223 protein-coding genes and 1 tRNA gene (2 of these 224 running past the window's edge) are annotated in these 225,000 nt (G+C 57.3%); 122 read left to right on the forward strand and 102 right to left on the reverse strand.

The window, feature by feature from the left end; all coding sequences use genetic code 11:
- Together ACR0EV_RS14635 and ACR0EV_RS14640 are read left to right on the forward strand one after the other, a co-directional pair.
- Nucleotides 1–1,218: the 3' portion of an efflux RND transporter periplasmic adaptor subunit gene (locus ACR0EV_RS14635; protein ID WP_480800763.1), read on the forward strand. Its footprint begins 231 nt before the window's first position; the window shows 1,218 of its 1,449 coding nt (coding positions 232–1,449); its start codon lies beyond the left edge, outside the window; the stop codon is at nt 1,216–1,218.
- A gap of 5 nt (nt 1,219–1,223) precedes the next feature.
- Complete coding sequence (locus ACR0EV_RS14640; RefSeq protein WP_480800764.1) at nt 1,224–4,625, forward strand: efflux RND transporter permease subunit; 3,402 nt, start codon at nt 1,224–1,226, stop codon at nt 4,623–4,625.
- On the opposite strand, the gene ACR0EV_RS14645 is transcribed toward ACR0EV_RS14640, so the two are convergent.
- Nucleotides 4,622–5,041, reverse strand: a complete 420-nt coding sequence (locus ACR0EV_RS14645) for an NUDIX hydrolase (protein ID WP_480800765.1) — start codon at nt 5,039–5,041, stop codon at nt 4,622–4,624. The two genes, ACR0EV_RS14640 and ACR0EV_RS14645, sit on opposite strands and share 4 nt — an antisense overlap.
- Nucleotides 5,042–5,045: 4 nt before the next feature.
- Nucleotides 5,046–5,852, reverse strand: a complete 807-nt coding sequence (locus ACR0EV_RS14650) for a protein-disulfide reductase DsbD domain-containing protein (RefSeq protein ID WP_480800766.1) — start codon at nt 5,850–5,852, stop codon at nt 5,046–5,048.
- Nucleotides 5,853–6,002: 150 nt separating this feature from the next.
- On the opposite strand from ACR0EV_RS14650, the gene ACR0EV_RS14655 reads away from it, so the two are divergent.
- Nucleotides 6,003–6,557: a YqgE/AlgH family protein gene (locus tag ACR0EV_RS14655; RefSeq protein WP_480800767.1), complete on the forward strand. Its 555-nt coding sequence runs from the start codon at nt 6,003–6,005 to the stop codon at nt 6,555–6,557.
- On the opposite strand, the gene ACR0EV_RS14660 is transcribed toward ACR0EV_RS14655, so the two are convergent.
- The gene (locus ACR0EV_RS14660) at nt 6,558–7,508 is read right to left on the reverse strand and encodes an L-threonylcarbamoyladenylate synthase (protein ID WP_480800968.1); all 951 of its coding nucleotides are present in this window, start codon (nt 7,506–7,508) and stop codon (nt 6,558–6,560) included. It lies immediately after the preceding gene.
- Between the two features lie 139 nt (nt 7,509–7,647).
- On the opposite strand from ACR0EV_RS14660, the gene ACR0EV_RS14665 reads away from it, so the two are divergent.
- The 7 genes from ACR0EV_RS14665 (at nt 7,648) to ACR0EV_RS14695 (ending at nt 14,154) form a co-directional block, all read left to right on the forward strand.
- Nucleotides 7,648–9,351, forward strand: a complete 1,704-nt coding sequence (locus ACR0EV_RS14665) for an acyl-CoA dehydrogenase (protein WP_480800768.1) — start codon at nt 7,648–7,650, stop codon at nt 9,349–9,351.
- The gene (locus ACR0EV_RS14670) at nt 9,351–10,397 is read left to right on the forward strand and encodes an MBL fold metallo-hydrolase (protein WP_480800769.1); all 1,047 of its coding nucleotides are present in this window, start codon (nt 9,351–9,353) and stop codon (nt 10,395–10,397) included. Before ACR0EV_RS14665 ends, ACR0EV_RS14670 begins: the two co-directional genes overlap by 1 nt.
- A gap of 6 nt (nt 10,398–10,403) precedes the next feature.
- Nucleotides 10,404–10,856 (forward strand): DUF6173 family protein, encoded by a 453-nt coding sequence (locus ACR0EV_RS14675; RefSeq protein ID WP_480800770.1) that lies wholly within the window; start codon nt 10,404–10,406, stop codon nt 10,854–10,856.
- Between the two features lie 113 nt (nt 10,857–10,969).
- Nucleotides 10,970–12,754, forward strand: coding sequence for a glycerophosphodiester phosphodiesterase family protein (locus ACR0EV_RS14680; RefSeq protein WP_480800969.1), 1,785 nt, complete (start codon nt 10,970–10,972; stop codon nt 12,752–12,754).
- The gene (locus ACR0EV_RS14685) at nt 12,741–13,280 is read left to right on the forward strand and encodes a hypothetical protein (protein WP_480800771.1); all 540 of its coding nucleotides are present in this window, start codon (nt 12,741–12,743) and stop codon (nt 13,278–13,280) included. The genes ACR0EV_RS14680 and ACR0EV_RS14685 overlap by 14 nt, the downstream gene beginning before the upstream one ends.
- A gap of 89 nt (nt 13,281–13,369) precedes the next feature.
- On the forward strand, nt 13,370–13,504 hold the full coding sequence (locus ACR0EV_RS14690) for an aa3-type cytochrome c oxidase subunit IV (protein WP_050604020.1): 135 nt from the start codon (nt 13,370–13,372) through the stop codon (nt 13,502–13,504).
- Nucleotides 13,505–13,521: 17 nt separating this feature from the next.
- A complete protein-coding gene (locus ACR0EV_RS14695; RefSeq protein WP_480800772.1) occupies nt 13,522–14,154 on the forward strand; it encodes a hypothetical protein in 633 nt (210 codons plus the stop codon).
- Here ACR0EV_RS14695 and ACR0EV_RS14700 read toward each other — a convergent pair.
- Both ACR0EV_RS14700 and ACR0EV_RS14705 read right to left on the reverse strand, forming a co-directional pair.
- On the reverse strand, nt 14,143–14,475 hold the full coding sequence (locus tag ACR0EV_RS14700; protein WP_480800773.1) for an AzlD domain-containing protein: 333 nt from the start codon (nt 14,473–14,475) through the stop codon (nt 14,143–14,145). The two genes, ACR0EV_RS14695 and ACR0EV_RS14700, sit on opposite strands and share 12 nt — an antisense overlap.
- The gene (locus ACR0EV_RS14705) at nt 14,472–15,182 is read right to left on the reverse strand and encodes an AzlC family ABC transporter permease (RefSeq protein ID WP_480800774.1); all 711 of its coding nucleotides are present in this window, start codon (nt 15,180–15,182) and stop codon (nt 14,472–14,474) included. The genes ACR0EV_RS14700 and ACR0EV_RS14705 overlap by 4 nt, the downstream gene beginning before the upstream one ends.
- Between ACR0EV_RS14705 and ACR0EV_RS14710 the strand changes: the two genes are divergently transcribed.
- Genes ACR0EV_RS14710 through ACR0EV_RS14730 form a run of 5 tightly spaced genes read left to right on the forward strand, consistent with a single transcriptional unit; the run spans nt 15,181 to nt 19,915 of the window.
- Nucleotides 15,181–16,122 (forward strand): formate dehydrogenase accessory sulfurtransferase FdhD, encoded by a 942-nt coding sequence (locus ACR0EV_RS14710; RefSeq protein WP_480800775.1) that lies wholly within the window; start codon nt 15,181–15,183, stop codon nt 16,120–16,122. The two genes, ACR0EV_RS14705 and ACR0EV_RS14710, sit on opposite strands and share 2 nt — an antisense overlap.
- A 4-nt stretch (nt 16,123–16,126) precedes the next feature.
- Nucleotides 16,127–16,771, forward strand: a complete 645-nt coding sequence (gene mobA, locus ACR0EV_RS14715; protein WP_480800776.1) for a molybdenum cofactor guanylyltransferase MobA — start codon at nt 16,127–16,129, stop codon at nt 16,769–16,771.
- A complete protein-coding gene (gene mobB / locus ACR0EV_RS14720) occupies nt 16,768–17,259 on the forward strand; it encodes a molybdopterin-guanine dinucleotide biosynthesis protein B (protein ID WP_480800777.1) in 492 nt (163 codons plus the stop codon). Before mobA ends, mobB begins: the two co-directional genes overlap by 4 nt.
- A 20-nt stretch (nt 17,260–17,279) precedes the next feature.
- On the forward strand, nt 17,280–19,325 hold the full coding sequence (locus ACR0EV_RS14725; protein WP_480800970.1) for a molybdopterin-binding protein: 2,046 nt from the start codon (nt 17,280–17,282) through the stop codon (nt 19,323–19,325).
- On the forward strand, nt 19,322–19,915 hold the full coding sequence (locus ACR0EV_RS14730) for a GNAT family N-acetyltransferase (RefSeq protein WP_480800778.1): 594 nt from the start codon (nt 19,322–19,324) through the stop codon (nt 19,913–19,915). Before ACR0EV_RS14725 ends, ACR0EV_RS14730 begins: the two co-directional genes overlap by 4 nt.
- Here ACR0EV_RS14730 and ACR0EV_RS14735 read toward each other — a convergent pair.
- The 3 genes from ACR0EV_RS14735 to ACR0EV_RS14745 form a co-directional block, all read right to left on the reverse strand.
- Nucleotides 19,912–20,907 carry a hypothetical protein gene (locus ACR0EV_RS14735; RefSeq protein ID WP_480800779.1) on the reverse strand — a complete coding sequence of 332 codons (996 nt, stop codon included), beginning with the start codon at nt 20,905–20,907 and terminating at the stop codon, nt 19,912–19,914. The two genes, ACR0EV_RS14730 and ACR0EV_RS14735, sit on opposite strands and share 4 nt — an antisense overlap.
- 14 nt (nt 20,908–20,921) lie before the next feature.
- Nucleotides 20,922–21,392, reverse strand: coding sequence for a transcription elongation factor GreA (gene greA, locus ACR0EV_RS14740; protein WP_171669074.1), 471 nt, complete (start codon nt 21,390–21,392; stop codon nt 20,922–20,924).
- A 234-nt stretch (nt 21,393–21,626) separates the two neighbouring features.
- Nucleotides 21,627–22,007, reverse strand: a complete 381-nt coding sequence (locus ACR0EV_RS14745; protein WP_480800780.1) for a VOC family protein — start codon at nt 22,005–22,007, stop codon at nt 21,627–21,629.
- 85 nt (nt 22,008–22,092) lie between these two features.
- Here ACR0EV_RS14745 and soxR point away from each other — a divergent pair, with 85 nt between their 5' ends.
- The 4 genes from soxR (at nt 22,093) to ACR0EV_RS14765 (ending at nt 26,962) form a co-directional block, all read left to right on the forward strand.
- Nucleotides 22,093–22,548: a redox-sensitive transcriptional activator SoxR gene (soxR, locus tag ACR0EV_RS14750; RefSeq protein WP_480800781.1), complete on the forward strand. Its 456-nt coding sequence runs from the start codon at nt 22,093–22,095 to the stop codon at nt 22,546–22,548.
- Nucleotides 22,549–22,684: 136 nt separating this feature from the next.
- Nucleotides 22,685–24,334, forward strand: a complete 1,650-nt coding sequence (locus ACR0EV_RS14755) for an electron transfer flavoprotein-ubiquinone oxidoreductase (RefSeq protein WP_480800782.1) — start codon at nt 22,685–22,687, stop codon at nt 24,332–24,334.
- A gap of 146 nt (nt 24,335–24,480) precedes the next feature.
- Nucleotides 24,481–26,151, forward strand: coding sequence for a tetratricopeptide repeat protein (locus tag ACR0EV_RS14760; RefSeq protein WP_480800971.1), 1,671 nt, complete (start codon nt 24,481–24,483; stop codon nt 26,149–26,151).
- Nucleotides 26,141–26,962, forward strand: a complete 822-nt coding sequence (locus tag ACR0EV_RS14765; protein WP_480800783.1) for a 4-(cytidine 5'-diphospho)-2-C-methyl-D-erythritol kinase — start codon at nt 26,141–26,143, stop codon at nt 26,960–26,962. Before ACR0EV_RS14760 ends, ACR0EV_RS14765 begins: the two co-directional genes overlap by 11 nt.
- Here the strand turns inward: ACR0EV_RS14765 and ACR0EV_RS14770 are convergent.
- Nucleotides 26,955–27,953 (reverse strand): polyprenyl synthetase family protein, encoded by a 999-nt coding sequence (locus ACR0EV_RS14770; protein WP_480800784.1) that lies wholly within the window; start codon nt 27,951–27,953, stop codon nt 26,955–26,957. The two genes, ACR0EV_RS14765 and ACR0EV_RS14770, sit on opposite strands and share 8 nt — an antisense overlap.
- Nucleotides 27,954–28,009: 56 nt before the next feature.
- On the opposite strand from ACR0EV_RS14770, the gene ACR0EV_RS14775 reads away from it, so the two are divergent.
- The 3 genes from ACR0EV_RS14775 to ACR0EV_RS14785 all read left to right on the forward strand — a co-directional run bounded on the left by ACR0EV_RS14775 (nt 28,010) and on the right by ACR0EV_RS14785 (nt 29,282).
- Nucleotides 28,010–28,225 carry a putative signal transducing protein gene (locus ACR0EV_RS14775; RefSeq protein WP_152456800.1) on the forward strand — a complete coding sequence of 72 codons (216 nt, stop codon included), beginning with the start codon at nt 28,010–28,012 and terminating at the stop codon, nt 28,223–28,225.
- Complete coding sequence (locus ACR0EV_RS14780; RefSeq protein WP_480800785.1) at nt 28,222–28,986, forward strand: tRNA1(Val) (adenine(37)-N6)-methyltransferase; 765 nt, start codon at nt 28,222–28,224, stop codon at nt 28,984–28,986. The genes ACR0EV_RS14775 and ACR0EV_RS14780 overlap by 4 nt, the downstream gene beginning before the upstream one ends.
- 131 nt (nt 28,987–29,117) lie before the next feature.
- Entirely contained in the window at nt 29,118–29,282 is a 165-nt protein-coding gene (locus tag ACR0EV_RS14785) for a YdcH family protein (RefSeq protein ID WP_083445267.1), read from the forward strand.
- On the opposite strand, the gene yddG is transcribed toward ACR0EV_RS14785, so the two are convergent.
- The 10 genes from yddG to ACR0EV_RS14835 form a co-directional block, all read right to left on the reverse strand.
- Nucleotides 29,279–30,145, reverse strand: a complete 867-nt coding sequence (gene yddG / locus ACR0EV_RS14790) for an aromatic amino acid exporter YddG (RefSeq protein WP_480800786.1) — start codon at nt 30,143–30,145, stop codon at nt 29,279–29,281. The genes ACR0EV_RS14785 and yddG overlap by 4 nt on opposite strands.
- A complete protein-coding gene (locus tag ACR0EV_RS14795; protein ID WP_480800787.1) occupies nt 30,142–31,089 on the reverse strand; it encodes a transcriptional regulator GcvA in 948 nt (315 codons plus the stop codon). Before ACR0EV_RS14795 ends, yddG begins: the two co-directional genes overlap by 4 nt.
- 298 nt (nt 31,090–31,387) lie before the next feature.
- Nucleotides 31,388–32,110 (reverse strand): acetoacetyl-CoA reductase, encoded by a 723-nt coding sequence (phbB, locus tag ACR0EV_RS14800; RefSeq protein WP_480800788.1) that lies wholly within the window; start codon nt 32,108–32,110, stop codon nt 31,388–31,390.
- A 187-nt stretch (nt 32,111–32,297) separates the two neighbouring features.
- A complete protein-coding gene (locus ACR0EV_RS14805; protein WP_170795517.1) occupies nt 32,298–33,473 on the reverse strand; it encodes an acetyl-CoA C-acetyltransferase in 1,176 nt (391 codons plus the stop codon).
- Nucleotides 33,474–33,661: 188 nt separating this feature from the next.
- Nucleotides 33,662–34,495, reverse strand: a complete 834-nt coding sequence (locus ACR0EV_RS14810; protein ID WP_480800789.1) for an EAL domain-containing protein — start codon at nt 34,493–34,495, stop codon at nt 33,662–33,664.
- A gap of 111 nt (nt 34,496–34,606) precedes the next feature.
- Nucleotides 34,607–34,795, reverse strand: coding sequence for a hypothetical protein (locus ACR0EV_RS14815; RefSeq protein ID WP_480800790.1), 189 nt, complete (start codon nt 34,793–34,795; stop codon nt 34,607–34,609).
- Nucleotides 34,796–34,887: 92 nt separating this feature from the next.
- On the reverse strand, nt 34,888–35,859 hold the full coding sequence (locus ACR0EV_RS14820) for a sterol desaturase family protein (protein WP_480800791.1): 972 nt from the start codon (nt 35,857–35,859) through the stop codon (nt 34,888–34,890).
- Nucleotides 35,856–36,242, reverse strand: a complete 387-nt coding sequence (locus tag ACR0EV_RS14825) for a hypothetical protein (protein ID WP_171093718.1) — start codon at nt 36,240–36,242, stop codon at nt 35,856–35,858. The genes ACR0EV_RS14820 and ACR0EV_RS14825 overlap by 4 nt, the downstream gene beginning before the upstream one ends.
- Before the next feature lie 59 nt (nt 36,243–36,301).
- Nucleotides 36,302–36,631: a hypothetical protein gene (locus ACR0EV_RS14830; RefSeq protein ID WP_171179097.1), complete on the reverse strand. Its 330-nt coding sequence runs from the start codon at nt 36,629–36,631 to the stop codon at nt 36,302–36,304.
- Nucleotides 36,632–36,721: 90 nt separating this feature from the next.
- On the reverse strand, nt 36,722–37,288 hold the full coding sequence (locus ACR0EV_RS14835) for a TlpA disulfide reductase family protein (protein ID WP_480800792.1): 567 nt from the start codon (nt 37,286–37,288) through the stop codon (nt 36,722–36,724).
- Nucleotides 37,289–37,309: 21 nt separating this feature from the next.
- On the opposite strand from ACR0EV_RS14835, the gene argH reads away from it, so the two are divergent.
- The 5 genes from argH to ACR0EV_RS14860 all read left to right on the forward strand — a co-directional run bounded on the left by argH (nt 37,310) and on the right by ACR0EV_RS14860 (nt 43,048).
- On the forward strand, nt 37,310–38,698 hold the full coding sequence (gene argH / locus ACR0EV_RS14840; RefSeq protein WP_480800793.1) for an argininosuccinate lyase: 1,389 nt from the start codon (nt 37,310–37,312) through the stop codon (nt 38,696–38,698).
- Nucleotides 38,698–38,895 carry an argininosuccinate lyase gene (locus tag ACR0EV_RS14845; protein ID WP_480800794.1) on the forward strand — a complete coding sequence of 66 codons (198 nt, stop codon included), beginning with the start codon at nt 38,698–38,700 and terminating at the stop codon, nt 38,893–38,895. Before argH ends, ACR0EV_RS14845 begins: the two co-directional genes overlap by 1 nt.
- Nucleotides 38,896–38,980: 85 nt before the next feature.
- Nucleotides 38,981–39,136: a hypothetical protein gene (locus tag ACR0EV_RS14850; RefSeq protein ID WP_480800795.1), complete on the forward strand. Its 156-nt coding sequence runs from the start codon at nt 38,981–38,983 to the stop codon at nt 39,134–39,136.
- 62 nt (nt 39,137–39,198) lie between these two features.
- Nucleotides 39,199–40,464 carry a diaminopimelate decarboxylase gene (gene lysA, locus ACR0EV_RS14855; protein WP_480800796.1) on the forward strand — a complete coding sequence of 422 codons (1,266 nt, stop codon included), beginning with the start codon at nt 39,199–39,201 and terminating at the stop codon, nt 40,462–40,464.
- Between the two features lie 91 nt (nt 40,465–40,555).
- On the forward strand, nt 40,556–43,048 hold the full coding sequence (locus tag ACR0EV_RS14860) for a TIGR02302 family protein (RefSeq protein ID WP_480800972.1): 2,493 nt from the start codon (nt 40,556–40,558) through the stop codon (nt 43,046–43,048).
- 2 nt (nt 43,049–43,050) lie between these two features.
- Here ACR0EV_RS14860 and ACR0EV_RS14865 read toward each other — a convergent pair whose 3' ends face one another.
- A complete protein-coding gene (locus ACR0EV_RS14865) occupies nt 43,051–43,770 on the reverse strand; it encodes a zinc-ribbon domain-containing protein (protein WP_480800797.1) in 720 nt (239 codons plus the stop codon).
- A gap of 181 nt (nt 43,771–43,951) precedes the next feature.
- Between ACR0EV_RS14865 and ACR0EV_RS14870 the strand changes: the two genes are divergently transcribed.
- Genes ACR0EV_RS14870 through ACR0EV_RS14885 form a run of 4 tightly spaced genes read left to right on the forward strand, consistent with a single transcriptional unit; the run spans nt 43,952 to nt 46,857 of the window.
- Nucleotides 43,952–44,629, forward strand: coding sequence for a cell division ATP-binding protein FtsE (locus ACR0EV_RS14870; RefSeq protein ID WP_480800798.1), 678 nt, complete (start codon nt 43,952–43,954; stop codon nt 44,627–44,629).
- The gene (locus tag ACR0EV_RS14875; protein WP_480800799.1) at nt 44,626–45,525 is read left to right on the forward strand and encodes a cell division protein FtsX; all 900 of its coding nucleotides are present in this window, start codon (nt 44,626–44,628) and stop codon (nt 45,523–45,525) included. Before ACR0EV_RS14870 ends, ACR0EV_RS14875 begins: the two co-directional genes overlap by 4 nt.
- Nucleotides 45,525–46,265 (forward strand): lysophospholipid acyltransferase family protein, encoded by a 741-nt coding sequence (locus ACR0EV_RS14880; protein WP_480800800.1) that lies wholly within the window; start codon nt 45,525–45,527, stop codon nt 46,263–46,265. The genes ACR0EV_RS14875 and ACR0EV_RS14880 overlap by 1 nt, the downstream gene beginning before the upstream one ends.
- The gene (locus ACR0EV_RS14885) at nt 46,252–46,857 is read left to right on the forward strand and encodes a pyridoxamine 5'-phosphate oxidase family protein (protein ID WP_480800801.1); all 606 of its coding nucleotides are present in this window, start codon (nt 46,252–46,254) and stop codon (nt 46,855–46,857) included. Before ACR0EV_RS14880 ends, ACR0EV_RS14885 begins: the two co-directional genes overlap by 14 nt.
- Nucleotides 46,858–46,994: 137 nt before the next feature.
- On the opposite strand, the gene lpdA is transcribed toward ACR0EV_RS14885, so the two are convergent.
- From lpdA to mdh, 11 genes are all read right to left on the reverse strand, one after another.
- On the reverse strand, nt 46,995–48,383 hold the full coding sequence (gene lpdA, locus ACR0EV_RS14890) for a dihydrolipoyl dehydrogenase (RefSeq protein ID WP_480800802.1): 1,389 nt from the start codon (nt 48,381–48,383) through the stop codon (nt 46,995–46,997).
- A 69-nt stretch (nt 48,384–48,452) separates the two neighbouring features.
- Entirely contained in the window at nt 48,453–48,863 is a 411-nt protein-coding gene (locus tag ACR0EV_RS14895; protein WP_480800803.1) for an MAPEG family protein, read from the reverse strand.
- 85 nt (nt 48,864–48,948) lie between these two features.
- The gene (locus ACR0EV_RS14900) at nt 48,949–49,218 is read right to left on the reverse strand and encodes a hypothetical protein (RefSeq protein WP_480800804.1); all 270 of its coding nucleotides are present in this window, start codon (nt 49,216–49,218) and stop codon (nt 48,949–48,951) included.
- Between the two features lie 2 nt (nt 49,219–49,220).
- Nucleotides 49,221–50,741 carry a 2-oxoglutarate dehydrogenase complex dihydrolipoyllysine-residue succinyltransferase gene (gene odhB / locus ACR0EV_RS14905; protein ID WP_480800805.1) on the reverse strand — a complete coding sequence of 507 codons (1,521 nt, stop codon included), beginning with the start codon at nt 50,739–50,741 and terminating at the stop codon, nt 49,221–49,223.
- Between the two features lie 3 nt (nt 50,742–50,744).
- On the reverse strand, nt 50,745–53,702 hold the full coding sequence (locus tag ACR0EV_RS14910; RefSeq protein WP_480800806.1) for a 2-oxoglutarate dehydrogenase E1 component: 2,958 nt from the start codon (nt 53,700–53,702) through the stop codon (nt 50,745–50,747).
- The gene (locus tag ACR0EV_RS14915; RefSeq protein ID WP_480800807.1) at nt 53,699–54,238 is read right to left on the reverse strand and encodes a DUF805 domain-containing protein; all 540 of its coding nucleotides are present in this window, start codon (nt 54,236–54,238) and stop codon (nt 53,699–53,701) included. The genes ACR0EV_RS14910 and ACR0EV_RS14915 overlap by 4 nt, the downstream gene beginning before the upstream one ends.
- A complete protein-coding gene (locus ACR0EV_RS14920; RefSeq protein ID WP_480800808.1) occupies nt 54,235–54,918 on the reverse strand; it encodes a hypothetical protein in 684 nt (227 codons plus the stop codon). Before ACR0EV_RS14920 ends, ACR0EV_RS14915 begins: the two co-directional genes overlap by 4 nt.
- A gap of 6 nt (nt 54,919–54,924) precedes the next feature.
- Nucleotides 54,925–55,806, reverse strand: coding sequence for a succinate--CoA ligase subunit alpha (sucD, locus tag ACR0EV_RS14925; protein WP_171093685.1), 882 nt, complete (start codon nt 55,804–55,806; stop codon nt 54,925–54,927).
- A 13-nt stretch (nt 55,807–55,819) separates the two neighbouring features.
- Nucleotides 55,820–56,647, reverse strand: a complete 828-nt coding sequence (locus ACR0EV_RS14930) for a glycosyltransferase family 25 protein (RefSeq protein WP_480800809.1) — start codon at nt 56,645–56,647, stop codon at nt 55,820–55,822.
- A 704-nt stretch (nt 56,648–57,351) separates the two neighbouring features.
- Nucleotides 57,352–58,545: an ADP-forming succinate--CoA ligase subunit beta gene (sucC, locus tag ACR0EV_RS14935; RefSeq protein WP_480800810.1), complete on the reverse strand. Its 1,194-nt coding sequence runs from the start codon at nt 58,543–58,545 to the stop codon at nt 57,352–57,354.
- Nucleotides 58,546–58,854: 309 nt separating this feature from the next.
- Nucleotides 58,855–59,817, reverse strand: a complete 963-nt coding sequence (gene mdh, locus ACR0EV_RS14940) for a malate dehydrogenase (protein WP_480800811.1) — start codon at nt 59,815–59,817, stop codon at nt 58,855–58,857.
- Between the two features lie 161 nt (nt 59,818–59,978).
- On the opposite strand from mdh, the gene ACR0EV_RS14945 reads away from it, so the two are divergent.
- The gene (locus ACR0EV_RS14945) at nt 59,979–60,734 is read left to right on the forward strand and encodes a sulfite exporter TauE/SafE family protein (RefSeq protein ID WP_480800812.1); all 756 of its coding nucleotides are present in this window, start codon (nt 59,979–59,981) and stop codon (nt 60,732–60,734) included.
- Here ACR0EV_RS14945 and ACR0EV_RS14950 read toward each other — a convergent pair whose 3' ends face one another.
- Nucleotides 60,735–61,040 (reverse strand): hypothetical protein, encoded by a 306-nt coding sequence (locus tag ACR0EV_RS14950; protein WP_480800813.1) that lies wholly within the window; start codon nt 61,038–61,040, stop codon nt 60,735–60,737. It lies immediately after the preceding gene.
- Between the two features lie 169 nt (nt 61,041–61,209).
- Between ACR0EV_RS14950 and ACR0EV_RS14955 the strand changes: the two genes are divergently transcribed.
- The 12 genes from ACR0EV_RS14955 (at nt 61,210) to ACR0EV_RS15010 (ending at nt 70,354) form a co-directional block, all read left to right on the forward strand.
- Complete coding sequence (locus ACR0EV_RS14955) at nt 61,210–62,067, forward strand: HpcH/HpaI aldolase/citrate lyase family protein (RefSeq protein WP_480800814.1); 858 nt, start codon at nt 61,210–61,212, stop codon at nt 62,065–62,067.
- A 6-nt stretch (nt 62,068–62,073) separates the two neighbouring features.
- On the forward strand, nt 62,074–62,628 hold the full coding sequence (locus ACR0EV_RS14960; RefSeq protein WP_480800815.1) for an NnrU family protein: 555 nt from the start codon (nt 62,074–62,076) through the stop codon (nt 62,626–62,628).
- 13 nt (nt 62,629–62,641) lie between these two features.
- Nucleotides 62,642–62,848, forward strand: coding sequence for a DUF1737 domain-containing protein (locus tag ACR0EV_RS14965; protein WP_480800816.1), 207 nt, complete (start codon nt 62,642–62,644; stop codon nt 62,846–62,848).
- Entirely contained in the window at nt 62,848–63,876 is a 1,029-nt protein-coding gene (locus ACR0EV_RS14970; protein ID WP_480800817.1) for a MaoC family dehydratase, read from the forward strand. Before ACR0EV_RS14965 ends, ACR0EV_RS14970 begins: the two co-directional genes overlap by 1 nt.
- Before the next feature lie 54 nt (nt 63,877–63,930).
- A complete protein-coding gene (locus ACR0EV_RS14975; protein WP_480800818.1) occupies nt 63,931–64,593 on the forward strand; it encodes a DUF1194 domain-containing protein in 663 nt (220 codons plus the stop codon).
- Between the two features lie 215 nt (nt 64,594–64,808).
- On the forward strand, nt 64,809–65,195 hold the full coding sequence (gene sdhC, locus ACR0EV_RS14980) for a succinate dehydrogenase, cytochrome b556 subunit (protein WP_171093663.1): 387 nt from the start codon (nt 64,809–64,811) through the stop codon (nt 65,193–65,195).
- A gap of 13 nt (nt 65,196–65,208) precedes the next feature.
- Nucleotides 65,209–65,580, forward strand: coding sequence for a succinate dehydrogenase, hydrophobic membrane anchor protein (gene sdhD, locus ACR0EV_RS14985; RefSeq protein ID WP_480800819.1), 372 nt, complete (start codon nt 65,209–65,211; stop codon nt 65,578–65,580).
- An 18-nt stretch (nt 65,581–65,598) separates the two neighbouring features.
- Nucleotides 65,599–67,404, forward strand: a complete 1,806-nt coding sequence (sdhA, locus tag ACR0EV_RS14990; RefSeq protein ID WP_480800820.1) for a succinate dehydrogenase flavoprotein subunit — start codon at nt 65,599–65,601, stop codon at nt 67,402–67,404.
- A 95-nt stretch (nt 67,405–67,499) separates the two neighbouring features.
- Nucleotides 67,500–68,126, forward strand: a complete 627-nt coding sequence (locus ACR0EV_RS14995) for a sulfotransferase (RefSeq protein WP_480800821.1) — start codon at nt 67,500–67,502, stop codon at nt 68,124–68,126.
- A gap of 31 nt (nt 68,127–68,157) precedes the next feature.
- Entirely contained in the window at nt 68,158–68,937 is a 780-nt protein-coding gene (locus ACR0EV_RS15000; protein WP_480800822.1) for a succinate dehydrogenase iron-sulfur subunit, read from the forward strand.
- Nucleotides 68,938–69,058: 121 nt separating this feature from the next.
- Nucleotides 69,059–69,199 carry a hypothetical protein gene (locus tag ACR0EV_RS15005; protein WP_480800823.1) on the forward strand — a complete coding sequence of 47 codons (141 nt, stop codon included), beginning with the start codon at nt 69,059–69,061 and terminating at the stop codon, nt 69,197–69,199.
- A gap of 291 nt (nt 69,200–69,490) precedes the next feature.
- Entirely contained in the window at nt 69,491–70,354 is an 864-nt protein-coding gene (locus ACR0EV_RS15010) for an urea carboxylase-associated family protein (RefSeq protein WP_480800824.1), read from the forward strand.
- A 33-nt stretch (nt 70,355–70,387) separates the two neighbouring features.
- On the opposite strand, the gene deoD is transcribed toward ACR0EV_RS15010, so the two are convergent.
- The 3 genes from deoD to ACR0EV_RS15025 all read right to left on the reverse strand — a co-directional run bounded on the left by deoD (nt 70,388) and on the right by ACR0EV_RS15025 (nt 73,619).
- The gene (deoD, locus tag ACR0EV_RS15015; RefSeq protein WP_480800825.1) at nt 70,388–71,098 is read right to left on the reverse strand and encodes a purine-nucleoside phosphorylase; all 711 of its coding nucleotides are present in this window, start codon (nt 71,096–71,098) and stop codon (nt 70,388–70,390) included.
- Between the two features lie 18 nt (nt 71,099–71,116).
- A complete protein-coding gene (locus ACR0EV_RS15020; protein WP_480800826.1) occupies nt 71,117–71,434 on the reverse strand; it encodes an H-NS histone family protein in 318 nt (105 codons plus the stop codon).
- A gap of 124 nt (nt 71,435–71,558) precedes the next feature.
- Nucleotides 71,559–73,619, reverse strand: coding sequence for a methylmalonyl-CoA mutase family protein (locus ACR0EV_RS15025; RefSeq protein WP_480800827.1), 2,061 nt, complete (start codon nt 73,617–73,619; stop codon nt 71,559–71,561).
- A 51-nt stretch (nt 73,620–73,670) separates the two neighbouring features.
- Here ACR0EV_RS15025 and ACR0EV_RS15030 point away from each other — a divergent pair, with 51 nt between their 5' ends.
- The 6 genes from ACR0EV_RS15030 (at nt 73,671) to ACR0EV_RS15055 (ending at nt 80,582) form a co-directional block, all read left to right on the forward strand.
- Nucleotides 73,671–75,035 (forward strand): 1-acyl-sn-glycerol-3-phosphate acyltransferase, encoded by a 1,365-nt coding sequence (locus ACR0EV_RS15030; RefSeq protein WP_480800828.1) that lies wholly within the window; start codon nt 73,671–73,673, stop codon nt 75,033–75,035.
- Nucleotides 75,036–75,171: 136 nt separating this feature from the next.
- On the forward strand, nt 75,172–76,455 hold the full coding sequence (gene ccrA, locus ACR0EV_RS15035; protein WP_480800829.1) for a crotonyl-CoA carboxylase/reductase: 1,284 nt from the start codon (nt 75,172–75,174) through the stop codon (nt 76,453–76,455).
- 367 nt (nt 76,456–76,822) lie between these two features.
- A complete protein-coding gene (locus ACR0EV_RS15040; RefSeq protein ID WP_480800830.1) occupies nt 76,823–77,542 on the forward strand; it encodes a helix-turn-helix transcriptional regulator in 720 nt (239 codons plus the stop codon).
- Nucleotides 77,543–77,625: 83 nt separating this feature from the next.
- Nucleotides 77,626–78,264, forward strand: a complete 639-nt coding sequence (locus tag ACR0EV_RS15045) for an acyl-homoserine-lactone synthase (RefSeq protein WP_480800831.1) — start codon at nt 77,626–77,628, stop codon at nt 78,262–78,264.
- 60 nt (nt 78,265–78,324) lie between these two features.
- Nucleotides 78,325–79,857: an ATP-dependent DNA helicase gene (locus tag ACR0EV_RS15050; RefSeq protein ID WP_480800832.1), complete on the forward strand. Its 1,533-nt coding sequence runs from the start codon at nt 78,325–78,327 to the stop codon at nt 79,855–79,857.
- On the forward strand, nt 79,854–80,582 hold the full coding sequence (locus ACR0EV_RS15055) for an SDR family oxidoreductase (protein ID WP_480800833.1): 729 nt from the start codon (nt 79,854–79,856) through the stop codon (nt 80,580–80,582). The genes ACR0EV_RS15050 and ACR0EV_RS15055 overlap by 4 nt, the downstream gene beginning before the upstream one ends.
- Nucleotides 80,583–80,585: 3 nt before the next feature.
- Here the strand turns inward: ACR0EV_RS15055 and ACR0EV_RS15060 are convergent, their stop codons facing one another.
- The 13 genes from ACR0EV_RS15060 to trpS all read right to left on the reverse strand — a co-directional run bounded on the left by ACR0EV_RS15060 (nt 80,586) and on the right by trpS (nt 92,138).
- Nucleotides 80,586–81,353 (reverse strand): TIGR02186 family protein, encoded by a 768-nt coding sequence (locus ACR0EV_RS15060; RefSeq protein WP_480800834.1) that lies wholly within the window; start codon nt 81,351–81,353, stop codon nt 80,586–80,588.
- A 2-nt stretch (nt 81,354–81,355) separates the two neighbouring features.
- Complete coding sequence (locus tag ACR0EV_RS15065; protein ID WP_171093632.1) at nt 81,356–82,276, reverse strand: sulfite exporter TauE/SafE family protein; 921 nt, start codon at nt 82,274–82,276, stop codon at nt 81,356–81,358.
- A gap of 315 nt (nt 82,277–82,591) precedes the next feature.
- The gene (locus ACR0EV_RS15070) at nt 82,592–83,560 is read right to left on the reverse strand and encodes an ABC transporter permease (protein ID WP_480800835.1); all 969 of its coding nucleotides are present in this window, start codon (nt 83,558–83,560) and stop codon (nt 82,592–82,594) included.
- Nucleotides 83,560–84,654, reverse strand: coding sequence for an ABC transporter permease (locus ACR0EV_RS15075; protein WP_480800836.1), 1,095 nt, complete (start codon nt 84,652–84,654; stop codon nt 83,560–83,562). Before ACR0EV_RS15075 ends, ACR0EV_RS15070 begins: the two co-directional genes overlap by 1 nt.
- A gap of 1 nt (nt 84,655) precedes the next feature.
- Nucleotides 84,656–86,185: an ABC transporter ATP-binding protein gene (locus ACR0EV_RS15080; protein ID WP_480800837.1), complete on the reverse strand. Its 1,530-nt coding sequence runs from the start codon at nt 86,183–86,185 to the stop codon at nt 84,656–84,658.
- An 87-nt stretch (nt 86,186–86,272) separates the two neighbouring features.
- Nucleotides 86,273–87,271, reverse strand: a complete 999-nt coding sequence (locus tag ACR0EV_RS15085; RefSeq protein ID WP_480800838.1) for a BMP family lipoprotein — start codon at nt 87,269–87,271, stop codon at nt 86,273–86,275.
- Between the two features lie 157 nt (nt 87,272–87,428).
- Nucleotides 87,429–87,827 (reverse strand): GNAT family N-acetyltransferase, encoded by a 399-nt coding sequence (locus tag ACR0EV_RS15090; RefSeq protein ID WP_480800839.1) that lies wholly within the window; start codon nt 87,825–87,827, stop codon nt 87,429–87,431.
- An 11-nt stretch (nt 87,828–87,838) separates the two neighbouring features.
- Nucleotides 87,839–88,429 carry a tRNA (adenosine(37)-N6)-threonylcarbamoyltransferase complex dimerization subunit type 1 TsaB gene (tsaB, locus tag ACR0EV_RS15095; protein ID WP_480800840.1) on the reverse strand — a complete coding sequence of 197 codons (591 nt, stop codon included), beginning with the start codon at nt 88,427–88,429 and terminating at the stop codon, nt 87,839–87,841.
- Nucleotides 88,419–88,982, reverse strand: coding sequence for a NifU family protein (locus tag ACR0EV_RS15100; protein WP_480800841.1), 564 nt, complete (start codon nt 88,980–88,982; stop codon nt 88,419–88,421). The genes tsaB and ACR0EV_RS15100 overlap by 11 nt, the downstream gene beginning before the upstream one ends.
- A gap of 69 nt (nt 88,983–89,051) precedes the next feature.
- Nucleotides 89,052–89,645 (reverse strand): DsbA family protein, encoded by a 594-nt coding sequence (locus ACR0EV_RS15105; protein ID WP_480800842.1) that lies wholly within the window; start codon nt 89,643–89,645, stop codon nt 89,052–89,054.
- Nucleotides 89,646–89,654: 9 nt separating this feature from the next.
- Nucleotides 89,655–90,110 (reverse strand): universal stress protein, encoded by a 456-nt coding sequence (locus ACR0EV_RS15110; RefSeq protein ID WP_171093614.1) that lies wholly within the window; start codon nt 90,108–90,110, stop codon nt 89,655–89,657.
- Nucleotides 90,111–90,187: 77 nt separating this feature from the next.
- On the reverse strand, nt 90,188–91,051 hold the full coding sequence (locus tag ACR0EV_RS15115; RefSeq protein WP_480800843.1) for a branched-chain amino acid aminotransferase: 864 nt from the start codon (nt 91,049–91,051) through the stop codon (nt 90,188–90,190).
- A 58-nt stretch (nt 91,052–91,109) separates the two neighbouring features.
- Entirely contained in the window at nt 91,110–92,138 is a 1,029-nt protein-coding gene (gene trpS / locus ACR0EV_RS15120) for a tryptophan--tRNA ligase (protein WP_475192435.1), read from the reverse strand.
- A gap of 86 nt (nt 92,139–92,224) precedes the next feature.
- Between trpS and ACR0EV_RS15125 the strand changes: the two genes are divergently transcribed.
- Nucleotides 92,225–92,911, forward strand: a complete 687-nt coding sequence (locus tag ACR0EV_RS15125) for a rhomboid family intramembrane serine protease (protein WP_171093608.1) — start codon at nt 92,225–92,227, stop codon at nt 92,909–92,911.
- Here ACR0EV_RS15125 and murJ read toward each other — a convergent pair whose 3' ends face one another.
- The 3 genes from murJ to ACR0EV_RS15140 are packed head-to-tail and all read right to left on the reverse strand — an operon-like array spanning nt 92,912 to nt 98,401.
- A complete protein-coding gene (gene murJ / locus ACR0EV_RS15130) occupies nt 92,912–94,453 on the reverse strand; it encodes a murein biosynthesis integral membrane protein MurJ (RefSeq protein WP_480800844.1) in 1,542 nt (513 codons plus the stop codon). It abuts the gene before it with no gap.
- Entirely contained in the window at nt 94,450–97,269 is a 2,820-nt protein-coding gene (locus ACR0EV_RS15135; RefSeq protein WP_480800845.1) for a [protein-PII] uridylyltransferase, read from the reverse strand. Before ACR0EV_RS15135 ends, murJ begins: the two co-directional genes overlap by 4 nt.
- Entirely contained in the window at nt 97,229–98,401 is a 1,173-nt protein-coding gene (locus ACR0EV_RS15140; protein ID WP_480800846.1) for a penicillin-binding protein activator, read from the reverse strand. The genes ACR0EV_RS15135 and ACR0EV_RS15140 overlap by 41 nt, the downstream gene beginning before the upstream one ends.
- An 88-nt stretch (nt 98,402–98,489) precedes the next feature.
- Here ACR0EV_RS15140 and rsmI point away from each other — a divergent pair, with 88 nt between their 5' ends.
- From rsmI to gshB, 3 genes are all read left to right on the forward strand, one after another.
- Nucleotides 98,490–99,344 (forward strand): 16S rRNA (cytidine(1402)-2'-O)-methyltransferase, encoded by an 855-nt coding sequence (rsmI, locus tag ACR0EV_RS15145; protein ID WP_480800847.1) that lies wholly within the window; start codon nt 98,490–98,492, stop codon nt 99,342–99,344.
- Nucleotides 99,345–99,348: 4 nt separating this feature from the next.
- On the forward strand, nt 99,349–99,720 hold the full coding sequence (locus tag ACR0EV_RS15150) for a YraN family protein (protein WP_480800848.1): 372 nt from the start codon (nt 99,349–99,351) through the stop codon (nt 99,718–99,720).
- 61 nt (nt 99,721–99,781) lie between these two features.
- Nucleotides 99,782–100,714 carry a glutathione synthase gene (gshB, locus tag ACR0EV_RS15155; protein ID WP_480800849.1) on the forward strand — a complete coding sequence of 311 codons (933 nt, stop codon included), beginning with the start codon at nt 99,782–99,784 and terminating at the stop codon, nt 100,712–100,714.
- On the opposite strand, the gene ACR0EV_RS15160 is transcribed toward gshB, so the two are convergent.
- Genes ACR0EV_RS15160 through cobU form a run of 4 tightly spaced genes read right to left on the reverse strand, consistent with a single transcriptional unit; the run spans nt 100,711 to nt 104,312 of the window.
- Entirely contained in the window at nt 100,711–102,225 is a 1,515-nt protein-coding gene (locus ACR0EV_RS15160; RefSeq protein ID WP_480800850.1) for a YifB family Mg chelatase-like AAA ATPase, read from the reverse strand. The genes gshB and ACR0EV_RS15160 overlap by 4 nt on opposite strands.
- A gap of 47 nt (nt 102,226–102,272) precedes the next feature.
- On the reverse strand, nt 102,273–103,157 hold the full coding sequence (locus ACR0EV_RS15165) for a glutathione S-transferase N-terminal domain-containing protein (protein WP_480800851.1): 885 nt from the start codon (nt 103,155–103,157) through the stop codon (nt 102,273–102,275).
- Nucleotides 103,158–103,215: 58 nt separating this feature from the next.
- Nucleotides 103,216–103,794, reverse strand: a complete 579-nt coding sequence (locus ACR0EV_RS15170) for a histidine phosphatase family protein (RefSeq protein WP_480800852.1) — start codon at nt 103,792–103,794, stop codon at nt 103,216–103,218.
- On the reverse strand, nt 103,791–104,312 hold the full coding sequence (gene cobU, locus ACR0EV_RS15175) for a bifunctional adenosylcobinamide kinase/adenosylcobinamide-phosphate guanylyltransferase (protein WP_480800973.1): 522 nt from the start codon (nt 104,310–104,312) through the stop codon (nt 103,791–103,793). The genes ACR0EV_RS15170 and cobU overlap by 4 nt, the downstream gene beginning before the upstream one ends.
- 100 nt (nt 104,313–104,412) lie before the next feature.
- Here cobU and ACR0EV_RS15180 point away from each other — a divergent pair, with 100 nt between their 5' ends.
- The 6 genes from ACR0EV_RS15180 (at nt 104,413) to ACR0EV_RS15205 (ending at nt 110,983) form a co-directional block, all read left to right on the forward strand.
- Nucleotides 104,413–105,291, forward strand: coding sequence for an RNA polymerase factor sigma-32 (locus ACR0EV_RS15180; protein ID WP_480800853.1), 879 nt, complete (start codon nt 104,413–104,415; stop codon nt 105,289–105,291).
- On the forward strand, nt 105,288–106,112 hold the full coding sequence (locus ACR0EV_RS15185; protein ID WP_480800854.1) for a ChaN family lipoprotein: 825 nt from the start codon (nt 105,288–105,290) through the stop codon (nt 106,110–106,112). Before ACR0EV_RS15180 ends, ACR0EV_RS15185 begins: the two co-directional genes overlap by 4 nt.
- A 63-nt stretch (nt 106,113–106,175) precedes the next feature.
- The gene (coaBC, locus tag ACR0EV_RS15190) at nt 106,176–107,372 is read left to right on the forward strand and encodes a bifunctional phosphopantothenoylcysteine decarboxylase/phosphopantothenate--cysteine ligase CoaBC (protein WP_480800855.1); all 1,197 of its coding nucleotides are present in this window, start codon (nt 106,176–106,178) and stop codon (nt 107,370–107,372) included.
- A 15-nt stretch (nt 107,373–107,387) separates the two neighbouring features.
- Nucleotides 107,388–107,843 (forward strand): dUTP diphosphatase, encoded by a 456-nt coding sequence (gene dut, locus ACR0EV_RS15195; protein ID WP_480800856.1) that lies wholly within the window; start codon nt 107,388–107,390, stop codon nt 107,841–107,843.
- Complete coding sequence (locus tag ACR0EV_RS15200) at nt 107,843–108,892, forward strand: HesA/MoeB/ThiF family protein (protein ID WP_480800857.1); 1,050 nt, start codon at nt 107,843–107,845, stop codon at nt 108,890–108,892. Before dut ends, ACR0EV_RS15200 begins: the two co-directional genes overlap by 1 nt.
- Nucleotides 108,893–108,967: 75 nt before the next feature.
- Nucleotides 108,968–110,983, forward strand: coding sequence for a M3 family metallopeptidase (locus tag ACR0EV_RS15205; RefSeq protein ID WP_480800858.1), 2,016 nt, complete (start codon nt 108,968–108,970; stop codon nt 110,981–110,983).
- 2 nt (nt 110,984–110,985) lie between these two features.
- Here ACR0EV_RS15205 and ACR0EV_RS15210 read toward each other — a convergent pair whose 3' ends face one another.
- The 6 genes from ACR0EV_RS15210 to ACR0EV_RS15235 are packed head-to-tail and all read right to left on the reverse strand — an operon-like array spanning nt 110,986 to nt 117,552.
- On the reverse strand, nt 110,986–111,918 hold the full coding sequence (locus tag ACR0EV_RS15210; RefSeq protein WP_480800859.1) for a 2-hydroxyacid dehydrogenase: 933 nt from the start codon (nt 111,916–111,918) through the stop codon (nt 110,986–110,988).
- A gap of 15 nt (nt 111,919–111,933) precedes the next feature.
- Nucleotides 111,934–113,073, reverse strand: a complete 1,140-nt coding sequence (gene rodA, locus ACR0EV_RS15215) for a rod shape-determining protein RodA (protein WP_480800860.1) — start codon at nt 113,071–113,073, stop codon at nt 111,934–111,936.
- Nucleotides 113,070–115,019, reverse strand: coding sequence for a penicillin-binding protein 2 (mrdA, locus tag ACR0EV_RS15220; protein WP_480800861.1), 1,950 nt, complete (start codon nt 115,017–115,019; stop codon nt 113,070–113,072). The genes rodA and mrdA overlap by 4 nt, the downstream gene beginning before the upstream one ends.
- Nucleotides 115,016–115,552 (reverse strand): rod shape-determining protein MreD, encoded by a 537-nt coding sequence (locus ACR0EV_RS15225; protein WP_480800862.1) that lies wholly within the window; start codon nt 115,550–115,552, stop codon nt 115,016–115,018. The genes mrdA and ACR0EV_RS15225 overlap by 4 nt, the downstream gene beginning before the upstream one ends.
- Nucleotides 115,545–116,447 carry a rod shape-determining protein MreC gene (gene mreC, locus ACR0EV_RS15230; protein WP_171105509.1) on the reverse strand — a complete coding sequence of 301 codons (903 nt, stop codon included), beginning with the start codon at nt 116,445–116,447 and terminating at the stop codon, nt 115,545–115,547. The genes ACR0EV_RS15225 and mreC overlap by 8 nt, the downstream gene beginning before the upstream one ends.
- Nucleotides 116,448–116,505: 58 nt before the next feature.
- Nucleotides 116,506–117,552, reverse strand: a complete 1,047-nt coding sequence (locus tag ACR0EV_RS15235; protein ID WP_039523195.1) for a rod shape-determining protein — start codon at nt 117,550–117,552, stop codon at nt 116,506–116,508.
- A gap of 155 nt (nt 117,553–117,707) precedes the next feature.
- Between ACR0EV_RS15235 and ACR0EV_RS15240 the strand changes: the two genes are divergently transcribed.
- Complete coding sequence (locus ACR0EV_RS15240) at nt 117,708–118,493, forward strand: 23S rRNA (adenine(2030)-N(6))-methyltransferase RlmJ (protein WP_480800863.1); 786 nt, start codon at nt 117,708–117,710, stop codon at nt 118,491–118,493.
- Between the two features lie 167 nt (nt 118,494–118,660).
- On the opposite strand, the gene ACR0EV_RS15245 is transcribed toward ACR0EV_RS15240, so the two are convergent.
- Entirely contained in the window at nt 118,661–120,229 is a 1,569-nt protein-coding gene (locus ACR0EV_RS15245) for a 2-isopropylmalate synthase (RefSeq protein ID WP_480800864.1), read from the reverse strand.
- 291 nt (nt 120,230–120,520) lie between these two features.
- Between ACR0EV_RS15245 and ACR0EV_RS15250 the strand changes: the two genes are divergently transcribed.
- Nucleotides 120,521–121,186, forward strand: a complete 666-nt coding sequence (locus tag ACR0EV_RS15250; RefSeq protein ID WP_480800865.1) for an SDR family NAD(P)-dependent oxidoreductase — start codon at nt 120,521–120,523, stop codon at nt 121,184–121,186.
- Between the two features lie 4 nt (nt 121,187–121,190).
- Here the strand turns inward: ACR0EV_RS15250 and ACR0EV_RS15255 are convergent, their stop codons facing one another.
- Nucleotides 121,191–122,672, reverse strand: a complete 1,482-nt coding sequence (locus ACR0EV_RS15255) for an MORN repeat-containing protein (RefSeq protein ID WP_171669133.1) — start codon at nt 122,670–122,672, stop codon at nt 121,191–121,193.
- Between the two features lie 154 nt (nt 122,673–122,826).
- On the opposite strand from ACR0EV_RS15255, the gene ACR0EV_RS15260 reads away from it, so the two are divergent.
- The 3 genes from ACR0EV_RS15260 (at nt 122,827) to ACR0EV_RS15270 (ending at nt 126,495) form a co-directional block, all read left to right on the forward strand.
- Complete coding sequence (locus ACR0EV_RS15260; protein ID WP_480800866.1) at nt 122,827–124,485, forward strand: NAD+ synthase; 1,659 nt, start codon at nt 122,827–122,829, stop codon at nt 124,483–124,485.
- 244 nt (nt 124,486–124,729) lie between these two features.
- A complete protein-coding gene (locus tag ACR0EV_RS15265) occupies nt 124,730–125,026 on the forward strand; it encodes a hypothetical protein (RefSeq protein ID WP_480800867.1) in 297 nt (98 codons plus the stop codon).
- Nucleotides 125,027–125,163: 137 nt separating this feature from the next.
- Nucleotides 125,164–126,495 carry an NAD(P)/FAD-dependent oxidoreductase gene (locus ACR0EV_RS15270; protein WP_480800868.1) on the forward strand — a complete coding sequence of 444 codons (1,332 nt, stop codon included), beginning with the start codon at nt 125,164–125,166 and terminating at the stop codon, nt 126,493–126,495.
- A 4-nt stretch (nt 126,496–126,499) separates the two neighbouring features.
- On the opposite strand, the gene ACR0EV_RS15275 is transcribed toward ACR0EV_RS15270, so the two are convergent.
- Nucleotides 126,500–127,432: an MBL fold metallo-hydrolase gene (locus ACR0EV_RS15275; RefSeq protein ID WP_480800869.1), complete on the reverse strand. Its 933-nt coding sequence runs from the start codon at nt 127,430–127,432 to the stop codon at nt 126,500–126,502.
- A 141-nt stretch (nt 127,433–127,573) separates the two neighbouring features.
- Between ACR0EV_RS15275 and gltX the strand changes: the two genes are divergently transcribed.
- Nucleotides 127,574–128,899, forward strand: coding sequence for a glutamate--tRNA ligase (gene gltX, locus ACR0EV_RS15280; RefSeq protein WP_480800870.1), 1,326 nt, complete (start codon nt 127,574–127,576; stop codon nt 128,897–128,899).
- A gap of 26 nt (nt 128,900–128,925) precedes the next feature.
- Here the strand turns inward: gltX and ACR0EV_RS15285 are convergent, their stop codons facing one another.
- Nucleotides 128,926–129,537, reverse strand: a complete 612-nt coding sequence (locus ACR0EV_RS15285) for a gamma-glutamylcyclotransferase family protein (RefSeq protein ID WP_480800871.1) — start codon at nt 129,535–129,537, stop codon at nt 128,926–128,928.
- 93 nt (nt 129,538–129,630) lie between these two features.
- Here ACR0EV_RS15285 and ACR0EV_RS15290 point away from each other — a divergent pair, with 93 nt between their 5' ends.
- Entirely contained in the window at nt 129,631–130,077 is a 447-nt protein-coding gene (locus ACR0EV_RS15290) for an RrF2 family transcriptional regulator (protein WP_171184054.1), read from the forward strand.
- A 2-nt stretch (nt 130,078–130,079) separates the two neighbouring features.
- Here ACR0EV_RS15290 and ACR0EV_RS15295 read toward each other — a convergent pair whose 3' ends face one another.
- Together ACR0EV_RS15295 and ACR0EV_RS15300 are read right to left on the reverse strand one after the other, a co-directional pair.
- Entirely contained in the window at nt 130,080–132,608 is a 2,529-nt protein-coding gene (locus ACR0EV_RS15295) for an ABC transporter permease (RefSeq protein WP_480800872.1), read from the reverse strand.
- Nucleotides 132,605–133,300, reverse strand: a complete 696-nt coding sequence (locus tag ACR0EV_RS15300; RefSeq protein ID WP_480800873.1) for an ABC transporter ATP-binding protein — start codon at nt 133,298–133,300, stop codon at nt 132,605–132,607. The genes ACR0EV_RS15295 and ACR0EV_RS15300 overlap by 4 nt, the downstream gene beginning before the upstream one ends.
- Nucleotides 133,301–133,327: 27 nt before the next feature.
- Here ACR0EV_RS15300 and ACR0EV_RS15305 point away from each other — a divergent pair, with 27 nt between their 5' ends.
- Nucleotides 133,328–133,990: an arylesterase gene (locus ACR0EV_RS15305; RefSeq protein ID WP_480800874.1), complete on the forward strand. Its 663-nt coding sequence runs from the start codon at nt 133,328–133,330 to the stop codon at nt 133,988–133,990.
- A 5-nt stretch (nt 133,991–133,995) separates the two neighbouring features.
- Here ACR0EV_RS15305 and ACR0EV_RS15310 read toward each other — a convergent pair whose 3' ends face one another.
- Both ACR0EV_RS15310 and ACR0EV_RS15315 read right to left on the reverse strand, forming a co-directional pair.
- Nucleotides 133,996–134,550: a L,D-transpeptidase gene (locus ACR0EV_RS15310; RefSeq protein ID WP_475192487.1), complete on the reverse strand. Its 555-nt coding sequence runs from the start codon at nt 134,548–134,550 to the stop codon at nt 133,996–133,998.
- Between the two features lie 163 nt (nt 134,551–134,713).
- Entirely contained in the window at nt 134,714–134,920 is a 207-nt protein-coding gene (locus ACR0EV_RS15315) for a cold-shock protein (RefSeq protein WP_171093536.1), read from the reverse strand.
- Nucleotides 134,921–135,124: 204 nt separating this feature from the next.
- Between ACR0EV_RS15315 and ACR0EV_RS15320 the strand changes: the two genes are divergently transcribed.
- Nucleotides 135,125–135,652: an REP-associated tyrosine transposase gene (locus ACR0EV_RS15320; RefSeq protein ID WP_480800875.1), complete on the forward strand. Its 528-nt coding sequence runs from the start codon at nt 135,125–135,127 to the stop codon at nt 135,650–135,652.
- Between the two features lie 84 nt (nt 135,653–135,736).
- Here the strand turns inward: ACR0EV_RS15320 and ACR0EV_RS15325 are convergent, their stop codons facing one another.
- Nucleotides 135,737–136,297 carry a hypothetical protein gene (locus ACR0EV_RS15325; RefSeq protein WP_480800876.1) on the reverse strand — a complete coding sequence of 187 codons (561 nt, stop codon included), beginning with the start codon at nt 136,295–136,297 and terminating at the stop codon, nt 135,737–135,739.
- A 475-nt stretch (nt 136,298–136,772) separates the two neighbouring features.
- On the reverse strand, nt 136,773–138,440 hold the full coding sequence (ettA, locus tag ACR0EV_RS15330; protein ID WP_480800877.1) for an energy-dependent translational throttle protein EttA: 1,668 nt from the start codon (nt 138,438–138,440) through the stop codon (nt 136,773–136,775).
- A 547-nt stretch (nt 138,441–138,987) separates the two neighbouring features.
- Here ettA and ACR0EV_RS15335 point away from each other — a divergent pair.
- The 3 genes from ACR0EV_RS15335 (at nt 138,988) to dacB (ending at nt 141,569) form a co-directional block, all read left to right on the forward strand.
- Nucleotides 138,988–139,371: an MOSC domain-containing protein gene (locus ACR0EV_RS15335; RefSeq protein WP_480800878.1), complete on the forward strand. Its 384-nt coding sequence runs from the start codon at nt 138,988–138,990 to the stop codon at nt 139,369–139,371.
- A gap of 32 nt (nt 139,372–139,403) precedes the next feature.
- Entirely contained in the window at nt 139,404–140,024 is a 621-nt protein-coding gene (locus ACR0EV_RS15340; RefSeq protein ID WP_480800974.1) for a nicotinate-nucleotide adenylyltransferase, read from the forward strand.
- Nucleotides 140,025–140,090: 66 nt separating this feature from the next.
- Nucleotides 140,091–141,569 carry a D-alanyl-D-alanine carboxypeptidase/D-alanyl-D-alanine endopeptidase gene (dacB, locus tag ACR0EV_RS15345; protein ID WP_480800879.1) on the forward strand — a complete coding sequence of 493 codons (1,479 nt, stop codon included), beginning with the start codon at nt 140,091–140,093 and terminating at the stop codon, nt 141,567–141,569.
- A gap of 25 nt (nt 141,570–141,594) precedes the next feature.
- On the opposite strand, the gene ACR0EV_RS15350 is transcribed toward dacB, so the two are convergent.
- From ACR0EV_RS15350 to ACR0EV_RS15360, 3 genes are all read right to left on the reverse strand, one after another.
- Nucleotides 141,595–142,017 (reverse strand): tellurite resistance TerB family protein, encoded by a 423-nt coding sequence (locus tag ACR0EV_RS15350; RefSeq protein ID WP_171093520.1) that lies wholly within the window; start codon nt 142,015–142,017, stop codon nt 141,595–141,597.
- A gap of 102 nt (nt 142,018–142,119) precedes the next feature.
- Nucleotides 142,120–142,494, reverse strand: coding sequence for an EamA family transporter (locus tag ACR0EV_RS15355; protein ID WP_480800880.1), 375 nt, complete (start codon nt 142,492–142,494; stop codon nt 142,120–142,122).
- The gene (locus tag ACR0EV_RS15360; RefSeq protein WP_480800881.1) at nt 142,491–143,228 is read right to left on the reverse strand and encodes a class I SAM-dependent methyltransferase; all 738 of its coding nucleotides are present in this window, start codon (nt 143,226–143,228) and stop codon (nt 142,491–142,493) included. The genes ACR0EV_RS15355 and ACR0EV_RS15360 overlap by 4 nt, the downstream gene beginning before the upstream one ends.
- Before the next feature lie 380 nt (nt 143,229–143,608).
- Between ACR0EV_RS15360 and ACR0EV_RS15365 the strand changes: the two genes are divergently transcribed.
- The 5 genes from ACR0EV_RS15365 (at nt 143,609) to ACR0EV_RS15385 (ending at nt 148,992) form a co-directional block, all read left to right on the forward strand.
- Nucleotides 143,609–145,183 carry a lysine--tRNA ligase gene (locus ACR0EV_RS15365; RefSeq protein WP_480800882.1) on the forward strand — a complete coding sequence of 525 codons (1,575 nt, stop codon included), beginning with the start codon at nt 143,609–143,611 and terminating at the stop codon, nt 145,181–145,183.
- 48 nt (nt 145,184–145,231) lie between these two features.
- Complete coding sequence (locus ACR0EV_RS15370) at nt 145,232–145,633, forward strand: DUF4864 domain-containing protein (RefSeq protein ID WP_480800883.1); 402 nt, start codon at nt 145,232–145,234, stop codon at nt 145,631–145,633.
- Nucleotides 145,634–145,771: 138 nt separating this feature from the next.
- The gene (locus ACR0EV_RS15375; RefSeq protein WP_480800884.1) at nt 145,772–148,060 is read left to right on the forward strand and encodes a glycosyl hydrolase family 28-related protein; all 2,289 of its coding nucleotides are present in this window, start codon (nt 145,772–145,774) and stop codon (nt 148,058–148,060) included.
- Between the two features lie 133 nt (nt 148,061–148,193).
- Nucleotides 148,194–148,511 carry an antibiotic biosynthesis monooxygenase family protein gene (locus tag ACR0EV_RS15380; RefSeq protein WP_480800885.1) on the forward strand — a complete coding sequence of 106 codons (318 nt, stop codon included), beginning with the start codon at nt 148,194–148,196 and terminating at the stop codon, nt 148,509–148,511.
- Nucleotides 148,512–148,584: 73 nt separating this feature from the next.
- A complete protein-coding gene (locus ACR0EV_RS15385) occupies nt 148,585–148,992 on the forward strand; it encodes a universal stress protein (protein WP_480800886.1) in 408 nt (135 codons plus the stop codon).
- Nucleotides 148,993–148,995: 3 nt separating this feature from the next.
- Here the strand turns inward: ACR0EV_RS15385 and ACR0EV_RS15390 are convergent, their stop codons facing one another.
- Nucleotides 148,996–149,472 carry a HugZ family pyridoxamine 5'-phosphate oxidase gene (locus ACR0EV_RS15390; RefSeq protein WP_480800887.1) on the reverse strand — a complete coding sequence of 159 codons (477 nt, stop codon included), beginning with the start codon at nt 149,470–149,472 and terminating at the stop codon, nt 148,996–148,998.
- Nucleotides 149,473–149,591: 119 nt separating this feature from the next.
- Between ACR0EV_RS15390 and ACR0EV_RS15395 the strand changes: the two genes are divergently transcribed.
- Nucleotides 149,592–150,014: an excalibur calcium-binding domain-containing protein gene (locus tag ACR0EV_RS15395; RefSeq protein ID WP_480800888.1), complete on the forward strand. Its 423-nt coding sequence runs from the start codon at nt 149,592–149,594 to the stop codon at nt 150,012–150,014.
- A 16-nt stretch (nt 150,015–150,030) separates the two neighbouring features.
- Here the strand turns inward: ACR0EV_RS15395 and ACR0EV_RS15400 are convergent, their stop codons facing one another.
- Complete coding sequence (locus tag ACR0EV_RS15400; protein WP_480800889.1) at nt 150,031–150,459, reverse strand: excinuclease ABC subunit B; 429 nt, start codon at nt 150,457–150,459, stop codon at nt 150,031–150,033.
- A 264-nt stretch (nt 150,460–150,723) separates the two neighbouring features.
- Between ACR0EV_RS15400 and ACR0EV_RS15405 the strand changes: the two genes are divergently transcribed.
- Nucleotides 150,724–151,296: a hypothetical protein gene (locus ACR0EV_RS15405; protein ID WP_480800890.1), complete on the forward strand. Its 573-nt coding sequence runs from the start codon at nt 150,724–150,726 to the stop codon at nt 151,294–151,296.
- A 7-nt stretch (nt 151,297–151,303) separates the two neighbouring features.
- Here the strand turns inward: ACR0EV_RS15405 and uvrB are convergent, their stop codons facing one another.
- Complete coding sequence (gene uvrB / locus ACR0EV_RS15410) at nt 151,304–153,490, reverse strand: excinuclease ABC subunit UvrB (RefSeq protein ID WP_171184090.1); 2,187 nt, start codon at nt 153,488–153,490, stop codon at nt 151,304–151,306.
- Nucleotides 153,491–153,759: 269 nt separating this feature from the next.
- On the opposite strand from uvrB, the gene ACR0EV_RS15415 reads away from it, so the two are divergent.
- From ACR0EV_RS15415 to ACR0EV_RS15475, 13 genes are all read left to right on the forward strand, one after another.
- Nucleotides 153,760–154,071 carry an ETC complex I subunit gene (locus ACR0EV_RS15415; RefSeq protein ID WP_171105518.1) on the forward strand — a complete coding sequence of 104 codons (312 nt, stop codon included), beginning with the start codon at nt 153,760–153,762 and terminating at the stop codon, nt 154,069–154,071.
- 1 nt (nt 154,072) lies between these two features.
- Nucleotides 154,073–154,549 carry a GNAT family N-acetyltransferase gene (locus ACR0EV_RS15420; RefSeq protein WP_480800891.1) on the forward strand — a complete coding sequence of 159 codons (477 nt, stop codon included), beginning with the start codon at nt 154,073–154,075 and terminating at the stop codon, nt 154,547–154,549.
- A gap of 21 nt (nt 154,550–154,570) precedes the next feature.
- Nucleotides 154,571–154,647 (forward strand) — tRNA-Arg (locus ACR0EV_RS15425).
- A gap of 442 nt (nt 154,648–155,089) precedes the next feature.
- A complete protein-coding gene (gene iolG / locus ACR0EV_RS15430) occupies nt 155,090–156,103 on the forward strand; it encodes an inositol 2-dehydrogenase (RefSeq protein ID WP_480800892.1) in 1,014 nt (337 codons plus the stop codon).
- Between the two features lie 124 nt (nt 156,104–156,227).
- Nucleotides 156,228–157,148: a sugar ABC transporter substrate-binding protein gene (locus ACR0EV_RS15435; protein ID WP_480800893.1), complete on the forward strand. Its 921-nt coding sequence runs from the start codon at nt 156,228–156,230 to the stop codon at nt 157,146–157,148.
- Between the two features lie 68 nt (nt 157,149–157,216).
- Complete coding sequence (locus ACR0EV_RS15440; protein WP_480800894.1) at nt 157,217–158,323, forward strand: ABC transporter permease; 1,107 nt, start codon at nt 157,217–157,219, stop codon at nt 158,321–158,323.
- Between the two features lies 1 nt (nt 158,324).
- Nucleotides 158,325–159,146: an ATP-binding cassette domain-containing protein gene (locus tag ACR0EV_RS15445; protein ID WP_171179327.1), complete on the forward strand. Its 822-nt coding sequence runs from the start codon at nt 158,325–158,327 to the stop codon at nt 159,144–159,146.
- Between the two features lie 153 nt (nt 159,147–159,299).
- Nucleotides 159,300–161,132, forward strand: coding sequence for a 3D-(3,5/4)-trihydroxycyclohexane-1,2-dione acylhydrolase (decyclizing) (gene iolD, locus ACR0EV_RS15450; protein ID WP_480800895.1), 1,833 nt, complete (start codon nt 159,300–159,302; stop codon nt 161,130–161,132).
- Nucleotides 161,129–162,028, forward strand: coding sequence for a myo-inosose-2 dehydratase (gene iolE, locus ACR0EV_RS15455; protein ID WP_480800896.1), 900 nt, complete (start codon nt 161,129–161,131; stop codon nt 162,026–162,028). The genes iolD and iolE overlap by 4 nt, the downstream gene beginning before the upstream one ends.
- Before the next feature lie 48 nt (nt 162,029–162,076).
- A complete protein-coding gene (locus tag ACR0EV_RS15460) occupies nt 162,077–163,258 on the forward strand; it encodes a phytanoyl-CoA dioxygenase family protein (protein ID WP_480800897.1) in 1,182 nt (393 codons plus the stop codon).
- A gap of 47 nt (nt 163,259–163,305) precedes the next feature.
- The gene (gene iolB, locus ACR0EV_RS15465) at nt 163,306–164,112 is read left to right on the forward strand and encodes a 5-deoxy-glucuronate isomerase (RefSeq protein WP_480800898.1); all 807 of its coding nucleotides are present in this window, start codon (nt 163,306–163,308) and stop codon (nt 164,110–164,112) included.
- Entirely contained in the window at nt 164,109–164,867 is a 759-nt protein-coding gene (locus ACR0EV_RS15470) for an SDR family NAD(P)-dependent oxidoreductase (protein ID WP_480800899.1), read from the forward strand. The genes iolB and ACR0EV_RS15470 overlap by 4 nt, the downstream gene beginning before the upstream one ends.
- 27 nt (nt 164,868–164,894) lie before the next feature.
- The gene (locus ACR0EV_RS15475; RefSeq protein WP_480800900.1) at nt 164,895–165,674 is read left to right on the forward strand and encodes a TIM barrel protein; all 780 of its coding nucleotides are present in this window, start codon (nt 164,895–164,897) and stop codon (nt 165,672–165,674) included.
- Nucleotides 165,675–165,689: 15 nt separating this feature from the next.
- Here the strand turns inward: ACR0EV_RS15475 and ACR0EV_RS15480 are convergent, their stop codons facing one another.
- Genes ACR0EV_RS15480 through iolC form a run of 3 tightly spaced genes read right to left on the reverse strand, consistent with a single transcriptional unit; the run spans nt 165,690 to nt 168,340 of the window.
- Nucleotides 165,690–166,529 carry a class II fructose-bisphosphate aldolase gene (locus tag ACR0EV_RS15480; RefSeq protein ID WP_480800901.1) on the reverse strand — a complete coding sequence of 280 codons (840 nt, stop codon included), beginning with the start codon at nt 166,527–166,529 and terminating at the stop codon, nt 165,690–165,692.
- Nucleotides 166,526–167,362, reverse strand: coding sequence for a 5-deoxy-glucuronate isomerase (locus ACR0EV_RS15485; protein WP_480800902.1), 837 nt, complete (start codon nt 167,360–167,362; stop codon nt 166,526–166,528). The genes ACR0EV_RS15480 and ACR0EV_RS15485 overlap by 4 nt, the downstream gene beginning before the upstream one ends.
- Before the next feature lie 9 nt (nt 167,363–167,371).
- Nucleotides 167,372–168,340 carry a 5-dehydro-2-deoxygluconokinase gene (gene iolC / locus ACR0EV_RS15490; protein WP_480800975.1) on the reverse strand — a complete coding sequence of 323 codons (969 nt, stop codon included), beginning with the start codon at nt 168,338–168,340 and terminating at the stop codon, nt 167,372–167,374.
- A gap of 124 nt (nt 168,341–168,464) precedes the next feature.
- Here iolC and ACR0EV_RS15495 point away from each other — a divergent pair, with 124 nt between their 5' ends.
- Entirely contained in the window at nt 168,465–169,568 is a 1,104-nt protein-coding gene (locus ACR0EV_RS15495) for a Gfo/Idh/MocA family protein (RefSeq protein ID WP_480800903.1), read from the forward strand.
- Between the two features lie 38 nt (nt 169,569–169,606).
- Nucleotides 169,607–170,740 (forward strand): Gfo/Idh/MocA family protein, encoded by a 1,134-nt coding sequence (locus ACR0EV_RS15500; RefSeq protein ID WP_480800904.1) that lies wholly within the window; start codon nt 169,607–169,609, stop codon nt 170,738–170,740.
- On the opposite strand, the gene ACR0EV_RS15505 is transcribed toward ACR0EV_RS15500, so the two are convergent.
- Entirely contained in the window at nt 170,741–171,739 is a 999-nt protein-coding gene (locus tag ACR0EV_RS15505) for a LacI family DNA-binding transcriptional regulator (protein WP_480800905.1), read from the reverse strand.
- 473 nt (nt 171,740–172,212) lie between these two features.
- Between ACR0EV_RS15505 and ugpB the strand changes: the two genes are divergently transcribed.
- The 6 genes from ugpB to ACR0EV_RS15535 all read left to right on the forward strand — a co-directional run bounded on the left by ugpB (nt 172,213) and on the right by ACR0EV_RS15535 (nt 178,165).
- Nucleotides 172,213–173,529 (forward strand): sn-glycerol-3-phosphate ABC transporter substrate-binding protein UgpB, encoded by a 1,317-nt coding sequence (gene ugpB / locus ACR0EV_RS15510; protein WP_480800906.1) that lies wholly within the window; start codon nt 172,213–172,215, stop codon nt 173,527–173,529.
- A gap of 76 nt (nt 173,530–173,605) precedes the next feature.
- A complete protein-coding gene (ugpA, locus tag ACR0EV_RS15515; RefSeq protein ID WP_480800907.1) occupies nt 173,606–174,487 on the forward strand; it encodes a sn-glycerol-3-phosphate ABC transporter permease UgpA in 882 nt (293 codons plus the stop codon).
- Complete coding sequence (gene ugpE / locus ACR0EV_RS15520) at nt 174,487–175,335, forward strand: sn-glycerol-3-phosphate ABC transporter permease UgpE (protein WP_480800908.1); 849 nt, start codon at nt 174,487–174,489, stop codon at nt 175,333–175,335. Before ugpA ends, ugpE begins: the two co-directional genes overlap by 1 nt.
- 1 nt (nt 175,336) lies before the next feature.
- The gene (locus tag ACR0EV_RS15525) at nt 175,337–176,422 is read left to right on the forward strand and encodes an ABC transporter ATP-binding protein (RefSeq protein ID WP_480800909.1); all 1,086 of its coding nucleotides are present in this window, start codon (nt 175,337–175,339) and stop codon (nt 176,420–176,422) included.
- On the forward strand, nt 176,419–177,396 hold the full coding sequence (locus ACR0EV_RS15530) for an HAD-IIA family hydrolase (RefSeq protein ID WP_480800910.1): 978 nt from the start codon (nt 176,419–176,421) through the stop codon (nt 177,394–177,396). The genes ACR0EV_RS15525 and ACR0EV_RS15530 overlap by 4 nt, the downstream gene beginning before the upstream one ends.
- A 13-nt stretch (nt 177,397–177,409) precedes the next feature.
- Nucleotides 177,410–178,165, forward strand: coding sequence for a DeoR/GlpR family DNA-binding transcription regulator (locus ACR0EV_RS15535; RefSeq protein ID WP_480800911.1), 756 nt, complete (start codon nt 177,410–177,412; stop codon nt 178,163–178,165).
- A gap of 82 nt (nt 178,166–178,247) precedes the next feature.
- Here ACR0EV_RS15535 and ACR0EV_RS15540 read toward each other — a convergent pair whose 3' ends face one another.
- The 7 genes from ACR0EV_RS15540 to xdhA all read right to left on the reverse strand — a co-directional run bounded on the left by ACR0EV_RS15540 (nt 178,248) and on the right by xdhA (nt 187,625).
- Nucleotides 178,248–179,321: a BMP family ABC transporter substrate-binding protein gene (locus ACR0EV_RS15540; RefSeq protein WP_171184156.1), complete on the reverse strand. Its 1,074-nt coding sequence runs from the start codon at nt 179,319–179,321 to the stop codon at nt 178,248–178,250.
- Between the two features lie 31 nt (nt 179,322–179,352).
- Complete coding sequence (locus ACR0EV_RS15545; RefSeq protein WP_480800912.1) at nt 179,353–180,273, reverse strand: ABC transporter permease; 921 nt, start codon at nt 180,271–180,273, stop codon at nt 179,353–179,355.
- The gene (locus ACR0EV_RS15550) at nt 180,273–181,355 is read right to left on the reverse strand and encodes an ABC transporter permease (RefSeq protein WP_171093912.1); all 1,083 of its coding nucleotides are present in this window, start codon (nt 181,353–181,355) and stop codon (nt 180,273–180,275) included. The genes ACR0EV_RS15545 and ACR0EV_RS15550 overlap by 1 nt, the downstream gene beginning before the upstream one ends.
- Nucleotides 181,356–181,418: 63 nt before the next feature.
- Complete coding sequence (locus ACR0EV_RS15555) at nt 181,419–182,936, reverse strand: ABC transporter ATP-binding protein (protein ID WP_480800913.1); 1,518 nt, start codon at nt 182,934–182,936, stop codon at nt 181,419–181,421.
- Nucleotides 182,933–183,868, reverse strand: a complete 936-nt coding sequence (gene xdhC, locus ACR0EV_RS15560; RefSeq protein WP_480800914.1) for a xanthine dehydrogenase accessory protein XdhC — start codon at nt 183,866–183,868, stop codon at nt 182,933–182,935. The genes ACR0EV_RS15555 and xdhC overlap by 4 nt, the downstream gene beginning before the upstream one ends.
- Nucleotides 183,868–186,270: a xanthine dehydrogenase molybdopterin binding subunit gene (gene xdhB, locus ACR0EV_RS15565; RefSeq protein WP_480800915.1), complete on the reverse strand. Its 2,403-nt coding sequence runs from the start codon at nt 186,268–186,270 to the stop codon at nt 183,868–183,870. Before xdhB ends, xdhC begins: the two co-directional genes overlap by 1 nt.
- Nucleotides 186,267–187,625 carry a xanthine dehydrogenase small subunit gene (gene xdhA, locus ACR0EV_RS15570; protein ID WP_480800916.1) on the reverse strand — a complete coding sequence of 453 codons (1,359 nt, stop codon included), beginning with the start codon at nt 187,623–187,625 and terminating at the stop codon, nt 186,267–186,269. Before xdhA ends, xdhB begins: the two co-directional genes overlap by 4 nt.
- Before the next feature lie 343 nt (nt 187,626–187,968).
- Between xdhA and dnaE the strand changes: the two genes are divergently transcribed.
- From dnaE to ACR0EV_RS15585, 3 genes are all read left to right on the forward strand, one after another.
- Nucleotides 187,969–191,496, forward strand: a complete 3,528-nt coding sequence (dnaE, locus tag ACR0EV_RS15575; RefSeq protein ID WP_480800917.1) for a DNA polymerase III subunit alpha — start codon at nt 187,969–187,971, stop codon at nt 191,494–191,496.
- Between the two features lie 85 nt (nt 191,497–191,581).
- A complete protein-coding gene (locus ACR0EV_RS15580; RefSeq protein ID WP_480800918.1) occupies nt 191,582–191,809 on the forward strand; it encodes a YMGG-like glycine zipper-containing protein in 228 nt (75 codons plus the stop codon).
- A 5-nt stretch (nt 191,810–191,814) separates the two neighbouring features.
- Nucleotides 191,815–192,183 (forward strand): hypothetical protein, encoded by a 369-nt coding sequence (locus ACR0EV_RS15585; RefSeq protein WP_480800919.1) that lies wholly within the window; start codon nt 191,815–191,817, stop codon nt 192,181–192,183.
- A 3-nt stretch (nt 192,184–192,186) separates the two neighbouring features.
- Here ACR0EV_RS15585 and ACR0EV_RS15590 read toward each other — a convergent pair whose 3' ends face one another.
- A complete protein-coding gene (locus ACR0EV_RS15590) occupies nt 192,187–192,381 on the reverse strand; it encodes a SlyX family protein (RefSeq protein WP_480800976.1) in 195 nt (64 codons plus the stop codon).
- Between the two features lie 126 nt (nt 192,382–192,507).
- Here ACR0EV_RS15590 and hisS point away from each other — a divergent pair, with 126 nt between their 5' ends.
- Genes hisS through hisG form a run of 3 tightly spaced genes read left to right on the forward strand, consistent with a single transcriptional unit; the run spans nt 192,508 to nt 195,773 of the window.
- Entirely contained in the window at nt 192,508–193,995 is a 1,488-nt protein-coding gene (hisS, locus tag ACR0EV_RS15595) for a histidine--tRNA ligase (RefSeq protein WP_480800920.1), read from the forward strand.
- 3 nt (nt 193,996–193,998) lie between these two features.
- Complete coding sequence (locus tag ACR0EV_RS15600) at nt 193,999–195,087, forward strand: ATP phosphoribosyltransferase regulatory subunit (RefSeq protein WP_480800921.1); 1,089 nt, start codon at nt 193,999–194,001, stop codon at nt 195,085–195,087.
- Nucleotides 195,084–195,773 carry an ATP phosphoribosyltransferase gene (hisG, locus tag ACR0EV_RS15605; protein WP_480800922.1) on the forward strand — a complete coding sequence of 230 codons (690 nt, stop codon included), beginning with the start codon at nt 195,084–195,086 and terminating at the stop codon, nt 195,771–195,773. The genes ACR0EV_RS15600 and hisG overlap by 4 nt, the downstream gene beginning before the upstream one ends.
- Here the strand turns inward: hisG and ACR0EV_RS15610 are convergent.
- A complete protein-coding gene (locus ACR0EV_RS15610) occupies nt 195,770–196,201 on the reverse strand; it encodes a DUF1489 family protein (protein ID WP_171093426.1) in 432 nt (143 codons plus the stop codon). The two genes, hisG and ACR0EV_RS15610, sit on opposite strands and share 4 nt — an antisense overlap.
- A gap of 129 nt (nt 196,202–196,330) precedes the next feature.
- Here ACR0EV_RS15610 and ACR0EV_RS15615 point away from each other — a divergent pair, with 129 nt between their 5' ends.
- Nucleotides 196,331–198,613, forward strand: coding sequence for an adenosylcobalamin-dependent ribonucleoside-diphosphate reductase (locus ACR0EV_RS15615; RefSeq protein ID WP_480800923.1), 2,283 nt, complete (start codon nt 196,331–196,333; stop codon nt 198,611–198,613).
- A gap of 325 nt (nt 198,614–198,938) precedes the next feature.
- On the opposite strand, the gene ACR0EV_RS15620 is transcribed toward ACR0EV_RS15615, so the two are convergent.
- On the reverse strand, nt 198,939–199,142 hold the full coding sequence (locus ACR0EV_RS15620) for a hypothetical protein (RefSeq protein WP_480800924.1): 204 nt from the start codon (nt 199,140–199,142) through the stop codon (nt 198,939–198,941).
- A gap of 267 nt (nt 199,143–199,409) precedes the next feature.
- Between ACR0EV_RS15620 and ACR0EV_RS15625 the strand changes: the two genes are divergently transcribed.
- Together ACR0EV_RS15625 and ACR0EV_RS15630 are read left to right on the forward strand one after the other, a co-directional pair.
- The gene (locus ACR0EV_RS15625) at nt 199,410–199,895 is read left to right on the forward strand and encodes a GNAT family N-acetyltransferase (RefSeq protein WP_480800925.1); all 486 of its coding nucleotides are present in this window, start codon (nt 199,410–199,412) and stop codon (nt 199,893–199,895) included.
- Between the two features lie 140 nt (nt 199,896–200,035).
- Nucleotides 200,036–200,494 (forward strand): GNAT family N-acetyltransferase, encoded by a 459-nt coding sequence (locus ACR0EV_RS15630; protein ID WP_480800926.1) that lies wholly within the window; start codon nt 200,036–200,038, stop codon nt 200,492–200,494.
- Between the two features lie 407 nt (nt 200,495–200,901).
- Here ACR0EV_RS15630 and ACR0EV_RS15635 read toward each other — a convergent pair whose 3' ends face one another.
- On the reverse strand, nt 200,902–202,800 hold the full coding sequence (locus tag ACR0EV_RS15635) for a DUF3604 domain-containing protein (protein ID WP_480800927.1): 1,899 nt from the start codon (nt 202,798–202,800) through the stop codon (nt 200,902–200,904).
- Between the two features lie 541 nt (nt 202,801–203,341).
- Here ACR0EV_RS15635 and ACR0EV_RS15640 point away from each other — a divergent pair.
- Nucleotides 203,342–205,108 (forward strand): adenylate/guanylate cyclase domain-containing protein, encoded by a 1,767-nt coding sequence (locus ACR0EV_RS15640; protein WP_475191987.1) that lies wholly within the window; start codon nt 203,342–203,344, stop codon nt 205,106–205,108.
- Between the two features lie 269 nt (nt 205,109–205,377).
- Here ACR0EV_RS15640 and ACR0EV_RS15645 read toward each other — a convergent pair whose 3' ends face one another.
- Nucleotides 205,378–205,980 carry a TetR/AcrR family transcriptional regulator gene (locus ACR0EV_RS15645; protein WP_475191989.1) on the reverse strand — a complete coding sequence of 201 codons (603 nt, stop codon included), beginning with the start codon at nt 205,978–205,980 and terminating at the stop codon, nt 205,378–205,380.
- Nucleotides 205,981–206,107: 127 nt separating this feature from the next.
- Here ACR0EV_RS15645 and ACR0EV_RS15650 point away from each other — a divergent pair, with 127 nt between their 5' ends.
- Both ACR0EV_RS15650 and ACR0EV_RS15655 read left to right on the forward strand, forming a co-directional pair.
- Nucleotides 206,108–207,016, forward strand: a complete 909-nt coding sequence (locus tag ACR0EV_RS15650) for a haloalkane dehalogenase (RefSeq protein WP_480800928.1) — start codon at nt 206,108–206,110, stop codon at nt 207,014–207,016.
- A gap of 47 nt (nt 207,017–207,063) precedes the next feature.
- Nucleotides 207,064–207,882, forward strand: coding sequence for an NAD(P)H-binding protein (locus ACR0EV_RS15655; protein WP_480800929.1), 819 nt, complete (start codon nt 207,064–207,066; stop codon nt 207,880–207,882).
- 250 nt (nt 207,883–208,132) lie between these two features.
- Here ACR0EV_RS15655 and ACR0EV_RS15660 read toward each other — a convergent pair whose 3' ends face one another.
- From ACR0EV_RS15660 to ACR0EV_RS15670, 3 genes are read right to left on the reverse strand one after another with little or no spacing between them, the layout of a single operon-like run.
- Complete coding sequence (locus tag ACR0EV_RS15660; protein WP_480800930.1) at nt 208,133–208,948, reverse strand: alpha/beta fold hydrolase; 816 nt, start codon at nt 208,946–208,948, stop codon at nt 208,133–208,135.
- Entirely contained in the window at nt 208,945–209,619 is a 675-nt protein-coding gene (locus tag ACR0EV_RS15665; RefSeq protein WP_480800931.1) for an RraA family protein, read from the reverse strand. The genes ACR0EV_RS15660 and ACR0EV_RS15665 overlap by 4 nt, the downstream gene beginning before the upstream one ends.
- A 3-nt stretch (nt 209,620–209,622) precedes the next feature.
- Complete coding sequence (locus ACR0EV_RS15670; RefSeq protein ID WP_480800932.1) at nt 209,623–209,994, reverse strand: cupin domain-containing protein; 372 nt, start codon at nt 209,992–209,994, stop codon at nt 209,623–209,625.
- Nucleotides 209,995–210,158: 164 nt separating this feature from the next.
- Between ACR0EV_RS15670 and ACR0EV_RS15675 the strand changes: the two genes are divergently transcribed.
- Complete coding sequence (locus ACR0EV_RS15675) at nt 210,159–211,088, forward strand: LysR family transcriptional regulator (RefSeq protein ID WP_480800933.1); 930 nt, start codon at nt 210,159–210,161, stop codon at nt 211,086–211,088.
- 225 nt (nt 211,089–211,313) lie between these two features.
- Here the strand turns inward: ACR0EV_RS15675 and ACR0EV_RS15680 are convergent, their stop codons facing one another.
- The 3 genes from ACR0EV_RS15680 to ACR0EV_RS15690 are packed head-to-tail and all read right to left on the reverse strand — an operon-like array spanning nt 211,314 to nt 213,687.
- Nucleotides 211,314–212,006, reverse strand: a complete 693-nt coding sequence (locus ACR0EV_RS15680) for an aspartate/glutamate racemase family protein (RefSeq protein ID WP_475192010.1) — start codon at nt 212,004–212,006, stop codon at nt 211,314–211,316.
- Between the two features lie 34 nt (nt 212,007–212,040).
- Nucleotides 212,041–212,514, reverse strand: a complete 474-nt coding sequence (locus ACR0EV_RS15685) for a RidA family protein (protein WP_171668834.1) — start codon at nt 212,512–212,514, stop codon at nt 212,041–212,043.
- A 24-nt stretch (nt 212,515–212,538) separates the two neighbouring features.
- Nucleotides 212,539–213,687, reverse strand: a complete 1,149-nt coding sequence (locus tag ACR0EV_RS15690) for an aminotransferase class V-fold PLP-dependent enzyme (RefSeq protein WP_480800934.1) — start codon at nt 213,685–213,687, stop codon at nt 212,539–212,541.
- Between the two features lie 175 nt (nt 213,688–213,862).
- Here ACR0EV_RS15690 and ACR0EV_RS15695 point away from each other — a divergent pair, with 175 nt between their 5' ends.
- Nucleotides 213,863–215,224 carry an aminotransferase-like domain-containing protein gene (locus ACR0EV_RS15695; RefSeq protein WP_171668836.1) on the forward strand — a complete coding sequence of 454 codons (1,362 nt, stop codon included), beginning with the start codon at nt 213,863–213,865 and terminating at the stop codon, nt 215,222–215,224.
- Between the two features lie 165 nt (nt 215,225–215,389).
- Here the strand turns inward: ACR0EV_RS15695 and ACR0EV_RS15700 are convergent, their stop codons facing one another.
- A complete protein-coding gene (locus tag ACR0EV_RS15700; protein WP_480800935.1) occupies nt 215,390–216,322 on the reverse strand; it encodes a LysR family transcriptional regulator in 933 nt (310 codons plus the stop codon).
- Nucleotides 216,323–216,375: 53 nt separating this feature from the next.
- Between ACR0EV_RS15700 and ACR0EV_RS15705 the strand changes: the two genes are divergently transcribed.
- Nucleotides 216,376–216,759, forward strand: coding sequence for a hypothetical protein (locus ACR0EV_RS15705; protein ID WP_480800936.1), 384 nt, complete (start codon nt 216,376–216,378; stop codon nt 216,757–216,759).
- Nucleotides 216,760–216,994: 235 nt separating this feature from the next.
- Nucleotides 216,995–217,324 carry a hypothetical protein gene (locus ACR0EV_RS15710; RefSeq protein WP_480800937.1) on the forward strand — a complete coding sequence of 110 codons (330 nt, stop codon included), beginning with the start codon at nt 216,995–216,997 and terminating at the stop codon, nt 217,322–217,324.
- Nucleotides 217,325–217,517: 193 nt separating this feature from the next.
- Here the strand turns inward: ACR0EV_RS15710 and ACR0EV_RS15715 are convergent, their stop codons facing one another.
- Complete coding sequence (locus ACR0EV_RS15715) at nt 217,518–218,111, reverse strand: TetR/AcrR family transcriptional regulator (protein ID WP_480800938.1); 594 nt, start codon at nt 218,109–218,111, stop codon at nt 217,518–217,520.
- Nucleotides 218,112–218,165: 54 nt separating this feature from the next.
- On the opposite strand from ACR0EV_RS15715, the gene ACR0EV_RS15720 reads away from it, so the two are divergent.
- Genes ACR0EV_RS15720 through ACR0EV_RS15735 form a run of 4 tightly spaced genes read left to right on the forward strand, consistent with a single transcriptional unit; the run spans nt 218,166 to nt 220,986 of the window.
- A complete protein-coding gene (locus ACR0EV_RS15720; RefSeq protein WP_480800939.1) occupies nt 218,166–219,065 on the forward strand; it encodes an alpha/beta hydrolase family protein in 900 nt (299 codons plus the stop codon).
- Between the two features lie 9 nt (nt 219,066–219,074).
- Entirely contained in the window at nt 219,075–219,599 is a 525-nt protein-coding gene (locus tag ACR0EV_RS15725; protein ID WP_480800940.1) for a nuclear transport factor 2 family protein, read from the forward strand.
- A gap of 5 nt (nt 219,600–219,604) precedes the next feature.
- Nucleotides 219,605–220,498 (forward strand): alpha/beta hydrolase, encoded by an 894-nt coding sequence (locus ACR0EV_RS15730; protein WP_480800941.1) that lies wholly within the window; start codon nt 219,605–219,607, stop codon nt 220,496–220,498.
- A complete protein-coding gene (locus ACR0EV_RS15735; protein WP_480800942.1) occupies nt 220,498–220,986 on the forward strand; it encodes an SRPBCC family protein in 489 nt (162 codons plus the stop codon). The genes ACR0EV_RS15730 and ACR0EV_RS15735 overlap by 1 nt, the downstream gene beginning before the upstream one ends.
- Before the next feature lie 531 nt (nt 220,987–221,517).
- On the opposite strand, the gene ACR0EV_RS15740 is transcribed toward ACR0EV_RS15735, so the two are convergent.
- Entirely contained in the window at nt 221,518–221,730 is a 213-nt protein-coding gene (locus ACR0EV_RS15740; protein WP_480800943.1) for a hypothetical protein, read from the reverse strand.
- A 423-nt stretch (nt 221,731–222,153) separates the two neighbouring features.
- Between ACR0EV_RS15740 and ACR0EV_RS15745 the strand changes: the two genes are divergently transcribed.
- Nucleotides 222,154–222,642 (forward strand): helix-turn-helix transcriptional regulator, encoded by a 489-nt coding sequence (locus tag ACR0EV_RS15745; RefSeq protein WP_480800944.1) that lies wholly within the window; start codon nt 222,154–222,156, stop codon nt 222,640–222,642.
- Between the two features lie 251 nt (nt 222,643–222,893).
- Nucleotides 222,894–225,000, forward strand: partial view of a beta strand repeat-containing protein gene (locus ACR0EV_RS15750; RefSeq protein WP_480800945.1) — the start only. Its footprint extends 2,366 nt past the window's final position; 2,107 of the gene's 4,473 nt are visible here — the first part of the coding sequence; it begins with the start codon at nt 222,894–222,896; its stop codon lies off the right edge, out of view.

The raw sequence follows: 225,000 nt of genomic DNA on the forward strand, positions 1-225,000 counted from the left end.
CTGGAATTACGCGCAGCGCTGGGCGGGCGCGTGATCGCGCTGGCCGAGGACTTTGAGGATGGCGGTGCAGTCACGGCGGGTGAGATTCTGGTCGAACTGGACCCGGCGGATGCACAATCAGCACTCGATCGGGCCAAATCCGATCTTTTGGATGCTCAGTTTGAGGAACGCGATGCCGAACGCTCATTGCTGTTGGCTCAGGACGAACTGAAGTCGGCTGAGGCGCAGGCGGACCTGCGCGAAAGAGCGCTTCAGCGTCAGCGTGACCTGGAATCCCGTGGAGTTGGCGCCGCAGCCAGCGTGGAAGAGGCTGAACTGGCTGCGACCTCGGCGCAGCAAGCGGTTCTGGCCCGCCGAATCGCGCTGGCGCAGGCAGAATCCCGTGTTGATCAGGCCATGACTTTGCAGTCCCGTGCGGTGATCGCGTTGGAAGCAGCAGAGCGTGACCTAGAAGACATGACTATTCGGGCCGGCTTTGGTGGCACACTGACCGACGTGACACTGGTGGAAGGGCGATTGGTGTCGGCCAACGAAAAGCTGGCGGAACTGGTTGATCCCAATGCCCTTGAAGTGGCGTTCCGCGTATCGACCGCGCAATATGTCCGCCTGCTGGATGAAACCGACCGACTGATCAACGCCCCGGTTACAGTGTCGCTGGAAGTCACCGGTGCGGATCTGACTGCTGCGGGTCAGGTCAGTCGCGACAGCGGTTCGGCCGGCGAAGGACAGACCGGGCGGCTGATCTATGCCCGACTGCAAGAGGCGTCGGGTTTCAAGCCCGGTGACTTTGTGACGGTTTCGGTCCAAGAGCAGCCGGTCGCAAATGTCTACCGATTGCCGTCCTCAGTGCTTGATGCGTCGGGTACGGTTCTGGTTCTGGGCGCGGACGACCGCCTGGAGAGTCTTCAAGTGCAGTTGGTTCGCAGGCAAGGGGATGAAGTCCTGCTGAGAGGCGATGGGTTGGAAGGGCGCGAAGTTGTCATCGGGCGTACGCCGCTGCTGGGCTCGGGTGTGCGGGTTCGGCCGTTGCGGGTTGAGGCCGGTGCAGACCCGGACATGGTCGAGTTAAGCCCTTCGAAACGGGCCGCACTTGTGGCGCAGATTGAGGCCAGCGAGACAATGCCACAGGACGAGAAATCGCAGCTGCTTGGCCAATTGCAGGAGGCGCGCGTGCCAGCCGCTCTGATACGCCGTCTTGAAACCAAGGCCGGAGGCTGAGCGCCATGATGCGCGAGATACCCGGCGCAGCGGGCGGCATTCTCAGTTACTTCACCCGTCACCGGACCGTTGCCAATCTTCTGTTGCTGGTGATGCTGGTTCTGGGCGCGGCGGCCATTCCAAACATGCGGGCACAGTTCTTTCCCGACGTGGTCTTGGAACGCGTCGATGTCACCGTCTCGTGGGAGGATGGTGGACCCGAAGATATGGATGCGGGGATTGTCCAGCTTCTGGAACCTGCGCTTTTGGCAGTGGAAGGCGTAACAAGCACAGAGGCCAGCTCTTACCCCGGCTGGACGCGGATCAGACTTGAGTTTGAACCAAACTGGGATGTATCCCGCGCGGTCGAGGATGTCAGAACTGCGGTGGATGGCGTCTCGGACCTGCCTGAAGACGCCGAGGAACCTAAAATCCAACGTGGCGTTTGGCGCGACAGGGTGACGGATCTGATTATCAGCGGCCCAACAGACACCACGCAACTGGCCAAGCTGACCGATGAGCTGATCAACCGCCTTTTCGCTGCCGGTGTCACCCGCACCAGCATCCGAGGTATTGCCGCACCGCAGATTGTTGTCGAAGTGACAACGGCACAGTTGATTGCAAATGACATCACAATGGCCGAAATCGCCTCGGCCATCGGGGCCGAAGTAAATACGGATCCAGCAGGTGAAGTGGAAGGCGCGGGTGCGCGCATTCGGGCCGGGACAGAAAAGCGAAGACCTGAGCAGATCGAAGCCATTGCGCTGCGAACCAATGACGATGGGTCGAAACTGCGGGTTGGTGACATAGCCCGCATTCGGGTCGAAGGGGTTACGCGCGACCGCAGCTATTTTGTCGGTGACCACCCGGCCATGTCGATCCGGGTTGACCGGTCAAACCAAGGCGATGCCATCGAAATCCAGCACACAGTTGAAGATGTCGCCCGCGAGATGCAGGCCAGCGTGCCCGAAGGCGTGAAGATCGAGTTGATCCGCACCCGGGCCCAGGCCATCACCGACCGCCTGAACATCCTAGTCGACAATGGACTGATGGGATTGGGCCTTGTGGTCTGTCTGTTGTTCCTTTTCCTGAATGCTCGCATCGCTTTCTGGGTTGCGGCTGGTATTCCTGTGGCCATGTCGGCTGCCATTGCGCTGATGTATCTGGGTGGATTATCGCTGAACATGGTCTCGCTGTTTGGCCTGATCATTACCCTCGGCATTGTGGTTGATGACGCCATTGTGGTGGGTGAACACGCCGATTTCCGCGCCCGCCGTCTGGGCGAGCCGCCTGTGGTGGCGGCGGAACGTGCCGCCCGGCGAATGGCGATGCCGGTTTTGGCAGCAACTGTCACGACGGTGATCGCGTTCTTCGGTCTGACATTGGTTGGTGGTCGCTTCGGAGAGCTGATCCGCGATATTCCTTTCACGGTGATCGCGGTTCTTATCGCGTCGCTGGTTGAATGCTTCCTTATCCTGCCCAACCATATGGCACACGCGATCGCGCATTCCGCCAAGGAGCACTGGTACGATCTGCCGAACCGTGTTGTGAACCGGGGCTTCCGTTGGGTGCGGGACCACCTGTTCCGCCCGTTGATCGCCTGGGTGATCTGGGCGCGATACGTCGTTGTGGCTTTGATGATCGCGATTCTGGCCAGTCAGGTAGCCTTGTTCATCCGTGGCGATGTGAATTGGCGCTTCTTCAACGCGCCAGAACGCAGCTCAGTCAGTGGTGGGTTCATCATGCGCGAAGGCTCGACCCGGTCGGATACGCTGGAAATGATGCGCATTCTGCAGGACGCAACAGATGAATTGGGCCAGATCTATGAAGAGCGTTATGGCCAGAATCCGATTGAATTTGTTCTGGCCGAGATCGGAGGCACCGCTGGCCGTGGTCTGGCGGCGGCAGACGGAAAAGACGGCAGCGTGCTGGGCGGGATTTCGATCGAATTGATTGACGCCGATCTGCGACCCTATTCCAGTTTTGAATTTGTGGGCGAATTGCAGGACTTCGTGCCACGGCACCCGAATGTCGAAGTGTTGACTTTCCGGGGCTGGCGGTCCGGCCCCGGCGGTGATGCCATTGACGTGCAGTTTTTTGGATCGGACGTGAATGTCCTGAAGTCGGCGTCTGAGGATCTGCAGGCCGCATTGTCGAAATTCCCCGAAGTCTCGGCGCTAGAAGACACTCTGGCCTATGACAAGGAAGAGTTCATTCTGGATCTGACAGCCCAGGGGCAAGCTTTGGGCTTTCGGATCGAAACGCTGGGCCGCGCGCTGCGCAACCGCCTGAACGGGGTCGAAGCGGCCACCTTCCCGGACGGTCCACGCAGCACTGAGATTCGAGTTGAATTACCCGACGGCGAGTTGACGGCAGATTTTCTTGAGCGGACCCTGATGCGTTCGCCGGATGGGGTTTATGTACCCTTGGCCGACATCGTTTCCGTTGAGCGCAATACAGGTTTTTCGATCGTCCGGCGCGAAAACGGCATTCGGGTGGTTTCGGTCACAGGTGATATCTCCGAGGATGACCCGGCGCGCGCAGCTGAAATCGAACGGATGATGCAGGATGAAATTCTGCCGAACATCGCTGCCGAACGTCAGGTTGAATGGCGCATGTCGGGTCTGAGTGAGCAAGAAAACGAGTTCCTGACCGAAGCGCGCACAGGTTTGGTCCTGTGTCTGACCGGGATCTACCTTGTGCTGGCCTGGGTGTTTGCAAGCTGGTCGAGGCCGTTGGTGGTTATGGCGATTATCCCCTTTGGCCTCGTTGGGGCGATCTGGGGCCACTACATCTGGGATGTGCCTCTCAGTATGTTCACGGTGGTCGGATTGTTGGGCATGACCGGGATCATTATCAACGACTCAATTGTGCTTGTGACCACAATAGATGGGTATCAGCAGGATCGCGGTCTGGTGCCGTCAATTGTTGAGGGCACAGCCGACAGGCTTAGGCCTGTTATGCTGACCACACTGACAACGGTTCTTGGGCTTGCGCCGCTGCTCTACGAAGGGTCACAACAGGCACAATTCCTGAAACCGACCGTGATCACCTTGGTCTATGGGCTTGGGTTTGGGATGCTTCTGGTTCTGATCCTCGTGCCTGCCCTGCTGGCGATCCTCAATGATGTTGCGCGTCCGATGACAGCCATGCGCCGCGCGGTGCGCGCGCCGGACCGGGTGGTTCGGGGCGCTCTGATGAGTACAGCCGCCGCCTTGGCGGTTTGGTTTGCTCTGACGATGATCTGGCCAACTGTCACCGGTGCGCCAATTGATATCTTCCAGGGTCTTTATGCTGACGCTGAAGGTATCCCGGTTTTGCAGATGGGGCTGGGCGCGTTCCTGGCCGGAGCCCTGACTATTCTGGCTTTGAGCATAGTGCTGTCCGGGTTGCTGTATGGCCGGCTCTCCCGGTCAGCAGGAACCTAACCATTACGCAGAGCGTATTCCATCAGATCGGCAACCCGCGCGCTCATCGGCAGGTCGCCTTCGCGTATCTGTTCGATCGGGAACCAGCGTGCATCCAGTGCGTCGTCGCCAGCTTCGGGCGCGCCAGAGAGATACGTGCAGGCGACACCAACCAGAAGGTAGTGGGACAGGACCTGCCCATTTGGATCGTGCCGCAGAAGATCCAGATTTTTTAGGTAGTGCGACGGCTCTGCAATCACCGAGGTTTCCTCACGCAGCTCGCGCTGGGCAGCTTGCAGAACGGTCTCACCCCATTCCACATGCCCGCCTGGAAAGCCCCACAACCCGGCATCCGGCTGTTTGCTGCGTTGTACCAGAAGCACCTGATCCTGATGCAGAACAACCGCCAACGCGCCGATTTTTGGAGTTTGGATCACTAAGTCAGCCCGCGCTGCAGCCCAGAATATCGACGGCGTGATTGGCACCCAGAACAGTGATCCGGATTTCAGACCGGTCCAGCGCGAAAGGTGCACCAGACGCGTTAATGATTTCAGCCTGCGCCACCAGCGTATCGCCCTCGCGTTGCGAGATCGGTTGCGATGCCCAGAGAACGGGGTTTCCGGGCTCGATCACTGCGACTTCGCGGCCCCCAGCGGACGGCATTGTGACCCGAGCTTCGATTTGAATTCCGTCTTGTGTTGGTGTGAGATTACAGGTGGCCTTGCTGACCCGGGCTTCCTGCGCCGAGTAGGGACGTTGCGCCAGAGCCGCGGCAATGGCCGGGTTGCGGCCTGCTTCCGAGTCTAGCGTATGGTCAAAGCCCAAACGTTCGGGGATGCACACGTCTTTGCAAACGCCCAGATCCATCTCACCTTGCAGGCGCACGGGTTTGGCAGGGTTTCGCGGTGTAATTTCAATCGGCAGGATCAGCTGGTTTTCATATCCGATCGACTGCAAGCCATTCTGGTCAAAGATCTCGGGTGCGGGCCAGGTAATGTCCACATGCCCAACGTTGCTTGAGCGTTTCCAGTCGAATTGAGGCGGGATGCCCGCATCACCGGGCGCGCGCCAATAGGTTTTCCAGCCGTCTTTGAGGGTTAGCCTCAGGGCGCTCTGATACGTGCCGTTTGCGGTTCGACCGCCGTCCAGAACATCCAGTTTCACTACACCGTCCAAACTCTGTGCGGTGGCAGCAGAGGACAGGGTTAGGCAAGCAAACGCAACGGCGGCTGTGGATTTGATCGACATCTTCATACCTCATACATGCGCGGGCTGGGGCTGGATTCCAAGTCACGATCCGGTCACTGCAATGAAATCTGCCGAATTACCCGTTGTTCTCTTGCAAACACAGGGGTGGCGGGGCCATTGTTGACAGAGTTGAGAAAGAGATGGCGTCCCATGGATCTGACCGGAAAACTGTTGATTGCGATGCCCGGTATGGGCGACCCGCGATTCGAACATTCGGTGGTTTACATGTGCAGCCACGGTGATGACGGCGCCATGGGGCTGATCATCAACAAACCCTCGGATCTGCGTATCAAGACCTTGCTGGGCCAATTGAACATTGCGTGCCGTATTCCGGTTGTTGGCGAACGGCTGGTTCATTTTGGCGGCCCTGTCGAGATGTCGCGCGGCTTTGTTCTGCACAGCGCCGACTATGAGGCCAACTTGCATTCGATGCAGATCTCGGAAGAGTTCAGCATGACCGCGACGCTTGATGTGCTGGAAGACCTTGCCTCGGGCACCGGGCCGCTGAATTCGATGTTGGCACTGGGTTATGCCGGTTGGGGGCCGGGTCAGCTTGAAGACGAAATCGCCATGAATGGCTGGCTGACCACTGAAGCAGCTTCCAAACTGGTCTTCGACGTACCGGATGATGAAAAATGGGAGGCTGCGCTGGCAACATTGGGCGTAGATCCTTTGACTTTGTCCGCCAGCGCTGGCCGGGCCTGATCAGCAGTCGCGTGGTGCTGCCGCGCGTCGTAGCCGGTCGTTTATCGCTGCGCCCAATCCGGTATCAGGCACCGGAGAAACCGCAATAGGTCGCCCGGTTCTGTTCAACTCGTGCAGCGACGCAAAAAGGTTTGCGGCGGCCTCAGTTAGGTTGCCGTCCAAGGACAGGTTCAAATCACAATCTACCGGGCCAAAGCCCAACAACACCTCATCCCCCTGACGCGATCCGGCATTCAGGCGGACTGGCGCGTCCGGCGCATAATGCGATTGAAGCTGCCCCGGAGCGGTCAGCAGATCACCGGATTGATGCATGTGCAGATGCACCCCCAGTTCCTGTTCGATCTGTTCCAGTGCGACGCCGCCGGGTCGTAGCAAAGTGGGCTCTCCGGCCAGTCCGACGATTGTGGATTCCACGCCAACGCCGCACGGCCCGGCGTCCAGAATTGCGGCGACCTTGCCCCCCAGACCCGACCACACGTGATCTGCTGTTGTGGGGCTGATCTGACCTGACGGGTTTGCCGAAGGCGCTGCAATCGGCCCATCGAATGCAGTCAACAAGGCGCGCGCGGTGGGATGCGCAGGCACCCGAACCGCCAGCGTGTCCAAACCGGCGGTCACAAGCGAGGATATTCCGTGCCCCTCGCGCAGCGGCAAAACCAAAGTAAGCGGACCGGGCCAGAAGGCGCGCGCCAGTTGTTCGGCCTGATCGGACCATTGCACAAACCTCTGCGCCGCGCTGACTGAGGCGACATGGGCGATTAACGGGTTGAAGCTGGGCCGCCCCTTGGCCTCGTAAATTGATGCAACGGCCTTTCCGTTTCGGGCGTCTCCGCCTAGCCCATAAACCGTCTCGGTTGGCAGGGCCACAAGAAGACCCTGACGCAACAAATCTGCCGCCCGCGCGATGCCGTCGGGATCAGCCGTCAGTTCCTGAGTGCCGGATGAGATCATATCTGGTGACGCCGCGTTTTGGTTGCCTGAAACATGAGGAACGGTAGGTAATCGATCAAGACCCATACGCTTACCGGCGCTTGTCACTGATTCCAAGCCCGTCGACGTATTCTGATCCTCTAGACGTTCGAGAGTTGTCATGCCCTATCGCGCCCCAATCTCAGACTATCAGTTTCTGCTGGACCATGTGGTCGGGTTTGACCAGATCGCCGCGACCGAAAAGTTTGCCGAGGCCAGCGTCGATGTCGTGACCGCGATCCTGACCGAAGCAAGCAAGATGTGTGAAGAGGTGATGGCCCCGTTGCAGCGCACCGGTGATCTGGACCCTGCGCGTCTTGAAAACGGGGTGGTCAAAAGCCCCGAGGGATTTGCAGTGGGCTGGAAGGCGATCGCAGACGGGGGCTGGATCGGCATGAGCGGTGATCCCGAACACGGTGGAATGGGCTTGCCGATAACCATCGCAACAGCCGTGAACGAAATGATGAGCGCAGCGTGCCTGTCCTTGCAGGTTGCTCCGCTGATGAGCCAAGGCCAGATCGAGGCGCTGCAACATCACGCCAGCGACGAGCTTAAGGCTTTGTATTTGCCCAAATTGATGTCGGGTGAGTGGTCGGGAACAATGAACCTGACCGAACCACAGGCTGGTTCGGATGTGGGCGCACTGACCACCAAAGCAGAGCCGAACGGTGATGGGACGTATGCGATCACAGGGCAAAAGACTTACATCTCGTGGGGTGACAACGACTTTGCCGAGAATGTCTGCCATCTGGTGCTGGCCCGTTTGCCGGATGGTGTGCCTGGCACAAAAGGAATATCCCTGTTCCTGGTGCCAAAATACCTGCCGGATGCAAACGGGAACCCTGGCGTGGCCAATGACCTGCATGTGGTATCTCTTGAACACAAAATGGGCCTGCACGGTTCACCCACCTGCGTGATGCAGTATGATGGAGCCAAAGGCTGGCTTGTCGGGCAAGAGCATGGTGGCATGGCCGCAATGTTCACCATGATGAACAACGCGCGCTTGGGCGTCGGCGGTCAGGGCGTTGGTTCAGCGGAAGGCGCTTATCAACATGCGCTGGCCTATGCGCAGGAACGCAAGCAGGGCAAAACGCCGTCAGGCACGATCATCGATCATGCGGATGTGCGTCGCATGCTGATGGACATGCGGGCTGATGTTTTCGCAGCGCGTGCCATTTTGATGGCCAATGCTGCCGCGATAGACATGGCCGAGGCCACCGGAGACGCCGACTGGGTTGCGCGCGCGGCCCTGTTGACGCCGATTGGCAAAGCGTTTGGAACGCAAACAGGCATACGCGTGGCCGAAACCGGTGTTCAGGTGCATGGCGGCATGGGGTATATCGAAGAAACCGGGGCCGCGCAGTTCTATCGCGATGTCCGGGTGACCGCGATTTACGAAGGTACAAACGGAATTCAGGCGATGGATCTGGTCGCACGCAAGATGATGGATGGGGGCGAGGCCGCGTCAAATCTTCTCGATGAGATTGAGGATCAGGCCGAGCGCGCCCGCGCCACTATGCCCGATTTGGCCGGTCCGGTCTGGGAGGCCACTGAAACACTGCGCGAGGCGACCGAATGGCTTGTGGCGCAGGACAACATGAACGACCGCTTTGCAGGTGCGGCGGCGTATTTGCAGGCTTTTGCCCGCGTGCTGGGCGGGCATTACCACCTGACGGCAGCTCTGGCCGACCCTGATGGACCACGGGCCAAGTTGGCGCGATACTATATCAAGGCTTTGCTTCCCGAACATTCTGGTCTTTTGGCCCGTGTTCAGGGTGGGGCAGATGATCTTTTTGCGCTGAGCGTGGACGAGTTGGCAGCCTGATGGACGGGGATCGCGTATTGGGAATCAGATATCCGTGGGACGAACCGCCCGCGACAGGCCAAGCCATCCAGATTGCCGAGGGGGCTCTTTGGATGCGCCTGCCGCTGCCAATGGCTCTGGATCACGTCAATATCTATGCTATGGACGATGGTGATGGCTGGACGGTAGTTGACACCGGCCTGTCCTCGAACAAGACACGGCGCATCTGGCAGACTTTGATGGACGGCCCGTTGGCGGGCAAACCGATAAAACGTGTGGTTGTCACGCATCATCACCCCGATCACGTGGGCAATGCAGGTTGGTTTCAGTCGGAACACGGGGCTGAGCTGGTGACCAGCAGAACCTCATGGTTGTTTGCGCGGATGCTGACGCTGGATGTGCAAGAGACATGGCCGCAAGAGACACTGGATTTCTATCGCAGTGCTGGCATGTCACCCGAAGTGCTGAACGCAAGAATGCAGGATCGTCCGTTCAATTTTGCCGACACGGTCTATCCCATGCCGCTAGGCTTTACGCGCATACAGCAGGGCGACGTGATCCGCATGGGCGGACGGGACTGGGATGTGCATATGGGCAACGGCCACGCCCCGGAACATGCCACGTTCTGGAGCCGTGATGACAATCTGGTGCTCAGCGGTGATCAGATTCTCAGCTCGATCAGCCCCAATCTGGGTGTCTATGCAACCGAGCCCATGGCCGATCCGGTCTCGGCCTGGATGGAGGCGTGCGAGCGGCTCCAAGCTCTGGCCCGACCTGATCACCTTGTTCTGGGGGGGCACAAATTACCCTTTACCGGGCTGCCTTTGCGCATGAAACAGCTGATCGACAACCACCACAGCGCGTTGGAGCGTTTGCTGGACCATCTGGACGAACCCAAATCCGCCGCCGACTGTTTCCTGCCACTGTTCAAACGTACAATCCGCGAAGGCGAATATGGGCTCGCGCTGGTCGAGGCGGTTGCACATATGAACCATCTCTACCACATTGAGGCTGTGACCCGAACGCAGCGCGCGGACGGGGCTTGGCTGTATCAGCGCAAAGGGTAGAAAAGAATGCAGGACCAGATTGAAACCTCGGCCGAGGCCGCCGAAGCCGCCGCCTTGCCGCGCTGCCATGAGGTTCATGCCGATCCAAAAGCCGAATCCGGCACCAAGACTCTCCCCGAGCCTCTGAATAAGCCGGTGGAGGACAAAAGCCCTGCGCAATGGGCTTATGAGCGACTGATCATGTATATCCAGAACTTTGAAAAGACGCTGGATGGCGATCACGAGGTCGCAATGGGCTTTACCGGTGGGGATGCCGGTGTGATGCGGATTCAAGGCATGGGATTTTTCGACCCCGACATGATCACGTTCTATGGCTCGGACGGGGCAGGGGCCCGTACGCAATTGGTACAGCATGTCAGCCAGTTGAACGTGATGCTGCGCGCATTGCCCAAATCGGTCGAAGACAAGCCTGCCAACCGTATCGGATTCCGTCTGGCTGCTGATCTGGAAGACAGCTGACTTGCAATTCACGCTTGCGCGCCTTTGAATGAGTGCATCATTTCGGAGGCCGCCGCGTGAGCAGATTTTTTCAAGCCGTTTCACATGCCTATGCCGGGGCCTGGGCCCGGCGTATGGTCTTTGTCCCGATCTACATTGCTGTGCGTTTGCTGCTGGTGGCGCTGATCGCACCCGGTGTCGCGGTGGCGGTCAATCTGGCAGTTTCACTGTCGGATCAGACGGCGCTGACGGATCAGGACATTGCAATGTTCCTGCTGTCTCCGGCCGGGTTCATCGCTGGTATCGCTGTGCTAAGCCTGTTTTTGCTGGCTGAGGTCTTTGTGTTCTCGGTCATGGCCGGGTCTTTGCGCATGGGCGAAAGCGACCCTTGGCGCGCGGGCAGCGCAGCGCTGGCGCTGAACCTGTCCCGTTTTCCGGCGCTGTTTGGATTTGCAGTGCGGTTCATTCTGCGCGTTCTGCTGCTTGCGCTGCCATTTGTGGCCGTCGCTGGGCTGATCGCGTGGTGGACGCTGACGGAATATGACATCAACTACTACCTGACTTTCCGTCCGCCCGCCTTTCAGTTGGCGGTGGTCCTGATTGGATTGGTGGTTCTGGCGTTGGCGTGGGTATTGATCCGACGTCTATCCGGTTGGGCACTGGCCCTGCATCTGGTGCTGTTTGAAGGTGCGTCGCCCCGTGCGGCTTTCTCGCAAAGCGAGCAGAGGATGGAAGGCCAGCGTGGGCGATTGAAGATCGAACTTGCCCTGTGGCTGGCGACGCGGCTTGTCATTGCGGCTTTGATCGCAGGGGTGGCCAGTCTTTTGTTTGCGCTGGTGCCGATACAAGAAAGTGGCAGCCTCAGGCTTGCGCTGATTTTTAGTCTGATTATCGCTGGGCTTTGGTCTTTGGCGGGGTTGGTTCTGGCGGCGACTGCACTGGGCGCACTTGCGGTTTTGCTGGATGGTTTTTTTGATTCAGACGCCAAGGAAATAGCCCACCCCGAACCCCGAAAAATCCGCGCGCCTTTGTTTGTAACCGTCGCAGCGGCTTTGGTCGCCTTGGGTATCGGCATTTGGTTTGGTCAAGGTCTGTTGGAGCGTGTGCAGGCCCCGGATCATGCCGAAGTCATTGGCCACCGGGGCGCTGCGGCCATTCGGCCTGAAAACACCATGGCTGCGGTGTTGAAGGCGATCGAGGATGGCGCGGATTGGGTCGAGATCGACGTGCAGGAAACGGCCGATGATGTGGTCATCGTGGCCCATGACAGCGACTTCATGAAGCTGGCAGGCGTCAACCTGAAGGTCTGGGACGCCACTATGGAGGACGTGGCCGACATCGATATTGGCAGCTGGTTCGGGCCGGAATATGCCTCGGAACGCACGCCGACCCTGCGCGAGGTTCTGGAAGCGGCCAAGGGCAAGTCCAAGGTTCTGATTGAGCTGAAATATTATGGTCACGATGTCGATCTCGAAAACCGGGTGATCAATCTGGTGGAAGAGTTAGGGATGCAGGATGACATTGCGACTATGTCGCTGAAGTATCCGGCGGTGCAAAAGATGAAAAAGCTGCGCCCAGATTGGCGGTCTGGCGTGTTGGCGGCCACTGCCGTTGGGGACCTGTCGGGTCTGGAAGGCGAATTCGTCGCGGTCAATGCAGGGATGGTGACACCGGGGTTGATCCGCAAGGTGCAGGATGCGGGCAAGGATATCTACGTCTGGACGGTGAATGATCCGTTACAGATGTCCAAAATGGCTTCGATGGGTGTGGACGGGCTGATCACCGACCGCCCTGCCATGGCCAACGAGGTCTTACGCGTGCGCGCAGAAATGGGGCCGGGTGAGCGGTTGTTGCTATGGCTGGCTACAACGTTTGGATTGCAGGTCGATACTGAGGCAATGCGCGATGAAAGCCCTTGAACTGACGCTGATTCTGTTGCTGTTGCCACTGGCCGCGTCCGCTCAGGATTTGATGCGCAGTTTTGAGATGCCGTCACACCGCGCGCTGGTGGATCAAAGCTTAGACACCGAATTGACTGTGTTCGAAACAGATGGCTGTTCGGGCGGTTTGTCGGCCAGTTGGCGCTGGGTGGCCAAGCAATTCCCACAAGTTGGTGAGTTGTATGAAGAGCACCCACCGTGGGAATATTGTTGCGTGACCCATGACCAAGCCTACCACAACGCAGGTGGTGCGGTGTCGCCAGAGGAAAGCTATGACGCGCGCCTGACAGCGGATGACGCCCTGCACGCCTGTGTGGTGCAGCACGGAAACCTTTACGCGGAAGACTATGCTGCCCGGTACGACATGACCTCTGACCAGATTCGCACCGTACACGCGATTACGGCAGATACGATGTACGGAGCCGTGCGGTTCGGTGGCGGGCCGTGCAGTGGTTTGCCCTGGCGGTGGGGGTTTGGGTATCCAGGGTGCTCGGTTCTGAAGTAAGCACACCCTGCGCGCGAATGACGTGGTGACAGGCGTTTGGTTTTCTATTATCCAACAGATCAAACACGCGAACTGGGATTCTGAGACTCATGGCTGAACACAAGCACGGCGAGATGGACATCACTGTCCAAACCAAAACTTTCAACGGTTTCATCAAAGCCACCACATGGTGCGTGGTCGCGATTGCCTTCCTGTGCCTGTTCCTGGCGGTTTTCGCCTCCTAAGCATTTCGAGGGCAAAATTGTTCAGGGTTTTGATCGCCTGCCTGTTGGCAGCAACAGTCGCTGGCTGCGCTGTTTCGAACCGCCCGCAGGCGGATCGGGCTGAAATCGTTGCTCGATCCTATAGTGACCCCGGGCCGTCTACATTGACGCTGTACACGATGATTAACACGCGCAGCGGGTCAGGCGCGCATACGTCGTTGATGATTTCGGGCAGCGAGCGCGTGATCTTTGACCCGGCTGGTTCGTTTCGAGCAGATATCGTACCGGTCAAGGACGATGTTTTGTACGGAATCACGCCGGCGGTCGAGCAGGCCTATCGCAGCTCGCACGCGCGGGAAACGCATTATGCCCGTATCCAGACCGTTCAAGTCACACCGCAGCAAGCTGAAATCGCCCTGCAGCTGGCAAAACAATCCGGCCCTGTCGCCGGGGCATTCTGTGCCAACGCCACTGCGCAGCTGCTTCAGCAGGTGCCGGGGTTCGAACAGATCGATGTGACCTTCTACCCGATCAAATTGTCCGATCAATTTGCGCAATTGCCGGGTGTAGTAACCGAAGAATACCGCGAAAGTGACGATGCCGACCTTCAAAAAGGTCTAGCCGCCAATAACGCGCGCCTCAATCAGCTGGACGCTGCGTTATCCCAATAGATACAGCAATCCATATAGCGTGGCGGCCCCTGAAAAGATCGCCACCAATACGTTCTTGCTGATCAGACCCACAATCAGTGCCACGGCTGCCGCCGACATCCGGGGGATGTCCGGCTGTCCTCCGGTCGCAGAGGGCCACACCACCAACGGCGCAATCAGCGCGGGCAGAATTGCGACAGCCGTATAGCGCAGGTGGCGCAGCAGCCAGGGGGGCATCGGGCGATCCCCGACAAGGCCGATAAAAGTAAATCGCAGCGCATAGCTGCCCACCGCAAGGCCCACAATGATGATCCACATGGTAGTTGGGTCGATCTGGGTCATGACGACCTCCGTTCCAGCATGAGCTCGGCCTGTGCACCGGCCATCATCCCCGCCGCACCGGCAATCAACAGACCCAGATTGTACGGAACACCCACTGTCAGCAGTGCGACGACTATGGCGACCAACGCCGCGATCACATGCGCCAAGGTGCGCATCATCGGCCCGACCATAGCCAGAAAAGTAATCGGCAGAGCAAAATCCAACGCCCAGCTTTCCGGGATTTGCGCCCCAAGGACAGCGCCGATGATGGTCGCTAAGATCCAAAGCGGCGTGATCGGCGTAACCGAGCCAAAGAAATATGCCATGCGCTGGGAAATCGTCAGGTCAGGTTCCTTCTCGAATCGCACAATCGAACAGGCATAAGACTGATCGACGATCAGATAGGCGGCACAGGCGCGCTGCCAAAGAGGGGCCGCACCGAGATAGGGCGTGAGAGATGCGGAATACATCGCGACCCTCAAGTTCACGGCCAGCGCCGAGATCAACACGATTATTGTTGGTGTCTGATCCTGCAAAAGCTGTAGCGCCGTGAACTGGGCGGCTCCGGCAAACACCGTCGCCGAAAAGGCGATGGTTTGAACAATTTCCAACCCGGCTTCGGTCGCGAAAACGCCGAACAACAGACCAAAGGGGACGGCGACAAAGACAAAGGGCGTTCCGTCCCGAAAACCTTTCCAGAAGTATGACTTGGATGTGGCAGCGGCCATGGCTAAATCCTATGGTGACGCGAGCAGCAGTAACTGTCTTGAGAAGGGGTTGCAATTGGCCACGGAATTCGACCTGTCAGACTATCTTATCGCGCCCGATCCTGGCGCCGCGCGCCTGACCCGTGCGGTTGAGGGTGTGGACCAGAACGGCGAGGTCAGCAAGATCTCGGTGGTCGAAGAACGCCCTTTGACGATCTTCCTCAATTCTCAGGAAATCGTGACGGCGATGACCATTGGCGACTATCCGGAATACCTGGCGCTGGGCTTCCTGCGCAATCAGGGGATGCTTTTGGCGGATGATCAGATTACGCGCGTGGAGTATGACGACGATCTTGAGACCGTAGTTGTCCGTACGGCGCGCGCGACATCATACGAAGACAAGCTGAAGAAAAAGACCCGCACCAGCGGCTGCGCCGTTGGAACAGTGTTCGGCGACATGATGGAGGGGCTCGAGGACGTGCAACTGCCGCAGGTTCAGGTGCGGACTTCTTGGCTGTACGATCTGGCCTCTAAAATCAACCGCACCCCGTCGCTGTATCTTGAGGCGGGCGCAATTCACGGCACGGTCCTGTGCCGCGAAAACCGCCCGCTGGTCTATATGGAGGACGTGGGCCGCCACAACGCCGTCGACAAGATCGCAGGTTGGATGCTGTCCGAAGGCGAAAGTGCGGCGGACAAGATCCTTTACACCACAGGTCGCCTGACATCCGAGATGGTGATCAAAACGGCTATGATGGGTATCCCTGTATTAGCGTCTCGTTCGGGTTTCACCGCTTGGGGCGTCGAGATCGCGCGCGAGGTTGGGCTGACCCTGATCGGCCGGATGCGCGGACAGCGCTTTGTCTGCCTGTCAGGCGAAGACCGGCTGCTGCGCGACGTGGATCCGTCAACCGTTGCGGTGGAAGACAAGAAGCATCGTCGGAAGAGTGCCAATGGGTGACGTGATGAATAAACCGCTCGGCATTATCCTCGCAGGTGGGCAGGCGACCCGAATGGGCGGCGGCGACAAGGGTCTGTTGCAGATCGATGGGCAAAGCTTGCTCTCACATGTGATCGAACGCCTGTCCCCACAGGTCAGTGGGCTGGCTCTGAACGCCAACGGCGACCCCGAACGGTTTTCCGACCTAAACCTGCCTGTGCTTCCTGATACAATCGAAGGGTTCGCGGGCCCTTTGGCCGGGGTGCTGGCCGGGCTCGACTGGGCGGCAGAGCAAGGCGCGGACAGCATTGTGACCGCTGCTGCGGATACGCCGTTCTTCCCACGCGATTTAGTGGTGCGATTGCAAAAAGCGGCAAAGGGGCAGGTGCACCCGCTGGTTCTGGCTACGACCCCACGCACCGGCGACGCGGCGCTGAAATCCGGCGGCGGCAAGCGGGTTAACCGGCATCCGACATTCGGTCTCTGGCCCGTCGCGCTGCGCGATGATCTGCGGGCGGCGCTGACGGACGGGTTGCGCAAGGTGGTGTTATGGACAGACAAACATGATGGGCGTGAGGCGTTGTTCGATGCCGATCCGTTTGATCCGTTCTTCAACGTCAACACGCCGGAAGATCTGGATCACGCCCGGACGTTGTTGGAGCAGGCATGAGGGTCTTTGGCGTTACCGGCTGGAAGAATGCTGGCAAAACCGGGCTGATGGAACGGCTGGTGGTCGAGATCACTGGCCGGGGCTTTACGGTATCGACCGTCAAACATGCGCATCACAGTGTCGATGTGGATCAACCCGGCACCGACAGTCACCGCCACCGCGTCGCAGGGGCCAGTGAAGTCTTGCTTGCCTCAGGCCAGCGCATAGCCGTGATGCAAGAGCTGCGCGGCGCGCCCGAGCCGCCATTGGCTGATCTGCTTGCACGGCTTTCTCCGGTTGACCTGGTTTTGATCGAAGGTTTCAAGCGCGAAGACCACCCCAAGGTCGAAGCTTTCCGCGCTGAGGCGGGCCATGCGCTGATGGCCCCAAAGAACACGACTATTCGGGCCGTAGCCAGCGACATTCCGTTAGATCTGGACCGCCCGGTTTTCGACTTGGACGACACTGCCGGGATTGCGGATTTCATCCTGAAAGAGGTCGGTTTGTGAGCCTGTTCCAGACCTTTGCAATGGTGGATTGGTCTGGCGGAAACGACACCGGGCCGACCCCGCGCAAAGATGCGATTTGGGCCAGCATTGTGCGTGAGCGGTGTTTGTTGGAGCCCGAGTACCTGCGCAACCGGGAGGTCGCAGAACAATGGCTTGAGGCTCTGATCCGTACCGAGCTTGAGGCCGGTCGCCGCCTGTTTTTGGGGTTTGATTTCCCGTTTAGCTATCCGGCCGGGTTCGCCCGGGCGATGACGGGTTCGGACGACCCGCTGGTTTTGTGGGACTGGTTCGAACGACGTATTGAGGATACACCCAAGGCGAACAACCGTTTTGATCTGGCGGGCCGGATCAACTTGAAGTTTGGCGGAAAAGGCCCTTTCTGGATGAACGGTTTGCGTCGTGACATCGATGGTTTGCCGCGCAGGAAAACGGACTATTCCAACCCTTTCCCGGACCGTCGCGTTGTAGAAACCCTGGCCAAGGGCAGCTTCACCTGCTGGCAGATGGCAGGTGCGGGGGCTGTTGGCGGGCAGGTAATGATGGGGCTGCCGGTTCTGAACCGCCTCCGCCACCTTTTCGCAGGGAAGATTGCGGTCTGGCCGTTTGAAACACTGGATAAGCCAGTTGCTTTTGTGGAAATCTGGCCCTCGCTCAACTTAGGCGAACCTCCTCAAGGAAGGATAAAGGATGCCTGGCAGGTCGAACAGGTCGCCTTGACTCTGTCGCGTTTGACAGAGCAGGAGTTGGATACGCAATTGAATGTCTCAGCGGCAGAGGAAGGTTGGATATTGGGTGTAGCTCAGGACAAGCCGAACATAGCCCCACCCCCATTGCGAAACGATTGTTTCGCGTTGCCTGCCGGGGTGGAGTGGACACCTGTAGACGAGGCGTTGGCCTATCTGCGCGACAGATTGCATCCGATCACGTCAGTGGAAACGCTTGCGCTGACCAAGGCAAGTGGCCGCATTCTGGCCGAGGACGTGATCGCCCAACACTCAAATCCGCCACAGCCCAACACGGCCGTGGACGGGTTCGGGTTTACGGGCCCCGCACCGGATGGCACGCAGGTCATGCCGCTGGTGGATGGGCGCGCGGCAGCGGGAATACCGTTTGACGGTCATGTGCCGAAAGGTCGGGCTTTGCGTGTCCTGACGGGCGCTGCACTGCCTGCCGGTGTGGATACGGTTATTCTGGAAGAGGATGTCACGGTCAAAGACGGCCATATTGCCTTCCGCGGCCCGCTGAAAAAAGGCGCGAACACGCGGCGCGCGGGTGAAGATGTGGTGGTAGGTGATATGGCTTTGCCCGCCGGGCGTCGCTTGACTCCTGCCGATCTTGCGTTGCTGTCTGCCGTGGGCATCGCGCAGGTGAATGTGCGTCAGCCGCTGCGCGTGGCGGTGGTCTCGACTGGTGATGAGTTGATCGAACCCGGAGAAAGCGCCGGCCCTGGACAGATTTTCGATGCCAACCGCCCGATGCTGCTTTCGTTGATCGAACGCATGGGATTTGTGCCTGTTGACATGGGGCGTGTCGCGGATGATCGGAGTGCATTGCGGGACCGGTTGGATCAAGCCGCAGCGCGGGCTGATGTGATCCTGACCAGCGGCGGCGCGTCTGCCGGTGACGAAGATCATGTGTCTGCCCTGTTGCAAGAGGCGGGGGCGATGCAGCACTGGCGGATCGCGTTAAAGCCGGGGCGCCCGCTGGCTTTGGGTTTGTGGTCAGGCGTGCCGGTCTTTGGCCTGCCGGGCAACCCGGTGGCTGCCATGGTCTGCACGCTGATCTTTGCGCGCCCCGCGCTTAGCTTGATGTCGGGCGAAGGCTGGACGGAACCGCAAGGGTTTGACGTTCCTTCCGCGTTTGAGAAACGCAAAAAACCGGGCCGCCGTGAATACTTGCGTGCCAGGATGCGGGATGGGCGGGCCGAAGTGTTTCATTCGGAAGGCTCGGGCCGGATCAGCGGCCTCAGCTGGGCCGAAGGGTTGGTCGAAATCGAGGATGGCGCGCGGCACATCAAACCGGGCGATACAGTGCGTTTCATACCGTACGGGAGCTTTGGTATTTGACCATCGCAATTTCATCCGGCTTCAGTGATCACGAACGCGGGCAGGCAGCGGCGCTGTTCTGGCAGGCGTTCTCGTCCAAGCTGCACAAGGTCATGGGGCCCGATGAAAGAGGCTTGGCCTTTTTTGAAATCGCTCTGAACCCGAATTTCGCACTCGTCGCGCGCGATGACGCGGGCCATATGTTGGGGCTGGCGGGGTTCAAAACGCGCGACGGTGGTTTGGCCGGTGGCAGTATGTCTGATCTTGCCGGAACTTATGGCTGGTTCGGGGCCATGTGGCGCGCCTGCATATTAAGCCTGCTGGAACGTGAACTGAAACCGGGAGTGTTTCAGATGGATGGCATATTTGTCGCCGCTGAAGCCCGTGGCAGAGGCGTGGGTACGGCCCTTTTGAATGCCATTAAACAAGAGGCCCGCGATCGGAACATGTCAGAGGTTCAGCTGGATGTGATCGATACCAACCCGCGCGCCCGGGCCTTGTACGAGCGCGAAGGGTTCCGGCCAGTGGCTGAGGAAAAAACCGGGCCTCTCAAATACCTCTTCGGCTTTAGCAGCGCGACCAAGATGTCTTGGCCTGTGGCACATTCCTAGTCGAAGGTTCCTGCCACGCGACCCAACAACATAAAGGCCCTGGCAGTACGCGTTTCACCCAGTGCGCTGAGTTCCGAGTCGCTTGCGGTGGGTTCGAACTCGGCCATCATCTTGTCAAAACGGCGCAGGAAATGATGGGCAGCGTCGCGGAAAATCGGGTCCTGTTTCATGCGTGCCGCTGTCAGCGCCAGAGAGGACCTGTCGCGGACACCTCCTAACGCGGCCACAGCGCGGCCGCGTGTGCCTTGGGCGAATTGGCGCCAGATTTCAGGCCGGGCCATGTCAGGACGCAGGTCATCCATATAGATGCCTTCCTGGCTGAGCAGCGTCAGAACGTCCTGCGAGGCTTGCACAAGCTGCGCTGTCTTGCGGTCTTTCAGCGCGACGCGCAGTGCATTGAACCCTTCGGTATCATCCTGCGTTTCCGGGAAGTTCAGTGCCCGGATGAAAATGGCTGTGCTGAGCGGCGGCGCGATGTCTTCCGCAGGCGTTCCCAGCTCAAGCGAGGTTTGGTCGCCCGAAGCAGAAGCTTGCGTCGCACTTGCAGTCGGACTGGTGCGCTTGGTCGAGAACGTCGCCAGCGCGTTTTCTGTTTTCCGGGTGGCCGCTGCGATTTCGTCCAGCTTTTTGGTCACAGCAGGCTCATAAGTGCTGGAGGCCCGCTGCTGCTGCGCCACATAGGCCTGCCGGATCGCATCAATCGCCGTTTGCAGCCGCGCGCTTTCTTCACGCATGACCCGGCTGGCACGCATCGCTGTGGCCGCAACCCAGATCATGGCCACGGGCATGAACACCGCCAGGAAGGTGACGATGAACCCACCGTTTTGACCCCGCTCGGGAAGCACCAGAAAGACAACCGACACCACCAGCCAGATCAGGCTGAGCACAAGGGCAGCGATCTCAATCTCGGTGACAGACGGCGCCTTTGGGCGATCATAGATGCCCAGCGAGGTCGGTTTTTCGGTTTCCGGGTCAGGTTTGGGCCCCGACATTACATGCGCTCCGGTCAGGCGTACTCGATACTCAGAATTTCGTAGGAACGCACGCCACCGGGGGTGCGCACTTCAACACTGTCGCCTTCGTCCTTGCCAATTAGGGCACGGGCGATGGGGGATTTGATGTTCAGCAGGCCGGCTTCAATATTGGCTTCGTACTCGCCAACGATCTGCCAGGTTTTCTCTTCATCAGTGTCTTCGTCGACCAAGGTCACCTTTGCACCGAACTTCACTGCCCCAGACAACTTTGCCGGATCAATGACATCGGCCAGCGACAGAATGCCTTCCAGTTCTTTGATGCGGCCTTCGATGAAACCCTGCTTTTCACGGGCCGAGTGATACTCGGCATTTTCCTTCAGGTCGCCCAACTCGCGCGCCGAGGCAATCGCTTCGATGATCGCCGGGCGTTCAACGGATTTGAGGTTCTTCAGCTCAGCCGCAAGCGCGGCATTGCCCGCAGGCGTCATCGGGATCTTTTCCATACTCTCTACGTCCACGTATAAATTGAGTCGCCCCGCCGCACGGAAGCGTCGGGGCGAATGTTGGGTTGGCAGTTACCTGACCCAAATACTGCGTGAAATGCAAGGGGGGACAGCAGTTGCAGCGATCAATTCGCGACTTCGCGCCGTCTTGTGGATTTTGGCTGCGGTCTGTGGCGATGATCAGGATGCCGGGATCTGTGCCATCGCTGCGAAGGGGTGCAGAGCCACATCATCTCAATCATATTGTACAACCTCGAATTCGATACCGTTGTCGTCGCGGAAATAGAACCTGCGCCCCGGTTCGTAGTCCGCGTGGTTATGAGGCTCGAACCCTGCTTTTCGAACTTTGGCTTCGGTCGCATCGATATCTTCCACCAACACGCCGACATGGTTCAGGCCACCAACAACGTCATAGCTGCTGTTGGCCAGGGGTTTAGGGTCTTGCGGCGTGTAAAGCGCCAGATATGTATGCGCACTGCCCACATGGACTGTGTAGCCACCCAAGGTTGCCGGTCCTTCCCAACGGGTTTTCCAGTCAAAGACCTGTTCCATCCAAGCGGCTGAAGCCTGTGGGTCGCGGACAGTGAAATTGGTGTGTTCAAGCGTTGCCATCATAGGATCTCCTGTTTTTTTGGCTTGTCCCGACTAACGGTAATTTCTAAACCTAACTTTAGGTCAAGGTATTTTTTTTGAGGATGTGATGGCTGTTTCAGAAGGGCTGGCAATCGGCGCATTGGCCCGGCGTACCGGGTTGGCGGTGTCGGCTATCCGGTACTACGAGGCGCAGGGTTTGATATCACCTTGGCGCAATGCGGGAGGTCAGCGGCGTTATCAGCGTGCAGATATTCGGCGATTGAGCTTTGTGATGATTGCGCAGCAGTTTGGTCTGACCCTGCCCGAAATCCGCGAGGTGCTGTCGGGCTTGCCCGGACACCGCACCCCAACGCCGCAGGATTGGAAGGACATAAGCGTGCAACTGCGTGCCCATCTGGATCAGCGAATCGATACGTTGACGCGGTTGCGCGACAATCTGGACGGGTGCATCGGGTGCGGGTGTCTCAGTCTGCCAAAATGTGCGCTTTACAACCCCGATGACCGGATAAAATCCAATGGTAGCGGTCCCAGGTATCTGATGGGGGACACACCAGAAGCTTGAAGTGTCGAATAGCGGCATTGTTACGCCGTGTTTCGATTGACCAAGGTCTTTGCAACCATGTAATCAGCCGTGAAACAATATTGCGCCGACCGCATGTAGAAAGCGCCAATTCGGAAAGTTAGCTAAGGAGCCCGCGATGGCCGAGATTGAACGCGAAGCGATGGAATACGACGTGGTGATCGTGGGTGCAGGCCCTGCGGGCCTGTCGGCGGCCATCCGTCTGAAACAGCTGGATGCCGACCTGAACGTCGTGGTTCTGGAAAAAGGCTCGGAAGTTGGCGCGCATATCCTGTCGGGTGCAGTGCTTGACCCCTGTGGCCTGGACGCTCTGATCCCCGATTGGAAAGAAAAGGGCGCTCCGCTGAATGTGCCTGTGCATGAAGACAACTTCTACATGCTGGGCGAAGCGGGCAAGCTTCGTATCCCCAACTTCCCGATGCCGCCGCTTATGAACAACCACGGCAACTACATTGTCTCGATGGGCAACGTCTGCCGTTGGATGGCGGAACAGGCAGAAGAGCTTGGCGTTGAAATCTTCCCGGGCATGGCGTGTTCGGAATTGGTCTATGGCGAAAACGGCGAAGTCAAAGGCGTTGTCGCCGGTGTATTCGGTCTGGAAGCCGATGGCTCCTACGGACCCAACACCGAGCCGGGCATGGAACTACATGGGAAATATGTCTTCCTGTCGGAAGGTGTGCGCGGCTCGCTGTCCAAGGAAGTGATCGCCAAATACGATCTGCAAGCCGGTAAGGAAGTGCAGAAATACGGCGTTGGCATGAAAGAGATCTGGGAGATCGACCCGGCCAAGCACAAAGAAGGTTCGGTCACGCACACGATGGGCTGGCCGCTGGGCAGCAACGCCGGCGGCGGGTCGTTCATCTATCATCTTGAAAACAATCAGGTCTATGTCGGTTTCGTGGTTCACCTGAATTACAAGAATCCGCACCTGTATCCCTACATGGAATTCCAGCGCTTCAAGCACCATCCGATGGTGGCCGACCTGCTGAAAGGCGGCAAGCGCGTGGCTTATGGCGCGCGTGCGATCACCGAAGGCGGCTATCAGTCGATGCCCAAGCTGGTGGCACCGGGTGTGGCGCTGCTGGGCTGCTCGGCGGGCATGGTCAACGTGCCGCGCATCAAGGGCAACCATAACGCGATGCTTTCAGGTAAGGCTGCGGCAGAGGCCGCGTTCGACGCCATCAAGGCCGAGCGTTCGGGTGATGAGCTGACCGCATACGAGACCGAAGTGCGCGATGGTGCCATCGGCAGCGATTTGAAGAAGGTCCGGAACGTCAAGCCGATCTGGTCGAAATGGGGTCTGACCGCGTCGCTGATGCTGGGCGGTCTGGACATGTGGACCAACACGCTGGGTTTCTCGCTGTTCGGCACGGTCGGACACGGCAAGAACGATGCAGATTCGACCGAAGATGCAAGCAAGCACCAGCCCATCGACTACCCGAAGCCCGACGGCGTGCTGTCGTTTGATCGCTTGACCAACGTGTCCTTCGCCGCGACCAATCACGAGGAAAGCCAGCCTTGCCACTTGCGACTGGCCGACCCCGAAGTGCCGGTGAAGGTCAACCTGCCCAAGTTTGACGAACCAGCGCAGCGCTATTGCCCGGCTGGCGTCTATGAGGTGGTCGAGGATGAGACAACCGGTCCGCGATTCGTCATCAACTTCCAGAATTGCGTGCACTGCAAAACCTGCGACATCAAGGATCCAAGCCAAAACATCACTTGGACCACGCCGCAGGGTGGGGACGGTCCGAACTATCCCAACATGTAAGCAAAAAACTGGGCACTGGCAGGGTCGTGAAGGCTCTGCCATTGCCTCTTGCCAGCCAAAGCCCTAGCTTGTTTGTCAGTCAACGATAGCAAGGCAGGATTTCGGTGGTTTCCCTGGTTCGTCGCGCGGCTCTGTCCGTGCTGCTCATGTCGTCGGTCGCAGTCCCGGCGTTCTCAGACTCGGGCGCAGGGTCGTATCTGGCCGGGCGGCAGGCAATTTACGAAAGTGATTATACCGCTGCCGAGCGGTACTATGCACAGGCTCTGAAATTCGATTCACAAAACCCGTTGCTTTTGGAAAGCGTTGTGGTGGCACGCCTCGCGCTGGGTGAGATTGAGCGCGCCTTACCTATTGCCGAGCAGATCGAAGAAGCGAACCTGCCCAGCCAGGCCGCGCGCATGGCGATTGCGGCCAATTTGGTTGCAGATGGCAAGTTTGACGTCCTTCTGACCCGCAACCCGGAAACTCAGGGCGTCGGACCGCTGGTGGACGGCTTGATGGTCGCCTGGGCCCATCTGGGCCAGGGTGAAATGACCAAGGCGATGCAGCAGTTTGATACGGTAGCCACGCAAGACGGCCTGGAAGAATTTGCGTTGTATCACAAGGCCATGGCATTGGCCTCGATCGGCGACTTTGAAGGTGCCGAAGCGATTTTTGCGGATAATGACGGTGCGGTTGCGCGCTTTACACGCCGGGCGGCATTGGCACGAACAGAAGTCCTGTCGCAACTGGACCGGAACGAAGACGCCATTCAGTTTCTCGAGGACGTCTTTGTCGCCGGTAGCGACCCGACCATAGAGACCTACACCAGACAGCTGGAGGCGGGTGAAACACTCCCCTTCACCCATGTCCGCTCGGCGCGGGATGGCATGGCCGAGATTTTCTTTACCGTCGGAGCTGCGCTGAATACCGAAGCGTCGCCGGACTACGTTCTTCTCTATACACGATTGGCCAGTTTTTTACGCCCTGATCACGTAGATGCCATTCTGCTGAGCGCTGATCTTCTGGATCAACTGGAGCAATATGATCTGGCGGTTTCTGCCTATCGCATGGTTCCGGCAGACAGCAACGATCACCACGCGGCTGAACTAGGCCGGGCCGAAGTTCTGGACCGTTCGGGGAAAACCGATGCTGCCGTTGAGGTTTTGCAAAACCTTGCAGCGCAAGACCCCGACCTTCCGGGTGTGCATGTGGCCTTGGCCGATCTGCAGCGACGTCAGGAAAACTACCAGGCGGCAGTGACGTCTTATGACACTGCAATCGGGCTGACGGACAACGCAGCGGGCGGCAACTGGTTCTTGCATTATGCCCGTGGCATCAGCCATGAGCGGCTGAAACAATGGGATCAGGCCGAAGCTGACTTCCGGCGGGCGCTTGAACTGAACCCGGACCAACCGCAGGTTCTGAACTATCTGGGCTATTCGCTTGTCGAGCGTAAAGAGAAGCTGGACGAGGCGCTGGACATGATCCAACGCGCCGTGGCAGCCCGCCCGGACAGCGGCTACATCGTCGACAGCTTGGGCTGGGTCCTGTTCCGTCTGGGTCGCTATGACGAAGCGGTTGAGCAGATGGAACGCGCCGTTGAGCTGATGCCTGTCGATCCGGTGGTGAACGACCATCTTGGCGATGTCTACTGGGCCGTAGGCCGTGCGCGCGAGGCTGAATTCCAGTGGAAACGGGCGCTGTCCTTCATTGATCCCGAAGATACCGATGGCGAAGCCGACCCAGAGCGCATTCGCCGCAAGATCGAAGTTGGGCTGGATGCCGTTTTGGCCGAAGAAGGTGCAGAGCCTTTGAAGGTCGCTAATGGAAATTAAGGCGTTTGCGCCAGCCAAGATCAACCTGACCCTACATGTGACCGGCCTCCGGACAGATGGCTATCACCTGTTGGATTCATTGGTGGTTTTTGCTGATTTGGGCGATCAACTGACGTTCAAACCCGGCCCCGCATTGTCCATGGATGTACGCGGCGAGTTTGCCGATGGCGTCCCCGCGGACAGCCGAAATCTGGTGTGGAAGGCCGCCGAGGGCGTGGGTTGGACCGGACAAATCGATCTCAGCAAATCCTTGCCCCATGGAGCCGGCATTGGGGGCGGCTCGTCGGATGCTGCGGCCACGCTTGGGGCTTTGGCTGGGCAGGGTTATGACGCCCCGCCGGGTCTGCCCCTGTCACTTGGGGCAGATGTGCCCGTCTGTCAGGAAAGCCGAGCAATCAGAATGCAGGGCATTGGTGATCAACTGAGCGCAGTGAACTTGCCGCACTTGCCCGCGCTGTTGGTCAACCCGAATGTGCATGTGCCAACGGGGGCCGTGTTCAATGCGCTGGCGAGCCGAGACAATCTGCCGATGCCTGAGCATATCCCTGATTTTCAAAACACCACCGACTGCGCCTTGTGGCTAAACGATCAGCGTAACGATTTGGAAGTACCCGCCATGGGCGCTGCGCGCGAGATTGAACAGGTTCTGGACGGGCTGCAAGCGACCAATCGCGCCCTTATCGCGCGCATGTCAGGTTCTGGGTCAACCTGCTTTGCGTTGTATCCGACGATGAAAGACGCACACTTCGCAGCTTATGAGATTGGCGCAGCCCATCCTGATTGGTGGTGCCGCGCCACACAACTCAATTGAGGCGCGAAACCACGTAGTCCGCCAGTTCACGCAGCAGGCTGCGAATTTCGTGATCCGGTAACACATCCAGCGACGCCTTGGCCTTGTTTGCCCAACCCAAAGCGTCTTGCCGGGTCTCTTCCAGCGTGGCGTATTTGCCCATCAAACGCAGCGCATGATCCAGATCGCCGTCCTGTTGACGGCCTTTTTCAATCGTCCGCTCCCAGAATGCGCGCTCGTCCGGTGTTGCTTGGGCCACGGCTTTGATCACCGGTAGGGTCAGCTTGCGCTCGCGGAAATCATCGCCCACGTTCTTTCCGGTTGCTTTGCTGTCGCCCTGATAGTCCAGCAGGTCGTCTGCGATCTGGAAGGCAATCCCCAATGAATCGCCGTAATCGAACAGAGCTTTAACTTGTTCTTCCGAAGCGCCAGCGATCACACCACCCACTTCGGTTGCGGCGGAAAACAGGGCGGCTGTCTTGCCGCGAACGACCTGCAGATAGACGCTCTCATCCGTACGCAGATCGGTAGCTGCTGTCATCTGCAGCACTTCGCCTTCGGCAATCGTGGCAGAGGCGTTGGCCAGAATGTCCAGCACCCGCAGCGAGCCGGTTTCGACCATCAGCTGGAAGCTGCGTGAAAACAGGTAATCGCCGACCAGAACGCTGGATTTGTTGTCCCACAGCAAATTTGCAGTGGGACGACCGCGCCGTTGGGCGCTTTCGTCTACCACATCGTCATGCAGCAGCGTCGCGGTATGGATAAATTCGACCGTGGCCGCAAGCCGCACATGGTGATCACCGGTATACCCAAAAAAGCGCGCCGCCGCCAATGTCAGCATCGGACGCAGTCGCTTTCCGCCCGCTTCCACAAGATGTTGCGTCACCTCTGGGATTCGTGGCGCATGGTCCGACGCCATCCGCGTGCGGATCAGGCCGTTTACGGCCTCCATCTCGCCCGCCAACAATTCGGCGAGGCGCTCATGCGGTTTTGAAATCATGTCGACGGTCATCACACTCCTGATACAAGGCTCGACTTCCGCCTCGCCTTGCCCTTACATCCATCCCCATGAAAGAACTATTGCGCAGTACCGATCCGACAATCCTGGCCTTTGCATCCGCTCTTCTTGAAGGCGAGGATATAGACTGCTTTCAGATGGACGTAAATATGAGCATCCTCGAAGGTGGTATCGGAATCTTTCCGCGCCGCCTGATGGTGCGGTCCGAAGATCTGACTCGCGCCGAACGTGTGATGCGCGATAACGAGATTCCGCTGGGCCGATGACCCGCTTTGAAGACAAAGAACTGACCCGTAACGATTTCCTGGGTGGCCGGGTTCGACTGCTGCAACCCGAAGCCGGTTATCGCGCCGGTGTAGACCCGGTTTTTCTTGCCGCGTCAGTGCCTGCCCGGACCGGTCAGTCGGTGTTAGAGTTGGGGTGTGGCGCGGGGGCTGCTATTCTGTGCTTGTCCGCTCGGGTGCCGGGTTTGAAGCTGACTGGGGTCGAATTACAGTCGACCTACGCAGATTTGGCGCGTCGGAACGCAGAAATGAACGGTGTAGACCTGGATTTGGTCGAAGCAGACCTGACAGTTTTGCCAACAGCAATCCGGCAGCGTCAGTACGATCATGTCATTGCCAATCCCCCCTATTACCGGGCCGGAGCACATAGTCGCGCCAACGACACCGGCCGCAGCATCGCGTTGGGAGAAGACACACCTTTGCAGGACTGGATTTCCGTGGCGGCCAAACGTCTGGCCCCGCAAGGGTATCTGCACATGATCCAAAAGGCAGATCGCCTGCCGGATATGATCGCGGCCTGCGTCGGCAGGCTGGGTTCGCTTGAAGTGCTGCCTCTTTGTGCGCGTACTGGCCGTGAGGCCGAACTGGTGATTTTGCGGGCGCGCAAAGGGGGCCGTGCGGCGTTTCGCCTCCACGCACCTTTGATTCTTCACGTGGGTGAACGCCATGAAACGGATGGTGAAAGCTATACCAAGCAGGTTTCCGCAGTGCTTCGGCAGGCTGCTCCGTTGCCCCGGTTCTGACGTCGATCGGCAATGACCAGCCGATTTTGTCGGATTTATTACAGATTCTGTGCTTGTGCAGCGTGACAGGGTGGAAACGATGTGGTCAACTTCTTACGTGAACTACACACACGTAAACAAGGAGGATCGCAATGAGCGTGAGCGCACATCTGACGGAACTGAAGAAAAAGCACGAATCTCTCGGTCTCGAAGTGGAACAAGCCCAACGCTCGCCGGGCATTGATGATCTCCATATTGCTCAGTTGAAGAAACAGAAGCTCAAACTGAAGGAAGAGATCGAACGCCTGTCTGCCTAAGATTTCAGGCTGGCGCGGGCTGCGATCAAGGCCCCGCCGGTGATCAACAAGGCCGCGATCGCAAGCCCCCAGGATGGGGCGGCGATCCCGGCCACAACCAAAGCCAGCGTTGACAACAAAGGGGCCGCGTAAGACGAGGTTCCAAGCATTTGAATGTCGCCTTGCTTGACCCCGATGTCCCACACATAGAATGCAAGCCCGACAGGCCCAAGGCCAAGCGCCAGAACCGACGCCCAGCCAAGGGGCGTGAGCGGAAACACTGTGTCTTCCAAAAACACGTGCAGCAGGCCAGACGCCACTGCGGCTGCAAGGCAAAACACTGCGACCGAACTAGTGGGCGTGTCGCCCAGCTTACGAGACAGAACGGAATAGCCTGACCATGTCAGAGCGCAGAGCAGGGCCAATGCATATCCGGGCAGGTGTTGGGCCTGAAAACCAGCGCCGCCGCCACCTGCGATGATTACGGCCGCACCTGCAAAGCCAAGACAGGCCCCGATCATATGCCCGATGCGTAGATGCTCGCCGGGTAGCAGTCCCGACATGAGCACGATGAGCAAAGGCCAGAGATAGGCGATCAGCCCAGCCTCGGCAGCTGGGGCCATGCGCAGGGCAGAAAAATAAAGGGCGTGATACCCGAACAGACCCAAAGCACCAAACAAGTAGGTGGTCCAGGGAACGCGTTTCAAACTGCTCAACCCGCCCGTGGCAGCGGCCCAGATCAATCCAAGTGTGCCACCAATCGTAAAACAGATTGTGTTCAGCAATAGGGGCGGCGTGGGAGCAGAACCGACCGTGAATAACGCCAGCAAAGCCCACAGCAAGACGGCCACAAAACCGATGGCCGTTGCGCGCATTTTGGTCATCGGTTGGAAACCTCTTCAATCGGTATGATCTTGAACTCATCCGATATATGCGCGGTTTTTTCAATCTCGGTTAGGAACCAATCGCGAAACGCCGCGATCTGAGGTTTCTTTTCGGCCCCGGGAAGGCAAAGAAACCTGAACCGCCCCTGTGTTTCCAACGCCACCTTGAACGGCGCGACCAAGCGGCCTTCGGTCAAGTCCTTGAGAATCATGGCGCGTCGCCCAAGCGCCACGCCAACACCTGCGACGGCGGCATCAATCGCGTGATCGGCATTTGAAAAATGCGCGCCATGGGTCGGCGTGAAATCGACCCCTACGGCACGAAACCAGGCAGGCCAGTCGCAGGGCGGGGTCAGAAAATTGATCGAATCGTCATGGATTAAGGGGGCGTGCCGCAGGCTTTCCGGAGTGTCGAATTGTTCCGCCAGTTCCGGTGTCATGACCGGTGTCAGCCATTCCTTTCGCACGGGGACGGAATACAGCCCTTCGTCAGCGGAATTCCCAAAGCGGATGGCGACATCCACATCGTCCCTCTCAAGGTCCATATTGCGCAGAGTGGCCGAGAACTTCAGATCAATTTCAGGATGCGCACGGGCAAACTCGTAAAGCCGCGGCGCCAACCATTTGGCCGTCAAAGCTGGACCGGCGGTCACAGTTAGGCTGATGTCATCTTCCTGCCTGCGCACGGCGCGCCATGCGGCTTGCAATGCAGCAAAGCCTTCAGCGGCACCGGGTGCCAGAGTGCGGCCTGCCTCGGTCAGCTCTACGGCCCGGTTCAGACGGCGAAACAATGGTCGGCCCAGATGTTCCTCAAGCGATTTGATCTGAAAGGACAGGGCTGCTGGCGTCACATGCAGTTCTGCCGCGGCTTTCGCGAAAGACATATGTCGGGCTGCAGCGTCAAACGCACGGAGCGCGGTCAGCGGGGGAAGATAATCGCTCATAGTGAAGTAAAACTTAACTGAAGACCCAAGAAAGCTCGTTTGTAGCTCTCATAAGTAACCTTCATATTCATTTCAGGTCAAACAAAACTGATTTGAATAGGAGACAGCCATGATCGAGATGACGACAAATCCCGCCGCCCAGATGGCGATCCTGCGCGCCCATCAAGAACGCAGCCGTGTCATTTGGCAATTCTGGAAGCGCATTTTCGGTTCCCGCTGATCGCAGCGCGCGCGATCTTACGGGATAAGAAAGGGCCGGCCCAAAAGGACCGGCCCGTTTTTTCATCTGATAAATGGATCAGACGAAGAACTGCGCACCGTTGGCCGAGATGGTCGAGCCGTTGATGAACTGCGAGTCGTCCGAGGCCAGGAACGCTACACAGCGTGCGATTTCCTCGGGCTCGCCCAAACGGCCTGCCGGGATTTGGCCGATGATGGATTCGCGGACCTTTTCTGGTACAGCCATGACCATTTCAGTTGCGATGTAGCCGGGGCAGATTGCGTTGGCTGTGATACCCGCGCGCGCACCTTCCTGCGCCAGGGACTTTACGATGCCCAGGTCGCCAGCTTTGGTCGCGGCATAGTTCACTTGCGCAAATTGACCTTTCTGGCCGTTGATCGAGCTGATGACGATCACGCGACCAAACTTGCGTTCGCGCATACCGGGCCAAACTGGATGAACTGTGTTGAACACGCCGGTCAGGTTGGTGTCGATCACGTCTTTCCACTGATCGGGTGTCATTTTGTGGAACGGTGCGTCACGTGTGATACCCGCGTTGGCGACAACGATGTCGATGGGGCCAACCTCGGCTTCGACTTTTTCGATGCCCGCTTTGGATTCGTCATAATCAGCGACGTTCCACTTATAGGTCTTGATACCGGTTTCTTCGGTGAACTTCGCGGCGGCTTCGTCATTGCCTGCATAGGTGGCGGCAACATTGTATCCTTCAGCTTTGAGCGCCTTGGAAATTGATGCGCCAATACCGCGGGAACCGCCGGTGACGAGTGCTGTACGTGCCATTTATGACTCCTTCAATTTTAGTCGTCTTGGTAATGCTGTTACTCTGAGAGGTGATCGTGCGCAATATTGTTTCGTCGTGGATCTGATCTTTTCGGGTGGCAATATCGTCGCATCCAAGGGGTATGAGCCTTTTGTAACAAAAAAGGGCGTCCGACGGACGCCCTTTGATATTTAGGTTTCAGTGCACTTAGTCGCGCTCCACACACAGCGCGACACCCATGCCGCCACCAATGCAGAGGGTCGCCAGACCCTTCTTGGCGTCGCGGCGCTTCATTTCGAACAGAAGCGTGTTCAAGACACGGCAGCCCGATGCGCCGATCGGGTGGCCGATGGCGATAGCGCCACCGTTTACGTTTACGATCGACGGATCCCAGCCCATGTCCTTGTTCACGGCGCAGGCTTGCGCGGCAAAGGCTTCGTTGGCCTCAACCAGATCCAGATCGTCAACCGACCAGCCTGCCTTTTCCAGCGCCTTGCGCGAAGCGTAGATCGGGCCGACGCCCATGATCGACGGGTCCAGACCGGCGGTTGCGTAGGACGCGATGCGGGCCAGAGGCTCAATCCCGCGTTTCTCGGCATTTTCTGCAGACATCAGCAGGGTCGCCGCAGCACCGTCATTCAGGCCCGACGCGTTGGCGGCAGTAACCGAACCATCTTTGGTGAAGGCCGGGCGCAGTTTGCCCATGGCTTCAATGGTTGCTCCGTGGCGGATGTATTCGTCCTTGTCCATCACGATGTCGCCCTTGCGGGTCTTGATGGTGAAGGGCACGATTTCATCTGCGAACTTGCCAGCCTTTTGCGCTGCTTCGGCCTTGTTCTGCGAAGCAACTGCGAATTCGTCCTGCTGATCACGGCTGATTTGCCATTTCTCGGCCACGTTCTCTGCGGTCTGACCCATGTGATACCCGTTGAAGGCATCCCACAAACCGTCGCGGATCATCGTGTCGATATACTTCATGTCCCCCATTTTGTGGCCTGCACGCAAAGCGGCGGCGTGGGGCGACAGGGTCATGTTTTCCTGCCCACCGGCGGCAACGATGTCTGCGTCACCCAGCTGAATATGCTGAGCGCCCAGTGCGACAGCGCGCAGGCCCGATCCACACACCTGGTTGATCCCCCAGGCCGCGCTTTCCTGCGGCAGACCGGCGTTGATGTGGGCCTGACGTGCGGGGTTCTGCCCCTGGGCGGCTGTCAGAACCTGTCCCATGATGGTTTCGCTGACTTCGCCTTTGTCAACTCCGGCGCGCTCTACAACTGCTTCCAGGACGGCAGCGCCCAGATCATGTGCAGGGGTGTTCGCAAATGAACCACCAAAGCTGCCGACGCCTGTGCGTGCAGCGGATGCGATTACTACATTGGTCATATGGTCAGTCCTTTACCGTCATGGGCCAGCGGAATTTCTGACGGCGCAGGTCGAGAGGTGCCCCCCGAAACAAGAGCGCCCCGTGTTCCCCGCTCAAGTACCCATGCAATAGCGTAGTGCTGCACTTGCAGCAACGGACAGCTTGTCTCAGCGTTGAAAATGAGGGGAGTTTGCTGATTGACGTTAGGTCAACTTCCTGTTTTTGAACGCCTTTCCTGCTTCCAGGGGGCGGTGACACTAGGTGCACCAAACAGGTATCCTTGCATGCAATCCACACCGCTGGACGCTAAAAACGCTGCATCTTCCTGTGTTTCAACCGATTCGGCGGTGACCAGAATTTCAAATTCACGGGCGACAGCGATCAGAGCACGCACCAGTGTCTGATTGTCGGGATTGTTGCTGATACCTCTGACAAACTGTCCATCAATCTTTACGGCATCGAACAAGAACTCGCGAAAATGGCGAAAGCAAAAATTACTGGCACCGAAATCGTCCAAAGCAAATGCGATGCCACGATCTTGCAGGCGGTCCATGAAATCGATCACCAGTTCCGGCACTTGCATGGCAGAGCTTTCCGAAATCTCAAGGATCAGCCGTTCGCCCAACGAAACGTCCCGCTTTAGGAACCGATCAAGTGTTGCCGACCACCTGGAATACCCGATCGAGCGGGCTGACATATTGATCGATAGCCTGATCTCGGGGTTTCTCACCAGTGTTCGCAATCCAAATTCCAGTGCAACGCAATCCAGATCCCGGCCAATCGGGGTGTTTTCGAGTTGTGGCATGAACTCGCGTGCGGGAATAACCCTTCCGGTTTCATCCAGTACCCGTATGAACCCTTCATAAAACGCAATGCCATTAGGAGCATTTGCCTGTACGACCGGTTGAAATGCCAGCTTGCATTGTTTGTGCTTCACCGCTTCGGTTGCCATCTGCACAATAGAACGATCGCGAGTCGACACCGCAGCGTTCAGCGGGCTTTCTGACCCATCGGGCACATTCAGTCGTTTCTTGTTTCCCATAGCGGCGATTCCCATCAGCCCGTGACAGACGGTATGTCCGGGGCAGGTGTTTCGACACAGTTTCGGGGGAAACAGATGAATCTGCGGTTAAAGGGATAGTAGTTTGTGGAATTACCGTGAGGCGTTCCAGGCACGGGCCACGGACGTCGCTGCGCTCAACACTGCTCCTAAGGCGCCCGACATCATCAGCGCAAAGCCCAATGCGATCCATACCGGCGAGACGGTGTTCAAGGCTGCGATCATTGCGAGTACAAGGCCGGACAACCCGACATAGGTTGAAATGACTGCCAAACGGTTCATACCGACCCTCGTTTACTCTTTGTCTACAGATGAGTGTCGATATGGACCATGAAGTCTGAATTTCAAGTGTAGCAGGCGTACGACCGCCTGTTTCACACACGCTCTGCCTGCCCACTGGGCAGTTTTTTGTCGAAACGCTCAAAACCGGGCGTTCCGCGATCTTCCGGATGACGGGCTAGGTGTTTGGCCTTTATCTGGTCCGAGTTATCGCGGCTGCCGTCGTGGCTGTATCCCGGCGGGGCAAAACAGTAGGCCAGTCTTTGACGCAAAGTCAGACCGCTTTGGGTCGCGTCCCGCCAGATGCCGACCCATTCGTGAAAGGCCACGCGCAGCGGGTTGAAAGTGCCGATATTGTGAACCAGTCCGAAATCAACCCGGTCGTTCTCTTGCTCGGGTACAAAGGTTCCGAACATCTTGTCCCAGATGATGAAGACACCCGCATAATTGCAATCCAAGTACCGCGCATTCCGGCCGTGATGGGCGCGGTGATGGCTGGGTGTGTTCATAATGGCTTCGAACCAGCGGGGCATCTTTCCGATAGCCTCGGTGTGAATCCAGAACTGATAGATCAGGTTTAACCCGCCGACGAACAGGACCATGGCAGGATGAAACCCGATCAGGATCAAAGGCGCGCGCACGACCATCATCAGCGTAAAGGTATAGGTCCAGGGCTGCCGCAAAGCGGTGGTCAGGTTGTAATGCTGTGAGCTGTGGTGATTGACGTGGTTTGCCCAAACCCAGCGGATGCGATGTCCAAAACGATGCACCCAGTAGTAACGAAAATCGTCCAGCACAAAGCACAGAATGATCACCGGGATCGACGTGCCAAGATCCAGCGGTGTGATCTGCCACAGCCACATGAAAAAGCCATAGGCAATGAAGCCCAGCAGAAACCCGGACGCGATATTGCCTGCACCCATGATTAGAGAGGTCACTGCATCACGCGTTTCGTATCGCCCACCTTTCCCTTTGACGGCGATCCACAAAAATTCCGCCAAAATCGCGGCCACAAAAAAGGGAACCGCCCACTGAACGGCATCGGGGAAACTGATCTGGTCGGTCATTCGGGCTCCATCAGGTGACGCCAGTGGGCGCGCTCAATTTCGTCCAGGTGGATAAGAGTGCCTGGGGTGCCGAAGTCATGAAACTGGATTTCAAAGCCTTCTGGGTGTTCGATCCAATCGAAATCCAGCAAATGTCGGGCCACAGTGTCGGCACCGAAGGACCACAGCAGCCCGGCACCGGTTTCGGTACGTACCAGTGCCGCGTGACGGTCATTCGAGATCGTGACATCAATGATGGTGTCGTCCGGTGCATGCCGCAGCCATTGCGCGCGTGCGGTTTCGGGTGTCAGCACAAAAGGCTCCGAACGGCCCGTCAGATGCAAAAGCAATGTGATCCCGGCGATTCCTCCGACCACCAGAACCAATAATATTTCCAACGGCATCCCATCCTCCTGCGGACACCCTGCAAAGACGCGTTGGGGCTGTCAAAGGTGGCGTTGCGTCAGGTGCGTTCCAGACGTTCAAGGATTTCGTACTGAACAACACGCTGGACAAAGGGCACCAGCCCATCTGGGCCTGATGCCCGATCCTTGAGATGGATACAGATATCCGGACGGCGGGCGGCAATGATACCAACCATCTCACCGCGTATCGTATCATCCAGACCTGCCCCCAAAATGGCGCAGGTGATCCGAGGTTCGGCATCCAACTGCTTTCGGACTTCGTCCGTGTCATGCGCGCCCAGCCATTGAATCGGCAGATGATCCAGTTGTCTGGCCACATCGCCGATCACGTTTGGCAGCTTCCCAATCAAAAGAACCACCGGTTTCATCGCAGCCTCCTTCCCATAAGGTTACAAACGAAAACCGACCCATTCGGGCCGGTTCAAGTGTAGCACAAACAGGGGGAAGCCGCGCAGGCGTCAGCTATTGGCTTCCACAAGCGTCGAAATAATTGCTTTGGCGCTGTCCGAATTCCATTCGGCATCGCCGATCAGGCGCGCAATTTCCTGACCTTCAGGGTCCAGAATTACTGTAATGGGCAGCGCGATCACGCCGAATTCCCGTGCAGCAGCTGAGCTTGGGTCCTGATGGCGCGGGAGGTTTTCGATGCCATTTTCTTCAAAGAACTTGGTGATCCCAGCGGGAGAGTTGCGACCGGTGGCCAGTGTCAGGACCTGGAACTTGTCACCTCCGAACTCTTCCTGAAGCTCCGCGATCTGCGGCATCTCTTTGCGACACGGCGCACACCATGTGGCCCAGAAATTCAACAGCACGTATTTGCCCTCGTAATCCGCCAGCGTGCCGACACCACCATCATCTTCCAGCTGGAACTCGATCGATTTTGCGGGTTTGGGTTCCTTATGCAGGATCAAGCGTTTCAGGCTGTCTTCCCGAAGGGGGGCAAGCGTTTCCGCATCGGTCGCCAAAGCGGCGTTTGCACCCAGCGCAAGGGCCATATAAAGGGGGATCAGACGAAATAGGCGCATATCAACTCCGGGTTTTCTTACATGACCGATCAATCCTCGAACCAGATGTGGGGCGGCCGCTTTGCCGCCGGTCCAGACGCGATCATGGAGGCAATCAACGCCTCGATCGGGTTCGATCAGCGGATGGCAGCCCAGGACATCGCAGGCTCGCGCGCCCATGCCGCCATGTTGGCTGCCACAGGCGTCATAAGTGATAGTGACGCCGAAGCTATTCGGGAAGGGCTGCTCACCGTTTTGTCAGAAATCCAAAACGGTGAATTTCAGTTTTCGACCGCTTTGGAAGACATTCACATGAATGTCGAGGCGCGGCTGAAAGAGGTGATTGGTGAGCCCGCAGGCCGTTTGCACACAGGTCGTTCGCGTAATGACCAGGTGGCGACCGATTTCAAACTCTGGGTGCGGGATCAGTTGGACGCGGCGGAATCGGGCCTTTTGGCCCTGATCCGCGCGCTTTTGGCGCAGGCTGAGGCAGGTGCCGATTGGGTCATGCCCGGTTTCACCCACCTGCAAACCGCGCAGCCGGTAACATGGGGCCACCATATGATGGCCTATGTCGAGATGTTTGGCCGTGACCTGTCTCGTGTGCGCGATGCGCGCGCACGCATGAATGAATCTCCACTGGGTGCCGCAGCGCTGGCCGGAACGTCGTTCCCTATTGACCGCCACATGACCGCCGAAGCGCTGGGCTTTGACCGCCCCGCTGCGAACTCATTGGATGCTGTCAGCGACCGCGACTTTGCGTTGGAGTTCCTGTCGACCGCGTCAATCTGCGCCGTCCATCTGTCTCGTTTTGCCGAGGAACTTGTGATCTGGTCCTCAGCCCAGTTCCGGTTTGTGACCCTATCCGACCGCTTCTCGACAGGGTCTTCGATCATGCCGCAGAAGAAGAACCCTGACGCGGCCGAGCTGATCCGCGCCAAAGTGGGGCGTATCTATGGGGCCAACACCGCGCTGATGATGGTGATGAAGGGCCTGCCGCTGGCCTATTCCAAGGACATGCAGGAAGACAAGGAACAGGTCTTTGACGCTGCCGATAACTGGATGCTGGCGCTGGCTGCGATGGAAGGCATGGTGAAGGATATGACCGCCAACCGGGACAGCCTGGCAGCGGCTGCGGGGTCTGGTTTCTCGACCGCGACCGATCTGGCTGACTGGCTGGTGCGGGTTTTGGGCCTGCCGTTCCGCGATGCACACCACGTCACCGGATCGCTGGTGGCCATGGCTGAAAGCAAGGGGTGCGATCTGCCTGATCTGACGCTTGAGAATATGCAATCGGTTCACGCAGATATCACCGATGACGTCTATTCTGTTCTTACCGTGCAAAACTCGGTAAACTCGCGCCAGTCTTACGGCGGTACGGCCCCTGATCAGGTACGTACCCAGATCGAACGATGGAAGGCGTTGGTGTGATGACAGCTGTTCGTGTGCTTGCATTAGTGGCATCTGGCCTTCTTTTGGCCGGTTGCGGGGCTGATGGAGAGCCGAGCCAGCCGACGGCAGTTCAACCTACAGCCAGTGCGACGATTGGCGTGGGTTCGGGCGGAACCTACGTCGCCGGCGGCGTTGGCCTGAGCCGGGGGCCGCTGGGGATCTATCTGGGATTCTGAAAATCTATGTTGTACAGCCGGACCTGATACCCCACCTATGACACGCGTAACGTTGCGCAGAAATTTAAGACGAAAAGACGCTGACATGAGACTTGTAGGACTGATTCTGGCATTCGCTACACTAGCGGCGTGCGACCCTTCTACCGCGCCGCGTCCGGAACCTGCGGCCGAACCCAAACAGTCGGGCAGTGGCATTTCGATCTCGGGCTATGGCCGCGTGGGTGTTTCAACCAGAAATTAAACGGGTGCAATGGGTTCAGAATCCATTGATCCGTAGTCCTCTTCTGGTCTAAGCGCGCAGGTATGGATCATTTTCTCTACCGCGACGGCGCGCTTTTCGCCGAGGATGTCCCTGTTTCCGAAATCGCAGCAGCGGTCGGAACCCCGTTTTACGTCTATTCGACGGCGACACTGCTGCGGCATTTCAAGCTGTTTGATGACGCGCTTGAGGGTACCGATCATCTGGTCTGCTATGCGATGAAGGCGGCCAGCAACCAGGCCATTCTGAAAACGCTGGCGCAGGCGGGCGCGGGGATGGATGTGGTTTCGGGCGGGGAATACCTGCGTGCCAAAGCCGCAGGCGTTCCGGGCGACAAGATCGTCTTTTCTGGTGTTGGCAAAACAGCGGAAGAGATTCGGACAGCGCTGACCGGAGGTATCCGTCAGTTCAATGTTGAATCAGAGCCTGAGATGGAAGTGATCAACGCTGTTGCGTTGGAGCTGGGCGTTGTCGCCCCGATCACCGTTCGGGTGAACCCGGACGTAGATGCGAAGACCCACGCCAAGATCGCAACCGGCAAGTCCGAAAACAAGTTCGGCATTCCGATTGCCCGCGCGTCCGAGGTCTATGCTCATGCCGCCAGCCTGCCGGGCTTGGAAGTGATAGGCATCGACGTCCATATTGGTTCGCAATTGACCGAGCTTGAGCCATTTGAGCTGGCCTATACCAAGGTTGCAGAGCTAACCGAACAGTTGCGCGCTGAAGGTCACAATATTCGCCGCCTCGATCTGGGTGGCGGGTTGGGCATCCCCTACACCCGTTCGAATGACGCGCCACCGTTGCCGGTGGAATATGGCGCCCTGATCAAGAAAACACTCGGCCATCTGGGCTGCGAGATCGAGATCGAGCCGGGCCGCCTGATCGCGGGCAATGCTGGGTTGATGGTTAGCAAAGTGATTTACGTGAAGTCTGGCGAAGGTCGCGATTTCCTAATCCTCGACGGTGCCATGAACGACCTGATCCGCCCGGCGATGTACGAGGCGCATCACGACATCGTTGCGGTACAGGAACCGGCGGCTGGGGTTGAACAGCAACCCTACGACATCGTGGGTCCGGTATGCGAATCGGGGGATACCTTTGCCAAGCAACGCAATATGCCGGCTTTGAAATCAGGGGATCTGATCGCCTTCCGTAGCGCAGGCGCGTACGGAGCGGTTATGGCCAGCGAATACAACACCCGCCCCCTGATCCCCGAAGTTTTGGTCAATGGTGATCAATTTGCAGTCATTCGTGAACGGCCAAGCTTTGACGAAATCATAAACCGCGATACCATACCTTCGTGGCTCTGATGCGATAACCGCACGGGCCCAACCCCGGAGGCCCGCCTTGACCAACAGATCAAACCTGCCCATTCCGCGCTTGTCCTTGTGGTTGACCCACATGGGCATGGTGGCTGAACAGGTATTGCGTGCGTTCTGGCCGCTGTTCTCGATCCTCATGGTTCTGCTTGCGGCTTTGATGTTGGGTCTGCAAGACCAACTGTCCGTTGAGATCGTTTGGGGCGCGGGCGCGCTGTCGTTGATTGCGATAGTTGTGGCGGGTGTTTGGGGGCTGAGAAGAGTTAGCCTACCGTCTCGTGCGGATGCGCTCATGCGGTTGGATGAGACATTGCCGGGTCGTCCAATCCAGGCCCTTTTGGATGATCAGGCGATTGGGTCCGCAGATCAGGATTCGGTCGCACTGTGGCAAGCTCACAAAGACCGGATGGCGCAGCGCGCCGCAGAGGCTGCACCTGCCAAACCTGACCTGCGGTTGGCGTCGCGTGATCCTTACGCGTTGCGCTATGCAGCGCTGTTGGCTTTTGTGGTGGCGATCCTGTTCGGCTCGTTGTGGCGCGTAGGTTCGGTGGCCGATATGACGCCGGGAACCGCAAATGCAGGGCAAGGCCCGACCTGGGAAGGTTGGGTTGAACCCCCGAGATACACCGGCCTGCCAACGCTGTATCTTGCGGATCAAGCCGATACAGAGCTGTCAGTCCCGAAAGGCAGCCGCATTACCCTGCGGATGTATGGTGAGGTCGGCGCACATAGCCTGACTGAAAACAGCTCGGTCGTGGGCACTCAGGCTGCAACCGACCCCGAACAGGAATTTGTGGCCGAACGTTCTGGCCAAATGCGCATTGAAGGCCCTGCAGGCCGCGAATGGGCCGTTCAGGTCATCGACGATGCAACACCGAAGATCGCTGTTGCCGGATCTGCCAAAGCCGAGGCGGGCGGGCAAATGAAGCTGCCCTTTGTCGCCAGCGACGACTATGGCGTGGTCTCGGGCTCGGCCCGGATCGAACTGGATCTGGCGTCGGTCGAACGCCGTCATGGTCTGACGATCAAGCCCGAGCCGCGCGAGGTGATTGAGATCGAATTGCCGATGCCGATCACCGGCGACCGTGCGGATTTCAGCGAAGATCTGATCGAAGATTTTTCGCAACATCCCTGGGCTCACCTGCCGGTGAAGATCACCCTGATGGCGGTGGATGCGGCTGATCAGCAGTCGGCGTCCGAGCCATTTATGACTGCGTTGCCGGCCCGTCGATTCTTCGACCCGCTGGCGGCAGCGGTGATCGAACAACGGCGTGATCTGCTCTGGTCGCGGTCCAATGCGCCGCGCGTGTCGCAGCTGTTGCGGGCGGTCTCTCATCTGCCAGAGGATTTGTTCCGGTCGGACACTGCTTACCTGCGCTTGCGGGTGGCCTTACGGCGGCTGGAAGCCTTCCAGACTTACGGAGCGCTGAACCCGGAGCAGCAGGAAGAGATCGCGCAAGCCCTGTGGGAGCTTGCCGTGTTGATCGAGGATGGCACCTTGGCGGACGCATTGGAACGTATGCGGCGCGCACAAGAGCGTTTGACCGAAGCGATGCAAAACGGGGCTAGCGACGAAGAAATCGCCGAGCTTATGCAAGAGTTGCGCGAAGCGACGCAGGATTACCTGCAGCAGCTACAACGTCTTGCTCAGCAGAATGGTCAGGAAGGCGAAAACCAGCCCGGACAGAGCGGTGAATCCCTACAGATGACGCAGGATGACCTGCAGCGCATGATGGACCGCATTCAGGAGCTGATGGAGCAAGGCCGTATGGCCGAAGCCCAGCAGGCGCTGGAAGAGTTCCAGCAGATGATGGAAAACATGCGCGTGACCCAGGGCCAGGGGCAAGGCCAACAGTCCGAAGGGCAGCAGGCGATGGAAGGTCTGGCTGAAACCCTTCGCGAACAGCAAGGTCTGAGCGATCAGGCGTTCCGCGACTTGCAAGAACAGTTCAACCCCGGTGCGCAATCCGGTGAAAGTCAAGGCAATGAAGGCCGCAATGGCGGGCTTGGCCGGGGGCAAAGCCACGAAGGTCAGGGTGGTCAGGGCCAAGGCTCGGATCAGGCCGGAGAGGGTGAGCAGGGGCAGGGATCACTGGCGGACCGTCAGCAGGCCCTGCGCAATGAGTTGAATCGCCAGCAACAGAATTTGCCGGGTGCTGGTACACCTGAAGGTGACGCCGCCCGGGATGCGCTTGGCCGCGCCGGTCGTGCCATGGACGAGGCGGAACAGGCCCTGCGCGGGGATGATCTGGCCGAGGCCATTGACCGTCAGTCAGAGGCCATGGAAGCGCTGCGCGAGGGGATGCGTTCACTGGGAGAGGCCATGGCCCAGAACCAGCAAAACCAGCCGGGTCAGGGCACGCAGGAAGGTGAGGCACAAGCCAACAACCGCGATCCTCTGGGCCGCAACCCCGGGGCCGGTGGTTCGATATCAACTGACGAAAACCTGCTGCAGGGCGAAGACGTCTATCGCCGGGCGCGCGAGTTGCTGGACGAAATCCGCCGCCGGACCGGAGAAACGGACCGCCCCGAGATTGAGCTGGAATACCTCAAACGTCTGTTGGAGCGGTTTTAACTTTAGTTCTGAGCGCCGGCCTGAGCTTCAAGCCAGATGCGGGCCTGATCCACCAAGGACACATATGAGCTGAGTAGTGGGTCCGCCTGTGGCACAGCCTCACCGATCTGCTGCGCGTTGCCGTAGATCAAGTACAGAATCACGCCGATAATCAGCATCAGCGCAAATCCACGAAGGAACCCGCCTGATTTGCGCGGGGCTGGCTCTGTGTCTTCCGCCTCGGCCGTGCGCATACTGGAATTGATCGCCTCGACATCCGGAAGCGCATCCTTTTGACCAGCGTCAACAGCAGTCTCCGAGGCGGCTGGCCGCTTGGGCTTAACCTTAGGCTCCGGCGGTTGATCCAATCCCAGATCGGGCTGGCTTTCCAGATTGCTGCCTTCTTGCGCACGCAACTCTGCCTCGCGCGCCGCTTCTTCTTTCAGAATGTTGGCGACCGACGGATCGACGTTGCCTGTAGATGCCGCAGCGTCCGCAACGTCAGAGGTGACCTCTTCTTTGGTCTCGGGTTCTTCTGTCGGCTGATCCGCCGCTTCAACCTGTTCCTGTTCCTGTTCTGGCGCTTCGGCGTCTTCAACCGGCGCGGTTACAGGTGCTTCAGGGTGCTTCGGCTGAAACCAGGTCTGATCGCAGTTGGAACACTGCACGTCGCGACCTTCCTCAGGAATAACCTCGTCAGGAACTTCGTACTGCGCACCGCAATTCGGACATGTAAGACGCATGCTGCCTCCTCGGCCGGGCGATGGGCCGATAATAGTTTTTTCAGGGATGATATTCCGTTAAGACCCGTCAGCAAAGGGCGTTTTCGGTTTCATGGGCCAAGTGTCACCAATTGGACTCGGTAGAGCCATTGAATCCGCCACCCTGCTCGGGCAAGAAGAGCGGCAAATAAAGGGGGCACGTGTGATCGAGCTGGAAAATGTCAGCTACACCTATGGTGGCGGCGAATTGCTGAGCGACGTCTCGGTTCAATTGCAGCCGGGGTCGTTTCATTTTCTGACCGGCCCGTCCGGGGCGGGCAAAACAACGCTGCTGAAACTGTGTTATGGGGCCCTGCTTCCAACCTCGGGGCGTCTGAGCGTATTTGGTCAGGACATTTCCTCACTTGACCGGGATCAACTGGCTGTGCTGCGCCGTCGTGTCGGTGTCGTACATCAGGATTGTCAGTTCCTGGACCATATGACGCTTGCGGAAAACGTGGCTTTGCCGCTGATGGTGTCCGGGCGCTCTGAAACGTCAGAACAGGACAATCTGAACGAATTGCTCAGTTGGGTGGGGCTCGGCGCGCGGCTCGAAGCACACCCGCCTGAATTGTCCGGAGGCGAACGTCAGCGCGCTGCCTTGGCCCGCGCTGTCATCCTGTCGCCTGATGTTGTCTTGGCGGACGAGCCCACTGGCAATGTGGATTGGGAAATGTCCCAACGTCTGCTGCGCCTGCTGATCGAGTTGAACCGCATGGGCAAGACGGTCTTGATTGCAACCCATGACATGAGCCTGATCCGCGCGGCCAAAAGCCAGGTTCAGGCACGCGTATTGCGCATCTCTCAGCGCAAGCTGCATCTGGCGGGGGCCGACCTATGACCAGAGCTGAGGTAAACACCCTGCTGCGTGGCGATTCGCGGGCGAACCGTGTTGTTCCCCCAACTGGGTACACCGCTCATCTGACTTTGTTTGTTGCCGGGGCGATGGCATTTCTGGTGGTGTTTGCACTGGCGTTGGCGCTTGCGTCTGGCCGGATTGCCGACCGCTGGGCCTCGGAACTGGCGGGGGCGGCAACCCTGAGGATAAATGCCCCCGCAGAGCAGCTCGCTGCGCAGACCGAAGCCGCGCTTACAGTACTCGGCCAAACTCCCGGCGTTGCGTCTGCTCGCGCCTTAAGCGCCGAGGAACAGGCCGCGCTTTTGTCGCCGTGGTTCGGACCAGACCTGCCTTTGGATACTTTGCCCATTCCGCAGCTCATCGAAATCACCGAAGGCGAACCAGGAATGGACGTGATGGGCCTGCGTTTGCGTCTGGGAGCAGAAGTGCCAGGCGCGGTGCTGGATGATCACACGCGATGGCGTGAACCCCTTGTCGAGGCGGCGATGTCTCTGCGGCGTTTGGGGTGGATCTCGATCCTGCTGATCGGAGGAGCGACCGCCGCCATGATCACCCTTGCGGCAAATGCATCTCTGGCGGCGAATGCTCAGATCATCGAGGTGTTGCGTCTGGTTGGCGCGCGGGATGGTTTTATCGCAGGGGCATTTGTCCGGCGCTTTACCTATCGCGCTTTTTTCGGGGCCTTGGTCGGGACCCTGCTAGGTATGACGGGCGTTTTGTTGCTGCCCGAAGCCTCGGATGCGGGCGGCTTTCTGAGCGGGGTGGGCTTTCAAGGCACAGATTGGGTACTGCCAATTCTCATCCCAATACTCGGCGCGGCTGTCGCCTTTTTCGCCACATGGGCTGCGGCCCGACGCAAGTTGAAGGAGCTTTCCTGATGTTCAAAGCCGTTCAGTGGGTGCGCTCTTTGGTCTTCATGATCGTGATTTACGCCTGGATGCTGATCCTTGGCATTGTGTTTCTGCCTTACGCTCTGTTCTCCAAACGTGGGGCTCTGAGGGCATGCAAGACCTATGCGCGCAGTACCATGTGGCTGGCCCGTTGGATGGTGGGTATTCGCTGCGAAGTTCGGGGCAGCGCGCCAACCAATGAAGTGGTTGTGGGTGCCAAGCACCAGTCGTTCCTTGATATCATCATGATCTTCAGCGCTATTCCCCATGGGAAGTTCATCATGAAGCGTGAACTTCTGTTTACACCAGTCATCGGAATGTATGCCCGTCGGCTTGGTTGTATTCCGGTCAATCGCGGCAAGCGCGGCGCAGCGGTGGCCAAAATGGTCAAGGACGTGGCGAAAGAGTTTTCAGAACCCGGGCAACTGGTGATCTATCCGCAAGGAACGCGTGTCGCACCAGGGGTTAAGAAACCTTACAAGATCGGCACAGCCGTTCTTTATGAAGGTCTCGGAGTTCCGTGTGTGCCAGTGGCTACAAACGCCGGAGTGTTCTGGCCCCGGACCGGGGTCATGCGCAAGCCCGGCCTCGCGATCGTGGATTTTCTTGAGCCAATTGAGCCCGGCGTTGAGCGCGACGATTTTCTTGGTCGGTTGGAAGATGTGATTGAAACACGCTCAAATGAACTGATGCGCGAAGTGGGGTTTGATCCTGATGGACACCATTGACGACATTGCAACGCTGGAAACCTACTATGGGAAACCCGGCGCACCATCTTTGCGTAAGGTCGTTCACCGACTGACGCCTCTGTATCGCAAGTGGATTATGGCATCGCGCCTCTGTGTGCTCAGTACGGTCGGTCCGGAAGGCGTGGACGGCAGCCCGCGTGGCGATGATGGCCCGGTTGCGCTGGAGTTGGACCCAAGCACGCTGGCCATGCCAGATTGGCGCGGCAACAACCGTTTGGATTCCCTGCGGAACATCGTGCGCGACCCACGTGTTTCATTGATGTTTTTCGTACCCGGATCGAACACAGTCATTCGATTGAACGGAACCGCAAAACTCACGGCTGACGAAGACCTACGCGCCCGGTTTGAAAAACACGGCAAGCGCCCAGCGACCGTTATTCTGATTGAGATCGGCGAAATTTACAGCCAATGCGCGCGCGCTTTGATGCGGGCCCGAACCTGGACCAGCGAGGATGAAAGCGCGCTGCTTCCAACCGTGGGAGAGCTGCTTGCCGAGGCATCCGGCGGCGACGAAGGTGGCGCAAATTATGATGCGGAATGGCATGGGCGCGCCCGGAAAACCATGTGGTGACTGCGGTTCTGCAACGCCGCACCTGCCCTGAAATACTTAGAGCCAGACAAAGTCGGGGTCCCCCCGCTTCATCTGGCTCAAAATACCTCGGAGCGCGAGGCAGAGCCTCGCAATACTCCGGTTTCACAAGTATCGGATCAGGAGTGAATTGGCCCGTCACCGCAGGCCAGCGCGGCTTCGCGCACGGCCTCTGAATAGGTTGGGTGCGCGTGGCAGGTCAGGGCCAGGTCTTCTGCCGAAGCACCGAACTCCATCGCAACACAGACCTCATGTATCAGATCACCCGCAGCCGGGCCGATGATGTGAGCCCCAAGAATGCGGTCTGTTTCCTTGTCGGCGAGGATTTTCACGAACCCGTCCGAGGCAAAGTTTGCCTTGGCGCGGCCGTTGCCCATGAACATGAACTTGCCGACTTTATAGGCGCGCCCTTGTTCCTTCAGCGTTGCTTCGGTCTCACCCACATTTGCGACTTCAGGCCATGTGTAGATCACGCCGGGAATGACGCCATAGTTCACATGCCCATGTTTGCCCGCAACCTGCTCTGCGGCGGCCATGCCCTCGTCTTCGGCTTTGTGCGCCAGCATCGGGCCTTCGGTGACGTCGCCGATGGCATAGATGCCCGGCACGTTGGTTTGCCAGTCTGAACCAACCTTGATCTGGCCGCGTTGGGTCATCTCAACACCCAAGGCGTCCAGCCCCAAACCGTCGGAATACGGCTTGCGCCCAGTGGCGACCAGAACGGTATCAGCGTCGATCACGTGCTCGCTGTCATCCTTGAGCAGTTTGTAGGTGACCTTGGCCTTGGTTTTGGTCGCTTCGGTCTTTTGCACCGCAGCACCCATCACAAAGTTCAGGCCTTGCTTCTTCAAGATGCGCTGGAACGTCTTTTGCACTTCGGGGTCCATACCGGGCGTGATTTCTTTGAGGAATTCGATCACCGTTACCTCGGAACCAAGACGGCTGTAGACAGAACCCAGCTCAAGCCCGATCACGCCCGCGCCGATGACAACAATTTTCTTCGGGATCTTGCCCAGTGACAGTGCTCCGGTCGAGGTCACAACGACTTTCTCGTCTACTTCGACGCCCGGCAGCGAAGACGGTTCAGAGCCAGAAGCGATAATGATGTTCTTGGTCTCGTGAACTTCGTCGCCGACCTTGACCTGACCGGCGGCGGGGATGGAACCCCAGCCCTTCAGCCAGTCGATCTTGTTCTTCTTGAACAGGAACTCGATGCCTTTGGTGTTGCCTTCGATCACCTCGTCCTTGTAGGCCTGCATCTGCTTCCAGTCGACCGAAGGCGCTTTGCCTTTAAGACCCATCTTGGCAAAGTTATGCTCGGCCTCGTGCAACTGGTGCGAGGCGTGCAGCAACGCCTTAGACGGGATACAGCCCACGTTCAGACAGGTGCCGCCCAGCGTCTCGCGCCCTTCGACCACGGCGGTTTTCAAACCCAGTTGGGCGCAGCGGATGGCGCAGACATAGCCGCCGGGGCCGGCGCCGATTACGATAACGTCATAGTTTGCCATGAAGGGTCTCCTTGAGAATTCGGGCTGTCGCAGGGCATGAACCTCTGAACAGGATGTATACAGGCGGGCTCACAACAGCACCACCAAGAGCATAAGGGTGGTGGCCAGAAACCCGACGAACCAAATGACGCTGCGCCATGGTTTCCAACCGAAATAATATGCGGGAACATACAACACGCGCGCGATCAGATAGGTCCAGGCGCAGGTAGCCGTCAGTGCGTTTTCCTTGCCTGAAACGGTGACGACAACACAAGCTATGGCAAACAGGATCAAACCTTCGAAATGGTTGTTGAGGGCCCGGTAGAGCCGGGCTGTCCCATCCGAGAGCTGATCTTCCAGGGAACCACCCAATCTGGTCCTGTCACGTGCGGACATGGTTTTACCCGGACCCAATTCCAGATTTGCAGGGACTGCCATGAGAACAAATTGCAATACCTGTAGAAGGGCGGCCATGGTCAGTGCTGTCAGTTCTGCGTTCATTTCAAGACGCCGTTTTGAGTACGTATGAGTTCGGGGGCGGCGCGTTTGCAAAAGCTGTGTCGTCCCTGAAACTCCGCCATCACGTTCAGACGGGTGTCAGAACTTTTGTGTGGATATGGGCCACGCCGCCACGTTCATGGTGCATGGCAAGCTCTTCTGACTCGATAAAGTTCTGCGCGCGCTCCAAATCGGTGATTTCCAACAAAGCCACGGCATGATCTTTCTGTTCAGGGTCGCGCCAGATATGGAGGTCGCGGATACCCGCGGCCTCCCTCATCGGTTTGTCTTCCTGGAATACCTTCAGCCAGACGTCAAAATCGGCTACATCGGCCTGCCAAAGTACATGTGTCGCCATGATTACAGATCCATCAACAGGCGGCGCGGATCTTCCAGCGCCTCTTTCACGCGAACCAGGAAGGTCACCGCTCCTTTGCCATCGACGATCCGGTGGTCATAGGACAGGGCTAGGTACATCATCGGGCGGATCTTGATCTCACCATTGATGACCATTGGACGATCCTGAATCTTGTGCATCCCCAGAATGCCCGACTGCGGGGGGTTCAGAATCGGCGAGGACATAAGCGAACCGTAGACACCGCCGTTCGATATGGTGAAGGTACCGCCCTGCATTTCGGCCATGGACAGCTTACCGTCGCGGGCACGCTTGCCTTTCTCGGCGATAGCTTTTTCGATCGCGGCAAAGGACATGCTGTCCGCATCACGGATGACCGGAACCACCAGACCTTGCGGTGTGCCGGCGGCGACGCCCATGTGGACGAAGTTTTTGTAGACGATGTCATTGCCGTCAATCTCGGCATTCACCTCGGGCACTTCTTTCAACGCGTGGCAGCAGGCTTTGGTGAAGAACGACATAAAGCCAAGGCGGACGCCATGTTTCTTCTCGAACTGGTCTTTGTATTGGTTCCGCAGGGCCATCACCTCGGTCATGTCCACCTCATTATAGGTGGTCAGGATCGCAGCCGTATTTTGCGCATCCTTGAGACGCTTGGCGATGGTCTGACGCAGACGGGTCATGCGCACGCGTTCTTCGCGGGCCTCGTCTTCGGCAGCAACCGGTGCTCGTGGAGCCTGAGCAACAGGGGCCGGTGCCGCCGGTGCTGGCGCCGGAGCCGCAGCCGAAGAGACAGCCTTTGCCACGTCTTCTTTCATGATGCGGCCATCGCGACCAGTGCCGGTGACCTGATCAGCGGACAAACCAGCCTCTGCCATCGCTTTCTCAGCAGAGGGTGCATTCGCCACGTCCTTGCCGGTGCTTGCGGCTGCCGGGGCCGCTGCTGCCGCCTGAGCAGGTGCAGGTGCCGCACCTGCTGCAGCGCCAGAAATTACCGCCAGCTTGGCTGTTGCATCCACAGTTGCACCTTCTGGCGCGACGATTTCAGCGAGAACACCCGCAGCCGGGGCCGGAACCTCGACCGAGACTTTGTCGGTTTCCAGCTCACACAGCATTTCGTCCTGCGCAACGCTGTCGCCAACCTGTTTGAACCAAGTTGAAACGGTGGCTTCCGTGACGGATTCTCCAAGTGTAGGAACCATCACATCAACAGACCCACCCGCAGCAGCGGGCGCGGCAGCAGGGGCCGCTGCTGCCGGTGCTGCAGCCGGGGCAGGGGCTGCACCTTCGCCAGCCGTGATGGTCGCAAGCAGTGCATCAACACCAACGGTGTCGCCTTCGGCGGCTACAATCTCTGCCATCACACCCGCAGAGGGAGAAGGCACTTCCACTGTGACCTTGTCAGTTTCCAACTCACACAGCATTTCATCCACGGCGACTGCATCGCCGGGTTTTTTGAACCATGTGGCAACGGTGGCTTCGGTGACCGACTCGCCAAGCGTGGGAACACGAACTTCAATCGTCATCGCTTACTTTCCTTTGATGCTCAGCGCTTCGTTCACCAGCGCTTCTTGTTGGGCTTTGTGTTGGCTGGCCAGACCCGTCGCGGGCGAGGCCGATGTTGCGCGACCGGCATAGGTCGGGCGGGTGTGTTTTGCGCCGATCCGGGTCAGAACCCATTCGATATTGGGTTCAATGAAGGACCAGGCACCCTGGTTCTTGGGCTCTTCCTGACACCAGACCATCTCGGCCCCTTTGAAGCGCTCAAGCTCATTAATCAGCGAGTGCGCAGGGAAGGGGTAATATTGCTCGATCCGCATCAGGTAAATGTCGTCGATGCCACGCGCGTCACGCTCTTCCAACAGGTCGAAATAGACCTTACCCGAGCACATGACGACCCGCTTGATCTTGTCATCCGCCACCAGCTTAGTGTCTGAATTCCCTTTTTGCGCGTCATCCCACAGCACCCGGTGGAAGCTGGAACCGGTTGTGAAATCCTCGGCGGTGCTGACGGCCAGTTTGTGGCGCAGCAGCGATTTGGGTGTCACAAGGATCAGCGGCTTGCGGAAGGTGCGATGCAGCTGACGGCGCAGGATGTGGAAATAGTTTGCGGGCGTCGTACAGTTCGCCACGATCCAGTTGTCCTGACCGCACATCTGCAGGAACCGTTCCAGACGTGCGGACGAGTGTTCGGGACCTTGCCCTTCGAACCCGTGCGGCAGCAGCGTGACCAGACCGGACATCCGCAGCCATTTCGATTCACCTGAACTGATGAACTGGTCAAACATGATCTGCGCGCCGTTGGCGAAATCGCCGAACTGAGCTTCCCAAAGAACCAGCGCATTGGGTTCGGCCAGCGAATAACCGTATTCAAACCCAAGCACCGCATATTCAGACAGCATCGAGTCGATCACTTCGTAGTGCGACTGCCCTGCGCGAATGTTGTTCAACGGGTAGTAACGCTCTTCGGTTTCCTGATGGATGAATCCCGAATGGCGCTGGCTGAACGTGCCTCGCGTGGCGTCCTGCCCGGCCAGACGCACCGGGTAGCCTTCGGTCAACAGCGATCCGAAGGCCAGCGCCTCACCGGTGGCCCAATCAAAACCAGTGCCGGATTCAAACATCTGCTTCTTGTGGTCCAGCAGACGGCCGACTGTCTTGTGCAATGCAAACCCAGCCGGGGCGCGGGTCAGCGCGCCGCCAACTTCGGCCAGCGTCTCGGGCGTGATCGCGGTCTCACCGCGCATGTATTCGTCTTTGTTCTTGTCCAGATGTGACCAGCGCCCATCCAGCCAGTCGGCCTTGTTGGGTTTATAGTCTTTTCCGGCTTCGAACTCGTCGTTCAGATGCGCCTGGAAGGCAGCCTTCATGTCCTCGATCTCGCCCTCGGGAATCAGGCCGTCTTTAACCAAACGCTCGGTGTACAGAGACAGCGTGGTTTTGTGCGTTTTGATCTTTTTGTACATGATCGGGTTGGTGAACATGGGCTCGTCGCCCTCGTTGTGACCAAACCGGCGGTAGCAGAAGATATCCAGCACGACATCTTTGTGGAATTTCTGACGGAACTCGGTTGCCACCTTGGCGGCATGTACCACGGCTTCGGGGTCATCCCCGTTCACATGGAAGATCGGCGCTTCAACCATCAACGCGATATCCGTCGGATAGGGGCTCGAGCGCGAGAAGTGCGGCGCAGTGGTAAAGCCGATCTGGTTGTTTACCACGATATGCATGGTGCCGCCGGTCTTGTGACCGCGCAGACCAGACAGACCAAACCCTTCGGCCACGACACCCTGACCGGCAAACGCCGCGTCGCCATGCAACAGGATAGCCATAACCTTGGTGCGATCCGTGTCACCGAGCTGATCCTGTTTGGCGCGAACCTTGCCCAGAACCACCGGGTTCACGGCCTCAAGGTGTGAGGGGTTGGCGGTCAGCGACAGGTGCACAGAGTTGCCATCGAATTCACGGTCGCTGGATGCGCCGAGGTGGTATTTCACGTCGCCTGAACCATCCACATCCTCGGGCTTGAAGCTGCCGCCCTGGAATTCGTTGAAGATGGCGCGGTATGGTTTGCCCATCACATTGGCCAGAATGTTCAGACGCCCCCGGTGCGGCATCCCGATGACGATGTCGCTGAGGCCAAGCGCACCACCGCGCTTGATGATCTGCTCCATCGCAGGGATCAGCGCTTCACCGCCGTCCAGACCAAAGCGTTTGGTGCCCATGTATTTGACGTGCAAGAACTTTTCGAAACCCTCGGCCTCAACCATCTTATTCAGGATTGCCTTACGGCCTTCCTTGGTGAACGCGATTTCCTTGCCATACCCCTCGATCCGTTCTTTCAGCCATGCGGCCTCTTCGGGGTTCGAGATATGCATGTATTGCAGCGCAAAGGTGCCACAATAGGTCCGCTTGACGATCTCGACGATCTGCCGCATCGAGGCCACCTGAAGCCCCAAAACGTTGTCGATAAAGATCGGGCGATCCATGTCGGCGTCGGTGAAGCCGTAGGTCTTTGGATCCAGCTCCGGGTGATTGGATGCCGTGCGCATCCCCAACGGGTCCAGATCGGCGGCCAGATGGCCCCGGATCCGATAGGCCCGGATAAGCATCAGCGCGCGCAGGCTGTCCAGCACGGCGCGTTTGATCTCGTCGTCGCTGACCTCGACGCCCTTTGCTTCGGCCTTGTCCTTGATCTTCTTACTCGCCGCTTTGGCGTCAATCTCGGCCCATTCCCCGGTCAGCGCGCCGGTGAGATCATCGGCAGGCATGGGCGGCCAGTCGGTCCGCGCCCAAGAAGGCCCTTCGGCCTCGCGCTGCACATCCGGCGCGGCGTCACCCATAGCCTTGAAGAACTCAACCCAGGCCGCGTCTACGGCACCGGGGTTCTTGGTGTATTGGGCGTAAAGCTGCTCCAGATATTCGGCATTGTGCCCCTGCATGAAGCTTGAGGCATGAAAGGCAGAGTTGGGCGAGTGTTCGGTCATTGGGCTACCTCATATGGGTTGGGACCGTATTGGTTGGTGCCTGGTTGGCTGGGGCGGGTCAGCCACCACAGCACCAGAAGGGGCGACACAAAAAGAACGATAAGTGTCGGAATGACGATCAGCAATGTTGCGCGGGTAAACAATATGTCGAGCGTTCCGCCATGGAACTGGCTGGCAATACCAATGCCAAAGATCAGAACCGCAAAGGCGCCAAGGATCAGAAGGATCGGCAGCAAGGCGTAAAGCCCGCTGCGCCCGGTGTCATGCATCCGCCGCCATGCGACGGCCAGGTGGGGGAAAAAGACAATCAGGCCGACAATGCTTTGGACCGGTTGGCTGGACGTGGCGGTGACGGATTTCACCTCTTCGCTTTCGGTGACCGAGACCTGCGTGAAGAACTGCCAGTCGATGATCCCGGCGATGAAGCCCCAGATCACAACGAACAGGAAAAAGAACCAATACTCAGACCGCGAGGCACGGCCCGAGAAGGTGAAGAACTTGGAAAAACAGGTGCGGACGGCGTCGGAGAAGGTCATGCGATTGCCCCCGGCTTCGGTCGCCTTGCGGTAACATGAAGATATGCGAAGGTCAGGTTCAAACCGGCAATCCTCTTAGTTCGCTCATCCGGCAGAAAGTTCGATACTTGACCGTTCATGACAGGAAGTTCCGGCTCTTTTTTCTGCGAAAACTCCACTCTTGGTGTCATCTGGCAATACGGATCTTTTGGTGGTGACCAAGGAATGTTCGCTTTTATTCCGTAGTTCGCGGCGGTTGAATACACGCCGTCCAAATCACATGTCCCAATCCAACCGATTGTGACTTCTACGGACGCTTCCACGTTCTTGTAAATTTGTTTTTGGTCACTTCCAAAGTATCGGTAGTCGAGAAGCAAGCCGTCCGGCCTGAGCCAATTCACCGTATCTGCATCCGGGGTCATATCCAGATAACCTTCACCATCTAGAAACTGAATTGTCTGATCGCGCACCTCCTGATCTGACAAATCCTGCGAGCTAGACGCGAACTGCGCATATGCATGCAGCATTAGTCTTCCCGGAATCTGAAAGGCAGGAGACATACTTTCAAAAGCATTTTCGCGCAGAATTGGTTCAATATTTTCTTCTTCACCTTGAACCATAAGTTGGCTCATCTGCACTAATTCAAAAACGCCCTGCGGCGGCAGGTGTTTAGCTTTGTACTCCTGTCCGCCGCTTGACATGGGCTCTTACCCTATCGCTTCCAGCACAGCTTCACCCAGCTGCGCCGGGCTTTCAGCTACGACAATACCGGCCGAGCGCATCGCTTCGATCTTGTCCTCGGCACCGCCCTTGCCACCGGCGACGATCGCACCTGCGTGGCCCATGCGGCGGCCCGGAGGGGCTGTACGGCCAGCGATGAAACCGGCGGTCGGCTTTTTGCGGCCCTTCTTGGCCTCATCCGCCAGGAACTGCGCGGCTTCTTCCTCGGCCGAGCCACCGATCTCACCGATCATGATGATCGATGTGGTTTCGTCATCGGCCAGGAACCATTCCAGCACGTCGATATGCTCGGTGCCTTTGATCGGGTCGCCGCCGATGCCCACGCAGGTGGACTGGCCCAGACCGACATCGGTGGTCTGCTTGACGGCCTCATAGGTCAGGGTGCCCGAACGCGACACAACGCCGACAGAGCCGCGCTTGTGGATGTGGCCGGGCATGATGCCGATCTTGCAGGCATCGGGCGTGATGACACCGGGGCAGTTCGGGCCGATCAGGCGCGACTTGCTGCCTTCCAGCGCGCGCTTCACCTTCATCATGTCCAGAACCGGGATACCTTCGGTAATGCAGACGATCACTTCCATCTCGGCATCAATCGCTTCCAGGATCGAATCAGCTGCAAACGGCGGCGGTACGTAGATTACCGAGGCGTTGGCTTCGGTCACATGCTTGGCCTCGTGGACCGAGTTGAACACGGGCAGGCCCAGATGCTCCATCCCGCCTTTGCCGGGGGTCACGCCGCCGACCATCTTGGTGCCATAGGCAATGGCCTGTTCGCTGTGGAATGTGCCTTGCGAGCCGGTAAAGCCCTGACAGATCACTTTGGTGTTTTCGTCGATGAGGACTGCCATTTTGTCCCTTTCTCTAGGCGGTGTTGGATTGATTGGGTTCAGTCGCCGGCAGAACCTGCGGCGCATAGGTAATTTTTTCGAGCGTGGCACGACCCAAGGCCAGATTGGCCGTTGTGCGAAGACCGCTGCTGATTTCAGCAATGCCGCGTCGGATCTTTTGACGAACCAATGGCCAGCCTTTGGGTCGGCTGCGCGGCGCGCCCATGTTGTATTCACCGGGCGCTTCGTTGCCCTGTTCGACCATGGCCGGGATCACCTGATAGATGTTGATCTGACGGGCCGCTGGTGAGGCTGACGGGTTGAACAACAGCCCGTCCAACGTGATGTCATAGGGTTTCTGCGCCAGAAAATGCTGTGCCGCTTGACGTGTCAGCGCGTAGGCCGCGCCTCCGGGATGACGAGACCGCATCAGGCGCAGCTCGCGCCCCAGATGGAACAACCGCTTGCGCCCGAGCGCGACATAGAGCTTGGTGCTGCGCCAACGTTCAAACCGGACGATATCGGCATCTGCGGGCCACCAGGAGGGGTCATTCAGCCAATCGGCCAGTTCCGGGCTCAGGAACACGTCATCCTCAAGGATCAACGCCTGTTCCGCGCCCGAGTCGATCAATGCCTCCCACGCTTTGGCATGGCTGAGGGTGCAGGCCATGTCCTTGGTGTGGAAATAGCCCCACGGCCCCTCGGTCTTGCACTCGCGCAGGAAATCCTCACGGGTGGCGGCGTCGCAATCAACAGCATTAACGCGTGTTGCCGACAGGCCTGCTTGTTGCAGCTCCTGCTCCATCAAACGCGCCCGCCCGGTGGCGCGTTCTAGACCTATGAGGAAGATGGGGATGGTCATTGGTTTAGAGGTCCAGACAGATCAGGCAGTCCGCATCCAACGCAATCTGTTTTGAGAGCCGGTAAAGCCCCGGCAGATCACTTTGGTTCTTTCGTCGATGAGGACTGCCATTTGGCGTTCTCCTTTATTGGGTTCCTGAGGGCGCGCCTATTCGCCGTAAATTAGCGACGGGACTCTTCCCTGCGGTACTGGTTGAGAAATCAGAAACACGTTGCTTGTTGTGCTCCCCATGTCTTTTGCGTCGTGTGTGAGAAGGCTACCGTTCGGAAGCTGGATAGCGTATTCGAACCTTTCGGATGGAAACTCTTTTTCAGTTCCTGAGCCCACAGTCGAGAGGGCTGCTTTCAAAATAGCATTCCCAATGACTGACGGAGGCTCAGAACTGATCGCTCTAACACCGCAGACCTCGACGTCAGGCGCACCTGGGAGGCTCTGAAGGCCGACAAATATCTCGCTATTCGGCACGACATATGCTGAATGAATTTGACCTAGATCCCTTGTGGCATTCAACGAAGCAGCCCGTGCGTTACTTTGAAAATCACTGAAATCGGGCAAGCTTGCCAGACAAGTGCTTGAGAACGCATTGGCCGCTTGTTGCGCTACGTTTCCTCCGGATGAAAGCCTTGAAGGGCTTTCATCACAAGCAGAGAGCAAAGCGCCCGCGGCCAACAATCCCGACAGCAGACTTATACGTCGGCCTGTGTTCACCCTTTAACCGCCTTCACGATCTTCTCGGCACCGTCTTTCAGGTTGTCCGCCGCAATCACGTCCAGGCCAGATGTGTTGATGATCTCTTTGCCTTTTTCGACATTCGTGCCTTCCAGACGCACGACCAGCGGAACCTGCAGGCCGACCTCTTTCACCGCGGCGACCACGCCCTCGGCGATGACGTCACAGCGCATGATGCCGCCGAAGATGTTGACCAGAATGCCTTTGACCTGCGGGTCCGACGTGATGATCTTGAATGCCTCGGTCACTTTCTCTTTGGTCGCACCACCGCCCACGTCGAGGAAGTTGGCAGGCTCGGCCCCGTACAGTTTGATGATGTCCATGGTGGCCATCGCCAGACCTGCGCCGTTCACCATGCAGCCGATCTCACCATCCAGCGCGATATAGTTCAGATCGTATTTCGAGGCTTCCAGTTCCTTGGGGTCTTCCTCGGTCGTGTCGCGCAGTTCGGCGATATCCGGGTGGCGGTAGACCGCGTTGCCGTCAAACCCGACCTTGGCGTCCAACACCTTGAGGTCGCCGCTGTCCGAAACGATCAGCGGGTTGATCTCCAGCATCTCCATGTCTTTCTCGACGAAGGCGTTGTACAGCTGGTTCATCAACTTGACGCATTGTTTGACCTGTGCGCCTTCCAGGCCCAACGAGAAGGCGATGCGACGGCCGTGATACGCCTGATACCCGGTGGCCGGATCGACAGAGAAAGACAGGATTTTCTCGGGCGTCGCGGCAGCCACTTCTTCGATGTCCATGCCGCCTTCGGTCGAGCAGACAAACGAAATGCGGCTGGTCTGGCGGTCCACCAGAAGGGCCAGGTACAGTTCACGTTCGATGCCCGAACCGGCTTCGATGTAGATGCGGTTGACCTGCTTGCCTGCGGGACCCGTCTGATGCGTGACCAGCGTACGGCCCAGCATCTTCTTGGCTTCTTCAGCGGCTTCTTCGACCGATTTGGTCAGACGGACACCGCCTTTTTCACCGGCGTCTGCTTCTTTGAAGGAACCCTTGCCGCGCCCGCCTGCGTGGATTTGCGCTTTGACCACCCAAAGCGGGCCGTCCAGTTCACCGGCTGCGGTTTTGGCTTCCTCGGCGCGCAGCACGGCGCGACCATCGGAGACCGGAGCGCCATAGCTGCGAAGAAGAGCTTTGGCCTGATATTCGTGAATGTTCATCGAAATTGTCCCGTCTGACTGCGTTTAAACCGTTATAGGGGTGTCTAGCGGTCAAATTTAAAGGGTTTTTTGATGCCCAAGGGGTTTTTAGTGAAGATTTTCGCTATTTGTGATCACGGGTTTTTAGGGTGTGATCACAAAAATAACTAAAGGATGAATTGATTCGAAAAATCTGAACGAGGACCGAAAATCACATTCAAAAAAGGGATTTGCGACGTTTGCGCCAACATGAGCGACCCTGGTCAATGCGGGTCAAAAGAAAACCGGCCCGAAAACGGGCCGGTTTTAAGTTCCATTCTGAACGCAGGTTTACGCCAGCGAGCTGTCGATACCTTTGCATGCGTCGATCAGGCCCTTCACGGCGTTGACCGAGTTGTCAAAACCGGCCTGCTCGTCTTCGTTCAGTTTGATGTCGACGATACGTTCAACACCACCTGCACCGATGACAGTCGGAACGCCAACGTACAGGCCATCAACACCCAGCTCACCACTACAGTAGGCAGCGCAAGGCAGAACGCGTTTCTGGTCTTTCAGATAGGCTTCAGCCATCTCGATTGCCGAGGTGGCGGGCGCGTAATAAGCCGAGCCGGTTTTCAGCAGGCCAACGATCTCGGCGCCACCATCGCGGGTGCGCTGAACGATGGCGTCCAGTTTCTCTTGTGTGGTCCAACCCATTTCGACCAGATCAGGCAGCGGGATGCCAGCAACAGTCGAGTAACGGACTGACGGCACCATGGTGTCGCCGTGGCCACCCAGCACAAATGCGGTGACGTCCCGCATCGAGACGTTGAATTCTTCCGACAGGAAGTGTGCGAAGCGCGCCGAGTCCAGAACACCAGCCATGCCGCAAACCTTGTTGTGCGGCAGACCCGAGAATTCGCGCAGAGCCCACACCATTGCGTCCAGCGGGTTGGTGATGCAGATCACGAACGCGTCAGGTGCGTGCGCGGCAATGCCTTCACCGACCGACTTCATGACTTTCAGGTTGATGCCCAGCAGGTCATCGCGGCTCATGCCTGGCTTGCGAGCCACGCCTGCGGTCACGATGCATACGTCCGCACCGGCGATATCGGTATAATCGCTGGTGCCCTTCATTGAGGCGTCAAAGCCTTCGGATGGGCCGGACTCGGCAATGTCGAGCGCCTTGCCCTGCGGCAGTCCGTCAGCGATGTCAAACAGGACTACGTCACCCAGTTCTTTGACAGCTGCAAGATGCGCGAGCGTGCCGCCGATGTTCCCCGCGCCGATCAGCGCAATCTTGGGTCTGGCCATTTGGAATATCTCCGGTCGGTTTTGAAATCGCGGTCGTGCTAGTCGTTAAAACCGCAATAGGCAAGAGTTCTGCGACGTGGCATACAACCGCATACCGTTTGCAGGGACCCGTGTGATTGCGCTAAAGGGCCTTTGAGACAAGCCAAAACCGGGACCGGCGCATGTTCGAATTGAACCTGATGTTTTTTGCTGTGGCGATCCCTGCGGTGATATTTGCAGGTATCTCAAAGGGCGGTTTCGGCTCAGGCGTGGCTTTTGCGTCTTCGTCGATTCTGGCACTGATCCTGGAACCCGGACAGGCCCTGGCGCTGATGCTGCCAATCCTGATGGTCATCGACGTGGCCACGCTGGGGCCTTATTGGAAGCGGTGGAGTTGGCCGGATTCCCGCCTGCTGATTTTGGGCGCAGTGCCAGGCGTCGCGCTGGGCGCTTGGCTGTATAGGGCAACGGACGACGATCTGTTGAGACTACTGATCGGCGGCATTTCGGTCGGGTTTGTTATCTGGCACATTGCTCAGACCAATGGCTGGGTGCGCGGATTTGCCAATCGCCTGCCACCGTCTGCGGGGCTTTTTGCCGGGCTGGTCGCAGGCTTTACCAGTTTTGTCAGTCATGCAGGAGGCCCGCCCGCGGCGGTATACCTGTTGTCACAAAAACTGTCGAAGACCGAGTTTCAGGCCAGCACTGTGCTGGTCTTTTGGGTCATCAACATCGCAAAGTTTGTGCCTTACGCATTTTTAGGCCTGTTCACGTGGCACACGGCGTTGGCGGACCTGTTGCTGACACCCTTTGCCATTCTTGGAGCCTGGCTTGGCGTTCGGGCGCATTTCATGATGTCCGAACGCCTGTTCTTTGGGATTGCCTACGTGTTGCTAACCTTAACGGGCAGCAAACTGATCTGGGACGCGCTCATGTAATCAGGTATTCGGTGGCAAGGCGTCCGCGACTTCCTCATAAGCCTGACCAGAGGCCACCTGGCACGTGATCCCGTTCGGCAAAGTCACAGTGATCGTCCAACTGCCGCTTTTGCCCGAAGCGAAAAGTTCCATAACCGCGCCTTGCCGGGCCAGCCCAAAGCCCCGGCGCGTTTCGCCATAAGTTTCATGAAGCCGTGTCAACACGTCCTCTCGCGGTGCACAGTTCTGGCCCGCAGCCTGTACCTGTTGTGCCGCCAGAACCATGATCCCCAGACCCATCGTCATCTTGAACAGTGTCGTATCCATCCCGTACCCCTTCGATTCCATCAGCTGTTCAGGGTGGAGCCGAGGTGGCGAAATTCGGTTAAGGCAAAGCACGTTGCGTCGCGTTTGCTGCGCTGCGGCAAATTTCTTCTTGAACTTTCCGGCAAAAAATGCCCCATTCCGCGCAACTTTATTTCAATGGGAGTGGTCCATGGATCCTCGTCAGCGCCCCTATCGTTCGGTTCTTTACATCCCTGGTTCCAGAGACCGGGCTCTGGACAAGGCCCGGACCCTTGCTGTGGATGCGATCATCTTTGATCTGGAGGATGCTGTTGCAGCAGACGAGAAAGACAACGCGCGTGAAACGCTAAAGACGGCATTGGCCGCTGGTGGCTATGGGTCGCGGGTCAAGATCGTTCGCATCAACGGGTTGGACACCAAATGGGGTCGCGCCGACGCTGAGGCGGTGCGTGACATGGACGCCGACGTTGTTCTGTTGCCCAAGGTAAACTCGGCGGCCGACGTGGATGCACTTGCAGCGATCACCGGAGATTTGCCGATTTGGGCCATGATGGAGACGCCGCGCGGGATGCTCAACGCGGCAGAGATTGCTGCTCATCCTCTGATGGCTGGCTTTGTCATGGGCACCAATGATCTGGCGAAAGAGCTGCAAACCCGTTTCCGCCCCGACCGCCTGCCGCTTATGACGTCACTGGGTCTGTGCTTGCTGGCTGCCAAGGCCGAAGGTCTGATCATCGTGGATGGCGTATACAACGCGTTCAAGGATGGCGAAGGTCTGGCCGCTGAATGTTCACAAGGTCGCGATATGGGTTTCGACGGTAAGACATTGATTCATCCAGCTCAGGTAGAGATCACGAACGCCGCCTACGCACCGTCCGACGACGAGATCGATTTGGCCCGCCGCCAAATCACAGCTTTTGAAGAAGTCGAAGCGCAGGGGCAGGGTGTTGCTGTTGTCGATGGCAAAATTGTTGAAAACCTGCACGTTGCAACGGCCCGCGAAATTCTGGCAAAAGCAGAGGCGATTTCAGCTTTGCAAGCGGGGTAAGCCAGCATGGGCTTTGTTCTTCTAATTCTCGGTGTGGCGCTGTGGTGGGCGGCGCACCTGTTCAAACGCGTTGCGCCTGAACGCCGGGCCGCAATGGGCGAAAGCGGCAAGGGCGCAGTTGCCTTAGCGCTGGTTGCGTCGGTTCTGTTGATGATCTTCGGCTATCGTATGACCGATTTCATCTATGTCTGGGCACCGCCGACCTTTCTGATCCACGTAAACAACCTGTTGGTTCTCATCGCGATCTACATGATGAGCCCTGCTGGCACAAAAGGCCGTTTGCTGAACAAGCTGCGCCATCCGATGCTTGGCGGCTTCAAACTGTGGGCCTTTGCGCATTTGCTGGTGAACGGCGATCTGGCTTCGATCATCCTGTTTGGCGGGCTTCTGGCCTGGGCCGTGGTCGAGGTGATCGTGATCAACAAGTCCGAACCCGATTGGAGCCCGGCTGAGCCTGGAACTTACGGCAAGGATGCGATGTTCTTTGTGGCGTCGATCGTCCTGCTGGGGATCATCGGGTATATCCATGGGCTTGTCGGCCCGTCTCCGTTCGGCTCATAAGGACCTCAGGGCAATGGCAAAACTCTACCGTTTGTTGACCGAAGAAGACACATCTGCCTTCTGTCACAAAGTGTCGGACGCGCTGGCAAAAGGGTGGGAACTGTATGGCGACCCGTCCTATGCCTTCGACACAGCAAACAACGTGATGCTTTGTGCGCAGGCTGTGACCAAAGAGGTCGAGGCCGACTATTCCCCTGAAATGAAACTGGGACAGCAGTGATGGCAAAAACAAATCCGGGCCGTTTTTTCGAGGACTATGCCGTCGGGCAGGTGCTGAAACATGCCGTACCGCGCACAGTGACCGAAGGAGAGCGTGGTTTGTATCACGCGCTCTATCCCGCGCGTCATGCGTTGTATTCATCGGATGAATTTGCCCGAGATTGTGGTTTGCCGGAAAGCCCCATTGATGATCTGGTCGCTTTCCATTTGGTGTTTGGCAAAACAGTGCCCGATGTATCGCTGAACGCTGTTGCCAATCTTGGTTATGCAGAAGGCCGTTGGCTAAAGCCCGTCTATGCAGGTGACACATTGCGTTCGGTGTCCGAGGTGATCGGGGTCAAGCAGAACTCGAACGGGAAAACCGGAGTTGTGTGGGTGCGCACCCGCGGGCTGAACCAGTTGGACGAGGTGGTCATCGAATACGTTCGCTGGGTTATGGTGCGCAAAGCAAATGTCGATGCGCCTGCGCCTGAGACAGTTGTTCCCGAGTTGAAGAAGGCTCTTGACCCTCAAGACCTAATCGTGCCCGAGGGCCTTGATTTCTCGAATTTCGATTTTGCGTTGGCTGGTGAGCCGCATCGCTGGGGCGATTATGACATCGGTGAGACCATCGACCACGTGGACGGTGTCACCGTTGAAGAGGCCGAGCATATGTTGGCCACGCGCCTGTGGCAGAATACCGCCAAAGTGCATTTCGACCTGACGTTCCGACCTGAGGGCCGCCTGATCTATGGGGGTCACGTCATTTCGATGGCGCGCACCCTGTCGTTCAATGGCTTGGCAAATGCGCAGATGATCGTTGGCCTGAACGGTGGCGCGCATGCGAACCCTTGTTTTGCAGGCGATACCATCAAAGCGTGGTCCGAGGTTCTGGACAAGGCAGAGACTGGCGTGCCCGGCGTGGGGGCGATCCGGTTGCGTCTGGTCGCCACCAAAGGGGGCGCACCATTCGCGTTAAAAAATGACGAGGGTCGGTACGTGTCGGACGTACTTCTGGACCTCGATTATTGGGCGCTGATGCCGCAATAGTCGAACTGACAGTTATGTGAATGCAATGCGTGCAAGCCGTGCTAGGTTTGCACCATGAATACTCTGCGAGCGATAGTGGCCAGTCTGTTTCTGGCACCCGCAGCCCAAGCCTGTGATCTGGCTTTGGCCTTGGCCGTAGATGTGTCTGGTTCGGTCGACGGCACCGAGTACCGCATTCAGATGGACGGCCTGGCCGCTGGTCTGCGCGATCCGATCGTCTCCGAGGCATTGGTCCGCGGTCAGGCGCAGTTGATGCTGGTGCAATGGACCGGGTCGTCGCGTCAGCGGATCACGATCCCCTGGACCCGTATCGACAGTTTCGCTGCTTTGGATAAGTTTGCGGATCAGGTTTCTGAGGATCCGCGCATCTGGCGGAACTTTTCAACCGCGATTGGGGAAGCGCTTCAAACAACACTCGACTCCTTCGAGCCGGTGTCCCACTGCACCCGGCATCTTATCGATTTGTCGGGCGACGGGGTATCCAATGAGGGCGTCGAGCCGACGCAAGTTCACGCCGCCTTGCGGGACCGAGGTGTTGTCGTCAACGCCCTGGCCATTGAAGAGAGTGAGCCGGATTTGACGGCATATTTCTTTGAGAATGTCATAGTGGGTGAAGGTGCTTTTGTGGTTTCGGCAGCCGGGTTTGCCGACTACCCGGAACGAATTCGCAGAAAACTGTTGCGCGAAGTGACGCAGCAAACCGCAGGGCTTAAGTGACGTATCACAAGATTCGTGATCACATCCTTTTGCCTTTGAAATCGCTAACATTGATGAAGGGGAATGTCATATGTGATCACGACATTATTTTGTGTGATCACATATTGAGATTATCCGCTAGTTTGAGCTGAATTTGCTGTTTTTTGCAACCGCAGCACGTGACAGTGTCGCAAAAAACAGTAAAACGTTCGGTAGCCAACCGAAAAGGAGCCGCCATGGCCGATGTAAATCGGGGCAATCGCCCACTTTCGCCGCATCTGTCGATCTATCGTCCACAGCTGACGTCGGTCACATCCATCCTGACACGTATCACAGGAAACGCCTTGCTCGTGGCGGGCCTGCTGATCGTTTGGTGGTTCTTGGCCGCTGCCACATCGCCCGAAGCGTTTGCCATAGCGAACGGGGTGATCACCTCGATGATCGGGGATTTGGTGATGGCGCTTTCTGTTTGGGGCCTTTGGTATCACACGCTGGCCGGTGTGCGGCACCTGATCTGGGACAACGCGCTTGGCTTGGACCTTCCAACAGCGACCAAACTGGGTTGGGCCGTTGTCATCGGATCGGTTGTCCTGACCCTTCTGACCCTTGTCATCGTCGCGTGATTGGAGGACTGAGATGCGTTATCTGACCGACCGCAAACGCGCCGCTGGCCTTGGCTCGGCGAAATCCGGCACCGCCCATTTCTGGGCCATGAAAGTCAGCTCGGTGGCGCTGCTGATCCTAGTGCCTTTGTTTGTCTTCACGTTTGGCCCCATTCTGGGTCAGCCGTTTGATGTGGTTCTGGACTACTATTCACGGCCCTTCCCTGCGATTCTTGCAGCGCTGACGCTGGCGGTTGGTTTCAAGCATTTCGCGGATGGCGCGCAGGTGATGTTGGAAGACTATGTTCACGGCACGCTTGAAAAGGTCCTGATCATTCTGGTCACCTGCCTGTCCTACGGCGCAGCAGCGGCTGGCATTTTCGCGATCGCACGCATTGCCCTTTAATTCCCGGAGCTGAAAGAAATGGCTGCATACGAATACGAAACGCATGATTATGACGTGGTCGTTGTCGGCGCCGGTGGGGCCGGTCTGCGGGCAACGTTGGGTATGGCAGAACAGGGGTTGCGCACCGCGTGCGTGACCAAGGTTTTCCCAACCCGATCGCACACAGTGGCGGCTCAGGGTGGTATCGCGGCGTCCTTGTCGAACATGGGTCCTGACCACTGGCAGTGGCACATGTATGACACTGTCAAAGGGTCCGACTGGCTGGGTGATACCGATGCGATGGAATACCTCGCGCGGGAAGCGCCCAAGGCCGTGTACGAGTTGGAGCATTACGGCGTTCCATTCAGCCGCACTGAAGAAGGCAAGATCTATCAGCGCCCGTTCGGCGGTCACACAACCGAGTTTGGTGAAGGCCCCGCCGTGCAGCGGACCTGCGCCGCTGCGGACCGGACCGGCCACGCGATCCTGCATACGCTGTATGGTCAGTCGCTGAAAAACAACGCCGAGTTCTACATCGAATACTTCGCGATCGACCTGATCATGTCTGAGGACGGTCAGTGTCAGGGCGTTGTCTGCTGGAAGCTGGACGACGGCACGATGCATGTCTTCAATGCTAAAATGGTTGTTCTGGCGACTGGCGGTTATGGCCGGGCATATTTCAGCGCCACATCGGCCCATACCTGCACCGGCGACGGCGGCGGCATGGTGGCCCGCGCGGGTCTGGCATTGCAGGACATGGAATTCGTTCAATTCCACCCAACCGGCATCTACGGCTCGGGCTGTCTGATCACCGAAGGTGCGCGCGGCGAGGGTGGCTATCTGACAAACTCGGAAGGCGAGCGGTTCATGGAGCGCTATGCGCCCCAGTACAAAGACCTCGCGCCGCGTGATTATGTCTCGCGCTCGATGACGATGGAGATCCGAGAAGGTCGTGGTGTCGGCGCGGAAGGGGATCACATTCACCTGAACCTGTCACACCTGCCCGCCGAAGCTTTGGCCGAACGTTTGCCGGGTATCTCGGAAAGCGCAAAGATCTTTGCGGGGGTCGACGTAACCAAGGAACCAATCCCGGTTCTGCCGACCGTTCACTACAACATGGGTGGCATTCCGACCAACTATTGGGGTGAGGTTCTGAACCCCACCGCCGACGACCCAACGGCCGTCGTTCCTGGCTTGATGGCTGTGGGTGAAGCGGGTTGTGCTTCGGTCCACGGTGCGAACCGTCTGGGGTCTAACTCGCTGATCGACCTCGTGGTGTTTGGCCGCGCGGCCGCGATCCGCGCTGGTAAAGTTGTGGATGCCGAAGCGCCGAATCCGGTTCTGAACCAGGCGTCGGTCGATAAAGCCTTTGACCGGTTCGATGAAGTCCGCAACGCCAACGGTTCAGTTGCGACTGCGGAATTGCGGCTTGAGATGCAGAAAACCATGCAGGCGGATGCAGCCGTGTTCCGTACGGCCAAAACCATGGCTGAAGGCGTCGAAAAGATGACCGCGATTGCTTCCAAGATGGACGATCTGAAAGTCACAGACCGTTCGTTGGTCTGGAACAGCGACCTGATGGAAACGCTGGAGCTAACCAACCTTATGCCCAACGCGCTGGCGACCATCGTCGGTGCTGAGGCGCGTAAGGAATCTCGTGGTGCCCACGCGCATGAGGACTTTAGCGAACGTGACGATGAAAACTGGCGTGTGCATACAGTCAGCCGCGTTGAAGGCAACGCAGTTGAGCTGAGCTATCGCCCGGTCATCGTTGATCCGCTGACGACCGAGGAACAAGGCGGTATCAGCCTGCAGAAAATCGCGCCCAAAGCGCGGACGTTCTAAGGGAAGGGAAAGCAGGCAATGCTGCACAAGCGCCAAATATCCGCGATCCTGATGCAGGTAATCAGCCTGCGGATGGCGCGTGCTTGGTGCTTGTCATGACAGTCGAAGTTTTGAAGTCCGGGTCAAGCGACCCCAAGATCATCCTGATCGGGTTGAACCGTTGTGCGACGACCTCGTTTCACAAACTGTTCCAAAACAGCGGAATTCCGTCCGTGCATTGGGAAGATGAACAGGGTCAAAATCTGGCGCATCGTATGATGACCAACATTGCCATGGGGCGTAGACCCTTGGATGGGTTTGGTGCGGTCAGGGCGTTCACTGACATTGCCTTTGTCAATTCACGCTTCATGCTCGACGGTGCTCGGCTCTTTCGGGAACTGCACGCGGCTTACCCGGACGCTTACTTTCTGCTGAACACGCGCAATTGCGAGGATTGGATCACGTCACGGGCCAGCCATTCCAGCGGTGGCTATCTGGAGCGGTGCTGCAAGGCTAATGGACAGATGGCGGATGAGGTGAAACAGGGCTGGGCGCATATGTACGATGTGCACCACGCCGAGGTCGAAGCCTATTTCGACGGAAATCCTCGCTTCCTGCGCTATGATATCGACAAAGATGACCCACAACGCGTTGCGGACTGGCTCTCGCCGGATTTTGACGTGAACATTGCCCATTGGGGCCATTATAACCGAGGGGCGTCTGATCGCGCCCGGACAGGCTGAAAGGCGGCCTTGTGCTGAATGGAGAATTGACATGGTTCAACTGACCCTGCCCAAGAATTCCCGGATTACCACCGGCAAGACCTGGCCCAAGCCGGATGGCGCGAAGAATGTGCGCAAGTTCCAGATCTATCGCTGGAACCCCGATGACGGTCAGAACCCGCGTGTGGATACCTATTTCGTCGACATGGATACATGCGGCCCGATGGTTCTGGACGCTCTGATCAAGATCAAGAACGAGATCGACCCGACATTGACCTTCCGCCGGTCTTGCCGCGAAGGCATCTGTGGCTCTTGTGCGATGAACATCGACGGGATCAACACGTTGGCCTGTATTTACGGCATGGATGAGATCAAGGGCGACGTGAAGATCTATCCGCTGCCGCATATGCCGATAGTCAAGGACCTGATCCCTGACCTGACCCATTTCTATGCGCAGCACGCGTCGATCATGCCGTGGCTGGAAACCAAGACCAACCGCCCTGCGAAAGAATGGAAGCAATCGATCGAGGATCGCAAGAAGCTGGATGGTCTCTATGAATGCGTGATGTGTGCAAGCTGCTCGACCTCGTGCCCCAGCTATTGGTGGAACGGTGACCGGTATCTTGGCCCCGCCGCGTTGTTGCACGCCTATCGCTGGATCATCGACAGCCGCGATGAGGCCACGGGTGAACGTCTGGATGAGCTGGAAGATCCGTTCAAGCTCTATCGTTGTCACACCATCATGAATTGCGCCAAGACCTGCCCTAAAGGTCTGAACCCGGCCAAGGCGATTGCCGAAATCAAGAAGATGATGGTGGAACGCGCTGTATAAGCGACGTTGCGTTTTGCGATAATCGCATGTCCAACTTGCAAAATTAGGCGATGCAGCCCCGGCTGCGTTGCCTTATTTTTTGGTCAGGGAGGAGTGATGAGATTAAGTCAGGATCACTCCGATGAGCAAAGATACTTCCAAACAAAAATTCGACGCCAAGCAAGCGTTGGAACTGCTTGAACAAGCATGGGCTTATTACACACCAGAGCCGGTTCAAGCTGACAAGGAACCCGAACTGTTCGAATATGCAAACGCCGCCTGACAACAGACTGCGGCACTTGAAAAACGTTCGGCAATCAGCAAAGCAGAGGAATGCCTGTTCTTCTGCTTCTGCTGGCGGCCGGAGTGTTCGCCTACTTTTTCTGGCGCGCGCGCCATTCTTCGCTGACACGTGATTGTCGGTGGCGGCAAGACAAAAGCCACGGCCTCTGGCGGTGTAGTTTCTGCGGGGCTGAGATTGCCGCCCAGGAACAACCCATGAAGTGTCTGAAGGCACGTGATTCCTGAAAGTTCTGGCTTTTCGGGGCCGGCGTAATGCGCCACTCTTCTGACCATGAACGGTTCCGAAAACACAATCCGCCAACCCGAGGACGCCGATGCCCGTCGTGCGGTCGCCCCTGTCATTTGCTATCCAAACGACGCATTGCCGCGACCCGATGTGTCCTGGATGCGAACCCTGCGCCAAGGCGCAATCAAAACGGGTGAGGTTCTGGTTCCTCCGCGCGATGCGCGCTGTTTTGAGGTGCCGGCAGGGCACTTTTTTCGTATCACATCCGTCGAAGGTCCTCAGGTCGGTGATTTAAACATATGGAATCGCAATGACCTGGCCGAGCGGTTCTATTCTGGGAAAACTCGCGCCTTGCATGGAACGCATCTGACCACCGGAGAGCGGATGTGGTCCAGTTTTCCCCATCTGCGCCCCATGGCCACGATCATTGAGGACACGCTGGAATGGTACGGGATCGACGCCTTTGGCGGGTCGGTCCATGACGTTATTGGTACGCGATGCGATCCCTATACGGGCAACTTGTTGTCGGGCACGCAATACCACCACTGCTGCCATTCAAACCTGACCCGCGCGCTTGCGGACCATCTGGATCTGCCGTTGGCCGAGGCTGAACTTGCAGTGCATGACGTGCTGAATGTCTTTATGTGCACAGGGTTTACGCGCGATACCGGTCAATACTTTATGAAAGCCTCACCCGTGCGTCCCGGCGACTATCTTGAGTTCTTTGCCGAGATTGATCTGATTGGCAATCTAAGCGCTTGCCCGGGTGGGGATTGTTCGTCCGAGCATTCTTCGGACACGGCCGCCTGTTTCCCGCTGCTGGTCGAAACTTTCGCACCCGCTGAACGTGATTTGAAGGGGTGGGAAAGCCCGGCGCGCAATGGGTATGATCGCACGCACGGGCGATAAATCCGACAGGCACCTGGTGATGCCTGGCTTCTGTCAGCTGTTCGGGAAGGCCGCCTGAAGGGCAATTTCCACCATGTCACCAAAACTGCGCTCGCGTTCAGACGACGGCAGAGCTTCTCCGGTCAAAAGGTGGTCGGAAACTGTCAGCACGGCCAACGCCCGACACTTGTGGCGTGCCGCCAGGATGTACAGTTCCGCAGCTTCCATTTCGACGCCCAGAATGCCGTGGCGGACCATCTGTTCGTTCAGATCCGGGCGTTCGTCGTAGAAGACATCGGAGGAATATATGCCGCCAACATGCGTCGGCGTTCCCTTGTCCGCTGCCGCCGCTGCCGCCGCCTTCAGCAAATCCCAGTCGGCGCAGGGGGCAAAGTTCAGCTCTTTCATTATGCCCCGCGAAGGGGTGCTGAGCGTGGTAGATGTCATTGCCAGAATGACATCACGCACTTTAACACTGTCCTGCATGCCGCCACATGAGCCGATACGGATCAGAGTTTTTGCATCGTAATCGCGGATCAGTTCATTCACGTAAATGGAAAGAGAGGGCATCCCCATGCCACTGCCCTGAATTGTAACAGGGTTTCCTTTCCATTTTCCGGTAAAGCCAAGCATTCCTCGAACGTTATTGACTTGCTTTACGTCGGTCAAAAACGTTTCAGCAGCCCATTTTGCCCGATAAGGATCTCCGGGCAATAAAACGGTTTCCGCGATTTCGCCTTTTTCGGCGCCAATGTGAATGGTCATTTGTTCAATTTACCTTGATCAAATTTCCAGTTCGGAAATATCCGCACCCGCCTTTAGGGCGTCATGCACCCATTGAGGTTTACGGCCACGGCCTGACCAAGTCTGGTTCGGGTTCGACGGGTTGCGGTATTTTGCTTTGGATTTAGGCGATTTTCCGCCACGTGGCGCATCGCTGGACAATTCAGACAACGAAAACCCGAACTCCGCCGCGGCTTTTTCTGCCGCCTTCAATGCTTCTTGCCGTTCGCGTTTTTCGGCTCTGACAAGCGCTTTTTCTATTTCATCACGTAAAGATAACAGCTCTTTTCGTGACATTTGTTCGAGATTGATCCCCATCAGTCCTCTCCGATTTAACTAAATTACGGTGCGCATTGGCGCGCACCGTATTTCCAATAACAGGATTATTCCATCCCAAAGATATAAAGGACAGAAACGGGGAAAAAAGAAGTAAAAGCCTCAATTATTCAGCGGCAAGAGTTTTGGGATCAGCTAAAACAACAATATCGCCCATAATTGCGTTCAATTCAAAGTTCTTAGGGGTGTAAACCTTGGCCACACCCATTGCTTTCAATTTTTCGGCATCTTCATCGGGAATAATTCCTCCGACCACAACCGGGATATGAGACAACCCAGCGTTTTGCAGGCGCGCCAAGACATCTGCGACCAGCGGCAAATGGCTTCCGGACAGGATGGACAGGCCAATCACATGCGCATCGTCTTCGCGTGCAGCGTCCACGATTTCCTCTGGGGTCAGGCGGATGCCCTCATAGCTGATGTCCATACCGCAATCGCGCGCGCGAAAGGCAATCTGTTCGGCCCCGTTTGAATGGCCATCCAATCCCGGCTTGCCGACCAGGAACTTGAGACGGCGGCCCAGCTTGTCACTGACCGCGTCGACAGCAGCACGCAGATCGTCCAACCCTTCGGTTTTGTTCGAAACAGATCCCGAGACACCGGTTGGGCCGCGATAGGTGCCGTAGACCTTGCGCATCTCTTCCGCCCATTCGCCTGTGGTGACACCTGCCTTGGCGGCAGCGATTGAAGGCTGCATCACGTTAGCTCCGGTCTGCGCCGCTTCGCGCAAGGCGGCCAAAGCTGCTTTGACCGCAGCATCGTCGCGTTCTTCACGCCATTGGTTCAGGCGGTTGATCTGTTCCTGCTCGACCGCGGGATCGACAACCATGATACCGCCGTCTTCGGTCTGCAAAGGTGAGGCCTCACCTTCGATCCATTTGTTTACACCAACAACGACGGTTTCATTCCGTTCGATACGGTTCAGCCTGTCTGCGTTTGAATCCACAAGACGGGATTTCATGTACTCGATCGAGGCCACCGCGCCCCCCATCGAGTCCAGGTTCGCCAACTCGGCTCGCGCACCTGTTTTCAGGTCTTCAACTTTGGCGTCAACGGCAGGGTTACCATCGAACAGATCGTCGAACTCCAGCAAATCGGTCTCATAGGCCAGAATCTGCTGCATCCGCATCGACCATTGCTGATCCCAAGGGCGCGGCAGGCCAAGAGCCTCGTTCCAGGCGGGCAATTGCACCGCGCGGGCCCGCGCGTTTTTCGACAGCGTTACGGCCAGCATCTCGATCAGGATCCTATAGACGTTGTTTTCTGGCTGCTGTTCCGTCAGACCCAACGAGTTTACCTGAACGCCATAGCGGAATCGGCGGAATTTGGGGTTCTCGACACCATAGCGTTGTTGCAGAATCTCGTCCCAAAGATCGACAAAGGCGCGCATCTTGCACATTTCGGTAACAAAGCGGATGCCCGCGTTTACGAAAAACGAAATCCGGCCACAAAGCGCTGGGAAATCCTCAGCCGGAACGCGCGGGCGCAGTTCGTCCAACACAGCGATGGCGGTGGCCAGCGCATAGGCCAGTTCCTGTTCCGGTGTCGCGCCCGCTTCCTGCAGGTGGTACGAGCACACATTCATCGGGTTCCACTTGGGAACGTTGGTATAGCAATACTCGGCGACGTCCGCGATCATCTTGAGCGACGGTTTGGGCGGGCAAACATAAGTGCCGCGGCTCAGATATTCCTTGATCAGGTCATTCTGAACCGTGCCCTGCAATTTCGACACGTCTGCGCCTTGCTCTTCCGCGACGGCGATATATAGCGCCAAAAGCCATGGGGCTGTGGCGTTGATCGTCATCGAGGTGTTCATCTGCTCCAGCGGAATCTGGTCGAACAGAACCCGCATGTCGCCCAGATGACAAACGGGAACACCCACTTTTCCAACTTCACCCCGCGCCAAGGTGTGGTCGCTGTCATAACCCGTTTGCGTGGGCAAATCGAAAGCCACGGACAGGCCGGTTTGCCCTTTCGCCAGGTTCCCACGATAAAGCGCGTTCGAGGCTTTGGCCGTGGAATGACCGGCATAGGTTCGGATGAGCCAGGGGCGATCTTTCTGCGTCTGCGTCATAGCGGGGCCTCGTGTTTCGATGGGCAATAAAATTACGTCCTGAGGTTCTAAAGCGCAATTTTTGGGATATGTCAATTCGCTGCGTTGCGGCATCCTTCAATTGTTCAGATTGTGGGCAGTTGCGATTGGTGGCAATGTGCCGCCATGACGCAAACCGTGGAACTTCCGCTTTGGCTTTTCCTGCTGATCGTGGTCTTTGCCATGGTCACTTTTGCATCGCATTTTCTGTTCCCTTCGGTGCGCTGGTTCTTCCGCCGCAGGTTGGAACGGGCCGTTTCGCGAATGAATCAAAGGCTTCAACGTCCTATCCAGCCGTTTAAGCTGGCGCGGCGACACGACATGATCCAGCGGTTGATTTACGACCCTCAGGTCGGACGTGCGGTTCAACAACATGCGCAGGACGAAGGCATACCCGAGGCGGTCGCGTTTGAAAAAGCCCGCCGCTATGCGCGTGAGATTGTTCCGTCGTTTTCTGCCTTTGCCTATTTCAGCTTTGCGATCCGTCTCGCCCGTCTGTTGAGCAACACGTTTTATGAGGTCCGACTCAGTTATGAAGATGAGGCTGAGATAAAAAACATCGACCCGGACGCGACGGTGGTTTTTGTAATGAACCACCGCAGTAATATGGATTATGTGCTTGTCACCTATCTGGCTGCGCAGCAATCGGCCTTGTCTTACGCGGTTGGGGAATGGGCGCGCGTTTGGCCGCTGAGCCGTTTGATCCGTGCGATGGGGGCTTATTTCATTCGGCGTAAATCAGGCAGCGAGCTCTATCGGCAAGTGCTGTCCTGCTATGTGCGCCATGCGACCGAAGCTGGTGTGACGCAAGCCATGTTCCCGGAAGGCGGCTTAAGCCTGACCGGCGCATTGGGTCGCCCAAAGCTGGGTTTGTTGAAGTACATTATGGATGGCACCTCGCCGGACGGGCGTGATGTGGTTTTTGTTCCCGTCGCACTGAACTATGACCGGGTGCTTGAAGATACCATCCTGACCCGCGCAGCCTTGGGGTCGGAGCGCCGATTCCGTGCTCGGATCGGGGTGATCTCGCGCTGGATCCTCAAACAGCTCTGGCGGCGTCTGATCGGGCGGTACAAGCGGTTTGGCGTCGCTTCTGTGCGATATGGGGTCCCGATTTCGCTGAAGGAATTCCGCGCTGTCAGCAATGACGATGTCATGACGGATCTGGCCCGCGAGTTGATGCAACGTATCGGTCAAGCCGTTCCGCAGGTTCCGGCACCTGCGGCGTGCCGTTTGTTGCAGGAAAAGGGTTCTCTGCCGGAAGAAGACGTGCGTGCCCAAGTGCTGTCCATGTTGGCCGAGGACGGTCATGAGTCACACATGGATCAAGCAGCGGTTGAAAACGCTCTGAATCAGTTGGTCGAACGCAGGATCTTAAGCCGTCAGGAGGACACTCTAAAACTTTCAGGCCAGCGAGTGGATTTGCTGGATTATTACGCAGCCTCGGTGCCTGTTCGCAAAAAAACTTCAAATACTGCGTCTGCGAAATAACTTTCTGCACTTGCTGGGTCATAAAATTACAAATCAACGCCAAAAACGGTTGCATTATTACTCAGCGGCAAATATCTCATCTTGTGAAGCGCGCGATTCTGCGTTGCGGCAACGACATTAGAAAAAGGAGGCCAGCATGGCTTTGGACACCGAAAGCGGTATCGCGTCGTACGAGGCACCTGAAAAGGACCTCTATGAAATGGGTGAGATCCCTCCGATGGGATTTGTCCCCAAGCAGATGTACGCCTGGGCCATCCGTAAGGAACGCCATGGCGAGCCGAACACTGCGATGCAGCAAGAAGTGGTCGACGTGCCTGAACTGGACAGCAACGAGGTGCTGGTTTTGGTGATGGCGGCTGGCGTCAACTACAACGGCGTCTGGGCAGCCTTGGGGCAACCGATCAGCCCGTTTGATGGCCACAAAGCCCCATATCACATCGCCGGTTCGGACGCGTCGGGCATTGTCTGGGCCGTTGGCGACAAGGTGAAGCGCTGGAAAGTGGGTGATGAGGTTGTCATTCATTGCAACCAGGACGATGGCGATGACGAAGAATGCAACGGTGGCGATCCGATGTATTCACCCAGCCAGCGGATCTGGGGCTATGAGACGCCGGACGGGTCGTTCAGCCAGTTCACCCGCGTTCAGGCGCAACAGCTTATGCCGCGCCCCAAGCATCTGACTTGGGAAGAAGCAGCGTGCTACACGCTGACGCTGGCGACCGCTTACCGGATGCTTTTTGGTCACGAGCCGCATGACCTGAAACCGGGCCAGAATGTTCTGGTTTGGGGTGCGTCGGGCGGTCTGGGTTCCTATGCGATCCAGCTGATCAACACGGCCGGTGCAAATGCAATTGGCGTAATCTCGGACGAAAGCAAACGTGACTTTGTCATGGGGTTGGGTGCCAAGGGCGTTCTGAACCGGAAAGACTTCAACTGCTGGGGCCAGCTTCCCACGGTTAACACGCCGGAATATGCCGAATGGTTCAAAGAAGCACGCAAGTTCGGCAAGGCGATCTGGGACATCACCGGCAAGGGCAACAACGTGGATATGGTGTTTGAACACCCCGGTGAAAGCACGTTCCCGGTCTCGACCTTTGTTGTCAAAAAGGGCGGTATGGTCGTGATCTGCGCCGGTACTACCGGCTTCAACTGCACCTTCGATGTGCGTTACATGTGGATGCACCAGAAGCGCTTGCAAGGGTCGCATTTTGCGCATCTGAAACAGGCGGCTGCCGCAAACAAGCTGATGGTCGAGCGTCGCCTGGATCCCTGCATGTCAGAAGTGTTCACATGGAACGATCTGCCCGAGGCGCACATGAAGATGCTGCGGAACGAACACAAGCCGGGCAACATGTCTGTCCTTGTTCAAGCCCCCCGCACTGGTTTGCGCACTCTGGAAGAGGTTCTCGACGCAGGCTGATCATCTGTCAGGTTGCAGAAAAGAAACACCCGCGAATCGCTCGGCCGGTTGGCGGGTGTTTCGTTTTCAGCTGAAGGTTTTTGATCTTTCAAAGACTTACAATTCTTGGACCCGCTATTTTTGCGGAGTAGAAACCAGTGAATAGGTCGAAAAAGATAACACATGTTATGGTTGTGTTAACGCTTCGTTAACTGTTTCAGAGAGACCCTAATGGCGCAGAATGAGTGGATATTGGACGTATTGTCGGACCTCAATGCTTTCGCCGTTGCGAACGGGTTGAGCGCGCTTGCCGAGCAGCTGGATGACACAAGGCTGATCGCTGCGGCCGAGATTGCGTCCCTGAAGAACGAGGCACGAGCGCCCGCGGATGGGAACAGAAGTCGAATTGGGTCAAATCCTACAGGATTTGGAAAACACCAACACGCTTGAAGAGCTCAGCAACGTTGCCGAGCGATTGCGAGGTGTTCTGCAGGTCGATCATCTGACCTATCATTGGGTTGACGGTGCCGGCGATCAATACGGTTACACTACCTACTCAGATGCCTGGGACGAACGTTACCGAGACAAAAATTATCACCGGATTGATCCTGTTATTCTCGGATGTTTCCAAAGGTTTCATCCTGTCGACTGGAAATCACTGGATTGGTCGAGCAGGGTTGCAAAATCCTTTCTTGAAGATGCCAGAAACCACGGAGTCGGCAATCAGGGATATTCTATTCCGATCCGAGGACCGAACGGGCAATTTGCCTTGTTCACCGTAAATCACAGTTGTGATGATCAGATCTGGCAACGCTTTATTTCGACTTATGGGCGGGACCTGATCCTGGTTGCGCATTACATCAATCGCAAGGCTCTGGAGTTCGAGAAAGACAGGCAACCGGATTCCACACGCAACCTCTCACCACGGGAAATTGACGCGATCACCCTTTTGGCCTTGGGTTACAGCCGTGCCCAAGTGGCGCATTCGCTGTCGATTTCAGAGCATACTTTACGTGTGTACATCGAAAGCGCCCGGTCCAAATTGGGTGCCCATAACACCACTCATGCAATTGCAACCGCGCTCAGCCGAGGATTAATAGTGGTTTAAGGGTCGAGCGGCCTCCACACCCTAAATTAACCATGACTCTGTACCCCCTTCGTTCCTGCACAGGACGACAAGGGGAACAAGTCATGTTGCGTTATTTATATGCCGATGAGTTGCACAGATTTCCGACTCTGGCAGAGGGGATGTTCAGGGATCGTGCGGATCAGTTCAAAACCCGGCTGGGGTGGGATGTCCATGTCAACGAACGAGGGGAGGAACGGGACGAGTACGATACGCTCAACCCTCTTTACGTCATTTGGGAAGAGCCGGACGGCAGTCATGGCGGGTCGATGCGGGTGCTGCCCACAACGGGCCGGGTGATGATCAACGAGGTTTTCGGGCATCTCAACGGCGGCAGACCCATTTGCAGCCCGTTGATCTGGGAAGTGACACGGTTCTGCCTGTCACGCAACGCAGGCCCTCATACGGCCGGGGCTATTATGCTGAGCGGCGGTGAGATGATGGAGGGTTTTGGCCTGACCCATATCGCGGGTGTTTTTGACGCACGCATGATCCGTATCTATCGCTTGATCGGCTCGTCGCCCGAGGTTCTGGGCACCCAGGGCAGTGGACGGGATCAAATCTCGGTCGGGTTATGGCCTTATTCGGCGGATGACTGCAACCGCGTGGCGGAACGGGCAGGCATCCCACGTGAACTGTCGCGCCTATGGTTCAACACGGCATTTGGGCCCAAAAAACAGCACCGGTTTGCCTTGTCCGCATGAGTGGTTGAAAACGCCATTCCGCATCTGGTGATGGTCGGCGTGGCCCTGTAGGGTCGCGCCATGTCTTTGCAAAATGTAACCTTCTCGGATGACCAGGCCGCCGCATTTGACAGCATCGCCGAGATGCTGCGATCAGCGGGTGTCGATCTGGAAGATGACGCCTTACTCAAGCTGCCTGGAGCAGGGAAATCGGGCGTAATGGCCGTGATCGGCAAGGCTGGCTCCGGAAAAACCCTGCTTTTGGCTGAACTTTACAAAGCGTTGGCAGAGACCGGGGTGCAGGTGGTGTCCGGCGACTATGAAAGTCGCAAGTCCAGGGACAAGCGTAGCCTTGCTATCCTGGCCCCCACCAACAAGGCCGCAAGTGTTCTGCGTCTGCGCGGCGTGCCCGCCACCACAATTCACCGCATTCTCTACACGCCTGTGTACGACCCGGAATACGAGCGCATCGCTGAATGGCTGGCGGGCAACGATGAACGTCCTGAGATTGAAGGACTGACCGATGAAGCCCTGGATCGGGCTGCGGCGTTTTACGAAAACAACAAGTCCATGCCTGGGGCACTGGCTGCTGCCGGATTGCGAGGGTCGGATTTCATCACGGGGTGGAAACGGCGCGACGAACCTTTGGACATCGGGTTTGTCGATGAAGCGTCGATGCTGGACGACCGTCAATTCGAGGATCTGAAAGAGATTTTTCCAACCCTTTTGTTATTCGGTGATCCGGCACAGCTGGCACCGGTAAATCAATCGGGCAGCATGGTGTTCGAGGCGTTGCCCGAGCCCAGAAAACTGACGCTTCAACGCGTTCACAGACAGGATGCAGACAACCCAATCCTCGATCTGGCACATGCTCTGGCAGACCCGGCGATGGGGTTTGAAGACTTCGAGCGTTTGGTCGAAGAGACAGCCCGCCGCGACGACAGGGTCATCTGGGGGCAGCGGGTCGAGGTCGACCTGATGGCGCGTAGCCCGGTTTTGGTTTGGCGCAACGCGACACGCATTCGACTTATTCAGGCTTTCAGGAACGTCCATGGCGCACCAGAGACTGAGCTTCTGGAAGGGGAACCGCTGATTTGCGACGGGATTGAGCTGCCTTTGAAACATCGCAAAAAACGGCTGGATCTTGAAGCGCGTGGGCTGATTAAGGGGGCACAAGTCGTGTACCTGGGGCCGGGGCGAAAGCCGGGATTCTCGCGGCTGCATGTGATGGGTGCCGAAGACCCTCAGGTCAGCGCGGCGTCGATTGTGCAGATCGAGAAGCCGGATGAGGAAGAACCGTTCATTCCCTTTGCGGCGCGTATGGGCGCAACGTTCCTGCACGGTGCGGCAGTGACGATACATAAGGCGCAAGGTTCTCAGTGGGACACGGTTCAGGTTTTTGCACCGGACATCTACGCCGCAGCCCGAATGGGCCGGACAGAGGCCGGACAACCTTTGTGGAAACGTTTGGCTTATGTGGCGATCACGCGCGCGCAGGAACGTCTGATCTGGGTCGTCCGCAACCGATTGTCGAAGCCAACTTACCCGCTGCGGGTGGATGACCTGCGGGCTATCCCAGCGGCGTCACTGACATTGGAGGCGGAAGAGACATGACATCCATCATCGTTACCGGCGCAAGCTCTGGCATAGGTCTGGCCACGGCGGAATTGTTCCTGGCCCAAGGGTGGACAGTCGGAGTGCTGGCACGCCGTGCGGATAAGCTGAATGCCCTAGCGCAAAAGCACAGAAACGCCGTTGCGCTGCCTGCGGATGTAACAGATCCTGAGGCTGTGAAGACGGCGTTCGGCAAGTTCACGGACGAGGTAGGGCGTCTGGACGTCCTGTTCAACAATGCAGGCATCTTTGCACCGGGCGGTACTATTGACGAAATTGCGCTGGAGGATTGGTATCAAAGCGTCAACGTCAATCTGAACGGCATGTATCTGTGCGCACGCGAAGCCTTTGGGATCATGCGGCATCAGGACCCTCAGGGCGGACGCATCATCAATAACGGCTCAATAGCCGCTCATGTGCCACGTCCGAATTCAGTGCATTATTCGGCGACAAAACATGCGATTACCGGGCTGACCCGCAGCCTGTCTTTGGACGGGCGGTTCTTTGGAATAGCCTGCGGGCAGATCGACATCGGGAACGCCCGGACGCAGATGGTTCAGGGGTTGGTGGACGCGGCGCAGGCGGCGGGGGAAACGCCTGACCCGACCATGGCCGTCGAAGACGCGGCGCGATCAGTTCTGCATATGGCAACCCTGCCGCCTGAGGCGAATGTTCAGTTCATGACTGTCATGGCCACGACTATGCCCTATATCGGAAGGGGATAACCGTTACTTGTCGCGCAACAGACGGAATGCCGTCGAAGCGCCCCAGCCAGCAGCAATTGCGATGACCAGAGACATCAGACCGTACCAGACAGGTTGCTGACGCGACATGTTGTACAGGAATCGTTCCAGGCCAACTTTGCGAACATCGATGGTTGTTTCGTACTGCGAAACTACCTCGCCACCGCGTGTCAGGAAGATACGGGCGGTGTAATCCCCCTCGGTCAGGTCGGCAGGCATGTCGATTGAGGTGCGAAACAGTGTTTGTTCGTCCACGGCAACCGTGTCTTCGCGGATGGAATACAAGTCTTCTTCCTCGCGAATGCGAACTACCGCGTCTGCGAAATCCTGCGCGCCGCGGATATGCATCGCGGCACCAACGGACCGGATCGCACGTTCTATCGAAATGCGATAACGAAGATCTTCGGTGTCCGTCAGAATGTCATCCAACGGTCCGCTGGTCGCGACCGCGTAAAAGCTGGGCGCAAGATCGACGAGAACACTGTCGGTGTTGACCCAGATCCCCAGCTTCCGTTCTTTGCGGCGTACCGTGACAGGCTCGGACGGACCAGCGACCGCAACGATGACCTCGACCGGTGGGCCGGACGGAATCGGGGTTTCCCGTTTGATGGCCCCGAAAATGAGAAGCTCTGAGCCGTCAAAGGTCGCTGTGATCGCAACGCGATCCTGGCTAAGACCAAGAACAACCTGTTCTTCCGCAGCGAACGCGGGCAGGCACAAAAGACAAAAGGCGGCAATGAGTGATCGCAGCATTCTCAGTGCCCTCCGCCAGTTCCAAGCGAATAAAGCTCGGCAGGTTCAAGAAGCAGATCAAGCGCAAGCTTGCCGCACACCGCCAGAACCAAAGCAGCCAGCAAAACGCGCAGTTGCTCTGCCGGCATACGCGCGCCAATCACGGTACCGATCTGCGCGCCAATCACGCCGCCAACCAGCAGCAGAACCGCCAGAACAATGTCCACCGTATAGTTCGTGGTGGCGTGCAGCATTGTGGTGAAGGCCGTTACAAAGATGATTTGAAACAGCGAAGTGCCGACAACAACCTTTGTGGGCATGCCCAACAGGTAAATCATGGCGGGAACCATGATAAAGCCGCCGCCGACACCCATGATTGCAGACAAAACCCCGACGCAAAGTCCAACCAAAACCGGTGGAATGACCGAGATATAAAGGCCTGATGTGCGGAACCTCATTTTGAAGGGCAGGGCATGAATCCAGCCCCGCTGACGGCGTTTGGCGGCAACAGCTCCGCCTCTTTTCGCCTTGCGCAGTGCCCTGAGGCTTTCGACGAACATCAGGCTTCCGATGACGCCAAGGAAAACGACGTAACACAGTTTGACCAGCAGATCGACCTGACCCAGGCTTTTGAGATAGTTGAAGACAACCACACCCAAAGCGGCCCCGATCAGGCCCCCGACCAGCAACACAGTCCCCATCTTTAGGTCTACGGTTTTTCGTCGGAAATGGGCCAACACGCCGGAAAAGGACGAAGCAACAATCTGATTGGCCTCGGTCGCAACCGCCACCGCTGGCGGAATGCCGATGAAGAACAGCAGCGGCGTCATAAGAAAACCGCCGCCGACCCCGAACATTCCGGACAAGACGCCAACCATTCCACCCAGACCAAGCAGGAGGAATGCGTTCACCGATACTTCGGCTATGGGCAGGTAAATGTACATGATACCGTCACTTTGTGTTTTGCGTCGCCGCGCTGCCGCATGCAGTCCATTGGTAAGCCATTGATGCAGTTTTTTGCATGTATATCATTGTCACATGCCTCCCGGCTTGATCAGCCAAAAGATGTCTTCTGACTGCAAAACGAGATCAATTCCAATCTTGAAGGCAACGCCCGACGTAGGGAAGGCGCTGACAGGTACTTTGGCTATGGGCAGGTAGACTTGCATACCCCCTTAGAACGGGTGCGGCATGCAAAATCAACTCTGCATGCCGCTCTGCAGCGAACAGGACCCAGAATTGATCCTGAACTGGACTTATCAGCGTTCCTTCACGTACGGTTCGCCACCGGCGCGCGGGGGAACGGCTTTGCCGACAAACCCGGCCAGAATCACAACAGTCAGGATGTAGGGCAGGGCGTCCATTACTTGCACCGGGATCACAATTCCACCCAGATCGATATTCTGGAATCGCAGGGCAACGGCTTGCAGCAGGCCAAACAGCAGACAGGCCCACATGGCATGCCAGGGGCGCCATTTCGCAAAGATGAGCGCCGCCAGTGCAATGAACCCGCGTCCGGCCGTCATTTCCTTGACGAAGCCGGCCTGCAATGCAGTGGCCAGATATGCTCCCGCAATACCGCACAAAACGCCACAGATCGCGACTGCCGCGAAACGCAGGCCAACCACGGATACGCCCGCTGTATCAACCGCAGCCGGGTTCTCACCCACTGCCCGCAATCGCAGGCCAAAGCGGGTGCGATACAGAACCCACCATGTCGCCGGAACCATCAGAAACGCCACATAGACCAGGATCGAGTGACCCGAGAGCAATTCGGAATAAATCGGGCCGATAATCGGCACACCGCTGATCGCTTCCGCAAATGGGAAATTGATGGGCTCAAACCGCCCACCTCCAAACAGGGACGGTGTCCGCCCGCCTTGCTGGAACCAGCTTTGGGCGACCAGTACGGTCAAACCCGAAGCGAGGAAGTTGATCGCCACGCCCGAGATAAGCTGATTGCCCCGGAATGTAATTGACGCCAGCCCGTGGAGCCCTGACAGCAACAATGAAGCTGCAATGCCCGCCAGCAAGCCCAGCCAAACCGAGCCGGTAACCGCTGCGATGGCTGCGGAAAAGAATGCCGCCATCAGCATTTTGCCTTCGAGGCCAATGTCAAAGATACCAGCACGTTCCGAATAGAGACCGGCCAGACAGGCCAACAGCAGTGGGGTGGACAGGCGAATGGTCGAATCCAGGACCTGGATGAGGGTAACGAAGAATTCCATCACTCAGCCCTCTTCCGCATACCAAGGAACAGTTTTTCAAGCGGCATTCGCACCATGTTGTCCAGAGCTCCGGTGAACAGAATGACCAACGCCTGAATAACAACGATCAGCTCACGCGGGATCGAGGCCCACAAGGCCAGTTCCGCCCCGCCCTGATAGAGGAAGCCAAACAGCAAGGCGGCCAGAAAAACGCCGAACGGGTGGGACCGGCCCATCAGCGCAACGGCGATACCGATGAAGCCCGCGCCCTCGGTCGAGTTCAGAACCAGCCGCTCTGCCTCGCCCATCACGTTGTTGATGGCCATCAAACCCGCCAGCGCGCCCGAAATGAGCATGGCAATGATGGTGATCCGCACGGGGGAAATGCCAGCGTAAACCGCCCCGGTTTCCGAGTGGCCATAGGCGCGGATTTCGTACCCCAACCGGGTCCGCCAGATCAGCGCCCAGACAACGACACAGGCCAGCAGCGCGATGAAGAACGTGATGTTCGCCGGAGCCCCGCGGAACACCACATTCTCAGCGGTCGAGAACATCGACTGGAAGGTCGGCAGGTGAACGGTTTCAGGGAATCTTGCGGTGGCCGGGTCCTGCGATCCTTGCGGGCGCATGACATTGACCAGCATGTAGTTCAGGAACGCGGCCGCGATAAAGTTGAACATGATCGTGGTGATCACGATGTGGCTGCCGCGTTTGGCTTGCAAATAGGCCGGAATGGCGGCCCAAAACGCACCGAACAGCATTGATGCGGCGCAGGCCGCGAGCAAGGCTATGCTCCAATGGGGCCAGTCGACATAAAGGCAGACCATGGCGACGCCAAGCCCGCCCAGCATCGCCTGACCTTCGCCACCGATGTTAAAGAGACGTGCATGAAACGCGACGGCAACTGCAAGACCGGTGAACATGAAATTCGTCGCATAGTAAAGCGTGTAGCCCCAGCCATAGGTCGACCCCAGCGCGCCGGTCACCATAAGCTGAACCGCTTCGATCGGGTTTTCTCCGATGGCGAGGATGACCAGCGCCGACAAGATAGCGGCCAGTATCAGACTGATCAGCGGGATCAGAACGACATCGGCCCATTTGGGCATTTTTTCCATGTTACGCGGCCTCTCCCGCAACACCGGCCATCAACAGGCCCAGTTCTTTTTCATCCGTCTCATGGGGCAGTCGTTCACCCATGATGTGTCCGTCAAACATCACCGCGATCCGGTCGGAAAGCGAAAAGATCTCTTCCAGCTCGACCGAGACCAACAGAATGGCTTTGCCCTGATCACGCAGAGCGACGATCTGCTTGTGAATGAACTCGATCGCACCGATGTCTACGCCGCGTGTGGGTTGTCCGACCAGCAGCAGATCCGGGTTGCGCTCGATCTCGCGTGCGACAACGATCTTTTGCTGGTTGCCGCCAGAAAAGCTCTTGGCCGCCAACCATGGATCGGGCGGGCGGACGTCGAATTTTTCAATCTTGGCTTCGGTATCGGCGCGCAAGGCGGCATTGTCCATGAAGATGCCGCGTTTGTATGCCGGGTCACGATGATAGCCGAAGGCGACGTTTTCCCACGCGTGGAAATCCATAATCAAACCTTCGCGCTGCCGGTCTTCCGGCACATGTGCGATATGCCGGGCGCGGCGGGCCTGACCGTCCGACCCTGCGCCACTCAGCGCCAAAGGCTGACCATTCAATTTGATCGAACCTTGGCCCGGGCGCATACCGCCCAGAACCTCAAGCAGCTCGGATTGTCCGTTGCCAGCCACCCCGGCGATGCCGACGATTTCACCTGCGCGGACGGTCAGATCAATGCCTTTGACCCGTTCCACTCCGGTCGAATCGAAAACGCTCAGTTTTTCAATCTCAAGAATGGGTTGACCGGGTTTGGCAGGAACTTTGTCGACCTGAAGCAGAACCTTGCGGCCTACCATCAGCTCGGCCAACTCTTCGGGGCTGGTTTCGGACGTTTTGACAGTTGCCGTCATCTGTCCCCGTCGCATGACCGAGACGGTGTCGGTATTCTCCATGATCTCACGCAGTTTGTGCGTAATCACGATGATCGTTTTCCCCTCGGCCCGCAGGCGGTCGAGAATGCGGAACAGCTGATCCGCTTCAGCCGGGGTCAGAACGCCGGTAGGTTCGTCCAGAATCAGAATCTCAGCCTTCCGATACAACGCCTTCAGGATCTCGACGCGCTGTTGCATGCCCACGCCGATCTCGTCGATACGCTTGTCGGGGTCGACGAACAGTTCGTACTCTTCTTCCAGATCTTTCAGCTCTTTACGCGCCTTTGCCAGAGACGGGGCAAGCAGCCCACCATCTTCGGCACCCAGCACGATGTTTTCCAGAACGGTAAAGTTTTCAACCAGCTTGAAATGCTGGAATACCATCCCGATGCCTGCGGCGATTGCGGCCTGGCTGTCAGGGATGTCTGTCTTAGATCCGTTGATCCAGATCTCACCTTTGTCGGCTTTGTAGAAGCCGTAGAGGATGCTCATCAGCGTGGATTTGCCCGCGCCGTTTTCACCGATGATCCCGTGTATTGTACCGGGGGCGACACTGATGGAGATGTCTTTGTTGGCCTGAACCGGCCCAAAGGCTTTGGAAATCCCTTTGAGCTCAATGGCGGGGACGGTCATGTCTTGTCCTCAATTGCCGAAAGGGCCGCACGGACGGCGCGGCAGAGTGGAAAACGGGGCGGAGGAAACCCCCACCCCGCATGTATTTTAGAACTGCAGTGCCGGACAGCTGTCGTTCTCGTAATAGCTGACAACGTTAATGTCGCCGTTGATGATGGCGCTGCGCGCATCGTCCACAGCGTCTGCCATACGGACGGACACGAGGGATTCGTTGTTTTCATCCATCGCAACGCCAACACCGTCTTCGGCCAGACCCATGGTGAAGATACCGGTTTCTACGTCGTCGCCTGCTTTCATCGCTTCATAAACGGCAACATCCACGCGCTTGAGCATCGAGGTCAGAACTTTGCCCGGGTGCAGGTGGTTCTGGTTGCTGTCCACGCCGATTGACAGGATTCCTTCGTCGGCTGCGGTTTGCAGAACACCAACGCCTGTGCCACCGGCTGCGGCATAGATCACGTCTGCGCCCTGGCTGATCTGTGCCTTGGTCAGTTCGGATCCTTTCACAGGATCATTCCACGCTGCCGGAGTGGTGCCGGTCATGTTGGCCACGACGTTGATGTCAGGATTCACAGCCTTGGCACCCTGCGCGTATCCACAGCCAAAGTGACGGATCAGCGGAATATCCATACCGCCGATGAAACCAACAGTGCCCGATTCCGACGCCATCGCGGCCATCATGCCAACCAGGTACGAACCTTCATGCTCGGCGAAGCCAATCTGACGGATGTTTGGAATGTCCAGCCAGTTCACGTCAACAGCGACGAACTTGGTGTCCGGATAATCGCCAGCGACTGCTGACAGCGGATCAGCCATACCAAAGCCCATGGTGATGATCGGGTTTGCACCGGATTCAGCAAAGCGGCGCAGGGCCTGCTCACGCTGTGCTTCCGACTGGATTTCGATCTCACGGTACTTGCCACCGGTCTCATTTGCCCAACGCTGCGCGCCGTTATAGGCGGCTTCGTTGAACGATTTGTCAAATTTGCCGCCCAGATCAAAGATCAGCGCCGGTTCAGCCAGAGCGGCACCTGCAGTCAGAGCGACGGCGGCGGCAGCGCTCATCAAGGATTTCATCAGGGTCATTTCGGTCTCCCAGTTTTATGTTGGCACGGGATCAGATTAGTCCCGTTTACCCACGTTTAGCGAGCATAACTGTTGTGATGGCGGGTATTAAGGGGGTTTGCAACCGTCATGGTCAATTGATTCCTGACCAAATGGTCCAAAAAATGTTCACTTGCCCTTAGGGCAGGTGGCATTCCATCACCAGAGCGTCGGTTTTTGTGCCCGTTTCGCGCGAATAATACGCACGCCGCACGCCGCAACGATGATACCCGCAGCGTTCATACAAGGCGATTGCCGCCACATTGTCAGCTGCGACGTCTAGGAAGGCCCGGTTTGCCTCCATGGCTGCGGCCTGACGGTGCCATTCACGCATCGTTTCCAGGGCCAGCCCCTGACGTTGTACCGAAGGGTGAGTCGCAATTGTTAGCAGCTCGGCCTCGCCGGCGATCACCTGAAACAACGCAAAGCAACGCGGATCACCAACGTAATGCGTAAACGGGTTGTCCAGAAGGCTTTCAAATTCGCTGGCGGACCAGGGGCGCGACTGCGTGAACGCAGCGGCATGAGTCGTTGCCATATCGTGCGGCGTCATTCGTCCAACAAGACCGGAGGCACATCACGCGACGGGGCCGCATCTGCGGGCCGGACATACAGCGGTGCCGGCGGTGCGCTGACATCGCGCCAACGTTCAGCCGTCAGACGCGCAATGGCTTGGGCGTGTTGGTCCGGGTCATTGCAGGAAAACAGCGACCCAAGTGCCTCGGCCTCTACCCTGGGCATCAGGCGTGGATCGGCGCCGAGGGCCCGAACATAAACCTGGTCGCGCGGGGCTGGGACACATGGAATCTGGTCCGCAGCGCCTAGCTCCATCAAAGCATCGAAGCCTGAAACACCAACTGCCGGTACGCCGAGGCCCAAGGCAAGCCCGCGCGCGGCAGAGACCGAGATTCGAATGCCAGTAAAATTACCCGGTCCGACACCCACGCCTATGGCGTCAAGATCGGACCAAGAACAACCACCCTGAGCGAGTACGTCTTCGAGCATCGGCATCAGGCGTTCGGCCTGCCCGCGTGACATTGCTTCGGCCCGAGAAGTGACGATTTCACCGCCGCGCAACAAAGCGGCCGCGCAATGCGCGGCCGATGTATCAAATGACAGAATCGTCGGGTCAGACGGCAACAGGGCGAACCTCGGTCACTTCGGGGATGTAGTGGCGCAGTAGGTTCTCGATGCCCATCTTCAGTGTCAGCGTCGAAGACGGGCAGCCCGCGCAGGCCCCCTGCATGTGTAGATAAACGATGCCGCGATCAAAGCCGTGGAAGGTGATGTCACCACCGTCCTGAGCCACCGCCGGGCGCACGCGGCTGTCCAGCAGGTCTTTGATCTGATTGACGATTTCAGCGTCTTCCCCAGTGTGTTCCGCATGGCCAGATGCGGCAGTTGCATCAGCGCCCATCACTGGTTGACCCGATTGGTAGTGCTCCATCACCGCACCCAGGATCGCCGGTTTGATGTGATCCCACTGAACGTCATCGGATTTGGTGACAGTGACAAAATCGTTGCCAAAGAACACGCCGGTCACACCGTTAACAGCAAAGATCCGTTTGGCCAGAGGAGATTTCTCTCCCGCGTCTGGCGTTGGGAAATCTGCAGTTCCAGCCTCAAGCACCGTTTGGCCGGGCAGGAACTTCAACGTGGCCGGGTTTGGGGTGGATTCGGTCTGGATGAACATGAGGCAGCTCCGTCTGATGTGCCTCTGATATGCGCGCAGGGGCGTGGGAAGTCAAGATTTGGAACAGTTCTAAATTGAAGCCGCGTGTTCCAGCGCCTCATCCAGACGATCGTCGCCCCAATACAGTTCGTCTTCGACCAGAAAACTGGGCGCTCCGAACAGATCAAGGTCTTTGGCGCGGTTGGATTGTGCAAACAGCGCAGCCTTGATGTCCGGGTCCTGCACGCGGCCCAGAGTGTCAGTTGGCAAGCCTGCCGCTTCCAGACAGTCCATCAGCACATTCTGATCCGAGATATCGTGCCCCGCTCCAAACTCTGCGCTGTAGACTGCCCTGACAAAAGCGGCCCGCTCTTTTTGATCTTCAATAGCCAGCGACAGACGCGCTGCCGAAAGAGAATTCTGCGGAAAGGGCTCAGGCCTTACAAGTGGCAACCCCCGCGCCGCACATAAACGCTCCATGTCACGCCACATGTATCGCCCTTTGGCAGGGTAGAGATTAAACGGAGAAGTTTGCCATCCCTGAGCTGCAAAAATGGGACCAAGCAAAAAAGGTTGCCATTCGACCGCAACACCCTTGGCTTGTGCCGCAGCTTCGATCCGCATTGCGCTGAGATAGGAATAGGTCGAGGCGAATTCGAACCAGAACTGTATCGTCCTCGCCATCGTCAGTCCTCAGGTGATTTCTTCCAGCTTTTCTTTGCTCAGATCGCCAGGAACAATGGTGATCGGGATCGGAAGGCTACCCGAGTTTTTCGTCAACTGAGTCACCAGCGGGCCTGGCCCCTTTTTGTCCGTCCCCGCCCCAAGCACAAGAACTCCGATTTCGGGATCGGACTGCACATGTTCTATGATCTGTGGCACCGGATCGCCTTCGCGGATAGCCAGTTCCGGTTCCACATTCTGTTTGTCACGCATCCATTTTGCAAAAACCTCGTAATGCGCATGGATACGCTCTCGCGCTTCTTCGCGCATGGTTTCGGCGACACCGATCCAGTGGTTGAACTCGTCTGGCGGGATCACCGACAGTATCGTCACTCCGCCACCGGTATGCGCCGCACGCATCGCGGCAAAGCGCATGGCGTTCAGGCATTCGCGGCTGTCATCCAGAACAACTAGAAACTTACGCATGGGTGTCCTCTTCAAGTTTCACAGATCATGCCCCAGCGGTTGCGCTGTGGCAACTCGGACACGTTCAAAGTGACATGCTAGCGTTCGCTTGCAGCCCAATCCCAGTAAAGTCCACGGGCGCGGCGGGCAATAGGGCCAACTTGAAATTGCGTATCGTCCAGAGCTGTAACAGGTGTCACCTTGTTCATGTTGCCTGACATGAACACTTCGTCTGCCTCGTGAAAATCCTCGAAACTCAAAACCGTTTCGTGGACCGCAACACCGTCGTCGCGCAAGTTCTTGATATGTCGCGCGCGCGTGATCCCCGCCAGAAACGTGCCGTTGGGGGCCGGGGTGAAGACCTCACCATCTTTGACCATAAAGATGTTGGCCGTTGCGGTTTCAGCCACGTTCCCCATCGCGTCAGCGACCAGAGCGTTCGAGAACCCCTTTGACCGGGCCTCTTGCAACATGCGTGCGTTGTTGGGGTACAGGCAACCGGCCTTGGCGTTTACAACTGCACTTTCCAAAACAGGGCGGCGAAACCTTGTGGTTGTCAAAGTGACCGAGGCTGTGTCCGGTGCCATCGGGATCTCTTCCAGACAAATGGCAAAGCCTGTGCTGTTTTCCTGTGGGACAATGGCGGTCTGGTCGCCGTCGATCCCCCAATACATCGGCCGAATATAGACAGCGGTATCTGCGTCGTAGGATTGCAACCCTTCGCGCACCAACTCCACCATATGTTTAGCTGTTACAGTCGGGGTCAGCATCAAAGCTTCTGCAGATCGGTTTACCCGCGCACAATGCGCGTGCAAGTCGGGTGCAAGGCCCTCGAAATATCGAGCGCCATCAAAGACGGAAGACCCCAACCAGGCCCCGTGATCGGCGGCGCGCATGATGGGGGCATCCCCTTCATGCCACTGGCCTTCGAAATATGTGCGGATATTCTTGCCTGTTGCCATGATGCCCTCCCAAGCTTTGGGCAAACCTAGGAGGGCGTCAGAAAAAGGTCCAGTGCAATCAGCGTGATGCTGACCCAACCATGCCTACGATTTCGTAGGTCTTGTGCAGGATCGGAGCAGCAATCTCACGCGCACGCTCGGCTCCGCGTGCCAGGATGCGATCAATTTCAGCCTGATCTGCCATCAAACGAGACATTTCGGTCGAGATCGGCGCCAGTTTCGCCACCGCCAGATCGGCAAGCATCGGTTTAAAGTCACCAAACTGCTTGCCGCCGACCTCGGCCAGAACCTGCTCGACACTTTGATCGTTCAGCGCCGCGTAGATATTGACCAGATTGCGCGCTTCGGGGCGATCCTCGAGCCCATCAACATCCGACGGCAGCGCGTCCGGGTCGGTCTTGGCCTTACGGATTTTCTTGGCAATCGCGTCGGCATCATCGGTCAGGTTGATCCGGCTCATGTCTGACGGATCGGATTTTGACATCTTCTTGGACCCGTCCCGCAAGCTCATGACGCGGGTGGCCGCGCCTTCGATTACCGGCTCGGTGATTGGGAAGAAGTCGACGCCAAAGTCGTTGTTGAACTTGATGGCGATATCACGGGTCAACTCCAGATGCTGTTTCTGATCCTCACCGACCGGCACATGGGTCGCGTGATAGATCAGAATGTCAGCCGCCATCAGCGACGGGTAGGCAAACAACCCCAGCGAAGCGTTCTGCTGGTTCTTGCCTGCCTTGTCCTTCCACTGGGTCATGCGTTGCATCCAGCCCATCCGGGCGACGCAGTTAAAGATCCAGCCCAGTTGTGCATGTTCGGGCACCTGGCTTTGGTTGAACAAAATCGACTGTTCGGGGTCGATGCCCGCTGCGATGAAGCCTGCGCATAATTCGCGAGTGTTGTGGGACAGCGCGGCGGGGTCCTGCCATGTGGTGATCGCGTGCAGATCGACCATGCAATAGATGGTTTCGAAATCTGCACCCTGCATATCCACAAAGCGCTTCATTGCGCCCAGATAGTTGCCCAGGGTCAGCCCGCCCGAAGGCTGGATGCCGGAAAACACGCGCGGCGTGAACTGGGTCTCGGTCATCGAAGGGAACTCCCGTCTGGAAAAATCAGCCCCCGTCGCTTACCCATGAGGCACAGGGACGTCAACAGCCGCGAAAGGCCCGCCCAATGAGCAGTGAGCATTACACACCCGCCGTGAACCCTTTGCCGCCCGTTGTTGTGGCGCTGGTTCTGTTCATCATCGGCATTGAACTCGCTTTTACGCTGGGATCGCGCGGTTTGGTCGGAGGGCCAACAGCGGTCGGCTGGCGGCTGGACGCGATACAACACTATGCGTTTTCGGCGGATATCTTCGACTGGATGGTGCTGAACGGGCGCTGGCCGTTTGAACATGTGATCCGGTTCGTGACCTATCCGTTTGTCTCGGCCAATTTCACACAGGCGGTGTTTGTTTGCGTCTTCGTTCTGGCCATGGGCAAGATGGTCGGTGAAGTGTTTGGCGGCTTCCCCATGCTGCTGATCTTTGTCGTCTCAGGGATCGGGGGCGCGTTGGCTTATGCCGTTCTGTTGGATCCCCGCTATCCTCTGATCGGAGGGTTTCCACCGGTTTACGGCCTTATCGGCGCATTTACTTGGTTGTTGTGGCGAAAGCTGTCTTTGGTTGGCGCAAATCAGGCACGGGCATTTCAGCTCATTGCCGTTCTTATGGGCATTCAATTTCTGTTTGGCCTGATCTTTGGCGGCAATTGGGAATGGGTTGCTGATTTGGGTGGGTTTGCCACCGGTTTCGGCGTCTCTTTCCTTGTCGCACCCGGTGCCTGGGACCGCATCGTCGGGCGCATACGCCGCGATTGATCAGGATCGGCGCAGGGCGCGTTTGAACTCGGACAGTTTGAATGCGCCCAAGAGGTGACCTAGACCAAAATAAGAAGCCGCAGCGACGATAATCAGGACAAACAGCGCCAGATATCTCCAACCGGGAACATTCAACGTCCAACCAAACGCCAGAAGCGCCGCATACAAGACCACGCCCATGCCAATCGAGGCCAGCACGATCCGACCCGCGCGTTGTTTGAACCGGTCATCGAACCGCGCCTCTTCCCCCATGTTTCGCGCCCCAAATGCCAATAGAACGACCATGGCCCAACCCGCTGTTGATGCAGCAATGGCGGGTGCGATCCAGCCCACAAGCGGGAAGAGGCCAAACGCCAAAGCAGCATTCACGATCATTGCCACGACAGCATAGTGAAACGGAGAGCGCGTATTCTCGCGTGCAAAATACAGTGGTTGCAGCAGTTTTTGCAGCATGAAGGCAGGTAGTCCGATGCCATAGATGGCAACGGCCAGCGCTGTGGCTGTGGTATCCTCGGTGGTGAATTGCCCCCGTTCGAACAGGACTGAGACCAGCGGGTTCGGGATGACCAGAAACGCCACGGTCGAAGGCAGGGTCAGCAGCAACATGAACTCTCCGGCACGGGAAAACGCGTTGCGTGCGCCTTCTTTGTCCTCGGCACGCAGTCGTCGCGACAGGTCGGGCAGCAGAACAATACCGATGGCGATACCGACCACGCCTAGCGGTAGTTGGTACAGCCGATCTGCAGCAAACAGCCAGCTCACGGCCTTTTCGGTTTTCGACGCCACCAACTGCCCGACGACCAGATTAACCTGCGTGACCCCCATCGCTAGAGCGGCAGGGACCGCGATGCGGACCATCCTGCGCATCTCGGGCGTGAGTTTAGGCAGGCCTGGCCGAATGCGGATACCGGCCCGTTCCGTTGCAACCCAGACCAGCGCCAATTGTGCGATACCTGCAGCCGGAATAACCGAGATCAGCCACCGGATGACCTCGCCGCCTGAAAGGGCCCCGGTGATCAGGGCCGTGCAGGCAAAGATGTTCAGCAAAACTGGTGCGGCAGCTGCCGCCGCGAACCGACCGGTTGCGTTCAGGACACCGGAAAAGAGGGCGGCCAGAGACATGAACAGGATGTAAGGGAAAACGACATACCCATAATCCACCGCCAGATCGAAGCGCTCATCGCCATAAAACCCTTCGGCTGTCAGCCACACCAAACCGGGCATGAAAACCAGCGCAAGCCCAACCAGTGCCAAAACAGCAAGCGCCAACAGGTTGAACGCATCCTGCGCAAAGCCCTGCGGATTCTCATCCGCTTCCAACCGCTTTGAGAACATGGGCACAAAGGCCGCGTTAAAGGCACCTTCGGCAAAAAAGCGGCGGAACATGTTCGGCAGGCGGAAGGCCGCAACAAACGCGTCCATAACCGGCCCGGGGCCGATCAGCGCGGTCAGCAGAATTTCCCGCAGAAACCCCAGAATGCGGCTGGCGAGTGTCCAGAAGCCGACCGTGAAAAAGCCCGAAATCAACCGGATTTGCTTCATGAGGCCGCACGCTCGGCGCCTTCGGTGATCGCCTTGCGCAACTTCGCCTCAAGCCCGCGCTGCTTGCTTTCCGAATGGTATTTCAGTCCGAACATGTCCTTGACGTAAAAGGCGTCCACCACCTGTTCGCCGTAGGTCGCAATCACGGCATTGGCAATGTACACATTCGCCGCTGCCAACGTCCGGGTCAGGTCATAAAGCAGACCGGGGCGGTCACGCGTGTCAACTTCGATGATCGTGTAGATTTCAGACCCATCATTGTCGAAAGTGATATGGGTCGGCACGTTGAAGGCACGCTCGCGTTTCTTGATCTTGTCGCGTGATTTCAGGGCTTCCTTGGCAACCACTTCGCCGCGCAGCGTCTTGTGGATCATCTGCGTCAGGCGGGGCAGACGCGCGGCTTCGAACGGACGCCCTTCGGCGTCCTGAATCCAGAATGCATCCGTGACGTAACCGTCTTTTGTGGTGTAGCTGCGGGCGTCTACAACATTCGCGCCGACAAGGGCCAATGCCCCGGCAATGCGGGCAAAAATCCCTGGATGGTCGCCCATTGCAAAGCATGCCCGCGTAGCGTCGCGATCCTCGTCAGGTTCAAGCCTGATTTCCATCGCGCCCGGATCACCGCTTTGGTCCAGTGCGTGCAGCATCTCTGCAAATTCGACATGCGTCGCCAGATTAAGACCCTGCCAATACGGATCATAGTGACGCGCTGTTTCAGTTTTGAGGTCTGTTTTGGACCAGCCCGCCAATTCCGTGCGCAGGGCCTTCTTGGCCTCAGCCCCGCGATTGGCGCGGTTGAGGTCTTCCATACCAGTTTCCAGCGCACGCTTGGTCTCTGCGTGCAAGGCGCGCAGCAACGTGGCTTTCCAATTGTTCCAGGTGTTGGGGCCGACGCCGCGAATGTCACAGACGGTTAGAACAGTTAGCAGATCCAGCCGTTTGACCGTTTGAACGGCCTTGGCAAAATCACGAACGGTCCGTGGGTCCGAGATGTCGCGTTTTTGCGCCATGTCCGACATCAGCAGGTGATACCGAACCAGCCATTCAACCGTTTCGGACTCTGATTTGCTCAGCCCCAATCGCGGGGCCACTTTGCGCGCGATCTGTGCGCCCAGTATCGAATGATCCTCGGGGCGGCCTTTGGCAATGTCGTGCAGCAGCAATGCGACGTACAGCACCTTTCGATTGACCCCGCGCTCAAGGATCGATGAGGCAAGCGGCAGGGATTCCACCAGTTCACCGCGCTCGATCTGGGCAAGGTTAATGATGCATTGGATGGTATGCTCGTCCACCGTATAGCTGTGATACATATTGAACTGCATCATCGCTACGATGTGCTCGAACTCGGGCAAAAAGGCCGATAGAACTCCCAGTTCGTTCATCCGCCGCAACGCACGTTCCGGGTTGCCGTGTTTCAGCATAAGATCCAGAAAAATGCGTTTGGCTTCTTTGTCGTTGCGCATCTCGTCATCGATAAGATGTAGATTGGCGCTGACAAGGCGCATTGCATCCGGATGGATCAGCATGCCGGTGCGCAGCCCTTCTTCGAACAAACGCAGAAGGTTTAGTTTGTCCAACAGGAACGTGTCGGGGTCGGCTACGTCGAGACGCCCGTGAACCACTCTATAGCCATCCTTGACCCTTGGGCTTCTGCGGAAAATACGCTCCAGCAACGGCGCGCTTTTCATATGCAGCGCTTCGAGCTTGGTCAGGAAAATCCGTGTCAGTTCACCGACCCGAGTTGCCTCGCGGAAGTAGCGCTGCATGAAGACCTCGACCGCCCGTCGCCCGGCGCGATCCTCATAGCCCATGCGTGCGGCCACTTCGACCTGCATGTCAAACGTCAGTTGCTCGGTGGCGCGGCCCGTCACCAGATGCAGATGCGATCGCACGGCCCACAGGAACTCTTCGGCCTGAACAAAGGTCTCGAATTCTTCTGGCGTGAACAAACCCAGAGGAACGAGTTCGGCCACGTCCTGCACGCCATAGACATATTTTGCGATCCAATAGAGCGATTGAAGATCACGCAGGCCGCCTTTGCCTTCTTTCACATTGGGTTCGACCATGTAGCGCTCACCTTGTTTCAGGTGGCGCTCGTCCCGTTCTTTCAGCTTGGCTTCGATGAATTCGCGTTCGGTTCCCTTGAACAAATCGCTTTTCAGACGTTGATCCAGCTCGTCCGCAAGGGCCTTGTCACCGGCCAGATAGCGTTGTTCCAACATGGCGGTGCGGATGGTGAAATCCTCGGCGCCCAGCCGCAAGCAGTCTTTGATCGTACGAGAGGAATGGCCGACTTTCAGCCGCAAGTCCCACAGAATGTAGAGCATCGATTCGATGACGCTCTCGGCCCAAGCTGTGATTTTATAGGGGGTCAGAAACAGCAGGTCGACATCCGAAGATGGCGCCATTTCTCCGCGCCCGTACCCGCCGACCGCCAAAACCGCAATCTTCTCGCCTTGGGTGGGCGTTGCAAGCGGATGTAGGCGTGTGCTGGACACCAGCATCGCCGTACCGACCAACTGATCCGTCAGATAGGTATAGGACCGCGTCAGTGCGCGCGCCTCGAAGGGCTTTTTGCCAAAGGCTTCGGCAATAGCAGCGCGCCCGGCCTTTTGCGCGTCACGCAGAATACGCACCGTTTCGGCCCGCATTTTGCTGTTGTCCGTGCACGACTCAAACGCCAGCGCCAGCGCGTCATTGACGCTGGCACTGTCGAAGATGTCTTCAGCGGGGCAGATTAACGAGCTTTCAGGCACAGGGCTGGCGCCCGGCAGATCAGAAGCCGGCGCCAGAGAAGCTTTGTGGGGCAGGGTCAATCACAACCACCTGTTTGTTCTGGATCGTGGCGACCGCCAGACCGCGTTCGTTGGTGCCGTTCGGGCGCAGGCGGAAAATGCCGCCAACGCCCTGGAAACCGGCGTTTTGTGTCAGCGCTGACGCGGTCAGAGCATCGGATTTGCCCTGACTGACCAACGCGCCGATGGCTGCGATACCGTCATAGGCCAACCCGCTGATCGGATGGGGCGCTTCGCCATATGTCGCGTTGTAACGTTGACGATATGCCTGAGCCTTGGATGGATCGGGCAGAGCGAACCATCCGCCTTGCACGCCCGGCAACTCAAGCGTCTGTGGAGGAATATCCCAGCGCGTCAGGCCGATAAATTGCGTGGTCGCGGGCGACACTCCAGCCTCAGGCAGCAATTGCGAGAACAAAGGCAATGCACCTGCCGTTGTGGCCGTCAGGAAAATCGAATCGGCCCCTGTCGAATCAACCGTGGCTTTGATTGAGGGCACCGAGTTGATAACGCCCTGCTGCGAACGGTCGTATCCAACAGTGCCGGCGTTGTTGACCCGGCTGCTGGCAAGTGCGCTTGCAATTGCGGCTTGGCCCAGCTGACCTGCGGCGTCGTTGCTGTGCACGATCACTGTGTTGGCTTTGCCCTGACTTCCCGCATAGCTCACCAACCGGTTGGCTGTGTTGTCAAACGTGGGGCCAAGAACAAAGACGTTTCCACCCGCGATGCTGGTGTTGTTCGAAAACGAAAGCACGTTGATATTGTTGTTCAATACCGCCAGTCCGGCGGCATTTGCGGCCTGCGCATAGACCGGCCCGATGATGATCTTGGCACCATCCGCAACGGCTTGCTGGGCCACCGCAGTCGCCGTGTTCGGGTTTCCGGCTGTGTCGTAAACACGCAGGTCGATGGTCACGTTGGGCAGATCAGACATTGCCAGACGCGCTGCATTTTCCAGGCTTTGTGCTAATGCAGCATCACCTGATTGGCCAGACCCGCTGGGCACAAGTAAAGCCACAGGAACCGGGGCAGAAGTATTGATCGACGGTCCACCGCCAAGGCCGCCCGGTTCACAGGCGGCCAGAAACGCCGCGGTTGTCAGGGCAGCAGCAGCTTTCGCCAACTTGCTTACGGGCTTGCAAACGGTGAACATCTAAATGAAAACTCCCTGATCCGGCGGCCTTGAATGCTTCTGTTCTGTCGAGCCGCGATAATAAACGTCACGCTGTGAGGGTCCAGCTTTGAATTTCCAAAAGATCAGATTGGCTGCGGGCCTGTACTTTGTTGCCACTCCGATTGGAACTGCGCGCGATATTACGCTCAGGGCGTTGGATGTTCTGGCATCAGCCGACGTGATCGCAGCGGAAGACACCCGCAGTTTGCGCCGTTTGATGGAGATTCACGGCGTCCCTTTGGAGGGGCGCCGAATCCATGCCTACCATGATCACAGCGGCGCAGGAGCGCGCGCCAAAATCGTGGAGGCGCTGGCGCAGGGGCAGTCAGTTGCCTACGCCTCAGAGGCTGGAATGCCACTTATTGCGGATCCGGGCTATGATCTGGGAAAGCAGGCGGCTGAGGCCGGGCACATGGTGACCTGTGCCCCCGGCGCGTCGGCAGCTTTGACGGCTTTGACCTTGGCGGGTCTTCCGACAGACGCTTTCTTTTTTGCTGGTTTTCTACCGAACGCGTCCGGCGCACGCCGCGCCAGGATTGAGGCGCTGAAGGATATTCCGGGTACGTTAGTTTTTTATGAATCTCCAAAACGTGTATCCGCCAGCTTGTCAGATCTGGCCATGGTTCTGGGAGCAGACCGACAGGCGGCGCTGTGTCGCGAACTGACGAAGAAATTCGAAGAGATTCGCCGTGGCACCCTGGCCGATTTGGCCCAAGATTACCAAGACAAGTCGGTCAAAGGTGAAATCGTTGTTCTGGTGGATCGTGGCCATTCGCAAAGCGTTAACGAATCCGACGTAGAAGAGGCACTGAAGCGAGCGTTGGAAAGCCACTCGGTTCGGGATGCGGCGGATCTTGTTTCAAAAATGTATGACCTGCCGCGCCGACCGATTTACCAGAAAGCTCTGAAACTGGGAAAATGACGATATGGGTCGGCGGGCAAATCAGGGCTCTGTTTCATATCATGCCGGGCAGGCCGCAGAGCTGCGGGTTGCCGAGGACTATGAGCGTCGTGGCATGGCCATTCTGCATCGGCGCTGGCGCGGCGCGGGCGGTGAAATTGATCTGATCGCGCGCAATGGCGCGGGACTTGTGTTCATTGAAGTCAAGAAAAGCAGCAGCTTTGACAAGGCGGCAGCCCGGATCAGCCCCAGACAGATCGATCGAATCTACGCTTCGGCTGCTCAGTTCTTAGAGAATGAACCAAATGGACAACTCACCGACGTGCGCTTTGACGCGGCTCTGGTGGATGCGTCTGGTGCAGTTCAAATCATCGAAAACGCCTTTGGTCACGCCTAAGCCCCATTGAACCCAAGGGCCTGCTGGGCCATGTATCTGGCGTGAAACTGAGGGACATGCCATGAAAATCGCCTTTCAAATGGACCCGATCGGGGCCGTGGACATCAACGCGGACAGCTCATTTCGGCTGGCGGAAGAGGCGCAGGCGCGCGGGCATTCGCTGTTTTTCTACGGGCCTGATCAACTGGCCTATCAAGAAGGCCGCATCACGGCGCGAGGTCATGACATGACTGTGCAGCGCATCGCCGGCGATCCGGCGGTGCTGGGACCGGAACGCGAGGTTGATCTGGCTGATTTTGATGTGGTCTGGTTGCGACAGGACCCTCCGTTTGACATGCACTACATCACGTCCACGCATTTGCTGGATCGTCTCAAGGGTCAGACGCTGGTGGTCAACGACCCGTTCTGGGTGCGCAATTATCCGGAAAAGCTGCTGGTGCTGGATTTCCCCGATCTAACGCCGCCGACAACCATTGCGCGTGATCTGCAGACGATCAAAGCGTTCAAGGAAAAGCACGGCGATATCATCCTTAAGCCGCTCTATGGCAATGGCGGTGCAGGCGTGTTCCGACTGGATGCCAATGATCGCAACCTGACGTCTCTGCACGAGCTGTTCACCGGGTTCTCGCGTGAGCCTCTGATCGTGCAAAAATTCCTGCCTGACGTCAGCAATGGCGACAAACGGGTGATTTTGGTCGATGGCGAGCCCGTTGGCGCGATCAATCGGGTTCCTGCTGCAGGCGAGACACGATCGAACATGCATGTGGGCGGGCGTCCGGAAAAGATCGGTCTGTCAGATCGTGATCTTGAAATTTGCGCAGCTATCGGGCCCCTGCTGAAAGAAAAAGGTCAGATATTTGTCGGGATCGACGTGATTGGCGACTATCTGACCGAGATCAACGTGACCTCGCCCACCGGCATTCAGGAGCTTGAGCGCTTCGACGGCGTCAACATTGCCGAAAAAATCTGGCAGGCCATCGAAGCGAAGATCTAAGCCATGACCCGGGCGCTGATGCGAAAGCTCAGCGCCTCGGCCACGTGCGGTCTGCGGACGTTTGCGGATCCTTCCAGATCGGCGATTGTACGCGCCACGCGCAGAATGCGGTGAAACGCGCGGGCGGACAGGCCAAACCGGTCTGCCGCTTTCAGCAACAGCTCTTTGCCTTCCGCATCAGGTGTTGCGATCTCTTCCAAAACCTTCCCTTCTGCATCCGCGTTTTGGCGCAGATGTGGGGTGTCTTGAAATCGGTTCGCCTGAATTGCGCGGGCGTTTTCGACCCGTTCAGCAACCGTAGCAGAGCTGTCGCCAGACGGCGGCAAGTCGAGATCGGTGAATTCCACCGGCGGTACTTCGATCCTCAGGTCGAACCTGTCCATCAACGGCCCTGAGATGCGGTTCAGATAGTCCTCGCCACAGCCCGGTGCGCGTGAGCAGGCGCGAGAGGGGTCTGTTAGATAGCCGCATTTGCAGGGGTTGGCTGCCGCCACCAGCATAAAACGGCAAGGGTATTTTACGTGGGCATTGGCGCGCGCCACCATGACTTCGCCGGTTTCGATGGGCTGGCGCAAGGTTTCCAGAACGGTGCGCGGAAACTCAGGGAATTCATCCATGAAAAGCACGCCGTTATGAGCCAGCGAAATCTCACCGGGTTTAGCCCCTTTACCGCCCCCGACGATTGCGGCCATCGAGGCCGTATGGTGGGGCTCGCGAAACGGGCGCGTGCGATTGATGCCGCCTTCGTCCAGTAAACCGCACAAGGACTGGATCATCGAGGTTTCCAAAGCTTCAACTGCGGTCAGTGGGGGCAAGATGCCGGGAAGCCGCGCGGCCAGCATAGATTTACCCGATCCCGGCGTTCCGATCATGATCAGATGGTGACGCCCCGCTGCAGCGATTTCCAGGGCGCGTTTGGCGCGTTCCTGCCCTTTTACGTCGCGCAGGTCCCGCGCGCTGGGCGTCAGGTTCACCTCGCCGGGCTGGGCGGCTGGCAGGGGGGATTGGCCTGAGAAGTGGCGCACAACATCGCCCAGAGATCCCGCGCCGATCACTTGGGTTGCGTCGACCCACGCCGCCTCGGCGCTGGAGGCGCGGGGGCATAGCAACATGCGATCATCTGATGCCGCCGTCATCGCCGCAGGCAGCGCTCCGACCACCGGGACCAGAGAGCCGTCGAGTGAAAGCTCTCCCAAAGCTACGGTGCTTTCTGCGGCGTCGGCAGGAATGATCTCTAGGGCCGACAACAGCGCGACAGCTATGGGCAGGTCGAAATGGCTTCCTTCCTTGGGTAGGTCGGCGGGGGACAGGTTGATGGTGATCCGCTTTGAGGGCAGGGCGATAGCCATCGCGCTCAGTGCGCTGCGGACCCGGTCGCGCGCTTCTGATACCGCCTTGTCCGGCAGGCCCACGATGGAAAAGGCGGGCAGGCCTGGCGATACAGCGCATTGCACTTCGACTGGGCGGGCTTCGACCCCTTGAAAGGCGACGGTATGGGCACGGGCAACCATGGCAGTCCTGATATTGGTTAACAGGACGTTGCTGCCATGGTTGGGGTTTAAGAGTCGTTAACGGCCGCACGCAAAGCGGTGAATTTGGGCCACGCGTCGGGGTCAGCCACGGTTTTGTCGCGGCAGAACGGATTGCAGAACCCCCAGCGTTGGCCATCCAATTCCAGAAAATCAGCAACCGGTTTGCCGGAGTATGGGCAAGCCTCGTTGACGGAAGGACCGCCTGACACCGGTTTGGCATTCGAGTCCCCGCCGACCGGCCAAGGCATCGACGGCAGCTCCTGCGGATACGGGAATGGGTCGTATCGAACTGTCATGCCCATTGCGCGCCATTGTCTGACGGCTGGATCCGACAGGAGGTCCAAACAATAGGCCCGGTTCGCCTCGGACACTGGCAGCCCATAGCCGATGATCCGCGCGGCAACAGGCGTATAGAAGACATCTGCTAGAGAATATGCGCCAAACATCGGACCTTCTTCCGCGCCAGAAATGCGCCTCGCATGCGCCCAGAGCGTCTCAATCCGTTCAAGATCTGCCAGCGTCTCAGAAGCCGGGGTAAACCCTTGCCACACTTGCTGTAATTGCATCGGGCATTGGCCGCGCAGCGCGCTGAAACCGGCAACCATTTCGGCGCTGAGCCAGCGCGCGGTGGCCCGGGCTGACGGATCAGACGGCCACAGCCCGGCTTCCGGGTGACGCTCGGCCAGCGTTTCGGCCATGGCCAGGCTTTCTCCCACAACCGTTCCCTCTGGCAGGCGCAAGGCGGGAACCAGACGGGCCGGGGCCAGCGGTCGCATGTCTTGTTTCATGCTGCCCGAGTACAGGCCGATCATGTGGCTGCGATAAGGCAGATTGAATTTCTCGAGCATCAACCAGCCGCGCATAGACCAACTGGAGAAGAGGCGGTCACCGATATACAAATCATAAGTCATGCTTGAACGATGCCGCAGGCCGGTTGACCAGTAAAACAGTGATTTGTGCGGGGTCAGTTCACGGAAGGTGATTGATCTTGCCGACCGACCATGAGTTGGCGCCTAAGGTAATGTCTGTCACAGACAGATTGTCGATCCGGTGCGAAAAGGTCTGCTGTCCATCCAGATCCAAAGCGCGCTGCACTTGCGTGAGGATCACGCCGAAATGTGCAACGATCACCAGGTCGCGCCCCGTGTGCAGAGCCACAAGCGCGTCGATCGCGGCATCGACCCGGGTGCGGACGTCGTTCCAGCTTTCGCCCTGCGGTGGGCGGACATCACCCGGATCGTCCCAATATGCGAAGGCCAGTTCAGGGTCTTCAGCTTCGATATCTGCGAATCCGCGTAATTCCCAGCTGCCAAAATTGATTTCCCGAAGGTCCGGATTGTGAGGCAAGCGATGGCGCAGGCCCTGAATGGCTGATGCTGTGTCGACGGCGCGGGACAGGTCGGACGAGATCACCAACGCTTCGGATGGCAAGTAATCGTTCAGCCGCCTCAGGGCTTCCGTATCGCTCAGGTCCGCAGGCAGATCAGACCAGCCCACCATGGTTTTTGCATGCGTCGGCCCGTGCCGCACAAGATGCAGCCGCGTCATGGCATTTGGCCTTTCAAAACCAAGGGTAGTCCGGCTGTAACCTGTACAACCAGATCCGCCTGAGCAGCGAGCGCGATGTTTAGCCGCCCCTGCGCCTCGCGAAACCTGCGGGCCAGAGCGTTGTCCGGGACGATCCCGTGACCTACCTCATTCGAGACAATCACAACCTGGGCCGGGCAAGCGTTCAGGGCGTGCAACAGGTTGGTCTGTGCCGTTTCCAGATCGGATTCCGCCAGAAGATGGTTGCTTAGCCACATGGTGGCGCAATCGATCAGGCAAATCTGATCGTGCGGTATGCCGGCCAGAACCGGTCCCAGATCAAGAGGCTCTTCAACCGTGGTCCAGCCGTCGCCACGCTGTAAAAGATGGCGCTTAACTTTTTGGCGCATCTCGTCATCAAACACTTGTGATGTCGCAAGATAATTCCGATTTTTCCCCGTGGAAACAATAAGTTCTTCAGCAAAGGCCGACTTGCCCGAGGCAGCCCCTCCAAGAACCAAGGTTAAATCCGACGACACAATTCTTACCTTTAGATGATCCACATAGTGCTGTTTTGCGTATCGGTCATAGGTCGGCAAAGCAAGTCCGGCCAGCGCCTGCAAAACAGGGGAGAGGTTGATGGCACTGGATAACACGACAGACTTTTCGATGTCCCGGCAAGCGATGAAGGCTGAGTTGCTGGATGCGGAAACCGAACTAAAGCTGGCTTACGCTTGGCGCGACGAGCGTGATGAACAAGCGCTGCACCGGTTGATCACCGCGTACATGCGGCTGGCGATTTCGATGGCTGCCAAATTCAAACGCTATGGCGCGCCTATGAATGACCTCATTCAAGAGGCTGGGCTGGGTCTGATGAAGGCGGCAGACAAGTTCGACCCTGATCGCGGTGTGCGTTTCTCGACCTATGCCGTTTGGTGGATCAAAGCGAGCATTCAGGACTATGTGATGCGCAATTGGTCAATGGTTAGGACAGGGTCCACATCCGCCCAAAAGTCGTTGTTTTTTAATATGCGGCGGGTTCAGGCCCGGTTGGAACGCGAGGCAGCGACCGAAGGTTTGGAGTTAGATCGTCACCAGCTGCATCAGATGATTGCCACCGAAATTGGCGTTCCCCTGCGCGATGTTGAAATGATGGAAGGGCGTCTCTCCGGTTCAGACTTTTCGCTGAACGCAGTGCAGTCTGCGGACGAGGATGGGCGCGAGTGGATCGATGCGCTAGAGGATGATCGCGAACAGGCCGCGGAGTCTGTTGAACACAGCCATGACACGGCGCAACTGCGCGAGTGGTTGCTGACTGCGATGAACGCGCTGAACGATCGCGAACGTTTCATTGTGCGTGAGCGCAAGCTGCGAGAGCCTGCAAGGACGTTGGAAAGCCTTGGAGACGAGCTGGGCCTGTCAAAAGAGCGTGTACGGCAGCTAGAGGCCGCAGCCTTTTCAAAAATGCGTAAGAACCTTGAAGGTCAGTCGCGCGAGGTGCAACACTTCCTTGCATGAAACATCTTGCGATTCTTGTGTGTGTTCTGGGCCTTATGGTCGCCGCAGTGCGACCTGGCGGAGCAGAGGCTTTAATACCTGACGCAGCGCTGACTGCGATGCAGGGCGCTGATGTCTTGATCCTGGGTGAGGTGCACGACAACCCCACCCATCACCACATTCAGGCTGCGGCCTTAACCGCTTTTTCCCCTTCGGCTGTTGTGTGGGAGATGGTCACTGAAGAAGGCGCGCAGCGGCTGGCGCAAAAGGCAGTATCGGACCCGGAAGAGCTAGGCCGTATCCTGAAATGGGCCGAAAGCGGGTGGCCTCCGCTCAGCATGTATTATCCAGTTTTTCAAGCTTCAACCGCGCCCGTGTACGGGGCTATGGTGCCAAGGACTGCCGCACGCGCTGCGATGGAACGCGGGGCGGCCACCGCTTTGGGCGCGGATGCAGCACGATTTGGACTGACGGTTCCTTTGCCACCCGATGAACAGGCAGCGCGCGAGGCGGATCAACTGGCCGCCCATTGCGACGCGTTGCCAGCTGAAATGTTGCCTCAGATGGTTGCAATTCAACGCTTGCGTGACGCGGTGCTCGCCCGTGCGGTGGTGCGTGCGATGGATGAAACCGGCGGACCGGTTGCAGTGATCACCGGCAATGGTCATGCGCGCAAGGATCGTGGGATCCCGACCTATCTTGCGCGTCTTTCCCCGGGGTGGAAGGTTGTTGCAGTAGGACAATCCGAAGACGGGATTATCGATGGCGATTTCGACGTGGTAATAGATAGCCCATCGATAGAGCGTGAAGACCCCTGTGCGGCGTTTCAGGTGCAGAATTAATCGCTGGAACTACCTGCTAGCCTTGCCTAATGTCGGGGCCGACCGGGACAGGAAGGGCTGATCATGCTGTCATCCAAACGCATTTTGCTGATCATTGGCGGCGGGATTGCGGCCTATAAGTCGCTGGATCTGATCCGCAGGCTTCGCGAGCGTGGAGCTGATGTGACGCCGGTTCTGACCCGCGCAGCAGAAGAATTTGTGACGCCCTTGTCTGTATCTGCCCTCGCCGGTGAAAAGGTTTATCGCGATCTGTTCGATCTGACCGATGAGGCCGAGATGGGCCACATTCAGCTGTCACGCTCGGCCGATTTGATCATTGTGGCCCCTGCAACAGCGGATCTGATGGGCAAGATGGCTTCTGGGCTGGCCAACGATCTGGCATCTACCCTTCTGATGGCGACCGACACACCTGTTCTGTGTGCGCCCGCGATGAATGTACGGATGTGGGACCACCCGGCAACGCAACGCAACTTAAAGCAGCTGCAGGCCGATGGGGTACGCTTTGTTGGACCGAACGAGGGCGATATGGCCTGCGGCGAATACGGTCCGGGTCGCATGTCCGAGCCGTTGGAGATCGTTGCGGCGATTGAGACCCAAATGACGAAAGGTCCTTTGGCTGGCAAGCGCGTGCTGGTGACCTCGGGCCCCACGCACGAACCAATTGATCCGGTGCGCTATATCGCGAACCGGTCGTCCGGGGCGCAGGGTTCCGCCGTGGCACGGGCGTTGTCGGATTTGGGGGCCGAAGTGATTTTTGTCACTGGTCCAGCAGACGTGCCTCCTCCGGCAGGTGTACAGGTCGTACCGGTTGAGACGGCGCAACAGATGTCTGACGCGGTTGATTCCGCTCTGCCCGTCGATGCGGGTGTGTTCGCGGCGGCAGTAGCGGATTGGCGTGTGGCCAGCGCATCGGACAAGAAGCTAAAGAAAAGCCGGGATGGCCTGCCGGTTCTGGAATTTGCCGAAAACCCGGACATTCTGAAACGTGTGTCCCAGATGGATGTGGGCCGCCCGTCGCTGGTGGTTGGCTTTGCGGCTGAAACGGACGATGTGGTTGAACACGCCACCGCCAAACGTCTTCGCAAAGGCTGTGATTGGATCGTTGCGAACGATGTCAGCCCGGCAACCGGCATCATGGGTGGATCCGAGAATGCGGTCATTCTGATCTCGGACAGTGGGGCCGAGGAATGGCCGCGCTTGGGCAAGGACGAAGTTGCCCGGCGTCTGGCGGCAAAGATCGCGGATGCATTGGCAGGCTAAAGGAAAGGCAAAGGCATGGTTGCAATTCGAGTGATCCGCGAAGACGGTGCAGACCCCGCTGTCGCGCTTCCGTCTTACGAAACAACCGGTGCCGCCGGGGCGGATGTGCGCGCCAACCTGTCAGATGGCACCCCTATTGTGTTGGAACCCGGGCAACGCGCCCTCGTGCCGACCGGCCTGCGCATCGAAATTCCGCAAGGATACGAGGTTCAGGTCCGTCCCCGCTCGGGCCTTGCGCTGAAACACGGGATTACACTGCCTAACACGCCGGGCACCATCGACAGTGACTATCGGGGACCCTTGGGCGTAATCGTGATGAATGCAGGTCAGGACCGGTTCGAGATTGTTCATGGCGAGCGCATCGCGCAACTGGTGGTCGCACCGGTTGTGCAGGCCACATTCGAACTGGCTGAGGAATTGGGCGAAACCAGTCGCGGGTCCGGCGGCTTTGGCTCAACCGGGCGCGGCTGATGCTGCTGGTTTTTGTTCTGGCCGCGGGGCTCTGGGGTGTTGGCTATATCGCCGGTACATCAAAAACAGCGCGTGTGGTTTCGGTCAGTGTGCTGTTGGTCGGAGTGATCCTGTCTCATCTGATCTTGCCAGACGGGCATCCGCTGCGTCAGGCGACGGGTGGCTCGGCGGCAATGTGGTTGATCCTCGTGGGTTTCGGCGCGATTGTTTTGGTGTATGGCAGGGGGCTGAAAGCCCTGCGCAATCGCGCAAAACCCGTTTCAGATCAGGAACCTGCCATGCCCACCGACCGATTTACCGAGACCGAGCTGGACCGCTATGCCCGTCACATCGTATTGCGCGAATTGGGTGGTCCGGGGCAGAAAAAGCTGAAAAAAGCACTGGTTCTAGTGATTGGCGCGGGTGGTTTGGGTGCCCCGGCTTTACAATATCTGGCTGCAGCGGGTGTGGGCAAAATCGGTGTCATAGATGATGACGTCGTCGAGAACGCCAACCTACAGCGGCAGGTCATTCACCGCGACGCAGATATCGGGATGCCCAAGGTTTTTTCGGCCCAGCAAGCGATGGAGGCGCAGAACCCGAACGTGGTGGTTCTGCCCTATCATCGCCGGTTAAGTGATGAGATCGCGGCCGATTTGTTTGCCGATTTCGACCTGATCCTTGACGGGACCGATAACTTTGACACGCGCTATCTGGCGAACCGAACTGCCGTCGCACTGGGCAAACCGCTAATCTCGGGGGCTTTGTCGCAGTGGGAAGGGCAGCTGAGTGTGTTCGACCCGGCCAATGGCAGCCCTTGCTATCAGTGCATATTCCCCGAGGCTCCGGCCCCCGGTCTGGCCCCGTCCTGTTCCGAGGCCGGTGTGATCGGCCCCTTGCCCGGCGTTGTTGGATCGATGATGGCAGTCGAAGCGATCAAGGTGATCACCGGCGCAGGCATGGCGCTGCGTGGCGAGATGCTGATCTATGACGCTCTGTACGGCGAAAGCCGAAAAATCACACTGACGCGTCGCGCCGATTGCCCTGTCTGCGGCACCGCGAATGATTAACCTTTCATTACGCAGGCTAAGGGTTCTGGAACACCCGGCCTTGGCGGCTTAGCTATAGGGTCAAAGGAGATCCGAATGACCAACCCGATCCTGTCCAGCTGGACGACCCCATTTGAAATTGCCCCCTTTGCCGAAATCTCGGACGATGATTTCGCCCCGGCGCTGGATCAGGCAATGACGGCGCATAACGATCAGATCACGGCGATTGCCGAGAATTCTGAGGCTCCGACCTTTGCCAATACGATTGAGGCTTTGGAGGCTGCGGGCGAGCATTTGGACAAGGTTATGTCGGTCTTTTTCACAGTTGCAGGTGCAGACAGCAATCCCAGACGTGAAGAGTTGCAGCGAGAGTTCTCACCCAAGCTGTCGGCGCATTTTTCCGGTATTTCCTCGAACAAGGCGCTGTTCAAACGCGTGGCCGACCTGTGGGCGCGGCGCGACGATCTGAACCTGACCGAAGAACAGGCGCGTGTGCTGATGCTGACCCATCGGGGGTTTGTACGTGCTGGCGCAGCGCTGGCAGGGGATGACGACACCCGGATGCAAGAGATTAAGTCGCGCCTCGCCTCTTTGGGCACGTCCTTTACTCAAAACCTGTTGGCAGATGAGCGGGACTGGTTCATGGATCTGACCGAAGAGGATCTGCAGGGCCTGCCGGATTTTGTCGTGGACGCAGCCCGCGCTGCAGGGAAAGAGAAAGAGGCGCAAGGACCGGTGGTGACCTTGTCGCGGTCGCTGATTGTGCCGTTCCTGCAATTCTCACCCCGTCGAGACCTGCGCGAAAAAGCCTATCGCGCTTGGGCTGCGCGTGGGGCCAATGGCGGCGAGACCGACAATCGCGACATCGCGGCCCGGATTTTGACGCTGCGTGAGGAACGCGCCAAGCTGCTGGGCTATGACAGTTTCGCCGATTACAAGCTGGAAACCGAAATGGCCCGCACGCCGGACCGCGTGCGTGAGCTGTTGATGCAGGTTTGGGAACCGGCCAAGTCCCGCGCCGATGCAGACGCTGAAATTCTGACGCGGATGATGCAGGAAGACGGTATCAACGGTCCGCTGGAAGCCTGGGACTGGCGCTACTATGCCGAAAAGCGGCGTAAGGCGGAACACGATCTGGATGAGGCGGCCCTGAAACCCTATTTGCAACTGGACCGTATGATCGAAGCATCATTCGCCTGCGCAAACCGCCTGTTCGGATTGGAATTCGCGCCGCTGGACGTACCGCTCTACCACCCCGATTGCCGGGCTTGGGAAGTCACACGTGACGGTCAGCATATTGCTGTTTTCATCGGTGACTACTTTGCGCGGGGATCGAAGCGGTCTGGCGCGTGGTGCAGCGCGATGCGGGCGCAGGCGAAATTCCCGCAGGTTCAGGCACCTGTTGTGATCAATGTCTGCAATTTTGCCAAGGGTGATCCGGCGCTTCTATCTTATGACGACGCGCGGACATTATTCCACGAATTCGGCCATGCCCTGCATCAGATGCTGTCAAATGTGACCTATGAGAGCATCTCAGGCACCTCGGTCGCGCGCGATTTTGTCGAACTGCCCAGCCAGCTTTACGAACACTGGCTGGAAGTGCCCGAGGTTCTGGCTGAGTTTGCGACCCATGCCGAAACGGGCGAGCCGATGCCGCAGGAGATGCTGCAGAAAGTGTTGAACGCTGCCAATTTCGATCAAGGGTTCCAAACGGTGGAATATGTTGCCTCCGCGCTCGTTGATCTGGCCTTCCATGATGGGGATGCCCCGGCAGATCCGATGGCAAAACAGGCCGAAGTTTTGGCGGATCTGGGGATGCCACATGCTATCGGAATGCGCCACGCCACGCCCCATTTTGCCCATGTCTTTGCCGGTGATGGCTATAGCTCGGGCTATTACAGTTACATGTGGTCCGAGGTGATGGATGCTGACGCCTTCGCCGCCTTCCAAGAGGCAGGCGGCGCCTTTGATCCCGAACGCGCCAAGGCGCTGGAAGACAACATCCTGTCCACCGGCGGGTCGCGTGAGGCGGAAGACCTGTATCTGGCGTTCCGGGGTCGATTGCCGGGTGTGGACGCCCTGTTGAAAGGCCGCGGATTGATCGCGGCCTGAGTTCAGTAGCCCAGAGCGCGATCTACAAGGTGCACAAAGGGCTCACCGGCCTCACCCCGCCGGATATTCTCGCAAATGACCTGCGCGGCTGTGACCGGGCGGGTTTCTGACGCGATATGCGGAGTGACGGTGACATTCGGGTGCGCCCAATAGGGGTGATCGGCGGGTAAAGGCTCGACGCGAAAAACATCCAGTGTCGCATGACCGACCTGACCCGTGTTTAGGGCATCCAACAGCGCATCGTCATCAATTAGCGGTCCGCGACCCGGGTTGATGATCCGTGCACCTTTAGGCAGCATGGCCAGCGTTTCGGCGTTCAGCGCGTTTTCCGTGGCAGGTGTATCAGGCAGCAACAGCACCACGATCTCTGCCTGAGAAAGCGCTTGCCGCAGCCCTTCTGGACCGTGCAGACAAACAACACCGGGAATGTCTTTGGCGGTGCGGCTCCAACCGGTAACTTGAAAGTTTAGCGCTGTCAGGGCTCGGGCTGCGGCCTCACCCAACGTGCCCAATCCCAAAATACAGACGTTACGCTCTTGGGCCAAGGGCGGGGCAACGGGGGCCCAGACGCCATCTTGCACGGTAATGTGCCGGTCCATTCCCAGATGATAGCGCAGCACGTGGCCCACCACCCATTCGGTCATGCCCTGCGTCAGCCCGTGATCCACCATCCGTGCCAATGGGACAATCAGCGTTTCATTATCCGCAATCTTCTCGACGCCCGCCCAAAGGCTCAGCACCGCTTTGAGTCGCGTAAAAGGGGTGAAGTCTTGCAAGCCGCCATTCGGAGCATAGACGACATAGTCGACCTGATCCGGCGCAAACTCGGTGCTCAGCCGTGCGTCGACGTTTGCTTCTGCCAGGAAATTGGTCAGCAGCGGTTCATACACGGGCCAAAGCGCTGGGCGTGCGGAAAACAGGACGTTTGCGGGCATCGGGGGCCTTTCAGATCAACGAGGGCGATGGATATGTGCGCTTTGAACGATGCCGAACGCGGCCATCAGAACCAGCATGGCCGAACCGCCATAGCTAACCATTGGCAGCGGCACGCCAACGACCGGGGCCATGCCCATCACCATCGACATGTTGACGGCAAAGAACAGGAAGAAGTTCAAAGCAATGCCCATAGTGACCAGTGAAGAAAACCGATCCTTGGTCGCAAGCGCAGTTACCATGCAGAACACAAGGATCAGCGCGTACAGGATCAACAGGGTGATGCCGCCGACAAATCCGAACTCTTCTGCCAGCGTCGTGAAAATGAAGTCGGTGTGCTTTTCAGGCAGGAAGTTTAACCGCGACTGTGTCCCTTGCATGAACCCACGCCCATTCCAGCCCCCGGACCCAAGGGCGATCTTGGACTGCGTGATGTGATACCCTGCACCCAGTGGATCGGTTGAGGGGTCCAGAAACGTGTCAATCCTGCGGAACTGATAGTCCTTGAGCAATTGCCACTCGGTCCCTCGGCTGTTGAATACAGTGGCGATTAAGCCCACAACTGCTGCGATAACGGCAGCAAAATACGCCCAATGGACGCCCGCCAGAAACATCAGCCCGCCACCCGCGGCCAGAAGAAGGATCGAAGTACCAAGGTCGGGTTGTTTCAGGACCAAAAGGGTCGGCAGAAAGATCAACGCCACCGGGAAAAAGACCCAAAGCGGTCGGGACGTCTTGTGGGATGGCAGCCAATCGTAATAGGCCGCCAGAACCATCACCAGCGCGACTTTCATCACTTCTGATGGTTGTAGGCGCATGAATCCAAGGTCGATCCAGCGCTGCGCGCCCATGCCGATGGTGCCGAACAGTTCGACAAACACCAGCAACGCGACCGAGCCCAGATAGGCCAGAACGGACATATTGCGCCAGAACCAGATTGGGACCAGTGCTATGATGAACATCGCTGTGAGGCCAAGCCCGAACCGTTCCATCTGCGGTTCTGCCCAAGGCGTCCAGGATCCTCCGGCAACCGAATACAACATCAGGAATCCAGCGCTGGCTGTGCTGATTAGCAGCAGGGTCAGCGGCCAGTTCATGTACAGGAATTTTCGAAATCCAGACGGTGTGGATTTGACCGCGTACTCAAGATAGCTCATGCGCGGTCCTTTTCGTCAGGACGTGCTTTGGGGCGACGGTCGCCCTCGAGCTGTTTTTGCTGTTCCTTAATACGGTCACGGTCGCCGGCAGGGTATGCGTCGAGCGGTGGCGTGCCGTTATAAAGAGCCTGTAGCATGATGTCCCGCGCCACTGGGGCTGCGGCCTTGGACCCTCCGCCACCATGTTCGACCACGACGGCAATCGCGTATTTGGGTTTGTCGTAGGGGGCAAAACTGACAAACAACGCGTGGTCGCGACGTTCCCAGGGTAAGTCTTCGTTTCGGATCACGCCTGCTGCGCGTTCGGCCTTGGTAATGTTTCGAACCTGACTGGTGCCTGTTTTTCCCGCCATGCGGAAATCTTCCGCGATAATACGGCTACGATAAGCCGTGCCACGTCGATCGTTGGAAACGGCCCACATCGCCTCGCGGATGTGTTTGAGATTGGCGGGACTGATCTCAAGCGGTTCTCCCGCACCGCTGGGTTGTTCAACCCCGTTGATCGACCGCACCAGACGAGGCGAAACCGCACGACCAGTGGCGATCCGCGCGGTCATAACGGCCAATTGCATTGGCGAGGCCAACATAAAGCCTTGTCCAATGGACGCGTTGGCCGTGTCGCCGATAAGCCATTCTTCGCCGTGGATCCTTTGTTTCCATTCCTGGTTGGGTGCCAACCCCGCGCGCACAGCGGACATGGGGATGTCATGCTTGATGCCCAGTCCAAGCTTGTTGGCCATCTCCGAGATTCTGTCGATGCCGACCTTTATCGCTACGTCGTAATAATACACGTCGCAACTGCGTTTCAGCGAAGTGTTGAGGTCCACCATGCCATGGCCACCACGCTTCCAGCAGTGGAAGCGGCGGCTACCAACTTTCAGATGGCCGGGGCAGTAAACGGTGTTTCCGGGGCCGACGACTCCGGCCTCAAGCGCGGCCAACGCAGTGACCATTTTAAAGGTCGAACCCGGAGGGTAAGTGCCCTGAACTGTCTTATTTGCCAGCGGACGGTACTTGTCTTGCGTCAGCATGCGGTAATCTGCGACCGAGATACCGCGCACAAACAGGTTGGGATCGAAGCTAGGGGCCGAAGCCATCGCGCGCAGATCACCGGTTTCACAATCGATAACAACGGCAGCGGCGCTTTCGCCCGCCAAACGTGCCTGTGCGTATTGTTGCAGGTCCGCATCAACAGACAGTTGCAAGTCGGCTCCGGGCTGGCCTTCCTGTCGGTCCAGCTCGCGCATGACGCGACCGGTTGCGTTGACTTCGACACGCTTGGCACCGGCCTTGCCGCGCAATGAGATTTCCTGTTTTGCCTCTAGGCCCACTTTGCCGATTTGAAACCGGGGGATTCGCAGAACGGGTTCAGGGTCTTCGATCTGGCTGAGGTCGTAATCACTGACCGGCCCGACATAGCCGACGATATGAGCAAAGTCTTCATAGCGTGGGTATTGCCGTGTCAGACCAACTTCGGGTGTGACACCCGGCAAGGCTGGGGCATTGACGGCAACTTTCGATATGTCCTCCCACGTGACCTGATCGGCCAGCGTGACCGGCAGGAACGGGGCCGAGCGGCGCATCTCGGTCCGGGCGCGTTCGATCTCATCATCGTTCAGCGGGATCAGTTCCGACAATTTTCCGATCACCTGATCCACATCACCGGCGTCTTCGCGCACAATCACGATACGGTAGGATGGCGAGTTCTGGCCAATGATCTGCCCGTTGCGGTCATAGATTCGTCCGCGATTTGGGGGGATCAGGCGGATATTGATGCGGTTTTCTTCGGCCAGCAGGCGATACTCATCGGCCTGATCCACTTGCATGAACCGCATACGTGCCGCCAGCCCGCCAATGAAGGCGGCCTGTAGGCCGCCCAACAACAGCGCACGCCGTGGCAAGCGTTTATAGGCTAGGCCCTGTGATTTGGGCTTGCGCGGCTTCATGCCCGACCTCCTACCGCGCCGGTATCAGAAACGGTCATGCGACGGACACCGAACACACTTTGGCTCAGTGCAACGATGACCGGATAACAGACAATTGTCAGCACGAGCTGGATCATGACAGGCAACAAAGCGGCCTGTTGCACGGACAAGATTGAAAGAACGATCCTGTTCGCGAAAAACACACCCGCGATGACCACGCTAACCGACATCCATTCTCCGACGAAACCGGCATCTTTCATACCCGGTGCCGCCGAACGCAGATAGGCTGATCCAAAGACAACCAGTGCCGCCAAAAGGCCCGGTGGGCGTTGCAGAAGAAGGTCGGCCATCAGCATCACGACAGCCACAAGCAAGGTTGGAACATAGTCGGGGCGGCGCAGCACCCAGGCGAAAGTTAGGGCAATCAGAACGTCGGGAAAAGGCCAGCGATCTGGTTGCGCATCCAGCGGCAACAAATGCAGGAACAGCACACAAAAAGCCAGCGCTGCGTAGAGACCGCGCATCGCCCAGTTATGCGAGGCAGACTTATCCATCACTAAGCTCTTCAGGCGACAGGGCGGCTTCGGGCCGGGTTGGACCCACTATGCCGCCGGGGTCCCGAATGATCGGGGCCGAGTTGAAGCGTAGAACGCGCAGAAACTCCAGCCGTTCGAAATCAGCGGACAGACGCACCCGCAACCGGCCGCCCGGATCCGTTGCGATCTGGCCAATCAGCAAACCAGCCGGGAAAACGCCACCGTCACCTGACGTAATAACCCGGTCGCCGGGGCGGACCAGTTCACGGCTTTCGAGGAATTCGACAACTGGCGCCGACGTGTTGTCCCCTTTGATCAACGCGGTCTGGCCCGAAGGCTGGATGGTAGCGGGTATGGCGCTGGTTGCATCTGTCACCAGAATGACGCGGGCTGTATCTGAACCGACGCCCGAGATCCGACCGACAAGGCCGATGCCGTCCATCGTGGCCCACCCATCGACGATGCCGTCGCGCTCACCTACGTTTAGCAGAACTGACTGCCGGAAAGGTGAGCCGCTGTCGGCCATAACCACACCGGTGATATAGGTCAGGCGCGGATCAAGACGTACATTGTTGAGATCCAACAAACGCGCGTTTTCCTGCTCCAGTTGCAGTGCCGCTTCTTTCCAGGCGCGCATCAGGCGCAGTTCGCTGCGCAGTTCGCGGTTTTGCTCGCTCAGGCGCTGATAGCTTTGGAAGTCACGAACAAGATTGACTGTCGCAGTCACAGGCACCATGGCCCACTCCATCGAGGGTACAACAGCATCCACCACTTGCGCGCGAAACCGTTCAACGCGCGGGCTGTCGATGCGCCAGATCAGGAAGATTCCCAACAGACAAAGGATCACGATCCCCAGCAACAAACGACGCAAGGGGGTAGTGTAGTCATCGCGCTGTGATCGGTCTTTTGCCACAGGTTACCTTCCCGTGCTGCTCGTGCCGAATTCAGACTGCCCCTAAAAGGTGCGCGCCTCAGCTCTCGTAGTCAATCGCGTGGCGCAGCTGTTTTTCATATTCTAGCGCCTTGCCGGTGCCCAAAGCCACACAATTCAGGCTTTCGTCGGCAATCGACACGGCCAGACCAGTCTGTTCGCGCAGGGCCAGATCCAGATCACCCAGCAGCGCACCGCCGCCGGTCAACATCACGCCCCGGTCCACAATATCCGCCGCCAGATCGGGTGGCGTGGTTTCCAGAGCGGTCATAACCGCCTCGCAAATCTGCTGCACGGGTTCCGAGAGCGCTTCGGCCACCTGAGCCTGGCTGATCTCGATTTCCTTGGGCACACCGTTCAGCAGGTCACGCCCACGGATGTGCATCGACTGACCACGGCCATCGTCGGGCATACGGGCGGTGCCGATGGTGGTTTTGATCCGTTCAGCCGTGGATTCACCCACCAGCAGGTTCTGCTGACGACGCAGATACGAAATGATGGCTTCGTCCATACGGTCGCCACCAACGCGGACCGAGCGGGCGTAAACAATGTCACCCAGCGACAGAACCGCAACTTCGGTTGTACCGCCGCCGATGTCGACGACCATGTTGCCGGTTGGGTCGGTGATCGGCATCCCGGCGCCAATCGCGGCTGCAATTGGTTCGGCGATCAGGCCCGCACGGCGCGCGCCTGCGGATAGAACCGACTGACGGATTGCGCGTTTTTCGACCGGGGTCGCACCATGGGGCACACAGACGATGATCTTGGGTTTTGAGAAGGTCGAGCGCTTGTGCACCTTGCGGATGAAGTGCTTGATCATCTCTTCCGCCGTGTCGAAATCCGCGATCACACCTTCACGCATCGGTCGGATGGCTTCGATTGAACCGGGCGTCCGGCCCAGCATCAGCTTGGCGTCTTCGCCAACAGCGAGAACTTTCTTCACACCGTCCTTGACGTGATAGGCAACCACCGAGGGTTCAGACAGGATGACACCGCGCCCCTTGACGTAAACCAGCGTGTTTGCTGTTCCAAGGTCGATAGCCATGTCCGCTGTGAACAGGCCGCCCAGATTGCCAAAGATCCCCATGTTTCCCCTGATCCTGTATGTCGGTTTTTCTACTGCCCGCGACTCGACGGTTCCGGGACGGATGACTTATAGGGTGCCATCACGCCCGGTAAAAGGGCTGATTCCGCGACAATCAGCACCTTTCCGCCTTATTGATTGGGACTTTAGAAGGCAAAATGCTCTCTTATCAACACATTTACCACGCCGGTAATCTGGCTGATGTCCAAAAGCACGCATTGTTGGCCTGGGTGCTGAATTATCTGACACGCAAGGACAAGCCGCTCAGCTATGTCGAAACGCATTCCGGTCGAGGGTTGTACAAGCTGGATGCGGAGGAAGCTGTGCGCACCGGAGAGGCCGCAGCGGGGATTAAGCGGGCGCAGCAAGAAGGGTGGTTCGGACCTGATCATCCGATGGCCCAAGTTTTGGAAAGCGTTCAAAACCGTCACGGCAATGCCGCCTATCCGGGCTCACCCCTGGTTGCGGCCAATCTGCTGCGGGACCAGGACAGTTTGCATTTTGCAGAACTTCACCCCCAAGAACATGCCGCTCTGGCCTTGGCCATGTCGCCCTATGGGGCCAAGGTTTACCAGCAAGACGGTTTTGCGCTGGCGCAATCCTTGCTGCCACCTACACCTCGCAGGGGGATGCTGCTGATCGACCCGAGCTATGAGGTGAAAACCGACTATGATCGTATGCCAGGCATCATCGCCAAGCTTCACCGCAAATGGAACGTTGGGGTCATAGCGTTGTGGTATCCAATACTCTCGGACAAGCGCCACCAGGCCATGATCCGTGCTTTGAAGTCGCAAAATTTACCCAAAGCTGTCTGTCACGAGGTGACGTTCCCCCCGGTTCGTGAAGGCCACCGGATGATCGGTTCCGGCATGTTCATCATCAACGCGCCGTTTGGCATCAATGGCGAAATGAAGCGTCTGTCCTCCTTTTTTGACCAGCTTTGAACAGAAGTTGGGTGAAACCTATCAATGCTTCCGCCTCGTTTGCCTGCATCAAAGATGCCGTCAAACAAGTTGGGCCCGGCAGCGCGCCATAAGCGCGCTGCCGGGCCCAAAACCCAAGAAGGGACGGCGAAGCCGGGCCGCCGCGGGTGCGGGAACCCTTGGGCCGTTCAGGTCAGGTCTTTGTAACTGATCTCGCGCGTGTCCACGCCGGGGCCGGTTTTTTCACGGCGCACGATCAAACGGTTCAGCGCGTGAATATAGGCTTTGGCCGAGGCCACAACCGTATCGGTATTGGCGGACTGTCCGGTTGCGATCATGCCGTCCTCGCTGAGGCGAACAGACACTGTGGCCTGCGCATCGGTGCCTTCGGTGACAGCGTGAACCTGATACAGCTGCAAACGGGCTGTGTTGGGATAGATGGCCCGGATCGCTTTGAAGGTCGCGTCCACCGGTCCGTCGCCATGTTCAGTGGCGATAATGTCCTTGCCATCCATTTCCAGCTCGACTGTGGATTCTGCCTGACCACCCGTCCCGCAGGTCACTTTCATTGAGACAAGCTGCAGGTAGTCGTCGTGTTCATCCATGGTCATCAAGGCGATGAGGTCGTCGTCAAACACCTCTTTCTTGCGGTCGGCCAGATCCTTGAACCGCACGAAAATGTCGCGCAACTGGTTGTCACCAACCTCAAAACCCAAAGTCTCAAGTTTGTCGCGCAGGGCCGCGCGGCCCGAGTGTTTGCCCAGCGGCAGAGAAGTACCGGACAGGCCAATGTCCTCGGGGCGCATGATCTCGAAGTTTTCGCGGTTCTTGAGCATCCCGTCCTGATGGATGCCGCTTTCATGCGCAAAGGCGTTCTTGCCGACGATGGCCTTGTTGAACTGCACGTTAAAGCCCGACACCGTCGCCACCCTGCGTGAGATGTGCATGATCTTGGTGGTGTCGATACCCGTGTGCCACGGCATGATATCATTGCGGGTGCGCAGCGCCATCACGACTTCTTCCAGCGCTGTGTTGCCTGCGCGTTCGCCCAACCCGTTGATTGTGCATTCGATCTGACGCGCGCCCCCCGCAACGGCCGCCAGCGAGTTCGCGGTCGCCATGCCAAGGTCATTGTGGCAGTGGGTAGCAAAGATCACCTCATCCGCGCCCGGAACCGTTTCGATCAGGCGTTTGATCAGGTCCGCGGACTCGACGGGTGCCGTGTATCCCACAGTATCTGGAATGTTGATCGTGGTTGCCCCGGCTTTGATCGCAATCTCGATCACGCGGCACAGGTAATCCCACTCGGTCCGCGTCGCATCCATTGGCGACCACTGAACGTTTTCGCACAAGTTGCGCGCATGGCTGACCGTTTCGTGGATCTTGTCGGCCATCTCATCCATTGTCAGGTTCGGAATGGCGCGGTGCAGTGGAGAGGTGCCGATAAACGTGTGGATCCGGTTTTGTTCGGCGTGTTTCACGGCCTCCCAACAGCGATCAATGTCGGCAAAGTTTGCACGGGCCAGACCGCAGATACGGCTGTTTTTAGAACGTTGCGCGATCTCGGAAACAGCCTTGAAATCGCCCTCGGATGCGATGGGGAAACCGGCTTCGATGATGTCGACGCCCATCTCGTCCAGCAGTTCGGCAATCTCCAGCTTTTCGTCATGGGTCATGGTCGCGCCGGGGCTCTGCTCGCCGTCGCGCAAAGTGGTATCGAAGATCAAGACGCGGTCTTGGTCGGTCACGTTGGTCATGGGAATCTCTTTCTTGTCTGTCCTAAAGCCTTCTTGGCGCGCTGGCGTCCTCCTCTGAGCGGGCGCGCCGGATGGCACGCTCAGAGGCGGATTAGGATCAGTAGGCCACGCAGAGACGCACCGCGCAGGGCGGTGTCGGCACAAAGGATATCTGCACGGTTGATCATGGGATTGAGGTTATACAGAGCCCGTCAGGAATGAAAAGACCAATTTGCGTCCAACAGGTCCTGCGCTGGCTTTCTAATTCCAGACCAACTTGATTGTGCCCTCTGCGCAGCTAGCTGGATGCAGATGAAAACAGCATTGATCATCGGAGCCTCGGGCGGAATTGGCGCAGCGGTTTGTAATACCTTAGAGAGGCAGGGTATCTCGGTAACGGGTCTGTCGCGGTCATTGGATGGGTTCGATCTGACTGACCCCGACCGCGCGTTGCCGATCATTGATAAGCTAACCGATCCCTTTGACTTGATACTGGTCGCGTCCGGGGCGTTAGAGATCGAAGGGGCCGCACCGGAAAAGACAATTCGTGCGGTTTCAGCCAAGGCGATGATGGATCAGTTCACGCTCAACGCGGTAGGTCCGGCTTTGGTGCTGAGCCGAGCGCACAGGCTTTTGCCCCGCAAGGGGCGGTCGGTTTTTGCGGTTCTTTCAGCGCGTGTGGGATCCATCGGGGACAATCGGATGGGGGGCTGGATCAGCTACCGGGCCGCCAAGGCTGCGGTCAATCAAGTTGTCCATACCTCGGCCATCGAACTGTCGCGGACGCATAAGCAGGCGATTTGTGTCGCCTTGCATCCGGGAACCGTGAAAACTGCGTTCACGCAGAAATACTTGAACCGTCATCCAGCCGTCGAGCCGGAGGTCGCCGCCCAAAACCTGTTATCCGTGATCAATGGACTTACACCAGCGGATACCGGCGGTTTCTTTGATTGGGCCGGGCAACCCGTTCCGTGGTGAGGGCTTACCCGTCGGAGGCTTCTGGCGTTTCGGCCTGATCGTCTGGCGCAGGCTGTGGATCCGGGGTGTCTGACTCGCTTTGCTGGTCAGAGGCCCGGCCCGGCAAGACTCCGTTTTCCCAAATACCGGTTTCTTCCTGCCCGTTGGCATAGCGCATCGTTCCGCTGCCCTGCCGCTTGTTGTCGACAAAATTGCCTTCGTACACATCGCCGTTCGAATAGGTAGCAACGCCCACGCCTTCGATCTTACCTTCGGACCAGTCGCCTACGTATTTGAAACCGGCAGGTGTTACGATTTCCCCAGCGCCATGCCGTTTTCCGTTCAGAAAATCACCAGTATAGATGGTGCCGTCGGAATAGGTCGCTTTGCCCTTGCCTTGGCGAACGCCATCGACCCAGTCGCCGTCATAGACCGAGCCGTCCGCGCGCGTCACGACGCCCTTGCCATGGCTTTGCGCGTTCTTGAACTGGCCTTTGTAGATCATTCCGTTGGCATACGTGGCTGTGCCCTGACCCTCGATCACGCCAGCGATCCAATCACCTTCATAGGTTGACCCATCAGGATAGGTGATGCGGCCCGTCCCCTCAGCCAAATCGGCAACAAAATCGCCGACATAAACCGAGCCATCGGGATAAGTCAGCTCTCCCAGACCTTCGATCTGTCCCTGGTTCCAGTCGCCGGTATACACAAAGCCGTCCGTGCCGGTGAATGTGCCCTTGCCCTGGCGGCGATCATCGACAAAATCGCCCTCGTATACGTCGCCTTGCGCGTGGGTCACTTTGCCTTTGCCCTGACGGCGCCCTTCTACCAGTTCGCCCTCATAGACATCGCCATTGGCATAGGTCAGACGACCGGTGCCGGTGATCTGATCCTGCGCCCATTCACCGGAATAGATCATGCCGTCGGGCATGGTTTGCTTGCCCGTGCCATCGCGCAATCCTGCGCTGACGTCCCCTTCATACACGCTGCCATCCGCATAGGTAATCCTGGCCTTACCTTGCCGCTGTCCATCAACCCAGTCGCCATCATAGATGTATCCGTCGGGAAAAGTCAGAACGCCTTTGCCGTGCCGCTGGGCATTCCTGAACTCGCCCTCATAGCGGGTGCCATTGGCGAATTCGGCAACACCTGTGCCGTTGATCGATCCGTTGGACCATTCACCGTCATAGCTGCTGCCATTGGCGTAAACGATCTTGCCGCGCCCTTCGGGCTGGCCCTTGGCAAAACTGCCTTCATAGATTGAACCGTCGGGATAGCGGGTCACGCCTTGGCCCTGAATCTCGCCTTCAACCCACTCGCCCGTGTATTCAAACCCGTTGGGCAGCCGGTAGGTTCCCGTCCCGTGGCGCAGGCCGTTTTCATAGGTGCCTTCATAGACGCCGCCAACCTCGTCATCTTTGATGATGACTGTTCCGTCCTGTGCAAACGCCGTCGCTGCGGACAGACTGAGCCCCGCTGCCAAAATCGAATATCGGATCACGTTCATTTTCGGTCCTGCCTGCCGGGTCATCGCTGGTTGCATCTTTGGAGGCAAAACTAGGATACCGTCGAGGGCAGGGCAACGGCTTTTGCCGCATTGGCCTTTTACTCGCGCGGTGATCTGCTAAATGGCAATAGGACTGACGAGGCAAGAGGGCAGCATGGCCGACCGTTTCCGTATCACTCTGGCGCAACTGAACCCCACTGTGGGCGACATTGAAGGCAATGCAGCCAAGGCGTTTACCGCTTGGGAGCAAGGCAAAGCAGCCGGTGCCGATCTGGTGGCCTTCCCCGAGATGTTCATCACCGGGTACAACACGCAGGATCTGATCCAGAAGCCAGTGTTCCACCGTGCGGCCATGGCGGCGGTTGAGGTGTTGGCCAAAACATGCGCAGACGGACCAGCGATTGCCATTGGCGCGCCTTGGGCGGAAGAGGACAAGTTGTTCAACGCCTACCTGATCCTCAAAAACGGGCGGATCACCAGCAAGGTCTTGAAACATCATTTGCCGAACGAAACCGTTTTTGACGAAGTGCGCCTGTACGATGCCGGTCCGCTGGGTGGGCCGTATTCGGTTGGGAACTTCCGAATTGGCAGCCCGATCTGCGAAGATGGGTGGCACCCGGACGTGGCGGAAACGCTCGAAGAAACCGGGGCCGAGTTTCTACTGATCCCCAACGGATCGCCCTATTTCCGCGACAAGTATGACGTGCGCCTGAACCATATGGTGGCGCGTGTTGTCGAAACGGGTTTGCCACTGATTTACCTGAATATGGTGGGTGGGCAGGACGATCAGGTCTTTGACGGAGCCAGCTTTGGCCTGAATCCGGGTGGAGAGCTGGCCTTTCGGATGCCTGTTTTTGACGAAACTGTCTCACACGTGGATCTTGAGCGTGGTGACGATGGCTGGCTGATCGCGCCTGCCGAAATCGTTCCTCAGCCTGATGTGTGGGAGCAGGATTATCGCGCGATGGTGCAGTCGTTGCGCGACTATATGGGTAAGACGGGTTTCAAGAAGGCGCTTCTTGGTCTTTCTGGCGGGGTCGATTCCGCGTTGGTTGCAGCCATCGCGGTCGATGCCATCGGGGCCGAAAACGTGCGCTGCGTGATGTTGCCGTCGGAATATACCAGTCAGGCTTCGCTGGATGATGCCGAGGCCGTCGCCAAGGCGTTGGGCGTGCACTATGATTTCGTGCCGATTTCCGAAAGCCGGGCTGTGGTCACAAATACTCTGGCGCCTTTGTTTGCAGGGTTGGACGAAGGGCTGACCGAGGAAAACATTCAGTCCCGTCTGCGTGGGCTGCTGTTGATGGCGATCTCGAACAAGTTTGGTGAAATGCTGTTGACCACCGGCAACAAGTCCGAGGTCGCGGTGGGCTATGCCACGATCTATGGCGACATGAACGGCGGCTATAATCCGATCAAGGATCTGTACAAAACCCGCGTGTTTGAAACCTGCCGTTGGCGCAACGCCAATCATCGCGACTGGATGATGGGCCCTGAAGGCGAGGTGATCCGCCCGTCGGTTATCGACAAACCGCCAAGTGCGGAGTTGCGGGAAGATCAGAAAGACAGCGACAGCTTGCCCGATTACCCGGTGCTGGACGGTATTCTGGAGATTCTCGTCGATCAGGATGGGTCCGTCGCCGATTGCGTCGCTGCCGGGTTTGACGAAGCAGAGGCCCGGCGGGTCGAACACCTGATCTATATCAGTGAATACAAGCGGTTCCAGTCCGCGCCCGGGACTCGGCTCAGCAAACGGGCTTTTTGGCTGGATCGGCGCTATCCAATTGTGAATCGCTGGCGCGATCGGAGCTGAGTTTCAGGGCAAGGCCAGTTCGCATGGAAACAGTCAATCATCATTTGAATTGATTGTATCTATTTCGTGGGAAATTGGATGTTATTTAAAGCACTTACAGCTGTCTCAGCCTTGTTTTGCTGACATTTTTCTGCCACATTTTTGCTTAGAAGTTGCCCGATGTGGGGCGGGTGCGACGCAATTTAATCGGTACGCGTAAAATTGGTTCGCGGTACGAGTGGCGCATCCTGGGTTGGATGTCTGAGTGAACGGTGTGGTGGTAATTATGTACAAGGAATATGACAATTCGCTTCATGCTCCTATGCGATTGCGGACGATGGAATCTCCGCCTCAGGAGTTGGATGAAGAAAAGCTGGATGCAGCAATCGCGGATATGCTGGACGAGCAGCGTGACTTGGACGAACAAGCCGCCGCTCATTTCCGCACAGAGTTTCCAAGATTGCTGCGTCAGGAAGACGTGACTGCGCAAGCCGCGCGCAAGCAAAACGGGCTTTCCGCGATCCTGCGCCAGAAATGGGCGGAATTGTCCGGCGCGGCTTAGTACGCTCTTTGCTGACACTGATTTCGGCACCTGAGCCACAGGTGTCGAAAATACAGCAAGATCGCCCTGAATACCCATTGCTTATCCACGGTAGGCAGGTCTCCATACTGGTCCAAGCGACCGAGTAAGACCTGTTGATGACCGCACTCAAACCGACCCCCGTAGAATCTGATCTGGCCCTGCCCAAACGTGTGGATGTTGTTGTCATTGGCGGCGGCATCATCGGCGTTTCAACAGCATTGGAACTGGCTGAACGCGGTGCTTCTGTTCTTTTGTGTGAAAAGGGTCAGATCGCAGCCGAGCAGAGTTCGCGCAATTGGGGGTGGGTGCGTCTGGGTATGCGAGACCCAAGGGAAATTCCCCTGATGCAAGAGGCGTTGCGCATCTGGCAAACACTAGACGAGCGTTTGGGGCGCGAAACAGGCTATACCCAATCCGGCATCCTTTTTGGGGCCTCTGGCGCAAGAGACGCAGGCAACCTGCAAAAGTGGATGCGCCATGTTGAGGGATTGCAGACCGGGGCCAGGATAGTGTCCGGCGGTGAGCTTTCCGATTTGCTGCAAGGGCATCAAACGGGTTTGACAACAGCGCTTTACATGCCGCAGGACGGTCGGGCCGAGCCGCAATGGGCTGCTCCGGCCATAGCCGAGGCTGCACGAAACCGGGGCACAGTGATCATGACGCAATGCGCCGTACGTAGTTTGGACACTCGTGAAGGGCGTGTCTCGGGTGTCTTTACAGAACGTGGAAAAGTGGCCTGCGACCGGGTTGTTCTGGCTGGTGGGGCGTGGTCGCGCTTGTTTGCAGGCAACGCAGGTGTCGAACTGCCGCAACTCAAGGTTCTGAACACGGTCCTTCGCACATCCCCCGTGCACAATGGGCCCGGACCCGCGTTGTGGTCCGACGACTTTGCGATCCGCAAGCGCGCTGACGGCGGCTATACCATTGCGTCTGGCCACGAGAACACAGTGGACATCGTGCCTGACATTTTCCGGCTTGCGAGGCAGTTTCTTCCTGCCTTTGCGCAAGAGTGGAAATCTCTGCGCTTTCGCCTGTCCAAACGCTGGACCATCGAAGCGCGACACGACCGGCGCTGGCTGCCCACCGATGTGACGCCGTTCGAACAGTGCCGAATTTTGGACCCTGAGCCATCGCAGAAAACGTTGCGGCACGCTTGGGGCAGTGCCTGTAAAGGGTTCCCGGCGCTGCTGAAAAGCGAAGTTGTGCAAAGCTGGGCCGGAATGATCGACGTTACGCCGGATGCTATTCCGGTGATCTCAGGTGTTGATGAGTTGCCGGGTCTTTTCATAGGCACAGGATTCTCTGGCCATGGATTTGGCATTGGTCCAGGTGCCGGGAGATTGATCGCCGATCTTGTCGCCGAAACGACGCCTTGCGTGGATCCGACCGCGTTTAGCCTGTCGCGGTTCACCGACAGTTCGAAAGTGCGACCGGATCCGGGGTATTAGTGGCTTAGCCCATCATCTGATAGCTGACCGGAACAAAGCGGAAGCCTTCGCCACGTGTCTCTACAAAGCCAGCGGCTGGAAAGGGCATGTGATAGCCGATCATTGGCACCTTATCTGCGGCCAGCATCCCCAGAACATTGCGCCGCGATGCAGTCGCAGCTTCTTTGTCGGCGTCAAAGCTAAAGCCCCATTCCGGGTGCGCAAAGGACCATACATAGTGGTTGGCCAGATCGGCCGTCAGAACCAGCCGCTGACCGTTGCTTTCCAGATGGAAAACCGTGTGACCGGGCGTATGTCCATAAGCAGCGATGGCCGTGATGCCGGACGACACTTCGCCCCCGTCTTCGATAAAGCTCATCTTTTCGGCCAATGGCGTGACCTTGGCCGCGACCATATCGCCGACACGGTTTCCGGCTTCCATCCCGGACCAGAAATTGTATTCGGACGATGCAGTGACATAGCGTGCATTCGGGAAGGTCGGCGCGTCATTTGTGGTCATGCCGCCAATGTGGTCGGGGTGCATATGAGTGATAACAACCACGTCGATCTGATCGGGCGTGACGCCCGCATCGGCCAAAGCTGTCTGAATACCGCCTTGTCCCAGGCCGGTATCAAACAGAACAAGTTCGGATCCTGTATTGACCAGCGTTGGGGTGAAGAAGAACTGCGCCACGTCGGGTGAGATGAAGTTTTCGGCGGATACTTTTGCGAAATCTTCATCTGACACGTCCTGGCCAAACAGCGCTTTGGCGTCATCGCGGGGGACGCTGCCATCCAGCAATGTGGTGACAGTGAAATCACCCAGAGCAAACGATCTGGCGATGGTTGATTTCGCTTTGGTTTCGGTTCCCGCAGCCAGAATTGGCGTAGCGGCAGAGGCAAAAGGTAAAGCCGCTGCTGCACCAAGTGCAGCCCGGCGGGTCAGTTTAATAGTCATTTTGGGGTCTCCCTGTCAGTGCCAGCATTCCTTTAGATAGGTCCTATGCGTGAACTTGCCACCTGACGTTGCTGTGAACAGGTCTGCCGACTGGACAAATAGCCGATCCTGTGACAAGAGCCGCGCCAACAGGAGACACCCATGACAACCACCCGTTTCGCCCCGTCGCCCACCGGTTACATCCATGTGGGCAACCTGCGCACCGCCCTGATGAACTATCTGATCGCCCGCAAGGCTGGCGGTACATTCATCCTGCGTATTGACGATACTGATCCCGAACGCTCGAAAGAAGAATATGTCGATGCCATCAAGCAGGATCTGGAGTGGCTGGGTCTGGATTGGGACAAGGTCGAGCGTCAGTCGGACCGTCTGGACCGCTATGCCGAAGCTGCCGACAAGCTGCGTGAAATGGGGCGTTTCTATGAGGCGTTTGAGACGCCGACCGAGCTGGACCTGAAACGCAAGAAGCAACTGAACATGGGCAAGCCACCGGTCTATGACCGGGCCGCGCTGAACCTGTCAGATGCCGAAAAAGACGCTCTGCGCGCCGAACGTGGCAACGGTGTATGGCGTTTCAAGCTGGATCATGAGCGTATCGAGTGGAATGACGGTATTCTGGGCGACATCTCGATTGATGCTGCTTCGGTGTCTGACCCAGTGCTGATCCGTGGTGACGGTCAGGTGCTTTATACAATTGCGTCCGTTGTGGACGATACCGAAATGGGTGTGACCGATGTTGTGCGCGGCTCGGACCACGTGACCAACACCGCAACGCAGATCCAGATCATCGAAGCGCTGGGCGGACAGTGCCCACGTTTTGCCCACCACTCGCTGCTGACTGGCCCGCAGGGAGAGGCACTGTCGAAACGTCTGGGGACTTTGGCTCTGCGCGACCTACGCGAACAGGGCGTTCAGCCGATGGCGTTGTTGAGCCTGATGGCGCGTTTGGGGTCGTCTGACCCGGTTGAGTTGCGCTCGGACATGGCGGAATTGATCGAAGGGTTTGATGTGAACCGGTTTGGTGCGGCGCCGACCAAGTTCGACGTACAAGACCTGTTCCCGCTGACCGCCAAGCACCTGCAATCGCTGCCGCTGGCAGATGTAGCTGATGCGGTAGAGGATGCTGGCGTTCCGGCTGATTTGGCGGAACCCTTCTGGGCTATGGCGCGCGAAAACATCACAACTCTGGCCGATCTGAAAGGCTGGTGGGAACTGTGCCGCGATGGGGCCGAGCCTTTGATTGCCGATGAAGATCGCGAGTTTATTGCCGAAGCTATCGCTTTGCTGCCCGACGGCCCGTTTGATGGGGAGACTTGGGGTGCTTGGACCAAAGCGGTGAAAGAGGCGACAGGCCGCAAGGGCAAAGGTCTGTTCATGCCGCTGCGCAAAGCCCTGACCGGGATGGAGCGGGGTCCGGAAATGGCGTCGCTGCTGCCTTTGCTGCAGGTGATCCGTGCACGGGACTGAACGCCCCTTACCGAGACGATGTAAGTTTAGAATTTGAAAGAGGCAGGCAAATCGTCTGCCTCTTTTTGTTGGTGCGGCTGGATGATCTTTACCGATGCGCGCTCCAGTCGGTCATCTACAAATGCTGTCTCGTCAGGTTTGAGCTGTTGGTGGCGGGGATATTTCGGCTCGGCCCGGTCATTCACAACGGGCGCGTCCCAGCCGTCGGTTGTGGCAAAGAACCGGTCTGCACCGTCTTGTCCAAACGCCCTCAGGTATCCCTGCACTACAACGTCGATATAACTGAGCAGCAAGGGATGGTGATTGCTGGGCGCGGTGTGTCGGTCATGAGGCACCGCATAAACCGCGATTTCGACATCATGCGTCAGGGGGTGTGAAATCGAATTCGTTGCCGGAACCCGGTCATAGGCCCATTCCCGCTGATCCAGTGCGGCCCAGTCGTTTTTAGGTACATGGGCGATCATGCCTTCGATCTCGGACTCGGGGTCGGGAATTGCGGTCAGGAACGCGATCGGGCGCAGATCGGTATGGCGCCACGCCCGTTTCCAGCCTTTCAGTTTCGCGGGGCGCGGGTCGGGAAAGTCATGGGTGGCGAGGTTCACAAGGCTGCCATAGCCAAAGAAATAGGGGTCAGGCATGGATAAGGCGTCCTTTTGATCGATTGATGTATGTCAAACCGCTTTTTTCCCGGACATGCAATAAGGCTGCATCTTGAATTCAGGGAGGCCCTCATGCGGATTACCAAACGGACGAATATCGCTGTGCGCCTGTTGATGTATTGCGCAGCGCACCCGGACAGGTTGGTCACGAAGGCGGAGATCGCCGAAGTGTGCAACATCTCGGAAAATCATCTGGCACAAGTGATCAATCAACTGAGCCAGTTGAACTATCTGAGCACGCAGCGGGGCCGCAACGGCGGCATGTCCCTGGCGCGCCCGGCGGAAGAAATCCGGATCGGCGCTGTATTCCGGCATGTCGAAGGGGCCTTGCCCATTGCCGAGTGTTTTGCGGATGCTGACAATACCTGCCCCTTGACGGATGCCTGCCGGTTGCGGCTTGCGCTGCAAGACGCGGCCGAGGTGTTTTACGCTTCTCTCGATGATGTTTCGCTGGATGCCTTGGTCTGCGACAACGATCCGTTGCTGAAGCTTCTGCAGCCCGTGGCCTGTGTGCGCTGAACTCAGTCGCTGGCGCGTAAGATGCGAGCTGGCCGGGCCGAAAGCGGGCGCAACGCAAAGGCAAGACCTGCGCAAAGTGTGACGCCGATGCCGGCTAGAACAATGCCCAACGCCGAAGACCAGATGACCGCAAAATCCGTCTCGAAAATGTAGGTGGCAACGGCCCAGCCGCCCAGAATGCCGACCAGCAAGGCAACACAGCCTGCGGCGGCCCCCAGTAAGACAGAGCGCAGACCAAAGCTGCGTAAGATGCGGCCCCGGTTGGCTCCAAGGGTTTTCAAGATTGCCGCTTCGTATCTGCGGGCAGGTTCGCCCGCTGCTGCGGCTCCGATCAAGACCAAAAATCCGGTTAGCAAAGACACACCTGCGCCGTAAGATGTGGCGGCGGCGATACCGGCCAGCAGGCCCGAAACGCGGTCGATGGCGTCGCGCACGCGAATGGCTGTGATGTTCGGGAACTGACCTGCGAGATCCCTGAGGATGGCGGCCTCGGCCTGCTCTTCAGCATAGACAGTGGCGATGAAACTGTGCGGCGCTCCGGACAGGGCGGAGGGGTTCATCGACATGATGAAGCCCATGCCTGCGGTCGAGAAATCCACTTCGCGCAATGATGTCAGTTCTGCCGTTATGTCGCGACCAAGGATGTTGACGGTCAGTTGGTCGCCAAGTTGTAGGCCCATTTCGGCGGCTTCTTCAGCGGCAAAGCTGACTTGGGGCGTGCCCGAGTAATCCTCGGCCCACCATTCCCCGTCGGTTACATTTGCGTTTGCCGGAGGTTGGGCAGAATAGGTGACACCACGGTCGCCTTCGAGCACCCAATGATCGCCAGCCACGTCACGGGCAGGGCGGCCGTTGATCTGCGTGATGATCCCGCGCAGCATTGGCGCGCTTTCAATGCGGCTGACAGCAGGGTCCGAGGTCAGGCGATCAGTAAAGCCTGGCATCTGGTCCTTCTGGATGTCGACGAAGAAATACGAGGGCGCAACATCTGGCAAGTTACCTGAGATCGCGTTGCGCAACGTGCCGTCGATCTGTCCAACTGCAGCCAGAACGGACAAGCCCAGACCAAGCGACAGAACCACCGAACCTGCGCCCTCACGCGGGTCTGAAATGGCGGACAAGGCCCATCGTAGCGCTGGACGGCCTCTTGCCAGAGGAGCACCAGCCCGGGCTAGTTTGCGAATGGCATAGGCTGAGAGGGTCAGCAAAACCAACGCGCCCACAAGCCCGCCGCTTGTCCAAAGGGTCAATTGAGTGGATCCGCTGAACCAGGCGGCAACGGTGACAAGCAGCACAAGTCCAATTCCTGTGGCAACGACGTAGATCGGGCGTGGGATCGCTCGGGCCGTGCTCAGCGCATCGCGAAACAGGGTTGCGGCCCGCACGTCTTCTGTTCTGGCCAAGGGCCAGAGTGTGAACAGAAACGCAGTAAGCAGCCCATAGATTGCGGCCTCAATCAGTGGTTGCGGATAAAGCGAGAATACTGCCGGAACCGGCAACTGGCTTTCCAACAGAGGCGCCAGAAGCAGCGGAGCCAGCCCACCCAGTACCAGGCCGATGACAATCCCGATGACTGACAGCACGCCGATTTGAATCATGTAGGTCTGAAAAATCGTGGCGCGGTCCGCCCCCAAGGTGCGCAGGGTCGCAACGGTTTCCGTTTTTTGAGTCAGGTACGCGCGTACGGCGGCAGAAACTCCGATACCGCCTACGGCAAGGCCAGAAAGGCCAACAAGAACCAGAAACGCGCTGAGGCGGCTGACAAACTCCGAAATACCCGGGGCGCCATTACGCGCATCACTCCATCGCATTCCCGTGCCGTCGAATGCTTTGTCAGCTTCGGCGGAGATGTCGGCAAGGACGGTCGTGTCTGGCAAGTTCAAACGGTATTTGGTCGAAAACAGAGTGCCGGGCTCCAACAACCCAGACGTTTGTAGCGCCTCGGTTCGTACCAATGTGCGCGGTCCAAGGCCAAACCCATCTGCCGCGCTGTCAGGTTCGTTCACCAGTGCAGCTGTCAGGATAAATTCCTGTGTACCAAGCTTGAAGCGATCACCAACAGCCAGCCCTAGCCGGTCGATCAGCACGCGCTCCATGATCGCTCCGGGCAAACCGGATGCGCCGCTTAAGGCGTCATCCAGCGTGATGTCTGGCTCAAGCTCAACTGAACCAATCAAGGGGTACGCAGTGTCGACGGACTTGACCTGGGTAAGCGCGCGCTCCGGTCCGTCGGCACGGGGTACAACAGCCATCGAACGGAAATCGACGATCTCAGAGACCTGCTCTGACGCTTGCTCCATCCAGTCACGCTCGGTCTCATCTGCAAAGCGATAAGTGAACTCAAGCTGGGCGTCGCCGCCCAAAAGCGAAGCACCTTCCTGCGCCAATCCGGTTTGAATGGCTTGCCGAACCGACCCGACGGCTGCGATGGCGGCAACGCCGAGGGCCAGGCAGGCCAAAAAGATCCGAAATCCGCGCAAGCCACCGCGCAATTCGCGACGGGCGAGCCGCCCCGCCAGCCGCAGGCTCATTCGGCGGCCTCCTGCAGGGTTTCTTCGGCGATCCGTCCATCGCGCAAACGAACGACCCGGTCACAGCGTTCCGCCAGGGAATGGCTGTGTGTGACAAGAACCAGGGTTGCTTCGTATTTCTGGCGCAGTCCAAACAGCAGATCGACAATCGCGGCGCCGTTAGTTTCATCCAAATTCCCGGTCGGTTCATCAGCCAACAAAATCTTGGGACGCGGTGCAGAGGCACGCGCAAGAGCCACCCTTTGCTGTTCACCACCCGACAATTGTGCCGGGTAATGATCGCGCCGATGCGATAGGCCAACAGCATCCAGCTCAGCCGCGGCACGGTCGAACGCATCCTTTTCACCGGCCAACTCCAGCGGAGTTGCCACGTTCTCCAGCGCCGTCATGGTCGGGATCAGGTGGAAGTTCTGAAACACAACGCCCATGTTGTTGCGTCGAAAGCGGGCCAGTGCGTCTTCGTCCATGTTGGTCAGGTCCTGACCCAGCGCGGTGATCTGCCCATTGGTGGCTTGTTCCAGCCCGCCCATCAACATCAGCAGCGAGGATTTGCCCGACCCGGACGGCCCAATCAGGCCGAGTGTCTCACCCTTGGTCACAGACAACGTAATGTCATGCAGAATATCGACCCGTCCGGCATTGCCATCCAGTGACAAAGCAGCATTTTGGAGAGTGAGAACAGCAGATGTCATGGGTTTACCCGATTCAGGAGCGGTCATTTGGGATATGGAGCGATCACCTCATTGCGCAAGGCTTTGATGACAGGTCTGTTTATCTTCTGCGGTTTCACGGCCACAGCCGAGCAAGTGGTGATTGCCGCCATGGGGGACTCGTTGACGCAAGGCTATGGGCTGGTGGAAGAAGACGGGTTTGTTCCACAGCTTGACCGTTGGCTTGAGGGTCAGGGAGCAGATGTGCAGGTGATCAACGCCGGTGTCTCGGGTGACACAACGGCGGGTGGGGCCGCGCGGGTGGAATGGACCCTGACACCGGACGTGGATGGAATGATCGTTGCCTTGGGTGGAAACGACGTACTGCGCGGGATCGATCCTGCCGTATCGAGGGCCAATTTGAGCAAAATCCTTGAGGTTGCACGGGCAGAAGATGTTGCCGTGCTGCTCATCGGTATGCAGGCCCCCGGCAACTATGGGGCCGAGTACAAGCAGGCTTTTGACGCCATATATCCCGAATTGGCCCAGAAGTTTGGAGCCTTGTTTGTCAGCAGTTTCTTTGAAGGGCTAACAGCCGAGGGTGATCCCGGCGCGGTGTCGCAGTTCATGCAGGCCGACGGCATTCATCCAAACGCAGAAGGGGTCGCCCGGATCGTGGATGCGCTGGGCCCGTCCGTTCTGGAGCTTGTGGGGCAGACAGCGGCCCCCTGACTTTATCAGACGACCGTGACCACTGTTCCGATTGGGACGCGATTGTATAGGTCAATGACATGTTCGTTCAGCATACGGACGCACCCGTTTGACACTGCATGACCAATGGTTTGCGGCTGCGTTGTGCCGTGGATGCGGAAATACGTATCGACACCGTTCTGAAACAGATACAGCGCCCGAGCGCCTAGCGGGTTATCTCCGCCACCGGGTTGGACATAGTCATTGTCCTTGAATTTTGCGTAGGCCACCGGGTCACGTTCGATCATCTCATCGGTGGGGCGCCAGGTTGGCCATTCCTTTTTCACGTCGATGGTCGCGGATCCGGTGAATTCCAATCCCGCCTTGCCGACCCCACAACCATAGCGGATCGCTTTGCGAGGCTCAGTCACGTAGTAAAGATAGAACGAGCGGGGGGCGACTAGAAGCTGCCCGGGCACGAATTGCTTCTTGATGCGCACGAATTGCGGTGTCGGATCATACTCGACCGCTTTTTTGGCGCTGGCGATTCCCGGCAACAGGCTGGCAGCTGTTCCGGCCAGAAAAACACGGCGTGTAAACATCGAAAACCCTCATCGAAAGACCAATGAAACTTAAGAACAGTTTCAGTATGATATGATATTTGGTCAATTCTGGGGCAAACATCACGTGGTCGTGATGTGTTTCTGTCGCCACGCAGGCGAGCAGGAAGGAAAGGGCAAGGCCACGCCTTACCCTTTGACTTGCTCAGGCCAGCTGGATGTTGTCGGCGCTTTCACGGCCGTCACGACCAGCGCGCAGCTCATACGTGACCTTCTGGTTGTCGGCCAGACCGGTCAGGCCCGAGCGTTCAACAGCCGAGATGTGAACGAAGATGTCTTTGCCGCCATCTTCGGGTGCGATAAAGCCGTAGCCTTTGGTTGTGTTGAACCATTTTACGGTGCCTGCGGGCATATCCGTTGTCTCCTGTTTGGTGCTGCCCACGTGGATGCGGCAGCCTGGCGTCGTTGTCTGGATCGATAGACTGAGCGCCGTAAAAGGAGACAGTGGGTCGAAATAGAAAAACGTAAGCCCTTTGGATATGGCATTGGGGTGGCTTTGTGGCAAGGGTGGAATTGGTTAACCGTTTGGTGGCCATGCGTGCGGCAGGATGCGGGCATGAGCAACTACCGACGCGTTCGAATACCCGGAGCGAAATATTTCTTTACCGTATCTTTGGCCGACAGATCATCGGATTCGTTGGTGAAAGACGTGGCGCATTTGCGTGCCGCGTTCGCCGTGACGCAGAGAGAAAGACCGTTCTGGTGTGACGCGTTTGTTGTGTTGCCGGATCATATCCACGCGGTTTGGACTTTGCCGCCGGGTGATGCGGATTATTCGACGCGGTGGCGATTTATCAAAAGCCGGTTTGTGCGAGCCGCGGCGGAGTTCGGTCCACGAAGCCGGTCGAAGATCGCCAAGCAGAAGCGCTGTATTTGGCAACGCCGGTTTTGGGAACATGTTGTACGCGATCAACGAGATTGCCGAAATCACATGGCATATTGTTGGGGTAATCCGGTTAAACATGGGTTGGTGGAACATCCAACCTATTGGCCGTATTCGTCAATCCATCGCGATATTCGTGCGGGTCGAATTGGTCCGGATTGGAGTGGTGGCATCACCGAAGGGGCGTTCGGGGAACCGTAGGATGGGTGATTTCACCCATCATTTGAGGTGGTTTGATTTTGGATAATTGAGGAGTGATGGGTGCGAGCACCCATCTCACGTTTGCTATTTTTGAATGCACGCCACGACAAAGGCTGAGTAGCCGCATTTATCTCCAGATCGCGTCGACACTCTATTGACGTGAGGCTCTCTCCCACCGCAGAGTTTTTTTGCTTCTGCATCTACATCATGGTAACAATAGTGACGCGGACGGAACCAAGCTGGTCTGTCATATTCACCTATTGAGAAGGTGTGCCAGGCAGCAACTTTCACATTGGCAAGTTGAGATTGTAGCGCAGATATTTGGTTGTTCTTGTTTGCAAGTTGCGCTGTAGCTTGATCATTCAATTTGGCTTTCGAAGAATCCAATTTTTCGTATGCACCTACTATTCGCGCTGAGCAAAGAGTCGCCTTAATTACACTTCCGCGTTCGTTTGGTTCAATATCATCACACCCATCTATCTCTAATTGGTTTGATAGCTCTGAGACGCATTCGATCGCCCGTGACAAATCGTTGTGGTCATCCGTATTTAGGGCACTGCAAACAGACAGATCAGCGGCCGACAGTAGAGAAGTCATTTTGGCAAAGTACAGAAATATAGAGCTAAAAATTACAAGACGCCACATTTTTTGAGATCCTCAACTGAAAATTCACTAAGTTCTTGTGACGACATTGAAGCAAAATCAGCACTGCAGGGAGAACTACCGACCCAAACTCGCACGAGAAATACTGTTGCAAGAACAACTGCTATTAGCAACGGTAATTTAGCTCCTGATCTAGAGCCTGACCGTGCAGTCTTCTCATGTTTGTTTCTTTTAGGTAGTCCCCACAACTCCTGACCATTTGAGTCAGTGTACCTAACACCGCCCGCAATCAAAATCAATTTACGCAATTCATCTGGGTGCTTGGAATAGTGATCGAGCCCAATCGCATCACGAATAGTTTCAAATCTTCTTTTTGTGTACTCAGAATCTCTCAGAAGGTTTCGGATGAGACTCACAATTCGAAGCTCCAGGCGCCCGGTAGCGAGCGCGCTAAGTACTGAAAAAAGCCGATCAAAAACACCAAGTAGGTCCATAGTCAACAACTACAGCAAATTGCTCACCGCGCAAACTTCTTATGCTTCAACCGCTTGGGCTCCAGCGCGTCCGGTCCCAGACGGCGCTTTTTGTCCTCTTCGTAGTCCTCGAAGTTTCCCTCGAACCACTCCACATGGGCGTCACCCTCAAACGCCAGAATATGCGTACAAATCCGGTCGAGGAAGAAGCGGTCGTGTGAGATCACAACAGCGCAACCGGCGAAATCGACCAGCGCGTCTTCCAGCGCGCGCAGGGTTTCGACGTCGAGATCGTTGGTCGGTTCGTCGAGCAGCAGGACGTTGCCGCCCTCTTTCAACAGGCGGGCCATGTGGACGCGGTTGCGTTCACCGCCTGACAGCAGCGAGACCTTTTTCTGCTGGTCGCCGCCCTTGAAGTTGAACGACGAGCAATAGGCGCGGGAATTGACCTGTGCGTCGCCCAGCTGAATGATCTCGGCACCCCCGGTGATCGCTTCCCACACGGTGTCGTTGTCTTTGAGGTCATCGCGGGACTGGTCGACATAAGACAGCTCGACCGTGTCGCCCAGCGTGATGGTGCCGCTGTCGGGCTGTTCCTGACCGGTGAGCATCTTGAACAGGGTCGATTTACCCGCACCGTTGGGACCGATGACGCCGACGATGCCGCCGGGGGGCAGGGCGAAATCCAGCCCTTCGATCAGTTGCTTGTCGCCCATATGTTTCGACAGGCCCTCGACCTCTATCACCTTGCCACCAAGGCGCTGGCCGTTGGGGATGACGATCTGGGCGCGGGTCAGCTTTTCGCGTTCGGACTGCTCGGCCAGTTCGTTATAGGCGTTAATCCGGGCCTTGGATTTGGCCTGACGGGCCTTTTGACCCTGACGCATCCACTCCAATTCACGCTGCAGGGTCTTCTGCTTGGACTTGTCCTCGCGGGCTTCCTGCTCCAGTCGTTTGGCTTTTTGTTCCAGCCATGCGGAATAGTTGCCCTCGTACGGGATTCCGCGGCCGCGGTCGAGTTCCAGGATCCAGCCGGTGATGTCATCCAGGAAATAACGGTCGTGAGTGACGATCAGGATGGTGCCTTTGTAGTCGATCAGGTGCTGTTGCAGCCAGGCGATGGTCTCGGCGTCCAGGTGGTTGGTCGGTTCGTCCAAGAGCAGCATGTCGGGCGCTTCGAGCAGCAGTTTGCAGAGCGCCACGCGGCGTTTCTCACCACCCGAGAGGTTGGCGATTTTGGCATCGTCCGGCGGGCAGCGCAGAGCCTCCATCGAGACGTCGATCTGGCTGTCGAGGTCCCACAGGTTTTCCGCGTCGATCGCGTCTTGCAAGGTGGTCATCTCCTCCATCAGCTCGTCCGAGTAGTTTTCGGCGATCTCCATGGCGATCTCGTTGAAGCGGTCGACCTTGGCCTTTTTCGCGGCCACGCCCAGCATGACGTTTTCGCGGACGGTCAGCGATTCATCCAACTGCGGTTCCTGCGGCAGATAACCGACCTTGGCGCCCTCGGCCGCCCAAGCCTCACCAGTGAAATCGGTGTCGAGGCCGGCCATGATTTTCATCAGCGTCGATTTACCCGCGCCGTTGACGCCGACGACACCGATTTTCACACCGGGCAGAAAGCTCAAGTGGATGTTTTCAAAGCACTTCTTGCCACCGGGATAGGTCTTGGAGACACCCTGCATGTGGTAGACATATTGATAGGCGGCCATGTCGCGTCCTCTGGGTAGGGGAAATTGGGTTGGGCGGTGTGATAGCGGATGGTGGAACGCTTGGAAAGAGAGGTTGAAAGGACGTTTTGTGGTTGGATAAAGATAGGGCCAGTCCGTTTCCAAGTGGATCGTTGCCATTTCCTTAGATGAAAGGTTGAGTTTAGTGGACTTAGAGCGATTTATTGAACTCACCACCGGTCTGGTTGGGTTGGGATGGATTCTTTTTTTGATATTCCGCCTGAAGAAGTTCCATTGGGATGCGTCGCGTGCACGTTCGAAAATATACCAAGAACCAATTCGGCCCATTGACAAAATGATGCCAGCGCCTCCAGCTCCGAAGTCGCACAACAGCCTTGCAGATGTAGCTTACCGTCGGTTTTTTTGGCGATCAGCTTGGTCAGTGGCAATGGATGTTACCGTCGCGTTGATCATCATCCGTTTTTTACCTGATTTGGTGCTCTGAATGTCTTTGGGAGACCTCATAGCTAGTTGGGCTAAGCCGGGGTGCGTTTATTGGATCGGTCAGCGGCCCGAGAGGCGGGCTGGGATGGAGGTTGTGGATGTGGCCACGATCTCGGCCCATGGTCTCGATGGCGACCGCAGCCGTGCGGGCAAACGGGCGGTGACGCTGATCCAGCAGGAGCATCTGGCGGCGATAGGATCGTATCTCGGGCTGGGGCCGATTGCGCCTGAAATCTTGCGGCGCAACTTGGTGGTGTCGGGCATTAACCTGGCAGCGCTGAAGGGGCGTGAGGTGCAGGTGGGCGAGGCCATTCTGCGCTTTACTGTGATCTGCGCGCCATGCAGCCGGATGGAGGAGGTGTTGGGCAAGGGCGGATATTCTGCCGTGCGCGGGCATGGGGGCTGGTGTGCCGAAGTCCTCCACTCCGGACGGGTCCGGTTGGGTGATGCGGTGCAACCTGTTGATTGACAACCCCTCCGAGTTCTGAACATCAGCAGGGGATGGAGCGGTGCCATATTCCATATGTGCGGCCCGGACAGGTCGTTGGTCTGTTCGGCGGGTCTTTTGATCCGCCGCATCGGGGGCATGTGCATGTAACGCTTGAAGCGATGAAGGCGTTTGGGCTGGATCGGGTGTGGTGGCTGGTCTCGCCGGGCAATCCTTTGAAGGAGCATGGGCCAGCCCCGATGGCACGGCGGCTGCAAGCCGCGAAAGCTGTGATGCAGCACCCGAAGGTCGATGTGACGGATATCGAGGCGCTTACAGGTACGCGGGCGACGGCGGATACTCTGGCAGCGCTTCGGCGGCTGTATCCGCAGGTTCGGTTTGTCTGGTTGATGGGGGCTGACAATCTGGCGCAGTTCCACAAATGGAAAGACTGGCGGCTGATCATGGATAGCGTGCCTGTGGGTGTGGTGGCGCGGCCGGGGGATCGGATTTCGGCGCGGATGTCACCTGCGGCGCGGCTTTATGCGAAATACCGGATCGACGGGCAGGCGCGGCATCTGCTGGGCCGCGCGCAGGCCCCGGCCTGGTGTTTCGTCAATGTACCGATGGTCGATGTCAGCTCGACCGAAATCCGGACACGCGGAGAGTGGCGCGCACAAGTGTTGCCGGAATAGCCCCTATGGGCGCATAATCTCAATGAGAGGTTGTGTGATTTTATTCTGTGGGATTTTAATTCAGCTATGGCTGGTCGTTTTTCACGTCGTGTTTTTCTGGGGGGATTGGGTGCGTCTCTGATCCCGGCAGCGGGTCTTGCACAAGCACCTCTGGTTTCTCTCAGGCCGCAAATTCGCGGGGTGCCGTTGAGCGGGGCCGAGCGTCTGGTGGCTGCCGCTGGACTAAAGGGCGAGGTTGTATTTGCGGTTGCAGATGTGGCGACCGGGGCGCAGCTGGAGGTGTTTGGCGATGGGGCCGCCTTGCCGCCTGCCAGTGTCGGCAAAGCGTTGACCGCGCTTTATGCGCTGGATGTTCTGGGCGCGGATCACCGGTTTGAAACCCGTTTGGTGGCAGATGGTCGGATCGAAAACGGCATTCTGCATGGTGACTTAATCCTGGTGGGCGGTGGGGATCCACTGTTGGACACGGATGCGCTGGCCACGATGGCGGCCAATCTGCGTGAGGCCGGGATTACCGAGGTGCGCGGTGCATTCAAGGTCTATGACGGCGCGCTGCCATTTGTGTTCAGCATCGACCCCGGGCAGCCGGATCATGTGGGTTACAGCCCTGCCGTCAGCGGGATTTCGTTGAATTTCAACCGTGTGCACTTTGAGTGGAAACGCGCGGGCAAAGGATATGACGTCAGCATGGACGCGCGCAGTGCACGCTATGTTCCTGCGGTGGATGTAGCCTCGATGCGCGTCGAGAGCCGAAGCCTGCCGATTTATACCTATCAGCCAAGTGCGCGGCAGGATCGCTGGACGGTGGCCAAAGGTGCGTTGGGGAATGGCGGTGCCCGCTGGTTGCCGGTGCGTAAACCCGCGCTTTATGCGGGGGATGTGTTCCGAACCTTGGCGCGGTCAAACGGGATCGTGCTGGGACGGGTGCAGGTGACACGAGAGAGACCGCAGGGGTTAGACCTTGTGGTGCATCGCAGTGATCCATTGGAGAGTATTCTGCGTGGTATGCTGAAATACTCGACCAATCTGACGGCAGAGATGGTCGGAATGGCTGCGACTAAGGCACGGGGTGTCTATCCCGGGAACTTGGCAGAGTCGGCAGCCGAGATGAACCGATGGGCGACTGAGAGCTTTGGTGTAAACGGTATTGCCATGGTCGATCATTCCGGTCTTGGTGATGCTTCGCGCATTGTGCCCGCAGATCTTGTTTCGGCCTTGGTGGTCGCACAGAAGTCGGGGATATTGCGCCCCTTAATGAAGCCTTTTGCCTTGACTGATCGGAATGGTCGGGTCGTCAAAAACCATCCAGTAAAGGTTGACGCCAAGACCGGGACACTGAACTTTGTTTCCGGGCTGGGCGGCTTCCTGACAACATCAGACGGGGTCGATCTGGCATTTGCCATTTTCACAGCAGACGTGGCGAAACGCGCTAAAATACCACGTGCTCAGCGTGAACGTCCGGAGGGCGCGCGCAGCTGGAACCGAAGGTCGCGAAAGCTGCAACGCGCACTGCTTGAACGGTGGGGCTCGCTATATGGTAGTTAAGCCGTGAAACCCGATGACGCCGTCGTCAGACCGCGTGACGCGCGCGGGCTCCGCGTTCAATCGCGGCTGCGTGCAGGCGGTCGATGCTTAGCTCGTACCGGATTTCTTCCAGCAAACGCAGCTCGGTCTCGGCCAGCGATCCGTCTGCGGCGGCAACATCACAGGCCAGCGCATAAGCTGTTTCGTTCAGCCGCTCAGGAAGGTTGTCGCGGATCAGGCCAAACAGAGCATCCAACCCATCTTCCTGTTCAAACAGATCAAACACGATCTGTGACACATGGCGCATCCGGTCAATATCATACCCGGCGAAGACCGGCAGCATGTTTACCGCCACTTCGATCTTGACCAGTTCAGCGGTTCGGATCGTCTCGTCAGATGCCGAAATCGCAACCATGATCGCCACAAGGCAATCCTGTGGGGACATCGGGTGGGGAACTTGCTCGGTCATTCGGTGCATCCTGCTTGGGGTTCTTCAAAGGCGCAGGATAGAAGGGGGGCAGGGCAGGTTCAACATCTTGTTTTGCCGTGTTTGTGCGGCAGGTCGAACCGGTCAGGTATTCATCACCGCCATTCCGCTCAGTAAGAGCCCGGCCCCAATCCAATAACGCAGCCCCAGCGTTTCGCCGAAGAATAGCCACGACGCGAGTGGAACCAGTACAAAACTAAGCGCCATGAACGGATATGCTTGCGACAGGGGCACATGTCTGAGGACGTAAATCCAAAGGATCGTTGCGGACCCGTAGATCGCAAGTGCGACAAGCAAAAAGGGGTCGAAGAGGGTGTGCATCACGCCCACTAAGCCTGTGGCGTCGCGCCCGTCGATCCGCCCGCCTGCGAGCTTGAACAACACCTGACCGGCCGAAATCATGACAGGTGTCAGCAGCAAGCCTGTCCAGATCAGAACCGTTGGAGCGGTGGCGCTCATGCCGCCTGGTCCTTTACGGGCTTTTCGTTGGTTTGATCCACGGGGCGATCTTCGCAATAGTAGATGTCGCGACCGATATCTTCGCAAACATGTACGCTGGGGCTGGGATGTACAGCGCGCAAAAAGCTGTGGGTGTAGGGGAAGAAATTGAAATGCGGATTGAAGCTGTAGCGGTATTCTCGCTCACGCGGGACCACTATGATGACGCGCTTTCGCGCGACCCTGCGCAGTTCCGCAATCGCTTGGCGGTAATCGAGTAGATGTTCGATCACATGGGTGCAGATAACGGTATCGAAGCTTTTGTCTTCAAAGGGCAGATCTTCGATCCGCGCGGCGACATATGTGATGTTGTCCAGAGCTTCCGCATCATCGACCACAAAATCAACGCCGGTCATGGCGGCTATGTCTGGGCGCTGGGCACGGATACGCTGTAGAAGAACGCCAGTGCCGCAACCGACATCGCAGATGCTGTCGCCCACGATGTCTTTGGCAATCCGATCTATGCAGGCTTCGGAATTGTCGGTTCCGTCATGAACGCGCGGATGGTCGCGATACAGGGTTTCGTATTCTTCGTCTGTCAGAAAAGGCGCGCGTTCACGGAATGCCGCTAGCCGGGTGATATGTTCCCCCCAGACCCGCCGTGCCAGCCAGTGAAAGGCGGCGCTGTCGCGCAAGATTGGCGGCACGATGTCTTCAAGCACAAACCGGATCAGATTGGTGGTTTCGCGTCGCATCTTTTGTCCTCTGGTCCGGGAAGGTCCCTGATCTCGCCCTAGTCATACATGGCCTGAGAAGCCCGTGAAATATGCAGGCTAAACCAGAGCGTGCGGCCCGTGTCTTTTTTGTTTCGGAGAGTATGATCACCCCATCATTGTGGCTTCAGTAAGGCTGAGCTGTGAAACCTGCGTCTCGGGCCTTTTGAAGACAGCGTTCGAGTATTCGGAGCAGTGCGGGAGACTTTAGCCCTTTGAGCATAGAGAAACACCGGTTTCTGGTCAGTTATGGCAGGAAACGGGCGACTGCTTTATTGACTCATGCTGCACTGGCACAATAGGAGGGGCCGGTCCGGTTGCATGGGGCAACCAGGGCACCTTTCCCGATGGAGCACATTGAAATGTCTGAACTGCGTGAAACCGCGATGTCGTCCAAGGCCTGGCCTTTTGAAGAGGCGCGCCGGTTGCTCAAACGCTACCAGAAAGGTGCTCCGGAAAAGGGGTATGTGCTGTTTGAAACCGGTTATGGCCCTTCGGGTCTGCCGCATATCGGCACCTTTGGTGAGGTTGCTCGGACCACAATGGTAAAGCGTGCGTTCGAAGCGCTTTCCGACATTCCGACCAAGCTGATCTGTTTCTCGGATGATTTGGACGGGATGCGGAAGGTGCCCAGCAATGTGCCGAATCCGGAGGTTCTGGAGCAGCATTTACAGCGCCCGTTGACCTCGGTGCCGGATCCGTTTGGTGAATATGACAGCTTTGGCGCGCATAACAACGCGATGCTGCGGCGGTTCCTCGACACCTTTGGGTTTGAATACGAGTTTTACTCGGCCAAGGAGTTCTACGAGTCTGGGCAGTTTGACGAAATCCTCAAACGTGCGGTTGAACGCTATGATGAGATCATGTCGATCATGCTCAAGAGTTTGCGTGAAGAGCGTCAACAGACTTATTCGATTTTCCTGCCGCTGCACCCTGAAAGCGGGCGGGTCATGTATGTGCCGATGAAAAAGGTCTGTGCTGAGACATATACCGTGACCTTTGACGATGAGACCGGCAAGGAATGGACCGTTCCCGTCACCGGGGGCCATGTGAAGCTGCAATGGAAGCCGGATTTTGGCGCGCGCTGGGCAGCCTTGGGTGTCGATTTCGAGATGTACGGCAAAGAGCATGCGACGAACGAAAAGATCTATGACTCGATCTGTCGTGCGCTGGGTGGACGTGCGCCCGAGCATTTCAGTTATGAGCTGTTTCTGGATGAGAACGGTCAGAAGATTTCGAAGTCGTCCGGCAATGGCGTGTCGATTGACGAATGGCTGACCTATGCGCCGACCGAGTCGCTGGCGTATTTCATGTATCAGAAGCCTAAAACGGCCAAGCGGATGCATTTTGATGTGATCCCGAAAGCTTATGATGAGTATCATCAGCAATTGCGGGCCTATCCTGGACAGGATCTGAAGGCACAGTTGAACAACCCTGTCTGGCACATCCACGGCGGCGACGTTCCTGAATCGACGCTGATCGTGCCCTTTGCGATGTTGCTGAACCTCGCATCCGTATCAGGGGCGGAGGACAAAGAAACGCTATGGGGCTTTATTCGCCGCTATGCGCCCGACGCAACGGCCGAGAGCCACCCTGACCTGGATCAGGCGGCTGGGTTCGCTGTGCGTTATTTCAACGACTTCGTCAAACCGACGCGCAAGCACCGCGCACCGACGGTTCAGGAGCGCGAGGCACTGGAGGCACTGAAGGCTGCGCTTGAAGCCTTTGATGGCCCCACTGAGGATGAGGCGCTGCAGTCGGTGGTCTACTCGATCGGGCGCGAGCGGTTCGACCCGATGCGCGGCTGGTTCACAGCCCTTTACGAAGTGCTGCTTGGCGCGTCGCAAGGCCCGCGTTTCGGAGGTTTCATTGCGCTGTATGGTGTGCCCGAGACGATTGCGCTGATCGACAAAGCGCTGGCCGGAGAGCTGGTCTGATTTGACCTGAACAGGTCTGGGGCTACCCTAACTGCAGGAGGTGGCCCCATGCGTCGATTATTGCTTGCTCTTTCCTTGAGTGCCGGACTGGTGTCGGGGGCGTATGCTCAAAGTTCCGAGATCGAAGCGAACATCGCGGCGCAGATACAAGCCTTCAAAGCAGATGATTTCGCGACGGCTTTTACCTTTGCCAGCCCCAACATTCAGCGTCTTTTCCAAAATCCAGACAACTTTGGAGCTATGGTCCGTAATGGGTATCCCATGGTTTGGCGACCTGCTGATGTACGCTTTCTGGAACTGCGCGAGGTTGCCGGGTCATTGTGGCAGAAAGTCATGATCACCGACGGCGATGGGCGCATTCACATTTTGGACTATCAAATGATCCCCTTGGAAGGTGGTTGGAAAATAAATGGCGTTCAATTGTTGGGTAACGCTGACCCTGCGGCTTGAGGCAACACCACCGTCACGGTGAGATGAGCCGCGGTTAATTCCCTTTCGGTATCCAGACTTTCGCGTTCGGGGTTGACCTGAACACGGGGTTTGGACGCGTCGCATGATCTGCGCGACGCGATTGAGAAAGGGATTTCAATGAACAAGGCAATCACTGACGGCATTGTGTTCATGCCACCTCAATTCGCGAATGGCTTGACAGTCTGGTCTGCCGGGGACGGGACGCCCGGCTCACCCACTTACGGCGGGTCTGGAACCGGAGTTTTCGCTCCGTCGGATGCGGATTTTGGTGGCTGTCTTGAGATTCTGAAAGTGAACACCACGCAGCAGCTGCGCTATATGGGGCAGACGCCGATATTGCCCGGCTGTTATCTGCAGATCAAAGCGCGTGTCAAAGCGATTAGTGGACCATTACCTTCGGTGCGAATTGCCGCTTGGGCCGGAGGCGCAGGGGATGCACATGTCGCAGGCGTTGTGGAGCAGGGTCCGGCAACTCAGTTATCAGGCTATGGGTCAGTGCATGAAATCACGGCAATTGTCGGTACTGGTCAGCGTCCGGGTGTGGATATGCCTTGGGGTCTTGCCGCATTGTACGGGCATTTCGGCTTGGACATCGAAGGGGCCAATGGTGCCCTGGTGCGCGTGGATGATCTTGAGATCGCCGATGTCACCAATGTCTTCCTTCGTGAAATGATCAGTCTGGTGGACGTTCGGGATTATGGCGCGGTCGGTGATGGTGTTACGGACGACTCCACCGCGTTTGAGGCCGCAGATCAGGCCGCTGGCGGGCGCCGGGTCTACGTTCCGCAGGGCACATATCACCTTGCGGAAAACACCAGTATGGCCTCTGAGATGGAGTTTGAAGGCACCGTTACGATGCCGGATGACAAGATGCTGTTGCTAACCAAAGGCTTCCACCTGCCAAGCTATATAGCGGCTTTTGGGGATGAAGAACTGGCTTTCAAAAAAGCGTTTCAGGCGTTGCTGAACAACTCGGATCATGAATCGCTTGATTTGGGTGGCCGCAAGATTTCCGTAACGGCCCCGATAGATATGGCTGCGGCGGTTCCAAACAAACAAAGTGGCTTCTCGACCCGCCGGGTAATTCGAAATGGTCAGTTCGACGTTAAAAGCAGCACAGCTTGGGACACCGAGACTTTCACGTCTGTTGCAACCTATGATCCGTCGGACAAAAACAGGCTGACCAATGTGGCTAATGTTGCGAATATTCCGGTCGGTTCCCTGGTGCAAGGCAGTGGTGTCGGGCGTGAAATCTACGTGCGTTCGAAAAACGTCGGAGCGGGCGAGATCATCCTGAACGCGCCTATCTACAACGCGTCGGGCACTCAGACGTTCACGTTTCACGCGTTCAAGTATCTTCTGGATTTCAGCGGGTTTAACACCCTGCGCAAGTTCGGCATGGAGCAGATTGAGTTCCAATGCAACAGCAGATGCAGCGGCATCCGGCTGGCGGCTTCGGGCAGCACATTTCAGTTGAAGGATTGTTTTGTCAGCCGCCCAAAAGACCGTGGGATCACGTCGATTGCTACAGGGTGCAAAGGTATGCTGATCGACAATTGTCAGTTCCTTTCCGCGGAAGAGTCCTTCCCTGTAACGGATCGTTCCTCGATTGGGTTGAACACCAATTCGAACGACGTGAAATTGAGGCACAACCACGCGGTGCGTTTCAAACACTTCGCGGTTCTGGGTGGCGACAACAACATGGTTCTGGGCAATCACTTTTTTCAGGGTGACGGCATACCCCAAGGTGTTCGCACCGCAGGGCTGATCATGATTGGTACCTATAACAGTTCCACCATTGCTGAGAACTATGTCGATAATTGCTCTATCGAGTGGACAAATGAACGGGATCCGCTGCCCACATACACCAGTGGTTTCTCGTTCAGTGCCATGAGCATCACGGACAACATCTTTTATTCAAGCCAGGCCCCATCTTGGTTCAGCTACATCGTCGTGCGGCCTTATGGGGCTGGTCATTTCCTGAATGGATTGGCTGTAACAGGCAACAAGTTCCGTGCCACTAGCGGTTCGATAGACCGAGCAGAAAGGGTGGACACATCCTTTGCGGATCTCAACAACAACAGGCACACGAACGTGACGTTTCAAAACAACACGTATCACGGCGTTACCAGGAAATCTGCGCATCCACTCAGAGTCCGGCGCTGGCAAAACTCGGTTGCAAGTTATTGGCCGGTTTTGTCGAACGGTGATCTGCCGTTCAACGGTAAAGCTCGCAGTTGCGATAGCGTAACTGTTCTTGGAGGGCTTACAGGGGTCTTTAACAACCATATCTTTGCGACGCCTCACGTTTTGACCGAGCAGGGCGCTCTTGGTGCAGATTTGATCCTGAGATGGCCTGAACAGGTTAAAGGCGAAGTAACCGCTTTGATTCGGATGGACAACTGACGACAGCAGAAGCCGCCCTGAACAGGGCGGCTTACTCACTAGGCTGTAACAGGGGCAATTTGTCGAGACTTCAGGAAATTGGCGACGTTTGTTTTCAGTGTGCTAGGCTAAGGAAAGCAAATGGAGAATCCCGATGCCGAAAATCGCCAAAGACGCCAGTGTTCAAACAGTTATCACAACTTTCGAAATGACGCCGGGCACTTGTCAGGACCTTTTGGAAGCCTTGACCGATGCCTATGCTGAATTCATCTCAAAACAGCCGGGATTTGTGTCTGCAGGGTTGCATGTGAACGATGCGCAGACCCGAATCGCCAATTACTCGCAATGGGAACGCCGAGATGATTTTCTGGCCATGTTGCGGACGCCTGAGATGCGCGACCGCAATCGCAAGATCAACGAATTGTGCAAAAGCTTTGAGCCGGTCATGTATGATGTGGCCGAGACATTCTGAATTTACTGACCTGAATCAAAGCCTGCAATATTAGTATGTTCCAAAGTGAGCCTGCAAAACGGAGGCTCACACTATGTATCACAACATTCTTGTCCCTATCTCATTCGATGCTGAAAGAGACACCTCCGGGCCTTTGAAACTGGCTCAACTGTTGGCAACACCGGACGCGCAGGTGACATTGTTGCATGTGGTCGAGCATATTCCGAACTATGCGATTTCGTACATGCCGCCCGAATACCTGACCGAAGCACGCAAGGCGATTCAGACGGAATTGGATGAATTGGCATCGCAGTTGCCAAATGCGCGGGGATTGGTGATCGAAGGGCACTCTGGCCGCACAATTCTGGATTGGGCCGAAGCCAACACTCCCGACTTGATTATCATGGCGTCGCACCGGCCGGGTATGCAAGATCTGCTGCTGGGCTCAACTGCTTCACATGTCGTGCGACATGCTGGGTGCGCTGTGCATGTGGTGCGCTGACCGTTAGAAATCACTTGCTGTCAGGCGATAGGCTTTGCCAAAACCGCCGTTCAGCAAACCATCCTTTAGGGCGAACCTGACAAAACTGAAATCTGCGAAATCGATATACAGCTTTGCCTTGGGCCGGAGGCTCAGATACCGCTCGCGCAGCGGGGCATACTCTGGCACGTCCCGATGTACCCAGTGCGCTACTACGTGAAGTGTCAGACGGGGATGTGTCAGCGGGTCGCCTTTGTCTTCGGGCTCTCCGACCAGCAGCGCAGCATTGGGATTGGCGTTCAGGGCTTGGGTGTGTTCGGCCAGCGACGAAATCAGCGTGACAGGGCAGCCATCCGAGTCCGTAGCCAGCGCGATACGGGACAGTGTTGGCAAACCCGTCTGAGGGTGCAAAACAGCCAACGCAGCAAACTGCGCCTGCACCAAAAGCTCTCTGGCCTGCGCGCGGACCGTTTCGTCAGGGGTTTGGTAGGGACTGGTCACGGTTTGGCAAGACCTCGCAATCAGGGTTTGGCAGTGACACTAAAGCGTAATTCGGTGGCCCGCCAACCTTTCGATCCGATTGCCTAGGCTTTGCCACATATCCATCGTAAGACCCATTCATGCTGTTCAAGAAACCCACGCAGGACACGCCAGACCTAAACCCAAGATCAACCCGTCGGCACCAGCGGGCCGAGGCCACGCGCCGACAGGCACTGTCTCCGGTGCGCATTCTTGTCATGGTGCTGTTACTGCCCCTCACGACTGTACTGATCGCGGTGGGCGTTTTCATTCGGGTGTCCGAGTACAATCGGGATGAGGCCGTGATCCACCTGATCGCTCTGGCGGGGTGTGACGCGACGCAGGCCATGGGAATCGGGCCGTTCCGCGAAGGTCAGCCGGGGTATCACACGCGCAATGACCCGGACGGAGACGGCGTTGCCTGCGAGTTTGCCGAGGCGCCTGCACCGCGGGCCGCGCAATCAGAAAGCCGCCCAGAGCCGCAACAACGTGCGGTCGGTAACGCCAAATTCGTGCGGCCATAGCGCGTAAGGAAACCGGTCAGGACAAATGCGTGCCTGCACAGGTGCGAAAGATACGTACCTGAGGTGCTGCATCGCTCAAGGGGAACTCTGCGATCTCGTCTTGCGTGAATGCATAGGCGACCTTGTTGTACTCCAGCCCATCCAGCACGTTCCCAAAGCCGGTATCTGTCACCGTCAATGCAGATCCTCCGTCGGACAAGACATGGCGTGGGGTGGCGATTTCGATGGGGTTTCGCCCTTCGAACCGCATGGCAAACCACGGGGACTGAGCCCAGACCTGATCTTTCCGAGTAACCGTCAGCGTATAGAGCGGCGCGGACGGGTCATAGGTCAGGAAAATCGTCGCGGCACCTGTGTCATGCGAAAGCGTGCAGATATTGCCTACCGTCGCCTCCCATGCGGAGACCGGGGTGGCAAGGATCAGAGAGATCAGGATTGCGCGCATGAGAGGGGATGTAGCCGCCGAACAGGGCAAAACAAGGCCCAGGGGGGCTGGGGTGCAAGTTTGAGGGGTGGGGGAGGGTACGGGATGGGTTTTACCCCATCATGTGTTTGGGCGGCTTCCGAACAAACGGTAAAACCTTCCTGCGCAAAATGAACAACTATTTGATGATTTTACTTAACTCATCTGCGAAAACCAAATACCTTTAACTCAGAAAATCCGAGAATTGCGGTTGTTGGCCGTGGCATTTGAAACTGTGAGATTGCGATGATTGGCGAGTTGTTGGTGTTCGGAAAAGGGAGCGAATGGTTTTGGGCGCTCCTACAAACGGTGATTGTACTTGCAACGGCCATTTTCGTTTTTAAGCAAGTTCGATTGCAGGCGAGAAATAACGTTGTAACGACAGTGGAATCAATTTTAGCTCGCTTCGAGGGAAGGGAGATAAGAATAGCCCGCGCTGAGGTGGCAAAAAGCTGGATTCATGGTGACAAGGAATTTGACGGAAACGCTCAGATCATTGCTGATTTTTGGGAGCAAGTGTCATCATATCACAAAACGAAGGCTATTCCAGACGACATATTCTGGTCCAGTTTCTCTTACTATGTTGAGTATTATTTCCCTGCGTTCAAGGATGGAATTATTGAATTCAGGAAGAAATATGGTCGGTGCGGAGGGGATTTGTATTCTGACTTTGAAAATTCGTTTGAAGAAATGAAGCAATACGCGCTCAAAAACAAACTCAATTTTGCAGCAGGAAAAGAAGAGCATCTGAAAGATTTTTTTGAAGATGAATTGAAAGTGTGCGGTCACCTAGTAAATGATCTGACTCCAAGAAACTAAAGACGCATTACCGCTTCCGCCGCTTCACATTCCCACCCCGCTGCCCCGGCCTGCCAGCCGTTGACCGTCCGCGCGACTTCACCGCATCCTCTGAGGCTTTCTCGACCGCCCATTGCCGCGCCATCGGGTCGTCGGCGACGGCCAGATCGACCGCTTCCAGTCGTTTGATCTCATCCCGGATGTTGGCGGCTTCTTCGAATTCCAGGTTTTCGGCGGCTTTGCGCATCTTCTCGCGCAGTCCGTCCAGATGGGCTTCCAAATTCGCGCCGTGCATCGGTTTGTCGATGGTGGCGGTGACGCGGTTCATGTCGACGTCGCCTTCGTAGAGACCGGCAAGGACGTCCTCGACATTCTTTTTCACCGTCTCGGGGGTGATGCCGTGTTCCTCGTTATAGGCAAGCTGTTTGGCGCGGCGGCGGTTGGTTTCGTTCAGCGCGCGCTCCATCGAGCCGGTGATCTTGTCGGCATACATGATCACCCGGCCATCGGCGTTGCGCGCGGCGCGGCCGATGGTTTGCACCAGAGAGGTCTCGGACCGCAGGAAGCCTTCCTTGTCGGCATCCAGAATAGCGACCAACCCGCATTCCGGGATGTCGAGCCCCTCGCGCAGCAGGTTGATGCCGACCAGCACATCGAATGCCCCCAGCCGCAGGTCGCGCAGGATTTCGATGCGTTCCAGCGTGTCGATATCCGAGTGCATGTAGCGGACTTTGATGCCCTGTTCGTGCAGGTATTCGGTCAGGTCCTCGGCCATGCGCTTGGTCAGCGTGGTGACCAGCGTGCGGAACCCATTGGCGGCAACTTTGCGCACTTCGTCCAGCAGGTCATCGACCTGCATGGAGACCGGGCGGATCTCGACCTCGGGGTCCAGCAAGCCGGTCGGGCGGATGACCTGCTCGGTGAAAACGCCGCCGGTTTGCTCGATCTCCCACTTGGCCGGGGTGGCCGAGACGAAGACCGATTGCGGGCGCATGGCGTCCCATTCCTCGAACTTGAGGGGTCGATTGTCCATGCAGGACGGCAGGCGGAATCCGTGTTCGGCCAGTGTGAACTTGCGCCGATAGTCTCCCCGATACATGCCGCCGATCTGCGGAACGCTGACGTGGGATTCGTCGGCAAAGACGATGGCATTGTCGGGAATGAACTCGAACAGAGTCGGGGGCGGCTCACCCGGTGCGCGGCCTGTCAGATAGCGCGAGTAGTTCTCGATCCCGTTGCAGACGCCAGTGGCCTCGAGCATTTCCAGATCGAAATTGGTGCGCTGTTCCAGACGTTGCGCTTCCAGCAGTTTGCCTTCGCCCACCAGTTGGTCCAGCCGGATGCGCAGTTCCTTTTTGATACCGATGATCGCCTGCTGCATCGTGGGTTTCGGTGTTACGTAGTGCGAGTTCGCATAAACGCGCACCTGCTCCATCGTCGCGGCGCGTTCGCCGGTCAGGGGGTCGAATTCGGTGATCTGTTCCAGTTCCTCGCCAAAGAACGACAGTTTCCAGGCGCGATCCTCAAGGTGGGCGGGCCAAATTTCCAGTGAATCGCCCCGCACCCGGAAGGACCCACGCTGAAACGCCTGATCGTTGCGGCGGTATTGCTGGGCGACCAGATCGGCCATCACCTGCCGCTGGTCGTATTCGTTGCCGACCTTCAGATCCTGCGTCATCGCCCCGTAGGTTTCGACCGAGCCGATACCGTAGATGCAAGACACTGACGCCACGATGATCACGTCATCGCGTTCCAGCAGCGCCCGCGTGGCCGAGTGGCGCATCCGGTCGATCTGTTCGTTGATCTGGGATTCTTTCTCAATGTACGTGTCCGAGCGCGGCACATAGGCTTCGGGCTGGTAGTAGTCGTAGTAAGAGACGAAGTATTCCACCGAGTTCTCGGGGAAGAAGCCTTTGAACTCTCCGTAAAGCTGCGCGGCCAGCGTTTTGTTCGGTGCAAGAATAATCGCCGGACGCTGGGTTTCCTCGATCACCTTGGCCATGGTGAAAGTTTTCCCTGTCCCCGTCGCACCCAGTAGAACCTGATCGCGCTCGCCGTCCAATACGCCGCCGGCCAGTTCCCTGATGGCCGTCGGCTGGTCGCCTGCCGGGTTGAATTCGGTGTGCATCACAAACTGCTTGCCGCCTTCCAGTTTCAGGCGGGCGCGCACGTCATCGGCGGTCAGTTGGGTCTTGTCGGAATGGGCGTAAGGCATCGGCAGGCTCCGCAGTCAGGCCCCTACATTTGTTCTTATTTTGTCCGTCTGCAAGTGCTGATCCGGATTCATTGGGCTATACACAGTTTGATGCCATGTGGTTAGTGACTCATTGTGTTGCCCCGGCGTTTGATGTGTCTCTGATCTATCCCGGGCCAATGACAATTTCTGACATTAGTTCGCGGGCAACAGCCGCGACAATTGCAATCTTGCCCCCGAACGCTCTCTGACGCATAAACGGCTGAGCCAAGTGAGTACGGAGAGGCGACATGCGCGCACGGATTTACCAGCCTTCGCGAAACGCGATGACTTCGGGGATGGCCAAAACCCGCAAATGGGTTCTGGAATACGCCCCGGCCTCAGCGCGTGAGGTCGATCCGCTGATGGGCTGGACGTCGTCTAATGACACGCAGACGCAGGTGCGCCTGAAATTCGACACCAAGGAAGAGGCTTTGGACTACGCCAAAGACAACGGTATCGAAGTGCAGGTCAGCGAGCCGCACAAGCGCAAACCGAACCTGCGCGCGCGTGGGTATGGTGAGAATTTCGCCACCGACCGGCGCGGCCCCTGGACCCACTAAAGTGATCGAGATTCGCGCGGCTGACCCTGGGTCAGATGACCTGCGCCCAATCGTTCAGGCCCATCTGGCCCACAGTTGGGAGGCGACGCCGCAAACCTCGAACCATACGCTTGATGTGGACGCGCTGCGTGAGCCCGGGATTCGCTTCTGGGCACTCTACGAAGGTGATGTGGCATTGGGGTGTGGCGCGCTTAAGACCTTGCCGGATGGAACGGCAGAAGTGAAATCAGTTCACGTTGTAGCCTCGGCCCGTGGCCGTGGTCTGGCGCGAATAATCATGTCTCATTTAGCCGTTCTGGCGCGCAGCGAAGGTGTCTCGGCGCTGGTTCTGGAGACCGGAGCAGCGCATCTTTCCGAATATGAAGCCGCGCGCAAACTCTATGAGGCATTGGGATATTCCTATTGCGGCCCGATCTTTGGCTATCAGGACGACCCAAACAGCGCCTTCATGCGCTTGGCCCTTGAACCCGGACAATAAAAGCCGCAAGAAGGGCGCAGCGGTCCCTTAGCTCAACTGGATAGAGCAGCTGACTTCTAATCAGCAGGTTGAGGGTTCGAGTCCTTCAGGGATCGCCATTATCAAACGAAATACTTGAAGCCTCGGAAGCACGACGGCTCGCTTTGCTCTGAACGCCAGAACGACTCGTTGCTTTGCAAACTTCGGACGTGTTGCTGACGCCACCGTGCGGCTGGTTGGTCATTACAGGTTTCGGGAAGGTTAAGGGGCTGGACGAGGGGGTCATGCCAGCCCCTTTTAAGGGGTCACAGAGTGGTAGTGTGTGTTCCTTAACTGAAACCTACTCTGATTCACCGCGTTCGAAAATTGGGGGATTCCCGTAGATGCGCAAATGCGCGGAATTCGGCGCGTGGTGTATCATCGGAGGACTACGGTAGACCTTGTTTGGGAACCCCTTCGCAGGGGGTGTCGCAAAGATTTCTGATCTGTTGAAAAAAGATATTGCAACCGGTTGCAAACAGAATCATTGTTACGGCCAACACCTAGATTCGGGAGAGCTGTATGTTGAAGGTTGGTTTGCTGGGCGCCGGACGCATCGGACGGGTACATGCGCAGGCCATTTCGGCCCACCCAAACAGCAAGCTCTGTGCTGTTTCAGACGCCGTGCCAGAGGCGGCAGAAAGCCTTGCCAGCGCATATGGGGCACAAGCGCGTGGATCGGACGAGATCATTGCAGACCCCCAAATTGATGCGGTATTGATCGCAACTCCAACCGATACGCATTCCGACTTGATTGAGGCTGCCACAGCCGCAGGCAAAGCTGTGTTGTGTGAAAAGCCAGTTGATCTGAGCCTGGAACGTGCTGCGCAATGTCTAAAAAATGTGTCCGGGCGGGGCCGGCCTGTCATGATTGGGTTTAACCGCCGGTTCGACCCTAATTTTTCGGCATTGAAAGCAGGTTTAGAGGCGGGTGAAATCGGCAAGGCAGAGTTGCTGTCGATTACCTCATTTGACCCGGCACCGCCGCCAGTCAGCTATGTCAAAGTGTCGGGTGGGCTGTTTCGGGACATGATGATCCATGACTTTGACATGGCAAACTACCTTATGGGCGAGGTTCCGGATGTCATTGCGGCCGTCGGGTCGTCTCTAGTAGATGCCGAGATTGGTGCGGCCGGTGATGTGGATACCGCTGCGGTGACAATGACTTATGCAGATGGTCGTATTGCCGTCATCAAGAACTCGCGCCGTGCGGCCTATGGTTATGACCAGCGGGTCGAGTTGCTGGGTTCAGGCGGATTGCTGCAAGCGCAGAACATGCTGGAAAATACGGTGGTCAAATCAACAGCAGAAGGCGTTGTCGGGGCAAAGCCAACGTATTTCTTTCTGGAACGCTACATGCCGGCTTACCGGGTGGAATGGGCCGCCTTTGTCGACGCCGTTGAGAACGGTTCAGACGTTCCTGTTTCGTTGAAAGACGGCGTTGCCGCACTTGCTATGGCCGAGGCTGCGACCCTGTCGATGCAATCCGGGAAACCGGTTCGAATGGAAGAAGTTTTGAAACCGGTTGCAAAATGATCGAAATTCTTCAAACTTACACCAGCTCGGTTTTGTGCCGCAGCCAATCAGATTCGGCATAGCCGGATGATCGGGGTTGGTCCCCCGACTTAAGATCAGACTGAAATCATGGGAGGAAACTGAAATGAAGAAATTTGTGAAAGGCGCACTTGCTGCGGGGGCCCTGGCCCTGGCGACACCTGCGTTTGCACAGGAAATCGTGGTCGTATCGCACGGACAGGCCAATGACGCATTCTGGAACGTTGTGAAAAACGGCGTCGAGCAGGCTGGTAAGGATGTCGGCGTGAACGTCGAATACCGCGCACCAGAAACTTTTGACATGGTGGCGATGTCGCAATTGATCGATGCTGCCGTGAACCAGGAGCCCGACGGCCTGATCGTTTCGATTCCGGACGCGGATGCGCTTGGCCCGTCAATTGAACGCGCCGTAGCAGCCGGTATCCCGGTGATCTCGATCAACTCGGGTTCGGACGTTTCGAAAGACCTGGGTGCTTTGCTGCACGTGGGTCAGGACGAGTTTGACGCAGGCAAAGCTGCAGGTGCAGAACTGGCATCGATGGGTGGCAAAACAGCGATTTGTGTAAACCACGAAGTCGGTAACGTTGCGCTGGACCTGCGCTGCGCAGGTTTTGCAGAAGGTTTCGGCGGTGACGTCGAGGTGCTACCGACCTCGAACGATCCATCGGAGATCGAGTCGAAGGTTGCCGCTGCTCTGGCCGCAAACGAAGCGGTCGATACTGTGATGGCGCTGGGTGCAAGCTCAGCCGGTGAGCCGACCGTTGCCGCAGTCAAAGCCTCGGGCCGTGATGTGAATGTCGCATCCTTCGACCTGTCGGCGAACTTCCTGCAGTCGATCGCGGACGGCGACGCAGCCTTTGCCATCGACCAGCAGCAGTATCTGCAAGGCTATCTGGCGGTGAACTTCATGGGCCTGCACGCCAAATACGGCCTGATGCCCGGTGGTAACGTTCCTTCGGGTCCGAACCTGGTGACTCAGGACAAGGCCGCTCAGGTGATCGAACTGTCCTCGCAGGGCATTCGCTGATCCACACCGGAACCTGAACAAATCGGGACGGCGCAGCAGCGCCGTTCCAACCCAAATGGGAGGAAACGATGAGTGACTCAGCTCAAGTCGCCGGGGACGAAAGGATCAAAAAAGAACCTTTCATGACCAAACTCATGAAACGGCCCGAACTCGGTGCAATGGCCGGTGTTGTCCTGGTTGTAATCTTTTTTGCCATCACAGCAGACGACTCGATGTTTACCCTGGCCGGGATCATGAACTTCATGACACCTGCGGCGCAGTTGGGAATTCTGGCCATCGGTGCCGCGCTGTTGATGATCGGAGGCGAGTTCGACCTGTCCATCGGCTCGATGGTGGCGTTTGCGGGCCTGTTCTTTGGCGTATGTGTGGTCACCTGGCAGTTGCCTCTGATCGTTGCGATCCCAATGACTTTTGTCTTCGCAGCTTTTGTCGGGGCGATAAACGGAAACATCGTGATCCGGTCAGGTCTGCCGTCCTTCATCGTGACCCTGGCCTTCCTGTTCATTCTACGCGGTCTGTCGTTGGTTGGCCTGAAGGCGGCCACCGGAGGATCGACCCAGTTGCGTGGCGTTCGTGACGTGGTTGAGAACGACTGGCTGGCCCCGTTCTTTTCAGGCGAGGCATTTGGCGGCCTGTTTACCTGGCTTGCCGAGAAAGGCATGATCGACACCTTCAAAAGTGGTGCGCCCAAAGTGCCTGGAATCCCGGTTGAAATCCTGTGGTTCATCGTTCTGGCGCTTGCGGCCACTTACGTGCTGCTGCGAACCCCGGCAGGGAACTGGATTTTCGCGTCGGGCGGCGACAGCACGGCGGCGTCAAACTCTGGTGTGCCGGTGAACCGGGTCAAAGTTTCGCTGTTCATGCTGACCGCTTGCTGTGCAGCGCTAGTGGCCATCATCACTGTGATCGACGCTGGTTCGACTGACGCACGTCGTGGGTTCCAGAAAGAGTTTGAGGCGATCATCGCAGCCGTGATCGGCGGCTGTCTGCTGACCGGCGGTTATGGCTCGGCCATTGGCGCGTTCTTTGGTGCGATCATCTTCGGTATGGTTGTCATCGGACTGACCTATACGGACTTTGATCAGGACTGGTTCCAGGTTTTCCTGGGCGCGATGCTGTTGATTGCGGTTCTGTTCAACAACGCCATCCGTAAACGCGTAACCGGGGAGCGTTGATATGACCGAAGATACCAAGTTCCATCATGGTGATGCGGCGGCTGATGTGGCGCCCATCGTGGAAATGAAGAACATCGAAAAGCACTTCGGCAACATCATTGCTTTGGCGGGCGTCAGCTTTGACGTCAAACCGGGCGAATGTCATTGCCTGCTTGGCGACAACGGTGCAGGGAAATCGACCTTCATCAAGACCATGTCGGGCGTGCACAAACCCACCAAGGGCGAGATCTTCTTTGAAGGCAAACCGCTGCATTTCGACACGCCTCGGGATGCGATGGAGGCGGGCATTGCGACTGTGTTCCAGGATCTGGCGATGATCCCGCTGATGAGCGTCACGCGCAACTTCTTCATGGGGCGCGAACCGACCAAAGGCAAAGGTCTGATGAAGCGCTTCGATGTCGAACAGGCGAATGATGTCTGCATGGAAGAGATGCGCAAAATGGGTATCAACCTGCGCGGGCCGGATCAGGCCGTGGGCACCTTGTCAGGTGGCGAGCGGCAGACCGTCGCCATTGCTCGTGCCGTGTATTTCGGTGCCAAGATTCTGATCTTGGACGAACCGACATCGGCCCTTGGCGTACGTCAAACCTCGAACGTTCTGGCGACTATCGACAAGGTACGCAGTCAGGGGGTTGGCGTGGTCTTCATCAGCCATAACGTGCGCCACGCTTTGGCAGTGGGTGACCGGTTTACCGTGCTGAATCGCGGCAAAACGCTGGGCACGGCGACCCGTGGTGAGATTACCCCCGAACAGTTGCAGGACCTGATGGCCGGTGGTCAGGAAATGGCCGAGCTGGAAGGGTCTTTGGGCGGTACAGTCTAAACTTTGAACACCCGGATGCCCTTTCGAGGGCATCCGACCGGGCGGTGACACCTGAGCTCACACTCAATTCAGGCTTGAGTCATTGGCCTGACATCTTCGTAAAAAAGCAACCTGTGGGCCGCTGGCAGCGGTTTCAAGTTGAAAGGGATCATGATGAGCAAGACAGTCCGACTGACCGCGGCGCAGGCTCTGGTGCGCTATCTTGGGGCGCAGATGAACGAGGCCGGAGAGCCCTTTATCGCAGGTGTCTGGGCCATTTTCGGCCATGGCAACGTCGCCGGGTTGGGTGAGGCGCTGCATGGTGTAAAAGACAGCCTGCCCACCTATCGTGGGCACAACGAACAGACCATGGCACATTGTGCGATTGCCTATGCCAAGCAACTGGGCCGCAAGCGAGCGATGGCTGTGACCTCGTCAATCGGGCCAGGGGCCACCAATATGGTTACCGCTGCCGCGCTGGCCCATGTGAACCGCCTGCCGGTTTTGCTGCTGCCGGGCGACGTGTTTGCGACGCGTGGTCCTGATCCGGTTTTGCAGCAACCCGAAGTGTTCTCGGATGGAACCATTAGTGCGAATGACTGTTTCAGACCGGTCAGCCGCTATTTCGACCGCATCACGCGCCCGGAACACCTGCTGACGGCTCTGCCGCGTGCCTTTCGCACGATGACGGACCCGGCGGACTGCGGTCCGGTGACACTGGCCTTTTGTCAGGACGTGCAGGCCGAAGCTTACGACTATCCCGAAAGCTTCTTTGAACCACGTGTGTGGTATCAGCGTCGTATTCGTCCGGATGAAGGTGAGCTTGCGCGGGCTGTGGCGGCAATCAAGGCAGCCAAACGCCCTGTGATCGTCGCGGGAGGCGGCGTGCATTATTCGGACGCAACCGCCGCGCTGCAAAGCTTTGCCGAAGCGCACAACATCCCGGTGGCAGAAACACAGGCGGGAAAATCTGCATTGGCCTGGGATCATCCGCTGAACCTTGGACCCATTGGCGTCACGGGCGGCGAACCTGCCAACGACATCTGCGCCGAGGCTGATCTTGTGCTGGGCGTTGGCACTCGGTTTCAGGATTTCACCACCGGGTCTTGGGGTCTGTTTGCCAACCCCGAGCGTGAACTGATCAGCCTGAATACTGCCGCTTATGACGCCGAAAAGCACGGTGCAATGCCGCTGCAAGCTGACGCTCGGGTCGGTCTGGGTGAACTGACCGAAGCGTTGGGCGATCACCGCGCGCCGGAACTACCTGCGACGTTGAAATCCGATTGGTTTGGCAAAGTTGACGCGGTGACCGACGCGCCGACAGACAGCAACGCGCTGCCGACGGATATGCAGGTGATCGGTGCGGTACAGCGGGCAGCCAATGAAAACACCGTTGCGATGTGTGCCGCGGGGACGATGCCGGGTGAGTTGCACAAGCTGTGGAAGGCGCCGCGCCCCGGCGCTTATCACATGGAATACGGTTTCAGCTGTATGGGTTATGAGATCGCGGGTGCCATGGGGATCAAGATGGCCCAGCCGGATCGGGATGTGATCTGCTTTACCGGTGACGGAACTTACATGATGGCGAATTCCGAAATGGCGACGGCAGCGATGATGGGGATTTCCTTCACCGTTGTTGTTACCGACAACCGAGGCTTCGGTTGCATCAACCGTTTGCAGATGGGTACCGGCGGGGCCGAGTTTAACAACCTTCTCGACCACACGGTCCACGAGACGGCCTCAGCCATCGACTTTGCGGCCCATGCCGCGGCGATGGGGGCGACCTCGGTCAAGGTCAGCTCAATTTCCGAGCTTGAGGACGCGTTGGCCAAACGTACAGACGTTAAAGGTCCATACGTCGTGGTGATCGACACCGATCCGTACCCCTCGACTGAATATGGCGGAACATGGTGGGAAGTGGCTGTGCCCGAGGTCAGCATACGCCCCGAAGTGAATGAAAAACGCGCGGCCTATGAGGTCGCCATCAAGGAAAGAAACACGAAATGAGCGTGAAGATCGGTATCTCTCCGATTGCTTGGCAGAATGACGATCTGCCTGATCTGACTGCGGCCTATACGATGGAGCAGGCGCTGAAAGAAGCGCGCGAGATTGGCTATACCGGTGTCGAGCGTGGCCAGCGGATGCCCGGCGACACCGAAGGCTTGCGCGCCTATCTGGACGCCAACGATATCGCGCTGTGTGGCGGTTGGTGTTCGGGCGCAACCTTGGTCAACGACTTTGACGCCGAGGTGGCTGCCGTTCGTGAGCAAGTTGAGCAGTTTGTTGCGCTGAACAGCCCCTGCATCGTTTATGCCGAATGCTCCAATACCGTTCAGGGTCAGATCGGCACACCAGTCAATGACCGCCCCAAATTGTCCAAAGACGAAGTTCTGGCCTATGCCGCCAAGCTGAGCGAGTTGGCCAAGTGGAAGGCTGATCAAGGTATGCCGATGGCGTATCACCATCACATGGGCACAATCATCGAAAGCGAGGATGAGGTGAACTGGTTGATGGAAGGCTCGGGCCCCGAACTGAAGCTGTGCTTTGATACCGGTCATCTTCTGTTTGGCGGTGGCGACGTGATGGCCACGTTGAACCGCTGGGGCGACCGGGTGCATCACGTTCACTTCAAGGACATCCGCCCTGGCGTCGTGCAGGACACGCGTGAGAACAACCGCAGCTTCCTTGATGCAGTGATCGCAGGCGCGTTCACCGTGCCGGGCGATGGCTGCATCGATTTTCAGGCCGTCGCAAATGCATTGAAGGCGATGGATTACAACGGCTGGATCGTGGTCGAGGCAGAACAGGACCCCGCCAAGGCGCCGCCCTACGAGTACTCCCAAATGGGCTACGACCACATCGTCGAAGTTTGCGGCAACGCAGGTTTGGAGATCAGCACTTAAGTCACCGCCCCACGGGGCAACACCGAAGCCATGAGAGAGGAGTATGTCATGGTCCATCAGGAACTTGGGTATGTCGGGTATTTCGACCGGGAATCCTGTGATCTGGATGAATTCAAGGTGTTGACCTCACAAAACCTGACAACCGATGCGGTTCCTCATGCCGCATCGGTGGAAAAGAACGTGCCAGTTTATGACATGGACGTGTTGCGCACTGCGTTGTCAGATGCCGATCAGCGAAAGTCCCTTCTGGCAGAATGGGCATGGGTTCTGGGCAAATCTGCTGGCGTGATCGTTCTAAAAGGCGCCTATTCAGACACATCGGTGATCGACCGGGCAAGCGACGTCTTCCGCGAGATCATCGAAGAAGAGCGCGAGGGCGCTGGCGGCGAGGGCGATCACTTTGCTGCGTCTGGTGCCAATGACCGGATCTGGAATGCGCTGCAAAAACAGTGCCTGCGTGATCCGGAAGGGTTCGCACTCTATTTCGGCAATGCAGCAATTGCAGCGGCGTGTGAGGCGTGGCTGGGGCCGAATTACCAGATGACCGCGCAGGTCAATCAGGTGCGTCCGGGCGGTAAAGCACAGCAAGCGCATCGGGATTACCATCTTGGGTTCCAGACAGCGGACAGCGCAGCGCGGTATCCGGCCCATGCCCATCACCTGACGGCTGCGCTAACCCTGCAAGGGGCAGTGGCGCATTGCGATATGCCCGTAGAAAGCGGGCCAACCAAGCTGCTACCATTTTCGCAGCTTTACGCGCCCGGATACCTCGCCTTCCACGACCCCGCGCACAGGGACTATTTCGAGCAGGCCTACATCCAGTTGCCACTGAACAAGGGCGACGCGGTGTTCTTCAACCCCGCGCTTTTCCACGCAGCGGGGGCAAACAGCAGCAGTGACATTCACAGGATGGCCAACTTGCTTCAGGTGTCGTCAGCTTTCGGGCGCGCGATGGAAGCCGTCGACCGTGCTGCCATGTCTCAGGCCGTGTTTCCTGCGCTTGTGGGTTTGAAACAACGCGGTGACCTGAGTGCCTTGGAAACTGAAGCTGCGATCGGAGCTACAGCCGAGGGCTATCCCTTTCCAACCAACCTCGACACCGACCCGCCGGTGGGTGGCAATGCGCCGGACAGCCAGGCCGATATCCTGCGCCGCGCTGTGTCAGAGGGATGGAGCGAGTCGGAATTGGCCGATGCTTTGTCAGCCTTGCGTAACAGGCAGGCCGCATAAGGCCCAAACGGGCGGGTCATTGTGCCCGCCCCAATCGGAGAAGAACTATGGCAGACCTGCTCAAAAAACCCTTTGGCATCCGTGGCAAGGTGCATGACATCACCCCGGCCAGCGCTGGATGGCGGTATGTAGGGTTTGGGCTTTATCACCTAAAGGCCGGGGATCGGGCGGCTGAAGTCACAGGAGACCGGGAAGCCATTCTGGTGATGGTCGAAGGCAAGGCGAAAATCACTGGTGCCGGGCAGGATTGGGGCGTTTTGGGCGACCGGATGAACGTGTTCGAAAAGACGCCGCCGCATTGTCTGTACCTGCCCAACGGCACCGATTGGGAAGCTGTCGCCGAGACCGATTGCATTGTGGCCGTGTGTTCGGCTCCGGGCAGGGGCGGTCACAAGGCGCGGCGGATCGGGCCAGATGGCATCACGCTCACCGAACGCGGCAAGGGTGTGAACACGCGATACATCAATAACATCGCGATGGAGAATGAGGACTATGCCGACAGCCTTCTGGTGACTGAGGTCTTCACACCAAACGGGCACTGGTCTTCGTACCCCAGTCATCGCCATGACGAGGATGACTTCCCCCGGATCACCTACCTGGAAGAGACCTATTACCATCGGCTCAACCCTGCCAATGGGTTCGGGATACAGCGGGTTTACACCGATGACGGTCAGCTGGATGAAACGATGGCCGTATCTGATGGCGATGTTGTGACCGTCCCGCGTGGTCATCACCCTTGCGGCGCACCCTATGGGTTTGAGATGTACTATCTGAACGTCATGGCCGGACCCTTGCGGAAATGGCGATTTGTACCGGCCCCCGAGGTCGAATGGATCATGGAGCGTGACGGATGAGCAATGCGTTTGCCAATTACCCAAGCCTTGCAGGCAAAACGGTTTTCATCACCGGTGGTGCTGGGGGAATTGGTGCGGAAACAGTAAGGGCCTTTGCCGAACAGGGGGCGAAGGTTGGGTTTCTGGATCTCAACGCCGATGCCGGGCTTGCCTTGCTGTCGGAACTGGATGGCGCGCACGCGTTTGCCCAATGCGACTTGCGCGACATTGAGGCGATGAACGCCGCAATGGGGCAGTTGGTCGAAGAGTTGGGCGAGGCGGATGTGCTGGTCAACAACGCCGCCCATGATGACCGTCACGACTGGCGCGATGTGACGCCCGAGTATTGGGATGAGCGTATGGCGACCAATATCCGTCACATGTTCTTTGCCATTCAGTCGGTCGCCCCCGGCATGATTGCCAAGGGTGCAGGCTCGATCATCAATATCGGGTCAAACTCATGGTGGGAGGCCGGGGCGGGTTTCCCGGCCTATGCCACGGCCAAATCCGCAGTCCACGGCCTGACACGTACCATGGCGCGCGAGTTGGGCGATTATCGCATCCGTGTGAACACGGTTGTACCCGGCTGGATCATGACTGACCGTCAGAAAGACCTTTGGGTCACGCCGGAAGCACTGGCCAAGCAAGTGGATCGGCAATGCCTGCCGGACCCGATTGAACCGGTTTACGTCGCGCGAATGGTGCTGTTTTTAGCCTCAGACGACGCCGCTATGTGCAGCGCCGGGAACTTCATGGTCGAAGGCGGCTCGATCTGAGTATTTCAAAACAACTGGAGAACTGACATGCCTCAACCCTTTCAGCTTGCGGCGTGCGCTGAGATGCTTTGGCTGGACAAGCCTATCGACTGGCGTGCCGCGCGGCTGACCGAAATGGGGTTTGGTGTGGGCCTTTGGAACTGGCCAGATTGGGATCTGGGCAAGCTGGAACGCGTTGGCGCGAACTACACGATCATGAACGGGTATCTACAGGGGCGCCTTGCGGACCAGGAAGGCGCTGACATGCTGCTGCGATCCGTGCGCGAGACAGCGCAGATTGGCAAGCGCTTGGGCGTGGATCGTCTGAACCTGCACGGTACGGGCTTGGGTGATGGTGGAATTCCAATCTGGCAGCACGAGGTCGTGACCGGAGACATGTGGCTGACAGCGCGGGACACATTGCACCGCATCTGTGATCTGGCGGAACAGGAAGATGTTGTTTTCACGCTGGAAAACCTGAACCTGTTGGATCATCCCGGTTGTCCCTTTGGGTCGACCGAAGACGTTCTGGCGCTGGTTTCGTCCGTCGACCACCCGCGTCTGCGGATCAATCTGGACCTTTATCACACCCAAATCGGCGAAGGCGATTTGATCCGTTGGTGCGAGAAATGTTTGCCATGGATTGGAGAGGTTCAAGTTGCGGATAACCCTGGTCGATGTGAACCCGGAACCGGTGAGATCAATTATGCCGCCGTTGCACGGGCGCTGGATGACATGGGGTATAGTGGACCTGTCGGTCTGGAGGCTTTCGCAGCAGGTGACCCGGAAACAGCGCTCGAGGCTTTCCGGGTTGCCTTTACGATTTAAGGACGCTGGCGGACTTTACCTTTGAGGCGGTGCACCAAAGGCACGGATTACGGTGCGGGCGGCGGCCTCGACCGGGTCATGGGTTTCTTTCAGGATAGTGACCCGATCAAACCTTTCAGGATCGCGATTGACGGCGTCTCGCATAGCGTGACCAAACGCCATACGCAGTTCCGTCCCTATGTTGAACTTGCAGATCGAGGTCTCTCGAGCCAGTTTCATGCGCTGTTCCACCGGCACGCCTGACCCGCCGTGAATGACCAACGGCACCTCGGTCATGGCGTCAATCTCGGCGATGCGCGTCTCGTCCAGGCCACCTTCTTTGTTCTGCTGCAAGTGGACATTGCCGACCGAAATCGCCATTGCGTCCACCCCGCTTTCACGTGCGAATTTCGCGGCCTCTTCGGGATCGGTGCCGTTTGATCCTTCACCGCCAGAATAACCGACAAACCCAATCTCGCCCTCGCAGGATATCCCCGCTGCGTGGGCCATTTCTGCAATCGCGGCCGTCTCATCAATATTCTGCTGCAACGGTTTGCGGGACCCGTCGAACATCAAAGATGTGAACCCGCTGTCCAGCGCGATCTTGCAGTCTTCGAACGTGTAACCGTGATCCAGATGAGCCACGACCGGGACCGAGGCGTTTTCGGCCAGATAGCGGAACATTTTGCCGAGAATGGGCAGCGGCGTGTGTTGACGGCAGCTCGGCCCCGCTTGCAAAATCACAGGCGCATTCTCGGCTTCGGCAGCGGCCACATAAGCGCGCATGTCTTCCCAGCCGAGTGTGACAAGCCCGCCCACGGCATAGCCCTGTTCGTAGGCAGGTTGCAGGACGTCCTTTAGCGTGACGAGGGTCATTTAAACTTCGCGATCATGTCTTTGATGCCCGGGATCGTTTCGATCTGATAGGCATGTGTGGGTTGGAAATACTGCACCAACGAGCGTTGGCTCAGCCCGCCGAGGATGGTGAAATAATACATCTCATACCCGGGTAGCACGCAGCACGGATGGTAACCGTTGTCGATGCAGATCGTTGAGCCATCGACGATGTGATAGGCATCACCGGGTTCGTTATCCTCGCGTTGCAACATCTGCAGACCCGAACCCCAGTTGGGTTTGAAGCGGAAGTTATAGGTCTCGTCGTGGCGCGTTTCGTCCGGCAGGCGGTTGGTGTCGTGCTTGTGGCTGGGAAAGCCCGACCAGCCGCCCTGACCAACGGTAAACAACTCGCTCACCAAAAGGCGACCGACTTTGTCGTGTTGCTTCTGTCCGAGGATGTGCTTGATCTTGCGATGCGTTTTGGTGTCGTCGCTTCCGTATTGAACAAGGTCGTGCTGGCGCACATCAAACGGGTCCAGCACCTTGTCGTATTTGGCGCCGGCAATGAACACTTCGGTCTCATCTGACATGCAAACCATCTGCACTTTCGCGCCGACAGGCACATAGACGCCTTCGGGCTCGCCATCCCAGACATCTTCGCCCCGGTTACCTAGTTTCGGGAAGGCAACACCTTCGACGTCGACGTCGACGCTGCCGGTGGCTGGCACGATGCAGGTCTCATAGCCGGGAACCTGATATTCGAACGCCTCACCCTTTTTCAGTTTAACGATGTTGAAATAGTTCAGCGGAACTGTTGGATCGTCGGTATCGACGATCGGATTGTTCTGATTGTCATAGGGCGCGATGTGCATGGGGGTCTCCTATGTGGTCGGGCCGGGGTGTGAGGCGAGGAACGCGTCCAATTCCGAGGTCGTTGGCATGGCTGGCGCGCATCCCGGCTGGGATACGACGATCGATGCACAGGCCGAGCCGCGCATGACCGCATCCCGCAGGTCATGCCCCGCAGCAATTGAGGCCAACAGACCCGACATGAAACTGTCGCCTGCCCCGTTGGGTTTGACAGCCGTGACCGGGTAGATGCCGGTTTCGATCTCTTGCCCGTCCGTCAACGTGACAGCACCTTTTTCGCCCATCTTGTAGATGACGATCCGACCGGGTTTTTCCGCCAGCTGCTTGGCCTTGGCAAAGCCCTTGTCGATACCGCCAGCCATGAACCCGAACTCTTCGTCATTGCCGACGATCAGGTCGCTGGCTTCACCGGCCCGCGACAAGACTTCGGCGGCCACCTCGGGCGAAGGCCAGCTGTAGGGGCGGTAGTCGATATCGAAGATGATTGGCAGGCCAACGGCTCGGGCGTTTTCGAACGCACGGAATGTGGCGCTGCGCGATGGTTCGGATGCAAAGACCGTGCCCGCCGAGATGACTGCCGAAAAGGACGAATAATCGACCTTGTTCATGTCCTCTTCAGTGACCTGAAAATCGACGGCCCCATTGCGGTAAATAACGTTCTGAAAGTTCTCGATCCGGCTTTCATAGACGGCCAGCGACATACGGTATTCACCGCCCAAAACGCGGATATACGAGGTGTCTACGCCATAGTGGTGCAGGCGGTTCAGGCAGAACCGGCCAACGGCATCATCAGAGACGGACGTGATCAGCGACGCTTGACTGCCCAGTTTGACCAACCCTGCACAAATGTTTGCAGATGACCCACCCAGATCGGCATGGAACGTATCGGCATCTTCGCTTTTGACTCCGATTGGGTCGGCGTACAGGTCCATACCTGCGCGGCCCAGAACGGCGAAGCGGTTTCCTTTGATACCATCCATCAAAGCGCTCAAGTCATGTCCTCCGGCAAAGTGGGGTGTGCAAAGTTTGGACCTTGCGCTGAATCGATTCACACGATACTGATTTTGCAACCGGTTGCAAATGATATGTTCGGAGCCGTTACAGATGCCTGAAATCGGAATTGGAATTGTGGGTGGCGGCTATATGGGCAAGGCTCATTCCGTTGCCATGTCGGCTGTCGGCGCGGTTTTTAACACTGCATTAAGGCCCCGGCTTGAGGTCATTTGTGCGTCCAGCCCCGAAAGCGCTGAACGTTACCGGACAGCTTATGGTTTTGACCGCGCAACTGACGATTGGCGCGTGCTGGTTGAAGACCCCAGGGTCGAGGCCATTGTGATCGCCTCACCGCAATCCACGCATCGTCAGATCGCCGAAGCAGCTTTTGGTCTGGGCAAGCCCGTTTTGTGCGAAAAGCCACTAGGTGCATCGCTTGAGGACAGTCAGGCCATGGTTGCGGCGGCCGAAGCCGCAGGCGCTGTGAACATGGTTGGGTTCAACTACATTCGCACGCCCGCCAGCCAGTTTGCCCGCCAACTGATCGCCGATGGAGAGATCGGTGACATCACGTGGTTCCGGGGCGAGCACACCGAGGACTTTTACGCTGATCCGCAGGCCCCCGCCACGTGGCGCACAACGGGCATGGCCAATGGCACAATCGGAGATCTGGCGCCGCATATGGTGAACGGAGCGATGGCCTTGGTTGGTCCGATTGCGCAGGTGATGGCCGATGTGGAAACCGTGCATAAAACTCGGCCCGGAGGCGAAGTCACGAATGACGACCACGCCCAGATGATGTGCCGGTTCGAAAACGGTGTTATGGGCAATCTGTATTTCAGCCGTGTCGCGACGGGTCGAAAAATGGGCTATGCTTATGAAATATCAGGCACAAAGGGCGCAATCCGGTTCGATCAGGAGGATCAGAACGCGCTGTGGCTGTATAAGCGGGAAGGGCCCGAAGCCGCGCGTGGGTTCACCAAGATTCTGACAGGCCCCGCGCACCCGGATTATGAACCCTTCTGTCAGGGTCCGGGTCACGGCACCGGTTATCAGGATCAGATTATCATCGAGGCCAAGGACTTCCTGCAGGCCATACACACCGGAGAGGCGATCTGGCCGACCTTCCATGTCGGGCACGAGGTCAACCGCGTGCTGGCCGCCGCCTTGGCGTCGTCAGACCAGCGACAATGGAAAGACATCAGCGATTTCTGATCGCTCAATCTATGAAATTCTAAAGAGAGACGATGACCATGGCTAAGTTGAGATGGGGCATGATCGGGGGTGGTGAAGGCAGCCAGATTGGGCCTGCCCATCGCTTGGGTGCTCAGGCTGACGGACTGTTTGAATTTGCTGCTGGCGCGCTGGATCACCGGCCCGAAGCGGGTCGCGAATACGCGCAACGACTGGGCGTTACTGCCGATCGCGCCTATGGCGATTGGCAAGAGATGCTGGCGGGTGAGAAAGACCGGGATGATCGAATTGATCTGGTGACCATCGCCACGCCAAACTCGACCCATTTCAAGATCGCCAAGGCGTATCTTGAGGCGGGCTTTAACGTGTTGTGCGAAAAGCCGATGACCATGACGGTTGAAGAGGGCGAAGAGATCGTCCGCGTCGCTGAAACTTCGGGCAAGATCTGCGCGGTGAACTATTGCTATTCCGCTTACCCAATGGTGCGCCAGGCGCGTGCGATGGTGCGAGCAGGCGACATCGGCAAGGTGCGGTTGGTGGTGACGAACTTCAGCCACGGTCATCATGGCGATGCGACCGATGCGGACAATCCGCGAGTGCGCTGGCGCTATGATCCTGCGATGGCGGGTGTCTCGGGGCAGTTTGCAGATTGCGGTATCCACGCGCTGCATATGGCAAGCTTTATCTGCGATGACGAGGTTAAGACCCTTTCCGCCGATCTGGCCTCGACCATCGCGAGCCGTGAACTGGAAGACGATGCAATGATCAACTTCCGGATGGAGGGCGGCACGGTCGGACGCCTTTGGACGTCATCAGTGGCGATTGGGCGCCAGCATGGCTTTGATATTCAGGTCTTTGGGGAAACCGGCGGGCTGCGCTGGGCGTCCGAGCAACCTAATCAACTGATCTATACCCCGGTAGGTGGGCGCACTCAGATCATCGAGAAAGGCGAGGGCGGTCTGCATGACGAGGTTCAGCGCTTGTCTCGGGTCGCAATCGCGCACCCCGAAGGCTTCCCGCTGGCGGTGGCCAATATCTATTGCGATCTGGCCGATGCAATCCGCGGTGAAAGCCGGGATGGTTTGCCCGGAGCCGCAGATGGTGTGAGGTCCATCGCAGCGGTTCATGCGGCTGTTGCTTCAGGCAAAGCGGATGGCGCTTGGCAGGATGCCCGTCCACCGATGTTCCGCTGATCAGGGGCGGGGCCGCAACGTGCCCCGCTCAATCACCCGGCAGGGGAAGATACGGGCCTCGGGATAGCGCTGGGGCTCTTTCAACATCTCGACAACCAGATCGACAGATGAGGTTATGATCTGTTTGATCGGCTGGTGAATCGTCGTCAGATCGATGTTTTCCCAGCGCGACATTTCCATGTCGTTCAATCCAATGATTCCAACATCTTTGCCCGGCTGCAAACCGTGATCTTTTAGCGCTGAAAGTGCGCCAATGGACAGAATGTCGTCACCGCAGAAGTAAGCCTGGGCCGGATTGTCGGCCAACAGGTCCAGCATCTCGGCCCGCCCGGCCTCGAAAGAGTAAGCCCCAGCAAAACAATGGTTTACTTCAATCTGCGGGTGCTCAGCCATCTCTTCCATGAACCCGCGATGTCGGTCCAGGGCTGAGGTCGCGTCTTTGGGACCGCCCAGATAGCCGACACGGGTGTATCCGCGTGCCAAAAGCTCACGGGCGGCCATACGCCCGCATTCCACGTTGTCGATGCCGACGACATGCACTTCGGGTGAAGTGGCCGAGCGTCCAAACGTGTGGACCACGGGCACACCCGCGTCATGGAACGCCTTGGCAAAGCTGGGCGGCAGCGTCGACGATGCCACGATGGCAGCATCCACCGAATATTGCCGCAACATGCGGACGGAATTGGCGGGCTCGGTCTCATCCGTCAGGTTCACGATCAAAGGGCGCAGGCCGCGTTCTTGCAGGGCGCGTGTGAACTGATCGAAGACCTCAAGGAAAATGGGGTTGTGGAAGTTGTTCGAAATCAAGCCGATCAGCTTTGTCCGCCCCGTCGTCAAAGACGAAGCAAGCGCGTTAGGGCTGTAACCCAATTCGCGCGCCGCTTTTTCGACCTTGCTGCGAGTTTTTGCAGAAACCGAAGCGCCTTCGGTGAAGGTGCGAGAGACAGCGGATCGCGAAACACCGGCGAGGGCAGCGACGTCTTTGAGTGTCACGCTCAAGGGTGGCTCCAAGGGCAAAAGGGAAGGGGCATTGAGGCGATTGTCATTGTAAGTTCATTATGCACTATCAGCCAACGCCCGCAACCGGTTGCAAAATATCTAATGACAGACCTTCGGTCGTAAAACCTTCATTGAAATGTGAGTAATGTGTTCCGAAACAGCGCAGGTGCCAAAGCTCTGCCTTTCGGTTCAGTTGCCTTGACCTAAGACACACTGGAAACGGACGTAAATGCAGCTGCGCTCAGCAACCAGTGATCAAGAATGTCTATTTCGCGGAACTGGGCGCTATGTGTTCAATTGAAATCGAACGCTTGGTGTTTGCAGCCAAAGCCAGAAGAAAATCTTCGTTTTGGTTCATTTGAACACTGTGGTACTTCATGTGAACGTTACAGAATCGCATTACAGGGCGGTCAGGCGTCAATCTTGACACGACCTGCCCCAACATTGCTTTGTGACCCAGCCTGGAGGATCCAATGAAAACAACGACGAAATACGCTGCTGCGACCGCTGCGATTTTCGCTGCGCCTACCGCCTTTGCCGCCGATAAGGCAGAAGTTCAGTTCTGGCACGCCATGGGCGGCCAGTTGGGCGAAATCACCGACAAGTTTGCCGATGATTTCAACGCACAGTCGGACAGCTGTGTGATCAACTCGACCTACAAAGGCAACTACACCGAGAACATGACCGCCGCCATCGCCGCCTTCCGCGCGGGCGAGCAGCCGCATATCGTTCAGGTTTTTGAAGTTGGCACTGCAACCATGATGGCCGCAGGTGACAAGGGTGCGATCTATCCTGTCTACAAGCTGATGGAAGACGCGGGCATCGAATTCGATCAGTCGAAATATCTGCCGGCTGTGATTTCATATTACACGGACACCGACGGCAACCTGCTGTCGCTGCCTTTCAACTCGTCGACCCCGGTTCTGTGGTACAACAAGACCGCTCTGGACGCGGCGGGTGTTGCCGTTCCGACGACATGGGATGAAGTGGAAGAGGTGGCGCGCGCGCTAAAGGCCAACGGTGTTGAAAAGCCGTTTTCTTTCGGCTGGCAGTCGTGGTCGAACCTCGAAAACTATTCGGCTTGGCATAACATTGACTTTGGTTCTGAAGAAAATGGCTTTGCCGGCCTGTCGACCGAATTCACCTTCAACAACGACGCGGTTGTAAACCACATCCAACGTATCGCCGACATGGGCAAAGAGGGTCTGTTCGTCTATGGCGGTCGTCGGGGTGACAGCCGCGGTCAGTTCGTCAACGGCGAGACTGCTCTGTGGATCAACTCGTCAGCCTACTATGGCGGCTTCAAGAACGACATCAAGGATTTCGAGTTCGGTCAAGCCATGTTGCCGCTGGATTCCTCTCTGGCTGACGCGCCGCAGAACTCGATCATCGGTGGCGCGACCCTTTGGGTTCTGAACGGACACGAACAGCCCGAATACAAGTGCGCGGCCGAGTTCTTCCAGTTCCTGTCAGAGCCAGAGCAGCAAGCCAATTGGCATCAGACCACGGGTTACGTTCCCATCACCACGGCTGCGTATGAGCTGTCAAAGGAACAGGGTTTCTATGAGACCGATCCGGGCACCGACACCGCCATCAAACAGCTGAGCCTGAACGAGCCCACACCGGCTTCGAAAGGTCTGCGCTTTGGCAACTTCGTTCAGATCCGCGACGTGATCGACGAAGAGCTGGAAGCTGTCTGGTCGGGTGAAAAAGATGCTCAGACCGCAATGGATGATGCTGTGAAACGTGGTAACGCCCTGCTGCGCAAGTTCCAGGACGCAAACAGCTAAGATGCCCCCTTATGGCGCGGTCCCCTTTGGTTCAAAGGGGCCGCGTTCTCGATCCTACTGACTACTGAGATCTGAAATGCAGAAACGCGTCGTCTTCCGATCCAAGCTGCTGCCTTACCTGCTGGTGGCACCACAGATCGCCATCACGCTGATCTTCTTTTTCTGGCCATCCTATCAGGCGTTGGAAAGTTCGTTCTTTGTTGAAGATGCGTTTGGGTTTTCCCGCAACTGGGTTGGAATGCAGAACTATGCTGAACTGTTTGCCGATCCCGGTTATCTCAAATCCTTCAAAACCACGCTGATTTTCAGCGTTTCGGTCGCCGCTCTCGCCATGAGCATCTCGTTGGGCCTGGCCGTTGCGGCCAACCGTGTAATCCGGGCCGCGACCGCGTATCGTACCTTGCTCATCTGGCCTTATGCGGTTGCGCCGGCTTTGGCAGGTGTGATCTGGTATTTTCTGATGAACCCGAGCCTTGGAATTGTCGCCTATTGGCTGAAAGGGTTGGGTGTGAACTGGAACCATTATGTGAATGGTGATCAGGCACTGCTGCTGGTGATTGTTGCGGCGGCGTGGAAGCAGATCAGCTATAACTTCCTGTTCTTTTTGGCCGGTTTGCAAAGCATCCCGAAATCCCTGATCGAAGCCGCTGCCATTGACCGTGCCAGCCCAGCGCGGCGGTTCTGGACGATCGTGTTCCCGCTGCTGACACCCACCACGTTCTTTCTTCTTGTGGTCAATCTTGTCTATGCCTTCTTTGACACCTTTGCCCTGATCCACGCGACAACCGAAGGGGGCCCGGTCGATGCGACCTCAATCCTTGTCTATCGCGTCTATTCCACCGGCTTCGTCGGTCAGGATTACGGCAGTTCAGCTGCTCAGTCGGTTATTCTGATGGCGCTGGTGGTCGGCATGACCTTCATCCAATTCCGCTATATCGAGCGCAAGGTGAACTACTGATGGTCGAAAATCGCCCCTTCCTGACCTTTCTGACCCATGCTGCGCTGATCACCGGCGTTCTGTTCCTGTGCTTTCCAGTCTGGATGGCGCTGGTGGCATCAACACACAGTGCCGGTGCGCTGTCCTCATCCCCCATCCCAATGTGGTTTGGCGATCAGGGCTGGCAGAACTATTCCCTGTTGATCAGCCAGGGCCTGCCCGAAGCGGGTGGAGTACCGCTGGGCCGCATGATGCTGAACAGTGCGATTATGGCGTTTGGGATCACCTTCGGCAAAATCGCCATCTCGATCATCTCGGCCTATGCTGTGGTCTATTTCAAGTTTCCGTTCCGCATGGTCTTTTTCTGGATGATTTTCATCACCCTGATGCTGCCGGTCGAGGTGCGCATTCTGCCCACCTTTGACGTAGTCACCAAAATGGGGCTGCTCAACAGCTACGCAGGGCTGATCGTGCCGCTGATTGCCTCGGCCACTGCAACGCTTTTGTTCCGTCAGTTCTTTCTGACCATCCCCGATGAAATGGTCGAAGCCGCGCGGATCGATCGCGCTGGACCATTGCGCTTCTTCTGGGACATCTTGCTGCCGCTGAGCCGCACAAACATCGCGGCGCTGTTCATCATCCTTTTCATCTTTGGCTGGAACCAATACCTGTGGCCGCTTTTGGTGACCACGGACGAAGGTCTCTACACCATCGTTATGGGCATTCAGCGCATGGTGAATTCGGGTGAAAGCCTGCCGGTTTGGCATCTGATCATGGGCACGGCCGTTCTGGCGATGATCCCGCCGGTTCTGGTTGTGATTGCAATGCAAAAGCTCTTTGTCAAAGGGCTTGTGGAAAGCGAGAAATAATATGGCCAATCTGAGCATCAGATCCCTGGGCAAAACCTATCCCGGCGGCGTTTCGGCTGTGCGCGACGTCAATGTCGAGATCCAGGATGGTGAGTTCATCGTACTGGTCGGCCCATCGGGCTGTGGCAAGTCGACTATACTGCGGATGATTGCAGGACTTGAAACCATCACGACGGGTGATCTGGATATCGATGGTCGCCGTGTGAATGATCTGGAACCCGGAGATCGGGACATTGCAATGGTGTTCCAGAACTATGCGCTTTACCCGCATATGACTGTGCGCGCGAATATGGAATATGGCCTGAAAAACGAAGGTCTGCCCAAAGACGAGATTGCCGAGCGCATTGCTGAAGCCTCGCGAACGTTGCGCTTGACGGAGTATCTGGACCGCAAGCCGCGCCAGCTTTCGGGCGGGCAGCGCCAGCGCGTTGCCATGGGGCGTGCCATCGTACGCAAACCGAAAGTATTTTTGTTCGATGAACCGCTGTCCAACCTCGACGCCAAGCTGCGTACCCAATTGCGGGCCGAGCTGAAGGCCCTCCATGCCCGGCTGAACGGCACCTTTATCTATGTGACCCACGATCAGGTCGAAGCGATGTCGCTGGCAGACCGCATCGTGATCATGAGCGAGGGGCAGATCGAACAAATCGGCACACCGATGGACTTGTATCTGCGCCCGGCAACGCGTTTTGTCGCAGAGTTTATCGGCACACCGGCGATGAACTTCATCGACGCAACGGTTGGGTCTGATGGGCATTCTTTGCAGATCGGCGAGCAAATGATTGCGTCCGACGCGCCCATTCAGGCACCGGCAGGCACATCGGTGAATGTGGGTATTCGCCCGGAACATCTTCATCGTGGGCACGGTCACGCGATGCACGTAAAGCTCACAACCGGTTTTGTCGAACAGCTTGGCGCGGACACGATCGTGCATGGCGAAGTGTCTACCAACGGCACGCCTTCGCCTCTGGGTGTTCGTCTTCAGGGTGTTCACATGCCTGAACCTGGCAGTGAACTGGAACTTGGGGCGGCTTTGTCAGATCTGCATCTTTTTGATGCGGCCTCTGGGCGTCGTTTGAATACATGAGCGTTGACACAAGCAGGCGGTCCTCGACTCCACCTAAAGAGCCTTCTGGACCCATCTGGGACGACATCTCGCGTGCCGTCACGCCGGATATGGCGTTTCGCTGGTACGAAGACATTCGCGATCGCCTGCCCACAGCGCCAAGCCAAACGGGCGCGTTGCAACAAATCTCCGATCTGGGGGAAATTGCAGATCATGCCGACGTGTTTGTCTTTGATGCGTATGGTGTGCTCAACACGGGAACGATCCCGATACCAGGTGCGGCCCGGCGCGTGTCTGACCTGCGCGCGGCTGGTAAATCAGTGTTTGTGCTGACCAATGCTGCCAGTTACGCGGCCGCCCAAGCGCGCGAAGTTTTCCGGGATCTGGGCTTTGATTTTACGTTGGAAGAAATCGTTTCCAGCAGAATGGTGTGCGAGCGACATTTACCGCATCTGCCAAGCGGTCAGAGTTGGGGCGTCGCTGCCCCTGCCGATTGGGCCGGGGATGAGGTCGATGTACCCACAATACAACTGCTGGACGATATTGAAGTCTATGATCAGGCGGGTGGCATCCTGTTTCTGAGCACGCTGGACTGGAACAGCGATCGTCAAGCGCTGTTGCTCGACAGTCTGGCCCGCAATCCCCGGCCCGTTGTTGTGGCGAACCCGGATCTGGTTGCGCCGCGTGAAACCTGCCTGACGCGCGAACCCGGATTTTATGCACATGATCTGCAATCCCGGCTTGGGCTGAAGCCGCAGTTTCATGGCAAGCCATTTGCGTCCGTGTATCAAGAGGTCGAACGCAGGTCAGGCGCGGTCGACCCCCGTCGCATTGTCATGGTCGGGGATACGTTGCATACCGACATTCTGGGGGCGCAATCGCATGGCTGGAGATCCGTTCTGATCACTAATCACGGCCTTTTTGCCGGCCAACGCGTGCAAAAATACATTGATGACAGCGGGTTGTACCCGGATTGGATCGCACCAAACATCTGAAAGGGGCGGGGTCTTGGACTTGAACGACAGGCAAAGGACGATCCTGGATCTGGTCCGTCAGTCGGGTCTGCAATCGATTACGGACTTGTCCCGGCAATTTGACGTGGCCACACAGACCATTCGACGCGACATTAATGCGCTGTGCGACGAGGGTCTCGCGCGTCGGGTACATGGTGGGGTGGTAGCCCCAAGTAATCCGGTCAATCTGAACTTCAGGTCGCGTCGCGTGATGAATGAAAGTGCCAAACGCGCTATCGGACAGGCGGCAGCCCAATTGATCCCGCATGGGGCAACGGTGATGCTGGGCATCGGAACCACCGTGCAATACGTGGCCGAGGCCTTGCTGGAGCATTCCGATCTGACTGTCGTCACTAATAACCTTGAGGTCGCGACCATCCTTTGCGGTTCGGTCACGGCCGAGGTCCATTTCACTGCAGGTGTCCTGCGGCCTGAAGATCGCGATGTGGTTGGAGGGCAAACACTGCTGGATTACCAAAGGTTCCGCGCAGATTTTGGTGTGATCGGGGCAGGTGGTTTGTCACCGGACCATGGGCTGCTGGACTACAAGGCCATTGACGCAGATGTCAGTCGCATGATCCTGCAGCAATCCCGTCAAGCGCTGTTGGTGGCTGACGCGGGCAAATGGAACAGATCGCCGAAATTTCAGGTCGCGGGTTTCGACAGGATCGACACCATGGTGACAAATGAAGCACCACCTTGCGAAATTGATGGCCTCAGCCTGCATCACGTTGCAGAGCAAAACCTCTGAATTTCCAGGCGCGGTTCTTCGAGGCAAACAAAAAAGGCCCGCAGAAAACCTGCGGACCTTTACATGGTACTTTCCGAGCAGCTTACTGCGGGATTTCGCCTTCCAGACCTTCGACATAGAAGTTCATGCCGGCCAGTGTGCCATCATCAGCAACTTCACCTTCAGCCAACCAGTCGCTGCCGTCCTGCTTTTTCAGCGGACCGGTAAAGGGGTGGTACTCGCCCGCCGCCATGGCGGCTTTCAGTGCCAGCGCCTCTTCCTTCACATCAGCCGGTACGGCGTCCGAAATCTCGCCAATAGCAACCATGCCTTCGCGGATGCCATCCCAAGTGTTGGCGCTTTCCCAAGTGCCATCCATGACGGCCTGGGTCCGGGCAATGTAGTAGGGCGCCCAGTCATCGATGATCGAAGACACGCGCGGGAAAGGGGCGTATTCGCTCATGTCAGACGCCTGACCAAAGGTGACAACATTGCCCGCTTCCTGAGCCGCAGCCTGAGGCGCGGTTGAGTCGGTGTGCTGCAGGATCACGTCGGCGCCCTGTTCGATCAGAACGGTGGCGGCGTCAGCTTCTTTCGCAGGATCGAACCAGGTGTAGGCCCATACGATCTTGAACTCGACGTCCGGGTTCACCTTCTTGGCGTGGATATAGGCCGAGTTGATGCCACGGATCACTTCGGGGATCGGGTACGAACCAATATAGCCGATGATGTTCGACTTGGTCATGTTACCCGCGATGTGGCCCTGAACAGCGCGGCCTTCGTAGAAACGTGCTGAATAGACCGATACATTGTCAGCGGTCTTATAGCCGGTCGCGTGCTCGAACTTCACATCCGGGAATTTCTTGGCCACGTTGATCGTGGGGTCCATGTAGCCGAACGAGGTGGTAAAGATCAGGTCAGCGCCCTCCAGCGCCATCTGGGTCATCACACGCTCAGCATCGGGACCTTCTGGAACCGACTCAACAAAGACGGTTTCAACCTTATCGCCAAAGTGGTCCTCGACAGCCAGACGGCCCTTGTTGTGCTCATAGGTCCAGCCACCGTCACCCACGGGGCCGACATAGACGAAGCCGACCTTGGTTTTGTCTTCGGCCATGGCCCCCGAGGCCAGGCCCAGTGCCATGGCGGCACTTGCCAGAAGTGTAGTGAATTTCATGTGTTACTCCCCAAGTTGGTTCAGTTGGCCCCTAGTGCGAGGCATGGAAGGTCCGGCCCAGTGAGGCAGGTGCGCTGCTCTTGTCGGCCGAAAGGATCACAAGCACAAGGATCGTGATGATGTAAGGCGACATTGCCAGATACTCGACAGGAATGGCAACGCCCGCTGCCTGCAAATTAAGCTGCAACACGGTGATGCCGCCGAACAAATAGGCACCCAGCAAGGCGCGCCATGGTTTCCAGCTGGCAAACACCACAAGCGCCAGTGCGATCCAGCCCACACCTGCTGTCATGCCTTCGGTCCACTGCGGCACGCGGATCAGGCTGATATAGGCACCGCCCAAACCCGCACAGGCCCCGCCGAACAGGATCGCCATGATGCGGATCTTGATGACCTTGTAGCCCAGCGCGTGTGCGGCATCGTGGTTTTCGCCAACCGCGCGCAGGATCAGACCGACGCGGGTGTATTTCAGCGTCGCCCAGACCGCGGCAGTCAAAGCGATGCCGAGATAAAGGATAGGGTCATGCTGGAACAGGATCGGACCGATAACGGGAATGTCGCTGATTACCGGGATGTGGATATCGCCCATGCTGGGCGGTTTGACGCCCACATAGCTTTGCCCCATCAGCGCGCTGAATCCCAGACCGAACAGGGTCAATGCCAAGCCGCTTGCGACCTGATTGGCCAAGGCCACCTGTGTCAGCAAAACAAACAGCAGTGACAGAACCGCACCGCCAATCGCCGCCGCGACAAAGCCTAGCCAGGGCGATCCGGTCTCGACAGAGATCGCAAAGCCGCTGATCGCACCCACGATCATCATGCCTTCGACGCCAAGGTTCAGAACACCTGCTTTTTCAACGACCAGTTCGCCAATCGCGGCCAGCAGCAGGGGGGTTGCAGCCACCATCAGCGAGGCGACCAGAAGGACGGGATTGATTTCACCAAGGTCCATTAAGCTACCTCGCTACGCGCCGCACGGATGCGGTAGTTGGTCAGAAGATCGAAAGCCAAAAGGAAGAACAAAAGCATCCCCTGGAACACCTGGATGGCAGCGGCGGGCAGACCCAGCTGAGACTGCGCGATTTCGCCGCCAATATAGGTCAACGCCATCAGGCCACCGGCCAGCAGGATGCCCACCGGATGCAGGCGTCCCAGAAAGGCCACGATGATCGCGGTGAAGCCATAGCCAACGTTGAAATCAATGCTGACCACGCCTGAAGGCCCTGAGACTTCGAACATCCCGGCCAGCCCGGCCAGTGCCCCGGACAGACCCAGGCAGAACAAGATCAGCCGCGCCGGATTCACACCCGCGAATTTTGCCGCACGAGGTGCTTCACCTGTCAGACGGATGTGAAAACCCAGCATATGCCGGTTCAGAAGAACATAGGCAAAGATCACGGCAATCAGTGCAGTGACGACGCCCCAATGCATGCCCGACCCGGCGATCAGTTCGGCATTATGCGCGCTGTCATATTGCTGCAGGTTGCGCGATCCGGGAAAGCCGAACCCTTCGGGGTTCTTCAGTAGACCCAGCGAGACTGAGGCCAGCATCTGCTCGGCCACATAGACCAGCATCAGCGACACCAGGATTTCGTTGGTGCCAAAGCGCACTTTCAGAAAGGCCGGGATCATTGCCCAGAGCCAGCCGCCGAACGCGCCCGCGATCACCATGATCGGGAAGATGTAAAACGCGTCCAAAGGATAAAAGGCTAGACCTGCACCAGCGCCAAAGATGGCACCCATGATGTATTGCCCTTCGGCGCCGATGTTCCAGATACCAGCCCGAAAGCCCAACGACAGACCGATGGCAATCAAAACCAATGGTGCACCTTTGACCAACAATTGTGGGCGATAATAGAAGGCAAACTCGCCAAACAGCGGTTCCCAGAAAATAGTGCCAATGGCTTCGATCGGGTTCTTGCCCAGAATGGCAAACAGCACCCCTCCAAACACCATTGTCGCCAGCACCGCAACCAGAGGGGTCGCATAGGACCACGCCTTGGACGGCTGTGGCCGTTTCTCCAACACAATCACCTGCTCATCCCCCTGCGTTCTTCTTCTTTTTTTAAACACTCTCGCCGAAGGCGACGCCACGGTTCACACATGCGCCACCTCCATGCCATGGGCACCGCCCATCATCAGGCCGATCTCGTCCACAGTCAGACCTGTGGTCGGGCGCGGCGCGCTCAGCCGTCCTTCATTCAACGCCGCAAAGCTGTCCGAGATTTCCATCAACTCATCCAGATCCTGGCTGATGCAGACCACGGCAGTCCCTTTGGCGGCAAGATCCAGAATGGCCTGCCGGATAGATGCCGCAGCAGCAGCATCCACGCCCCAGGTGGGCTGGTTTACAACCAGAACATCGGGGTCTTGCAACACTTCACGACCGATTACGAATTTCTGCAGGTTCCCGCCAGACAAAGACCGGGCGGCATTCTCAGGACCCGGCGTGCGGACGTCAAAAGCGCTGATGATCTTTTCGGCAAAACCTTTGGTCTCGGTCCATTTCAGGAAACCGTTGCTTTCCAGCCCTTCCCTCACCGATCCGGTCAGCAAGGCGTTTTCCGTCAGGCTCATATCCGGGGCTGCTGCGTGACCCAGCCGCTCTTCAGGGGCCGTGAGTACACCTAATTTGCGCCGCGCGGTGGGGCCGAGTTTTCCAATTCTTTGACCGTTGAACTTGATCGCATCCGCGGCGGTCAGGATTTCACCGGACAACACGCCCAGCAATTCATCCTGCCCATTCCCGGCAACGCCACCGATGCCCAAAACCTCACCCTTGCGGACAGTCATGTGGATGTTCTTCAACGCCGTACCGAATTCCGAGGGCGACGGGACGGACAGTCCACTGACATCCAGCGCAACTTCACCAAACTCACGCCCCGACCGTTCGGGCGTTTGCAGGGTTGATCCCACCATCATCTCGGCCATGTCCCGCGCGGATGTCTCGGCGGGCACGCATTCGCCCACATTCTTGCCCAGCCGCAGGATCGTCGCGTGATCACACAGCGTGCGGATTTCCTCCAGCTTGTGCGAGATGTACAGGATCGACGTCCCTTCGGATCGCAGCTTGTTCAGCGTTTCAAACAGGATATCGACCTCTTGCGGGGTCAGCACGCTCGTCGGTTCATCCATGATTAGCAGTTTGGGGTCCTGCAACAGGCAACGGATGATCTCGACCCGCTGCCGCTCACCTGCCGACAGATCGCCAACCGTGCGGTATGGGTCCAGCGGCAGGCCGTATGTTTCTGACACTTCGCGGATACGCGAGGAAAGATCGCCCATCGGTGGCGGGTTCTCCATCCCCAACGCGATGTTTTCGGCCACGTTCAAAGCGTCGAACAACGAGAAATGCTGGAACACCATCGCAATCCCGTCCGCCCGCGCGGCGCGCGGCTCGGGGGGCGCAAAGGGCTGACCGCGCAGCAGCATCGTGCCGCTGTCGGGCTTCACCAGCCCGTAGATCATCTTGACCAGCGTGGATTTACCCGCGCCGTTTTCGCCCAGTAGGGCGTGAACTTCGCCCTCGCCGATGTCAAAAGACACCTGATCATTGGCCACGACGCCGGGATAGGCTTTGGTCAGCCCTTGCAGGCTCAGAAGTGGAGTGGTCACGCGCTCAGGTCCTTCTTCAACTCGTTCTGCCGGGCCGGGCGCAACAGCTGCGCGGCAACGCCGACGGCGATCATCTGCGGGTGTTTGCCCAAGGTCGGATCACCAATCGGACATGTGATCCGGCTGATCCGCTCGGGCGAGTGCCCAAGGGCCGCCAGCCGCGACCGGAATCGCGCCCATTTCGTAGCCGAGCCGATCAGCCCCGCAAAGCCGAAATCATGCAAAAGCAGCCTGTTGCACAGCTCCAGGTCCAAATTGTGTGAATATGTCAGCACAAGGTGCTCGGCATCTGTCGGTGCGTGTCGAACTAACTCGACCGGCATTGCCGTGGGAACCACGGTTACATCCTTGGGAGTTGTGTTCGGAAATCGATCCGGGCCAGTGTCGACCCAGGTGATTGCAATGTCGGGAAGTGGTGAAAGAACATCCACCAAAGCCCTTCCGACATGACCTGCACCCCAGATCCAAAGCTTTCGGGTTGGTTTGTGAACAGGCTCGATCATCCAGCCGTCAACCATCTGGGGTTCAGGCGGAATGCCCTGACCACGCGCGGTTGCCAGCAATCGTTTGACAGATAGCGGCATCTCTTCGCCAGATGTGGCACGCGCGATGAGAGTTTCGTCCAGCGTTTCCAGCGCCGCGCGGTCATAGACCTCGCTGAGCAGCGAAACCGCACCACCGCAACACTGCCCCATCTCAGGCCCGAGCGCGTGATGGGTCAGGCGCAAAGCCTGTGTTTGTGTCCGCGCCGCTTCGGCAGCCTGATATTCCAGTGTACCGCCGCCTATGGTGCCGCTTTGACCGCCCTCCCAGACGAGCATGGCAGCGCCAACTTCGCGCGGGGACGATCCTTTGATCCCGGCAATAACCACCCGAACCACGTGCCCGTGGGTTTCGACCGCCTCCCTCAAAGCCTCAAGGTCAAATCCCATCAGATGCCTCCCTTCATCCTTTGGACACCGCGCCATACTTCCTCAGCCGTGGCAGGTGCGTTGAGCGCGGGGTAGGTATCGCCACAGGCCGCGACGGCGTTGGACAAGGCCAGCCAGGCAGAGATACCCAGCATGAAGGGCGGCTCGCCAACCGCTTTCGAGCGATAGATCGTGTCCTCGCGGTTCGCACCATCCCAAAGCGCGACGTTGAAAATGTCAGGCCGGTCAGAGCAGGCAGGGATCTTGTAGGTCGAGGGCGCATGTGTGCGCAGGTTGCCCTTGCCATCCCAGACCAGTTCTTCGGTCGTCAGCCAGCCTGCGCCTTGCACGTAACCGCCTTCGACCTGTCCGATATCCAGTGCGGGGTTCAACGATGCGCCCGCGTCATGCAGGATGTCCGTGCGTAGAATCCGGTTTTCACCGGTCAGAGTATCGACGGCAACTTCGGTGACCGAAGCGCCGTAGGCGAAGTAAAAGAACGGACGGCCGCGTCCAGCGATCCGGTCCCATTCGATCTTGGGCGTTTTATAGAACCCGGTTGCCGACAAGCTGATCCGGCCCTGATAGGCCAGCGCTGCAGCTTCGGCGAATGTGTACTTCTCTTCCCCAACCAAAACGTGGCCGTCCGAGAAAGCGACAGTAGAAGGATCAGCCTGATGCCGTTCCGCCAGATAATCGGCCATCCGGTCGCGGATCGTATCACAAGCGGCTTTCACCGCCATGCCGTTCAGATCGCTGCCCGAGGACGCCGCCGTGGCAGAGGTGTTGGGCACTTTGGCGGTGTCGGTGGCGGTGATCTTCACCATCTCAAGCGGGATGCCAAAGCGAGATGCAGCGACCTGCGCGACCTTCTGGAATAGGCCCTGACCCATTTCGGTGCCACCGTGGTTCAGATGGACCGAGCCGTCTTGGTACACATGCACCAGCGCACCCGCCTGATTGAGGTGGGTCAGGGTGAAGGAGATCCCGAACTTGACCGGAGAGAAGGCGATGCCTTTCTTGATCACGCTGTTTTTGGCATTCCATTTCTGGATCGCCGCCTTGCGCGCAGCGTAATCGCTTGATTTCAGCAGTGCATCGGTCATTCCGTGCAGTTCGAAATCACTGACCTCCATGCCGTAGGGCGTCGTGTTGCCACCAGCAGGAAGGGGTCGCACCGGCGCGTTTCCGGTTTCAACCGCGCCCCGGCTGGTCAAGTCCTCATGCGGGTCGGGGTGGCCTAGCGGTTTTTCGGCTGGTTCCGTCTCGGCCACAGCATGCGCCGGTTCATAGTAGTTCCGGCGGCGCAGCTCGACCGGGTCCAGCCCCAGTTCATACGCGGCGTGGTCCATGACACGCTCGATCCCGACCATGCCCTGCGGGCCTCCGAAACCGCGATAGGCGGTGGCGGATTGGGTGTTGGTTTTCAACCGGTGGCTTTCGATCCGCGCATTGGGCAGCAGATAAGCATTGTCCGAATGCAGCATCGCCCGGTCGGCCACGGGCAGGGACAAGTCCTGCGCCCAGCCGCAGATGGCGTAATGGTAGAACGAGACGCCCTGAATATGGCCATGTTTATCGAACCCGGCTTTGTAGGAAATGCGGAACGCGTGGCGCTTGCCGGTGATGATCATGTCATCGTCGCGATCATAGCGCATCTTGCAGGCCTTGCCGGTTGCCCGCGCCGCCACCGCACAGGCGACAGCCAGTGCATTGCCCTGACTTTCCTTGCCGCCGAACCCTCCGCCCATACGGCGGGTTTCGACACGGACGGCGTGCATCGGGACGCCCAAGGCATCTGCCACCTTGTGCTGAATTTCAGTCGGGTGCTGGGTCGAGCTGTGTACCAGAATATCCGCGCCTTCATTTGGCACAGCCAAAGCGGCCTGACCTTCCAGATAAAAGTGTTCCTGCCCGCCCAGTTCGAACGTGCTTTCAATCACATGTGTCGCGCCTGCGATGGCTGCATCCGCATCGCCCTTGGCGTAAATACGCGGGCCATCTTCGAACCGGCTGTCTGCGGCAAGCGCTTCTTCGACCGTCAGGATTGGGGTTTCTTCGGCATAGTCGATCTTGCCCAGACGCGCGGCCTTGCGCGCGGCCAGATGGCTGGTGGCGACGACCAGAAATACGGGCTGGCCGATATAGTGAACCGTGCCGTCCGACAGCAATGGTTCATCATGGATCGAGGGCGAGACGTCATTGGCGAAAGGCAGATCCTCGGCCGTCATCACCATCACGACACCTTCGGCGGCCTTCACATCTGAAAGATCCATCGCGGTAATCTTACCCTTGGCAATCGGGCTGATACCAAATGCCAGATGCAGCGTGCCTTTTGGTGTCGGGATGTCGTCCACATAACGCGCCGAGCCGGACACGTGCAGCGGTGCCGCGTCGTGGGGGAGGGGTTTGGTCACGCTCATGCTGAAACCTCCAACACGTTGGTGATTTCACCTTGGTCTTCGAGGAAATAGCGCTCCAGCATCGCTTTGGCCGTTTCCAGACGATAGATGGCCGAGGCGCGCATGTCCGTGAGTGGTGAATAGTCTTCGGCAAAGGTGGGCAGCGCGGCCTGAACGATCTCGCGTGTCCAGGGTTTGCCGATCAGTGCGGCCTCGACATGGGTTGCGCGTTTCGGAATACCTGCCATTCCGCCAAACGCAATCCGTGCTTGGGTAACCGTGCCGTCCAAAACGGTGATATTGAAGCACCCGCACACGGCCGAAATATCCTGATCGAACCGTTTGCTGAGCTTGTAGACCTTCAACCTGTCGGGCTGACGCGGGAAGCTGACGGCTTCGACGAACTCGCCAGGGGCACGATCCTGCTTGCCATAGTCAATAAAGAACTCTTCCAACGGGATCGACCGTTTTTCGTCGCCTTTGCGCAGGTGCAATGTAGCTCCCAGCGCGATCAGTGCTGGTGGGTTGTCGCCGATGGGAGAGCCATTCGCGATGTTGCCGCCCACGGTCGCTGCGTGGCGGACCTGAACGCTGGCGTAACGGCGGATCATCTCGGCATAGGACGGATGCGGATCGGCCAGCGCGGCCCCCATGCGGTTCATGTCGACCATTGCGCCGAAACGGATTTCGGTGTCTGTGATTGTGATTTCCTTCAGATCTTCGCAGCGGTTGAGGAAGATCACGGGAGACAGATCGCGCAGTTGCTTTGTAACCCAAAGACCAACATCGGTTGCCCCGGCGATGAGCGTCGCATCAGGGTATTCGGCGTACAAAGCCGCCAGTTCATCCGATGAGGTCGGCACCATTCGCGTATTGGCTACGGCAACAGGCATGTCTTGGACCCAAACGGGAACAGGATTTTTTTCTGCGGCTTCGGCTGCTCGGACAATCGGCGCATAACCGGTGCAACGGCACAAGTTGCCAGCCAGCTGCGTGTCGTGATCTGTTGCGCCATTCGCATGACTGGCAACCATCGACATGACAAACCCCGGGGTGCAGAACCCGCATTGAGATCCATGCAAGTCCACCATCGCTTGCTGTACCGGATGGGTTTCGCCGTTCGGGCCGCTGGCGCCTTCCACAGTACGCACAGCCTTGCCGTGCAATTGGGGCAGAAACAGGATGCAGGAGTTCAGAGCCTTGTGGCCGCTTTCATCCGTGACCATGACGGTGCAGGCCCCGCAATCGCCTTCGTTGCAGCCTTCTTTGGTGCCGGTCAGGCCGCGATCTTCGCGCAGCCAATCCAGCAGGGTCGCCGTAGGATTGACATCCGTCAGCTCCACTGTCTCTCCGTTCAGAAGAAACGTGATATTCATTCGAGAAACCCGTCGCGTTACCCTGTTGCGCCCTCTGGGCCCTCCTTCGATGCGACGTAGAAAGAGCGGCGGGCGAAGTGCTTGCCGTAAGATGTTAGAAACAGCGCGGCTTATCTGGCAAGAAAAACTGCCTATATGATGTACCATTAGGAACGCGCGGCATGTAATTCTTGCTTTCGTGTAGAAGGCAGGCGTTTGTAAATAAAGCGCTTTTTGAATGCGCCGCCCGTTCAATCCCGAAGCACCTTCTGAAAAAGCCGAATAATCAACGCCGATTTTTTGTGCATTCCAAAGCGGCGGTTCGCGCTTTTGCAACGCGACAGGCTGGGGTAGCTTAACCCGCATGAGCAGTAATCCTCGATTCATTCACCTCCGCGTTCACACCGAATATTCACTGTTGGAAGGCGCTGTGCGGCTGAAAAAGCTGCCCGCTTTGTGCGAGAAGATGGAGATGCCCGCCGTTGCCGTGACGGACACCAATTCGATGTTCTCGGCACTGGAGTTCTCAGTCTCGGCCAGCGGGGCCGGCATACAACCAATCATGGGTTGCCAGGTCGATCTGACCTTCGTGCAGGCACAGCCCGGCGAAAAGCCCAAAGCGCCTGCGCCGCTGGTTTTGCTGGCGCAATCCGAGGTGGGTTATGAAAACCTGATGAAGCTGAGTTCCTGCCTTTACGTGGACAAGGGCGGGCAGTTGCCGCAGGTCACGCTGGATGAGTTGGCCGAGCGGTCGGACGGTTTGATTTGCTTGACCGGCGGTCCAGACGGACCGGTTGGGATGCTGCTGCAACAGGGTCAACGTCCCGCGGCTGAGGCGCTGGTGGATCGGCTGGCTGGTATGTTCCCGGATCGCCTCTACATTGAGCTTCAGCGCCATCCGGGGGAGGACGGCCAGCCAGAAGCGGAACGCCTGACAGAACGTGGCCACGTCGAGATGGCCTATGCCAAAAACCTGCCGCTGGTCGCCACCAACGACGTCTATTTCCCGACTTCCGACATGTATGAGGCGCACGATGCGCTGATCTGCATCGCCGAAGGGGCCTACGTAGACCAGCAAGATGGCCGCCGCCGCCTGACCGCGCAGCATTATTTCAAGTCGCAGCAGGAGATGGTGACGCTTTTTGCCGACTTGCCGGAGGCCATCGAGAACACGGTCGAGATTGCCAAACGCTGCGCCTTTATGGCCTATCGCCGCGATCCGATCCTGCCGAAGTTTGCCGATGACGAAGTGGCCGAACTGCGCCGCATCGCGAATGAAGGACTTCAGAAGCGACTGGCCGTGATCCCCCACGCTGTGACGCCCCAGGAGTATCAGGAACGGTTGGATTTCGAACTGGGCATCATCGAAGGGATGGGGTTCCCCGGTTACTTCCTGATCGTTGCCGACTTTATCCAATGGGCCAAGGATCACGACATCCCGGTGGGTCCGGGGCGGGGCTCGGGCGCGGGGTCGCTGGTGGCTTATGCGCTGACGATCACCGACCTTGATCCGTTACGTTATTCGTTGCTGTTTGAACGCTTCCTCAACCCCGAGCGGGTTTCTATGCCCGACTTCGATATCGACTTCTGCATGGACCGCCGCGAAGAGGTGATCCGCTATGTGCAGCAGAAATACGGGCGCGACAAGGTGGGGCAGATTATCACCTTCGGTGCTTTGCTGTCCAAGGCTGCTGTGCGCGATATCGGGCGCGTATTGCAAATGCCTTACGGTCAGGTGGATCGCCTGTCCAAGATGATACCGGTTGAAGGCGTGAAGCCGGTTTCCATCGAGAAAGCCTTGAAGGACGAACCTCGTCTGCGTGAAGAGGCGCGCAATGAAGAGGTGGTGGATCGCCTTCTGACCTACGGCCAACAGGTCGAAGGCTTGCTGCGAAACGCTTCGACCCACGCTGCAGGGGTGGTGATCGGGGACCGGCCGTTGGACGCGCTGGTGCCTTTGTATCAGGATCCACGCTCGGACATGCCCGCGACCCAGTTCAACATGAAATGGGTTGAACAGGCAGGGTTGGTGAAGTTCGACTTTCTAGGCCTGAAAACCCTGACGGTGATTCAGAACGCGATGGATCTGATCTTCAAATCCGGTCGCGATCTGCACATAGGTCCTGATGGTACAGAGCTCTATGAACCTGCCGAAGGTGCGGTGAATCAAATCAACGCTATCCCGCTGGATGATGAGGCGACGTATAAGCTCTATTCCGCGGCGAAGACAGTAGCGGTGTTCCAGGTGGAATCCTCGGGCATGATGGATGCGCTCAAGCGGATGAAACCGGACTGTATCGAAGATATCATCGCCCTCGTCGCGCTGTACCGTCCCGGCCCGATGGAGAACATCCCTAAGTTCTGCGAGGTCAAGAACAAGCTCAGCGAACGGGACACGCTGCACCCGTCCATCGACCACATTCTGGACGAAACTCAGGGCATCATCGTGTACCAGGAACAGGTGATGCAGATCGCGCAGGAAATGGCGGGATATAGCCTCGGTGGCGCGGACCTGCTACGCCGCGCGATGGGTAAGAAAATCCAGGAGGCGATGGACGCTGAGCGGCCCAAATTCCTCAAGGGTGCTGCCGAGAATGACGTGGACGAGGCCAAGGCAACTGAGGTCTGGAACCTGCTGGACAAGTTTGCCAACTACGGCTTCAACAAGTCCCACGCGGCGGCTTATGCGGTGGTCAGTTATCAGACTGGCTGGCTGAAAGCGAACCACCCGGTCGAATTCATGGCAGGTGTCATGAACTGCGATATCCACCTGACCGACAAGTTGGCCATTTACTTCGAAGAGGTCCGCAAAGGGCTGGAACTGCCCTATGTGCCGCCTTGTGTAAACCGCTCTTTGGCGACGTTCGACGTTGTGAATGGCGAACTGATCTATGCGCTGGGCGCCTTGAAAAACGTCGGTGTCGAGGCGATGAACCTTGTGGTCGAAGGGCGTCGCGCCGGAGGCGCGCAGGATGAAAAAAGCGAAAAACCCTTCGTCAACCTTTTTGACTTTGCCCGTCGAGTGGATCTGAAGAAAGTCGGAAAACGCCCGTTGGAAATGCTGGCGCGCGCTGGGGCCTTTGACGAACTCGATAAGAACCGTCGGCGTGTGTTCGAAAGCCTTGATCGTCTGGTGCAGTATTCGGCGGCGATTCACGAGCAGAAGAACTCGAACCAGGTGTCTCTGTTTGGTGAGGCAGGTGACGACCTGCCTGAACCACGCTTGTCATTGTCACCAGATTGGTTGCCGGCCGAGCGTCTGAGTGAGGAATTCAAGGCCATCGGCTTTTACCTCTCAGGGCACCCGTTGGACGATTACATGCCCGCGCTTAAACGCAAACAGGTGCTAACGCTGGATGAAGTTACGGAAAAGGCGCGCTCGGGCCCGTTGATCGCCAAGATGGCCGGTGTTGTAGCCGGACGGCAGGAACGGAAATCGGCCAAGGGCAACCGCTTTGCTTTTGCGCAGCTCTCGGATCCAACAGGCGCTTACGAGGTCACACTGTTTTCGGACACTTTGGAGAAATGCCGCGAGTTTTTGGAAACTGGTGCGCAGGTGGTGCTGACTGCCGAGGCGACGATGGAAGCGGACCAGCTCAAGCTGCTGGGTCGGTCGGTTGGACCAGCGGATTCATTGGTGGCCGAAGCCGGTGCCACCGGGCTGCGTATTTTCGTTGATGAGGCACAGGCGGTAGCAACCGTCGCCAAAGTGCTGGAAGACGCCGCGACTGCTGCCAAAGGCGCAGCGCGGGGTCCGATCCAATTGCTGCTGTTGGACCCAAGCCTGCCGGGTGACGTTGAAATGGATCTTGGGCGCGAGTTCCCGATAAACCCTCAGATCAAGGGTGCAATTAAATCGCTGGAAGGTGTGATGAGCGTCGAAGAGATCTGACACCGCTTTGTTGCCAGATAGTTAGCGCCTCGTTAGGCTGATCTGACAGAAATGTCTTTAGGTCATGCCATGGGAGGGCATTGATATGACGTTCGCAGGTCTCACGTTCAGAACAATTGTATTTGGTGCGGCAGCATCGCTGGCTTTGGTGTCCGCTTCGGCGGGTCTGGCGGATGACAAAGACGACAAGAAGAAAAAGCAGACGATCGAGGGTGCCCTGATCGGTGCTGGAGTGGGCGCTTTGATCGGCGACGGCAAAGGGGCGGCCATCGGCGGTGTGGCCGGTGCAATTATCGGACATAATTGGAAGTGATTGCCATGCGTATGACCCTAACCAAGATTTTTGTTATAGGGATTTGCGTGTCTCTATCCGGAGCTGCGCTGGCTGATGAGGCAGCGGAGCAGATGGTGCAGGACGCATTGCCCGTAATGCACTACACCTGCGCCTCGATTGCGGAAGAGGCGGATGGCGACGAAGCTTTTGTTGTGTCCGTTGTTGAGAAGATGACGGCCTTGTCGCTCTACAACCGGCAAATCAACATCGAAGACCACGCGACGACTGATGAGGAAAAAGCCCAGCTGCGCGAAGCGTTCATTGCTGCTTTGTCCGAGGGGTGTGCGGCTGACAAGAACGCCCTTTTGGGCGGTGTCGTCGACAATGCGGTGAAATCAACGCTGGGGCTGTAGTCCTCAGTAATGTGGCGGGCGTTCGTCACCAAAGACAACGCCGCCCGACCCTTCCTGCGCGCGTTCTGCCTCGCGCTGCAACAGCATTTCGACCCGGCGCGTCAGGCGGTCGATCTCACCTTGCTGACGGGTGACGACCGCGTTCAGTTCTTCGACCGTACGAGTCAGATGGGCGAACTGTTCTTCCAGATGCTGCATGGGGTACTCCTTGATGTGCCGGTCATAGCGACCCTGTGCCGCCATGGCCAGCGAAAGCGCGCCTTGCCCCGATGCGGGCCATGGGATAGACCGCGCGCGGAACATGACCCGTGAAGGACGCCCCCGATGGCCAAGCCCAAGAAACAGCCCCGCCCCAAGGCCGTAACGCCAAAAGGGTTTCGTGACTATTTCGGCGAGGAAGTCACGCAGCGCACCGAGATGCTGCGGACGATTGCGGCTGTCTATCATCGTTACGGGTTTGACGCCTTGGAAAGCAGCGCCGTTGAAACTGTCGAGGCGCTGGGCAAGTTCCTGCCCGATGTGGATCGCCCAAACGAAGGCGTCTTTGCCTGGCAGGAATTCGACGAAGGCGGCAACGGCGATTGGATGGCCCTGCGCTACGACCTGACCGCTCCGTTGGCCCGCGTCTACGCACAACACCGCAACGACCTGCCGACGCCTTACCGTCGGTATGCGATGGGTCCGGTCTGGCGTAACGAAAAGCCGGGGCCGGGGCGGTACCGTCAGTTCTATCAATGTGATGCGGATACGGTGGGCACGGCCTCGATGGCTGCGGATGCCGAGATTTGCGCGATGTTGTCGGATACGCTGGAAACCGTCGGCATTCCGCGCGGAGACTATCTGGTGCGCGTCAACAACCGCAAGGTTCTGAACGGTGTGCTCGAGGCGATGGGCCTGGGCGAGGACGTCGCCGCGCGCGACAACGTTCTGCGCACCATCGACAAGTTCGACAAAGTGGGCGAGGTCGGTGTGCGCGAGCTGCTGACCAAGGGTCGTCTGGACGCCTCGGGTGCGTTTATCGACGGCGTGGGTCTCAGCGACGATCAGGCCGAGCCCGTGATTGCGTTTTTGACCTCAAAGGCCACAGATACCGCCGGAACGCTGGCCAACCTGCGCGCGGCCGTGGGCGACAGCAAGATCGGCGCGGATGGCATCGCCGAGTTGGAACAAATTGGCGCGCTGCTGGATGCAGGTGGCTATGGTTCGGACCGGATCGAGATTGACCCTTCGGTTGTGCGTGGTCTCGGTTACTACACCGGCCCGGTCTATGAAGCTGAACTGACCTTTGAGATTTTCGACGAGAAAGGCCGCAAACGGCAATTCGGGTCGGTCTCTGGCGGTGGTCGCTATGACGATCTGGTCAAACGCTTTACCGGGCAGGAAGTGCCTGCGACCGGTATCTCGATCGGCGTTGACCGTCTGCTGGCCGCGTTGCGCGAAAAGGGCCGGATCGCTGCCCAAGCAACAGGTCCGGTGGTTGTTACCGTGATGGACCGCGACCGGATGGCCGACTATCAGGCGATGGTGGCCGAGCTGCGTAATGCGGGTATTCGGGCTGAAGTCTACTTGGGCAATCCTAAGAACTTCGGCAATCAGCTGAAGTACGCGGACAAGCGGAACTCGCCCATCGCGGTGATCGAAGGCGGTGACGAAAAGGCCAACGGGATCGTGCAAATCAAGGACCTGATCCTGGGCGCGAAGATTGCCGAAAGCGCGACTCTGGAAGAATGGAAAGAACGCCCCAGCCAGTTCGAAGTGCCACGTGGCGATCTGGTCGCCAAGGTGCGCGAAATTCTGGACAGTCAGGACTGAGCCATGCCCAACCGCTCCCAGATACAGGCCCGCGCCGCGATGATGCGTGTCCGGTTTGAGGCGGCTGGCGCTCAGGTCGTGGATACGCCCCTGTTGCAGCCGGCGGAGACTTTGCTGGATCTTTACGGAGAAGACATCCGCGCCCGCGCCTATGTGACCTCGGACGCCCTGCGCGGCGAACAGATGCTGCGCCCGGATTTCACCTTGCCAGTGGTGCAGATGCACATGAGCGATGGGGCCGAACCCGCGCGCTATACCTATTCGGGTGAGGTTTTTAGGCGGCAGGAACACGACCCGGACCGGGCCAATGAATACATTCAGGTCGGCTATGAGGTGTTTGACCGGAACGATCCTGCCGGGGCCGATGCCGAGGTGTTTTCGCTTTTTGCGCTGCAACTTCGCGGCTTGCCGTTGCGTGCGGCCACCGGGGATATTGGTATTCTGACGGCCGCTGTAGCCGGGTTACGCACGACCGAACGTCGCAAAGCCGCGCTGATGCGCCACTTGTGGCGGCCACGCCGGTTCCGTGTTCTGCTGGATCGTTACGCGGGCAGGACGCCAGAGCCCGAGTTGCGGTCTGATCTGCTGAACGCCACCGACCCGTTAGTGTTTGACGCGCCGATGATCGGTAAACGTCGGGCCTCGGAAATCGAGGCGCGGATCGAAGCTTTGCGCGAAGATCGTGATACCCCACCGATTTCAGACAGTGAGCTTGTCGGCCTGGAAACGCTGCTGAATGTGCGCGAGACCATGCCCTTCGCGATGGAGCAACTGCGCGATGTCGCAGTGGATTTGCCGCAGATCACCCCGGCGCTGGACCGGCTGGAGGCGCGCGTAGCTGCGTTGCAGGCGCGCGGCGTCGACGTCGCGCGCTTGGATTTCGAGGCCGCCTATGGCCGGACCTCGATGGAGTATTACGACGGGTTTGTTTTTGGTTTTTATGCCGAAGGCCGACCCGATCTGCCTCCGATCGCGACCGGCGGGCGCTATGATGCGCTGACGCGGCAACTGGGCAACGGGGCCGAAATCCCGGCTGTTGGCGGTGTGTTGCGCCCTGACCTGATGCTCGAGATCGAGGAGGGCGCGCAATGAGCCTGAAACTGGGCGTGCCCTCGAAGGGCCGGTTGATGGAAAAGACCTTTTCGTGGTTCGAAAAGCGCGGCATTGCTTTGTCCCGCAGCGGATCAGACCGGGAATATGCGGGCAAGGTCGAAGGGATCGATGGGGTCTCATTGGTTCTGCTGTCTGCCGGGGAAATCCCGCGCGAACTGGCAGCGGGGCGGATTCATCTGGGTGTCACCGGGATTGATCTGGTGCACGAGAAACTGCCGCGTTGGGAACAACAGTTGGAAGAGATTTCGCAGCTTGGCTTCGGCAAGGCGGATCTGATCATTGCAACGCCAGCCTGTTGGGTCGATGTGGATACGCTTGACGATCTGGATGCCGCTGCTGCGGCGTTTCGAAAGACCCATGGCCACCGCCTTCGGATTGCCACCAAGTATCACCGGCTGGTGCGTGAGTTCCTGACCGATGCAGGTGTGGCCGATTACACTTTGGTCGACAGCCAGGGCGCGACCGAAGGCACGGTGATGAACGAAACCGCTGAGGCGATTGCCGATATTACCTCGACCGGTGAAACGCTGCGGGCCAACCACCTGAAGATCCTGTCAGATGGTCTGATCCTGCAATCGCAGGCGACGCTGTGGCGCAGTCGGGTGGCGAAGTACGACGCGGCGGAGAAAGCGGTTCTGTCTGACCTGCTGGATCGGCTGCGTTAAAGCACGCCTATCTCTGCCAGCGCGCGGTTGAGGTCATCCGGCAGGGCATCGTCCTGCTCGCGGTTTTTGGGCAAATCAGCTGGTGTGTCCTCAGGCTTGAGATAACGCCATCCCTGAAACGGGCGCTTCAGGGCGTTCTGAGTACGATGGACCTCGGGGTCTAGCACAATGGCACACCGGCGGATGCCGTCCTCTCCGATCACCTCATCCAATCGCAGGATGCGCTGACGACACTGGATCACGCCTTTGATAACCCAATAGATCGAGCCGCCATTCAGAATCTCGGCCTCGCGCTTGGGCCACATGCGGGTCACGTGGCGCGGACAGCCATCCTGATACAGCGGCTTGCGGCTATCCTGCCAGGCTATCAGCGTATCGACGCTTTCTGACCCGACAGACAGTTTTATGAGGTTTACGTACTTATCCACAGCTTTCCCACAGAGTCGTCCCAAGGTCGATCTTTATATTGTAGCTCACAGCACGCAGTCATCAAGGTGTTGTGGTGCAGGGGTGAATTAGGGTACTCTGAATACCTCTTTCAGAACAGGGAATCACCAATGAGCCGCTTTGCCGCCCCCATCGCCGAGCAGATCTGGGACATGAAATACCGCTTTAAACAAGCGGACGGCACACCCATCGATCAAACGGTGGAAGACAGTTGGCGGCGCATTGCCCGCGATCTGGCGCGGGTCGAAAAAGACCCGGCGCATTGGGAAGAGGAGTTCTACCAGGCGCTGGAGGATTTCAAATACCTGCCTGCGGGGCGGATCACGGCGGGTGCGGGCACGGCGCGGCAGGTGACACTGTTCAACTGCTTCGTCATGGGCACCGTGCCCGACAGCATGGGCGGCATTTTCGATATGCTGAAAGAGGCCGCGCTGACCATGCAGCAGGGCGGGGGGATAGGGTATGATTTCTCGACCATCCGACCGCGCGGTGCAGATGTGAAGGGCGTTGCAGCGGATGCCTCGGGCCCGCTGAGTTTCATGGATGTGTGGGATGCCATGTGCCGCACGATCATGTCCGCAGGATCACGTCGTGGGGCGATGATGGCGACCATGCGCTGCGACCATCCCGATATCGAACAGTTCATCACCGCCAAATCCGATCCGGCCCGTCTGCGCATGTTCAACATGTCGGTGCTTGTAACTGATCCGTTCATGGAGGCCGTCAAAGCCGATGGCCCGTGGGAGTTGGTGTTTGATAACAAGGTCTATCACACCGTTCAGGCGCGTGATCTGTGGAACAAGATCATGCAGGCGACTTATGACTATGCCGAGCCGGGCGTGATCTTCATCGACCGCATCAATCAGGCCAACAACCTCAGCTACGTTGAAACCATTGCCGCCACCAACCCGTGTGGTGAGCAGCCTCTGCCGCCGTATGGCGCGTGTCTGCTGGGTTCGATCAATCTGGCGCGTCTGGTCGCGGACCCGTTTGAGGACGCAGCCCATCTGGACGAGGAGGCTTTGCAAAAGCTTGTCGCCACCGCTGTTCGGATGATGGACAATGTGGTGGATGCCTCGAAATTCCCGCTGGCCGAGCAAGAGGCTGAGGCGCAAGACAAGCGCCGCATCGGTCTTGGCGTAACCGGTCTGGCGGATGCGCTGCTGATGCTGGGCTTGCGCTATGGCTCGGACGAGGCGGCGCGTCAGACCGAGCGCTGGTTGCACGCAATTGCCCGCGCCGCGTATCTGGCGTCGGTCGACTTGGCGAAGGAAAAAGGGGCGTTCCCCCTGTTCAACGCCGAGAAATATCTGGCCAGCGGCACGATGCTTCAGATGGATGAGGATGTGCGCGACGCGATCCGAGACCATGGTATCCGCAATGCGCTTTTGACCTCGATTGCGCCGACCGGGACGATCTCTTTGTACGCGGGCAATGTGTCGTCGGGTATCGAGCCGGTTTTTGCCTACGCTTACACGCGCAAGGTTTTGCAGAAAGACGGTTCGCGGACCGAAGAAGAGGTCGTGGATTACGCGGTGCAGATGTGGCGCGACAAGTTCGGTGACACGGAACTGCCGGACTATTTCGTCAACGCGCAAACCCTGTCCCCGTCTGATCACGTCAAGATGCAGGCGGCGGCGCAGAAATGGATCGACAGTTCGATTTCCAAGACGATCAACTGCCCCGAAGATATCAGCTTTGACGCCTTTAAAGACGTCTACATGCAGGCCTGGGATCAGGGCTGTAAAGGCTGCACGACCTATCGCCCGAATGATGTGACCGGTTCGGTCCTGACCGTTTCGGAAAGCGACGACAAAGTGCCCGGAGAAAGCGCAGATGCGCCCCATGAGGTCGATGGCGGAGACGTAATCTACATGTCCGAACCGCTGGACCGTCCGCAGGCCTTGGAAGGTTCCACATACAAATTGAAGTGGCCCGACAGCGAGCACGCGATTTACCTGACCATCAACGATATTGTCATCGGAGGCCGCCGTCGCCCGTTTGAAGTGTTCATCAACTCGAAGAACATGGAGCATTATGCCTGGACGCTGGCGCTGACCCGCATGATCTCGGCCGTGTTCCGTCGCGGTGGCGATGTGTCTTTTGTTGTCGAAGAGCTGAAAGCCGTTTTCGACCCGCGCGGTGGGGCCTGGGTGCAGGGGAAATACATCCCGTCGATATTGGCCGCGATTGGCGGTGTGATCGAGCAGCACATGATCAATATCGGCTTTCTGGAAGGCGAAGGGATGGGGCTTAAATCCGACCCGCAGGCACAAGTCGTCAATATGGACGCTCCACGCGGCAAAGCCTGCCCATCCTGCGGTCAGTACGACATGGTGATGATCGAGGGCTGCATGACCTGCCGCAGTTGCGGGCATTCTAAGTGCGGCTAATCCGTTCGGTGCGACCTCAACTTCTGAACCGCAAGGCAATACGAACCCATTTCGGCGGTTTTAGCGCCCATACACAAGGTCATTAGCGCCCACAACTCGTAATTCTTCGGTTTTGCAGGAAAAAAGGCGCCGGATTTTTGGTCACCGGCGCCTTCTTCTTTTTTAGTGCGAGATTGGAAGTGTACCCAGAAATCTCACGAGAATTGATGACGAGAGAGGCGATCAATAGTAGCTGGAGCTAATAATCGCTAGCCAATCGGAAACCTTACTGGTGACTGAGAGTATTTTGAGTTAGTGGCCTGACGGCACGCCAGGCCCTCACTAATTAAGTCCGGGCGCTAGAGACCTCGAAGTGGGTTTTCACCACACGCAACAAGTGCTCATAATCACCTTGGACGGCGTCCTCAAGGAAGCCCTGAATTCTGGCTTGTTCTGCTCCGGCTCTTTCGGCTGCGGACTGGCAGCGCGCCAGCACTTCAAAAGCGTTTGTGTTTGTCCTGGGCAGGTCAATGGTTGCAAGTTTTTTCATGTCAAATCCTCATGTAGAATACCGTACAACAATCGCAGGTCGAAATTAATCTCACGTATAAGAATTGCTGACTTTGGCCTCATCCAACGAACTTCTCCAGATTTGACATAAACCGCGATAATAGGCTCAGCGGCAAATGATCCCTGTTAAAAGCGGCCATACGCTCAGTATGCAGCAAATCACGGTATTGAGCCCAAAGTACCGAATGCTGCGTGCCCAACCAATGGCGGCTATGCAACTTGCCCCAACGCGCTTAGTGTCACGTGCATGAGCACGTTCCGAAACGCCAAACCTTCCGACGCAACTCGATGCTTTGAGATTGAAACTGCTGCCTATGAAGGCGACGAAGCAGCAACTCTCAAAAAGATATCCAAGAGGATTGAGGAATATCCCGATGGTTTCCTCATTCTTGAAGAACAAGGTGAGATCGTTGGCTTTATCAATTGCGGATGTGCCCATGACGTCGAAATGTCTGATGAGGAATTTAAGGAGCTTGTGGGGCATGATCCCGACGCTCCGAATGTCGTCATTATGTCTGTCGTCGTTGATCCTGCCCATCAGGGAAGGGGCCTATCGCGGGCATTGATGACTGAATTCGTCGACCGCATGAGAAAAGTGGGTAAAGCGGCGATCTTCCTTATGTGCAAAGAGAATCACGTCCCACTGTATGAGCGATTTGGATACAGCTATTTGCAGCCATCGACTTCCGACCATGGAGGAATGACTTGGCATGAGATGTCTATGAAGCTTTGAATTCTTTGGAGTACTAGACGTGATACCACTTGAAAGGCCTTTGAGATTGGCCGTTGAAACTGATGCTCATGCACTTGCGGACTTAGTGAATTTTGCAGGTGAAGGCCTCCCGCTCCATGTCTGGACCGGGCTGGCACAAGATGGCGAGGATCCTTGGGCCGTCGGTCGCGCGACAGGCCGAAAAGGCACGAGAGGGGCAAGTAGTTGTAATTGACTATGGAAACGGGGCAGTTGCTGGGCTCACGGGCTACGGGATCGGATCAGAACCAGAAGAAATTGGAGATGACTTCCCAGCGTTGTTCCGCCCCTTGCAGGAGCTGGAAAACAAAGCGTTAGACAGCTGGTATGTGAATGTTCTGGCTTGTTACCCAGAGAACCGGGGGCAAGGACTTGGTTCAAGACTACTCGATGTCGCCGACGAGATAGCCCGAGATGCGGGATACAACAAAATGAGCGTTATTGTCGCTGATGAAAACGTGGGAGCGAGACGTCTATACGAGCGAAAGGGATACTCTGAGCTGGATAAAGCCCCATGCGCCAAAGATGGGTGGGAGACTGAGACCGAAAACTGGGTTCTCCTCGTCAAGTCGCTGTCGTGACGCCGCGCGAAATCGGTCTTTTCTTGTGTAGGCTACTCTCGCTTTTGGGCTAACGTTGCGCAAGGGCGCCAACACTCATTTTTTGCTGTACCGCCCGAGGGCCGTCGTTGGTCTGAGAGGTACGTAGGTCGGGAGTGTCCCGCATAGCAGTCGCTCTCACCGAGTGCGGCGACTGTCTGCTTCGGAGTCCACTTTGACCGATGCTGCGCGATACCCCAATGACAGCAATGCGCAGGAAGCTGACTTTGCAAAATTCGGTTGTCGTCATAGCAGAAGTTTATCAAATGTATGGTTTTGGTCCTGAATATGAAGGGAAATGAACCGATCTCCCACTTCAGGAAATTCGACCGAAAATCCCTCGCGCGCATCGATGTCCCGCCCAACTTCCACCCAAGAGCGAACAGATGTCAGCCCGGTGTATACCAAATGGGTGAGGTGTAGGCCCGCTCCTGATGGATCAACAGCCCTTCTTCGGGCACGTCTGCTCCCAACCGGACGCGGTCGTAGGCCAGCCAGGTTGGCGTCGGGATTTCTAGAACGCGAACGTAGTAAAACGCGGGCTTCGCGGAATCGAAGTCCGGATCCTCCCAGTGGCCTGCCAGGTACGCCCGTCCTATATCATTTGTGTAGGTGGCGTTCTCAACGTCGACAGTTGAGCCGATGGGGCCCAACTTCCCATCGGCATCGACGGCCCGATCACCCGCCCACGCGACCTCGAAGACCCGCTCTTGCGCATCCCCATTGTCGTCGAGCCAGGCTTTGACAATTTGGATGCGGTCAAGATTTGCACCGTCCGGGTCACGAAGCGCCCTGATGACAAACCGAGGCGCGGCACCATCGGCTGCTGCGATCAGGTCTCCGCCCATCGGTACGCCACGAATGTACCCCTGATCTCCGAAATCCGGCAGATGTACGTCAGCTGGTTCAAAATCCCATCCGCCAAAGACGCGAACGGATATCCGCGTGCCTGTCGTCGCATAGGTTTCCTTGCGCGCCATGGCATCCCACAAGGCTTCACGGGTGTTTTCGCGTGCCCAGACCCCTTGAAGGCCGGATGCAAGGGATTCCCAATGGCGGATTGTAATAGAACCGTCATTACCTGCGCGCCTGTCCGTAACAACCACATCTTCGTACCGTTCTTCTTCCGTCCCCGGTTCAACGCCCGAAAACTTGCCGAAATAGTTTTCCTCGCGTGTCGTGGACAAGGATGTATGGCTATCCGTTGCGCCAACCATACCGAATTTGAACGGGTTCACGCCGAGCTGGGACTGTTGCTCAAGTCCGACCTTGAGCGCAGAACGCGCATATTCGAACTCCAGCATCTCCGGCGTTTTGGCATTGAAGCCAAAATCACCCTTGTCCCAGTTGTAGTAGTCGGCAAACTCGTCATTTGGCGACAGGAACGGGTGCGTCTCTCCATCCCCCTTTATCTGGGTCACCTCGTAAAGGGGTTCCCACCGCATACGCCGCTCGGCGTAGTCTGCGTCTATCGGTTCGCCATTCATGCGCTCCACAGCGAACATAAGGCCGTTGGAAAGATTGCCGTTATGCGGAATGGCGAGCGCTTGACCGCCTGTTAGTTCCTCGTAGCGCTCCACATAGTCCCAAAGATCTTCGGGATCGGTGCTGTCGAAGGTCGAGAACGGAATGACCTGCCTAGCCTCTTCCGCGCCATCGCGGAAGACCACAACACGGTGCAGGTTTCTGGCGTCTGGCGAAGAGGTCCACTCGAATCCATGGAATGCCGTGAAGACACCCGGCTCGTTGTGCCTGTCGACGTCATCTACTATCCGGTCCCACATGCTACCAACCAGTTTGGGATTTGGCAGCAGGTCGGTTCCTGTCGCGATGCCTTCCTCCCCCCATCTGGCATAGGCGCCCCATGGATCACCGGCCTTAACAAGGTCATGGACTTCCCGACCAAAAGGTATCCGCAGTAAATCGGCATTGGATTCCTCGATCAAAAGCGCCAGTCCGAGGTTCTCTGCATGATCGGCGATAACTAGAAAATCCAGCGGCCTTACCAGCCTTGCGCGCTCGCCAAAGGACGCGACAACCATCTCGCCTTTTGCGAAACGCAGCGCCTCATCCGGGCCAAGCCGGTTGCCGATCATACCAGCGTCCGTCGAGAAGGATGTATGCAAATGCGTGTCGCCCCAATAGACCTGGCGAGGGTTCGCTTGGTGCAGGTAGGGGGAGTATTCCGGAGCGCCAATCGCCGCTTGGCTTTGCTGCGGTGAGATTTCTTGCGCAAACGATGGCGCTGCGCAAAGAAGGGCTGCGGAAGCTAAAAGCATTGATCTCATAGCGTTTCCTCTCATATGGCGGTACATCCAAGGTGTGCTGTGCGGGTGCCGCATAGCGTCAATAATCGTCACAGAATGGTGTTGCCTTGGAGAGTAACAACGAGCTGCTTATAGAGCTATGCTGTTGCATCGTTTGAACGAAAGTGCCGCACACTAACCATTGGATACGGGCAGTCGACAGTGACAAGCCTATTGAGAGGCGGACCATTGCCTAACTCGCGAGGGCCTTCTCCGATAAAATTGGTAGCCGAAAAGTGGTCATTCGGTTTCCGGAAGGCAATGTCATCTTTGTTCGGATAGTTTTGAAAAACCGGAATTGCAAAGTCTTGTTTTGAAGGTCGGGTTCGGGCTGCCACCAGCCATTGATGTGCGAGTGAAGAATGACCACTCAAGCTTAAAAGCAGGACTTCAGTTCTTTGTCTCGGCGCGTACTTTGACGTGGTTTCCTTAACTGGCCTTCAGAGCGCTTCCCCTATTTGCGTGTTCGAAAAGGAATTAGCAATCTGTTATACTACTTGGGTAGGCCAAACTGGAGAGTAGCATGGAACGACGTCTTGCCACTGTGCTTGCGACGGATGTCGTCGGATACTCAGCTCTGATGCAACGCTCTGAAGCGGCTACAATATCCCGCTTAAAACGGCTGCGAAAAATTGTAAAAGAGTTAGCGGATCACCATGGTGCCAGGGTAATAAGTTGGTCTGGCGACGGGGCGATAGCAGAATTCAACAGTCCCGTTTCAGCTGTGCGCGGTGCTTTTGAGTTGCAGCGCGAACTCTCGGCCCCTCACAACGCTCAAGAAATTGGTCTTCAACTACGTATTGGTATCCATCTCGCCGATGTGATCGTTGATGGGGAGGATTTACTAGGAGACGGCGTGAATATTGCTGCGCGGATTGAAGCGGAGGCCGATCCAGGCGGGGTTTGGGTTTCGCATGCCGTGTTCGAGCAAGCAAAACGTGGCGCGCAGGTAAGGTTCAAATCGCTTGGCCCTCGAAAATTGAAGAATATCGAGGAGGCTGTCGAGCTTTATGCAGTTGAGGGAGAATTGGGTCTGCACAGCTTCATGCGGACACAAGGTGTGCCCCAAACACCGGTTGCCAAACCTATGCAACGTGAAAACGGTGTGATCGTTCTTCCATTCCGGAATCGCAGTATGGATCAAGAACAGAGGTATTTTGCGGAAGGGTTGACGGAGGACTTAATCACCGAACTTTCTCGTTTTAAGGAGTTGTTTGTAATTTCGCGCAATGCCAGCTTTTCACTGGAAGGGCGCGAAGCTTCTCCGGAAATTGTGTGTAGCGAAACAGGTGTTCGTTACGCTGTCGAAGGTGGAGTGCGTGTTTTCGGAGGGCGTGTGAGGATTTCAGCGCGTCTGTATGATGGTGTAAACGGTGCGCAAGTTTGGTCGGAAAATTACGACTGCAACTTGGATGACCTGTTTGGCGTTCAGGATGATATGGTCGCCAAAATATCCGCTGCTGTCGCAGGTCGCGTCGAACTAGACGCCGAAAAATCCGCCAAAACAAAACCCACAGATGACATGGTAGCCTACGACTGCCTGAAGCGAGGGCTTCACTACCACCGCATCGGTGGGGTAACCCGCGAGAACTCTGAAAAAGCTATTAAATGGCTGACAAAAGCCTTGGAAAAAGATCCGAAACTTGGAAGGGCACAAGCTTGGTTGGCTTGTGCCGTTGCAACGCGGGACGAATGGCTTGGGATAAAAGATGACGATTTGTACTGGGAGATGGGGCGTCGGGCTTTGGAATTGGACGGCAACGATGCTGAGGTGCATCGGATCATGGGATCGTTGTCCCTGTACAAAGAGGACTTTGACAACGCGCTTTATCACTACACGCGCGCGCTCGAAATAACACCGAACCACGCGTACATCGTTGCGCATGCGGGAAATGTTCATAACTATGTTGGGGATGGTGAAACCGGCCTTGATTTTCAGCGGCGCGCGGAGGCACTAGATCCGTTTCTTCCGGAGTATTGCCGCGAAGTGGGTGTAATCGCGCATTATGTTCTGGGAAATTGGGAAGCTTGTTTTCGGGCCGCCACCGCGTTTCCTCGTATTACACGCCGGGCTGCGGCTTACAGAGCCGCAGCTGCTTTACATTTGGATGACCCGACCCGTTTGCATCGCGCCGTTCAACGTTTGGCTACTGTGGATCCAGATTTCGACGCCGAAGTATTTGTTTCCGTTGAGCGCTTTCAGGACAACCGACGAAATGAGCAACTTCAAGAAGAGATGCGCGGGGTATCAGCGCTGATAAACAAAGTCTCATTGCGTGCAGTTGTCTGACGAACAGGTGGCAAGTATCGGGTCTAAGAATTTGTCTGTGGAACTGACTACGTGAAAACTGAATGGTCTGATATTTTTCACCTTTCCAAGTTGGCTTTGTCCTGCATCTCCAAGATATAAGTTCCCTAAAGGTCCGCCTAGGGCTGCCTCCAGTCATCTAAAAGGGAGGCGGCGAAGGTCGACTACGCGCCCAAAGCAGTCGCTACCTTCGTTCTCAGAGTTTGAACGGATGGCAAATGTCGAGATTCTATTCTTCCGGAAGCTATATGCTATTGGCGCATGTCATCCTTCACCAGACTTAAAACAATATCCGTTATCATGTCCTCGACAACATTGTTTTCCACAGCCAAAGATCGCGCTGTCACGGAATATCCCTCGAAATAAGGAACTAAGAGGGCCTTCACTTTTTCACGATCAACCGTGTCTAATTCGTCGCTAAGTGCATATTCCGCCATGAGATCGGCAAAGCGGCGATAGTAATCCATTAGGGAGTTATCAACGATTTCATTTCTGCTTGATATTGCCCAGATCTCGCGGAATGCGCGGCACATGTCGCTAATCTGCTGACCGTGCGATAGACCCGCGGTCACGAGAAACCGGACGCGTTCGCGTTCGCTCTCCGCTATGCTTTCTTCAGTCAATTTTTGCAGGCTTTTCGCACATTCGTCGAAGTACTGCGCGACCATTGCGATGAGAACATCGTCGCGAGACTTGAAGTAGTACTGCACGTTGCTCAATCGCATACCGGCGCAATCGGCGATCCGGCGCATCGTAAGACCTGCGTCTCCTGTCTCGATCAAGAGTTTGAGCGCGCATTCCAGAATCTGCGCTTCTTTTGCTGATCTGTTTCTGGCTGTAATTATTTGATCCACCTTAGATTTTTAAATCCCTCTTACATGTTTCTACAGTTCTTTTTCTCGCTCCACAAATTAAGGGATTGATCTGGTTGGTCAAGTGACCTAGTAATTTTGGTCATGTGACCAAATTGAGAGAATCCCCATGATCGAAGCTTTGCGCACACCGGAAATCCATTTTGAAGGACTGTCTGAGTATCCCTTCCGACCGCACTACGTTGATGACCTGCCAGGGTATGAAGGACTGCGCGGTCACTACATCGACGAAGGGAGCACTGATGCGCAGGAGGTGTTCCTCTGTCTGCACGGTGAACCCAGCTGGAGCTACATCTATCGAAAGATGATCCCGGTTTTTGTCGGCGCGGGAGCGCGTGTCATTGCACCGGACTGGCTGGGTTTTGGTAAGTCCGACAAGCCCGTGGATGATGACATCTACTCCTTCCACTTCCATCGCGATTATATGCTGGCGCTGATTGAGCGTCTCGATCTGCGCAACATTACACTCGTAGTACAGGACTGGGGTGGTGTGCTTGGCCTTACGCTGCCGATGGAAATGCCAGAGCGGTTCAAGCGGCTTTTGATCATGAACACGGGGCTCATGGCAGGCCCGGTCGATATGCCGGCCTTCGATGCGTGGCAGGCGGACATCGACTCTGATCCGGACGTTCCCATAGAGTTTATCATGCAAAAGAATGAACCCAGCATGTCAGTGGCCGCAGCGGCTGCCTATGCAGCACCTTTCCCGGATGCAACCTACAAAGCCGGTGTTCGTAAGTTCCCCCACTTGATTGCACGCACCATGGATGCTCCCGGCGTGGATACTTCGCAGAAAGCGGCTCAGTTCTGGTCGTCTGAGTGGGACGGCGAGAGCTTCATGGCCATCGGCATGAAGGATGAAATGCTCGGCCCATACGTGATGAACCACCTGCGCACGTTCATCAAGGGCTGTCCGGACCCACTGGAAATTCCTGAAGGCGGACACTTCGTGCAGGAAGCGGCAGGGCTTTTGATCGCTGAACGCGCCTTGACCCATTTTGGTCTAAACAAGACCTGACTTCGCACGTTGAACGAAAAACCGAAATCGAAATGCTGGAGAGATTTATGAGCAATGAAATCCTCGTCATCGGTGCCACCGGTAAAACAGGGAAACGGGTCGCGAAGCGACTGGAGGCGCGCGGTTTGGCCGCAAGATACGGAACACGGCGAAGCGCTATTCCGTTTGATTGGGAAAACCCTGAAACATGGCGGGCATCTTTGGCGGGAATAAAATCGGCTTACGTCGCCTATTCTCCAGACCTCGCTGTGCCCTCCGCCCACGGCGTAATTGCAGCCTTTGTCAAAGCCGCGGAAGAGGCCGGACTTCACCGTGTCGTCATGCTGTCAGAGCGCAACGAGGCGCGCGCTCAGGCGTGCGAGCAATTGATCAAGGACTCTTCTCTTGAATGGACAATCCTTCAACCAAGTTGGTTCATGCAAAACTTCAGCGAAGGCGGGTTCCTTGAAAGCGTTCTTGCTGGTGAGGTCTCGGCTCCCGACTCCGGTGCAAAGGAGCCGTGGGTAGATCTGGAAGATGTAGCGGACGTAGCCGTTGCAGCCCTATTGGAAGAGGGCCACGCCGGACAAGTGTATGAAATCACCGGCGCTGACTTGCTCACTTGGGACGAAGCGGTGGCGGAAATTGCGGCCGTGACCGGGCGAAACATTACTTACAAAACAATCACACCCAAGGAGTTTGAAACAACGCTGATCGCCGCTGGGTTTCCGAATGCGGATGCTGAATTTGTTGCCAAGCTTGTTGCGCAAATACTTGATGGGAAAAACGCTAGCACTTCAAATGGCCTTCAGCGATCTTTGGGTCGTGAACCCAGAAGTTTCCGACAATTTGCGGAAGCAGCAAATGCGGTCGGGTGTTGGCCTTAATCACTATGACAATAGTCAGACCTCTTGCGGCACAAGACGACTGTCCGCTCCGTCCCGCAAAGCCGGAATTGCAAAGTCTTGTTTTGAATGTCGGGTTTGGGCTGCCTCCAGCCAAACATGCTTGCCGCAAAGAGTGGCCGCTACGAGCCCATTGCACTCAATGCTGCGCGACGCATGAAGGTCAGCAAGGTCAGCTTCAGAAATACTCTAACATCCAGAGGGCCGCAGCAATCATTCGTTGTAAACGATGTTACTGCGTAGCCTCGCTGCGGGTGATAAACTGGTTAATGCGGCGCCACATTTCGGGCGGGTTCGCGTACATCGGAAAATGGCCGCAGTCCGGAATTTCAGCGAGTTCCACGCCTTGAGCAGCAATGTGGGGCAAATAGCTCAGAGAAGCATTCTGATTGCCGTACATGAACATCTTCGGGCACGGCAGGCCAAGAAACCGTTCCATCAGCCCAGCGTTGTCTGACAGGTCGACCATCGAGGTGAAGATACCTCGCACCGCCTTTGGGCGTACCTTATGCGCCAGACTGGCGGCAAAGAGCGGGCTCGACCAAGCAGGTGCCCGGCTGGCGCGTTCGATGAAGTCATTCATAAAAGCTTCGGGGTTTTCAGCCGGGTAGTCATGAATCTGACGGCTGAGGAAACAGTCCTCGGGCGCGATGTTGCCTTCTATGTCGCAAAAACTCAGGACACGTTCCGGATGGGCGCTCGCCAGCATCAAAGCCGTGAGGCCACCCATTGAATGGCCCACGAGATGAAAGTGATCAATCCGCTCGACGTCCAGCATGGCAAGGGCGGTGTTGACGAGAAAGGGGATGTCAACGCGGCTGGGGTCGTCACAGGTCGTCCGCCCGCATCCCGGAGCGTCATATGCCAAGATCCCGTGCTGATCGAAGTCCCGGTGGCGTTGAATATCTGCGTAATCCTCTTTGGTCGAGCCAAAGCCGTGCAGGAATAGTATAGGGGCTTTCTCGCCCTTTCGTCGGAGTGCGGAGACATTCACTTCAGTGCCATCAACGTAGAGCCTGCGCATGGTTTGCTGGAACTCGGGACTCATCCGGTTTTCCTTTCCAAACGCGTGACCTCGGGTATGCCATAGATTTCTGCCAGCGTACCGCCGTTACCAAGCGCAGCCAACGCACGGGCTTCCTTCGCTTTCAAAGATCGATATGCGTCAAGTACGATTTCGACACGGGACCAGGGAACGATTGTCACACCGTCCCCATCCGCCACCACTAGGTCACCGGGGCATACGGCCACGCCGCCGCAGGCGATTGGGCCGTCAATTTCGCCTCCGAAATTCTTGTGCGGGCCGGCGGGAACGGTCCCTCGGGTAAAACATGGAAAGGCACTGGCCGTAATTTCCGACCTGTCGCGCACAGCCCCGTCAATGACAAGTCCCGCGATGCCTTTCCGCCGCGCCGCTTCGGTCATCAACCCGCCCCAAACGGCGTTGCCCAGGAAACTTCCCGCATCCGCAACCAAGACATCGCCTCGCTCCACCAGATCAAGTGCGGCATGCAGCGCACTATTGTCACCCACTGTGCAACGGACTGTGCGGGCCTGACCAACCAAGCGCATGTTCGGGGCCAGTGGCTGGATGCCCCCATCCATCGCCTGCGCCCGGTCAAGACAATCAGAGACAGCGGCGGCCTCTGCCCCCGCCCAAGCGGCCATTTCCTCGGTGGAAAGTCGAGGAAAATCGGCCTTGTGCTGCGTAACCGGCACGGCTCAGCCTGCTCCGAACCCGGAACCAGGCTTGCGATATTCATTGCGCGGGGGCGCAAAGATATCCAGAACGCGACATCCATCGGCGCCTGCGCGCATCGTGTGCGGCACGCCACCCGGTGTGCGCCAGAAGTCGCCCTTTGCAAACGGGATTTCCTGGTCACCTTGAACCCGGATACCAGACCCTTCAAGACACATGCCCCATTGTTCTTCCGGGTGCTGGTGCAGGTTTCCCGACGCGCCCGGCTGGACCGTGACGACGGAAATCATCGCCTGATCGCCTGGGTAGATATGCGCTGACAATCCGTCCGCCAGTTGCCGTACGATCGCGTTACTGCAATCATCAATATTGTGAAATTCCGGGTGTTTGGTCATGGCTCATTTTCCTTGCCTAACAAATTGCAGGCTGTTTGCGGGCGCAGGTCAACGCCTGACGTTTCCAAGAATCTGCCCGCGATTTTGCCACATCATGGCTAAACTGGAAAATCCTGTTAAAGTATTCCTATGATAGCTTTTGCGAATGAAAGAGCATGGCGAAAATGCAGGTTGATTTTCGGCTGAACCGTCAATTGTGGATGTTTTTGGCCGTTGCCGAAGAGGGACATTTCGGGCGTGCCGCCGAGCGGCTTGGAATGACGCAACCACCTTTGTCTGAACATATCAAAACGCTTGAGGCTGCGCTTGGTGTGACATTGTTCGACAGATCCAGACGCGGCACAAAACTCACGGCTGCGGGAGTGGCGCTTTTGCCAGCCGCGCGGAAATTCATGGATCAGGTTGCGGATTTGGAGCGCACAGTCAGAGAGGTCGCCGCCGGTCAATCCGGGATTCTGAATGTCGGGGCCATAACGTCGGCTATGACCGATATCATACCGCAGTGGATGCGCAGCCTTCGCGAGGCCCTTCCGCATCTGACAGTTTCAATCCATGAAATCGACAGTGTCGAGGCTGCACCGGGTTTGCTCAGCGGCGCTTTAGACATGGCATTCTATCGTTTGGATGGCGCTCCCGGCGACGGTCTTAGGGGGTTTCCGGTGACCTTCGACATGCTTTGGGTCGCGATGCCTGCCGATCACCCTGACGCTGGTGCGGAGCAAGTACCTTTGTCCGATCTCGCTGATAGCCCCCTTGTCATGTCGTCACGAAAGGTGAGCCCCGTCTATTTCGACAGTATCATATCGGCGTGCCGACAGCATGGGTTGAGCCCGAGGATACTGCACGAGGTGCGTTCGATTTCCTCGCAACTCGCGTATGTCAGTTGCGGACAGGGATTGGCACTTGTACCGGGGTCAATGAGGCGTTTGGCGCCTGAAAACGTTCGGGTCGTGCCGTTGGTTGAGGACATCTCAATCGTTACAACCGCGGTTGCCTGGCCCGCAAACAGGCACGCGCCCATGACAGATCAGGCTGTGGACGTGTTGCGGAATTTGATGTCGGAAGAATATCAGGCGTCGGAGCACGAAAGTTGAACTGTGAAATTGAAATGATTTGATAACGGTCTGGGCAAGGTAAGCCTCAAGCTTTCAAGAGCCGTTCTTTCAGGCACATCTGACTCTCGTGTCGACGTCGCGAATAGCCCTACGCGCAGACATGAAAGTCGTCAATAGGATCACCGAGGGAGCCAAGATGCATGGCTGATGCCGTGCCGCTTCGTGATGGACATTCAAGCACGACCGGTTCCCGGCTTGCATTGCTCAAGGAACCAGCGCCCGATCAAGCGCGGTTTGGCAGTGAAGCAAAGTTGTATCGAAGACTGGAACTGTGACGTTGCTTTGGTTCAGCAGCATCCCTACCTCGGTGCATCCAAGGATCAGAGAGTCCGCTCCTGCCTTCACTAGCCGTGACGCGATCTCAACGTAGGCCACCCGACTGGTTTCGGTCGTGATATCTTTGCAAAGCTCGTCATAGATGATCCGGTGCGTCTCAGCGCGGTCATCATCGTTTGGGACAAGCGGTTCCAACCCAGACGCTCTCAGACGATCCGTGTAAAACGCTTGCTCCATGGTGAACGCTGTGGCCATCAGTCCAGGGCGTTGAAGTCCAGCACACTGAATTGCTACTGCTGTGGCATCAGCAATATGGATCAAAGGAATGCCGACATCTTCCATCATTTGATCGGCCAGCTTGTGCATGGTGTTTGTGGCCAGGATCAGAAGGTCCGCACCACCTCGCTCCAGAGCGAGGGCCTCCCGGTTTAGGATGTCACCGGCCTCACGCCAAGACCCCTTGGCCTGGAGCACTTCGATCTCCGCAAAATCCAACGACCTGATCAACAATTGAGGGGAATGCAGTCCGCCCAGTCTTTCGCGGGTGAGATCACAAAGCTCACGATAGTAGAGTTGCGTCGATGCCGCCGACATGCCGCCCAAAATGCCAATCGTTTTCATCGTCGTTCTTCCCCTGTCGCTTGGATTTCTAATCTCAGGAAGCTGGGTTGACCTCAAACACAGCCTCAACTTCGACTGGAGCGTTGAAAGGTAGGCTGGACACCCCAACGGCGGAACGGGAGTGTCGGCCAATTTCTCCAAGCACCTCAACGATCAGGTCCGAGGCCCCGTTGGCAACCTTTGGGTGCTCTTCGAAGTCGGGAGTTGCAGCGACAAAGACCGTAAGCTTTCGGCAAGAGACGATCCGGTCCATGTCTCCGCCCAATGCGGCTGATACCTGGGCGAGGACATTGATCGCACAGGTGCGGGCAGATTGATAAGCGTCCTCTACAGATATGGAATTGCCAAGTGTTCCCCGATCCGCCAACGTCCCATCTACGAATGCAATTTGTCCAGACACATGGAGAGTGCCGTCCGGGCTCATGTGAATTGGAACATAGTTGGCCACAGCGGCTACAGCGTCGGGCAGTTGAATGCCAAGGTCTTTCAAACGTTGGTTAGTGGACATGGGATATCGAGCAGATGCTCGCCTCTAATGGAATACGGATTTCAGGGTTTCGGATAGTCGGTCGAGGTCATCTTCGTTGACATGCAAGTATGGGGCGAACCGCAAGGAGCTGCCGCGACGGCTGAGATAGACATTGCGCTCGGCCAAGCTGGGGAGGAGCGTCTCTGGAATGCCGCCTTCGAGCCCCGCTCCGAGGATGTTAGGGCTCCGGACCTCTTTAGGTACTGGCACAAAGCCGAACGGCTCCAGGATCGCCGCGATGCTGTCATTGATGGCTTCAAGGGTCTCAGCGATGTTGGCCACACCCCAATCAGCAATCTGCTCCAATGCCACAACGCCACCGGGCAGGATCGAGGGGATGTTCTTTTGCCCCATCTCGAACCGGCGGGCCCCGACTTGGTATTGGTCGTTGTACTGAACGAGGTTCTCAAACACTTCGGCATCGGCCCGGCTGAGCCATGTCTCTTCCAAAGGCCGCGCATCGTGCCACTCGGGATCGGCGTAGAAGAGGCTGAGGCCATAGGGGCAAAGCAACCATTTGTATCCGGCGGAGATTAGGAAGTCCGGCTTCAGTGAAGCGATGTCGATTGGTTTGGCCCCTAACGACTGCGTGACCTCAAGGATGAAGTAAGACCCCACTGAACGGGCCGCTTCAGCGATCTTGTCGAGGTCAAGCAGAGCGCCATTGGTCCAATGGCAGTTGGGAATGGCAACCAGCTTGGTCCTGGGCGTGATGCGGTCCAGGACGGCTTGGGTCCATCCGAGGTCCTCTGGCGTCGGCACGACGACAAACTCGGCTCCGGTTTCTTGACCCAGGCGCTGCCACGGTAGGTAATTGGATGGGAATGCCTCGTCCAAAACGATGATCTCGTCCTGATCGGTCAGATGCTCTTCCAAGATACGAGCCGCCGTTGACGACCCATAGCTGGCCGACGGTGTAACAGCGAAATTGTCGGCGCTGACGCCAAACGCTCTGGACGCGGCAGTCCGGAAAGCCTCAGCGTCTTCGAAGAAGTTGTTGGGCTTGCGTTCCCAGGGGCGACATTTGGAAAGGGCGCCCTCAACCAGAACCTCTCCAGCCTTCTTCAGCAGGGGCGCATTATACGAACAGTTGAAATACGCCAAGTCTGACGGGATATCGAACAGGTGCCTTTGTGACGGGATCGTCGCCATCTCTCGTCGCCTCTATGGATCAGTAATATAGAACAAATATCTGATTGTATCACATCGAAGGGTCAATAATTTCATTGTATATAAGACAATGATTTTCCCTTCATATCTGAAGCGTCCTTGCGAAACCTTAGCTATGCAATACAATCTCTACATTGTTCAAAAAGCGGGTCGCCCAATGCGTGCAAAGTACAAAGACGTAGCTGCCGACCTTGCCCGAGATATCCGCAGCGGGACGCTGAAGCCGGGTGACCGCTTGCCAACACACAGGGAACTTGCGCACCGACACGGGCTGTCTTTGGGCACCGCAACGAAGGTGTTCTCCGAGATGGAAGCAATGGGCCTTACAATTGGCGAAGTCGGACGTGGAACCTTCGTCCGCATGAATGCTGACGCCCGCGCGATGGAGTTTTCCTACGAGACCCCGGGTGAAGCGGTGGTGGACTTCAGCAAGAACCACCTGGTTCTGCCCGAGCAGGATGGCATCTTCCAAAATGCGATTGCAAAAGTACTGGCCGATCCTGGCTGTGATGTACTCGATTACCGGAACAATCCGGGGTCCGAGTATGACCGTCTAACGGCTTGGAGATGGCTGAACGAAGATCGCAACATACCAATCGACAGCCATGAGGCGATCACCATTTGCAGCGGCGGGCAGCACGCCTTGATGTTGGCATTGATGGCAAGCTGCCGTCCGGGGCAAGTCGTAGCCGTTGAGCGCCTGACCTATCCGATGGTGCGTTTGGCTTGTGAGATGCTCCGCTTGGACGTTGTAGAAGTGGACGCCGACGATGAAGGAATAATCCCTGAAAGCTTTGATCGGATTTGTCGAAAGCACGATGTCTCAGCACTTTTCAGTATCCCCAACGTACAAAACCCGACTTCGACCACGCTGCCGATAGAACGCCGTTCAGAAATCGTGAGAATCGCCAAGACGAATGATGTCATGGTTATCGAAGACGACGCCTATGGCTTCCTGCTCGAACAGCCGCCAACGTCATTCGCTGAACTTGCCCCAGATCGTACGCTCTACATCCGAACACTCTCCAAGAGTTGGGCTCCTGGCCTGCGGGTGTGCTTCCTCGTTTCGCCAGACAGCTATAAAGATGCCGTGGACCGTGCCCAACGCGCCTCCGTCTGGATGAACGCACCACTTATGGCCTCAGTTGCCTCTGAGATCATTGCATCCGGTCAATACAAGGCGGTCGTGCATGCCAAGCGCAAAGAGGTTTTCAAACGCCAAGCGATTGTCCGTCGTGTTCTTGATGGCATGGAGGTCGTAACAGGACCGCAAAGCATGCATGTACTGCTACCTCTCCCGTCCAACGCTCGGCAAGACTGGGTGGTAGAAGCGCTTGCAGAGGCAAATGTGCTAGTGTCCCCCGCTTCTCTGTTTGCAGCAAAAGGCGAACGCTCCGGACTGCAAAATGGGCTTAGGCTGTGTATCGGCGCGCCTCGGGATCGAGCGACCACGGAAAGCGCACTGATAACTCTTCGAACAGTGGTACAGGCTTCACAGAACAAACGGGCTTGGCGTTGAGCTGACATTGCGTCTTGGACTCGAAAGGGGGGAATGTCCGCTAAGCCGGAATTGCAAAGTCTTGGATTGAAGGTCCGCTTCGGGCTGTAACCGGTCGCTAGCGCAAGTTAAAGAGGATGTTATTAGTGAGCAAATAACTACAGGGTTTTGCGCTTGCGTCGAACGTCAGCTTATTGTTTTCTGACAAATTTCATTAAGCCAGACAGAAAATGGATTGCCGTATTCAGCGCGAAACATCATGACGGCCGGCGCATCCGCCATTATGAACGGTGTGGGCGTGGCTTTCATACCTAGTCTTTCCGCCGATTTTTCGAAGGGTGCTCGGAGTGTGGTCAGCAGAGAGTTGGTCTCCGATGCCAGAATAAGTGCGGCGGAGAAATTCGACGCGTAATTTATGATGTGGCGCTTGATTCCGTGCTTTTTTAGAGCCTTTTCCACCGGCCCTTCATGCGCATAGCCTTTTCCCACAATTATGTGCCGGGATGCGCTCCAAGTCTCGACCGAGGTGTCCCTAACGAACTGATGGTTATCTGGTGCGAATGTGCACCAATCAAGCGGCTCGATCTCGTGAAGCACAAGATTTGGGTCTGATTTTGGAAAGCCAAATCCAAGTCCGATATCCGCCTCAGACCTCAAAACCGCTTGCCGGGCTTGGCTGCTCTCAATGAATTCAACACAAGCGAGTGGCGCCTGGTTGGCCAATTCGCTAACTAACCCAGTGAAAAGCGATGTACAAAGGTCAGGTGCCGCAATGCGGATGCGGCGCGTGGTGGTAGCCGGATCGAACCCAAAACTTGTCGCAAACATCAATCTGGCGGCCTCTGCCGCGGCGGAAACTCGTGGTTGCAATTCCTGTGCGAAAGGAGTGAGCCGCATCTCCCAGCCGTCACGCACTAGCAGCGGGTCCCGAAAATGGTCGCGCAGGCGCGCTAGGCTGTGAGACATGGCGGATTGCGTACGCCCCACGGAATCTGCTGCTGCTGAAACCGACCGGTACTCCAAAAGCGCGCTCATGGCGGTGATCAGGTTCAAATCCAAGGCCGCAAGATTGGCATCATTTCGATTCATGATTTCATAATAAAGATCGATTTGTTTCATGTCATTCCATTGTGTCAGCATGCCTGTGCAATTTTACAAACCAGGACATCACCATGGAAATTCCACGCTCTTCGCTTTGCCTGCTTGTCGCCAGTATGCTCGGGACACCCGCGTCGGCGCAGGATCAATCAATCGACCTGGACGGCACATGGGAGAGCATCGCCTGTGAACTACGCCCACAGGCCGGGCCGGACGGGATTGCCTCTTGGTATCTCAAGCGTTCTATCAACTTCGCTCCAGGTCGCATTGACGCTCACTTCACGACATTTGCCGATCCGGCGTGTTCCGCGCCCCTCGTGGAGCTTAAATTCGGCGGCGACGTGAACGTCGTTGGGGCTTCGGACGTGGCGCCGGGGGCTAAAGAAGTCGATCTGATCGTGAACGATTACCGTCACGCCCAAGATGGAGGGGTTCGCCGGATTCCTAAACAGCGCTGATCCGGGAGCATGTGGCGCCGAGCAATGGGTGGTCGGTGTCGAGCAGGACATCTTTGAAAGCGGTTGCTCTGTTTTGGGCGTGGCCGCGAACGCACCAACGACAGAATACGAAGTGCTCCATTTTTCGGCTGGGCACCTATATTTCGGTGCGCGCCCAGTTGATGGTCGGCCTCTTGCGGCGCCTGAGGATCGTCCGACGACCCTACAAATGCCGCTCAAGCGGCTGGAGGGCGGTATGACTCAGAAAGTTGGCGCAGATGACCCAAGGGTCCCCAAACATGTCGAGATCGTATTATTCGAACAGGCCGACGGTGCAGACCCGGAGAAGGTGCGCGCATTCTTCGAGGCGATCACCCAAAAGATGAACCAGAACGACACGCTTCTCTACCGAACGGTCGGGCAAGGCGAAGGCGGGGCCTGGCTTTGCGTCAACTATTGGACAAACCGCCCGGACATGGAGGCTTTGAACGCACAAGCACAAAACTGGGCCGAGGAGTTTGCGGCGATGGGGGCGTTGGTGAAGCCAAGTAGCTTTCGTCTGACCAGCTACGACACTGGTCTTTGATACCCGCAACTCAGACTACTCAGAAGCGGTCGTTCATGCGAAATGCAGCGGATAACTGCGTTGAGCCGTTACTACCGAATACTGCGACCTGCCCGAAGGTCAGCTTTCTGGCATTTAAGTGCGACGACTGAACGCATGTTGCGCGCTGGCATTCACGCCGCGCGCCTTGCCTGTGCAGCCCTCCAGAAACGGTCTAACCTGCGACGGTCAAAACACATTTCTTCAAAGTTTCCAGAAAGTCGACTAGGTCTTCCCGGTGCGTTGCCTGCCGCTTTTCGTTCATTGCAGCATTTACCGTGAAACGGGCAAAGGCCTCAGGACTCAGCCCGTTTCTTGCCAAACCCGCGCTGTCTTTCATGGCTTCCGCCAAGGCAAGGATTTCAGCCTCTCTCGTCTCAATAATCGCGGCAGAGCTTGCATCGCCGACAGCATTTTCAAATGCGCTTGCATCGGGTGCGCTATGCAACATGTCAAACCCACTAATAACAAGTTTCTCGAAAAAGATGTCCAGTTTGGGGCCGAGCCCCGGTGTTGATTTCCAATCTTCACGCACCTTGCCCAGCAACGCGCCCTGTGAAAAGCGAATTGCCCCGGCCAGAGCCGCATCCTTGTTGCGGAATGTCGCGTAGAGCGTCGGCTTCGAAACGCCTGCCTCCGCTGCGATTTCCTCCATCGTGGCCTTCCGCGCGCCAAATCGTTTGAACACGGCCAGCGCGGCACGGGCGAATCTCTGCTCGTTCTCAGTGTTTTCCATATTGACGATTTTCGTTTTTTCGTTAAATACCATCTTTACGAAATTCATAAACTCGTAAAGCTGCCAGCGCAACCGGATGAGGACAGAATGATCTCGCCTGAACAGAACAATATACTCGAAGCGCTCGCGAGCGGATTGTCAAAGCCGCCCCGCCTGCCAATTCTCAGGAAGCCTGCTGAATATGACATGGCCTTCGAAGAGGTGTCATTTGTTACCGAGGATGGTGTCGAAGTGTCTGCGTGGTTCATGCCGGGTGCGACCGGGCATGTGATCGTCAGCAACCATTTCTCGCCTGGCAACAAGTATGGGTTCGCTGGACACCTGGACGGCCTCGATTTCGCCGGAGGATTCGAAGTGAATTTCCTGCCCCGTTACAAGGCGCTGGTCGATGCAGGCTATAGCGTGCTGGCCTACGACCTTCGGGGCCATGGTGGCAGCGGGGACAGCGCTGACGGCATTTCCGGCGTTGGGTACTATGAATGGCAAGAAGTGCTGGCCGCGTTGGACTATGTCCGGGGCCGCAAAGACGTGACTGAAATCTCGTTGTACACGATGTGCATGGGCGCAAACGCGACCCTGAATGCCATGGACAAGCGCCCTGAAGCCTTCGAGGGCCTAAAGTCGATGATCTGCATCGCCCCGCTCAAGGGTCGCACCACGATTGAACGGCAGTGTGAAAAGATGGCCATCAATTCGGAAGAAGGCGTTGCCACCTTCGCGCCGATCTACAATAACATCACCGGTCTCACTGTGGACGACCACAACATCATCCCAAAAGCCAAGGGCATCACCCTGCCAACCTTCTTCGTGCAGGTCCGCGATGACATGAACTCACGCTGGCAGGACGTGCAGGAGATGTATGAGCTGGCGCCCACCGCCGACAAGAAAATCCACTACATCGAAGACACGCCTTTGCGATTCAAAGGTTACCAATTCTTCAGCGACCATCCACAACAGATGATCGATTGGTTTGACGCGCACAAGTGAGGATAAACAATGAGACCCTTGTTCCCTACCATTCTGACCTTGCTGGCCTCGCCGGTCTTGGCCGGAAACACCGGGATGATCGTCGCCTGCCAACAACTGGGGGCCGACTACGCTTGGTATCTGGATCACCCTGACGAGGATATCGACGCCACCGCCCTGAATTTCGCCAATCTGTTTACCTCAGATGGTTCTTGGCAGGTAAGCAACATGGAGTTGCAGATGGAAACACACACGGGCGCCAAAGAAATCATGGCTCGTTATAAGCAGGGGCGCGATCAGTTCCGGTTCATGCACCTGATCACCAACCATCGTGTGAACCCAACCTCGGAAACCACTGGCACCGGCACCAGCTATGTGGAGTTTTATATCCACCCTATTGGCGCCGACATGACCCACGACTTCGGCGTCACCGGCGTCGCCGAATACCGCGACACCTATGAGTTCAAGGATGGCATCTGCCGCCTCACGTCTCGCGAAGGGGTTCCGCGCTTCATCAGCCTTGAAAACAAGATCCACGACCCAATCCCGGAGTAAACACGATGTTCGGCAATATGGTTTCAAACATGCTGTTCAAACCGGGCCAGGCCCCGCTCTTTGACAGCCCATCCAACTACGGTCTTGCCTACGAGGACGTGGAATTCAAAGCAAGCGACGGGGTTACCCTGCGCGGCTGGCTCATTCCCGGCGACACTGACAAGGTGATCATTCAAAGCCACTTCGGCACAATGTGCTGTCGCGCCGGATACACCAACGAAGGCAAGGGATGGCTCAAAGGATACGACGAAGACATTCACTTCCTCAATCAAGCGAAATACCTGCATGAGGCAGGTTTTACAGTGCTGATGTATGACTTTCGCGGCCACGGTGAGAGCGACACCAATAGCCCGCCCTGGATCACGTGGGGGACACATGAAGCAAAGGACGTGGTGGCTGCGGTGGACTTCATAGCCACACACCCGGAGTACAAGGACGCCTCTATCGGTCTTTTTAGTATTTGCATGGGACAAGGCGCTTCGACGGAAGCCTTTGGTCTGGAAAACGGCTTGCGGACTTATCCGCAAATCAAGGCCATGGTGTCAGTGCAGCCGCTGGACTATCCAACCTTTGCCAAGGCTATGGGCCTGCCTAGTTTTGTTAGGGGCAGTGTTCGCAAGGTGATGCAAAAGAGAACTGGGCTTGATCTCGAAGCAGCAAGCTGGTTCCCGCATACCAAAGACATCTCGGTGCCGACGCTGGTGATACAGAACCGCAATGACGGCTACTTGGATGAGGCGTTCGTAGAGAGCTTTTTCGATAAGTTGAACGTCGAAAAGGAAATGGCCTGGATCGAAATCCCCAAGAAGAAGAACGCTAACCAGAACCGAATGGCAGCATATGAGTGGATCGGAAAAAACCCAGACCAGATCCTAATCTGGTTTGGCAAATATCTGTGATGACTTGGGCGGTCCTAAAGTGGACGCTGCCGTCGCTAGTGGCCCTTCTGGCTGCGGCGGCCGTGTTCACCAAGAAGACCTTTCATGTAGAAACAATCATCCCCGCACCGCCGGAGACGGTCTGGGCGGTATTGATGGACACTGAAAGTTACCCCATCTGGAACCCGGTTTTTGTCGCAATAGATGGGCAATATCGCGAAGGCGCCACTGTCGCGAATTCCGTACAATTCCCAGACGGGTCAGTCGTAGACATGAAAGTCAAAATCCTAACCCTGACCGACAACCGCCAGCTACACCAAAGCGGGGGCGTACCGGGTTTCATGACCTTCGATCATCAGTGGCTCCTTGAGCCTGTCGAAGGCGGAACCCGTGTCACTCAGCACGAAGTTGACCGGGGCATTTGGCTCTGGTTCTGGGACTCGGATTGGATCCAACCGGCCTATCAAAGAGTTTTGGACGCACTTCTTGAGCGTGCGGTTGATCATTAAGCGTCACTTGTATCAAGTTCGTGTTGTGGACTTTGGAGCACTCGCAGGGAAATCCCACTTTGTCCGCAACACGAGAATTGCAAAGTCGGATTTTGAAGGTCCGCTTTGGGCTGCGAGCGGCCTATCGCACAATTTCAAAAACCGGCGACACTTACCCTTGTTAGACCTGCTTTGGAGCGAGTTCTCCCCACTCATCAGCGCTCATGCTTGTTCGCGTTAACCCATCCTCTGAGGCGAATTGAGCTGCTTTGAGGAGGAGAAAGGCCACCGTGATGGCGTCTACCTCGCAGCGTTTCTCGAATTCTTCGGTAGTCTCATTGGGGCCTTCTTCCGACATTCCCATTCCCCTCTGTATATGACGCTTTCGGGCAATTGGCTAACTCTGCATAATACTTGTTCGCCCTCAGAAAGCCAATTCTCGGGCGTGCGAGCGCTTCTTCAGGAGAGGCTCTAATTCTGCAAACAAGCTCGTCTTCCAGCACGAGTAGTTTGCGATGGTGCAGAAGAACGGGAGACCGGTTCCGGTACTCTTCATTGCTCGTTTTGCTGGGTGTCATCTGGCCACACATCGTGCTCATTGTCAGACGTTGCTTCAATCTCCCGGACTGCCAACTCAGCGATTTTTCGAACCAGATACCAAACGCTGCTACGGCGTGTGTGCCCCTTGATCCAGCCGGTGACATCCTTGGCAGATCGATGGTTTCTGGGTTCGTGATCCAGACCGTCTACGCAATGAGTTGGCATCCAGAGGTCTTAGACCGATGTGGGATCCTGAGGTTGCTGGTGCCGAGTTCTACAGGGTCTCCGACCTCTGACGACAAAGCTACAGATCTTTGACCTAGACCGCTCTATTTAGCGGTCTTTTTTGTTGCAAGTGATCTTTCACGTGGGCGGGAATGACCTTGTCGTATGGGCCATTCGGTAGCCGGAAACTACGCATCCATTGTTTTTTCACTATTTTTGAGCGGTGATCCGTCTACGAGTGGGTTCTAATAGGTTGGTGCTTCACTTCTTTGAACCCCTGAGTCAGTTCGCGACTTGCGCAGGGCAAACACAATCCGGGTTGGACAAACGGATGTTTTGGTCGTGTCCCCTCTCGTGGGCTTGTGTGATCCTGAGGATTTACATAGGCAGTCTCGAAAATTCACAATTACCATGGTTCCGTCGATGCCTTCGAAAAAACGCCTGACTTTCTCTTTCTTCGCCTCGTTGTTTTGCGCTTGCGTGATGCTGTTCGAAGACATCGGCGAAGCTATGGGCGTGGCTTGGATCGACGAATGGGATGAAATACACGTCTGGGAAGTGCTGATCATGCTGTCTTTGTTCGGCGCGATCATGGTGTTGGGGAACGAGGTGCTGAAAATGCGCCGGTACCAAGAAACGCTTGAGGATAAGGTCGCTCGGGCGTCCGGGGCATTCGAGGATCTGTTGAACGCCTATTTCGAAGAATGGTCGTTTTCTGATGCCGAACGAGAAGTCACACGGCTTTTGATCAAGGGTTGTTCGACGGCCGAGATGGCGGAAATCCGAAATGCCAAGGAAGGCACGATTAAGGCTCAGACCAATTCGATTTACAAAAAATCTGGTTATGCCGGGAAAACTCAATTGCTGAGTGCGCTTCTGGAAGACCTGACCGATGGCGGATCTGTTGCCTGAGCTTTTAACTCAGACCCCAACAATCTGACTGAATTTGGGGCGCATTCCCTCGGGAAGTCTCAGGTTGGAATAAACACTTAAAAATAAGGCATAAACCAAAGTTCTAAAGAGCAAATTCAGACATAATCCTGCCTCTATTGACCCTTTAACCATGTTCTGACGCGTGTCTAAACAGGTGCGCAATGCAAGTGCACTTCGGAACGAACCGAGGGCACGGGGAATGGAAACATAGCCAGGTGAGGCGGGGTTTTATGCTGACTGAGCAGAAGAAACGCGCGGTTGCGCGCGGTGGTCGTTTGACGAAATTCAAAGGTAAGGTGGCAAGCATCGCGCCATCGCTCTTTTTGAGCACAGCGTCACTTGTAGCACTTTCAGTCGGAATCGCAGGTGCGGATGTCATCTCGACCGCTCAAACCACGCCGTTGGTAAGTGCTTCGGATGAAGATCACACGATCACCAGTTCAGGGTCGATTGTTGTAAACCCGCTCGCAGGTCCGGGCCTCGTAGTTGTCAATGTAGCGGACTACACCAGTACTCTGACCAATGACGGATTGCTGTCGTCACCGGAAGGGGTGAACAGGACCCGCGCTGCGATTGACATAAATGGAAACTTGACCGGTTCTGTTCTGAACTCGGGCACAATCACAATGGGTGCGGCAGCAGGCGATTCCGCGAACCTGAAAGGTATCGACGTTCTGGGGGACGTTAACGGCTCAGTTCGGAATACCGGGACAATCAGCATAGCCAATTCTGCTTTAACCTTCGGAACGGCTGCAGGCGTTCAGACAGGGGCCGTTGCCGGAACACTCACGAATTCAGGCACGATCGATGTTGATGTAGACACGAGCAGCAGAGCGGTCGGCGACGGTATGCGATCGACCAGTGTCGCAGGGGTGCTGACGAACACAGGCCGCATCGATGTCACTGCATCCACGGACGGCTTTTCCGCCAATGTGGATGGCATTCAGATCGATCTGGCAACGGGTCAGGTCGTCAATTCGGGACCAATCAGCGTTGCTGCTACAAGTCTGACCGGAAACGCAGGTGGAGACGGAATCGAGATTAACGATCTTGCAGGGAACCTGACCAACACTGGCACAGTCCGGGTTCAACTGAATGGCAACACAAACGCAAGTGCTGATGTCATCGAAATTCTGAGGATGTCAGGCCGTTTAGAGAATAGCGGCGCCCTGACAGTCGATGTGACCACAACGAATGGCAGCGCCTTTTTTGACATCATAGAAGTCAGCGACGGCGGCACTGGAATCACCGGTTCGGTGAACAACACTGGTTCTTTGAACGGGGTGGCGAACGGCTTGAGTGTCAATGTCGACGGGTTTGACGTTGGCAACATGGCCAGTAACGGCACGTTAACCAATAGCGGTTCGGTCAATGTTCAGGCAATCGCCAATGCAAGCAGCGCCTTTGCTGACGGGCTGAACTTTGTCGATGTTCTGGGATCCGTCACGAACTCCGGCACGCTGGACGTTAGGGCAGATGGTGTCACAAGTGCGGGTGCCCGCGGGATCAGAGCCGCCAACATTGGTGGCTCTCTTACCAACAGTGGCAGTATCCTCGCCCGGGCAGAAGCCACAAGCGGCAGCGCAGCAGCATTCGGTATTTTGGTCAATGATGTAAGCGGAAGCCTTACAAATACCGGCACTTTGACGGTCACGGCCCTTTCAACGTCAGACGGGAGCGCGACTGGTATCGAAGCAGGCGATCTGACGGGGACACTGCAAAACAGTGGCACCATGACAGTCACAGCAACCGGTGACAGCCCCTCTGCACAGGGTATTTTGGTGCAGGACATCGGAAGTTCTGGGGTCTTGAACAATGTCGGAAACGTTGTGGTCAGTGCTCGGAACGCCTCAAGCGGCGAGGCGTATGGCATAACCGCCCAAAGCGTGGCGGGTACGCTGAACAACTCTGGCACACTGGACCTCACATTGTCCGCGACAAGTCACGCGACCGCCTACGGGATCGACACGCGGGATGTCTCGGGACGTCTGACAAACTCGGGAACGATCCAAATGAATGTCCAGGGATCCAGCATTGAGGTCAGCGGCTTTCGCTTGTCCAATATCTCTGGGTCTGTAGCTAATAGCGGTACAATCGCAATCACTACGGACGGTTCCGACGCGCGTGTAGAAGGCATTTCGGCGAACACGGTTTCCGGAACCCTGCAAAACAGCGGCGCGATAAGCATCGCAGCAAGCAATGCGTCACAGGCAAGTGTCGAAGCCATCGGTGTCGGCAACATTTCTGGTCAGTTGCAAAATAGCGGGAACCTGGCGGTTTCAGCTGCGGTGACGTCCTCTGCATTTGCAGTTGGGATCAATGGGCGAACACTCTCTG

It is taken from the genome of Ruegeria sp. CF8 (assembly GCF_056537285.1).

Excerpts from the sequence above, each read along its gene's own strand:
- ACR0EV_RS15680 (WP_475192010.1), bottom strand. The coding sequence starts at position 212,006 with ATGAAAACGATTGGCATTTTGGGCGGCATGTCGGCGGCATCGACGCAA.
- ACR0EV_RS15670 (WP_480800932.1), bottom strand. The coding sequence starts at position 209,994 with ATGACCAAACACCCGGAATTTCACAATATTGATGATTGCAGTAACGCG.
- ACR0EV_RS15365 (WP_480800882.1), top strand. The coding sequence starts at position 143,609 with ATGTCTGAACTGCGTGAAACCGCGATGTCGTCCAAGGCCTGGCCTTTT.
- xdhA (WP_480800916.1), bottom strand. The coding sequence starts at position 187,625 with ATGAATATCACGTTTCTTCTGAACGGAGAGACAGTGGAGCTGACGGAT.
- ACR0EV_RS15370 (WP_480800883.1), top strand. The coding sequence starts at position 145,232 with ATGCGTCGATTATTGCTTGCTCTTTCCTTGAGTGCCGGACTGGTGTCG.
- ACR0EV_RS15060 (WP_480800834.1), bottom strand. The coding sequence starts at position 81,353 with ATGCTGCGATCACTCATTGCCGCCTTTTGTCTTTTGTGCCTGCCCGCG.
- ACR0EV_RS14945 (WP_480800812.1), top strand. The coding sequence starts at position 59,979 with ATGTTCGAATTGAACCTGATGTTTTTTGCTGTGGCGATCCCTGCGGTG.
- ACR0EV_RS14700 (WP_480800773.1), bottom strand. The coding sequence starts at position 14,475 with ATGACCCAGATCGACCCAACTACCATGTGGATCATCATTGTGGGCCTT.
- ACR0EV_RS15615 (WP_480800923.1), top strand. The coding sequence starts at position 196,331 with ATGAGCCGCTTTGCCGCCCCCATCGCCGAGCAGATCTGGGACATGAAA.
- ACR0EV_RS14705 (WP_480800774.1), bottom strand. The coding sequence starts at position 15,182 with ATGGCCGCTGCCACATCCAAGTCATACTTCTGGAAAGGTTTTCGGGAC.
- lysA (WP_480800796.1), top strand. The coding sequence starts at position 39,199 with ATGGATCATTTTCTCTACCGCGACGGCGCGCTTTTCGCCGAGGATGTC.
- ACR0EV_RS14875 (WP_480800799.1), top strand. The coding sequence starts at position 44,626 with ATGACCAGAGCTGAGGTAAACACCCTGCTGCGTGGCGATTCGCGGGCG.
- yddG (WP_480800786.1), bottom strand. The coding sequence starts at position 30,145 with ATGACCAAAATGCGCGCAACGGCCATCGGTTTTGTGGCCGTCTTGCTG.
- iolG (WP_480800892.1), top strand. The coding sequence starts at position 155,090 with ATGTTGAAGGTTGGTTTGCTGGGCGCCGGACGCATCGGACGGGTACAT.
- ACR0EV_RS15530 (WP_480800910.1), top strand. The coding sequence starts at position 176,419 with ATGAGCGTTGACACAAGCAGGCGGTCCTCGACTCCACCTAAAGAGCCT.
- ACR0EV_RS15075 (WP_480800836.1), bottom strand. The coding sequence starts at position 84,654 with ATGGAAAAAATGCCCAAATGGGCCGATGTCGTTCTGATCCCGCTGATC.
- ACR0EV_RS15290 (WP_171184054.1), top strand. The coding sequence starts at position 129,631 with ATGCGGATTACCAAACGGACGAATATCGCTGTGCGCCTGTTGATGTAT.
- ACR0EV_RS14995 (WP_480800821.1), top strand. The coding sequence starts at position 67,500 with ATGACAGTCGAAGTTTTGAAGTCCGGGTCAAGCGACCCCAAGATCATC.
- ACR0EV_RS15180 (WP_480800853.1), top strand. The coding sequence starts at position 104,413 with ATGGCACTGGATAACACGACAGACTTTTCGATGTCCCGGCAAGCGATG.
- ACR0EV_RS14655 (WP_480800767.1), top strand. The coding sequence starts at position 6,003 with ATGGATCTGACCGGAAAACTGTTGATTGCGATGCCCGGTATGGGCGAC.
- ACR0EV_RS14775 (WP_152456800.1), top strand. The coding sequence starts at position 28,010 with ATGAAAGAACTATTGCGCAGTACCGATCCGACAATCCTGGCCTTTGCA.
- ACR0EV_RS14710 (WP_480800775.1), top strand. The coding sequence starts at position 15,181 with ATGGCTAAATCCTATGGTGACGCGAGCAGCAGTAACTGTCTTGAGAAG.
- ACR0EV_RS14880 (WP_480800800.1), top strand. The coding sequence starts at position 45,525 with ATGTTCAAAGCCGTTCAGTGGGTGCGCTCTTTGGTCTTCATGATCGTG.
- ACR0EV_RS15070 (WP_480800835.1), bottom strand. The coding sequence starts at position 83,560 with ATGGAATTCTTCGTTACCCTCATCCAGGTCCTGGATTCGACCATTCGC.
- ACR0EV_RS14815 (WP_480800790.1), bottom strand. The coding sequence starts at position 34,795 with ATGAACCGTTTGGCAGTCATTTCAACCTATGTCGGGTTGTCCGGCCTT.
- iolB (WP_480800898.1), top strand. The coding sequence starts at position 163,306 with ATGGCAGACCTGCTCAAAAAACCCTTTGGCATCCGTGGCAAGGTGCAT.
- ACR0EV_RS15500 (WP_480800904.1), top strand. The coding sequence starts at position 169,607 with ATGGCTAAGTTGAGATGGGGCATGATCGGGGGTGGTGAAGGCAGCCAG.
- ACR0EV_RS15000 (WP_480800822.1), top strand. The coding sequence starts at position 68,158 with ATGGTTCAACTGACCCTGCCCAAGAATTCCCGGATTACCACCGGCAAG.
- ACR0EV_RS15740 (WP_480800943.1), bottom strand. The coding sequence starts at position 221,730 with ATGCCAACTCATTGCGTAGACGGTCTGGATCACGAACCCAGAAACCAT.
- ACR0EV_RS15700 (WP_480800935.1), bottom strand. The coding sequence starts at position 216,322 with ATGAAACAAATCGATCTTTATTATGAAATCATGAATCGAAATGATGCC.
- ACR0EV_RS15635 (WP_480800927.1), bottom strand. The coding sequence starts at position 202,800 with ATGAGATCAATGCTTTTAGCTTCCGCAGCCCTTCTTTGCGCAGCGCCA.
- ACR0EV_RS15010 (WP_480800824.1), top strand. The coding sequence starts at position 69,491 with ATGAACGGTTCCGAAAACACAATCCGCCAACCCGAGGACGCCGATGCC.
- ACR0EV_RS15630 (WP_480800926.1), top strand. The coding sequence starts at position 200,036 with ATGGCGAGGATCCTTGGGCCGTCGGTCGCGCGACAGGCCGAAAAGGCA.
- ACR0EV_RS15350 (WP_171093520.1), bottom strand. The coding sequence starts at position 142,017 with ATGACCGAGCAAGTTCCCCACCCGATGTCCCCACAGGATTGCCTTGTG.
- ACR0EV_RS15275 (WP_480800869.1), bottom strand. The coding sequence starts at position 127,432 with ATGACTATTAAACTGACCCGCCGGGCTGCACTTGGTGCAGCAGCGGCT.
- coaBC (WP_480800855.1), top strand. The coding sequence starts at position 106,176 with ATGCTGTCATCCAAACGCATTTTGCTGATCATTGGCGGCGGGATTGCG.
- ACR0EV_RS15540 (WP_171184156.1), bottom strand. The coding sequence starts at position 179,321 with ATGAAATTCACTACACTTCTGGCAAGTGCCGCCATGGCACTGGGCCTG.
- ACR0EV_RS15170 (WP_480800852.1), bottom strand. The coding sequence starts at position 103,794 with ATGACGCGGCTGCATCTTGTGCGGCACGGGCCGACGCATGCAAAAACC.
- deoD (WP_480800825.1), bottom strand. The coding sequence starts at position 71,098 with ATGACCATTCACATTGGCGCCGAAAAAGGCGAAATCGCGGAAACCGTT.
- ACR0EV_RS14960 (WP_480800815.1), top strand. The coding sequence starts at position 62,074 with ATGGGCTTTGTTCTTCTAATTCTCGGTGTGGCGCTGTGGTGGGCGGCG.
- ACR0EV_RS14900 (WP_480800804.1), bottom strand. The coding sequence starts at position 49,218 with ATGGCGACACATGTACTTTGGCAGGCCGATGTAGCCGATTTTGACGTC.
- phbB (WP_480800788.1), bottom strand. The coding sequence starts at position 32,110 with ATGGCACGTACAGCACTCGTCACCGGCGGTTCCCGCGGTATTGGCGCA.
- ACR0EV_RS14810 (WP_480800789.1), bottom strand. The coding sequence starts at position 34,495 with ATGGGAAACAAGAAACGACTGAATGTGCCCGATGGGTCAGAAAGCCCG.
- ACR0EV_RS14690 (WP_050604020.1), top strand. The coding sequence starts at position 13,370 with ATGGCTGAACACAAGCACGGCGAGATGGACATCACTGTCCAAACCAAA.
- ACR0EV_RS14675 (WP_480800770.1), top strand. The coding sequence starts at position 10,404 with ATGCAGGACCAGATTGAAACCTCGGCCGAGGCCGCCGAAGCCGCCGCC.
- mobA (WP_480800776.1), top strand. The coding sequence starts at position 16,127 with ATGAATAAACCGCTCGGCATTATCCTCGCAGGTGGGCAGGCGACCCGA.
- ACR0EV_RS15485 (WP_480800902.1), bottom strand. The coding sequence starts at position 167,362 with ATGCACATCGCGCCCTATGACAATCAGAACAATCCGATCGTCGATACC.
- sdhC (WP_171093663.1), top strand. The coding sequence starts at position 64,809 with ATGGCCGATGTAAATCGGGGCAATCGCCCACTTTCGCCGCATCTGTCG.
- ugpB (WP_480800906.1), top strand. The coding sequence starts at position 172,213 with ATGAAAACAACGACGAAATACGCTGCTGCGACCGCTGCGATTTTCGCT.
- ACR0EV_RS15050 (WP_480800832.1), top strand. The coding sequence starts at position 78,325 with ATGTCTTTGCAAAATGTAACCTTCTCGGATGACCAGGCCGCCGCATTT.
- murJ (WP_480800844.1), bottom strand. The coding sequence starts at position 94,453 with ATGAAGCAAATCCGGTTGATTTCGGGCTTTTTCACGGTCGGCTTCTGG.
- ACR0EV_RS14970 (WP_480800817.1), top strand. The coding sequence starts at position 62,848 with ATGGCAAAAACAAATCCGGGCCGTTTTTTCGAGGACTATGCCGTCGGG.
- mobB (WP_480800777.1), top strand. The coding sequence starts at position 16,768 with ATGAGGGTCTTTGGCGTTACCGGCTGGAAGAATGCTGGCAAAACCGGG.
- ACR0EV_RS14830 (WP_171179097.1), bottom strand. The coding sequence starts at position 36,631 with ATGAAACCGGTGGTTCTTTTGATTGGGAAGCTGCCAAACGTGATCGGC.
- ACR0EV_RS15660 (WP_480800930.1), bottom strand. The coding sequence starts at position 208,948 with ATGAGTCCCGAGTTCCAGCAAACCATGCGCAGGCTCTACGTTGATGGC.
- ACR0EV_RS15225 (WP_480800862.1), bottom strand. The coding sequence starts at position 115,552 with ATGGATAAGTCTGCCTCGCATAACTGGGCGATGCGCGGTCTCTACGCA.
- ACR0EV_RS15235 (WP_039523195.1), bottom strand. The coding sequence starts at position 117,552 with ATGGGGATCTTTGGCAATCTGGGCGGCCTGTTCACAGCGGACATGGCT.
- ACR0EV_RS14725 (WP_480800970.1), top strand. The coding sequence starts at position 17,280 with ATGGTGGATTGGTCTGGCGGAAACGACACCGGGCCGACCCCGCGCAAA.
- ACR0EV_RS15315 (WP_171093536.1), bottom strand. The coding sequence starts at position 134,920 with ATGCCCGCAGGCACCGTAAAATGGTTCAACACAACCAAAGGCTACGGC.
- ACR0EV_RS15705 (WP_480800936.1), top strand. The coding sequence starts at position 216,376 with ATGGAAATTCCACGCTCTTCGCTTTGCCTGCTTGTCGCCAGTATGCTC.
- ACR0EV_RS15030 (WP_480800828.1), top strand. The coding sequence starts at position 73,671 with ATGACGCAAACCGTGGAACTTCCGCTTTGGCTTTTCCTGCTGATCGTG.
- ACR0EV_RS15310 (WP_475192487.1), bottom strand. The coding sequence starts at position 134,550 with ATGTTTACACGCCGTGTTTTTCTGGCCGGAACAGCTGCCAGCCTGTTG.
- dnaE (WP_480800917.1), top strand. The coding sequence starts at position 187,969 with ATGAGCAGTAATCCTCGATTCATTCACCTCCGCGTTCACACCGAATAT.
- ACR0EV_RS15250 (WP_480800865.1), top strand. The coding sequence starts at position 120,521 with ATGAAAACAGCATTGATCATCGGAGCCTCGGGCGGAATTGGCGCAGCG.
- argH (WP_480800793.1), top strand. The coding sequence starts at position 37,310 with ATGACCGATCAATCCTCGAACCAGATGTGGGGCGGCCGCTTTGCCGCC.
- ACR0EV_RS14860 (WP_480800972.1), top strand. The coding sequence starts at position 40,556 with ATGGGCATGGTGGCTGAACAGGTATTGCGTGCGTTCTGGCCGCTGTTC.
- ACR0EV_RS14745 (WP_480800780.1), bottom strand. The coding sequence starts at position 22,007 with ATGATGGCAACGCTTGAACACACCAATTTCACTGTCCGCGACCCACAG.
- dacB (WP_480800879.1), top strand. The coding sequence starts at position 140,091 with ATGGCTGGTCGTTTTTCACGTCGTGTTTTTCTGGGGGGATTGGGTGCG.
- ACR0EV_RS14680 (WP_480800969.1), top strand. The coding sequence starts at position 10,970 with ATGGTCTTTGTCCCGATCTACATTGCTGTGCGTTTGCTGCTGGTGGCG.
- iolE (WP_480800896.1), top strand. The coding sequence starts at position 161,129 with ATGAGCGTGAAGATCGGTATCTCTCCGATTGCTTGGCAGAATGACGAT.
- ACR0EV_RS15435 (WP_480800893.1), top strand. The coding sequence starts at position 156,228 with ATGAAGAAATTTGTGAAAGGCGCACTTGCTGCGGGGGCCCTGGCCCTG.
- ACR0EV_RS14885 (WP_480800801.1), top strand. The coding sequence starts at position 46,252 with ATGGACACCATTGACGACATTGCAACGCTGGAAACCTACTATGGGAAA.
- ugpA (WP_480800907.1), top strand. The coding sequence starts at position 173,606 with ATGCAGAAACGCGTCGTCTTCCGATCCAAGCTGCTGCCTTACCTGCTG.
- gshB (WP_480800849.1), top strand. The coding sequence starts at position 99,782 with ATGAAAATCGCCTTTCAAATGGACCCGATCGGGGCCGTGGACATCAAC.
- ACR0EV_RS15320 (WP_480800875.1), top strand. The coding sequence starts at position 135,125 with ATGAGCAACTACCGACGCGTTCGAATACCCGGAGCGAAATATTTCTTT.
- ACR0EV_RS15255 (WP_171669133.1), bottom strand. The coding sequence starts at position 122,672 with ATGAACGTGATCCGATATTCGATTTTGGCAGCGGGGCTCAGTCTGTCC.
- ACR0EV_RS15480 (WP_480800901.1), bottom strand. The coding sequence starts at position 166,529 with ATGACCCTCGTCACGCTAAAGGACGTCCTGCAACCTGCCTACGAACAG.
- ACR0EV_RS15140 (WP_480800846.1), bottom strand. The coding sequence starts at position 98,401 with ATGTTCACCGTTTGCAAGCCCGTAAGCAAGTTGGCGAAAGCTGCTGCT.
- ACR0EV_RS15710 (WP_480800937.1), top strand. The coding sequence starts at position 216,995 with ATGACTCAGAAAGTTGGCGCAGATGACCCAAGGGTCCCCAAACATGTC.
- ccrA (WP_480800829.1), top strand. The coding sequence starts at position 75,172 with ATGGCTTTGGACACCGAAAGCGGTATCGCGTCGTACGAGGCACCTGAA.
- ACR0EV_RS15585 (WP_480800919.1), top strand. The coding sequence starts at position 191,815 with ATGCGTATGACCCTAACCAAGATTTTTGTTATAGGGATTTGCGTGTCT.
- ACR0EV_RS15580 (WP_480800918.1), top strand. The coding sequence starts at position 191,582 with ATGACGTTCGCAGGTCTCACGTTCAGAACAATTGTATTTGGTGCGGCA.
- ACR0EV_RS15270 (WP_480800868.1), top strand. The coding sequence starts at position 125,164 with ATGACCGCACTCAAACCGACCCCCGTAGAATCTGATCTGGCCCTGCCC.
- ACR0EV_RS15545 (WP_480800912.1), bottom strand. The coding sequence starts at position 180,273 with ATGGACCTTGGTGAAATCAATCCCGTCCTTCTGGTCGCCTCGCTGATG.
- ACR0EV_RS15285 (WP_480800871.1), bottom strand. The coding sequence starts at position 129,537 with ATGCCTGACCCCTATTTCTTTGGCTATGGCAGCCTTGTGAACCTCGCC.
- ACR0EV_RS15245 (WP_480800864.1), bottom strand. The coding sequence starts at position 120,229 with ATGACCAACGTGACCGACCAAGACCGCGTCTTGATCTTCGATACCACT.
- ACR0EV_RS15625 (WP_480800925.1), top strand. The coding sequence starts at position 199,410 with ATGAGCACGTTCCGAAACGCCAAACCTTCCGACGCAACTCGATGCTTT.
- odhB (WP_480800805.1), bottom strand. The coding sequence starts at position 50,741 with ATGACGATTGAAGTTCGTGTTCCCACGCTTGGCGAGTCGGTCACCGAA.
- ACR0EV_RS14835 (WP_480800792.1), bottom strand. The coding sequence starts at position 37,288 with ATGCGCCTATTTCGTCTGATCCCCCTTTATATGGCCCTTGCGCTGGGT.
- ACR0EV_RS15375 (WP_480800884.1), top strand. The coding sequence starts at position 145,772 with ATGAACAAGGCAATCACTGACGGCATTGTGTTCATGCCACCTCAATTC.
- ACR0EV_RS15205 (WP_480800858.1), top strand. The coding sequence starts at position 108,968 with ATGACCAACCCGATCCTGTCCAGCTGGACGACCCCATTTGAAATTGCC.
- ACR0EV_RS15125 (WP_171093608.1), top strand. The coding sequence starts at position 92,225 with ATGAGCAGTGAGCATTACACACCCGCCGTGAACCCTTTGCCGCCCGTT.
- ACR0EV_RS14845 (WP_480800794.1), top strand. The coding sequence starts at position 38,698 with ATGACAGCTGTTCGTGTGCTTGCATTAGTGGCATCTGGCCTTCTTTTG.
- ACR0EV_RS15020 (WP_480800826.1), bottom strand. The coding sequence starts at position 71,434 with ATGGGGATCAATCTCGAACAAATGTCACGAAAAGAGCTGTTATCTTTA.
- ACR0EV_RS15110 (WP_171093614.1), bottom strand. The coding sequence starts at position 90,110 with ATGCGTAAGTTTCTAGTTGTTCTGGATGACAGCCGCGAATGCCTGAAC.
- ACR0EV_RS14650 (WP_480800766.1), bottom strand. The coding sequence starts at position 5,852 with ATGTCGATCAAATCCACAGCCGCCGTTGCGTTTGCTTGCCTAACCCTG.
- soxR (WP_480800781.1), top strand. The coding sequence starts at position 22,093 with ATGGCTGTTTCAGAAGGGCTGGCAATCGGCGCATTGGCCCGGCGTACC.
- ACR0EV_RS15380 (WP_480800885.1), top strand. The coding sequence starts at position 148,194 with ATGCCGAAAATCGCCAAAGACGCCAGTGTTCAAACAGTTATCACAACT.
- ACR0EV_RS15240 (WP_480800863.1), top strand. The coding sequence starts at position 117,708 with ATGCTCTCTTATCAACACATTTACCACGCCGGTAATCTGGCTGATGTC.
- ACR0EV_RS15460 (WP_480800897.1), top strand. The coding sequence starts at position 162,077 with ATGGTCCATCAGGAACTTGGGTATGTCGGGTATTTCGACCGGGAATCC.
- ACR0EV_RS15440 (WP_480800894.1), top strand. The coding sequence starts at position 157,217 with ATGAGTGACTCAGCTCAAGTCGCCGGGGACGAAAGGATCAAAAAAGAA.
- ACR0EV_RS14755 (WP_480800782.1), top strand. The coding sequence starts at position 22,685 with ATGGCCGAGATTGAACGCGAAGCGATGGAATACGACGTGGTGATCGTG.
- mrdA (WP_480800861.1), bottom strand. The coding sequence starts at position 115,019 with ATGAAGCCGCGCAAGCCCAAATCACAGGGCCTAGCCTATAAACGCTTG.
- ugpE (WP_480800908.1), top strand. The coding sequence starts at position 174,487 with ATGGTCGAAAATCGCCCCTTCCTGACCTTTCTGACCCATGCTGCGCTG.
- ACR0EV_RS15655 (WP_480800929.1), top strand. The coding sequence starts at position 207,064 with ATGAGCAATGAAATCCTCGTCATCGGTGCCACCGGTAAAACAGGGAAA.
- gltX (WP_480800870.1), top strand. The coding sequence starts at position 127,574 with ATGACAACCACCCGTTTCGCCCCGTCGCCCACCGGTTACATCCATGTG.
- hisS (WP_480800920.1), top strand. The coding sequence starts at position 192,508 with ATGGCCAAGCCCAAGAAACAGCCCCGCCCCAAGGCCGTAACGCCAAAA.
- ACR0EV_RS15210 (WP_480800859.1), bottom strand. The coding sequence starts at position 111,918 with ATGCCCGCAAACGTCCTGTTTTCCGCACGCCCAGCGCTTTGGCCCGTG.
- ACR0EV_RS14910 (WP_480800806.1), bottom strand. The coding sequence starts at position 53,702 with ATGACCGAACACTCGCCCAACTCTGCCTTTCATGCCTCAAGCTTCATG.
- ACR0EV_RS15715 (WP_480800938.1), bottom strand. The coding sequence starts at position 218,111 with ATGGTATTTAACGAAAAAACGAAAATCGTCAATATGGAAAACACTGAG.
- ACR0EV_RS14770 (WP_480800784.1), bottom strand. The coding sequence starts at position 27,953 with ATGACCGTCGACATGATTTCAAAACCGCATGAGCGCCTCGCCGAATTG.
- rodA (WP_480800860.1), bottom strand. The coding sequence starts at position 113,073 with ATGAGCTATCTTGAGTACGCGGTCAAATCCACACCGTCTGGATTTCGA.
- ACR0EV_RS15115 (WP_480800843.1), bottom strand. The coding sequence starts at position 91,051 with ATGGCAACAGGCAAGAATATCCGCACATATTTCGAAGGCCAGTGGCAT.
- ACR0EV_RS15160 (WP_480800850.1), bottom strand. The coding sequence starts at position 102,225 with ATGGTTGCCCGTGCCCATACCGTCGCCTTTCAAGGGGTCGAAGCCCGC.
- ACR0EV_RS14640 (WP_480800764.1), top strand. The coding sequence starts at position 1,224 with ATGATGCGCGAGATACCCGGCGCAGCGGGCGGCATTCTCAGTTACTTC.
- ACR0EV_RS15090 (WP_480800839.1), bottom strand. The coding sequence starts at position 87,827 with ATGGCAACGACTCATGCCGCTGCGTTCACGCAGTCGCGCCCCTGGTCC.
- ACR0EV_RS15400 (WP_480800889.1), bottom strand. The coding sequence starts at position 150,459 with ATGCGCGCAATCCTGATCTCTCTGATCCTTGCCACCCCGGTCTCCGCA.
- ACR0EV_RS15745 (WP_480800944.1), top strand. The coding sequence starts at position 222,154 with ATGCCTTCGAAAAAACGCCTGACTTTCTCTTTCTTCGCCTCGTTGTTT.
- ACR0EV_RS14665 (WP_480800768.1), top strand. The coding sequence starts at position 7,648 with ATGCCCTATCGCGCCCCAATCTCAGACTATCAGTTTCTGCTGGACCAT.
- ettA (WP_480800877.1), bottom strand. The coding sequence starts at position 138,440 with ATGGCCGCCTATCAATATGTCTACCACATGCAGGGTGTCTCCAAGACC.
- ACR0EV_RS15045 (WP_480800831.1), top strand. The coding sequence starts at position 77,626 with ATGTTGCGTTATTTATATGCCGATGAGTTGCACAGATTTCCGACTCTG.
- ACR0EV_RS15720 (WP_480800939.1), top strand. The coding sequence starts at position 218,166 with ATGATCTCGCCTGAACAGAACAATATACTCGAAGCGCTCGCGAGCGGA.
- ACR0EV_RS14795 (WP_480800787.1), bottom strand. The coding sequence starts at position 31,089 with ATGAGCGATTATCTTCCCCCGCTGACCGCGCTCCGTGCGTTTGACGCT.
- ACR0EV_RS14765 (WP_480800783.1), top strand. The coding sequence starts at position 26,141 with ATGGAAATTAAGGCGTTTGCGCCAGCCAAGATCAACCTGACCCTACAT.
- ACR0EV_RS15475 (WP_480800900.1), top strand. The coding sequence starts at position 164,895 with ATGCCTCAACCCTTTCAGCTTGCGGCGTGCGCTGAGATGCTTTGGCTG.
- ACR0EV_RS15150 (WP_480800848.1), top strand. The coding sequence starts at position 99,349 with ATGGGTCGGCGGGCAAATCAGGGCTCTGTTTCATATCATGCCGGGCAG.
- sucC (WP_480800810.1), bottom strand. The coding sequence starts at position 58,545 with ATGAACATTCACGAATATCAGGCCAAAGCTCTTCTTCGCAGCTATGGC.
- ACR0EV_RS15600 (WP_480800921.1), top strand. The coding sequence starts at position 193,999 with ATGCCCAACCGCTCCCAGATACAGGCCCGCGCCGCGATGATGCGTGTC.
- ACR0EV_RS15185 (WP_480800854.1), top strand. The coding sequence starts at position 105,288 with ATGAAACATCTTGCGATTCTTGTGTGTGTTCTGGGCCTTATGGTCGCC.
- ACR0EV_RS15470 (WP_480800899.1), top strand. The coding sequence starts at position 164,109 with ATGAGCAATGCGTTTGCCAATTACCCAAGCCTTGCAGGCAAAACGGTT.
- ACR0EV_RS14820 (WP_480800791.1), bottom strand. The coding sequence starts at position 35,859 with ATGACCGACCAGATCAGTTTCCCCGATGCCGTTCAGTGGGCGGTTCCC.
- ACR0EV_RS15165 (WP_480800851.1), bottom strand. The coding sequence starts at position 103,157 with ATGACTTATGATTTGTATATCGGTGACCGCCTCTTCTCCAGTTGGTCT.
- dut (WP_480800856.1), top strand. The coding sequence starts at position 107,388 with ATGGTTGCAATTCGAGTGATCCGCGAAGACGGTGCAGACCCCGCTGTC.
- ACR0EV_RS15650 (WP_480800928.1), top strand. The coding sequence starts at position 206,108 with ATGATCGAAGCTTTGCGCACACCGGAAATCCATTTTGAAGGACTGTCT.
- ACR0EV_RS15335 (WP_480800878.1), top strand. The coding sequence starts at position 138,988 with ATGGAGGTTGTGGATGTGGCCACGATCTCGGCCCATGGTCTCGATGGC.
- ACR0EV_RS14965 (WP_480800816.1), top strand. The coding sequence starts at position 62,642 with ATGGCAAAACTCTACCGTTTGTTGACCGAAGAAGACACATCTGCCTTC.
- ACR0EV_RS14670 (WP_480800769.1), top strand. The coding sequence starts at position 9,351 with ATGGACGGGGATCGCGTATTGGGAATCAGATATCCGTGGGACGAACCG.
- sdhD (WP_480800819.1), top strand. The coding sequence starts at position 65,209 with ATGCGTTATCTGACCGACCGCAAACGCGCCGCTGGCCTTGGCTCGGCG.
- ACR0EV_RS14975 (WP_480800818.1), top strand. The coding sequence starts at position 63,931 with ATGAATACTCTGCGAGCGATAGTGGCCAGTCTGTTTCTGGCACCCGCA.
- ACR0EV_RS15730 (WP_480800941.1), top strand. The coding sequence starts at position 219,605 with ATGTTCGGCAATATGGTTTCAAACATGCTGTTCAAACCGGGCCAGGCC.
- ACR0EV_RS14895 (WP_480800803.1), bottom strand. The coding sequence starts at position 48,863 with ATGAACGCAGAACTGACAGCACTGACCATGGCCGCCCTTCTACAGGTA.
- ACR0EV_RS15340 (WP_480800974.1), top strand. The coding sequence starts at position 139,404 with ATGGAGCGGTGCCATATTCCATATGTGCGGCCCGGACAGGTCGTTGGT.
- sucD (WP_171093685.1), bottom strand. The coding sequence starts at position 55,806 with ATGGCAGTCCTCATCGACGAAAACACCAAAGTGATCTGTCAGGGCTTT.
- xdhC (WP_480800914.1), bottom strand. The coding sequence starts at position 183,868 with ATGGGATTTGACCTTGAGGCTTTGAGGGAGGCGGTCGAAACCCACGGG.
- ACR0EV_RS15295 (WP_480800872.1), bottom strand. The coding sequence starts at position 132,608 with ATGAGCCTGCGGCTGGCGGGGCGGCTCGCCCGTCGCGAATTGCGCGGT.
- ACR0EV_RS15640 (WP_475191987.1), top strand. The coding sequence starts at position 203,342 with ATGGAACGACGTCTTGCCACTGTGCTTGCGACGGATGTCGTCGGATAC.
- ACR0EV_RS15105 (WP_480800842.1), bottom strand. The coding sequence starts at position 89,645 with ATGGCGAGGACGATACAGTTCTGGTTCGAATTCGCCTCGACCTATTCC.
- ACR0EV_RS15675 (WP_480800933.1), top strand. The coding sequence starts at position 210,159 with ATGCAGGTTGATTTTCGGCTGAACCGTCAATTGTGGATGTTTTTGGCC.
- ACR0EV_RS15200 (WP_480800857.1), top strand. The coding sequence starts at position 107,843 with ATGCTGCTGGTTTTTGTTCTGGCCGCGGGGCTCTGGGGTGTTGGCTAT.
- ACR0EV_RS15100 (WP_480800841.1), bottom strand. The coding sequence starts at position 88,982 with ATGTTCATCCAGACCGAATCCACCCCAAACCCGGCCACGTTGAAGTTC.
- sdhA (WP_480800820.1), top strand. The coding sequence starts at position 65,599 with ATGGCTGCATACGAATACGAAACGCATGATTATGACGTGGTCGTTGTC.
- ACR0EV_RS14735 (WP_480800779.1), bottom strand. The coding sequence starts at position 20,907 with ATGTCGGGGCCCAAACCTGACCCGGAAACCGAAAAACCGACCTCGCTG.
- uvrB (WP_171184090.1), bottom strand. The coding sequence starts at position 153,490 with ATGCCTTACGCCCATTCCGACAAGACCCAACTGACCGCCGATGACGTG.
- ACR0EV_RS14915 (WP_480800807.1), bottom strand. The coding sequence starts at position 54,238 with ATGACCTTCTCCGACGCCGTCCGCACCTGTTTTTCCAAGTTCTTCACC.
- ACR0EV_RS15040 (WP_480800830.1), top strand. The coding sequence starts at position 76,823 with ATGGGAACAGAAGTCGAATTGGGTCAAATCCTACAGGATTTGGAAAAC.
- mdh (WP_480800811.1), bottom strand. The coding sequence starts at position 59,817 with ATGGCCAGACCCAAGATTGCGCTGATCGGCGCGGGGAACATCGGCGGC.
- ACR0EV_RS15690 (WP_480800934.1), bottom strand. The coding sequence starts at position 213,687 with ATGGCGACGATCCCGTCACAAAGGCACCTGTTCGATATCCCGTCAGAC.
- iolC (WP_480800975.1), bottom strand. The coding sequence starts at position 168,340 with ATGGATGGTATCAAAGGAAACCGCTTCGCCGTTCTGGGCCGCGCAGGT.
- ACR0EV_RS15590 (WP_480800976.1), bottom strand. The coding sequence starts at position 192,381 with ATGCAGCATCTGGAAGAACAGTTCGCCCATCTGACTCGTACGGTCGAA.
- ACR0EV_RS15065 (WP_171093632.1), bottom strand. The coding sequence starts at position 82,276 with ATGTACATTTACCTGCCCATAGCCGAAGTATCGGTGAACGCATTCCTC.
- ACR0EV_RS15055 (WP_480800833.1), top strand. The coding sequence starts at position 79,854 with ATGACATCCATCATCGTTACCGGCGCAAGCTCTGGCATAGGTCTGGCC.
- ACR0EV_RS15325 (WP_480800876.1), bottom strand. The coding sequence starts at position 136,297 with ATGTGGCGTCTTGTAATTTTTAGCTCTATATTTCTGTACTTTGCCAAA.
- ACR0EV_RS15405 (WP_480800890.1), top strand. The coding sequence starts at position 150,724 with ATGATTGGCGAGTTGTTGGTGTTCGGAAAAGGGAGCGAATGGTTTTGG.
- ACR0EV_RS15620 (WP_480800924.1), bottom strand. The coding sequence starts at position 199,142 with ATGAAAAAACTTGCAACCATTGACCTGCCCAGGACAAACACAAACGCT.
- ACR0EV_RS15445 (WP_171179327.1), top strand. The coding sequence starts at position 158,325 with ATGACCGAAGATACCAAGTTCCATCATGGTGATGCGGCGGCTGATGTG.
- ACR0EV_RS15395 (WP_480800888.1), top strand. The coding sequence starts at position 149,592 with ATGCTGTTCAAGAAACCCACGCAGGACACGCCAGACCTAAACCCAAGA.
- ACR0EV_RS14760 (WP_480800971.1), top strand. The coding sequence starts at position 24,481 with ATGTCGTCGGTCGCAGTCCCGGCGTTCTCAGACTCGGGCGCAGGGTCG.
- ACR0EV_RS15385 (WP_480800886.1), top strand. The coding sequence starts at position 148,585 with ATGTATCACAACATTCTTGTCCCTATCTCATTCGATGCTGAAAGAGAC.
- ACR0EV_RS15085 (WP_480800838.1), bottom strand. The coding sequence starts at position 87,271 with ATGACCCTGATGAAATCCTTGATGAGCGCTGCCGCCGCCGTCGCTCTG.
- ACR0EV_RS14950 (WP_480800813.1), bottom strand. The coding sequence starts at position 61,040 with ATGGATACGACACTGTTCAAGATGACGATGGGTCTGGGGATCATGGTT.
- iolD (WP_480800895.1), top strand. The coding sequence starts at position 159,300 with ATGAGCAAGACAGTCCGACTGACCGCGGCGCAGGCTCTGGTGCGCTAT.
- xdhB (WP_480800915.1), bottom strand. The coding sequence starts at position 186,270 with ATGAGCGTGACCAAACCCCTCCCCCACGACGCGGCACCGCTGCACGTG.
- ACR0EV_RS14805 (WP_170795517.1), bottom strand. The coding sequence starts at position 33,473 with ATGACCAATGTAGTAATCGCATCCGCTGCACGCACAGGCGTCGGCAGC.
- ACR0EV_RS14660 (WP_480800968.1), bottom strand. The coding sequence starts at position 7,508 with ATGATCTCATCCGGCACTCAGGAACTGACGGCTGATCCCGACGGCATC.
- ACR0EV_RS15725 (WP_480800940.1), top strand. The coding sequence starts at position 219,075 with ATGAGACCCTTGTTCCCTACCATTCTGACCTTGCTGGCCTCGCCGGTC.
- ACR0EV_RS15355 (WP_480800880.1), bottom strand. The coding sequence starts at position 142,494 with ATGAGCGCCACCGCTCCAACGGTTCTGATCTGGACAGGCTTGCTGCTG.
- hisG (WP_480800922.1), top strand. The coding sequence starts at position 195,084 with ATGAGCCTGAAACTGGGCGTGCCCTCGAAGGGCCGGTTGATGGAAAAG.
- ACR0EV_RS15495 (WP_480800903.1), top strand. The coding sequence starts at position 168,465 with ATGCCTGAAATCGGAATTGGAATTGTGGGTGGCGGCTATATGGGCAAG.
- ACR0EV_RS14930 (WP_480800809.1), bottom strand. The coding sequence starts at position 56,647 with ATGACCATCCCCATCTTCCTCATAGGTCTAGAACGCGCCACCGGGCGG.
- ACR0EV_RS15415 (WP_171105518.1), top strand. The coding sequence starts at position 153,760 with ATGCGCGCACGGATTTACCAGCCTTCGCGAAACGCGATGACTTCGGGG.
- ACR0EV_RS14785 (WP_083445267.1), top strand. The coding sequence starts at position 29,118 with ATGAGCGTGAGCGCACATCTGACGGAACTGAAGAAAAAGCACGAATCT.
- ACR0EV_RS14850 (WP_480800795.1), top strand. The coding sequence starts at position 38,981 with ATGAGACTTGTAGGACTGATTCTGGCATTCGCTACACTAGCGGCGTGC.
- ACR0EV_RS14780 (WP_480800785.1), top strand. The coding sequence starts at position 28,222 with ATGACCCGCTTTGAAGACAAAGAACTGACCCGTAACGATTTCCTGGGT.
- ACR0EV_RS15685 (WP_171668834.1), bottom strand. The coding sequence starts at position 212,514 with ATGTCCACTAACCAACGTTTGAAAGACCTTGGCATTCAACTGCCCGAC.
- ACR0EV_RS15695 (WP_171668836.1), top strand. The coding sequence starts at position 213,863 with ATGCGTGCAAAGTACAAAGACGTAGCTGCCGACCTTGCCCGAGATATC.
- ACR0EV_RS15260 (WP_480800866.1), top strand. The coding sequence starts at position 122,827 with ATGGCCGACCGTTTCCGTATCACTCTGGCGCAACTGAACCCCACTGTG.
- greA (WP_171669074.1), bottom strand. The coding sequence starts at position 21,392 with ATGGAAAAGATCCCGATGACGCCTGCGGGCAATGCCGCGCTTGCGGCT.
- ACR0EV_RS15025 (WP_480800827.1), bottom strand. The coding sequence starts at position 73,619 with ATGCCGCAACGCAGCGAATTGACATATCCCAAAAATTGCGCTTTAGAA.
- ACR0EV_RS15080 (WP_480800837.1), bottom strand. The coding sequence starts at position 86,185 with ATGACCGTCCCCGCCATTGAGCTCAAAGGGATTTCCAAAGCCTTTGGG.
- trpS (WP_475192435.1), bottom strand. The coding sequence starts at position 92,138 with ATGACCGAGACCCAGTTCACGCCGCGCGTGTTTTCCGGCATCCAGCCT.
- ACR0EV_RS15525 (WP_480800909.1), top strand. The coding sequence starts at position 175,337 with ATGGCCAATCTGAGCATCAGATCCCTGGGCAAAACCTATCCCGGCGGC.
- ACR0EV_RS14920 (WP_480800808.1), bottom strand. The coding sequence starts at position 54,918 with ATGTCAAGCGGCGGACAGGAGTACAAAGCTAAACACCTGCCGCCGCAG.
- ACR0EV_RS14865 (WP_480800797.1), bottom strand. The coding sequence starts at position 43,770 with ATGCGTCTTACATGTCCGAATTGCGGTGCGCAGTACGAAGTTCCTGAC.
- ACR0EV_RS15360 (WP_480800881.1), bottom strand. The coding sequence starts at position 143,228 with ATGCGACGCGAAACCACCAATCTGATCCGGTTTGTGCTTGAAGACATC.
- ACR0EV_RS14825 (WP_171093718.1), bottom strand. The coding sequence starts at position 36,242 with ATGCCGTTGGAAATATTATTGGTTCTGGTGGTCGGAGGAATCGCCGGG.
- lpdA (WP_480800802.1), bottom strand. The coding sequence starts at position 48,383 with ATGGCAAACTATGACGTTATCGTAATCGGCGCCGGCCCCGGCGGCTAT.
- ACR0EV_RS14685 (WP_480800771.1), top strand. The coding sequence starts at position 12,741 with ATGAAAGCCCTTGAACTGACGCTGATTCTGTTGCTGTTGCCACTGGCC.
- ACR0EV_RS15005 (WP_480800823.1), top strand. The coding sequence starts at position 69,059 with ATGAGCAAAGATACTTCCAAACAAAAATTCGACGCCAAGCAAGCGTTG.
- ACR0EV_RS15735 (WP_480800942.1), top strand. The coding sequence starts at position 220,498 with ATGACTTGGGCGGTCCTAAAGTGGACGCTGCCGTCGCTAGTGGCCCTT.
- ACR0EV_RS14955 (WP_480800814.1), top strand. The coding sequence starts at position 61,210 with ATGGATCCTCGTCAGCGCCCCTATCGTTCGGTTCTTTACATCCCTGGT.
- ACR0EV_RS15300 (WP_480800873.1), bottom strand. The coding sequence starts at position 133,300 with ATGACATCTGCTGTTCTCACTCTCCAAAATGCTGCTTTGTCACTGGAT.